At 64.6% G+C, this 191,395-nt stretch carries 184 protein-coding genes, 3 tRNA genes, 1 pseudogene and 1 riboswitch; of the genes and pseudogenes, 97 read left to right on the plus strand and 91 right to left on the minus strand.

Features of this window, described 5'->3' with window-relative positions; translation table 11 throughout:
* Positions 1-187: 187 nt before the first annotated feature.
* The gene (locus tag IVA81_RS18125; RefSeq protein WP_246925019.1) at positions 188-994 is read right to left on the minus strand and encodes an undecaprenyl-diphosphate phosphatase; all 807 of its coding nucleotides are present in this window, start codon (positions 992-994) and stop codon (positions 188-190) included.
* Between the two features lie 169 nt (positions 995-1,163).
* On the opposite strand from IVA81_RS18125, the gene IVA81_RS18130 reads away from it, so the two are divergent.
* The 3 genes from IVA81_RS18130 to IVA81_RS18140 all read left to right on the plus strand — a co-directional run bounded on the left by IVA81_RS18130 (position 1,164) and on the right by IVA81_RS18140 (position 4,076).
* Positions 1,164-1,856 carry a glutathione S-transferase family protein gene (locus IVA81_RS18130; protein ID WP_247320488.1) on the plus strand — a complete coding sequence of 231 codons (693 nt, stop codon included), beginning with the start codon at positions 1,164-1,166 and terminating at the stop codon, positions 1,854-1,856.
* 118 nt (positions 1,857-1,974) lie between these two features.
* A complete protein-coding gene (gene queG, locus IVA81_RS18135) occupies positions 1,975-3,111 on the plus strand; it encodes a tRNA epoxyqueuosine(34) reductase QueG (RefSeq protein WP_247320490.1) in 1,137 nt (378 codons plus the stop codon).
* 167 nt (positions 3,112-3,278) lie between these two features.
* A complete protein-coding gene (locus tag IVA81_RS18140; RefSeq protein WP_247320492.1) occupies positions 3,279-4,076 on the plus strand; it encodes an acyl-CoA thioesterase domain-containing protein in 798 nt (265 codons plus the stop codon).
* A 128-nt stretch (positions 4,077-4,204) separates the two neighbouring features.
* On the opposite strand, the gene IVA81_RS18145 is transcribed toward IVA81_RS18140, so the two are convergent.
* Positions 4,205-4,672 carry a nuclear transport factor 2 family protein gene (locus IVA81_RS18145; RefSeq protein ID WP_247320495.1) on the minus strand — a complete coding sequence of 156 codons (468 nt, stop codon included), beginning with the start codon at positions 4,670-4,672 and terminating at the stop codon, positions 4,205-4,207.
* A 148-nt stretch (positions 4,673-4,820) separates the two neighbouring features.
* Complete coding sequence (locus tag IVA81_RS18150) at positions 4,821-5,618, minus strand: alpha/beta hydrolase (protein ID WP_247320496.1); 798 nt, start codon at positions 5,616-5,618, stop codon at positions 4,821-4,823.
* A gap of 246 nt (positions 5,619-5,864) precedes the next feature.
* Here IVA81_RS18150 and infC point away from each other — a divergent pair, with 246 nt between their 5' ends.
* Positions 5,865-6,404, plus strand: coding sequence for a translation initiation factor IF-3 (gene infC / locus IVA81_RS18155; RefSeq protein WP_091962567.1), 540 nt, complete (start codon positions 5,865-5,867; stop codon positions 6,402-6,404).
* 239 nt (positions 6,405-6,643) lie between these two features.
* Here the strand turns inward: infC and IVA81_RS18160 are convergent, their stop codons facing one another.
* On the minus strand, positions 6,644-7,048 hold the full coding sequence (locus IVA81_RS18160; protein WP_247320499.1) for a hypothetical protein: 405 nt from the start codon (positions 7,046-7,048) through the stop codon (positions 6,644-6,646).
* 272 nt (positions 7,049-7,320) lie between these two features.
* Here IVA81_RS18160 and rpmI point away from each other — a divergent pair, with 272 nt between their 5' ends.
* Positions 7,321-7,521 carry a 50S ribosomal protein L35 gene (rpmI, locus tag IVA81_RS18165; protein ID WP_008539890.1) on the plus strand — a complete coding sequence of 67 codons (201 nt, stop codon included), beginning with the start codon at positions 7,321-7,323 and terminating at the stop codon, positions 7,519-7,521.
* 80 nt (positions 7,522-7,601) lie between these two features.
* Complete coding sequence (rplT, locus tag IVA81_RS18170) at positions 7,602-7,961, plus strand: 50S ribosomal protein L20 (RefSeq protein WP_027561620.1); 360 nt, start codon at positions 7,602-7,604, stop codon at positions 7,959-7,961.
* A gap of 11 nt (positions 7,962-7,972) precedes the next feature.
* Here the strand turns inward: rplT and IVA81_RS18175 are convergent, their stop codons facing one another.
* On the minus strand, positions 7,973-8,383 hold the full coding sequence (locus IVA81_RS18175) for a hypothetical protein (RefSeq protein WP_247320500.1): 411 nt from the start codon (positions 8,381-8,383) through the stop codon (positions 7,973-7,975).
* 151 nt (positions 8,384-8,534) lie between these two features.
* Here IVA81_RS18175 and pheS point away from each other — a divergent pair, with 151 nt between their 5' ends.
* The 4 genes from pheS to IVA81_RS18195 all read left to right on the plus strand — a co-directional run bounded on the left by pheS (position 8,535) and on the right by IVA81_RS18195 (position 13,393).
* On the plus strand, positions 8,535-9,617 hold the full coding sequence (pheS, locus tag IVA81_RS18180; RefSeq protein WP_247320502.1) for a phenylalanine--tRNA ligase subunit alpha: 1,083 nt from the start codon (positions 8,535-8,537) through the stop codon (positions 9,615-9,617).
* A gap of 80 nt (positions 9,618-9,697) precedes the next feature.
* On the plus strand, positions 9,698-10,162 hold the full coding sequence (locus tag IVA81_RS18185; protein WP_247320505.1) for an endonuclease domain-containing protein: 465 nt from the start codon (positions 9,698-9,700) through the stop codon (positions 10,160-10,162).
* Positions 10,159-12,567 carry a phenylalanine--tRNA ligase subunit beta gene (gene pheT / locus IVA81_RS18190; protein ID WP_247320508.1) on the plus strand — a complete coding sequence of 803 codons (2,409 nt, stop codon included), beginning with the start codon at positions 10,159-10,161 and terminating at the stop codon, positions 12,565-12,567. Before IVA81_RS18185 ends, pheT begins: the two co-directional genes overlap by 4 nt.
* 55 nt (positions 12,568-12,622) lie before the next feature.
* Positions 12,623-13,393 (plus strand): sulfite exporter TauE/SafE family protein, encoded by a 771-nt coding sequence (locus IVA81_RS18195; RefSeq protein WP_247320510.1) that lies wholly within the window; start codon positions 12,623-12,625, stop codon positions 13,391-13,393.
* A gap of 21 nt (positions 13,394-13,414) precedes the next feature.
* Here IVA81_RS18195 and IVA81_RS18200 read toward each other — a convergent pair whose 3' ends face one another.
* Positions 13,415-14,803 carry an NAD(P)/FAD-dependent oxidoreductase gene (locus IVA81_RS18200; protein WP_247320512.1) on the minus strand — a complete coding sequence of 463 codons (1,389 nt, stop codon included), beginning with the start codon at positions 14,801-14,803 and terminating at the stop codon, positions 13,415-13,417.
* Between the two features lie 192 nt (positions 14,804-14,995).
* On the opposite strand from IVA81_RS18200, the gene IVA81_RS18205 reads away from it, so the two are divergent.
* On the plus strand, positions 14,996-15,973 hold the full coding sequence (locus IVA81_RS18205) for a YiiX/YebB-like N1pC/P60 family cysteine hydrolase (protein ID WP_247320514.1): 978 nt from the start codon (positions 14,996-14,998) through the stop codon (positions 15,971-15,973).
* A 117-nt stretch (positions 15,974-16,090) separates the two neighbouring features.
* Here IVA81_RS18205 and IVA81_RS18210 read toward each other — a convergent pair whose 3' ends face one another.
* The gene (locus IVA81_RS18210; RefSeq protein WP_007598521.1) at positions 16,091-16,366 is read right to left on the minus strand and encodes a metal-sensitive transcriptional regulator; all 276 of its coding nucleotides are present in this window, start codon (positions 16,364-16,366) and stop codon (positions 16,091-16,093) included.
* A 50-nt stretch (positions 16,367-16,416) separates the two neighbouring features.
* Here IVA81_RS18210 and IVA81_RS18215 point away from each other — a divergent pair, with 50 nt between their 5' ends.
* The 3 genes from IVA81_RS18215 (at position 16,417) to IVA81_RS18225 (ending at position 20,448) form a co-directional block, all read left to right on the plus strand.
* On the plus strand, positions 16,417-18,861 hold the full coding sequence (locus tag IVA81_RS18215) for a heavy metal translocating P-type ATPase (protein ID WP_247320517.1): 2,445 nt from the start codon (positions 16,417-16,419) through the stop codon (positions 18,859-18,861).
* Between the two features lie 142 nt (positions 18,862-19,003).
* Positions 19,004-19,450 (plus strand): nickel-responsive transcriptional regulator NikR, encoded by a 447-nt coding sequence (gene nikR / locus IVA81_RS18220; RefSeq protein ID WP_247320520.1) that lies wholly within the window; start codon positions 19,004-19,006, stop codon positions 19,448-19,450.
* A gap of 257 nt (positions 19,451-19,707) precedes the next feature.
* Positions 19,708-20,448, plus strand: a complete 741-nt coding sequence (locus IVA81_RS18225; protein WP_247320835.1) for a sulfate transporter family protein — start codon at positions 19,708-19,710, stop codon at positions 20,446-20,448.
* Between the two features lie 21 nt (positions 20,449-20,469).
* On the opposite strand, the gene nth is transcribed toward IVA81_RS18225, so the two are convergent.
* Entirely contained in the window at positions 20,470-21,222 is a 753-nt protein-coding gene (nth, locus tag IVA81_RS18230) for an endonuclease III (RefSeq protein WP_247320523.1), read from the minus strand.
* Between the two features lie 22 nt (positions 21,223-21,244).
* Here nth and IVA81_RS18235 point away from each other — a divergent pair, with 22 nt between their 5' ends.
* Together IVA81_RS18235 and IVA81_RS18240 are read left to right on the plus strand one after the other, a co-directional pair.
* Entirely contained in the window at positions 21,245-21,778 is a 534-nt protein-coding gene (locus IVA81_RS18235; protein ID WP_247320524.1) for a DUF2244 domain-containing protein, read from the plus strand.
* A 55-nt stretch (positions 21,779-21,833) separates the two neighbouring features.
* Entirely contained in the window at positions 21,834-22,730 is an 897-nt protein-coding gene (locus IVA81_RS18240; protein WP_247320526.1) for a bifunctional helix-turn-helix domain-containing protein/methylated-DNA--[protein]-cysteine S-methyltransferase, read from the plus strand.
* 152 nt (positions 22,731-22,882) lie between these two features.
* Here IVA81_RS18240 and IVA81_RS18245 read toward each other — a convergent pair whose 3' ends face one another.
* From IVA81_RS18245 to dnaK, 8 genes are all read right to left on the minus strand, one after another.
* Positions 22,883-23,506, minus strand: coding sequence for a 2,3-bisphosphoglycerate-dependent phosphoglycerate mutase (locus IVA81_RS18245; protein WP_247320527.1), 624 nt, complete (start codon positions 23,504-23,506; stop codon positions 22,883-22,885).
* 81 nt (positions 23,507-23,587) lie between these two features.
* A complete protein-coding gene (dapB, locus tag IVA81_RS18250) occupies positions 23,588-24,403 on the minus strand; it encodes a 4-hydroxy-tetrahydrodipicolinate reductase (RefSeq protein ID WP_247320528.1) in 816 nt (271 codons plus the stop codon).
* Between the two features lie 291 nt (positions 24,404-24,694).
* Positions 24,695-25,006 carry a DUF1330 domain-containing protein gene (locus tag IVA81_RS18255; RefSeq protein WP_247320529.1) on the minus strand — a complete coding sequence of 104 codons (312 nt, stop codon included), beginning with the start codon at positions 25,004-25,006 and terminating at the stop codon, positions 24,695-24,697.
* Positions 25,007-25,106: 100 nt separating this feature from the next.
* Complete coding sequence (pyrF, locus tag IVA81_RS18260) at positions 25,107-25,820, minus strand: orotidine-5'-phosphate decarboxylase (RefSeq protein WP_247320531.1); 714 nt, start codon at positions 25,818-25,820, stop codon at positions 25,107-25,109.
* A 6-nt stretch (positions 25,821-25,826) separates the two neighbouring features.
* A complete protein-coding gene (locus IVA81_RS18265) occupies positions 25,827-26,405 on the minus strand; it encodes an NAD(P)H-dependent oxidoreductase (protein ID WP_247320533.1) in 579 nt (192 codons plus the stop codon).
* A gap of 57 nt (positions 26,406-26,462) precedes the next feature.
* Entirely contained in the window at positions 26,463-27,062 is a 600-nt protein-coding gene (locus IVA81_RS18270; protein ID WP_247320535.1) for an rRNA adenine N-6-methyltransferase family protein, read from the minus strand.
* 85 nt (positions 27,063-27,147) lie between these two features.
* Positions 27,148-28,278, minus strand: coding sequence for a molecular chaperone DnaJ (gene dnaJ, locus IVA81_RS18275; RefSeq protein WP_247320537.1), 1,131 nt, complete (start codon positions 28,276-28,278; stop codon positions 27,148-27,150).
* Between the two features lie 245 nt (positions 28,279-28,523).
* A complete protein-coding gene (dnaK, locus tag IVA81_RS18280) occupies positions 28,524-30,425 on the minus strand; it encodes a molecular chaperone DnaK (protein WP_028139411.1) in 1,902 nt (633 codons plus the stop codon).
* 394 nt (positions 30,426-30,819) lie between these two features.
* Here dnaK and IVA81_RS18285 point away from each other — a divergent pair, with 394 nt between their 5' ends.
* Positions 30,820-31,761 carry a hypothetical protein gene (locus IVA81_RS18285; protein WP_247320538.1) on the plus strand — a complete coding sequence of 314 codons (942 nt, stop codon included), beginning with the start codon at positions 30,820-30,822 and terminating at the stop codon, positions 31,759-31,761.
* A 291-nt stretch (positions 31,762-32,052) separates the two neighbouring features.
* Positions 32,053-32,775: a bifunctional nicotinamidase/pyrazinamidase gene (gene pncA / locus IVA81_RS18290; protein ID WP_247320540.1), complete on the plus strand. Its 723-nt coding sequence runs from the start codon at positions 32,053-32,055 to the stop codon at positions 32,773-32,775.
* A gap of 59 nt (positions 32,776-32,834) precedes the next feature.
* On the opposite strand, the gene grpE is transcribed toward pncA, so the two are convergent.
* Both grpE and hrcA read right to left on the minus strand, forming a co-directional pair.
* Positions 32,835-33,452: a nucleotide exchange factor GrpE gene (gene grpE / locus IVA81_RS18295; RefSeq protein WP_247320542.1), complete on the minus strand. Its 618-nt coding sequence runs from the start codon at positions 33,450-33,452 to the stop codon at positions 32,835-32,837.
* A 95-nt stretch (positions 33,453-33,547) separates the two neighbouring features.
* The gene (hrcA, locus tag IVA81_RS18300) at positions 33,548-34,636 is read right to left on the minus strand and encodes a heat-inducible transcriptional repressor HrcA (protein ID WP_247320544.1); all 1,089 of its coding nucleotides are present in this window, start codon (positions 34,634-34,636) and stop codon (positions 33,548-33,550) included.
* 168 nt (positions 34,637-34,804) lie between these two features.
* Here hrcA and rph point away from each other — a divergent pair, with 168 nt between their 5' ends.
* From rph to hemW, 3 genes are read left to right on the plus strand one after another with little or no spacing between them, the layout of a single operon-like run.
* Positions 34,805-35,518 (plus strand): ribonuclease PH, encoded by a 714-nt coding sequence (gene rph / locus IVA81_RS18305; RefSeq protein ID WP_247320546.1) that lies wholly within the window; start codon positions 34,805-34,807, stop codon positions 35,516-35,518.
* Between the two features lie 11 nt (positions 35,519-35,529).
* Positions 35,530-36,165 carry an RdgB/HAM1 family non-canonical purine NTP pyrophosphatase gene (rdgB, locus tag IVA81_RS18310; RefSeq protein WP_247320548.1) on the plus strand — a complete coding sequence of 212 codons (636 nt, stop codon included), beginning with the start codon at positions 35,530-35,532 and terminating at the stop codon, positions 36,163-36,165.
* On the plus strand, positions 36,152-37,306 hold the full coding sequence (gene hemW / locus IVA81_RS18315; protein ID WP_247320550.1) for a radical SAM family heme chaperone HemW: 1,155 nt from the start codon (positions 36,152-36,154) through the stop codon (positions 37,304-37,306). Before rdgB ends, hemW begins: the two co-directional genes overlap by 14 nt.
* 366 nt (positions 37,307-37,672) lie before the next feature.
* Here hemW and IVA81_RS18320 read toward each other — a convergent pair whose 3' ends face one another.
* Positions 37,673-38,908, minus strand: a complete 1,236-nt coding sequence (locus IVA81_RS18320) for a penicillin-binding protein activator (RefSeq protein WP_247320552.1) — start codon at positions 38,906-38,908, stop codon at positions 37,673-37,675.
* A gap of 340 nt (positions 38,909-39,248) precedes the next feature.
* Between IVA81_RS18320 and rsmI the strand changes: the two genes are divergently transcribed.
* The 7 genes from rsmI to IVA81_RS18355 all read left to right on the plus strand — a co-directional run bounded on the left by rsmI (position 39,249) and on the right by IVA81_RS18355 (position 46,307).
* Entirely contained in the window at positions 39,249-40,199 is a 951-nt protein-coding gene (gene rsmI / locus IVA81_RS18325; RefSeq protein ID WP_247320554.1) for a 16S rRNA (cytidine(1402)-2'-O)-methyltransferase, read from the plus strand.
* Entirely contained in the window at positions 40,186-40,587 is a 402-nt protein-coding gene (locus IVA81_RS18330) for a YraN family protein (protein WP_247320556.1), read from the plus strand. The genes rsmI and IVA81_RS18330 overlap by 14 nt, the downstream gene beginning before the upstream one ends.
* Positions 40,588-40,597: 10 nt before the next feature.
* Positions 40,598-41,542 (plus strand): glutathione synthase, encoded by a 945-nt coding sequence (gene gshB, locus IVA81_RS18335; protein ID WP_247320557.1) that lies wholly within the window; start codon positions 40,598-40,600, stop codon positions 41,540-41,542.
* A 355-nt stretch (positions 41,543-41,897) separates the two neighbouring features.
* The gene (cpaB, locus tag IVA81_RS18340) at positions 41,898-42,704 is read left to right on the plus strand and encodes a Flp pilus assembly protein CpaB (RefSeq protein ID WP_247320560.1); all 807 of its coding nucleotides are present in this window, start codon (positions 41,898-41,900) and stop codon (positions 42,702-42,704) included.
* Between the two features lie 13 nt (positions 42,705-42,717).
* Positions 42,718-44,235 (plus strand): type II and III secretion system protein family protein, encoded by a 1,518-nt coding sequence (locus tag IVA81_RS18345; RefSeq protein ID WP_247320563.1) that lies wholly within the window; start codon positions 42,718-42,720, stop codon positions 44,233-44,235.
* Positions 44,236-44,286: 51 nt separating this feature from the next.
* On the plus strand, positions 44,287-45,021 hold the full coding sequence (locus IVA81_RS18350; RefSeq protein WP_247320564.1) for a CpaD family pilus assembly protein: 735 nt from the start codon (positions 44,287-44,289) through the stop codon (positions 45,019-45,021).
* Entirely contained in the window at positions 45,018-46,307 is a 1,290-nt protein-coding gene (locus IVA81_RS18355) for an AAA family ATPase (protein ID WP_247320566.1), read from the plus strand. The genes IVA81_RS18350 and IVA81_RS18355 overlap by 4 nt, the downstream gene beginning before the upstream one ends.
* 18 nt (positions 46,308-46,325) lie before the next feature.
* Here IVA81_RS18355 and IVA81_RS18360 read toward each other — a convergent pair whose 3' ends face one another.
* Together IVA81_RS18360 and IVA81_RS18365 are read right to left on the minus strand one after the other, a co-directional pair.
* Positions 46,326-47,099, minus strand: a complete 774-nt coding sequence (locus tag IVA81_RS18360) for a tetratricopeptide repeat protein (RefSeq protein ID WP_247320568.1) — start codon at positions 47,097-47,099, stop codon at positions 46,326-46,328.
* Positions 47,100-47,179: 80 nt separating this feature from the next.
* Entirely contained in the window at positions 47,180-47,425 is a 246-nt protein-coding gene (locus IVA81_RS18365; protein WP_091965316.1) for a PilZ domain-containing protein, read from the minus strand.
* A 227-nt stretch (positions 47,426-47,652) separates the two neighbouring features.
* On the opposite strand from IVA81_RS18365, the gene IVA81_RS18370 reads away from it, so the two are divergent.
* The 5 genes from IVA81_RS18370 (at position 47,653) to IVA81_RS18390 (ending at position 54,100) form a co-directional block, all read left to right on the plus strand.
* On the plus strand, positions 47,653-49,191 hold the full coding sequence (locus tag IVA81_RS18370; protein ID WP_247320570.1) for a YifB family Mg chelatase-like AAA ATPase: 1,539 nt from the start codon (positions 47,653-47,655) through the stop codon (positions 49,189-49,191).
* 98 nt (positions 49,192-49,289) lie between these two features.
* Positions 49,290-49,763 carry a hypothetical protein gene (locus IVA81_RS18375; RefSeq protein WP_247320572.1) on the plus strand — a complete coding sequence of 158 codons (474 nt, stop codon included), beginning with the start codon at positions 49,290-49,292 and terminating at the stop codon, positions 49,761-49,763.
* 204 nt (positions 49,764-49,967) lie between these two features.
* Positions 49,968-52,193 (plus strand): ATP-binding protein, encoded by a 2,226-nt coding sequence (locus tag IVA81_RS18380; protein WP_247320836.1) that lies wholly within the window; start codon positions 49,968-49,970, stop codon positions 52,191-52,193.
* 108 nt (positions 52,194-52,301) lie between these two features.
* Positions 52,302-52,931 carry a histidine phosphatase family protein gene (locus IVA81_RS18385; protein ID WP_247320574.1) on the plus strand — a complete coding sequence of 210 codons (630 nt, stop codon included), beginning with the start codon at positions 52,302-52,304 and terminating at the stop codon, positions 52,929-52,931.
* A 152-nt stretch (positions 52,932-53,083) separates the two neighbouring features.
* Entirely contained in the window at positions 53,084-54,100 is a 1,017-nt protein-coding gene (locus IVA81_RS18390; RefSeq protein WP_346659398.1) for an AI-2E family transporter, read from the plus strand.
* 3 nt (positions 54,101-54,103) lie between these two features.
* On the opposite strand, the gene IVA81_RS18395 is transcribed toward IVA81_RS18390, so the two are convergent.
* The 9 genes from IVA81_RS18395 to hisB all read right to left on the minus strand — a co-directional run bounded on the left by IVA81_RS18395 (position 54,104) and on the right by hisB (position 61,314).
* Positions 54,104-56,074 carry a PAS domain-containing sensor histidine kinase gene (locus IVA81_RS18395; RefSeq protein ID WP_247320576.1) on the minus strand — a complete coding sequence of 657 codons (1,971 nt, stop codon included), beginning with the start codon at positions 56,072-56,074 and terminating at the stop codon, positions 54,104-54,106.
* A 136-nt stretch (positions 56,075-56,210) separates the two neighbouring features.
* Entirely contained in the window at positions 56,211-56,504 is a 294-nt protein-coding gene (locus tag IVA81_RS18400) for a hypothetical protein (protein WP_247320585.1), read from the minus strand.
* A 51-nt stretch (positions 56,505-56,555) separates the two neighbouring features.
* On the minus strand, positions 56,556-57,512 hold the full coding sequence (gene coaA, locus IVA81_RS18405; RefSeq protein WP_247320587.1) for a type I pantothenate kinase: 957 nt from the start codon (positions 57,510-57,512) through the stop codon (positions 56,556-56,558).
* Positions 57,513-57,532: 20 nt separating this feature from the next.
* Positions 57,533-57,859, minus strand: coding sequence for a phosphoribosyl-ATP diphosphatase (locus IVA81_RS18410; RefSeq protein WP_247320589.1), 327 nt, complete (start codon positions 57,857-57,859; stop codon positions 57,533-57,535).
* Between the two features lie 102 nt (positions 57,860-57,961).
* A complete protein-coding gene (gene hisF, locus IVA81_RS18415; protein ID WP_247320591.1) occupies positions 57,962-58,735 on the minus strand; it encodes an imidazole glycerol phosphate synthase subunit HisF in 774 nt (257 codons plus the stop codon).
* A 3-nt stretch (positions 58,736-58,738) separates the two neighbouring features.
* Positions 58,739-59,482, minus strand: a complete 744-nt coding sequence (gene hisA / locus IVA81_RS18420; RefSeq protein ID WP_247320838.1) for a 1-(5-phosphoribosyl)-5-[(5-phosphoribosylamino)methylideneamino]imidazole-4-carboxamide isomerase — start codon at positions 59,480-59,482, stop codon at positions 58,739-58,741.
* Positions 59,479-60,129 carry an imidazole glycerol phosphate synthase subunit HisH gene (hisH, locus tag IVA81_RS18425; protein WP_247320593.1) on the minus strand — a complete coding sequence of 217 codons (651 nt, stop codon included), beginning with the start codon at positions 60,127-60,129 and terminating at the stop codon, positions 59,479-59,481. Before hisH ends, hisA begins: the two co-directional genes overlap by 4 nt.
* The gene (locus IVA81_RS18430; RefSeq protein ID WP_247320595.1) at positions 60,126-60,656 is read right to left on the minus strand and encodes a DUF2628 domain-containing protein; all 531 of its coding nucleotides are present in this window, start codon (positions 60,654-60,656) and stop codon (positions 60,126-60,128) included. The genes hisH and IVA81_RS18430 overlap by 4 nt, the downstream gene beginning before the upstream one ends.
* A 64-nt stretch (positions 60,657-60,720) precedes the next feature.
* Positions 60,721-61,314 carry an imidazoleglycerol-phosphate dehydratase HisB gene (gene hisB, locus IVA81_RS18435; protein ID WP_247320597.1) on the minus strand — a complete coding sequence of 198 codons (594 nt, stop codon included), beginning with the start codon at positions 61,312-61,314 and terminating at the stop codon, positions 60,721-60,723.
* A 237-nt stretch (positions 61,315-61,551) separates the two neighbouring features.
* Here hisB and hslV point away from each other — a divergent pair, with 237 nt between their 5' ends.
* The 5 genes from hslV (at position 61,552) to IVA81_RS18460 (ending at position 65,910) form a co-directional block, all read left to right on the plus strand.
* Positions 61,552-62,112 (plus strand): ATP-dependent protease subunit HslV, encoded by a 561-nt coding sequence (hslV, locus tag IVA81_RS18440; RefSeq protein WP_247320599.1) that lies wholly within the window; start codon positions 61,552-61,554, stop codon positions 62,110-62,112.
* Positions 62,113-62,299: 187 nt separating this feature from the next.
* Complete coding sequence (locus tag IVA81_RS18445; protein WP_247320600.1) at positions 62,300-62,785, plus strand: GNAT family N-acetyltransferase; 486 nt, start codon at positions 62,300-62,302, stop codon at positions 62,783-62,785.
* The gene (locus IVA81_RS18450; protein ID WP_247320602.1) at positions 62,782-63,399 is read left to right on the plus strand and encodes a DUF2585 domain-containing protein; all 618 of its coding nucleotides are present in this window, start codon (positions 62,782-62,784) and stop codon (positions 63,397-63,399) included. The genes IVA81_RS18445 and IVA81_RS18450 overlap by 4 nt, the downstream gene beginning before the upstream one ends.
* A gap of 53 nt (positions 63,400-63,452) precedes the next feature.
* Complete coding sequence (hslU, locus tag IVA81_RS18455) at positions 63,453-64,757, plus strand: ATP-dependent protease ATPase subunit HslU (RefSeq protein ID WP_247320604.1); 1,305 nt, start codon at positions 63,453-63,455, stop codon at positions 64,755-64,757.
* Between the two features lie 28 nt (positions 64,758-64,785).
* The gene (locus tag IVA81_RS18460) at positions 64,786-65,910 is read left to right on the plus strand and encodes a hypothetical protein (protein WP_247320606.1); all 1,125 of its coding nucleotides are present in this window, start codon (positions 64,786-64,788) and stop codon (positions 65,908-65,910) included.
* On the opposite strand, the gene IVA81_RS18465 is transcribed toward IVA81_RS18460, so the two are convergent.
* Genes IVA81_RS18465 through IVA81_RS18475 form a run of 3 tightly spaced genes read right to left on the minus strand, consistent with a single transcriptional unit; the run spans position 65,907 to position 68,729 of the window.
* Positions 65,907-66,497 (minus strand): Smr/MutS family protein, encoded by a 591-nt coding sequence (locus IVA81_RS18465; protein ID WP_247320608.1) that lies wholly within the window; start codon positions 66,495-66,497, stop codon positions 65,907-65,909. The genes IVA81_RS18460 and IVA81_RS18465 overlap by 4 nt on opposite strands.
* Complete coding sequence (locus IVA81_RS18470) at positions 66,494-68,044, minus strand: MltA domain-containing protein (protein WP_247320610.1); 1,551 nt, start codon at positions 68,042-68,044, stop codon at positions 66,494-66,496. The genes IVA81_RS18465 and IVA81_RS18470 overlap by 4 nt, the downstream gene beginning before the upstream one ends.
* Complete coding sequence (locus tag IVA81_RS18475) at positions 68,022-68,729, minus strand: Tim44/TimA family putative adaptor protein (RefSeq protein ID WP_247320612.1); 708 nt, start codon at positions 68,727-68,729, stop codon at positions 68,022-68,024. Before IVA81_RS18475 ends, IVA81_RS18470 begins: the two co-directional genes overlap by 23 nt.
* 411 nt (positions 68,730-69,140) lie before the next feature.
* Between IVA81_RS18475 and secB the strand changes: the two genes are divergently transcribed.
* Positions 69,141-69,632 carry a protein-export chaperone SecB gene (secB, locus tag IVA81_RS18480; protein ID WP_247320614.1) on the plus strand — a complete coding sequence of 164 codons (492 nt, stop codon included), beginning with the start codon at positions 69,141-69,143 and terminating at the stop codon, positions 69,630-69,632.
* A gap of 18 nt (positions 69,633-69,650) precedes the next feature.
* On the opposite strand, the gene dnaQ is transcribed toward secB, so the two are convergent.
* From dnaQ to IVA81_RS18500, 4 genes are read right to left on the minus strand one after another with little or no spacing between them, the layout of a single operon-like run.
* Positions 69,651-70,367 carry a DNA polymerase III subunit epsilon gene (dnaQ, locus tag IVA81_RS18485; protein ID WP_247320616.1) on the minus strand — a complete coding sequence of 239 codons (717 nt, stop codon included), beginning with the start codon at positions 70,365-70,367 and terminating at the stop codon, positions 69,651-69,653.
* Positions 70,368-70,422: 55 nt separating this feature from the next.
* Positions 70,423-71,022, minus strand: a complete 600-nt coding sequence (gene coaE / locus IVA81_RS18490; protein ID WP_247320618.1) for a dephospho-CoA kinase — start codon at positions 71,020-71,022, stop codon at positions 70,423-70,425.
* Between the two features lie 23 nt (positions 71,023-71,045).
* Entirely contained in the window at positions 71,046-71,654 is a 609-nt protein-coding gene (locus IVA81_RS18495; protein WP_247320620.1) for a Maf family nucleotide pyrophosphatase, read from the minus strand.
* Positions 71,655-71,662: 8 nt separating this feature from the next.
* Positions 71,663-72,502 (minus strand): pyruvate, water dikinase regulatory protein, encoded by an 840-nt coding sequence (locus tag IVA81_RS18500; protein ID WP_247320622.1) that lies wholly within the window; start codon positions 72,500-72,502, stop codon positions 71,663-71,665.
* Positions 72,503-72,959: 457 nt separating this feature from the next.
* Here IVA81_RS18500 and hemJ point away from each other — a divergent pair, with 457 nt between their 5' ends.
* From hemJ to IVA81_RS18535, 7 genes are all read left to right on the plus strand, one after another.
* A complete protein-coding gene (gene hemJ / locus IVA81_RS18505) occupies positions 72,960-73,394 on the plus strand; it encodes a protoporphyrinogen oxidase HemJ (RefSeq protein ID WP_247320624.1) in 435 nt (144 codons plus the stop codon).
* A gap of 248 nt (positions 73,395-73,642) precedes the next feature.
* A complete protein-coding gene (gene rho / locus IVA81_RS18510; RefSeq protein WP_008133567.1) occupies positions 73,643-74,908 on the plus strand; it encodes a transcription termination factor Rho in 1,266 nt (421 codons plus the stop codon).
* 321 nt (positions 74,909-75,229) lie between these two features.
* Positions 75,230-76,588 (plus strand): tRNA uridine-5-carboxymethylaminomethyl(34) synthesis GTPase MnmE, encoded by a 1,359-nt coding sequence (mnmE, locus tag IVA81_RS18515; RefSeq protein WP_247320626.1) that lies wholly within the window; start codon positions 75,230-75,232, stop codon positions 76,586-76,588.
* A gap of 659 nt (positions 76,589-77,247) precedes the next feature.
* Complete coding sequence (mnmG, locus tag IVA81_RS18520; protein WP_247320638.1) at positions 77,248-79,128, plus strand: tRNA uridine-5-carboxymethylaminomethyl(34) synthesis enzyme MnmG; 1,881 nt, start codon at positions 77,248-77,250, stop codon at positions 79,126-79,128.
* A gap of 147 nt (positions 79,129-79,275) precedes the next feature.
* On the plus strand, positions 79,276-79,908 hold the full coding sequence (gene rsmG / locus IVA81_RS18525) for a 16S rRNA (guanine(527)-N(7))-methyltransferase RsmG (RefSeq protein WP_247320839.1): 633 nt from the start codon (positions 79,276-79,278) through the stop codon (positions 79,906-79,908).
* Positions 79,909-79,936: 28 nt separating this feature from the next.
* Complete coding sequence (locus IVA81_RS18530; RefSeq protein WP_247320640.1) at positions 79,937-80,827, plus strand: ParA family protein; 891 nt, start codon at positions 79,937-79,939, stop codon at positions 80,825-80,827.
* Between the two features lie 136 nt (positions 80,828-80,963).
* A complete protein-coding gene (locus tag IVA81_RS18535; protein WP_247320642.1) occupies positions 80,964-81,851 on the plus strand; it encodes a ParB/RepB/Spo0J family partition protein in 888 nt (295 codons plus the stop codon).
* A 251-nt stretch (positions 81,852-82,102) separates the two neighbouring features.
* Here IVA81_RS18535 and holA read toward each other — a convergent pair whose 3' ends face one another.
* The 3 genes from holA to leuS all read right to left on the minus strand — a co-directional run bounded on the left by holA (position 82,103) and on the right by leuS (position 86,422).
* Positions 82,103-83,131 (minus strand): DNA polymerase III subunit delta, encoded by a 1,029-nt coding sequence (holA, locus tag IVA81_RS18540; RefSeq protein ID WP_247320643.1) that lies wholly within the window; start codon positions 83,129-83,131, stop codon positions 82,103-82,105.
* A gap of 128 nt (positions 83,132-83,259) precedes the next feature.
* Positions 83,260-83,811, minus strand: a complete 552-nt coding sequence (gene lptE / locus IVA81_RS18545; RefSeq protein ID WP_247320645.1) for an LPS assembly lipoprotein LptE — start codon at positions 83,809-83,811, stop codon at positions 83,260-83,262.
* Positions 83,798-86,422, minus strand: coding sequence for a leucine--tRNA ligase (gene leuS / locus IVA81_RS18550; protein ID WP_247320647.1), 2,625 nt, complete (start codon positions 86,420-86,422; stop codon positions 83,798-83,800). Before leuS ends, lptE begins: the two co-directional genes overlap by 14 nt.
* A 191-nt stretch (positions 86,423-86,613) precedes the next feature.
* On the opposite strand from leuS, the gene IVA81_RS18555 reads away from it, so the two are divergent.
* Positions 86,614-87,660 carry a GGDEF domain-containing protein gene (locus IVA81_RS18555; RefSeq protein WP_247320841.1) on the plus strand — a complete coding sequence of 349 codons (1,047 nt, stop codon included), beginning with the start codon at positions 86,614-86,616 and terminating at the stop codon, positions 87,658-87,660.
* Positions 87,661-87,731: 71 nt separating this feature from the next.
* Here the strand turns inward: IVA81_RS18555 and IVA81_RS18560 are convergent, their stop codons facing one another.
* Positions 87,732-89,432: a diguanylate cyclase gene (locus IVA81_RS18560; RefSeq protein WP_247320649.1), complete on the minus strand. Its 1,701-nt coding sequence runs from the start codon at positions 89,430-89,432 to the stop codon at positions 87,732-87,734.
* A gap of 109 nt (positions 89,433-89,541) precedes the next feature.
* Here IVA81_RS18560 and IVA81_RS18565 point away from each other — a divergent pair, with 109 nt between their 5' ends.
* Complete coding sequence (locus IVA81_RS18565; protein WP_247320650.1) at positions 89,542-90,231, plus strand: YggS family pyridoxal phosphate-dependent enzyme; 690 nt, start codon at positions 89,542-89,544, stop codon at positions 90,229-90,231.
* Between the two features lie 14 nt (positions 90,232-90,245).
* Here IVA81_RS18565 and IVA81_RS18570 read toward each other — a convergent pair whose 3' ends face one another.
* Together IVA81_RS18570 and IVA81_RS18575 are read right to left on the minus strand one after the other, a co-directional pair.
* Positions 90,246-91,031, minus strand: coding sequence for a fumarylacetoacetate hydrolase family protein (locus IVA81_RS18570; protein WP_247320652.1), 786 nt, complete (start codon positions 91,029-91,031; stop codon positions 90,246-90,248).
* A 6-nt stretch (positions 91,032-91,037) separates the two neighbouring features.
* Entirely contained in the window at positions 91,038-91,607 is a 570-nt protein-coding gene (locus IVA81_RS18575) for a L,D-transpeptidase family protein (RefSeq protein ID WP_247320843.1), read from the minus strand.
* Positions 91,608-91,808: 201 nt separating this feature from the next.
* On the opposite strand from IVA81_RS18575, the gene IVA81_RS18580 reads away from it, so the two are divergent.
* Positions 91,809-92,495 carry a response regulator transcription factor gene (locus IVA81_RS18580; protein WP_007598630.1) on the plus strand — a complete coding sequence of 229 codons (687 nt, stop codon included), beginning with the start codon at positions 91,809-91,811 and terminating at the stop codon, positions 92,493-92,495.
* Positions 92,496-92,553: 58 nt separating this feature from the next.
* Complete coding sequence (locus IVA81_RS18585; protein WP_194405284.1) at positions 92,554-92,997, plus strand: cyclic nucleotide-binding domain-containing protein; 444 nt, start codon at positions 92,554-92,556, stop codon at positions 92,995-92,997.
* A 110-nt stretch (positions 92,998-93,107) separates the two neighbouring features.
* On the opposite strand, the gene xth is transcribed toward IVA81_RS18585, so the two are convergent.
* The 9 genes from xth to IVA81_RS18630 all read right to left on the minus strand — a co-directional run bounded on the left by xth (position 93,108) and on the right by IVA81_RS18630 (position 103,558).
* A complete protein-coding gene (gene xth / locus IVA81_RS18590; RefSeq protein WP_247320654.1) occupies positions 93,108-93,923 on the minus strand; it encodes an exodeoxyribonuclease III in 816 nt (271 codons plus the stop codon).
* Positions 93,924-94,127: 204 nt separating this feature from the next.
* Positions 94,128-94,886 carry an outer membrane lipoprotein carrier protein LolA gene (locus tag IVA81_RS18595; RefSeq protein WP_247320845.1) on the minus strand — a complete coding sequence of 253 codons (759 nt, stop codon included), beginning with the start codon at positions 94,884-94,886 and terminating at the stop codon, positions 94,128-94,130.
* 152 nt (positions 94,887-95,038) lie between these two features.
* Positions 95,039-97,516, minus strand: a complete 2,478-nt coding sequence (locus IVA81_RS18600) for a DNA translocase FtsK (RefSeq protein ID WP_247320656.1) — start codon at positions 97,514-97,516, stop codon at positions 95,039-95,041.
* Positions 97,517-97,525: 9 nt separating this feature from the next.
* Positions 97,526-98,740, minus strand: a complete 1,215-nt coding sequence (locus IVA81_RS18605; protein WP_247320659.1) for an aminotransferase class I/II-fold pyridoxal phosphate-dependent enzyme — start codon at positions 98,738-98,740, stop codon at positions 97,526-97,528.
* Positions 98,741-99,083: 343 nt separating this feature from the next.
* Positions 99,084-99,488 (minus strand): GFA family protein, encoded by a 405-nt coding sequence (locus IVA81_RS18610; RefSeq protein WP_247320661.1) that lies wholly within the window; start codon positions 99,486-99,488, stop codon positions 99,084-99,086.
* 218 nt (positions 99,489-99,706) lie between these two features.
* Complete coding sequence (locus IVA81_RS18615) at positions 99,707-101,155, minus strand: ammonium transporter (protein ID WP_247320663.1); 1,449 nt, start codon at positions 101,153-101,155, stop codon at positions 99,707-99,709.
* Positions 101,156-101,192: 37 nt separating this feature from the next.
* Positions 101,193-101,531, minus strand: a complete 339-nt coding sequence (locus IVA81_RS18620; RefSeq protein ID WP_008142813.1) for a P-II family nitrogen regulator — start codon at positions 101,529-101,531, stop codon at positions 101,193-101,195.
* A 311-nt stretch (positions 101,532-101,842) separates the two neighbouring features.
* Positions 101,843-103,144, minus strand: coding sequence for an ammonium transporter (locus IVA81_RS18625; protein ID WP_247320665.1), 1,302 nt, complete (start codon positions 103,142-103,144; stop codon positions 101,843-101,845).
* Positions 103,145-103,219: 75 nt separating this feature from the next.
* Entirely contained in the window at positions 103,220-103,558 is a 339-nt protein-coding gene (locus IVA81_RS18630) for a P-II family nitrogen regulator (protein ID WP_247320667.1), read from the minus strand.
* A 238-nt stretch (positions 103,559-103,796) separates the two neighbouring features.
* On the opposite strand from IVA81_RS18630, the gene IVA81_RS18635 reads away from it, so the two are divergent.
* Entirely contained in the window at positions 103,797-104,705 is a 909-nt protein-coding gene (locus IVA81_RS18635) for a DUF4339 domain-containing protein (RefSeq protein WP_247320669.1), read from the plus strand.
* Between the two features lie 40 nt (positions 104,706-104,745).
* On the opposite strand, the gene tesB is transcribed toward IVA81_RS18635, so the two are convergent.
* The gene (gene tesB / locus IVA81_RS18640) at positions 104,746-105,609 is read right to left on the minus strand and encodes an acyl-CoA thioesterase II (RefSeq protein WP_247320671.1); all 864 of its coding nucleotides are present in this window, start codon (positions 105,607-105,609) and stop codon (positions 104,746-104,748) included.
* Positions 105,610-105,805: 196 nt separating this feature from the next.
* Between tesB and IVA81_RS18645 the strand changes: the two genes are divergently transcribed.
* Positions 105,806-107,026, plus strand: a complete 1,221-nt coding sequence (locus tag IVA81_RS18645; protein WP_247320674.1) for a ubiquinone biosynthesis hydroxylase — start codon at positions 105,806-105,808, stop codon at positions 107,024-107,026.
* A 109-nt stretch (positions 107,027-107,135) separates the two neighbouring features.
* Here the strand turns inward: IVA81_RS18645 and IVA81_RS18650 are convergent, their stop codons facing one another.
* Positions 107,136-107,333: a Trm112 family protein gene (locus tag IVA81_RS18650; RefSeq protein ID WP_246922246.1), complete on the minus strand. Its 198-nt coding sequence runs from the start codon at positions 107,331-107,333 to the stop codon at positions 107,136-107,138.
* Between the two features lie 122 nt (positions 107,334-107,455).
* Positions 107,456-107,986, minus strand: a complete 531-nt coding sequence (locus IVA81_RS18655; RefSeq protein WP_247320676.1) for a TetR/AcrR family transcriptional regulator — start codon at positions 107,984-107,986, stop codon at positions 107,456-107,458.
* 106 nt (positions 107,987-108,092) lie between these two features.
* Between IVA81_RS18655 and IVA81_RS18660 the strand changes: the two genes are divergently transcribed.
* The 4 genes from IVA81_RS18660 to IVA81_RS18675 all read left to right on the plus strand — a co-directional run bounded on the left by IVA81_RS18660 (position 108,093) and on the right by IVA81_RS18675 (position 112,385).
* Entirely contained in the window at positions 108,093-108,443 is a 351-nt protein-coding gene (locus IVA81_RS18660; RefSeq protein WP_246922241.1) for a hypothetical protein, read from the plus strand.
* A gap of 249 nt (positions 108,444-108,692) precedes the next feature.
* A complete protein-coding gene (locus tag IVA81_RS18665) occupies positions 108,693-108,971 on the plus strand; it encodes a PepSY domain-containing protein (RefSeq protein WP_018323571.1) in 279 nt (92 codons plus the stop codon).
* Between the two features lie 96 nt (positions 108,972-109,067).
* On the plus strand, positions 109,068-109,661 hold the full coding sequence (locus IVA81_RS18670; protein WP_247320678.1) for a cytochrome b/b6 domain-containing protein: 594 nt from the start codon (positions 109,068-109,070) through the stop codon (positions 109,659-109,661).
* A gap of 222 nt (positions 109,662-109,883) precedes the next feature.
* The gene (locus IVA81_RS18675; protein WP_247320680.1) at positions 109,884-112,385 is read left to right on the plus strand and encodes an EAL domain-containing protein; all 2,502 of its coding nucleotides are present in this window, start codon (positions 109,884-109,886) and stop codon (positions 112,383-112,385) included.
* Positions 112,386-112,397: 12 nt separating this feature from the next.
* On the opposite strand, the gene IVA81_RS18680 is transcribed toward IVA81_RS18675, so the two are convergent.
* Positions 112,398-113,075, minus strand: a complete 678-nt coding sequence (locus IVA81_RS18680) for an LON peptidase substrate-binding domain-containing protein (protein ID WP_247320682.1) — start codon at positions 113,073-113,075, stop codon at positions 112,398-112,400.
* 33 nt (positions 113,076-113,108) lie between these two features.
* Positions 113,109-114,032 (minus strand): thioredoxin, encoded by a 924-nt coding sequence (gene trxA / locus IVA81_RS18685; RefSeq protein WP_247320684.1) that lies wholly within the window; start codon positions 114,030-114,032, stop codon positions 113,109-113,111.
* A 275-nt stretch (positions 114,033-114,307) separates the two neighbouring features.
* On the opposite strand from trxA, the gene IVA81_RS18690 reads away from it, so the two are divergent.
* Positions 114,308-114,382: transfer RNA gene (locus tag IVA81_RS18690), tRNA-Gly, on the plus strand.
* A 142-nt stretch (positions 114,383-114,524) separates the two neighbouring features.
* Here IVA81_RS18690 and IVA81_RS18695 read toward each other — a convergent pair.
* Both IVA81_RS18695 and IVA81_RS18700 read right to left on the minus strand, forming a co-directional pair.
* Complete coding sequence (locus IVA81_RS18695; RefSeq protein ID WP_247320686.1) at positions 114,525-115,175, minus strand: nucleotidyl transferase AbiEii/AbiGii toxin family protein; 651 nt, start codon at positions 115,173-115,175, stop codon at positions 114,525-114,527.
* Between the two features lie 3 nt (positions 115,176-115,178).
* Positions 115,179-115,439: a hypothetical protein gene (locus IVA81_RS18700; protein ID WP_247320688.1), complete on the minus strand. Its 261-nt coding sequence runs from the start codon at positions 115,437-115,439 to the stop codon at positions 115,179-115,181.
* 119 nt (positions 115,440-115,558) lie between these two features.
* Between IVA81_RS18700 and IVA81_RS18705 the strand changes: the two genes are divergently transcribed.
* The 3 genes from IVA81_RS18705 to IVA81_RS18715 all read left to right on the plus strand — a co-directional run bounded on the left by IVA81_RS18705 (position 115,559) and on the right by IVA81_RS18715 (position 118,990).
* Positions 115,559-116,545 (plus strand): NAD(P)-dependent oxidoreductase, encoded by a 987-nt coding sequence (locus IVA81_RS18705; protein WP_247320703.1) that lies wholly within the window; start codon positions 115,559-115,561, stop codon positions 116,543-116,545.
* Between the two features lie 374 nt (positions 116,546-116,919).
* A complete protein-coding gene (locus IVA81_RS18710; RefSeq protein ID WP_247320705.1) occupies positions 116,920-118,188 on the plus strand; it encodes a PQQ-dependent sugar dehydrogenase in 1,269 nt (422 codons plus the stop codon).
* Between the two features lie 208 nt (positions 118,189-118,396).
* On the plus strand, positions 118,397-118,990 hold the full coding sequence (locus tag IVA81_RS18715) for a c-type cytochrome (RefSeq protein ID WP_247320707.1): 594 nt from the start codon (positions 118,397-118,399) through the stop codon (positions 118,988-118,990).
* 31 nt (positions 118,991-119,021) lie between these two features.
* On the opposite strand, the gene panE is transcribed toward IVA81_RS18715, so the two are convergent.
* From panE to IVA81_RS18735, 4 genes are all read right to left on the minus strand, one after another.
* Positions 119,022-119,945 carry a 2-dehydropantoate 2-reductase gene (gene panE, locus IVA81_RS18720; RefSeq protein ID WP_247320709.1) on the minus strand — a complete coding sequence of 308 codons (924 nt, stop codon included), beginning with the start codon at positions 119,943-119,945 and terminating at the stop codon, positions 119,022-119,024.
* Positions 119,946-120,053: 108 nt separating this feature from the next.
* Positions 120,054-120,662, minus strand: a complete 609-nt coding sequence (locus tag IVA81_RS18725; protein ID WP_247320711.1) for a 2-hydroxychromene-2-carboxylate isomerase — start codon at positions 120,660-120,662, stop codon at positions 120,054-120,056.
* A gap of 89 nt (positions 120,663-120,751) precedes the next feature.
* Positions 120,752-122,116 (minus strand): MATE family efflux transporter, encoded by a 1,365-nt coding sequence (locus IVA81_RS18730; protein ID WP_247320713.1) that lies wholly within the window; start codon positions 122,114-122,116, stop codon positions 120,752-120,754.
* A gap of 76 nt (positions 122,117-122,192) precedes the next feature.
* Positions 122,193-122,774, minus strand: a complete 582-nt coding sequence (locus IVA81_RS18735; RefSeq protein ID WP_247320715.1) for a DUF2239 family protein — start codon at positions 122,772-122,774, stop codon at positions 122,193-122,195.
* A 176-nt stretch (positions 122,775-122,950) separates the two neighbouring features.
* On the opposite strand from IVA81_RS18735, the gene IVA81_RS18740 reads away from it, so the two are divergent.
* Entirely contained in the window at positions 122,951-123,616 is a 666-nt protein-coding gene (locus tag IVA81_RS18740; RefSeq protein ID WP_247320717.1) for a glutathione S-transferase, read from the plus strand.
* A gap of 227 nt (positions 123,617-123,843) precedes the next feature.
* On the opposite strand, the gene ggt is transcribed toward IVA81_RS18740, so the two are convergent.
* On the minus strand, positions 123,844-125,595 hold the full coding sequence (gene ggt / locus IVA81_RS18745) for a gamma-glutamyltransferase (protein ID WP_247320719.1): 1,752 nt from the start codon (positions 125,593-125,595) through the stop codon (positions 123,844-123,846).
* A gap of 101 nt (positions 125,596-125,696) precedes the next feature.
* Between ggt and IVA81_RS18750 the strand changes: the two genes are divergently transcribed.
* A complete protein-coding gene (locus IVA81_RS18750) occupies positions 125,697-127,082 on the plus strand; it encodes an MFS transporter (protein WP_247320721.1) in 1,386 nt (461 codons plus the stop codon).
* A gap of 142 nt (positions 127,083-127,224) precedes the next feature.
* Here the strand turns inward: IVA81_RS18750 and purH are convergent, their stop codons facing one another.
* The 3 genes from purH to IVA81_RS18765 form a co-directional block, all read right to left on the minus strand.
* Positions 127,225-128,817 carry a bifunctional phosphoribosylaminoimidazolecarboxamide formyltransferase/IMP cyclohydrolase gene (gene purH, locus IVA81_RS18755; protein WP_247320723.1) on the minus strand — a complete coding sequence of 531 codons (1,593 nt, stop codon included), beginning with the start codon at positions 128,815-128,817 and terminating at the stop codon, positions 127,225-127,227.
* Positions 128,818-128,841: 24 nt separating this feature from the next.
* Positions 128,842-128,923, minus strand: a riboswitch (ZMP/ZTP riboswitch).
* Positions 128,924-128,982: 59 nt separating this feature from the next.
* Entirely contained in the window at positions 128,983-130,701 is a 1,719-nt protein-coding gene (locus IVA81_RS18760; RefSeq protein WP_247320725.1) for a heparinase II/III family protein, read from the minus strand.
* A gap of 157 nt (positions 130,702-130,858) precedes the next feature.
* Entirely contained in the window at positions 130,859-132,205 is a 1,347-nt protein-coding gene (locus IVA81_RS18765) for a transcription antitermination factor NusB (protein WP_247320727.1), read from the minus strand.
* Between the two features lie 190 nt (positions 132,206-132,395).
* Here IVA81_RS18765 and IVA81_RS18770 point away from each other — a divergent pair, with 190 nt between their 5' ends.
* Entirely contained in the window at positions 132,396-132,596 is a 201-nt protein-coding gene (locus tag IVA81_RS18770; protein ID WP_247320728.1) for a DUF1674 domain-containing protein, read from the plus strand.
* 43 nt (positions 132,597-132,639) lie between these two features.
* Positions 132,640-133,227, plus strand: a complete 588-nt coding sequence (locus tag IVA81_RS18775; RefSeq protein ID WP_247320730.1) for a thermonuclease family protein — start codon at positions 132,640-132,642, stop codon at positions 133,225-133,227.
* 55 nt (positions 133,228-133,282) lie between these two features.
* Here IVA81_RS18775 and IVA81_RS18780 read toward each other — a convergent pair whose 3' ends face one another.
* The gene (locus IVA81_RS18780; RefSeq protein ID WP_247320732.1) at positions 133,283-133,798 is read right to left on the minus strand and encodes a L,D-transpeptidase; all 516 of its coding nucleotides are present in this window, start codon (positions 133,796-133,798) and stop codon (positions 133,283-133,285) included.
* A 405-nt stretch (positions 133,799-134,203) separates the two neighbouring features.
* Positions 134,204-136,150, minus strand: a complete 1,947-nt coding sequence (gene acs / locus IVA81_RS18785; protein ID WP_247320734.1) for an acetate--CoA ligase — start codon at positions 136,148-136,150, stop codon at positions 134,204-134,206.
* Positions 136,151-136,551: 401 nt separating this feature from the next.
* Between acs and IVA81_RS18790 the strand changes: the two genes are divergently transcribed.
* Positions 136,552-137,718 (plus strand): DNA topoisomerase IB, encoded by a 1,167-nt coding sequence (locus IVA81_RS18790; protein WP_247320736.1) that lies wholly within the window; start codon positions 136,552-136,554, stop codon positions 137,716-137,718.
* 105 nt (positions 137,719-137,823) lie between these two features.
* Here IVA81_RS18790 and IVA81_RS18795 read toward each other — a convergent pair whose 3' ends face one another.
* Complete coding sequence (locus IVA81_RS18795) at positions 137,824-138,279, minus strand: SRPBCC family protein (protein WP_247320738.1); 456 nt, start codon at positions 138,277-138,279, stop codon at positions 137,824-137,826.
* A gap of 101 nt (positions 138,280-138,380) precedes the next feature.
* Here IVA81_RS18795 and IVA81_RS18800 point away from each other — a divergent pair, with 101 nt between their 5' ends.
* The gene (locus IVA81_RS18800) at positions 138,381-139,460 is read left to right on the plus strand and encodes an adenylate/guanylate cyclase domain-containing protein (RefSeq protein WP_247320740.1); all 1,080 of its coding nucleotides are present in this window, start codon (positions 138,381-138,383) and stop codon (positions 139,458-139,460) included.
* A 101-nt stretch (positions 139,461-139,561) separates the two neighbouring features.
* On the opposite strand, the gene IVA81_RS18805 is transcribed toward IVA81_RS18800, so the two are convergent.
* The 3 genes from IVA81_RS18805 to tsaD form a co-directional block, all read right to left on the minus strand.
* Entirely contained in the window at positions 139,562-139,975 is a 414-nt protein-coding gene (locus tag IVA81_RS18805) for an EVE domain-containing protein (protein WP_247320750.1), read from the minus strand.
* Positions 139,976-140,090: 115 nt separating this feature from the next.
* On the minus strand, positions 140,091-141,071 hold the full coding sequence (locus IVA81_RS18810; protein ID WP_247320752.1) for an NAD(P)H-dependent glycerol-3-phosphate dehydrogenase: 981 nt from the start codon (positions 141,069-141,071) through the stop codon (positions 140,091-140,093).
* 2 nt (positions 141,072-141,073) lie between these two features.
* The gene (tsaD, locus tag IVA81_RS18815; RefSeq protein WP_247320754.1) at positions 141,074-142,147 is read right to left on the minus strand and encodes a tRNA (adenosine(37)-N6)-threonylcarbamoyltransferase complex transferase subunit TsaD; all 1,074 of its coding nucleotides are present in this window, start codon (positions 142,145-142,147) and stop codon (positions 141,074-141,076) included.
* 152 nt (positions 142,148-142,299) lie between these two features.
* Between tsaD and IVA81_RS18820 the strand changes: the two genes are divergently transcribed.
* From IVA81_RS18820 to IVA81_RS18845, 6 genes are all read left to right on the plus strand, one after another.
* Positions 142,300-143,046, plus strand: a complete 747-nt coding sequence (locus IVA81_RS18820; RefSeq protein WP_247320756.1) for a uroporphyrinogen-III synthase — start codon at positions 142,300-142,302, stop codon at positions 143,044-143,046.
* Positions 143,047-143,110: 64 nt separating this feature from the next.
* Positions 143,111-144,304: a hypothetical protein gene (locus IVA81_RS18825; RefSeq protein WP_247320758.1), complete on the plus strand. Its 1,194-nt coding sequence runs from the start codon at positions 143,111-143,113 to the stop codon at positions 144,302-144,304.
* Positions 144,305-144,340: 36 nt separating this feature from the next.
* Positions 144,341-146,083 carry a heme biosynthesis HemY N-terminal domain-containing protein gene (locus IVA81_RS18830; protein WP_247320761.1) on the plus strand — a complete coding sequence of 581 codons (1,743 nt, stop codon included), beginning with the start codon at positions 144,341-144,343 and terminating at the stop codon, positions 146,081-146,083.
* A 100-nt stretch (positions 146,084-146,183) separates the two neighbouring features.
* Positions 146,184-146,259: transfer RNA gene (locus tag IVA81_RS18835), tRNA-Thr, on the plus strand.
* A 126-nt stretch (positions 146,260-146,385) separates the two neighbouring features.
* Positions 146,386-148,035: a hypothetical protein gene (locus tag IVA81_RS18840; RefSeq protein WP_247320763.1), complete on the plus strand. Its 1,650-nt coding sequence runs from the start codon at positions 146,386-146,388 to the stop codon at positions 148,033-148,035.
* A gap of 108 nt (positions 148,036-148,143) precedes the next feature.
* The gene (locus IVA81_RS18845) at positions 148,144-148,536 is read left to right on the plus strand and encodes a hypothetical protein (protein WP_247320765.1); all 393 of its coding nucleotides are present in this window, start codon (positions 148,144-148,146) and stop codon (positions 148,534-148,536) included.
* A gap of 136 nt (positions 148,537-148,672) precedes the next feature.
* On the opposite strand, the gene IVA81_RS18850 is transcribed toward IVA81_RS18845, so the two are convergent.
* A complete protein-coding gene (locus IVA81_RS18850; protein ID WP_247320766.1) occupies positions 148,673-149,713 on the minus strand; it encodes a polysaccharide deacetylase family protein in 1,041 nt (346 codons plus the stop codon).
* A gap of 254 nt (positions 149,714-149,967) precedes the next feature.
* On the opposite strand from IVA81_RS18850, the gene IVA81_RS18855 reads away from it, so the two are divergent.
* Both IVA81_RS18855 and IVA81_RS18860 read left to right on the plus strand, forming a co-directional pair.
* On the plus strand, positions 149,968-150,276 hold the full coding sequence (locus IVA81_RS18855; RefSeq protein WP_247320847.1) for a hypothetical protein: 309 nt from the start codon (positions 149,968-149,970) through the stop codon (positions 150,274-150,276).
* 170 nt (positions 150,277-150,446) lie between these two features.
* Positions 150,447-150,659 carry a cysteine rich repeat-containing protein gene (locus IVA81_RS18860; protein WP_247320768.1) on the plus strand — a complete coding sequence of 71 codons (213 nt, stop codon included), beginning with the start codon at positions 150,447-150,449 and terminating at the stop codon, positions 150,657-150,659.
* A gap of 135 nt (positions 150,660-150,794) precedes the next feature.
* On the opposite strand, the gene IVA81_RS18865 is transcribed toward IVA81_RS18860, so the two are convergent.
* Positions 150,795-152,483 carry an MFS transporter gene (locus IVA81_RS18865; RefSeq protein ID WP_247320771.1) on the minus strand — a complete coding sequence of 563 codons (1,689 nt, stop codon included), beginning with the start codon at positions 152,481-152,483 and terminating at the stop codon, positions 150,795-150,797.
* Positions 152,484-152,631: 148 nt separating this feature from the next.
* On the opposite strand from IVA81_RS18865, the gene IVA81_RS18870 reads away from it, so the two are divergent.
* The 7 genes and pseudogenes from IVA81_RS18870 to IVA81_RS18900 all read left to right on the plus strand — a co-directional run bounded on the left by IVA81_RS18870 (position 152,632) and on the right by IVA81_RS18900 (position 160,480).
* Positions 152,632-154,008 (plus strand): hydrolase, encoded by a 1,377-nt coding sequence (locus tag IVA81_RS18870; protein ID WP_247320773.1) that lies wholly within the window; start codon positions 152,632-152,634, stop codon positions 154,006-154,008.
* 35 nt (positions 154,009-154,043) lie between these two features.
* Positions 154,044-155,414 (plus strand): cytochrome P450, encoded by a 1,371-nt coding sequence (locus IVA81_RS18875; RefSeq protein WP_247320775.1) that lies wholly within the window; start codon positions 154,044-154,046, stop codon positions 155,412-155,414.
* A 49-nt stretch (positions 155,415-155,463) separates the two neighbouring features.
* Complete coding sequence (locus IVA81_RS18880) at positions 155,464-156,873, plus strand: adenylate/guanylate cyclase domain-containing protein (protein WP_247320777.1); 1,410 nt, start codon at positions 155,464-155,466, stop codon at positions 156,871-156,873.
* Positions 156,874-157,102: 229 nt separating this feature from the next.
* A complete protein-coding gene (locus IVA81_RS18885; RefSeq protein ID WP_247320779.1) occupies positions 157,103-157,591 on the plus strand; it encodes a TerB family tellurite resistance protein in 489 nt (162 codons plus the stop codon).
* A 240-nt stretch (positions 157,592-157,831) separates the two neighbouring features.
* A complete protein-coding gene (locus IVA81_RS18890) occupies positions 157,832-158,611 on the plus strand; it encodes an SDR family oxidoreductase (protein WP_247320781.1) in 780 nt (259 codons plus the stop codon).
* Between the two features lie 125 nt (positions 158,612-158,736).
* Positions 158,737-159,537 carry a glutamine amidotransferase gene (locus IVA81_RS18895; protein WP_247320783.1) on the plus strand — a complete coding sequence of 267 codons (801 nt, stop codon included), beginning with the start codon at positions 158,737-158,739 and terminating at the stop codon, positions 159,535-159,537.
* A 137-nt stretch (positions 159,538-159,674) separates the two neighbouring features.
* Positions 159,675-160,480 (plus strand): annotated as a pseudogene (locus IVA81_RS18900) (enoyl-CoA hydratase).
* A 102-nt stretch (positions 160,481-160,582) separates the two neighbouring features.
* On the opposite strand, the gene IVA81_RS18905 reads toward IVA81_RS18900, so the two are convergent.
* Positions 160,583-160,658 (minus strand) — tRNA-Ala (locus IVA81_RS18905).
* A 217-nt stretch (positions 160,659-160,875) separates the two neighbouring features.
* Between IVA81_RS18905 and IVA81_RS18910 the strand changes: the two genes are divergently transcribed.
* The 3 genes from IVA81_RS18910 to folD are packed head-to-tail and all read left to right on the plus strand — an operon-like array spanning position 160,876 to position 162,436.
* Positions 160,876-161,166 (plus strand): YggT family protein, encoded by a 291-nt coding sequence (locus IVA81_RS18910; RefSeq protein ID WP_094975914.1) that lies wholly within the window; start codon positions 160,876-160,878, stop codon positions 161,164-161,166.
* 15 nt (positions 161,167-161,181) lie between these two features.
* Positions 161,182-161,541, plus strand: a complete 360-nt coding sequence (locus IVA81_RS18915; protein ID WP_247320785.1) for a DUF167 domain-containing protein — start codon at positions 161,182-161,184, stop codon at positions 161,539-161,541.
* Positions 161,542-161,551: 10 nt separating this feature from the next.
* The gene (gene folD, locus IVA81_RS18920) at positions 161,552-162,436 is read left to right on the plus strand and encodes a bifunctional methylenetetrahydrofolate dehydrogenase/methenyltetrahydrofolate cyclohydrolase FolD (protein WP_247320787.1); all 885 of its coding nucleotides are present in this window, start codon (positions 161,552-161,554) and stop codon (positions 162,434-162,436) included.
* 160 nt (positions 162,437-162,596) lie between these two features.
* Here the strand turns inward: folD and ppa are convergent, their stop codons facing one another.
* Both ppa and IVA81_RS18930 read right to left on the minus strand, forming a co-directional pair.
* On the minus strand, positions 162,597-163,133 hold the full coding sequence (gene ppa, locus IVA81_RS18925; RefSeq protein ID WP_247320789.1) for an inorganic diphosphatase: 537 nt from the start codon (positions 163,131-163,133) through the stop codon (positions 162,597-162,599).
* A 176-nt stretch (positions 163,134-163,309) separates the two neighbouring features.
* Positions 163,310-163,819, minus strand: coding sequence for a GNAT family N-acetyltransferase (locus tag IVA81_RS18930; RefSeq protein WP_247320791.1), 510 nt, complete (start codon positions 163,817-163,819; stop codon positions 163,310-163,312).
* Positions 163,820-164,085: 266 nt separating this feature from the next.
* On the opposite strand from IVA81_RS18930, the gene IVA81_RS18935 reads away from it, so the two are divergent.
* Positions 164,086-164,985: an alpha/beta fold hydrolase gene (locus IVA81_RS18935; RefSeq protein WP_247320793.1), complete on the plus strand. Its 900-nt coding sequence runs from the start codon at positions 164,086-164,088 to the stop codon at positions 164,983-164,985.
* 11 nt (positions 164,986-164,996) lie between these two features.
* Positions 164,997-165,404, plus strand: a complete 408-nt coding sequence (locus IVA81_RS18940; protein WP_247320795.1) for a thiol-disulfide oxidoreductase DCC family protein — start codon at positions 164,997-164,999, stop codon at positions 165,402-165,404.
* 129 nt (positions 165,405-165,533) lie between these two features.
* On the opposite strand, the gene IVA81_RS18945 is transcribed toward IVA81_RS18940, so the two are convergent.
* From IVA81_RS18945 to IVA81_RS18970, 6 genes are all read right to left on the minus strand, one after another.
* A complete protein-coding gene (locus IVA81_RS18945) occupies positions 165,534-166,778 on the minus strand; it encodes an NAD(P)/FAD-dependent oxidoreductase (RefSeq protein WP_247320798.1) in 1,245 nt (414 codons plus the stop codon).
* A 219-nt stretch (positions 166,779-166,997) separates the two neighbouring features.
* Positions 166,998-168,824 carry a translational GTPase TypA gene (typA, locus tag IVA81_RS18950; protein ID WP_247320804.1) on the minus strand — a complete coding sequence of 609 codons (1,827 nt, stop codon included), beginning with the start codon at positions 168,822-168,824 and terminating at the stop codon, positions 166,998-167,000.
* Between the two features lie 237 nt (positions 168,825-169,061).
* Complete coding sequence (locus IVA81_RS18955) at positions 169,062-169,355, minus strand: hypothetical protein (protein ID WP_247320806.1); 294 nt, start codon at positions 169,353-169,355, stop codon at positions 169,062-169,064.
* The gene (locus IVA81_RS18960) at positions 169,352-170,782 is read right to left on the minus strand and encodes a radical SAM protein (protein ID WP_247320808.1); all 1,431 of its coding nucleotides are present in this window, start codon (positions 170,780-170,782) and stop codon (positions 169,352-169,354) included. Before IVA81_RS18960 ends, IVA81_RS18955 begins: the two co-directional genes overlap by 4 nt.
* Positions 170,763-171,479, minus strand: coding sequence for a prolipoprotein diacylglyceryl transferase family protein (locus tag IVA81_RS18965; protein WP_247320810.1), 717 nt, complete (start codon positions 171,477-171,479; stop codon positions 170,763-170,765). The genes IVA81_RS18960 and IVA81_RS18965 overlap by 20 nt, the downstream gene beginning before the upstream one ends.
* A gap of 212 nt (positions 171,480-171,691) precedes the next feature.
* Positions 171,692-172,456 carry a helix-turn-helix domain-containing protein gene (locus IVA81_RS18970; RefSeq protein ID WP_247320811.1) on the minus strand — a complete coding sequence of 255 codons (765 nt, stop codon included), beginning with the start codon at positions 172,454-172,456 and terminating at the stop codon, positions 171,692-171,694.
* Positions 172,457-172,634: 178 nt separating this feature from the next.
* On the opposite strand from IVA81_RS18970, the gene IVA81_RS18975 reads away from it, so the two are divergent.
* Positions 172,635-173,015, plus strand: a complete 381-nt coding sequence (locus tag IVA81_RS18975; RefSeq protein ID WP_247320812.1) for a response regulator — start codon at positions 172,635-172,637, stop codon at positions 173,013-173,015.
* A gap of 3 nt (positions 173,016-173,018) precedes the next feature.
* On the opposite strand, the gene IVA81_RS18980 is transcribed toward IVA81_RS18975, so the two are convergent.
* The 3 genes from IVA81_RS18980 to IVA81_RS18990 all read right to left on the minus strand — a co-directional run bounded on the left by IVA81_RS18980 (position 173,019) and on the right by IVA81_RS18990 (position 177,060).
* Positions 173,019-173,771: a hypothetical protein gene (locus tag IVA81_RS18980; RefSeq protein WP_247320813.1), complete on the minus strand. Its 753-nt coding sequence runs from the start codon at positions 173,769-173,771 to the stop codon at positions 173,019-173,021.
* Positions 173,772-173,882: 111 nt separating this feature from the next.
* A complete protein-coding gene (locus IVA81_RS18985) occupies positions 173,883-175,424 on the minus strand; it encodes an alkaline phosphatase D family protein (protein ID WP_247320814.1) in 1,542 nt (513 codons plus the stop codon).
* 190 nt (positions 175,425-175,614) lie between these two features.
* Positions 175,615-177,060 (minus strand): TAXI family TRAP transporter solute-binding subunit, encoded by a 1,446-nt coding sequence (locus IVA81_RS18990; RefSeq protein WP_247320815.1) that lies wholly within the window; start codon positions 177,058-177,060, stop codon positions 175,615-175,617.
* A gap of 154 nt (positions 177,061-177,214) precedes the next feature.
* Here IVA81_RS18990 and IVA81_RS18995 point away from each other — a divergent pair, with 154 nt between their 5' ends.
* Both IVA81_RS18995 and IVA81_RS19000 read left to right on the plus strand, forming a co-directional pair.
* Complete coding sequence (locus IVA81_RS18995; protein ID WP_247320816.1) at positions 177,215-177,508, plus strand: 4a-hydroxytetrahydrobiopterin dehydratase; 294 nt, start codon at positions 177,215-177,217, stop codon at positions 177,506-177,508.
* A gap of 100 nt (positions 177,509-177,608) precedes the next feature.
* On the plus strand, positions 177,609-178,001 hold the full coding sequence (locus IVA81_RS19000) for a YkvA family protein (protein ID WP_247320817.1): 393 nt from the start codon (positions 177,609-177,611) through the stop codon (positions 177,999-178,001).
* Between the two features lie 168 nt (positions 178,002-178,169).
* Here IVA81_RS19000 and IVA81_RS19005 read toward each other — a convergent pair whose 3' ends face one another.
* From IVA81_RS19005 to IVA81_RS19015, 3 genes are all read right to left on the minus strand, one after another.
* Entirely contained in the window at positions 178,170-179,336 is a 1,167-nt protein-coding gene (locus tag IVA81_RS19005) for a TAXI family TRAP transporter solute-binding subunit (protein ID WP_247320818.1), read from the minus strand.
* 18 nt (positions 179,337-179,354) lie between these two features.
* Positions 179,355-180,197, minus strand: a complete 843-nt coding sequence (locus IVA81_RS19010; RefSeq protein WP_247320820.1) for a hypothetical protein — start codon at positions 180,195-180,197, stop codon at positions 179,355-179,357.
* Between the two features lie 401 nt (positions 180,198-180,598).
* A complete protein-coding gene (locus IVA81_RS19015; protein ID WP_247320822.1) occupies positions 180,599-181,573 on the minus strand; it encodes an NADPH:quinone oxidoreductase family protein in 975 nt (324 codons plus the stop codon).
* Between IVA81_RS19015 and IVA81_RS19020 the strand changes: the two genes are divergently transcribed.
* From IVA81_RS19020 to IVA81_RS19055, 8 genes are all read left to right on the plus strand, one after another.
* Complete coding sequence (locus IVA81_RS19020; protein WP_247320824.1) at positions 181,572-181,763, plus strand: hypothetical protein; 192 nt, start codon at positions 181,572-181,574, stop codon at positions 181,761-181,763. The genes IVA81_RS19015 and IVA81_RS19020 overlap by 2 nt on opposite strands.
* Before the next feature lie 29 nt (positions 181,764-181,792).
* Positions 181,793-182,632: an SDR family oxidoreductase gene (locus IVA81_RS19025; protein ID WP_247320826.1), complete on the plus strand. Its 840-nt coding sequence runs from the start codon at positions 181,793-181,795 to the stop codon at positions 182,630-182,632.
* Between the two features lie 106 nt (positions 182,633-182,738).
* Complete coding sequence (locus IVA81_RS19030; protein ID WP_247320827.1) at positions 182,739-183,401, plus strand: invasion associated locus B family protein; 663 nt, start codon at positions 182,739-182,741, stop codon at positions 183,399-183,401.
* Positions 183,402-183,590: 189 nt separating this feature from the next.
* Positions 183,591-184,793, plus strand: a complete 1,203-nt coding sequence (rlmN, locus tag IVA81_RS19035; protein WP_247320829.1) for a 23S rRNA (adenine(2503)-C(2))-methyltransferase RlmN — start codon at positions 183,591-183,593, stop codon at positions 184,791-184,793.
* A 151-nt stretch (positions 184,794-184,944) separates the two neighbouring features.
* Positions 184,945-185,439, plus strand: a complete 495-nt coding sequence (locus IVA81_RS19040) for a hypothetical protein (RefSeq protein ID WP_247320850.1) — start codon at positions 184,945-184,947, stop codon at positions 185,437-185,439.
* A gap of 57 nt (positions 185,440-185,496) precedes the next feature.
* Positions 185,497-186,273 carry a phosphatase PAP2 family protein gene (locus tag IVA81_RS19045; protein WP_247320831.1) on the plus strand — a complete coding sequence of 259 codons (777 nt, stop codon included), beginning with the start codon at positions 185,497-185,499 and terminating at the stop codon, positions 186,271-186,273.
* A 93-nt stretch (positions 186,274-186,366) separates the two neighbouring features.
* Positions 186,367-187,704, plus strand: coding sequence for an argininosuccinate synthase (argG, locus tag IVA81_RS19050; RefSeq protein WP_247320832.1), 1,338 nt, complete (start codon positions 186,367-186,369; stop codon positions 187,702-187,704).
* 102 nt (positions 187,705-187,806) lie between these two features.
* Complete coding sequence (locus IVA81_RS19055; protein ID WP_247320833.1) at positions 187,807-189,564, plus strand: alkaline phosphatase; 1,758 nt, start codon at positions 187,807-187,809, stop codon at positions 189,562-189,564.
* Positions 189,565-189,628: 64 nt separating this feature from the next.
* Here the strand turns inward: IVA81_RS19055 and IVA81_RS19060 are convergent.
* On the minus strand, positions 189,629-191,395 hold a 1,767-nt coding region (locus tag IVA81_RS19060), incomplete at its 5' end, for an OmpA family protein (RefSeq protein ID WP_247320834.1).

Below are 191,395 nucleotides of genomic sequence, written 5' to 3' on the forward strand. Positions count from 1 at the left end.
CCACCGCGCCGATCCCGTACAGAAGCAAGTGCCCAGCGAGTGGATGACGCAAAAAGGGATTGACTAACCAAGGCCCGTTACAGAAGCCCGGATGGAGCGCAGCGCAATCCCGGGATCGTGCCACAAGCACGGCGGCCCCGGATTACGCTTTCGCTCCATCCGGGCTACGGCCACTACGGCGGTATGCCTACCGCCCCAGCGCCAGCGCGATCAGGCCGAGCGTGCCGACGATGACGCGCCACCAGGCGAACACCACGAAGCCATGCCGGGTGACGTATTCCAGGAACGTCTTGACCACGATGATCGCGGTGATGAACGACACCACGAAGCCGATCGCGACGATGCCCATATGGTCCATCGTCATCTCGGAGCGGTTCTTGTAGAAATCGTAGGCGAACGCCCCGATCATGGTGGGGATGGCGAGGAAGAACGAGAACTCCGCCGCCGCGCGCTTGTCGGCGCCCAGGAACATCGCGGCAACGATGCTGGCGCCGGAACGCGACACGCCCGGGATCATCGCCACGCACTGCGCGATGCCGATATAGAGATACATCAGCAGCGGAAACCGGGTGGCGTCATGCTCGCGCGGCTTGAGGTCGAGCTTGTCGACCCAGAGCAGGATGGCGCCGCCGACGATCAGCGTGAAGCACACCACCCAGGGATTGAACAACACGCTCTTGATGTATTTACCGGCGACGAGGCCGACGATCACGGCGGGCAGAAACGCGACCAGCACGCCAATCACGAAGCGGCGCGCATAAGCATCGCCCGTGAAGAAGCCGATCACGACATCCCACAGCTTCTTGAAGTAAAGTCCGACGATCGCGAGGATCGCACCTAACTGGATCAGAACCGTAAACGAATCCCAGAAGGCGCCTTCACCAAGATGGAAGAAGCGTTCCGCAAGCAAGAGGTGGCCGGTCGAGGACACGGGAAGGAACTCGGTCACACCCTCGATGATGCCGAGGATCACTGCCCGTATTGCATCTGACATATTTACGGTCCATTTCGGCTGGAAAAGCGGGGCCCTTCTCGCCTATTCGCCCCCATGCCGCAATCGCAAAATGCGAAATCACGCCCTTGCTTCGCGGTTTTGAAGGACTAGTGTGGCGCCGCACAAACATTGATGGATTCTTAAGCACCATCAAATAGTCAAAGGCTTCATGTTTACGCTGTTTCATCATCCGTTCTGTCCGCATTCGCGCTTCATCCGCCTGATCGCGGGCGAATACGGGCTCGACCTGAAGCTGGTCGAGGAGCGCAGCTGGGAACGGCGCGAGGCGTTTCTGTTGCTCAACGCGGCAGGCACGACGCCCGTGATGGTGGACGACGAGCAGCCGCCGATCCCGGGCGCGGCGATCATCGCCGAATATGTCGACGAGGCCTATGGCGCCGAGATGGGACCCAAGCGCCTGATGCCGGAAACGATCTCCGAGCGCGTCGAGGTGCGCCGGCTGATGGCCTGGTTCAACGAAAAGTTCTTCGAGGAGGTCTCGCACCCTCTCGTCACCGAGCGCATTTACAAGCGCTTCATGAGCGAGGAAAACGGCGGCGGCGCGCCTTCCGCCGACGTGATGCGCGCGGCCAAGGCCAATGTGCGCTATCATCTGGCCTATATCGGCTGGCTGGCGCAGACGCGTAATTTCCTCGCCGGCGACCGGCTCACTTACGCGGATCTCGCCGCCGCGGCGCATCTCTCGGCGATCGACTATCTGGGCGACGTGCCATGGAGCGAGGACGACGCAGCAAAGGCGTGGTACGCGCGGGTGAAGTCCCGCCCGTCGTTCCGTCCGCTCCTCAGCGAATGGCTGGCCGGCGTGCCGGCATCGCGGACTTATGTGGACCTGGATTTCTGACGAAGGTCGTCATGCCCGGGCTTGTCCCGGGCATCCACGTACTTTCTGTTCTCGTGAATGCTCAGCAAGAACGTGGATGGCCGGGACAAGCCCGGCCATGACGAGTGTGGATGCATTGGTGATCAAATTCGACGCAGGCAATGTTGAGCTGCGTGCGGCGCTTGCGCGCGAAGCGCGTGCGCTCGGCTTCGACTGCGTCGGCGTCACCGCACCCGGCATGATCGAAAACGCCGGAAAATACTTCCTCGAATTCATCGCCTCGGGCGGTCACGGCGACATGGACTGGCTCGCCGCACAGCCGGAGCGCCGCGTCGATCCACGCGGGCTGTGGCGCGACGTGCGCAGCGTGATCATGCTCGGCGTCAATTACGGTCCCGACCAGGATCCGCTCGCGATCCTCGAACAGCGCACGCGCGCGGCGATCTCGGTCTATGCGCAAGGCGACGACTATCACGACCTCATCAAGAAGCGGCTGAAGGCGCTGGCGCGTTGGCTGGTCGCGACCGCGCCATCGGACGTGAAGGTGTTCGTCGACACCGCGGCGGTGATGGAGAAGCCGTTGGCGCAAACCGCGCGTCTCGGCTGGCAGGGCAAGCACACCAACCTCGTCTCACGCGAATTCGGCTCGTGGCTGTTTCTCGGCGCGATCTACACCACGCTGGAGTTGCCGCGCGACGACGCCGAGATCGATCATTGCGGCTCGTGCCAGGCCTGCCTCGACATCTGCCCGACCGCGGCGTTCCCCGCGCCCTACAAGCTCGATGCGCGGCGCTGCATCTCGTACCTGACCATCGAGAACAAGGGGCCGATCCCGCGCGAGTTTCGCAAAGCCATCGGCAATCGCATCTACGGCTGCGACGACTGCCTCGCGGCGTGTCCCTGGAACAAGTTCGCGCAGGAAGGACGCGAGGCCAAGCTCGCCGCGCGCGACGAATTGCGTGCACCTGAACTTGCGGAGCTGGCACGGCTCGACGACGCCGCGTTTCGCGCGCTGTTCACGAAATCGCCGGTCAAGCGCATCGGCCGCGACCGCTTTTTGCGGAACGTGCTGATTGCGATCGGCAACTCCGGCGATGCGACGCTGGCGGAGGAAGCGCGGCAATTGCTCGACGATGCGAGCCCGCTGGTGCGCGGGGCTGCGGTGTGGGCGCTGGGGCAGTTGGTGGCGCGGGAGCAGTTTGAGGCGCTCGGCGCAAACGCGCTTGCCAACGAGCACGACGACAGCGTGCGCGAGGAGTGGCAGGCCGCTTCCTAGTCCACTGCTGTCATTCCCCGCGAAAGCGGGGAATCCAGTACGCCGCGGCCTCTCGACTCAATTACTGCCGTCTCTGTAATACTGGATCGCCCGATCAAGTCGGGCGATGACAGCGGTTGTTGTGGCAACACTTGATTTCCCCACTCATTCCAGCAATCTCGCGCGTCATGACAAACATGCCTTTCTTCACCCGTGACGGCGACACATTCCATCCGACGGAAGTCGCCAACGGCCCGTGGGATCCGAAATCACTGCACGGGCGCGTCATCATCGGCCTGCTCGGCTTCGCCATCGAGGAGCGCCATTCCGGGCCTGAATTCGTGCCGGCGCGGCTCACGGTCGACATGTTTCGGCTGCCGACCATCGACAAGCCGATCGAGGTGACGACGCGCCTGGTGCGCGACGGTCTGCGCATCCGCGTGGTGGAAGCGGAGTTCGTCTCTGGCGGCGTCAGCATGGCGCGCGCCTCGTGCCAGCTGCTGCGCAAGACGCAAAACCCTGAAGGCAATGTCTGGTCGCCGCCAAATTGGGACGTGCCGAAGCCGGCCGACATTCCGAAGCCCACCGATCCCAGGCTCGGCATGAACGGCAAATGGACGACGCGCCCCATTGTCGGCCATATGGGCTCGCTCGGCCCGCGCCGGCTCTGGATGAGCGAGGTGCGCGAGCTCGTTGCAGGCGTGCCGATGACGCCGTTCGTCCATGTCGCCACCGGCGCCGATTTCGCCAGCCCGTTTGCGAACGCCGGCGACAAGGGTCTCGGCTACATCAACAGCGACGTGACGATCTATCTACACCGTCTGCCGGTGACGAACTGGATCGGCTTCGAGGTGGTGAACCATCACGCCACCGACGGCGTCGCGATCGGCGAATGCTGGCTCTACGACGAACAGGGCCCGATCGGCACCGCGACGGTGGCGGCGCTGGCGCAGCGCAAGCCGATCGTGAATCCGTCGAAGCGGTAGCGGCGCGCCCTTCGCTACTGTCGTCATTCCGGGGCGCGCCACTTGGCGCCAACCCGGAATCCATTCCTCCACCATTGCTGCCGTCTGATGGATTCCGGGCTCGCGCTACGCGCGCCCCGGAATGACGGCTAGGTGAGGTGCCGCCGCATCGCCGGCCGCGCCTTCAGCTCGGCGCCCTGCTTGGCGACGATCTTCGCAATCCGTTCCGGCGCAAACTTCAGGTCGACAAAAGCCGGCGCGGTGTTGGCGACCTCGTGATAGCAAACGATCTGGCCGTCACGCAGCGTCATGATCGCGACGCCCTCGAACATCGCCCGCGCGCCGTTCGCTTCCGGCAGGGTTGATTTGTAGCTGAAGGTGTAGCGCGCATAGAGCGTGGTGCCGTCGGTGACGGGGTCATGCATGTCCCAGCGGAAATCGGTCGCCGTGCGATAGAACCAGTCGTCGATCATCTCGGCGATCTTCACGCGGCCGGCGAAGGCGCCGTAGAACACGTCGTGATAGATGCCGTCCTCGGTGAACAGCTCGGCAAATGCGCGGCCGTTGCGCTGCTCGACCGCGTCGCAGAAGGCGCGCAGCATGGCGGTGGTGGTCATTGTTGCTTCTCCCTCCCGATCTCTGTCATGCCCCGGCTTGACCGGGGCATCCAGTACGCCGCGGCTTCTCGACCCAGCCCCGACGGTCTCTGGAATACTGGATCGCCCGATCAAGTCGGGCGATGACACCGAGTGCTGAGGCAGCACTTCACCCGATCTCCGCCACCGCGGCAAGAATGCGCGCGATGTCCTGCGGGCGGGAGAGACGGTGATCGCCGTCCTGGATCATGGTCAGCACGACGTCGTCGGCCGGCAGGCGGTGCGTCAGCGCGAAGGCGTGCTGCCAGGGCACATCGGGATCCTGCGCGCCTTGCAGGATGCGGACCGGGCAGCCGAGATCGATGGCGCTGCCGAGCACGAGATGATTGCGCCCCTCCTCGATCAGGTTCCGCGTGATCGGATAGGGCGAGCCGTCGCCATAGTCCGACGGCCTCATCCAAACGCCCTTGGTCTCGATCTCCTGCTTCACCGCTGACGAAAAATTCTTCCACATCAGCTCTTCGGTGAAATCCGGCGCCGGCGCGATCAGGACGAGACCGGCCAGCGACGCCTTGGCTTGTTTCTCCTGCCGCTTCTTGATCTCGCGCGCGAGCAGCAGCGCCATCCAGCCGCCCATGGAGGAACCGATCAGGACCTGCGGGCCCGCGCAGAAGCGCTCGAACACGGCCACGCTCTCCTGCAGCCAGCGCCCGATGGTTCCATCGGCGAAATCGCCGCCGGATTCGCCGTGGCCGGAATAGTCGAACCGGACCATTGCGCGGCCGTGATCCCGGGCCCAGCCGTCCAGCGCCAAGGCCTTGCTGCCCTGCATGTCCGACTTGAATCCGCCGAGCCAGAGCAGCCCGGGCCCTTGCCCGGGCCGGCTGCGTACCGCGATCCTGCGTGCTGACCTGCCCTCGCCCACGTCGATGGAGCCGGGCACGGCCTCGGGAATTGCATGGGTCATGGAACGTTTCCCCTGGCTGCGCGGTTTGAGCTGTCCGGTCGTATTCCGCAGCGCCGGATACCGGCATTGCCCCTTTGGGACGCTTGCGGAACGGAAGCAAGGTGTCTATGTCGGTCAGCGTGCCCAGGCGTGGCCGAAATACCTCGCATTTGAGGGTTTTTCGATCGCGGTCCGAGCGAATTGCTTGCCGGCAAACGCATCTTCCTGCAAAATAGCAGCCTCTTTCACAACTTTGGAGAACCACCCATTCGCCGTCCCAATAAAGCCCCGCCCGTCGCCAGCAAAGATGGGCCGCGCATCAATGATGATATTCGCAATGCGCAGATCCAGCTGATCGATCAGGCCGGTGACAACAAAGGCACGGTCGAGACTGTTGCGGCCATCCGCATGGCCCAGGAGGCCGGCATGGATCTGGTCGAGATCTCGCCGAACGTCAGCCCTCCCGTCTGCAAGATCATGGACTACGGGAAGTATAAATATTCCGCCCAGAAAAAAGCCGCCGAAGCCCGCAAGCGGCAGAAGATCGTCGAGATCAAGGAGATCAAGCTCCGCCCGATGATCGACGACCACGATTACGACGTGAAGATGCGCGCGATGCAGCGCTTCTTCGAAGAGGGCGACAAGGTCAAGATCACGCTGCGCTATCGCGGCCGCGAAATGGCGCACCAGGAGATCGGCACCAAGCTGCTCGACAAGATCAAGACCGACGTCGCCGAGCTCGCCAAGGTCGAGCAGGACGCGCGGTTCGAGGGCCGTCAGGTCGTCATGGTGCTGGCGCCGCGCTGACGCCGGTTTGTCAGGACTGATAATTCAACGGCCCGTCCGGATTTCCGGCGGGCCGTTTTGTTTTGTGCGGGGGTGCACGCCGCGAGCGTTGCTGCACCCTCGCCCGCTTGCGGGAGAGGGTGGCGCGAAGCGCCGGGTGAGGGCTCTCTCCTCTGGAAAACTATCCCGTTGCGGAGGCACCCTCTCCCCAACCCTCCCCCGCAAGCGGGGGAGGGAGCGCACCGCCTTCCCAGCGACGGCTACGTCCTCGTCGCCTGCCAGGTGCCGCTGCATTGGTCGCCGGAGATGATGCCTTTCCACGACCCGGCACCGACCACACCGGCGAGCCGGCCGCCGCCGCTGGCATGGGACGCGCCGACCGAGACCTGGACCGCGACGGCGCCGCCGCGCTTCACCCTGCCGGAGACCCGGCCGCCGCCGGCGGACGAGACGCGGTTGCCTGTTACGGTGAAGGGGACGCTGTAGCCGGAGCTGCAATTGCCCCGGGTGGTGGCGAAGGTGACGTTCCAAACACCGTCATAGCCGCCGATGCGGGCATCGGCAGTCGAGGGCAGCGCAGCCGTGGCGAGCAAGGTGAGCAGCGCCAGGCGGCGCGGACGAGCGAAATCAGTCAGAGACGAAAGCGATTGGGAAAAATAGGCCATTTTGGTCCTGCTCCAGGCGACACGGCTGGGACATGAAGGTAGCAATTCCGGATAGTCGCCGGCTAGGTTCCACCGGTTCATCGTTGCCAATTCGCCCGTTCTCTGTCATAAGCCCGGCCTTCATCGCCCGGCTGATTAAGGGCTGCCGTGGCGGTGTTTCGTGCGGGTTTCGCGCTTGTTCGTAGAAACCTGAGCACAATCAACGCTCTAACGAGCATTTTTGACGGCCAGCCGCCTTCGCGGGCGGATCTCTGTGCCATTAGGAGAGCCAAATGCCCAAGCTGAAGACCAAATCGGGCGCTAAAAAGCGCTTCAAGGTGACTGCCACCGGCAAAGTGATGCACGCCCAGCGTGGCAAGCGTCACGGCATGATCAAGCGGACGAAGAAGCAGATCCGTCAGCTCCGCGGCACCCGCGTGCTGTTCAAGACCGACGGCGACAACGTCAAGAAGTACTTCTTGCCGAACGCCTGATCGCGTCCACGATCACTGCCACCTCGCGCCGCATTCGCGCGGCGATCCGAAAACCAAGTCATCTCTGAAGGATATTTGTCATGTCTCGCGTCAAACGCGGTGTGACCGCCCACGCCAAGCACAAGAAAGTCTACAAGGCCGCCAAGGGCTTCTATGGCCGCCGCAAGAACACCATCCGCGCCGCCAAGCCGGCCGTGGAGAAGGCCCAGCAATACGCCTTCCGCGACCGCAAGCGTAAGAAGCGGACGTTCCGCGCGCTCTGGATCCAGCGCATCAACGCTGCCGTCCGTCCGTTCGGCCTGACCTACAGCCGATTTATCGATGGCATGGCCAAGTCCGGGATCACCGTGGACCGCAAGGTGCTGTCGGATCTCGCGATCAGCGAGCCTGCGGCCTTCCAGGCGATCGCCGAGAAGGCCAAAGCCGCTCTCGCTGCCTGAGCCGTGCGGCGCTAGCGGCCGGCTCCGCCGGCCTTCAGCGCGCGCTGCGAGTAGCGCTGGGCGACCTCCGCCCGGCAGAACGCCGCGAACGACAGATACATAGTGCCGGATTTATTCCGGTACTTGAGGTCGCAAACGCGCATCTCGCGTTGGTAGGCCTGTTTCCGCGCGGCATTGATGCCAGGCATGAAGTCCGCCTCGCATTTCTTTTCGACGGCGGCACCGAGCTGGACATCGCCGCTCGCGGTCAATTGGCAATCCTGAAACACCTTCATCGCGCTTTCGCAGCTCTTCTGGGTGCCGATGGTGTCGACGACCTCGTCCAGCGTCATGGACTTGTCCATGCAAACCATGGCGCGCGCAGGCGTCCCGGCAACCGACAGCACGACGGCGAAAGCGACCAGGCAGGGTTTCGAAAGCATCGCAAGAGTCTCCTCGTATCCCCCTTGGTGCCAAGCCCCCGCGTGAGGTTCAACCCAGCCGGTCGCAGGCCTGAAATGACCGGCTTTTCGCTTGACGTTACGGCCTTTGGGCGGCGACAACCCAGCCGAATTTGGCAGCAGGGATTTGACCGTGTCCGACCTCGCAACGCTCGAAACATCCATCCTCGACCAGATCGCCGCCGCCGGCGATGAGGCCGCCCTCGAAGCGGTGCGCGTCGCAGCGCTCGGCAAGAAGGGGTCGATCTCGGCACTCCTCGCCACGCTCGGCAAGATGGCGCCGGACGAGCGCAAGACCCAAGGCGCTGCGATCAACCAGGCCAAGGACAAGGTCACCGAGGCCCTCACGACCCGGCGCGACGTCTTGAAATCCGCGGCGCTCGATGCGCGGCTGGCGTCGGAAACCATCGACGTCACCCTGCCGCTGCGCGACGCGCCGACTGAAGCCGGCCGCATCCATCCGCTGAGCCAGGTCTGGGATGAGCTGACCACGATCTTCGCCGACATGGGCTTCTCGGTCGCCGAAGGCCCCGACATTGAGACCGACGATTACAACTTCACCAAGCTGAACTTCCCCGAAGGCCATCCCGCGCGCGAGATGCACGACACGTTCTTCTTCCATCCGAGGGAGGACGGCTCGCGCATGCTGTTGCGCACCCACACCTCGCCGGTGCAGGTGCGCACCATGCTGAGCCAGAAGCCGCCGATCCGCGTGATCTGTCCGGGCCGCACCTACCGCATCGATTCGGATGCGACCCACACGCCGCAATTCCACCAGGTCGAAGGCCTCGTCATCGACAAGACCTCGCATCTCGGCCACCTCAAATGGATCCTGCATGAGTTCTGCAAGGCGTTCTTCGAGGTCGACCACATCAACATGCGCTTCCGCCCCTCGTTCTTCCCGTTCACCGAGCCGTCGCTGGAAGTCGACATCCAGTGCCGCCGCGACAAGGGCGAGATCCGCTTCGGCGAGGGCGAGGACTGGCTCGAGATTCTCGGCTGCGGCATGGTGCATCCGAACGTGCTGCGCGCCTGCGGCATCGATCCCGACGAGTACCAGGGCTTTGCCTGGGGCATGGGCATCGATCGTATCGCCATGCTGAAATACGGCATCGCCGACCTGCGCCAGCTGTTCGACAGCGACGTCCGCTGGCTGTCCCACTACGGCTTCAAGCCGCTCGAAGTGCCAACGCTTGCCGGAGGGCTGAGCTCGTGATGGCTGTGATCGGACCTACAAAGACTCTCTCCGTTCCCTCCCCCCTTGTGGGGGAGGGTCAGGGAGGGGGGTAGCCGCGGATGCCGCATGCAGTTGTGAGCGAGCGTCAGCGCAGCCGAGCGAAACAGCTTCGCCGAGCGATGACGCGCGCCGAAACGCTGCTGTGGCGATACCTCAAGGCTAATCGGATGGATGGCGTCGGTATCCGTCGCCAAACGCCAATCGGAAATTACATCGCCGACTTCGTGTGCTTCTCCTCGAAGCTCATTATTGAGCTCGATGGAGAATCCCACGATTTCGAGGAACGTCGGAAGAAGGATGAGCGTCGCGACGCGTTCTTCGCAGCCGAGGGCTTTCAGGTTCTGCGCTTCACCAACGATCAGGTGATGACGAACCTCGAGGGAGTTGTTGAGGCAATTCGCCAGGCAAGTTCAGCCGGAGCCCGCGGCTCACCCCCCTCCCTGACCCTCCCCCACAAGGGGGGAGGGAACACTACCACCGACCAAAGTAACTCCACCGACAAGAGCCGAGGCACACAGCCATGAAATTCACCCTCTCCTGGCTGAAGGATCATCTCGAGACCGATGAGCCCTTGGACAAGCTCGCCGAGAAGCTCACCATGATCGGGCTCGAGGTCGAGAATATCGAGGACAAGGCGAAGGCGCTGAAGCCCTTCACCATTGCGAAGGTGATCTCGGCCGAGCAGCATCCGAATGCCGATCGTCTGCGCGTCTGCATGGTCGACACCGGTGACGGTGGCGCGCCGGTGCAGGTGGTGTGCGGCGCGCCGAATGCGCGTGCGGGTCTCGTCAGCGTGTTCTCGCCGCCCGGCACTTACATTCCCGGCAAGGACATCACGCTGGGTGTCGGCACCATCCGCGGCGTCGAAAGCCGCGGCATGCTGTGCTCGGCGGCGGAGCTGCAGATCTCCAACGACCATGACGGCATCATGGAATTGCCGGCGGACGCGCCGCTCGGCGCCGGCTATGCCGAATGGGCCGCGCTCGGCGATCCCGTGGTCGAGATCAATTTGACGCCGAACCGGCAGGACTGCACCGGCGTGCACGGCATCGCGCGCGACCTTGCCGCGGCCGACATGGGCAAATTCAAAGACCCCACCATCAAGCCGATCAGGGGCGAATTCCCGTGCCCGGTGAAGGTCACGGTCGAGGATTCCACGCTCTGTCCGGGCTTCGCGCTTCGCCTCGTGCGCGGCGTCAAGAACGGCCCATCGCCGGAATGGCTGCAGAAGCGGCTGACCGCGATCGGGCTGCGTCCGATCAACGCGCTGGTCGACATCACCAACTTCATGACCTACGACCGCGCACGCCCGCTGCACGTGTTCGACGCGAAGAAGGTGAGGGGCAATCTCGTCGTGCGCCGCGCGCGCGACGGTGAGACGCTGCTCGCGCTCGACGGCCGCACCTACAATCTCGATCCCGCCATTTGCGTCATCGCGGACGAGCACGGCGTCGAATCGCTCGCCGGCATCATGGGCGGCGAGGCCTCGGGCTGCGACGATGATACCACCGACGTGCTGATCGAATCGGCGCTGTGGAACGAGATCAACATCGCCCAGACCGGCCGCAAGCTCGGCATCAATTCGGACGCACGCTATCGCTTCGAGCGCGGCGTCGATCCGGCCTTCATGGTGCCCGGCCTCGAGCTTGCGACCAAGCTGGTGATGGAAATGTGCGGCGGCGCGCCGTCCGAGACCATCGTGGTCGGCAAATCCTTCGGCGACGACCGTGTGATCGATTTCCCCGTCACCGAGGTCAAGCGTCTCTCCGGCATCGAGGTGCCGCAAGCGGAGATGAAGCGTATCCTGACCCATCTCGGCTTCATGATGGCGGGCCCGGGCCCCGTCGTGAAGGTCGCTGTGCCCTCGTGGCGCTCGGACGTGCACGGCAAGGCCGACATCGTCGAGGAGATCGTCCGCATCTTCGGCGTCGACAAGGTGCCGATGACGCCGTTCGAACGCGGCGAGGACGCGCGCAAACCGGTGCTGACGCCGCTTCAGCTGCGCACCCGCCGCGCCAGGCGCGCGCTCGCGAGCCGCGGCATCATCGAAGCGGTGACCTGGTCCTTCATCACGAAGTCCGCGGCGCAATTGTTCGGTGGCGGCCAGCGCGAGCTCGAAGTCGCCAACCCGATCGCGTCGGATCTCTCCGACATGCGTCCGACCCTGCTCGCGGGCCTGGTCGCGGCGGCGCAGGCCAATGCCGATCGCGGCTTTGGCGATGTCGCGCTGTTCGAGGTCGGCCAGGTCTTCAAAGGTGATCGTCCGCAGGATCAGTTCATGGCGGCGAGCGGCGTTCGCCGCGGCTTTGCCTCGTCGGAAGGTCTGGGGCGGCACTGGTCGGGCTCAGCCCAGGCCGATCTGTTCGACGCCAAGGCGGATGCGCTGGCGGTGCTGGCTGCCGCCGGCGCGCCGATGCAGGCGCTGCAGATCGTCGCGGGCGGTCCGGCATGGCTCCATCCGGGTCGCTCCGGCACGATCCAGATCGGGCCGCAGAACGTGCTCGGCACTTTCGGCGAGATGCATCCCCGCGCGCTCGAGGCGCTCGGCGCCGATGGCCCGCTGATGGTGTTCGAGGTGATCCTCGACCGTATCCCCGAGGCCAAGAAAAAGCCGACCCGCGCCAAGCCCGTGATCGAGCTGTCGGCGTTCCAGCCGGTGTCACGCGACTTCGCCTTCATCGTCGATCGCACCGTGAAGGCCGGCGACATCGTGCGTGCCGCGCAAGGCGTCGACAAGAAGCTGATCACCGGCGTGAGCGTCTTCGACGTCTATGAGGGTAAGGGCATCGACGACGGCAAGAAGTCGATCGCGGTCGCGGTCACGCTCCAGCCGCGCGAGAAGACGCTGACCGACCAGGAGATCGAAGCTGTCGGCGCCAAGATCGTGACGGAGGTCACGAAGAAGACCGGCGGCACGCTCCGAGCATGATGCCGAAAAGTGTGAAGCGGTTTTCGGACAACATCATGCTCCAGAATCATAGAGCATGACCCTCGCTGATTTCCTTCCGAAGGACGTCAGCCTCACCATTGCGATGGCGCTCTGCGCCGTCGCTTTCGTTTCGGGCACCGCGCGCGGCTTCTCCGGCTTCGGCTCGGCGCTGATCTTCATGCCGCTGGCGAGCAGCATCGCTGCGCCGCGGCTCGTTGCCGCCTTGCTGCTCGTGATCGATTTTGTCTCGGCCGCGCCACTGCTGCCGGACGCATGGCGCAAGGCCGACCGCAAGGCCACCGCCGTGATCGTGCTGGGTGCGCTGGTGGGCGTACCCGTCGGCACCTATTTTCTCAGCGTGCTCGAACCCGTCACCACGCGCTGGATCATCTCCTGCTTCGTCGCGGCGCTGTTGCTACTGCTGCTGTCGGGCTGGCGCTATCGCGGCAAGGACCACGCCTGGCTCGCGGTCGGCATTGGCGGCCTCTCGGGTTTCTGCAGTGGCCTCGCGCAGACTGGCGGGCCGCCGATCGTCGGCTACTGGCTCGGTCGCCCCATCGCCCCGATCGTCGCGCGCGCCAATATCGTGCTGTTCTTCGGCGCGTCCGATTTCTTCTCGATGATCAGCTATGCGACGACCGGCCTGATCTCGCGCGAGTCGCTGCTGCTATCGCTCATCGTCGGCCCGGTCTATGCGGCGGGTGTCGCGTTCGGAGCCTCGCTGTTCGGCCGCGCGAGCGAGCGGGTGTTTCGCGGCATCTGCTACGCGCTGATCGCCATGGCAGTAATTGCCGGGCTGCCGGTGCTGGATGGATTGTTGCGGTAAACCACCGCTGTCGTCCCTGCCCTACTGCCGCGGTACCCGGCGCTTTTTCGTCGACTGCGTCGGTACGTCGGCTGGCTCGTCCTTCAATGCACCGATCTTGCGCAAGGCTGCGTCCGCGGCGCGCTCGCCGCTTTCCCAGGCGCCGTCGACGGTGCCCCACAGCGTCTCATGGGTGGCCTCGCCCGCGAGAAACACATTGCCTATCGGCTCGGCCAAGACCTTTCGCGAGAGCTGACCGCCGGGGGAGGCTGCCGACATGGCGCCCATCACGAAAGGCGACGCGTTCCAGCGCGTGGCGCTGGTCTTCTGCACGACGGCCGCGGCCTCGCTGCCGAACAATTTCGTGATCCATTCCCTGGCGAAGGCCGCCATCGCCTTCTCCCCCTGCTCGGAGAGATCGCGGCCGAACGCGCCGCCGACATCGATGGAGCAGAGCGAGGAGCCGCCGATATTGGCGAACATGAGCGCCGTGCGCGTCGAATTGCTCTGCTCGATGAGGATATCGTCGCGCGACAGGCCGAGCGGATTGCCCGGCAATTGCAGCATGATGCGATCGTAGCTGCCGAGGCCGAGCTTTGATGCCGCGTCTAACGTGCGCTTGGGAATATCGGGCGTGAACTTGATCGCGCCTGATGTCAGCACATTGGTCGAGACCGTGACGATGACCGCGCGCGCGACGATCTTGCCGGCTTGCGTCTCCACGCTGACGTCGCGGTTGCTCCAGGCGATTCGGCTCGCCGGCGTCGACAGCGCCACCGGCGCCTGCTCGCCGAGTTTCGTGATCAGCGTGCCGAGGCCCTGACGGCAGGCGATCGCCGCGTTGCGGTCTTGCGCGCGTCCCTTGTCGATCGCGGACAGCTCCTTGAGGTCCTTGCCGGCAAAGCTCGCGCCCAGCATGAACTCGGCCGCGCCCGCCCAGTCGCCGAGATCCTTCGGCAGCACGGACGCGCAAGAGGTATCCAGCTTGCCGCGCGCGGCCTCGTCGATCGCGCGGTTGGCACGCACCAGCGCCGCCAGGAACTGCTCGGTCTCGCCGGCGCGCGCGTTGCGGCGGCCGATGCGCATCTTCTGGCCCGACGGCGCCGGCAGCACGTCGAGCCCCGCGCTGCGCGCCAGCCGGATCATCGGATTGGTGTCGGGATTGTGCATCCAGCGCGCGCCGCGGTCGAACGGCGTGTCGAAGGTCGTGCTATCCGTGATACAGCGGCCGCCGATCTGGGACGCCGCTTCCACCACGATGACCTTGCGGCCCGTCGCCATGATGCGCCGCGCGGCGGCGATTCCGGCGGCCCCCGCACCGATCACGACGATGTCGGCCTCGCGCGGCAGCGGCGCGGCGGTTGCGCGCAGGGCCGGCATTGCGGCAAGAACCGCCGACGCCGAAAGGAAACCGCGGCGCGTGATTGTCATGTCATGGTTTCCGGGGACTTGCGGCAAACGGGAACAGTCAGCGAACCTTGACGCATCTGATGTTGCACGGCAACCATCATGGTGAATCAATCGTGCTTGATGTCACGGAGTGATGAACCGAATTGCAACACGTTTCGACCATGATAGAAAAGGGAAAAAGGCAGCCGGAAAAGGCCGTGGGGGGAGTTTGAGATGGGGACGGTCCTAGATTCAGTCGGCAAGCTGATTGCCGCGTACCTCTCCAAGGAGGTGCCCGGCTACGAGCCGTTCACGCCGAGCGACCCGGAGCACCTGCGCGGCGTCATCGAGCCCGGCGACGTGCTGCTGGTCGAGGGCAACAACCGCATCTCCGGCATCATCAAATATCTGACGCAGTCGACCTGGTCGCATGCGGCACTCTATGTCGGTCCGATCGAGGGCGCGGTAGAGGCGGACGGCGAGCCACATGTGCTGATCGAAGCCAATATCGGCGAAGGCGTCACCTCGGCGCCGCTGTCGAAATATTTCCCCTATCACACCCGCCTCTGCCGCCCGGTCGGGCTGTCCTATGAGGACCGCACCACGGTCTGCCGCTATGCGATCAACCGCATCGGCTTCGGCTACGACACCAAGAACATCGTCGACCTCATGCGCTTCCTGTTCCCGCTGCCAATACCGCAGCGCTGGCGGCGGCGCATGATCGCGCTGGGATCGGGCGATCCGACCAAGATCATCTGCTCGGCGCTGATCGCGCAGGCATTTGATGCCGTGCGTTACCCGATCCTGCCCAAGATCACCAAGGCCGGCAGCCGCGCTGCCCGCCGCGAGATCCTGCACATCCGGGACTCCTCGCTCTACATGCCGCGCGACTTCGATATTTCGCCCTATTTCGAAGTCGTCAAACCCACCATCGTGCACGGGTTCGACTACACCGCGTTGCACTGGGCCGACAAGCAGAAGCCGCTCGAGGAGGTAGCGGGCACATTCAGTGTGTTTCCAGAAACGCTCCGTGCGCCGCCGCTCGTTCCTGAGGCGATTGACGAAGAGGCGCCGGTTGAGATTCCGGCTGAAGAAGTGAGGGCGCAGCCTTCGGAGATGACCAGTAATTTCTCCGAGCATTTTGTGCGGCTGAACGAACTCGCGATGTACCGCGCGCGGCGCCGCGGAGATACGTGCGAGATCGCGGCGTAGCCCCGGTGCTACCTCTAGCACTGTCATTGCGAGCGAAGCGAAGCAATCCAGAATCCGTCCGCGGAGGGATTCTGGATTGCTTCGTCGCTACGCTCCTCGCAATGACGAAATAAAAACCTACCGCTCCGCCCGTCCGATCACCGCCATCAGCTCCGCGATCTTCTCGCGCTGATCGGCCTTGTCGCCGCTCGCGATCGCGTGCTCGACGCAATGGGCGACGTGATCCTTCAGGACCTCCTCCTCGACCCGGCGCAGCGCGGCACGCACCGCCGAGATCTGCGTCACGATGTCGATGCAGTAGCGGTCCTCCTCTACCATTTTCGAGAGGCCGCGAACCTGGCCCTCGATCCGGCCGAGGCGTTTTCCGACAGATGCCTTGATGTCCTTGCGCATGGGGTCTATATACCCCCCTAGGGTATATATTGCAAGGCCGGAGCTTCGCCATGGAAGACGCCGAACACGGGGACCATCACGAGCCGGAAACAGGATGCGGCTGTTCCAGCAAAGCTGCGCCGGCGGCCACACCTGCGGCGTCATCCTGCTGCGGCGATCACGCCGGCCACGCGCATCATCACGCGCAGGACCATGGTGATGGTGCGACCAAGGTCCTCGATCCCGTCTGCGGCATGACCGTCGACCCCGCGACCTCGAAGCACAACCTCACACATCACGGCGAGACCTTCCATTTCTGCTCCGCCGGCTGCCGCAGCAAGTTCGCCGCCGATCCCGCCAAATATCTTGCCAAGGACAAGGCGCCCGCGCCGGAGATGCCCGCCGGCACGATCTACACCTGTCCGATGCATCCGGAGATCCGCCAGGTCGGCCCCGGCAGCTGCCCGATCTGCGGCATGGCGCTGGAGCCGGAAATGGCGAGCCTGGAAACCGGCCCCAATCCGGAGCTTGCCGACATGACACGGCGATTCTGGATCGGCGGCGCGCTGGCGCTGCCGGCCGTGGTGCTGGAGATGGGCGGCCATCTCGCAGGTCCGCACAACTGGATCGATCAGACGCTCTCGAACTGGATCCAGCTCGTCTTCGCCACACCCGTGGTGCTGTGGGCCGGCTGGCCGTTCTTCGTCCGCGGCTGGCAATCGCTAATGACGCGCAACCTCAACATGTTCACGCTGATCGCGATGGGCACCGGTGTCGCCTATGTCTACAGCATCATCGGCACCGTCGCGCCGCAGATTTTTCCTGCGACCTTCCGCGGCCATGAAGGCGCGGTCGCCGTCTATTTCGAGGCGGCTGCGGTCATCACCGTGTTGGTGCTGCTCGGTCAGGTGCTGGAGCTGCGGGCGCGTGACGCGACCTCGGGCGCGATCAAGGCGCTGTTGCAGCTGGCACCGAAGACCGCGCGTCGCGTCGGGCCCGATGGCAGCGAGCATGAGGTCGAGATCGATACGCTTCATGCCGGCGAACGGTTGCGCGTTCGTCCCGGCGAGAAGGTGCCGGTCGACGGAACCATCCTGGAGGGGCGCTCCTCGCTCGACGAATCCCTGGTCACCGGCGAATCCATGCCCGTGACGAAAGAGAGCGGCGCGAAGGTGATCGCCGGCACGCTGAACCAGTCGGGCAGCTTCATCATGCGCGCCGACAAGGTCGGACGCGAGACGCTGCTATCGCAGATCGTGCAGATGGTCGCGGACGCGCAGCGCTCGCGCGCGCCGATCCAGCGGCTGGCCGATCAGGTCGCGGGCTGGTTCGTGCCGACCGTCATTGCCGTTGCCATCGCCGCCTTTGCGGCCTGGTCGTGGTTCGGGCCGGAGCCGCGGCTCGCCTTCGGTCTCGTCGCCGCCGTCAGCGTGCTGATCATCGCCTGCCCCTGCGCGCTCGGCCTCGCGACCCCGATGTCGATCATGGTCGGCGTCGGCCGCGGTGCGCAAGGAGGCGTGCTGATCAAGAACGCCGAGGCGCTGGAGCGGATGGAGAAGATCGACACGCTGGTGGTCGACAAGACCGGAACGCTGACCGAGGGCAAGCCCAAGGTGGTCGCGATCGTGCCGGCTGCTGGTTTCGCGGAAGACGACATCCTCCGGCTTGCAGCCAGCGTCGAGCGCGCCAGCGAACATCCTTTGGCTGACGCGATCGTGCGCGCGGCCAAGCAGAAGCAGCTTGCCGTCGGCCAGGTCGAGCAGTTCGACTCGCCGACCGGCAAGGGCGCCACCGGCAAGGTCGACGGCAAAACCATCGCGCTCGGCAACGCCAGATATCTCGCCTCGATCGGGATCGACACGACGGCGCTCGACACTGAAGCCGAACGGCTGCGCCAGGACGGTGCCACGGTGATCAACATGGCCGTCGATGGCCGGCTCGCCGGCCTGTTCGCGATCGCCGATCCGGTCAAGGCCTCGACGGCGGAGGCGCTGAAGGCGTTAGCTGCCGAAGGCATCAAGGTGATCATGCTGACCGGCGACAACCGCACCACGGCGGAAGCGGTGGCACGCCGGCTCGGCATCGCCGAGGTCGAGGCCGAGGTGCTGCCGGATCAGAAGAGCGCGGTGGTAACCAACCTGCAAAAGGCCGGCCGCATCGTCGCGATGGCCGGCGACGGCGTCAACGACGCGCCGGCGCTGGCCGCCGCCGAAGTCGGCATCGCCATGGGCACCGGCACGGACGTCGCGATGGAGAGCGCGGGCGTGACGCTGCTCAAGGGCGATCTCGTCGGCATCGTCCGGGCGCGAAAACTGTCGCAGGCGACCATGAGCAACATCCGTCAGAACCTGTTCTTCGCCTTCATCTACAACGCCGCCGGCATTCCGATCGCCGCCGGCATCCTCTATCCGGCCTTCGGCGTGCTGCTGTCGCCGATCATCGCGGCAGCGGCGATGGCGCTTTCCTCGGTGAGTGTGGTCGGCAATGCGCTGCGGCTGCGTGCGACGCAGCTGTGAGGACGACTGCGTAGCCCGGATGGAGCGCAAGCGGAATCCGGGTTCTGCTAACAAATCGAGACTGTCCTGGATTGCGCTTCGCTCCATCCGGGCTACGATTCTACGGTTCACGGGACACAGGCGGGACGCGGGGGAAGATCCGATGCAACGAATTACGATCACGATCGAGGACGATCTGCTGGCGGAGATTGACGCGGCGGCGGAAGCACGCGGCTATCAAAACCGCTCCGAGATCATCCGCGATCTCGCCCGCGCCGGCCTGCAGCAGAGCACCGAGGACACGGCGCAGACCGGCCCCTGCGTCGCCGGCCTCGTCTACGTCTACGACCACGCCGCCCGCGATCTGTCGAAACGACTGGTGCAGGAATTCCACGGCCATCACGACCTCGCGCTGGCGACCCTGCATGTCCATCTCGACGACAACAATTGCATGGAGATGACGGCGCTTCGGGGCGACGCCTCCGAAGTCCGGCATTTCGCCGACCACATCATCGCCGAACGCGGCGTGCGCTACGGCCGCGTGGTGATGATCCCGACAGGGGAAGGCAAGCAGGCAAAGGGGCGCAAGCATGGGCATCGGCACGGGTAGGTCGGCCGCGCAGACGGTGCGTAACCCTTGTGGGTGAGCGGCTCCATCCGCTAGCTCAATCTCGTAGGGTGGGCAAAGGCGCACTTGCGCCGTGCCCACCATCAATCGAAACCGCGACAGAAGCCGTGGGCACGCTTCGCTTTGCCCACCCTACGATACTGTGGTCGGGACAAAGGGAGCAGGCCGTAGCTGCCCTCCCTTGCCGAAACCGCCGTGCATCTCTACCTCTCGCGGGTAATTTCGTGAAAGGGCCCCCTATGCTGGATGCCGCCGTGAAGGCGCTGTCGCAAATGATCTCGCCGCCGATGCGCTCGATCCTGTGGCGATCGATCGGGCTTGCGCTCGTGCTGATCACCGTGCTGGCGATCGGTTTGCAGCGGCTCTTGAGCTGGTTTGCGACCTCTGGTGAGGTCTGGCTGGAGGGCCTGCTTGGGCCTGGCTGGCACACCTCGCTCGAGATCCTGTCCTGGATCGTTTCGATCGCCGCCGGCCTCGGCGTCGTGTTCGGCGGCGTCTTCCTGATGCCCGCGATCACTTCGGTGGTGGCCAGCCTGTTCGTCGACGATGTCGCCGACATCGTCGAGCGCGAGCATTACCCTGCCGAGCGTCCGGGCGTCGCGCTGCCGTTCAATCGGGCGATCTTCGAGGGTATCAAGACCGCGCTGCTGACGATCCTGGTCTATCTGATCGCGCTGCCGCTGGTGTTGTTCGCCGGCGCCGGCTTCCTGGTCTTCTTCCTCGCCGCCGCCTGGCTGCTCGGCCGTGAATATTTCGAGCTGGCCGCGATGCGCTTCCGCTCGCCGGAAGAGGCCAAGGCGATGCGGCGCGACAACGCCGCCACCATCTTCACCGCCGGCCTGTTCATCGCCGCCTTCGTCTCGATCCCGATCGTCAATCTGGCGACGCCGATCTTCGGCATGGCCTTCATGGTCCACATGCACAAGCGGCTATCAGGCCCGCGGCCGGAGCTGATCGAGCCGGCGCGGCAGATGCGGTGACGCGCCCGACGCAGCACTGTCTCAGACCGTCTTCTCCGGCCACCGGCAGAGATCGTTGATCAGGCAGACCTCGCAGCGCGGCGTGCGTGCGAGGCAAGTATAGCGGCCGTGCAGGATCAGCCAATGATGGGCGTGCAGCATGAACTCCGCCGGGATCACCTTTTCGAGGCCGAGCTCGACCTCAAGCGGCGTCTTGCCGGGTGCAAGCCCGGTGCGGTTGCCGACACGGAACACATGCGTGTCGACCGCCATGGTGTGCTCGCCGAAGGCCATGTTGAGCACGACGTTGGCGGTCTTGCGGCCAGCGCCGGGCAACGACTCGATCTCGGCGCGCGTGCGCGGCACCTCGCCGCCAAACTCGCTCAGCACCTTTGCCGACAGCGCGATGACGTTTCTGGCCTTGGTGCGGTAGAGGCCGATGGTCTTGATGTACTCGCGCAAGCGCTCCTCGCCGAGATCGAGCATCTTCTGCGGCGTGTCGGCGACTTCGAACAAGGCGCGTGTCGCCTTGTTGACGCCGGCATCGGTGGCCTGCGCCGACAGCACCACGGCCACCAGCAGGGTGAACGGGTTGACGTGCTCGAGCTCACCTTTCGGCTCCGGGTTGGCTTTGCGGAAACGGCTGAAGGCGTCGTGGACCTCGGCGGGGGTCCAACGCCTTGTCGCCTTGAGTGATTTCTTGGCGGGGGCTTTCGGCTTCGCGATGGCCGGCTTTGCCTTCTTCTTCGGCACCGGCGCTTTGCGCGGAGCCGGCTTGTAGGTGATTTTCGCCATGATCGGGATATACTGATGGACGATGAGCACAGGCAACGAAATTGAGCGCGAGCGATCTGAAAGCGAGGACGAGCCTCAGATCTTCTCGGCGCTGCTGACGCCCCACCGCTCGTTGAACCGCACGGGCTTCCTCGCCGTGATGCTGTTCCTGAGCGTGGTGAGCTTTGCCACTGGTCTTGCTTTCCTGTTGAAGGGCGCCTGGCCGGTGCTCGGTTTCTTCGGCCTCGACGTGCTCGTGATCTGGTGGGCCTTCCGGGCTAATTTCCGCACCGCGCGGGCACGCGAGGAGATCACGGTCACGACCTCAGAATTGCGCGTGCGGCGGATCAGCCATCGCGGCCAGGTCGCCGAATGGACGTTCAATCCGCTCTGGGTCCGCCTCGACATGGAGATCGACGAGGACTTTGGCATCGAGCATCTCTATCTGATCTCGCGCGGCCACCAGATCCAGATCGCCCGCTTCCTGGGGCCAGAGGAAAAAGCAAGCTTTCACAAAGGCTTGGTTGAGGCACTCAACGCCGCCAAGCGCGGCCCGACCTACAACCCGATCAGCTGATGTCAGGTCGGAAATCGGGTGGTTTCCCAGCCGTCCCTCCCCTACATTTCCGGTCATGATGACACTCGCCATACATGACCAGCGCCTGGCCAAGCCGGGCCCCCAGAACGCCGCGCTGCGCGACTATGATTCGGTGCGCCGGGCGATCGCCTTCATCTCGGAGAACTGGCGCACGCAGCCGGCCATCGAGGCAATGGCGGATGCGGCCGGCGTCACGCCGGATGAGTTGCACCATCTGTTCCGCCGCTGGGCCTCGATCACGCCAAAGGCCTTCATGCAGGCGCTGACGCTCGACCACGCCAAGGGCTTGCTGCGGGACTCCGCGAGCATTCTCGACGCCGCGCTCGACTCCGGCCTGTCGGGCCCGGGGCGGCTGCACGATCTCTTCGTGACCCATGAAGCGATGTCGCCGGGCGAATGGAAGAACGGTGGCGCCGGCCTGACCTTGCGCTACGGCTTTCACCCCTCGCCGTTCGGCACCGCGATCGTGATCGCCACCGATCGCGGCCTGTCAGGCCTTGCCTTCGCCGACCACGGCGAGGAGAAGGTTGCGCTCGCTGACATGACGCGGCGCTGGCCGAGCGCCACTTACGTCGAGGATCACGAGGGCACGGCGCCGCTCGCTGCGCGCATCTTCGACACCAGGCTCTGGCGGCCGGATCAGCCGCTGCGCGTGGTGATGATCGGCACCGACTTCGAGGTGCGGGTGTGGGAGACGCTGCTGAAGGTCCCCATGGGGCGCGCGGTGTCCTATTCCGACATCGCCTGCAACATCAACAGCCCGAAGGCCTCACGCGCCGTCGGCGCCGCGGTCGGCAAGAACCCGGTCTCGTTCGTCGTGCCCTGCCACCGCGCGCTCGGCAAGAGCGGCACGCTCACCGGCTATCACTGGGGCATCACGCGGAAACAGGCGATGCTGGGCTGGGAAGCCGGGCAGTTGGGGATGCAATAGGAGCTGCAAGCACACTGCCGTAGGGTGGGCAAAGGCGCAACGCGCCGTGCCCACGATCTCTCTGAAACCGCCGACAGAACGTGGGCACGCTTCCGCCTTCGCTCTTCGAGCTACGGCGGACAAGTCGCTTTGCCCACCCTACGAGACCGTCGCTAACCCGCCAGATCCAGCTTCGACGCCACCGTCGAATCCGCATTCAGCCGGTAGATGATCGGCACACCGGTCGCGAGCTCGCGCTTCAGAATGCCTTCAGGCGAGAGCTTTTCCAGTACCATGATCAGCGCGCGCAGCGAGTTGCCGTGGGCGGCGACCAGCGTGCGCTTGCCGTTGAGGACGCCGGGCAGGATTTCCTGCACGTAATAGGGCAGTGCCCGCGCGAGCGTGTCCTTCAGGCTTTCGCCGCCGGGCGGAGGCACGTCGTAGGAACGGCGCCAGATCAGCACCTGGTCCTCACCCCATTTCTTGCGGGCATCGTCCTTGTTGAGGCCGGAGAGGTCGCCATAGTCGCGCTCGTTCAGCGCGAGGTTCTTCGTCGTCGGCAGGCCTTTCTGGTCGAGCTCGCCGAGAATGAGGTCGAGCGTGTGCTGCGCGCGTGTGAGCACCGACGTATAGGCGACGTCGAACACGAGCTCCTGCGCCTTCAGCTTGCGGCCGGCTTCCGTAGCTTCCTTCACGCCGAGCTCGGTGAGGTCAGGGTCCTTCCAACCCGTGAACAGGTTCTTCAGATTCCATTCGCTCTGGCCGTGGCGCACGAGCACGAGAAGACGTTCGCTCATTGACTGCTTTCCGTTACGGTTGTTGTTTGAGCATGATCTTATCGGAAAACCGCTTCACACTTTTCCGGAACATGCTCTGGCTCAGATGTCGGATAGGCCGAGCACGTCGGCCATGGAGTAGTGGCCCGGCTTCTTGCCATGCGCCCACAGCGCCGCCTTCAGCGCACCATGGGCGAACAGCATGCGGTCCTCGGCCTGATGCGACAGCGTCAGGCGTTCGAACGGGCCGAGGAAGGTCACGCTGTGATCGCCGGCGACGGTGCCGCCACGCAAGGAGGCGAAACCGATATTGCCCGGCCTGCGCGCTCCGGTGATGCCGTCACGGCCGCGCTCGGAATGGTCATCGAGGGTGACTCCGCGGCCGCTGGCGGCGGCCTGGCCCAGCATCAGCGCGGTGCCCGAGGGCGCGTCGACCTTCATACGATGATGGGTTTCAACGATCTCGATATCGAAAGTTTCATCGAGCGCCTTGGCGACGCGCTTGACCACCGCGGCAAGCAGATTGACGCCCAGGCTCATATTGCCCGATTGCACCACGACGGCGCGATTGGTGACGCTCTTGATCACGGCGTTGTCGGAGCCCGACAGCCCCGTGGTGCCGACGACATGCACGATACCGCGCTGGGCCGCGATCGCGACATTGGCGATGGTCGCCGCCGGCACGGTGAAATCAAGGATGCCGTCGGCCTCCTTCGACATCGCCCAGAGATCGGCCGACAGCTTGATGCCGTTGGCGGGCAGGCCTGCAAACACGCCCGCATCCTTGCCGAGCAGCTCGGAGCCCGGCGCCTCCAGCGCGCCGGCAAGCACCGCACCTTTGCTTTCGGCAATCGCCCGCACCAGCGCGCGGCCCATCCGGCCGCCGGCCCCAGCAACAATCAAGCGCATGTCGGACATGGTGTGATCCTCTTCGGTGCCGTTGTAGCGGGGGGAGGCAGTTCCGGCAACCGAGCGGGATGAGGCGGTATGGGCGCTCTTACCCTCCCCTGGAGGGAGGGCAATCGCATTGAGACACTCACCAAAGGTCGTCATGCCCGGGCTTGTCCCGGGCATCCACGTTCTCCGCGCTGCGTGGCAAGACGTGGATGGCCGGGACAAGCCCGGCCATGACGATGTGGAGGCTATTGCGCCCCGAATGCACACCTAAATATGCGATAGCCCGACCCTCCGGGCAGGAGAGATCGCGCCTCAGCCGTCCGACGGCTGCGGGCCGTCGTAGCCTTCGATGATGATGAGGTCGGCGACCGAGTGCGGCTGGCGCACCTTGATGTTGGCTTGGTATTCCGGTGAGTTGTAGCAGGCGATCGCGGTTTCGTAGTCCGGGAATTCGATCACGACGTTGCGGGTGCGGCTGGCGCCTTCGACGGTGGTGAACTTGCCGGCGCGGACGACGAAGCGGCCGCCCCATTTCCTGAAGATCGGACCGTTGGCGACGGCATAGGGCTTGTAGCCCTCGTCACTGCTCACATCGACGCGCCCGATCCAGTAGCCTTTTGCCATTGTTCTTCTCCCTGTGTTGTTGGTGGTGATCTCTATTTGAGCAGGATCTGATCGGAAAACCGCTTCACACTTTGCGCTAACGCGGCCCTTCGGGTCCGGATCATGCTCCCAGCGCCTGCGCGATCTCGGCCTGGATGGATTCAGCGATCGCCCTTGGGTCCGCCGCTTCCACCACCGGCCGACCGACGACGAGATAGTCGGCGCCAGCACTGATTGCGCGACCGGGCGTCATGATGCGCTTCTGGTCGCCGCTTGCCGCGCCGGCCGGCCGGATGCCCGGTGTGACGAGATGCATCTGGTGGCCGACGATCTTGCGCAAGGCACCGACCTCCTCGGGCGAGGACACGAGGCCATCGACGCCGAGCACCTGCGCCTGCTGCGCGCGCGCCTCGACCAATTCCGAGACGCTGAGCCGGTACCCGGCCGCGTGCAGGTCGTCGTCGTTGTAGGAGGTCAGGACCGTGACCGCGAGAATCTTCAGGCTGGCGCTGCCGCGGCCCTCGACGGCGCCCTTCATGGTCTGCGGATAGGCGTGCACGGTGACGAAGGTTGCGCCCAGCTTCGCCACACTCTCCACACCACGCGTGACCGTGTTGCCGATGTCGTGCATCTTGAGATCGGCGAAAACCTTCTTGCCCCTGTCGGCGAGCTTGCCGATCAGCGGCAGGCCGCCGGCATAGGCGAGCTGGTAGCCGATCTTGTAGAACGTGACGCTGTCGCCGAGCCTGTCGATCATCGCTTCCGCGGCATCGACGCTGGGCAGATCGAGCGCGACGATCAGGCGGTCCTTGGGGGCGATCTCGGCTGGCGTCATGTCACCTCACATCATGCGTTGGGAAATGTCGATCAACTGGGTTACCAGCTCCTTCAACGCGGCGATGTCGCCCTCGTTCTTGAGCCTGTCCATATCGTCATAGGCCTGGTCGGCAAAGGCGAGCGTGAGCTGGCTGGCAATCACATTGGCGTGGCACGAGGTCAGGATCAGCCGCAACGCCTGGAGCGCGCGGGCGGCACCTAACCGGCTCTGCGAGGCGCCGGCGAGCGCGAAGGCGCGGCTGCGAAAGACTTCGCCGCGCGCCTCGTGCAGCTCGTGCACGCGGCTGACCCAGTCGATCGCGTTCTTCAGCAGCGGCGGCACCGAGGCGTTGTATTCGGGCGAGACGATCAGCACGCCATGATGGGCCCCGATCATGCGCTTGAGATTGATCGCGTGCTTGGGTACGCCGGACTTGGCCTGAAGATCGCCGTCGTAGATCGGCAGCGGGAAATCGGCGAGCGAGATCCGGGTGACGTCGACGCCTGCCCGGGCGAATTCATAGGCGGCGAGCGCCGCCAGCTTCGCATTGTGCGAGCCGGTGCGCAGCGAGCCGGGAATGACCAGGATTTTGGGTGCGGACATCCGCTTCCATGCGTTCGGCGAAACGAGCCCGCCGCGCAAAGAGGGACGCCGGCGGAATTAATGCTTGCGATACACCCAGACGCGAGCCGGCGGAAGGTTCATCCAGATCCGTTCCGAGGCCTCTGTGGACACGCCGGGCAGCGATTTCGGGATCGGCGGCACCACCGCATAGGTGAACTGGACGAACGGCGCGCCGGGCGCCAGCGCCGTGAAGGCATCGCGGATCAGCCGCAGCCGGGTCAACATCGGTTTTGTGACCAGCGGCAGGCCGGAGACGACGGCGGAGGCGGGCGCGCTCAGGACGTTCCAGAGCGTGTCGCGCAGGCGATAGGCATCGCCCTGCACCACCTTGGCCTGCGGATAGCGGTCGCGCAGCAGGGCGCAGAAGCCGGGATTGTATTCGACGAGGACGAGGCGCTTCTGGTCGACGCCGCGCTCGATCAGGGCCGAGGTGATGGCGCCGGTGCCGGGCCCGAGTTCAACCACCGGTGCGTCCGAATCGATATCGACGTAATGGGCCATGGTCCGGGCCAGCAGCTTGCCCGACGGCATCACCGCGCCCATGTGCAGGGGCTTTTCGATCCATGATCGGAGAAAACGCACCTCGTCATCGAGACGGGGCTTCTTCAACGCACGCGCGGACGATGGCAATGGCATGTCAGGACCGGACGGGACCGCGGGACCGCGTGTCAGAAAATGGTCATAAAGACGTATAGGCCGAAGGCGGTACGGTCAAGCCGAGTCAATTCGCCCGATTACCGAAGAAATCCTTGACCTTGGCGAAGAAGCCCTCGGATTCCGGCTGGGTGTTGCCGGAGGACAGCTTTTCGAACTCGGCCAGCAGCTCCTGCTGCTTCTTGGTGAGATTCTGCGGGGTCTCGACCACGACCTGAACATACATGTCGCCCATCTGGCGCGACCGCAGCACCGGCATGCCTTTTGATGCAATGCGAAATCGGCGGTTGGACTGGGTCCCGGCCGGCACCTTCACCTTGGCCTTGCTCTTCTCGATGGTCGGCACCTCGAATTCGCCGCCGAGGGCGGCCGTCACCATCGAGATCGGCACACGGCAATGCAGATCGGCGCCGTCGCGCTGGAAGAACTGGTGCTGGGCCAGCGACAGGAAGATGTAGAGGTCGCCGGGCGGACCGCCGCGGACCCCCGCCTCACCCTCACCGGCGAGCCTGATCCTTGTGCCTTCCTCGACACCGGGGGGAATGTTGACCGAAAGATTCCGCTCGCGGGTGACGCGGCCCTGGCCCGAGCAGGACGGGCAGGCATCCTCGATCATCTGGCCGCGGCCCTGGCAGCCCGGACAAGTCCGCTCCAGCGTGAAGAAGCCCTGCGACTGCCGCACGCGGCCGGCGCCGCCGCAGGTCGAGCAGGTCTTGGGCTTGGTTCCGGCCTTGGCGCCGATCCCCGAGCAGGCCTCGCAGGTGACCGAGACCGGAATCTCGATCTGCGCGGTCTTGCCGCCAAAGGCTTCCTCGAGCGTGATTTCCATGTTGTAGCGCAGGTCGGCGCCGCGCTCGCGACCGCCGCGGCCGCGCTGCCCGGCCATGCCGAACAAATCTTCGAAAATGTCGGAGAAAGAGGAGGCGAAGCCCGCGCCGAAGCCGGCACCACCACCACCGCCCTGCTCGAAAGCGGCATGACCGTAGCGGTCATAGGCGGCGCGCTTGTCCTTGTCCTTGAGGACCTCGTAGGCCTCGTTGAGTTCCTTGAATTTGACTTCGCTGGTCTCATCCCCCGGATTGCGGTCGGGATGAAATTTCATGGCGAGCTTGCGGAACGACGACTTCAGCTTGCCTTCGTCGGCATCGCGTTCGACCTCGAGGGTCTCGTAGTAGCAGCGCTTGGTGGACGTGGACATGTCGGACTCGGTCTATCCAATCGCGATTCAAGTCGGAGCGAAACAACGTCGCCACGCGACAATATAGGCGGCCTTCCGCCTGGCGGCAGAGGGCTGCATGGCAACGTTCAGCATAACGGCTGGGAATTGATTGATCGTAACGGGCACCCGTCCCGTCGAGCCCGACACGACGGCCTCCCCCGTAAGGGAGGAGGCCGGTAGCGCGTGTGGGGTCCAAGCCGTCCGCATCGTCACCCTCTCGGGGTTCAGGCGGACTTCTTGTTGTTCTTGTCGTCGTCGACCTCGGTGAATTCCGCGTCGACGACGTCGTCCTTGGCCGCGTCCTTCTTGGCGTCGGCCTCGGCCTGCTGCTTGTACATGGCTTCGCCAAGCTTCATCGACGCCTGGGCCAGCGTTTGGGTCTTGGCCTTGATCGCCTCGGCATCGTCGCCCTTCAGCGCTTCCTTGAGGTCGCCGACGGCATCCTCGATGGCGCGGCGCTCGGTCTCGCCGACCTTCGAGCCGTGCTCGGCCAAAGCCTTCTCGGTCGAATGCACCAGACCATCCGCCTCGTTCTTGGCGGTCACGGCCTCGCGGCGCTTCTTGTCCGCCTCGGCATTGGCCTCGGCGTCCTTGACCATCTTCTCGATGTCGGCTTCCGACAGGCCGCCGGAGGCCTGAATGCGGATCTGCTGCTCCTTGCCGGTGGCCTTGTCCTTGGCCGAGACGTTGACGATGCCGTTGGCGTCGATGTCGAACGTCACCTCGATCTGCGGCATGCCGCGCGGGGCCGGCGGAATGCCCATCAGGTCGAACTGGCCGAGCATCTTGTTGTCGGCCGCCATTTCACGCTCGCCCTGGAAGACGCGGATGGTGACCGCGTTCTGGCTGTCCTCGGCGGTCGAGAACACCTGGCTCTTTTTGGTCGGGATCGTGGTGTTGCGGTCGATGATGCGCGTGAACACGCCGCCCAGCGTCTCGATGCCCAGCGACAGCGGGGTGACGTCGAGCAGCAGCACGTCCTTGACGTCGCCCTGGAGCACGCCGGCCTGGATCGCGGCGCCGATCGCCACGACTTCGTCCGGGTTGACGCCCTTGTGCGGCTCCTTGCCGAACAGCTGCTTCACGACTTCCTGGACCTTCGGCATGCGCGACATGCCGCCGACCAGAACCACTTCGCCGATCTCACCGGCGGTGACGCCGGCGTCCTTCAGCGCCTTGCGGCAGGGCTCGACGGTCTTCTGGACGAGGTCGTCGACCAGCGCCTCGAACTTGGCGCGGGTGAGCTTCATCGTCAGATGCTTCGGGCCGGTCTGGTCCGCGGTGATGAAGGGCAGGTTGATCTCGGTCTGCGTCGTCGACGACAGTTCGATCTTGGCCTTTTCAGCGGCTTCCTTCAGGCGCTGCAACGCGAGCTTGTCGTTGCGCAGGTTGATGCCCTGCTCCTTCTGGAATTCGTCGGCGAGATAGCCGACCAGGCGCATGTCGAAGTCTTCGCCGCCGAGGAAGGTGTCGCCGTTGGTCGACTTCACCTCGAACACGCCGTCGCCGATCTCGAGGATCGAGATATCGAACGTGCCGCCGCCGAGATCGTACACCGCGATCGTGCCGGTCTTGGTCTTGTCGAGGCCATAAGCAAGCGCAGCCGCGGTCGGCTCGTTGATGATGCGCAGCACTTCGAGGCCCGCGATCTTGCCGGCGTCCTTGGTCGCCTGGCGCTGGGCGTCGTTGAAGTAGGCGGGAACGGTGATGACGGCCTGGTCGACCTTCTGGCCGAGATGGGCTTCCGCGGTCTCCTTCATCTTCTGCAAGATGAACGCCGAGACCTGCGAGGGCGAGTAGGTCTGGCCGTCGGCCTCGACCCAGGCGTCGCCGTTGGAAGCCTTCACGATCTTGTAGGGGACGAGCTTCTTGTCCTTCTCGACCATCGGGTCGTCGTAGCGGCGGCCAATGAGGCGCTTCACTGCGAAGAAGGTGCGCTCGGGATTGGTAACGGCCTGGCGCTTGGCCGGCTGGCCGACGAGGCGCTCACCGTCGTCCGTAACGGCGACGATCGAGGGCGTCGTGCGCATGCCTTCGGAATTCTCGATGACTTTGGCGTTCTTGCCATCCATCACGGCGACGCACGAATTCGTGGTGCCGAGGTCGATCCCAATGACCTTTCCCATGGTCCTGATATCCTTGTTTTTGCGGCAGGTTGGCTGGGCCCAGAAGGCACCCAAACCGAAACCCCCTAAGATCAAACATCCGCGATATTGCGATGATTGAGGCTCATATAGGAGGGGGGGAGGGGCCCGCAAGGACCGAAGCCAGGTTTCTGCCGCGAAAACATTGGGTTTTGGAAGAACATATCCGGGCTTCACCGCCTTGCGGGTGAGGAATTATTAACAGGTTCAGGTCTCGGCAAGCCCCACTACCCGCAGCCGGTCCTCGCCCTGTTGCCGCAAGCCCAAACCCGGTAAAAGGCGGACCGGCCGGGCAGCCGCCACGGCTGCTCCGCGCGACAAAGCGGCCCGGTGGCCGACCATCGAACGGCCTCAATGTGAACCAATCAGAGTGCCCATGAAGCTGATCCGCCCCCTCGCCGCGCTCGCCCTCTTCATTGCCTCCGCGTTGCCGGCCCTTGCCGCCGACGCCGTGTTTCCGCCCGGCTTGCGCCTCGGCATGGTGCCGCTGGTCGGCCTCAACACCGCAAAAACCTTTCCGGGCTTCGAGAGCGAGGACGGCAGCGTCAAGGTGCTGATCACCGAGCTGCCGCCGGCGGCCTATGGCGAGGTCGTGAGCGCCTTCAATTCCAATCCGGCCGGCGCGAATGGCGTCAAGCAGGACAAGGTCGAGACTCCCGCGGGCCTTGCCTATTTCACCACCGAAAGCGGCAAGGCCGGCGACACCCCGGTGAAGCGCTATTCGATGATCGTGCCGGGCGCCGGCTTCTCCGGTTATGTCGCGGTGCAGATCCCGGAGAATGCGACCAAGATCTACACGGATGAAGCGGTGCGGCAGATGTTTGCGACCGCCGCCACCCGCAAGCAGGTCTCGGCCGAGGAGCAGATCGCGCTGATGCCGTTCAAGATCACCGATCTCGCCGACTTCAAGGACATCCGCACGCTGGCGCCCGGCTCGAGCATCATCCTGGCCGACGGCGACGAGAGCACCGGCTATGAGTCGAAGCCGTTCATGATCCTCGGCGTGATCGGCGCCACCCCGCAAGCCGCCGACGACCGCGCCCGCTTCGCCCAGGAGGCGGCGCTTCAGATCCCGGGCGTGCGCGAATCGCGCGTCACCATGTCCGAGCCGATCCGCATCAATGGCCAGCAAGGCTTCGAGACCCGGATCGACGGCGTCAGTGGCAAGGACAAGACCCCGGTCACCGTGGTGCAGTGGATCCGCTTCTCGAGCGGCGGCGCCTCGCTCCGTATCATCGCCAGCGCCCCGCGCGAGCAATGGCTAGCCGCCTTCACCCGCTTCCGCGCCGTGCGCGACGGCATCCAGCCGAAGGGGTAGTTGCATCTCCGAACGAGATGCGCGCTCCCTCCCCGCCTGCGGGGGAGGGCTGGGGAGAGGGTGTCTCCTCATGGGGACAATCCCCCAGAGGATAGAACCCTCACCCGCCGCGCGGGACGATGCTTCGCATCGCCCGGGGCGCGCCGACCTCTCCCGCAAGCGGGAGAGGTGCACTGAGAGCGCGGCAGCAGCCCAACCCCTCACCAAAGCCGGCTGCATTTTCGGGCTTCTGTTCGTACACGAACGGAACTAGGCTTCGCTTCCGTTGGATCATCCCAAGGGAGGCGAACGATGCTGGACCGACGACAAGTCTTGGCAATGCTCGGAACGACGGCGCTGGCGAGCCTCGCGCCAACCGCGCTGTTTGCAGCGGCATCGATCAAGCCTGACGAGACCTCCGCCCTGCTCGTGATCGACGTGCAGAACTGCTTCCTGCCCGGCGGCAGCCTCGCGGTGAAAGAGGGCGAGCAGGTGGTGCCCGTCATCAACAAGATCTCGAAAGCGTTTGCGAATGTGGTGATGACGCAGGACTGGCACACGCCAGGCCACGTCTCGTTCGCGTCAGTGCATTCCGGCAAGAAGCCGTTCGAGACCGTCGATCTCCCCTACGGCAAGCAGGTGCTGTGGCCGGACCATTGCGTGCAGGGCACCGACGGAGCCGCGCTGTCGAAGGACCTTGCGATCCCGCACGCCGAGCTCATCATCCGCAAGGGTTTCCACAAGGACGTCGACAGTTATTCGGCCTTTCTCGAGGCCGACGGCAAGACCTCGACCGGACTTGCCGGATACCTGAAGGGGCGCAAGATCAAGCGCGTCTTCGTTGCAGGGCTGGCGACAGACTTCTGCGTCGCCTGGACCGCGCTCGACGCGCGCAAGGCAGGCTTCGAGGTCTATGTGGTGGAAGACGCCTGCCGCGGCATCGACACGCAGGGTTCGCTGGCAAAAGCCTGGGCCGATATGGCCAAGGCCGGCGTGAAGCGGATTCAGTCTGCGGACATCGCGGCGAGCGCGTAAGGGTTTCACAGAGTCGTTCCGGGTTCGGCTCTGCGAGCCGCCCCGGAATGACACCGAACTTAGTTCGGTGCGTCGCTCGCCTCGTTGTTGTTCGCCGCCGGAGCGGCCTTAGCGCCGCCCTTGGCGACGCCGACCAAAGCCGGGCGCAGCACGCGCTCGCCGATAGTATAGCCGGCCTGCATGATCTGGACCACGGTGCCCGAGGGCACCGACGGATCGGGCACTTCGTACATCGCCTGGTGGAAGTTCGGATCGAACTTCTGGCCCTGCGGATCGAGCTTCTTCACGCCATGCTTTTCCAGCGCGTTGAGCAGCGACCGCTCGGTGAGCTCGACGCCCTCGATCAGCGAGATCAGGCCGGGATCGGCGGTGGCACGGGCCTCAGCCGGAACGGCATCGAGCGCGCGCTGGAGATTGTCGGCGATGTCGAGCACGTCGCGGGCGAAGCCGGTGATGCCATAGAGGCGGGCGTCGGCGACTTCCTTGGCGGTTCGCTTGCGCAAATTCTCCATCTCGGCCAGCGTCCGCAGCATGCGGTCGCGCGCTTCGGTGGCTTCCTTCTGCAAGGTTTCGACCGAGCCGGGCTCGGGATCGTCGGGCATGATGTAGGGCTTCGACACCACGGGCTCGGGGGTCGGCGCGGTCGTGTCTTCGGGTTGCCGGTCTCGATCGGTCATCGGCTCTAATCTCGAACTCGTTTCCAGGGATTGTTGGCCCGGATATCGTGCCTAAGCGTGCGAAAATCAAGCGCCCGTGATCGGCGGAAACGCCGTCAGCCCCCCAAAAGGCGGCTGACGATGCGGGCGGCGTAGTCCACAGTCGGGATCACGCGGGCATAATTCAGCCGCGTCGGGCCGATCACGCCCAGGACGCCGACGATGTGGCCGCCGGCATCCCGATAGGGCGAGATGATGGTGGAGGAGCCTGACAAGGAAAACAGCTTGTTCTCGCTGCCGATGAAGATGCGCACGCCTTCCGCGGTCTCGGCCCGGCCCAGGAGGTCGATGACGCCGCGCTTGGTCTCGAGATCGTCGAACAAAAGGCGCACCCGCTCCAAATCCTCCAGCGCGTGCAGATCCTCCAGCAGATTGGCGTGGCCGCGGACGATGAGCTGCCGGTCCTCGTTCTCGCCGCCGGACCAGCTTGCGATTCCGGCCGAGATCACCTTCTGCGTCAGCTGATCGAGCTCGGCGCGGGCTTCCCCAAGTGCAGTCTCGAGCTCGAGCCGCGCCTCGGCCAGGGTGCGGCCGCGAATCCGCGCATTGAGGAAATTGCCGGCTTCGGTGAGCGCCGAGGATGGAACTCCGGGCGGCAGCGTCAGCACGCGGTTTTCGACCTGACCGTCCTCGCCGACCAGGATGACCAAGGCTTTCTCGGGTTCCAGCCGGACGAACTCGATATGCTTCAGCCGCGCATTGGATTTTGGCGTCAGCACCACCGCGGCGGCACGGGTCAGTCCCGACAGCCGCATCAAGGCCTGGTCCAGCGCCGCCTCGACCGATTGCGCCTGACCTACGGTGGCAAGCTGGCTCTGGATCGCCGCACGCTCAGTTTCAGTGAGGTCGCCGACCTGCATCAGGGCATCGACGAAAAAGCGTAAGCCCAGTTCCGTCGGCAGCCGGCCGGCGGAGGTATGGGGCGCGTAGATCAGGCCGAGCTGTTCCAGATCGGCCATGACGTTGCGGACCGAGGCCGGCGACAGCGGCATCGCGATCAGGCGCGAGATATTGCGCGATCCCACGGGCTCGCCGGTCGCGAGATAGCTTTCGACAATTTGACGAAAGATGTCGCGGGAACGCTCGTTGAGCTGGGCAAGGCCTGCGCGCGGCGCGATCAGGTGGATCGGATCGTGATGGGCCACCGACGGTAACTCCTCTCAGATGCTCATTATTTGTCCATCCCGGGGGCTTCTGACAAGCGTGGCGTTTGCGGGCACGAAATCGGGGGTGAAAAAACCTTGCCGCCCACCCTCACCCCCCCTACAAGCACCGCGAACAGCCCTACACCTGCGAGTTTTGGAGGATTTCCCATGCGGCCAAGCCGCCGTGCGCCCGACGAATTGCGCCCCGTGACGCTGGAGCGCGGCGTGGTCAAATATGCGGAAGGCTCCTGCCTCGTGAAATTCGGCGACACCCATGTGCTGGTGACCGCCACGCTGGAGGAGCGCCTGCCGCCGTGGCTGAAGGGCCAGGGCCGCGGCTGGGTCACCGCCGAATACGGCATGCTGCCGCGCGCAACCTCCGAACGCACCCGCCGCGAGGCCTCCGCCGGCAAGCAAAGCGGCCGTACCGTCGAGATCCAGCGCCTGATCGGCCGCTCGCTTCGCACCATCGTCGATCTCGAAGCGCTCGGTGAGCGCCAGATCACGGTCGATTGCGACGTGCTCCAGGCCGACGGCGGCACGCGCACGGCCTCGATCACCGGTGCCTGGGTCGCGCTGGCCGATTGCATCAACTGGATGAAGGCGCGCAACATGATCAAGACCAACGTCATGCGCGACAACGTCGCCGCGATCTCCTGCGGCATCTACAACGGCACGCCGGTGCTCGATCTCGACTACGCCGAGGATTCGGAAGCCCAGACCGACGCCAATTTCGTCATGACCGGCGATGGCCGCATCATCGAGGTGCAGGGCACGGCGGAACGCGAGCCGTTCACACAGGATGAGTTCCTGGCGCTGATGGCGCTGGCCCAGAAGGGCGTTGCCCGTCTGGTAGACTTGCAGAAACTGGCTGTGGCGTAGTCAATAGGCCCATGCACCGCCGAATCACGGACAAGCTGGTCATCGCGACCCACAATCCCGGCAAGCTCGCCGAGATGCGGGAGCTGCTTGCGCCGTACGGCATCGCGGCGGTGTCGGCCGGCGAGCTCGGCCTCGCCGAGCCGGACGAGACCGGCAGCGATTTCCGCAGCAACGCGGCGATCAAGGCGATCGCGGCGGCAAAGGCGACCAAGCTTCCCTCCTTCGCCGATGATTCCGGCATCGTCGTCGACGCGCTCGACGGTGCGCCCGGCATCTACAGCGCGCGCTGGGCCGGTCCGACCAAGGATTTCAACGCGGCAATGGCGCAGATCGAGCGGCTGTTGCAGGAGCGCGGCGCCACCACGCCGGACCGCCGAAGAGCGCATTTCGTCTCCGCGCTCTGCGTCGCCTGGCCCGACGATCATCTCGAAGAGGTCGAGGCGCGCGTCGACGGCACGCTGGTGTGGCCGCCGCGCGGGAATGCCGGCTTCGGCTACGATCCGATGTTCTTGCCCGATGGCCACAACCGCACTTTCGGCGAGATGGAAAGCATCGAGAAGCATGGCCTGCCGCCGCTTGGGCTCGGCCTGTCGCACCGCGCCCGCGCCTTCGTGAAACTGGCGGAGATCTGCCTTGAGCCGCGCTAAGGAAGCCTTCGGCGTCTACGTGCACTGGCCGTTCTGCCTGTCGAAATGTCCCTATTGCGACTTCAACAGCCACGTCCGCCACGCCGCGATCGACGAGGCGCGCTTCGCCTCCGCCTTCGCACGTGAGATCGAAACGACCTCGCAACGCGCGCCGGGCCGCGAGGTCACCTCGATCTTCCTCGGCGGCGGTACGCCGTCTTTGATGCAGCCTGCAACCGTCGGCGCCGTGCTCGATGCGATCGGCAAGCACTGGACCGTCGCAGGCGACGTCGAAGTCACGCTGGAGGCGAACCCGACCAGCGTCGAGGCCACGCGCTTCGCCGGTTATCGCACCGCCGGCGTCAACCGCGTCTCGCTCGGCGTGCAGGCGCTCGACGATGCCTCGCTGAAGGCGCTGGGCCGCATGCACAGCGCGCGCGAGGCGCTCGATGCCGTCGCCATCGCACGCCGCTCGTTCGACCGTTATTCATTCGACCTGATCTACGCCCGCCCCGACCAGACGCCGGCGATGTGGGCCGATGAGCTGCGTCTCGCCATCGATGAGGCGGCCGAGCACCTGTCGCTCTATCAATTGACGATCGAAGAGGGCACGCCGTTCTTCGGCCTGCACCAGGCCGGCAAATTGAAGACGCCGGACGAGGCGGTGGCGCGCGCCCTCTACGACGTCACGCAGGAGACCTGCGACAAGCTCGGACTGCCCGCCTACGAGATTTCCAATCACGCACGGCGCGGCGCCGAATGCCGGCACAATCTGGTCTATTGGCGCGGCGAGGAATATGCCGGCATCGGTCCGGGCGCGCATGGCCGGCTCGACATCGATGGCGTGCGACACGCCACAGCCACCGAGAAGCGACCCGAGGCCTGGCTGCTGCGGGTCGAGACCAACGGCCATGGCGTCGTCACCGACGACCTCCTCAACAGCGAGGAGCGCGCCGACGAATTCTTGCTGATGGGGTTGCGTCTCGCCGAGGGCATCGACCCCGAGCGCTACACCGCGCTGTCAGGCCGTTCGCTCGATCCCAAACGCATCACCCTGCTGCGCGAAGAAGGCGCGATCACAGTGGATGCGACGGGACGCTTGCGCGTGACCAGCAGCGGATTCCCGGTGCTGGATGCGGTGGTCGCAGATCTCGCGGCGTAGCGACGAAGAAAGATACGAACCACTAATAGTGGGGAACTAAGCGTCTATCGCTAGACTCAAGAACTCGAAGGCAGCACCATAGCCTTGCGAGTCGTTCCACTGATTCGCAACGTGGAGGGGAGCCGGTCCACCTGCAAGTTGATCCGGCTCCTCCCACTGGCGATCCCTAACCTAGGGGACCATCTGAGCAAAGGCCGCACGGGTCCACACCGGGCGGCTTTTGTGTTTAGGACATTCAGTCCTACTGAAATTCACCTTGCGCCTGATTTGGGCGTCTCGCCAAGAGAGAATGCAACGACGGCGCCCAATATTTTTGTGGAACTCCGTGTGGACGCAGCGTCGCAATAACACGGTGCCGTGTTGTGGCTACGCCCCGAAACTCTTCGGCGAGCCCGCGACCGCAACGCCGCCGCCCTGCGTCACCTTCATCACCGCGAGGCCACGCTCATTCGTGCCATCAGCGCGGAAGCGGAACAGGCCGTCGATGCCTGCGAAGCCGGAGGAGTTGGTCAGCACATCAGGCGAGAAGCGCGTCGTGCCCTGCGTGCGCGCCAGCGCGGCGACGAGGGCGACCGCGTCATAGGCCAGCGTCGCGGTGCGTATCGGCTCCGCACCGTATTTGGTGCGGTAGCGGCCGGAGAATGCACGGAAGCCGGCCGGGTCCGGCGCGGCATAGAGACCGCCTTGCAGGGCGGCGCTGGCATAGACGCGCGGACTGTCCCACAGGCCGGTGCCGAGCAGCTGGATGTTGCGCAAATTCGCGCCCGCCGCGCTCATCGCGTCCGCCACCGCCACGACGGCATCGCCGTCATCGGCAATGAACAACGCATCCGCACCGCCGAGCTGCTGCGCGACAGTGCGCGCCGGCGTTGCGCGATCGGCGCCGTATTTCTCGAAGGCGACGATGCGCTCGCCACGCCGCGGAACCGCCGCCTTCACAGCGGCTTCGACGACATTGCCATAGGCGTTGTCGGGCACCAGCACGGCGACCGAGCGCTTTCCGATGCTGGCGGAATATTCGACGATGCGATTGACGTCGGACTCCGGCAGGAACGAAAGCAGATAGACGCCGCGGCCGGCGATGCTGGAATCGGTCGAGAAGGCGATCACCGAGATGCCACGCGTGCGCGCGACCTGCGCCACCGCCGGCACCGACTGCGCGAACAGCGGCCCCAGGATGATCTCGGCGCCTTCGTCGACGGCCTGCTGCGCGCTGGCCTGCGCGCCTTGCGGGCTGCCATTGTCGTCCTTGATCAGGAGCTGGATGTTCGGGTTCTGGAACTCGGCCAGCGCCATCTCGGCGGCGTTGCGCATAGATTGCGCGGCAAGGCCGGCATTGCCGGCGGCCGAGAGCGGCAGGATCACGGCGACCTTGACCCCGCCGGTGCCGGCGGTCGTCGCCTGCTGCGGCGGGCCGGCCGGCTGGGCCGGCGGTGCGGAGGAACTGCTGAACGGGTTTGAGAACTGGCTGAGACTCTGCTGCACGCCGGCGCAGGCCGACAACAGGGGCGCGCCGAGCAAGAGGCCGAGCGCGCTCCTTCGGGTCGCTCCCGACATCAGGGACCCCGGAACGGGAGACTTTGGATAACGCGGGCCCACCATGGCAGCTTCTCTTCTGACCCGCCTTCTCGCCGACCGGTCACGACATTCCTTCCACGACACAAGCCGCGGATTCAGGCATATTGTCGGCAAATAGTTAACCGAAACAAAAGGATAATAGCCGCTTAACGCGGCCGTCTTTCCGTCCCGGCAACTGTTCGCCATCGCTTACGCAGCATCAAGGCGGCGTTTCGGTCGCGAATATGGCGCGAGGGCCCTCACTCCCTCTCGACGTGATCCTGATTGATCACATTCCCGTCCGTTCCTCACCCCTCACCTCGGCACGATCTTTTTCGGCGAGCCGGTTCCCAGCCCTGCGGATCGTGCCTAAGTTGGCTTCATTATGCGCGCAAAGCCGACCCCGATAAATACGCCTGAAGCTCAAGACGCCGCCTCGCGCGGTTTCTCCATCGATGCCCACCGGCTTCCCGCGCCGAAGGCGGCACCCGGCCTCCATCTGGTCGCAACCCCGATCGGCAATCTCGGCGACATCACGCTGCGTGCGCTCCAGACCCTCGCCGGCGTCGATGTCATCGCCTGCGAGGACACCCGCATCACCCGGCGTCTGACCGAGCGCTACGCCATCGCGGCGCAGCTCAAGCAATATCACGAACACAACGCGGAAGCCGCCCGCCCAAAAATCCTGGAGGCGCTGGGGCAGGGCGGCTCGATCGCGCTGGTATCCGACGCCGGCACGCCGCTGATCTCCGATCCCGGCTTCAAGCTGGTGCGCGAGGTCTGCGCCGCCGGCCATGCGGTGTATGCGCTGCCGGGCCCGTCCTCGGTGCTCGCCGCTTTGTCGGTCGCCGCGCTGCCGACCGACCGCTTCTTCTTCGAGGGTTTTTTGCCGGCCAAATCCGCCGCGCGCCGCGCGCGCCTTGTCGAACTCGCCCGCATCGATGCGACGCTGGTGATGTTCGAATCCGGCAACCGTGTGCAGGATACGCTCACTGAACTCGCCGAGATCATGGGCACGCGCGAGGCCGCGATCTGCCGCGAACTGACGAAGCTGCATGAGGAAATTTCGCGCGCGACGCTAGCCGAGCTCGCGCGCGATGCCGATGCGCTGGAAACGCGCGGCGAATTCGTGCTGGTGATCGCTCCGCCGGCGGCCGACGCCGAGGTGCTGACGTCGGATGCGCTGGACGGTCTCTTGCGCGAGCAGCTTGTTAGGCACAGCGTCAAGGATGCCGTTGCGCATGCGGTCGCGCTCTCGGGACGGCCGCGCCGCGAGATCTATGCCCGCGCACTCGAGCTCGCAAAAGATTCGCGGGGCGGCGATGGCGAAGACTGAGATCCCGAGGGAACCAAAGATCGCCTCGCCCGAGCGCGTTGCCGCATTCCACACCGGCATCTCGGCCGAGAGCCGTGCCGCCGCCTATCTCATGGCGAAGGGGTACCGCATCCTCGCCAAGCGCTATCGCACGGCGCATGGCGAGATCGACATCGTGGCGCGCCGCCGCAATCTGATCGCGTTCGTCGAGGTCAAGGCGCGGGCGACGCTGGACGACGCCGCTTTCGCCGTGACGCCGCGCCAGCAGCAGCGCATCATCGACGCCGCGCAAGGCTGGCTCGTAGCGCATCCCGAGCATGCCGAATTCGAATTGCGATTCGACGCCATGCTGATTGCACCGCGCTCACTTCCGCGCCATGTGTTGGCGGCATTCGACGCCTCGACCTGAAAGGCAGACCATGAAACTGAACGTCGCCGTCCAGATGGACCCCATCGCCCGCATCAACATCAAGGGCGATTCCACCTTTGCGCTGCTTCTGGAGGCGCAGAAGCGCGGACATGGCCTGTCCTATTACACGCCCGACAAGCTCTCGATGGTCGGGAAGGAGATCGTCGCCCCGGTTCAGCTCCTGACCGTGCGCGACGAGCCGGGCAATCACTTCACGCTGGGTGAGCCCAGGCGCGAAGCGCTCAACGGCTTTGACGTGGTGCTGCTGCGCCAGGACCCGCCGTTCGACCTTGCCTACATCACCTCGACGCACTTTCTGGAGCGCATCCATCCGAAGACGCTGGTGGTCAACGACCCGGCCTCGGTGCGCAACGCGCCGGAAAAGCTGTTCGTGATGAATTTTCCGCAGCTGATGCCGCCGACCCTGATCTCGCGCGACCTCGACGAGATCAACGCCTTCCGCGACAAGCACGGCGCCGTGGTGATGAAGCCGTTGCACGGCCATGGCGGCGCGGCGGTGTTCCGCGTGATGCCGCAGGACATGAACTTCGGCTCACTGTTCGACATGTTCTCGGTCACCTTCAGGGAGCCCTGGGTGATCCAGCAGTTCATCCCCGAGGTGAAGCATGGCGACAAGCGCATCATCCTCGTCAACGGCGAGTTCGCCGGCGCGGTCAACCGCGTGCCGGCCGCCGACGACCTCCGCTCCAACATGGTGCGCGGCGGCGCCGCGCAGGAAACCGAGCTAACCCCGCGCGAGCGCGAGATTTGCGCCACCGTCGGCCCGGCACTGCGTGAGCGCGGCCTGTTGTTCGTCGGCATCGACGTCATCAACGGCAACCTCACCGAGATCAACGTCACCTCGCCCACCGGCATCCGCGCCATTGCAAAGCTCGGCGGCCCCGACGTTGCGGCGAAGATCTGGGACGTGATCGAGCAGAAGCGGGCGAAATAGCCTCAGCTTGTAGCCCGGATGGAGCGCAGCGAAATCCGGGGTCTCACAACGTGTTACGCGGCCCCCGATTGCGCTTCGCTCCATCCGGGCTACGGACGATGCGCGCGGCGACTTGGCGCGCACTAACCACCCGTTCACCATGACGCGGAGCGTCCACACGCGCGCCACGCACTGCGTGAAACTACGGAGCCGCTGGCCGACCGAATAACGCCGCGTTCACCATCTGCCGAGAACCGGCATCGTGGCTGGTCATCGCGTTCGGCCTCGCAACACCCCTTATACTTTTACTCCCTACTCATCGACACGGGGGAACACGCCAGGTGCGGTTCGAGTGCCCCGCGTATGAGTAAAGCGTATGAACACCGCACGCATTGTCGTTCTCGTCATCGCGCTGGCCGCCGGCGGCGTCGCTGCGTATCTGGCGAGCGGCTATCAGAATGCGCCCGCACCCGCTGTGCCCGTCTCCGAGAAGCTGCCGACGGTCGAAGTCCTCATCGCCAAGAACGACATCCAGCTCGGTCAGGCCCTCAAGCCTGAGGATCTGCAGTGGCAGACCTGGCCGGCAGCGACTGCGAGCAGCGCCTTCATCCGCCGTGACAACAGGCCCGAAGCCCAAACGCAGATCGCCGGCTCGATCGCGCGCGTCCCCCTGATGCAGGGCGAGCCGATCCGCGAGCAGAAGCTGGTCAAGGCCGAAGGCTCCGGATTCATGGCCGCGATCCTGCCGTCGGGCATGCGCGCCGTCTCCACCGAGATTTCAGCCGAGACCGGCGCCGGCGGCTTCATTCTGCCGAACGACCACGTCGACATCGTCCTGACCCGTCGCCTGAAGAATCCCGATGGCGCGAACGGCGGCAACGACCTCATCCTGTCCGAGGTCATCCTGAGCAACATCCGCGTGCTCGCGATCGACCAGGCCCCGAAGGAAAAGGACGGCCAGAACGCCGTGATCGGCAAGACCGTCACGCTCGAGCTCAAGCCGGATCAAGTCGCCACGCTGTCGGCCGCGCGCCAGGGCGGCGCGCTCCAGCTCGCGCTGCGGAGCATCGTCGATGCCAAGGCCGTGGAGAGTCCGGTCGAAGAACAGACGGCCAAGCGTTCCGACGGCGTCAACGTGATCCGCTACGGGGTGCAGGCGCGGCAATTGACGTCACAGAAGTGATGATGGGGATAGCATGAAGGACGGGGATGATCGGACGGGCCTGCGCATTCGGGGGAAGCGCGCGTGCTCGTTCTTGCCGGTGATGATGCTGATGCTGGGGCTGCTCGCAGCCCCCGACTGCGTCAGCGCCGCGGATGCGCCGGTCGGTGACCAGGCGCCGATGCAGGCGCCGGATCTCGACCTGTCGCCGGTCGCGTCGATCGCGCCGGCGCGATCGCGTTTTCTCTCGCTTGGCGTGGGCAAATCCGTCGTCATCGACCTGCCCCGCGAGGTCAAGGACGTGCTGGTGGCCGATCCCAAGATCGCCAATGCAGTCATTCGCTCGGCCCAGCGCGCCTATATCATCGGCGGCCAGGTCGGCCAGACCAACGTCGTGTTCTTCACCGCCGACGGCCAGCAGGTCGCCGCCTATGACATCGCGGTGAAGCGCGATCTCAACGGCATGCGCGCGGCCCTGCGCCAGTCCCTGCCCGGCGTGCAGATCGAAGGCGTCGGCGACAGCGTGATGCTGACCGGATCGGTGTCGAGCCCGGTCGAGGCACAGCAGGCCGGGGACGTCGCCGCCAAGCTCGTCGGCGGCTCGGACAAGGTCGTCAACAACATCGTCGTGCGCGGCCGCGATCAGGTGATGCTCAAGGTCGTCGTCGGCGAAGTGCGCCGCGACATCGTCAAGCAGCTCGGCGTCGATCTCAGCGCCAGCCTGAATGCCGGCACGGCGGTGGTGAATTTCAACAATTCCAATCCGTTCTCGGTCTCGGGCGGGCCAATCGTCGGCAGCAACGGGCTCGGCGTCGCCGGCCTCGCCAAGGGCTTCGCCACCGTCAGCGCCACCATGCGCGCGATGGAGAGCGCCGGCGTCATGCGCACGCTCGCCGAGCCGAGCCTGACCGCGATCTCGGGCGAATCCGCCACCTTCATCGCCGGCGGCGAATTCCCGATTCCCGCAGGCTATTCCTGCGATCCCGTCACCCACGTCTGCACCACCCAGGTCACCTACAAGAAGTTCGGCATCTCCCTTAACTTCACCCCGGTCGTGCTCGCCGAAGGCCGCATCAGCCTGCGCGTGATGACCGAAGTCTCGGAGCTGTCGAATACGAACGCGATCACGCTGACGCAGGCGGTGTCCTCGAACTCGAGCAACTCGATCACCATCCCCTCGATTCAGACCCGCCGCGCGGAGACCACGCTGGAAATTCCCTCAGGCGGCTCGATGGCGATGGCCGGCCTGATCCAGCAGAAGACCAAGCAGGCGATCAACGGCCTGCCCGGCGTCGACCAGGTGCCGATCATCGGCGCGCTGTTCCGCAGCCAGGACTTCGTCAACAACGAGACCGAGCTGATGGTGATCGTGACGCCCTATGTGGTGCGCGCGGTCGCCCAGAAAGAACTGGCACGGCCCGACGACGGCTTCGCGCCGGCCTCGGACGCGCAGTCGGCGCTGCTCGGCCGCATGAACCGTCTCTACGGCGTCGCGCGCCGTGTCGATCCGATCGCCGGCACGCCGGGTGATTTCGGCTTCATCATCGACTGAGACGGACGGTTTGGGGACCGGCAAGAAAACGGGGCAAGAGGGGACCAGGCGATGACGACAACATCAGCCGATCGACGTCGCAACCTGCGGGTCGCGCTGGCACTGACGGGCCTCTCCGTCATGCTGGGCGCCTGCAACACCACCGGCGAGATCGTCACCCAGACGGTGCCGACCGACTATCGTCAGCGTCACCCGATCGCGGTCCAGGAAGGCAAGAAGTCGATCGTGATCTTCGTCGGCAAGGCGAGGGGCGGCCTCTCGGCCGCGCAGCATTCGGACGTCGCGGGCATCGCCCGGGACTGGGTGCGCGAAGGCACCGGCTCCGTCGTCGTCGATGTTCCCGTCGACAGCGCGAATTCGCGCGCCGCGGCCGCGACCTATCGGGAGATCCGATCCGTGCTCGCATCCGGCGGCGTGCCGTCGCGGGCCATCGTTCAGCATCCCTATCGCCCTGAAGATCCCGGGCTGCTGCCCACCATCCGCCTGAGCTATTCCAGGATCGCCGCGGTCGCTGGCCCCTGCGGGCTGTGGCCGGAAGACGTCGGACCCAACATCCTCGATCCCGGCTACAACGAGAACCGGCCCTATTTCAACCTGGGCTGCGCCAGCCAGCGCAATCTCGCGGCGATGATCGACAACCCTGCCGATCTCGAGCAGCCGCGCGCCGAGACACCCGCTTATACCGCGCGACGCGACATCGCTTTCGAACGTTACCGCAAGGGCACGCCGATCGCGACCCCCTCACCCGATTCCGACAAGGCCAAACTCAGCGATACCGGCAAATGACACGCCTCCACGACGAAGACGCGGACGATCCGCAGCACCCCGAGGAACACATTGCGCCGGTTCCTCGCATCTCGGTGCAGGCCTTTTGCGAGACCGAGAAGACGCTCGCCGCCGTGACCGCGGCGGGGCAGGACCGCCGGCTCGCCAAGGCGCATCTCACCGCCAAGGATGGCGGCCTTGCCGCGGCGATCGAAGTCTATGAAACGATGCCGACGCCGAACGTGATCGTGATCGAATCCGACGGCACGCGCGACATCCTCGAGGGGCTCGACGACCTCGCCGGCGTCTGCGACCCCGGCACGCGCGTGGTCGTGATCGGCAATCCCAACGACACTGCGCCCTATCGCGAGCTGGTGCGCCGCGGCGTCAACGATTACGTGGTCGGACCGGTCGAAACCCTCGACGTCGTCCGCTCGATCTGCAGCCTGTTCTCAGCCTCCGAGGCCATCATCACCGGCCGCGTCATCGCGGTGGTCGGCGCCAAGGGCGGCGTCGGCGCCTCCACCGTCGCGCACAACGTGGCCTGGACCATCGCCCGTGACCTCGCGCTCGATTCCGTCGTGATCGACCTCGACCTCGCCTTCGGCACCGCGGGCCTCGACTACAACCAGGACCCGGTGCAGGGCATCGCCAACGCGGTGCTGTCGCAGGACCGGCCGGACACGGCGCTGATGGAGCGCCTGCTCTCCAAATGCACCGAGCGCCTCAGCCTTCTCGCGGCGCCTGCCACGCTCGACCGCGTCTACGATTTCGGCGCCGAAGCCTTCGACGCCATATTCGACACGCTGCGCATGACCACGCCCTGCATCGTGCTCGACGTCCCGCACCAATGGTCCGGGTGGACGCGGCGCGCGCTGGTGAATGCCGACGACATCGTGATCGTCGCCGAGCCCGATCTCGCCAATCTGCGCAACACCAAGAACATGCTAAGCGTGTTGAAAGCAGCGCGACCGAACGACCGGCCGCCGCTGTACTGCCTCAACCAGGTCGGTATGCACAAGCGGGCGGAGATCGAGGTCAAGGCGTTCGCCAAGACCATGGAAAGCCAGCCGATCGCGGTGATCCCGTTCGATTCGAAGCTGTTTTCAACCGCGGCCAATAACGGCCAGATGATCGCGGAAGTCTCCAAGAATCACCGCACCACCGAGCTGTTTCAGAACATGGCGAACCGCCTCGCCGGCCGCGGCGAGGTGAAGAAGCCGAAGCGCTCGTTGCTCGCGCCGCTGCTGAAGAAGCTGAAGGGCAGGCCCGGGCGCGGATCAGCCCCGCATCGCAAGGCGTCGTAGCCGCTCGGGCAGGATGGACTATTTGTCCGCCCGTTGCTGCTTCTTCGCCAGCAGCTGCCGCAGCGCCGTGACCTTTGCCGCGGCCTGATCGGGCGGCAGATCTGCCTTCACGAGGATTTCGGCCTCGGCCTCGCGGCCTTGCAATCCCAGCACGAGCGCCAGATTGGCGCGGACCCGCGCGTCGTTCTGATTGCGCTGATAAGCGCGGCCGAGCACCTGTTCGGCCTTCGGCAGATTGCTTTGCAGCATATAGGACAGGCCGAGATTGGACAGCACGGTCGGCTCGTTCGGCACGATCTTCAACGCCGCGGCGTAATATTGCTGTGCTTCCTCGTTGCGGCCGAGCTGATCGAGCGCCGCGCCCTGCGCCGACAGGATGCGCCAATCGGGATCCTCAGGCGAATGCGCGCGGCCGAGGACGTCGAAGGCCTGCTGGAAATTGCCATTGTCGGCGAGCGCTCGGCCATAGCCGGCGAGCAGCGCCTTGTTGCTGGAATGACCGAGCACGGCCTGCTCCATCACCGCAACCGCCTGCGCGCGCTGGCCGCTCTCGCGCAGCGCCTTGCCGTAGGCGAGCGCAATGTCGGGATCACCAGGCTTGGCGCGATAACGCTCGCGCAAAGCGTCCATGTCCGGCGTTGCGTCGGCCTTGACAGCGGTTTCCGATCTGACGCCGAGCGCGCCGGTCACGTCCTCGATGCCAGCGGTCTGGCAACCGCCGAGAGTGAGCACCAGGAGTGCGGGAAGCAGCAATCTCGCCGCAGGAAAGGCGAGGGACGAACGCTTGGACATACTCTGATCACTCGGCAACTGATCAGAGATGCTTACCGATTAACGCTAAAGTCCCGTTAAGGACGCGCCCCCCAAAGACCCTAGTCGGTGAATTCGGCGCCGAACTCGCAGCCGATGCGCCAGCGCAGGCGGCATTGACGGGAATAGTCGGGCGCGAAGATGATGGTGAATTGCGGCGGCACTTCCAAAAATTCCGCCACCACTTTCACGCCACCATCCGAGATATCCGTGATCGTGCAGTCCCGCGGCAGCGAGCCCGCGCCAAAATGGATCTTGGCGAGCCGGCTGCACATCCGACGTTCGCTTCTCCGGCGATTTGCAAGCATTTGGATTGTTCACCCGTTGACCACGGCCCATCCCGCAGCCCTAGGAGTAGCGGACATTCGTTGGAATGTGTTGAGGACAGAAGCTGGCATTCGAAGCGTAGTGTCGGCTTGGCGTTTACGCCTGATTAAGGTTTGCCCGCCCTCCAGGATCGTTCCCGTATTGTTCTTGCGGAGAAGGCCGGGCTCTGCTACCCCTAATTGTGCGAGAGGGGCAGGCTGGTTTGAGCATGGTTCAGCGGGTTTCTACCGTCGCCTTTGAGGGGATCGAGGCCCGCGCGGTCGACGTGCAGGTCCAGGTCGCGCCCGGCCTGCCGGCCTTCGCCATCGTTGGCCTTCCGGACAAGGCGGTGTCGGAGGCGCGCGAGCGGGTCCGCTCGGCGCTGATCGCCTCCGGCCTGGCGCTGCCGGCGCGCCGGATCATCGTCAATCTGGCGCCGGCCGACCTGCCCAAGGAGGGCAGCCATTACGACCTGCCGATCGCGCTCGGCCTGATGGCGGCGATCGGCGCGATCCCGCCGGATGCGCTGACCGGCTTCACCGTGCTCGGCGAGCTTGGCCTCGACGGCTCGATCGCGCCCGTGGCCGGCGTGCTTCCCGCCGCCATCGGCGCCAATATGCGCGAGGAAGGGCTGATCTGCCCGGCGTCCTGCGGCTCCGAAGCGGCCTGGGCGAGCCCGGACATCCAGATCATCGCGGCAAGCTCGCTGATCCAGATCGCCAACCATTTCAAAGGCACGCAGGTGCTGTCGCGGCCCTCGCCGAAGGTGCATGAGGCCGCCGCCTCCACGCTCGACCTGCGCGACATCAAGGGTCAGGAAAGCGCCAAGCGGGCGCTGGAGATCGCGGCTGCCGGCGGGCATCATTTGCTCATGATCGGCGCGCCCGGCGCCGGCAAATCGATGCTGGCGGCGCGGCTGCCCTCGATCCTGCCGCCGCTCTCGCCGGGCGAGCTGCTCGAGGTCTCGATGATCGCGTCCGTCGCCGGCGAGATCGAAGGCGGCGCGCTGACGGCGCGGCGGCCGTTCCGCTCGCCGCATCATTCCGCGAGCATGGCCGCGCTCACCGGCGGCGGCATGCGCGCCAAGCCCGGCGAGATCTCGCTGGCGCATCAGGGCGTGCTGTTCCTCGACGAGCTGCCCGAATTCGATCCGCGCGTGCTGGATTCGCTGCGGCAGCCGCTGGAGAACGGCGAGGTCGCCGTGTCGCGCGCCAATCACCGCGTCACCTACCCTGCCCGCTTCATGCTGGTCGCAGCGATGAATCCGTGCCGCTGCGGCAACGCGTTCGAGCCCGGCTATGCCTGCAAGCGTGGCCGCATCGATCGCTGCACCGGCGATTATCAGGCGCGCATCTCTGGCCCGCTGATGGACCGCATCGATCTGCGCATCGAGGTGCCGGCCGTGACCGCGGCCGATCTGATCCTGCCGCCGCCGGCGGAGGGATCGGCCGAGGTCGCCGCGCGCGTGGCGGCGGCGCGCGACATCCAGCTCGTGCGTTATGCAGATGCCGGTCTGCCCAATGTCCGCACCAATGCCGAGGCCCCCGCCTCCGTGCTGGAGGAGATCGCCAAGCCGGACGCGCAAGGCCAGAAATTGCTGCGCGACGCCGCCGAGACCATGCGGCTGTCGGCGCGCGGCTATCACCGCGTGCTGCGGGTGGCGCGCACGCTGGCCGATCTCGATCATTCCGACAAGATCGGCCGGCTGCATCTGGCCGAGGCGCTGTCCTATCGCGCACTCGCGGAGGATGTGCGGCAGCTGGCTTGATCACTCCGCGCATCAACTCGGCGGTAACGAGTTTCCTTTACGCTCTGCAAACCATAGGGACCGATGAGTTCCCGAGCGGCCTGTGCGAGTAGAGTGTCATGTTGCGTTTCAAGATCCTGGCCTCGGTTGTTCCCCTCCTGGCGGCTGTTGCATTCGCCCGCGGCGAGATCGGATCGGTCTCACATCCCTGCATCGCGCTCGGCGACACCTCGGTCGAGCTGACCTCGCTGTTCTGGACCGCCGGCGTGCACGTCGCCTTCACCGAGGATCCGGAGCGCGCCACTGTGCGGGTTCAGATCACCGATGATGCTGACGCTGCGGACTTCGCCGTGGTGGATGACGGCCTCGGTTCCGAACCGGACTCCTGCCAGGCCAATCCGTCGACACGACTGATCTCGATCGCGGCGCAGCCGGTCGATGGCGGACCGGTGGTCTACCTCTCCACCGAAGGGCCGGCCGATTACCGCATCTATGTGCGCTCGAAGTCGTTCTCGCAGCGCGAGGCGGCGGCGCTGATCGTCGGCGCCCATGGCGGCCATCGCCCGCTCCCGCTCCAGGCCGCTTCGCTGTAAATCATTTGAGCATGATCTTTCGGAAAACCGCCGAACACTTTGCGCTAACGCGGCCCTTCGGGTCCGGATCATGCTCTGAGGCGTTAACACCTCGTTAGTCCTGTTTGGAGGCGGCGCCAAAGCCTCAAGCTGTTCGCAAGGTCGGCGCGACATCGTCACAGCCGGCGGGTGGCAGGATTTCGAAAAGAGTCGGGGTCGGTGACGATGGGTCGGACGTTCCGGATCAAGGTGCGCATGCGCCGCTTCAGGCGACAGCACCCCCGAATTGCCTTTGCGATCCGCTCCTTCATGATCTTCTCGGCGACCTTCGGCGGCGCCTATGGTTTCGTGACCGGCAGCCGGTCCGAGAATTCCGGTTACGATCCCCACGCCTTCGCGATCGGCGCCAGCTTCCTGTTCGCGCTGGCCTGCCTCGGCCTTGCGACGCTGAGCATGCGCCTGCGTTTCGTCAACAAGCGGCTGCGGACGCTCGCCGCCCACAACGAGACGCTGATCGACCGCAATTGGGAGCTGAAGGAAGCGGAAGAACGCGCCCGCAGCCTGTTCGAACAGCAGGGCGATCTCATCGTGCTGCGCGACACAAGCGGCCGCATCACCTTTGCCAACGAGGCCTATTGCGCACTCGCCGGACAGGCGCGCAGCGCGCTGGTCGGCACGCGTTTCGACTTCGACGTGCTGGAGCAGGGCGACAGCGCGCGCGAGAGCAACGGCACGCGCATCCACGACCAGAAGATCGCAACCCCGCTCGGCGCGCGCTGGATCGCTTGGCGCGAGGGCTACGTCCGCCTCGACGCCGGGCAACCCGCCGAATTGCAGAGCGTGGGACGCGACGTCACCGATCGCACCGAGACCGAACGCGCGCTGTCCGACGCGCGCGACCAGGCCGATGCCGCCAACCGCGCCAAATCGCGCTTTCTGGCGATGGCCTCGCACGAGATCCGCACGCCGCTGAACGGCATCATCGGCATGGGCGGCCTGTTGCTCGACACCAATCTGACGCCGGAGCAGACCACCTACGCCAGAGCGGTGAAGACGTCAGGCGAAGCCCTGATGGCGCTGATCGAGGAGCTGCTCGACTATTCCAAGATCGAGGCGGGCAAGCTCGATCTCGAGCAACGCCCGTTCGCGCTCTCGACCCTGGTCGAGGAGATCACCGAGCTTCTCGCGCCGCGCGCGCAGGCAAAGCAGCTCGAAATCGCGGCCTATGTCGACGAGCGCCTGCCGCTTGAAGTCGTCGGCGACGCCGCGCGGCTGCGCCAGGTACTGCTCAATCTCGCCGGCAACGCCATCAAGTTCACAAGCAACGGCGGCGTCGCGCTAATCGTCGAACCCGGCATCTGGCCGAACGAGATCAGCTTCCTGGTCCGCGACACCGGCATCGGCATCGCACCGGAAGCACAGCAACGCATCTTCCGCGAGTTCGAGCAGGCCGACGAGCGCATCGCCCGCACCTATGGCGGCACCGGGCTTGGCCTTTCCATCAGCGAGCGCATCGCAAGGCGCATGGGCGGCCGGATCACGCTCACGAGCGAGCCGGGCAAAGGCTCTACGTTCGAGATCGCGGTGCCGCTTCCGCGGTCGCAAGCCAGCGCGGGACAGACGGCCTTTCCCAGTCCCGACCTCGCCGGCAAGTCGATGCTCCTGGTCGCCGACGGCATCGAGGCCTCGCTGATCGCGCGGCGCCTGGAGCGTTGGGGCGGCCAGACCTGCATGGTGGCGGATGCGGCGGTCGCCGAAGCGCTGCTGCCCGAACGCTCATGGCACGCCGTGCTGATCGATCGTGCGATCGGCCCTGCCATAGCCGACCGCCTGGGCGAAATCGCCCGAGTGCATGCGCCACAGCGCCTCGTGTTGCTGACGTCGGGCTCGCGCCATGAAAAGCTGTCGCCGGCCTTCACCGGCTTTCTGGTGAAGCCGGTGCGGGCAGCCTCGCTCGCCGCGCGCTTCGCGCTGACGCCGGAGGTCGCTTCACCTGATATTGCGCCGGAACCACCGGCTGAAGCCGCCGGTGCGAAACCCACAAAGGGCCTGTCGATCCTCGTCGCCGAGGACAACGAGATCAACGCGCTGTTGATGCGCTCGTTGCTGACGAAACTCGGCCATCGCGTCGTCATCGCCGTCCATGGCGAGGCCGCGCTGGAATCCTGGCTCGCCGCGTCATCGGCCGGCACGCCTTATGATCTCGTGCTGATGGATATTCAGATGCCACAGCTCGACGGCATCGAAGCGACGAAGCGTATCCGCGCGCATGAGGCCGCCACCGGCAGCCACCACACACCGATCCTCGCGCTCACCGCCAATACGCTGGTGGAGGATCGCTATGCCTGCTTCGAGGCAGGCATGAACGGATTTCTGATCAAGCCGCTCGACCGGGAGAAGCTTGAAGAGGCGCTGGCTGGCCTGGCGGCGTCACGGCGGCTGGCCGTCTGATCCGGAATTCGCGGGAACCTTCATCGCGGCGGGCAATCGATAATTGAAATCGACCGCGTTGCGCGTCACCATAGCTGGGGGGCGTTTTTGCAACGAAGGACTTTGCGCATGAACGTGCTTTGCCGCCTCGCACTCATTGTTTTTCTCGCTGGAATGCCCCGCCACGCCGCAGCCGATACGCCGGAGCTCATCGCCTCGCTTAAGCAAGGCGGCTTTGTCCTGATCTTTCGGCACACCGCCACCGACGACAGCCAAAAGGACGTTTACCCCTTCAAGTTCGACGACATGAGCGCGCAGCGTCAGCTCAGCGAAAAGGGCAGGGACATGGCGCGCCACATCGGGGCGGCCGTCAAGGAACTCACGATCCCGATCGGCGACGTCTACACCAGCCGGCTGAACCGCGCGATCGAGGCCGGCAAGCTGGTCTCCGGCCGCGAGGTCAAGCCGGTTGACGCGTTGACGGACAGCAGCAACGCCAGCGCATCGGGAATGGCAAACCCGACCGGCGCCAATGCAAAGGCCGGCCAAGCCGTCCGTCAGCTCGTCGACGCGCCGCCGAAAGCAGGCACCAACACGTTCCTGGTGACCCACAAGACCAACATCGCCGATGCCTTCGGCAAGGAGGCCGGCGACGTGCAGGAAGGCGAAGCCTTTGTCTACAAGGCCGGCGGCTCCGGTCCCGCCACCTTTGCGGGACGCATCAAGATTGCCGATTGGGCTGCGAACACCGGCAAGTGACCGATCCAATTCGGCCCGCCGTCGGGACGCAGGCGGGGCGTGACTTGCCGCTCCGCCACAGTCCTGTGATACCAACGTCCCGAGAGGTGCGACTGGAGGATCGGCGACACGTGAGAACATCGGAAGACCGCTCATTCCTCGTCTGGCTTGGCGTGATCTCCGTCGCGTTTGGCTGGCTGCTTTGGCCATTCTCTGGTGCATTGTTGTGGGCCACGCTGCTGGCGATCATTTTCGCGCCGCTCTATCGACGTTGCGTAGAAATGTTCCCGAAATGGCGCAACGTTGCCGCACTTTCCACCGTTGTCGTCGTGGTCGTCATGGTCCTGATCCCCGTCGGGGTCATCATCGCTTCGCTCGTCGACCAGGGCGGCGAGCTGTATCAGCGCGTTCAGACGGGGGAGATCAATCTGGCTCATCCCCTGCAGCAGCTGAAATCCGCGCTGCCCGACTGGGCCGCTTCCCTCTCGGATCGCCTGGCCGGCATCGATTTCTCGGCCCTGAAGGAGCGCCTGTCGAGCCTGGTTGTCCCGGCCGGCCAGCAGCTGGCCGGCCATGCGATCAACTTCGGTCAGTTGACACTGGAGTTCGTCGCAAGCTTGCTCGTGATGCTGTATCTGCTGTTCTTTTTCCTGCGCGATGGTGACGAGCTGAACATACGCATCCGCGATGCGCTGCCGCTGCGGCCGAGCCAGACCGCCGAGATCCTGGATGCCTTCACCCTGGCGGTTCGCGGGACGATCAAAGGGATCATATTGGTTGCCCTGATCCAGGGAGCGCTTGGCGGGGTGATCTTCTGGCTGCTCGGCCTGACTGCACCATTGCTCGCGGGCGCCGTCATGGCGCTGCTTTCGCTTCTGCCCGTGCTCGGCTCCGCCCTGGTCTGGGTTCCGGTCGCCATCTACTTGCTCGTGGCCGGCTCGATCACGAAGGGCATCATCCTGCTCGCTTTCGGGACCTTCGTGATCGGTCTTGCCGACAACTTTCTCCGCCCGATCCTGGTCGGCCAGTCGATCCAAATGCCGAGTTATGTCGTGCTGCTTGCCACCCTGGGCGGCCTTGCGGTTTTAGGAGCGAACGGCTTCGTCATCGGTCCACTCGTCGCCGCAATGTTCCTGACGGCGTGGCGCATCTTCGTGGCCTCGAAGGCGCGGCGGGACATCCGGGAATAACCTTCATTCCTTGCGCGGCCGGTCCAGCACCTCGCGCACGCGCAGCGCCAGCTTTGCCTGGGAAATCGGCTTTTCGAGCAGGTCAACGCCTTCATCGAGCCGTCCCTGATGGACCACGGCATTCCTGGAATAGCCGGTCATGTAGAGGACCTTCAATCCCGGCCGGATCTGCTGCGCCCGTCTCCCGAGTTCACGCCCATTGATTCCGGGCATGACGACATCGGTGAGCAGCAGGTTCACCTTGGGCTCCTCCTGCAACAGGATCGTCAGCGCTCCCTGGGCACTCGGGGCAGAAACGACGCGGTAGTTCAGATCACGCAGCACATCGGACACGTAGGCCCTGAGGTCGGCGTCATCTTCGACAATGAGAATGGTCTCGACCTTTTCTCCTTCAGGCAAGACATCGTCCGGCTCGCTCACGGCCGTCTGGACCGCGCCGTGGTAGCGCGGGAAATACATCTTGATGCTCGTGCCGTGGCCGATCTCGCTGTAGATCTTCACATGCCCGCCCGACTGCTTGACGAAACCGTAGACCTGACTGAGCCCGAGCCCGGTCCCGTGGCCCGGCTCCTTGGTCGTGAAGAAGGGCTCGAAGGCGTGATCGACGACGTCCGCGGCCATTCCGCTTCCGGTGTCGGTCACGCAGATGGCGACGTACTGGCCGGGAGACAGCTCGGGATTGAGCCGGCTGTAGTCATCGTCGGCCGCGACGTTCACGGCCTCGACCGTGAGCTTGCCGCCTTCCGGCATGGCGTCGCGGGCGTTGATCGCGAGATTGATGATGGCCGATTCGAGATGATTGGCATCGGCCTCGATTTGCCAGAGACCGGCGCTCCCGACCGCCTCGACCTCAATACGCTCGCCCAGTGTGCGCTGGAGAAATTCCTGTACGCCATTGAGGAAGTTGTTGACGTTGATCGGTTTCGGATCGAGCGCCTGCCGGCGGGAAAAGGCAAGGAGACGGCTGGTGAGCGCCGCAGCTCTCTGGGCGCCACGCTTGGCATGCGCTAGAGAGCGCTGCAGATTGCCGCTGCCGGCCAATTGGCGGGCATTGCGCTCGGCGGTTTCGATATTCCCAAGCACGATCATGAGCAGATTGTTGAAGTCGTGCGCGATGCCGCCACTGAGCTGCCCGACGGCTTCGAGCTTCTGAGACGCCAGCAGCTGCTCCTGGACCTGCTTGAGCTCGTCCTGGGCACGCTTGCGCTCGGTGAGATCGCGGGTGACTTTTGCAAAGCCGATGATGTGGCCTTCCTCATCGACGATCCGATCGATGATGACCGACGCCCAGAAGCGCGATCCATCCTTGCGCATGCGCCAGCCTTCAGCCTCGAAGCGGCCGTGCTCGGCAGCTTCCGCCAACGCGCGTTTCGGGACTCCGATTTCGAGATCTTCGGGCGTATAGAACTGGCTGAAATGGCGCCCGATGATCTCATTCGGTGCGTAGCCCTTGATGCGCTCGGCGCCGGGATTCCAGCTCGCCACGTTACCCTCGGGGTCGAGCTGGAAGATGGCATAGTCAATGACGGCCTCGATCAATCGGCGGTAGCGTCGCTCGCTCTCCAACAGGTCGAGATGGGCCTGCTGACGTTCGGTGATGTCACGCGTCACCTTGGCGAAGCCGATCAACCGACCCTGCTCGTCCTTGATGGCATCGAGCACGACCAGCGCCCAGAACCGGCTGCCATCCTTGCGGACGCGCCATCCTTCGGAATTGAACCGTCCGGTCTCACGCGCCGTCGCCAGCGCCTTCCCGGGTAAACCCGCGGCGCGGTCCTCGGGCGTGTAGAACACTGAAAACGGTTTGCCGACGATCTCGCTGGCGGAATATCTCTTGAGACGCTCGGCCCCCGCGTTCCAGCTTCTCACGGTGCCGTCGATGTCGAGCATGAAGATGGCGTAATCGACGATCGCGTTGACGAGCAATTCAAGGCGGCGGCCGTCCCCGATCTCGTCGAGTGGCGTTTGGCTCATTTTTGTCCTGAAGGTACTCGTGGGATGGCCTGACTAGCTCAACGGTCCTCCAGCAGAGATTGTTCCCGGCCAACCTACGATTATACCATCGCCTAGATCAGCGAAGGATAATGGCTTTGCAGGAGCGACCGCCCGCTCATGGGGCATAAGCGAGAAAGCGCGGCGCAGAGAGTTTGTCAGGCGGTACTTGGGCGCCCTTGAATATGGTGTCTGCCTGGGCCGCGCGTTTGCAATGCGGGCAGACGAAGAGATGCGCGATGATCGGGACCGGCTCGTCCGCGAGCAGTTCGGATCGGTACCACCTCATCTCGATATGGCAATCCGGGCAGGTCGGTGCTTCGAGATGCTCGGCGGCGCTTCTGAGACGATCAACCATGGGGCCACCAGCGTTTTCGAATTCCATAACGGAATACCCTTTGTCGGTCTGCAACAAAAGACACTCAGTCTGAAATTTAGGAACGCCGTCCACCGACCGCCGCGGCTACAGCCTTCGCAGCGCCACGCTCTCCACCGTGTGGTCGGCGCCCTTCTTCAGGATCAGCGTCGCGCGGGGGCGGGTCGGCAAAATGTTGTCCTCGAGATTGGCGAGGTTGGTGCGCTCCCAGATCGCGATCGCCGTGGCGGTGGCTTCCTCGTCCGACAGCAGCGCGTAGCGGTTGAAATAGGATTTCGGGTTGGTGAACGCGGTGTCACGCAGCGCCAGGAAGCGCTTGATGTACCATTGCCGCAGCGCCGCTTCGTCGGCGTCGATATAGACCGAGAAGTCGAAGAAGTCGGAGACGACGGGCACCGCCTTGCCATCGCGCGGCAGCTTGCCGGTCTGCAGCACGTTGACGCCTTCGACGATCAGGATGTCGGGCTGATCGACCTCGGCCCACTGGCTCGGCACGATGTCGTAGGTCAGATGCGAATAGACCGGGGCGCGCACGTGGCGGCGGCCGGATTTGATGTCGGACAGGAAGCTGAGCAGCAGCGGCAGGTCGTAGCTCTCCGGAAAGCCCTTCTTCTGCATGATGCCCTGCCGCTCGAGCACCGCGTTGGGATAGAGAAATCCGTCGGTCGTGATCAGTTCGACCTTCGGCCGGGGCGACCAGCGCGCCAGCAGCGCCTGAAGCACGCGGGCCGTGGTGGATTTCCCGACCGCGACCGAGCCGGCGACTCCGATGATATAGGGCACCTTGCGGTCGCGGATGTCGAGAAATTGGCGCTCGGCGTAATACAGGCGCTGCATCGCGTCGACATAGATCGACAACAAGCGCGACAGCGGCAAGTAGATGTCCTCGACCTCCTGCAAGTCCAAGCGGTCGTGCAGCGAACGCAGCCGGTCGAACTCGCCCGGCTCCAGCGTCATCGGCGTATCGTCGCGCAGCCGCGACCACGCTTCGCGCGTATAGACGCGGTACGGATTATACTGCTGCTCGGGTGCGCGGATATCCATGACGCGACCTCTCCACTCGGCTAGTTGCCGCCCTTGCGCGACGCCTTCTCTTCCAGGCCCGACATCGTCGTTCGCTTTTCGAGCGTCGCCTCGACCTCTTCCAGCTTTACGCCGCGTGCCTTGAGCAACACAAGGAAATGGTAGAGCAGGTCGGCGCTTTCAGCGATCAGATGCGCGCGATCGTTTTCGACTGCTGCGATTACGGTTTCGACTGCTTCCTCACCGAACTTCTTGGCGCAATGCTCGGCGCCCTTGTCGAGGAGCTTGCGGGTATAGGACGCTTCGCCGCCAGCCGCCGCGCGGGCGTCGATGGTCTCGGCCAGATCGTGGATCGTGAAACGCGGCATCGGAATTACTCGGAAACACGCTTGGCAACAGACTCGGCAGCAGACCTGGCCACGGAAGCCATTCCCCGCCGCCTCATGTAGCACTTTTGCGAACGGGAGTCGTCAGGCATCGAGGCGCATGGCTAGTCCGCGCCGGGCCATGTGCTCCTTGGCTTCACGGATGGTGAATTCCCCGAAATGGAAGATCGAGGCGGCCAGCACCGCCGTCGCGTGCCCGTCGCGGATACCGTCGACGAGATGGTCGAGATTGCCGACGCCGCCCGAGGCGATCACCGGAACGGAAACGCTGTCGGCGATCGCCCGGGTCAACGGGATGTCGAATCCCTGCCTCGTGCCATCGCGATCCATCGAGGTCAGCAGGATCTCACCGGCGCCGAGCGCGACGACTTCCTGGGCGTATTCGATGGCGTCGATACCGGTCGAATTGCGGCCGCCATGGGTGAAGATTTCCCAGCGGTCGCCGCCAGGGCGCTTCACCCGTTTGGCATCGATCGCAACCACAACGCACTGCTCGCCGAATTTCTCGGCTGCTTCCTTGACGAACTCGCGCCGCGACACCGCCGCGCTGTTGATCGAGACCTTGTCGGCGCCGGCGCGCAGCAGCGTCTTGATGTCGTTGACCTCGCGCACTCCGCCACCGACGGTGACAGGCATGAAGCAGGCCTCCGCGGTGCGGCGGACGACATCCAGCATGATGCCGCGATTCTCGTGGGTCGCGGTGATGTCGAGGAAAGTGAGCTCGTCGGCGCCGGCCGCGTCATAGGCGATCGCGGCTTCGACGGGGTCGCCGGCATCGCGCAGATCGACGAAGTTGACGCCCTTGACGACTCGGCCGTCCTTGACGTCGAGGCAGGGGATCACGCGCACCTTGAACATGTATCAGCTCCCGGGCGCGCGTGCGTTGCGGATCAAAGTGAGGGCCGCGGCGGGATCGAGCCGACCATCGTAAAGCGCGCGGCCTGCGATCGCGCCGGCGAGCCGCGACGCCCGCGGCGTCAGCATCGCCTTGACGTCCTCGATCGAGGCGAGACCGCCGGAGGCGATCACGGGGATGGAGATGCTGTCCGCCAGCGCAATGGTCGCATCCAGGTTCAAGCCCTTGAGCAGGCCGTCACGCGCGATGTCGGTGAAGATGATCGCGGCAACGCCGGCGTCCTCGAAGCGCTGCGCGATCTCGAGCACCGTCACCTGCGAGGTCTCGGCCCAGCCTTCGACCGCGACCTTGCCGTCACGCGCATCAAGCCCGACCGCGACACGGCCCGGAAACTTTTTCGCGGCCGCCTTCACCAATTCAGGGTCGCGCACCGCGGCGGTGCCGATGATGACGCGGGTAATGCCCTTGGCGAGCCAGGCTTCGACGGTCTTGAGATCGCGAATGCCGCCACCGAGCTGCACCGGGATCTTGATCGTCTTCAGCATCGCCTCGACAGCCCCGGCATTCACCGGCTTGCCGGCAAAGGCACCGTCGAGGTCGACGACGTGAAGATACTCAAAACCCTGCTCGGCAAAGCTCTGCGCCTGCGCGGCGGGATTGAGGTTGAACACGGTCGCACGCGCCATGTCGCCTTGCTCGAGGCGCACGCACTGGCCGTTCTTGAGGTCAATCGCCGGAAAGAGGATCACGGTTTCCATCGCAGAAAGTTCGAGATCAGAGCGAGGCCAAAGCGCTGGCTCTTCTCGGGGTGGAATTGGGTGCCGATGGCGGTGTCCTTGCCGACGATCGCGGTGACAGGCCCGCCGTAATCGGCGCGCGCGAGCACGTCCACCTCGCTGGTGGGGTTGAGGTGGTAGGAGTGCACGAAATAGGCGTGCTGGCCCTTGGGGCCGAGCGGCAGCTTGTTCAGCACCGGATGCTCCTGCAGCACCTCGAGCGTATTCCAGCCCATGTGCGGGATCTTCAGGCTCTCATCGCGCGGCGTGATCTTCTCGACGTCGCCGCCGATCCAGTTCAGGCCTTCGGTGATGACATGTTCCTTGCCGCGGCTCGCCATCAATTGCATGCCGACGCAGATGCCGAAAAATGGCCGCGCCTTGACGCGCACCGCTTCGGTGATCGCCTCGACCATGCCGTTGACGGCATCCAGCCCGCGCCGGCAATCGGCGAAGGCGCCGACGCCCGGCAGCACCAGACGGTCGGCGCCATAGGCCTGGTCCGGATCGCTGGTGACGAAGACCTTCTGCGGAATCTCCAGGCTGCGCGCCGCGCGCTCGAAGGCTTTCGCGGCGGAATGCAGGTTGCCGGAACCGTAATCGATGATGGCGACGCTCATCTTGACCCTCCCGGTTCTGGAAACAATCCAATGATGCCGCCGGCCGGAATGGGCGGCGGGTTCGAGAATTGCTGACCCGGCACAGTGCGGGTCGGCGGCGGGCCGCCGCGATCGACGGCCCATTGATCGTTGACGATGCCGTGCTGCTTCTGGCTCCAGCGCTCGAAGAAGCGGCGCTCGGCAGTGTCCTCGTTGTCGCCAAGCACCACGTCGAGCTGCCGCCATTTGCCGCGCGACAGTGTCCAGCGACGCAGGCTCGAGGCCTCGAACCCCATCAGCAGCGCAACGATGAGATCGGCGAAGAAGATCGGGCCTCGTCCAACACCGAGGCTGGACAGCCCCGCGTTGAACGCCGCCACGAAGATCAGATAGCCGATCAGAACCAGCCACAGCCGATGCCACAGCAGCCAGAACGGACCGAAGATCATCGCTTTGACATGGAAACCGTCACGCACGAACACGAACCTGTCGGTCGCGCGCAGATCGGCTCCGGCAGGGGAGGGAGCATGAACTGTGTAGACAGACATGGTGATGCCCCGTTCCTAGGACTCAGTAATACCGCAAGCGGCGCGTGCCGCGGGCCGAAAGACGTCAGCCGCCGAGCGAGCCCTTGGTGGACGGGATTTCTCCCGCCGCTTTCGGATCGATCGCGACCGCGGTGCGCAGCGCCCGCGCCAGACCCTTGAAGCAGGACTCGGCGATATGGTGGCTGTTATCGCCATATAGGGTCTCGACGTGCAGAGTCACGCCGGCGTTCATGGCGAAGGCCTGGAACCACTCGCGCACCAGCTCGGTGTCGAACTCACCGATCTTGTCGCGGGGGAAGTCGGCCTTGAACACCAGGAACGGACGGCCCGAGATGTCGATCACCACGCGCGACAGCGTCTCGTCCATGGGCATGTGCACGCCGGCATAGCGGGTGATGCCCGCCATGCTGCCGAGCGCCTGCCTGACCGCCTGGCCGAGCGCGATGCCGGTGTCTTCGGTGGTATGGTGATAATCAATGTGCAGATCGCCCACCGCCTTGACCGTGAGGTCGATGCGGGAATGGCGGGCGAGGAGATCGAGCATATGGTCGAAAAAGCCGATGCCGGTCGCGATATTGGCCACGCCGGTGCCATCGAGGTTCACGGTGACCTCGATGTCGGTTTCCTTGGTCTTCCGCTTGATCGTCGCGGTGCGCATTGAAGGCTTTCGCTTCTATTTGAGCATGATCCTTCCCGGAAAACCGGTATCCACTTTTCCGGGATCATGCTCGGGGCCGAAAACGCCAGTCTATTAACAGTCAAATGACCCCTTCGCTACTGCGGGAACGGCTGGCGGGACCTCTACTTCTACCTATGGTGAGTGAATTCGGCCCGGAACGGCCCGTTGTGCGCCTGCTCCTGACCGCCTAAATCAGGCCGGACAACGAGGTATTTCATGCAGGATTCCCAGAACAGCTCGCCGGGCTGGCACGGCACCACGATTTTGACGGTCCGCAAGGGCGGCAAGGTGGTGGTCGGCGGCGACGGCCAGGTCTCGATCGGCCAGACCGTGATCAAATCCAACGCCAAGAAGGTCCGGAAACTCGGCAAGGGCGACGTGATCGGCGGCTTTGCCGGCGCAACCGCCGATGCCTTCACCCTGTTTGAGCGGCTCGAGGCCAAACTCGAGCAATATCCGGGGCAGCTGACCCGGGCCGCGGTGGAGCTGGCCAAGGACTGGCGCACCGACCGCTATTTGCGGCGGCTGGAGGCCATGATGATCGTGGCCGACAAGGACGTCTCCCTGGTGCTGACAGGCACCGGCGACGTGCTGGAGCCCGAGGCCGGCGTGATGGCGATCGGCTCCGGCGGCAATTACGCGCTGGCGGCGGCACGGGCCCTGCTCGACACCGACAAGGACGCCGAGACCATCGTCCGCCGCTCCATGGACATCGCCGCCGACATCTGCGTCTACACCAACCGCAACCTGACCATCGAAAGCCTGACGACCGGCTAGGCGGAGCGTCATTGCCCGAACTCCTATCCGCGCGCTCGGCGCAACCTCTCCCGCTTGCGGGGGAGGTCGGCGCGAAGCGCCGGGTGGGGGCTCTCTCCTCTTGGAGGCTGTCCCATTGCGGAGACACCCTCTCCCCAGCCCTCTCCCGCAAGCGGGAGAGGGAGAACAGCACTGCCGGTGCCGCTACATGGCCGTAACCTACACCTTCCGCCCGATGACAACGGCCGATTTGCCGCTGATCCGGCGGTGGCTGGGCGGGGCGGATGTACGGGAATGGTGGGGCGACCCGGACGAGCAGTTTGCGCTCGTCAGCGGCGACCTCGATGAGCCGGCCATGGACCAGTTCATCGTGTTGGCTGGCCAGCAGCCCCTGGGCTATCTTCAATGCTATCGCCTGACCGCCTGGAATACGGGCTTTGGGCCGCAACCGGAGGGCACGCGTGGGATCGACCAGTTCATCGGCGAAAGCGACATGATCGGACGCGGTCACGGTTCGGCGTTCATCCGCCAATTCGTCGATGAGAAGCTCCGGGAGGGCCTGCCACGCATGGTTACCGATCCGGACCCGCTGAACCCCCGCGCCATACGTGCCTATGAGAAGGCAGGCTTTGTCCGCGATCGCATGGTCGAGACGCCGGACGGTGTCGCGCTGTTGATGGTGCGCGACCAATGACGCTGACGAGCACGCATCAGAGCAAAGTCGCGGTACCTCCGCTCGGCTGGGTCGGAATCGCGCTGCTGCTGATGGCGCTGCAAGCCTCGATCCTGCTTGCGATGGGGCGCGTGCCGATCTGCACCTGCGGCTATGTCAAGCTGTGGCATGGCGTGGTGAACAGCTCGGAAAATTCCCAGCACATCACCGACTGGTACACATTCTCGCACGTCCTGCACGGTTTCCTGTTCTACGGCCTGACCTGGCTGCTGTTCGCGCGGTTGCCGTTCCTGCCTCTGTCCTGGCCGGCACGGCTGATCATCGCGATGCTGATCGAAGGTGCCTGGGAGATCGTCGAGAACTCGCCCTTCATCATCGAGCGCTATCGCGCCGGCACGATCTCGCTGGATTATTTCGGCGACAGCATCGTCAATTCGGTCTCCGACAATCTGGCCATGGTGCTGGGGTTCCTCGCCGCGCGCGTGCTGCCTGTATCCGCGACCGTCCTGCTCGGGCTCGCCTTCGAGATCATGCTGGCGCTCCACATTCGCGACAATCTGACGCTCAATATCCTGATGCTGATCCATCCGGTCGAGGCCGTGAAGCAATGGCAATCCGGCCCGCCGATCATCTGACGGTCGAAAAAACCGGCTTGTCCCGGCCCGCAACTGACCCTAGCTAAGGTCCCATGACAGACTTCTCCCCCCGTGAAATCGTTTCCGAACTCGACCGTTTCATCGTCGGCCAGGCCGATGCCAAGCGCGCCGTCTCGATCGCGCTGCGCAACCGCTGGCGGCGGCAGCAGCTCGAAGGCTCCTTGCGCGAAGAGGTGCTGCCGAAGAACATTCTGATGATCGGCCCCACCGGCGTCGGCAAAACCGAGATCGCGCGGCGGCTGGCGAAACTTGCGAATGCGCCGTTCCTGAAGGTGGAAGCGACAAAGTTCACCGAGGTCGGCTATGTCGGCCGCGACGTCGAGCAGATCGTGCGCGATCTCGTCGAGGTCGCGATCGCCCAGGTCCGCGAGAAGAAGCGCAAAGACGTGCAGGCCCGCGCGCAGCTCGCCGCCGAGGAACGCGTGCTCGACGCGCTGGTCGGCGCCAATGCCAGCCCGGCGACGCGCGAATCCTTCCGCAAGAAGCTGCGCGCCGGCGAGCTCAACGACAAGGAAATCGAGGTCGAGACGCAGTCGTCCGGTAGCGGCATGCCGATGTTCGAGATCCCGGGCATGCCGGGCGCGCAGATGGGCGCGATCTCGATCGGCGACATCTTCGGCAAGCTCGGGGGCCGCAGCAAGACGCGGCGGCTGACCGTGGAAGGCTCGCACGAGATCCTCGTCAACGAGGAATCCGACAAGCTGCTGGATACCGATCAGCTGACGCTGGAGGCGATCAGCGCGGTCGAGAACAACGGCATCGTGTTCCTGGACGAGATCGACAAGATCTGCGCACGCGACGGCCGCGTCGGCGGCGACGTCTCGCGCGAGGGCGTGCAGCGCGATCTGCTGCCCTTGATCGAAGGCACCACGGTCTCCACCAAGCATGGCGCGGTGAAAACCGACCACATCCTGTTCATCGCCTCGGGCGCCTTCCACGTCGCAAAGCCGTCCGACCTGTTGCCGGAATTGCAGGGCCGCCTGCCGATCCGCGTCGAATTGCAGGCTCTGACCCGCGACGACATGCGCCGCATCCTGACCGAGCCCGAGGCCTCGCTGATCAAGCAATATGTCGCCTTGATGCAGACCGAGGGCGTGACGCTCGACATCGCCGACAGCGCCATCGACGCGCTCGCCGATGTCGCGGTCGCCGTCAACTCGACCGTCGAGAACATCGGCGCGCGGCGGCTGCAGACCGTGATGGAGCGGGTGCTCGACGAGATCTCCTTCACCGCCCCCGACCGCAACGGCGAGACCGTCCGGGTCGATGCGGATTTCGTGCAGAAGCACGTCGGCGACCTCGCCAAGAACGCGGATCTGAGCCGGTTTATTTTGTAATTCTGGGCGGTCACGCTATTGATGCGGCGTGACCGTACGCATCCTGCATAATCCCTGGCGCATCCTGCTCGCGGTCAACGCGGCGGTCATCGTTGGCGTGTTCGTCCACAAGATCCAGCTGCCGCCTTACGTCCCCTACATCCATCTCCTGGTCGACTACCATTTCGGCTTCATCAAGCGCGCACTGATCGGCGCCATCGTCGCGCTGTTCACGGACAAGGTGCCGGTATGGGCCGTGTTCGCGATCGGCGGGGTGACGTGGCTGGTGACATCAGCCCTTTACGCAAGGCTGTTTCAGAAGACCTTCGGCTTCACCGCGAAAACGCTGCCGCTGTTCGTCTTCATGGCGGGCTCGCCATTCTTTCTGAAGAACTTCATCCACACGCTCGGCCATTTCGACATCTATGGCTGTGCGCTGTCGCTCGTCCTGCTGCTGATGCCGGCGGGGTCGTTGCTGTTCGTCGCCACGGCCGCGTTGTTCTCGATCGTTCTCGTGCTGATTCACCACATTCATCTGCTGATGTATGTGCCGACGATCATCACCATTGTCGTGGCCAGGCACTATCTCGCTTACGGGCCCAATCGCAGCAACGTCGTCTTCGGCATCCTCGCCTTGCTCATTGTCTCCGCGCTGTTCTTCGCCGCGCAATTCCTGGGAACGATGCCGATCCCGGAAGCGGATTTCGTCGCGTATCTGAAGACCCGGATGGCAGATCCCTCGCGAACCGACCTGCTGCAATTCGCCTACATCTGGTACCAGCCGCTGGCGAAGGAGGTCTCGGACACCTGGGGCCGCCTGCCGCACAACATCCTCGGCATACCCGTGTTCGCGCTGCTGATCTGGCTGCACATTCCGCTGTGGCGCTATTTTGCGAAGCTGATCGGCGCGCTGGCACGCGACACGCACCGCCGCCTCGTGATCGCGGCGCTGATCGGCGTCAGTCTCGCCTATGTCGTGATGTTCGCGATGGTGTTCGACTATTCGCGCTGGATCTCGAACTGGGCGGTCTGCATGTTCCTGATCCTGCATGCGGTGAAGATGCTGCCGGCTGCGCGCGAGACTGCGCCGATTCCGGCGGAGGATCGGAACACCAACATCTTCGGCCTGATCCTCACGCTGATCCCGCGCGTCGGAATCATCCGGCCGTTCTAGAGTCTCGCCCGCCGGATCCGCACATACAGCGCGCCCTCGCCGCCATGGCCGATATGGGCCGTCTCGAAGCCGACGACGAAGGCGCGGAATTCCGGCAGGCTCAGCCATTCCGGCACCTGACGGCGCAGCACGCCGCTTTCGCCGCCGCTGCGGCCCTTGCCGGTGATGACCAGCACGAAGGTCAGGCCGTCGTGATGGGCCCGGTGCAGGAAGCCGGTGAGGGCGCGATGGGCGCGCGTCTGGGTCATGCCGTGCAGATCGAGCCGTGCCTCGATCTCGCTGCGGCCGCGCGACAGTTTTGTGCGCTCGCGCTTGCCGAGCGGCGCCAAAGGCGGGACGGCTGGTTTTGCGGCGCGCGGTGCCGGCGCTGCGGCAATCGGGCGGGCCGATGACGTGGGCCGCGCGATTGGTGCGACGGATGAGGGCTCGGCACGCGGCGGAGCATGCGCCTTCGCCGTGCGCTGCTTCCTCAGCGGCTTGACCTGTTTGGCAACGACCTCCCACAGCTCGCGCTCCTCCTCGCTCAGCGCGCGGCGGCGCGGCGAGGGGCGAGGCTCCAGCACGGGCGGACGGGACGATCGCTTCATTGCTGCCGATGGGGACGTTTCTTCACCGGCCGCTGCGGTTCGGAAGCGGGCTCGATCACGGGACGCGGCGCGGGCAGCGGGACCGGACCGGCGATGGCGACCGTGTCGGTCTTGGTGTCCGTAGGACCAGTGGCGGCAGCAGGCTTGGCCGTCCCCTTCCCGGGATCGGTTTGCGGAAACAGCTTGGCGATCTTCTCCGAGGGGCGCGGATCAGGCACCGGCAGCCGGGCGCCGCGCGCCGTGGGATCGAGGCCCTTCGGCACCAGCATCACGAAATGCATGGGATGGCGCAGCCGCCCGGAGATACGGCCGGCCTCCTGGCCAGCGCCGAAAAATAGATCGGCGCGCGCGGGTCCGATGATGGCCGAGCCGGTATCCTGCGCGATCATCAGCCGATGGAACGGCGTCTTGGAGCGCTCCGAATCGATCGGCAGCTCGCCCTCGATGAAAAACGGCGTGCCGTAGACATGCAGCGATTTGTCCACGGCAATGGAGCGTCCCGCGGTCAGCGGAATGCCTTGCGCACCCACCGCCTCGTCCTTGTCGGACAGGTTGACCTCGCGAAAGAAGATGTAGGCGCGGTTCGCGCGGCGAAGCTCCTTGGCGCCCTCAGGGTTTTGCGTCATCCATTCCCTGATCTTCTGCATCGACATCTCCTCTTTCGGGATGATGCCGCGCTCGATCAGGATGCGACCGACGGCCGTATAGGGATAGCCGTTATAGGCGTCGTAATTGAGCCGCACTGTGCCGCCGTCGTCAAACTTGATCCGCGCCGAACCCTGGATCTGTGCGAACAGCAGATCGGTCGGATCCTTCAGCCAGGCGATCTCCAGCCCGCGGCCGGCGATCTTGCCGTCCTCGATCTCGCCGCGATCGTAATAGGGTACCAGCTTGCGGCGGCCGATCTTGCGATAGACCGGGCCCTTGTTGGGCAGGCTCACAGAATCCTGCTTGTATCCGCGCACGAACAGATTCGAGGGACGGCGGTAGACCGGCACATTGTAGACATCGGTCTGCGTGCGCGATCCCTCCAGCACCGGCTCATAATAGCCGGTGACGAAACCGTCGGGCTCGCCGAGACGCGAGATCCGCAGCGGCGAAAAGTTCTCCTCGAAGAAGGTCTTTGCCTTGGCGTCGTCGGCGAGCTCGAGCGATTTTGCCGCCCGGCAAGGTTCGTTCAGCGAGCCGCCAATTGCTTTTGATTCGGCCTTCGACTCGGCCGCGCCGGTCTGCGCATTGATCGTCCGACAGCTGGCGCGGAACGTTTTGTACGCCGCGAGATGATTGTCATCGCCCCAGCCCTTCACGTCCGCCCAGGCCAGCGGCAGATATTGCGCGCCGGATATTTCGAACGGCAGCGGGAGCTGCGGATAGGGCAAGGCCCGCGGCGGAGCGGCAGGCAATGCCGGGAGATGATGGTGATGGCTGCGATAGTGGCGCCGCGCCGCCTCGGCGCCGAGCGAAAACGACGACAGCACGACGACGCCTGCGCAAAGCGCGGTCGCGCTGGTCTTCAGAAGGACCTTAATTCGCGCTTCCGGTGCCAACCAGCTTCCAGTTCGGATCGCGAGAGGTGATGTCGCGGGCGAAAGTCCAGATGTCGGTGATGTCGGCGACCGTGTCGGCGCTGCCATCGACGATGTTGCCGGCCTTGTCTCGGGTCGCCGAGATCATCTGCGAGACGAAACGGATCGTGAGCTGGGCGGTACGATCGCGCAGCTCGGCGCCGACGAGCTCGGCCTTGTCGATCGAGACGAAGCGGGTCTCGGTCTTCTGCTCGTTCTTCTCGCGCTCCTTGATGGCGGCGTCGAAGCTGTCATAGACATCCGACGACAACAGGTCGCGCAGCGCGCGGCGGTCGCCATTGGCAAAGGCCAGCACGATCATCTCGTAGGCGCCGCGGGCGCCCGAGATGAAATGACGCGGGTCGAACGCGGAATCCTTGTCGACGATGGCATCCAGGCCCTGCGCCAGTGCGGTGCCCGGCTCGGTCAGGCCCTTCCAGCGGTCGGAGGGCGGGGTCGGCTCGGCCGCCGGCGCCAGCGGGGCCTGGTCGATCACCTTGCCCGGCATGGTCACGACGTTGTTGTCTTGGGCACCCCCCAACGCATTGCGGGCGGCGGTCCGATCGAACGGCGGCCGCTCGTTGCCGGTCCGCTGCCCGAGCACGCTGCGCAGCCGCAGAAAGATGAAGACCGCCAGCGCCAGGAAGATAATGGTGTAGATGTCCACGTCGTATTCGCTTTCTGGTCTTTGCTCTGGGTCTTCGCTTTGGGGTCGTCGCCGGGAAAATCAATCCGGCCAGTAGACCGTTCCATACGGGAACGGCAAGTCTACATCACCATTTTAGGTCCACGTCAGGTCCGTGGGATGTAGGCACGAAATCTTGCCTGGCCAATGGCGCCTTTTGGCACAGCGCCGAGTGTAGCGCGTTTTATGCTTAAGGGGAAACCCGAACCTGCCCGGAAATCGCGCATCTTCAATCGTTTAAGGCGCGAATTTGCGGAAAAGGCATGGTGAGCGTCACAGCGGCGGGCGCGGCCCGAATTCCCCTCCGGGACCGTTCGTCCTTGTGGAATGAGGCGGCCCTATGTTAGCCAACCGCCGCGAAATTCAGCCCCAATCGGGTAAGGAGAGACTCTCATGACCAACGGTAACGGCACCCCTCCCGAGGCGGCCCAGGCTCCCCAGCTCAACGTGCTGGCGCAATATACCAAGGACCTTTCGTTCGAAAATCCGAACGCGCCGAGTTCGCTCCAGCAGCAGAGCCAGCCGCCCCAGATCAACATCCAGATCAATGTCAGCGCCAACAATCTCAGCGAACAGGAGTTCGAGGTGACGCTGTCGGTCGAGGGCAAGGCCGAAACTGCGGGCAAGATGATGTTCTCGTTCGAGCTCGCCTACGCCGGCGTGTTCCGCATCGCCAACGTGCCGAAGGAGAATCTGCATCCGCTGGTCATGATCGAGTGCCCGCGCCTGCTGTTCCCGTTCGCCCGCGAGATCATCGCGACCGCGGTGCGCGACGGCGGGTTCCCGCCCCTGATGCTGGATCCGGTCGACTTCGTCGGTCTCTATCGCCAGAACATGGAGCGGCAAATGGCCGCTCAGGGTGGTGGCCAGACCGGCCAGGCCTAAATCAGGCCTAAATCACGGCTATCCAGCCGGAGGGGTGACTGGAGCGGCGAGATACTCGTTCCAGATCGCCTTGTCGCCGAGCGTTGCGATGAAGGCCCGGTGGGCCTCGCGCTCGGCGTCGGAAGTCCGCAGCGCCAGCGGCACCAGGCGCTGCCGCCGCGGTGCATCGCCCGCCGCATTGACGCGAATCTCCTGAGCGTCCGACGCCAGGAGCAGCTGCGACTGCCGCGCCCCGACCAGATCGACATAGACCTCGGCCAGCAGCTCGGCGTCCAGCAACGCACCGTGCTTGGTGCGGTGTGAATTATCGATCGCATAGCGCGAGCAGAGATCGTCGAGCCGGTTGGACACGCCCGGATGCTTGCGACGCGCCAGCAGCAGCGTATCGACCAGCCGTTCGCGCGGGATCGCCGCACGTTTGATGCGATCGAGCTCGGCATTGATGAAGCCGACGTCGAACGAAGCGTTGTGGATCACCAGCGGCGCATCGCCGATGAATTCCAGGAACTCGTCGACGACCTCGTGGAACAGCGGCTTGGTCGCCAGAAATTCGGCCGATAGTCCATGCACCGCAAACGCTTCCGCCGGCATGTCCCGTTCGGGATTGATGTAGACGTGGAAGCTCTGCCCCGTCGGCATGCGGTTGAAGATCTCGACGCAGCCGATTTCGACCAGACGATCGCCGCGAAGCGGATCGAGGCCGGTGGTTTCGGTGTCGAGAACGATTTCGCGCATGTCTTGGGATTGGTGTCTTGAGATCAGGATCGTGAGGGCCGTGTGAGGCGGCGAATCAGGTTCGCCGTTGCGGCATCTTAACGACCTCGGTCAGGATGTGCTTGATTTGCGCGCGCACCGGCTCGAGTCCGTGTGACGTATCCACCACGAAATCGGCGCGCCGGCGCTTTTCGGCGTCGGGCGTCTGCTTGGCGATGATCGCGTCGAGCTTGGCTTCGTCCATGGTGCCGCGCGCCAGCACCCGCTCACGCTGGAGTTCCGGCGAGGTCGAGACCACGACCACGGCGTCGACCCGCTTCTCGCCACCAGTCTCGAACAGCAGCGGGATATCGAGAACCACGACCGGCGCCTTGACCGCTTCCGCCTCGGCGAAGAACTTTTGCCGGGAGGCGCCGAGCATCGGATGGACGATCTGCTCGAGCTGCTTGATGGCGGCAGGATCGTGCACGACGCGCGCCGACAGTTTTGGCCGATCGACCTTGCCATTCGCGGTGGTGCCGGGAAAGGCGGCCTCGATCGCGGGGGCGGCTTCACCCTCATAGAGCTGATGCACGGCGGCATCGGCGTCGTAGACGGGCACACCAGCCTCCGCGAACAGTTTCGCGGTGGTGGATTTTCCCATCCCGATCGAGCCGGTCAGTCCCAGGATCCGCATCAGCCTACAGCCATGTCAGTCATTTACACGGCAACTAGCCGTTCGCGTCGCAGAAACGCAAGCAGCGGCAGCAAAGGCAGGCCGAGAATGGTGAAATGGTCGCCTTCGATGCGCTCGAACAGATGGATGCCCAGCCCTTCGAGCTGATAGGCGCCGACGCTGGTCGTCACCGCGTCGCCGGCGGCATCCAGATAGGCTGCAAGCTCGTCCTCCGTCATCTCCCGCATGGTCATGCGGGCGATCGAGACGTCTTCGAAAACAATCTTGCCGTCATGCGCCACCGCCACCGCGGAATTCAGCTCATGGCTGTTGCCGGCGAGATCGCGCAATTGCGCCAAGGCCTGCGGACGGCCGGCGGGCTTGTTGAAGAGACGGTCGCCAAGAGCCAGGGTCTGATCGGCGCCGATCACGTAGCTCCCAGGATGATGCGCCGAGACGGCTTTGGCTTTTTCGCGCGCCAGCAGCAGGCCGATCTCACGCGGGTTCGAAAGCTTCGACGCAGCCTGAATGCTGCGTTCATCAATATCGGCCGTGATCGCTTTGAATTCGAGACCGGCATTCGCCAGCAGCAACTTCCGCGCGCTGCTCTGCGAGGCCAGGATCAACGGAGATTTGCCGAGCCACAGACCCATCGCGAAAATTATCCGGAAGGCCGGTTGCGCTGGCGGTCACTGTACAGCTTCATGATCGCCGCCGCGGTTTCCTCGATGGAACGACGCGTGACGTCCAGCAGCGGCCAATCATGCTTGGCGATGAGCTTGCGCGCAAACGCGACCTCCTCGGTGACCGACTGCCTGTCGGTATAGGTGTCGTTGCCGGAGTCGGAGCCCATCGAGAGCAGGCGATTCTGGCGGATCTGGATCAGTCGTTCCGGCGTCGCGTGCAGACTGACGACCAGCGGCCGCGTCAGCGTCTCCAATTGCGAGGGCACCGGGATGCCCGGAACCAATGGCACATTGGCGGTGCGGATGCCGCGATTGGCGAGATAAATCGATGTCGGCGTCTTCGAGGTGCGGGACACGCCGACCAGGACGACGTCGGCATCGTCAAGGCCTTCGACGTGCTGGCCGTCGTCGTGGATCATCGTGTAGTTAAGCGCGTCGATGCGCTTGAAATATTCCGCGTTGAGGACGTGCTGAGCGCCGACGCGGCCCGTGGTCGCAGCCCCGAGATAGGCTTCGAACAGCTGCATCACCGGGCCGATGATCGACAGGCTCGGAACGTTGATCTCCTTGCACTTGTCCTCGAGCCTGGAGACCAGATCCTTCTCGAGCAGCGTGAACAGCACGATCCCCGGCGCTTCCTCGATCTCGTCGAGCACCCGATCGAGCTGCTTTTGGCTGCGCACCAGCGGATAGACATGCTCGACCGGCGTCACATTGGCGTATTGGGCCGCGACCGCCCGTGCCACGGTGATCAGCGTTTCGCCGGTGGAGTCGGAGACGAGGTGCAGATGGAAATAATTGTTCGAGGTTGGCACAAAATCTCTTTGTATGAAGGCGGTGTGGTTTGTGGATTTCTGTGGAGCTTAACCGCTCGGAAAGGGTTGCGCGACACCAGGGGCGGGACAAGTGCCAATTTTCTTCACACCGCTGCCCGTCTGAACAAGTTCGCCGGCCTGCGCGGACGGAAACGGGATTGCGCGGACAACCCCCTTGATAAGCTGCCGACAGAAAGGCGCAAGCCTTTGAAGCTGGCCGACTTATCGGAAGGCACCAGGAGCTTCGGGGATATGTTGATGGGTGTGAACAAGCGCGCGTGAACCCGCGGACGGAATTGCATGAGTCCAATCCACGGTCACATAGACTCAAACCTTAAGAATCTAAGATTCTAGATTTGAGGAAGGCGCTACGGACGGATATGTGTGCAGGTGAGACCTTAACGAGTTCTTACTATCCCCAGTTCCTTTCGCTGGGCAGAAAAGCCGGACCGCGAAAATGTTCGAAGACGTCTATCTCTGGATCAAGGCGCTGCATGTGATCGCCGTCATCTCCTGGATGGCGGGCATGCTCTATCTGCCGCGGCTGTTCGTCTATCATTCCGAGGCCGAGATCGGCTCTAAGCAGTCGGAAACGTTCAAGGTGATGGAACGCCGGCTGCTCAAGGCCATCATCAACCCCGCCATGATCGTCACATGGCTGGCCGGGCTCTTTCTCGCCTGGTCCGGCCATTGGTTCTCGTTCGGCTGGCTGCACGTAAAACTGGCACTGGTCCTGGCGCTGTCGGCGGTCCACGGCTTTTTTTCCCGCTGGCTGAAGGATTTCGCTGCCGACCGGCGCCCGCGGAGCCAGAAATTCTATCGGATTATCAACGAGGTGCCGACCGTCCTGATGATTTTCATCGTCATCCTGGTGATCGTGAAGCCGTTCTAGGCAGGGTGCGTGACGATTAGCTCAGCGCTTCGGCTTGCGGAGCAGGGAGCGATTTTCTATATTAGCGATATCCCACCCAACGCAGGCGGATGTGGTTTTGTCTGAGCTTTCCAGAGGCCGGACACCGCATCAGGTTTGAAGCCTCACCGGCACTTAACCTTGCCAGACCTGCGGACCTTATCTTCTCACGTCCGCATTTCAGAGCCTCCTCGCACCCCCCTCCCAGGTTACCCCACAGGACCACCCCAATGCGGGAAATTAAACTCGAAGACCTCAAGTCCAAAACGCCGGCCGAGCTCGTCTCGTTTGCGGAGGAGAATGGGGTCGAGAACGCCAGCACCATGCGCAAGCAGGAGCTGCTGTTTGCCATCCTCAAGCAGCTCGCACTCGCCGAGACCGACATTGTCGGCCAGGGCGTCGTCGAAGTGCTCTCCGACGGCTTTGGCTTCCTCCGCTCGCCCGATGCGAATTATCTGCCGGGCCCCGACGACATCTACGTTTCGCCGTCGCAGATTCGCCGTTTCGGCCTGCGCACCGGCGACACCATCGAAGGCCATATCCGCAGCCCGAAAGAGGGCGAGCGCTATTTTGCGCTGCTGAAGGTCAACACGCTCAATTTCGAGGACCCGGAAAAGGCCAAGCACAAGGTCAATTTCGACAACCTCACGCCGCTGTTTCCGAATCAGCGTTTCCGCATGGAAATCGACGATCCGACGCGGAAAGACCTTTCTGCACGCGTGATCGACATCGTCGCGCCCATCGGCAAGGGCCAGCGCGCGCTGATCGTCGCGCCGCCGCGCACCGGCAAGACCGTGCTGATGCAGAACATCGCGCACTCGATCACGCATAACCATCCCGAGTGCTATCTGATCGTGCTTCTGATCGACGAGCGTCCGGAAGAAGTCACGGACATGCAGCGTTCGGTGAAGGGCGAGGTCGTGTCGTCGACCTTCGACGAGCCGGCGGTGCGTCACGTCCAGGTCGCCGAGATGGTGATCGAAAAAGCAAAGCGCCTGGTCGAACATGGCCGCGACGTCGTGATCCTGCTCGATTCGATCACGCGCCTTGGCCGCGCCTACAACACGGTCGTGCCGTCATCCGGCAAGGTGCTGACCGGCGGTGTCGACGCCAACGCGCTGCAGCGCCCCAAGCGCTTCTTCGGTGCCGCCCGCAACATCGAGGAGGGCGGCTCGCTGACCATCATCGCGACCGCGCTGGTCGATACCGGCAGCCGCATGGACGAAGTCATCTTCGAAGAGTTCAAGGGCACCGGTAACTCGGAACTGATCCTGGACCGCAAGGTCTCGGACAAGCGCACCTTCCCGGCGATCGACATCTCGCGTTCCGGCACCCGCAAGGAAGAGCTCATCACCGATCCGCAGGTGCTCAAGAAGATGTACGTGCTCCGCCGCATCCTCAATCCGATGGGGACGATGGACGCGATCGACTTCCTGCTCGACAAGCTGCGCTCGACCAAGAGCAATTCCGAGTTCTTCGACTCCATGAACACCTGAGTGCACTGCAGTATAGGCTACATAAGCTTAGAGGGCGCCTTCGGGCGCCCTTTTTGTTGTGCGGGTTTGTTGCAGAGAATGTGCAGCATGGAAGCCGGCGTGATGTTGGAGGGACCGCTTACCTAAGCTGTTGATTTATAAAAATAATCATAGATGGCTCAATGCCCCTGTGGGTCGAGGCTGGGAAAAACGCAGCAAAATGCTCAGGTTATATTGCATTGCAATATGAGTATTTGCTGCAGCAGTCAGCGCAGCAAGCCGTGCCTCTCTTGTCGTCCGGACGGACATTTGCCTTTTCGCCGGCAGCCGGACAAATAGGCCATGCATCCGCGAGACCAGACCATCTTTGCATTGTCCTCCGGCCGTGCGCCGAGCGCGATCGCCGTGGTCCGTGTGTCGGGATCGCAGGCGGGCCATGTGCTGACGACCCTTGCGGGCAAGTTGCCTGCGCCGCGGCAGGCGGGTCGCCGGCTGCTCCGCGACGAAGCGGGCCGGCCGATCGACGATGCGGTCGTGCTCTGGTTTCCCGGGCCGGCCAGCGCGACCGGCGAAGACATCGCCGAATTCCACGTTCATGGCGGCCGCGCGGTGCTGGCGGCGCTCCTTGCCTCAATTTCGGGTATTCGGAATACGCGGGCGGCCGAACCGGGTGAGTTCACGCGGCGTGCCTTCGAGAACGGCAAGCTCGATCTCACCGAGGCCGAGGGTCTCGACGATCTCATTCACGCCGACACCGACCGGCAGCGGCGCCAGGCGCTGCGGCAGCTGCAGGGTCTGCTCGGGGATCGCGCGCGCGACTGGCGCGAGCGGATCATCGAGGCGTCCGCGCTGATCGAGGCCGGCATCGATTTCTCCGATGAGGGTGACGTGCCGGCGGAACTGATGGCGCCGGCGGTGAAAGCGATCAAAGCCCTTCACGACGAAATCGCAGAAGTGCTTGCGGCACAGGGACAAGCTGAACGCTTGCGCGACGGTCTCGTGGTCGCCATCGCCGGCGAGCCAAACGTCGGCAAGTCGACGTTGATCAATCAACTGGCGCGTCGCGAGGTTGCGATCGTCTCGCCGCATGCCGGCACCACGCGCGACGTGATCGAGGTGCAGCTCGACCTCGACGGCTACCCCGTCACGGTCATCGACACCGCCGGCATTCGCGAGACCGACGATCCCGTCGAGCAGGAGGGTGTGCGCCGGGCGCGGGCGCGAGCTGGAAGCGCTGACCTCGTGTTGTGGCTGGCGGAGGGTGGTCAGGTCGTCGATCTGAACTCGATCCGCTCGCCATCGACGTCCGGCGCCGCGAGCGATCTGTCCAGTGGCTCGGTCTGGATCGTCCGCAACAAGATCGATCTCGGTGGGGTCGGGGCAGCGGGACCGCAGGGCGAGTTCGGGATCTCGGCGAGCCGGGGTGACGGCATTCCCGACCTGGTCGATGCGCTGGTGAAATTTGCGGCGGAGTTCTTCGGCACCAGTGAGGGTGCATTGGTAACCCGGACACGCCAGCGCGATCTCCTGCGCCAAGCGTCTGACAGCTTGCGCCGGAGTCTGGGGCTTGTAGAAGAGGGCGAGGAGCTGGCGGCCGAGGAGCTGCGTGCTGCCGCTTATGCCCTGGGTCGGCTGCTAGGCCGGGTGGACATCGAGGACGTCCTGGGGGCCATTTTCCAGAAATTTTGCATCGGAAAGTAGGGCTAGTTCTTCATTGTAGAATTAGACCTTGTTCCATTGCTTGCGTTTCACGTGAAACAGGTGGAACCGACCTGTTTCACGTGAAACAGACTACAGCCTCGGGAAACAGCCGCTTCGTAGCCCGGGTGGCGCGAACGGTAATCCAGGCACGACAGACAACTTCGCTCGACCACGACTGCCTACTTGTTTCACGTGAAACAGGGGTGCCGGGGGGACTGGTCTCGGCCGTCGAGCTGTCAGTCGGTTCGAGCGCAGCCAACCGCCGAGACTTGAAGATTCGGCTCTCAATCCCGTCATCGCGAGGAGCCCTTGCGACGAAGCAATCCAGACCGCCTCCGCGGGGGATTCTGGATTGCTTCGCTACGCTCGCAATGACGGAGTGCGGCCGACCATGCGCTCCATGATCCAATACCGTTGGCTAGGTCCCCAATCCTTCAGCTTCATCTCGCGGGCCGTCGGACCCTGTTTCACGTGAAACCTGATCAAGCCACTCGTCCTGCCCCTTCGAAACTGCAGTCGGAACAACGCTCTTTCTACTGTGCATGGGGTTGTTTTCGCGAAATGACATTTCGAGCTACGCGCCCCAGCCCCGTTTCACGTGAAACACCGGCCCCAGTTTCCGCTTCCGGCTTTCATGCCTCTGCGTTAGAAGTCCGCTCATGCGAACAGAGCGAGAGAGCTTCGACGTCATTGTGATTGGCGGCGGCCACGCCGGCTGTGAAGCCGCGGCTGCCTCTGCCCGGATGGGCGCAACGACCGCTCTGGTGACGCACCGTTTCTCCACCGTCGGCGCGATGTCCTGCAATCCCGCCATTGGCGGTCTCGGCAAGGGTCATCTGGTTCGCGAAGTCGATGCGCTCGATGGTCTGATGGGTCGCGTAGGGGATGCCGGCGGCATCCAGTTTCGCGTGCTCAATCGCCGCAAAGGTCCCGCCGTCCGGGGTCCTCGAGCCCAGGCCGACCGCAAGCTCTACGCCGCGGCAATGCAGGCCGCGATTCGGGAGACCCAGGATCTTTCCGTCATTGAAGGCGAGGCCGACGAGCTGATCGTGGCCGAGGGCCGGGTGGCGGGTCTTCGCCTGGCGGACGGCCGCGAGCTTCGAACAGGGGCTGTGGTCGTCACCACCGGCACCTTCCTGCGTGGTCTCATTCATCTCGGCGAGAAGAATTGGCCCGCCGGCCGTGTCGGTGAGGCCCCCGCGATGGGTCTGTCCGCTTCCTTCGAGCGTGCCGGCTTCACCCTTGGGCGGCTCAAGACCGGCACTCCGCCACGCCTGGACGGCACCACAATCGACTGGTCCGCGGTCGAGATGCAGCCCGGAGACGAGCCGCCGGAGCCGTTCTCGGTGATGACCGAGCGGATCACGACCCCGCAGATCCAGTGCGGCATCACCCGGACCACGGCCGCCACCCATGAGGTGATTCGCGCCAATGTGCATCGCTCTCCGATGTACTCGGGCCAGATCAAAAGCTCAGGCCCGCGCTATTGCCCGTCCATCGAGGACAAGATCGTCCGCTTCGGCGACCGCGACGGTCACCAGATCTTCCTGGAGCCGGAAGGGCTCGACGACAGCACGGTCTATCCCAACGGCATTTCGACTTCGCTCCCCGAGGAGGTCCAGCTCGCGATCCTCGCCAGCATTCCTGGCCTGGAGCAGGTCAAGATGGTCCGTCCGGGCTATGCCATCGAGTACGACCACATCGATCCCCGCGAGCTTGATCCGACCCTGCAGACCAAGCGTTTGCGCGGCCTGTTCCTGGCCGGACAGATCAACGGCACCACCGGATACGAAGAGGCCGCCGGGCAGGGCATCGTGGCCGGGTTGAACGCCGCGCTCTCCGCCAGCGGCGCCGCGCTGACGGTGTTCGACCGTGCCGATGGCTATCTCGGCGTGATGATCGACGACCTCGTCACCCGCGGGATCAGCGAGCCCTATCGGATGTTCACGTCGCGGGCCGAATACCGGCTGACGCTGCGGGCCGACAATGCCGATCAGCGTCTGACCGAGAAGGGGATCGCGCTCGGCTGCGTCGGCAATGCCCGAACCCAGCATCATCGCACCAAGATGGACGCCCTGAATGCGGCCAGGGCGCTGTCGAAGTCGCTCACGATCACCCCGAACGAGGCAATTAAGCAGGGGCTGTCGCTGAATCGGGACGGTCAGCGCCGGTCGGCCTTCGAGCTGATGGCCTATCCGGAGATCGGCTGGAGCCAGGTCCGCGCGATCTGGCCGGAGCTGTCCGGGATTGACCCCGTCATTGCGACCCACCTCGAGATCGATGCCAAGTACGATGTCTATCTCGAGCGCCAGAGCGCCGACGTCGAAGCCTTCCGGCGCGACGAGGGGATGGTGCTGTCGGAGGTCGATTACAGCCTCGTCCCCGGTCTCTCCAACGAGGTGCGAGCCAAGCTGGAGAAGGCGCGGCCATTCACGGTCGGCCAGGCCGGCCGGATCGACGGCATGACGCCGGCTGCGCTCGGCATCCTCGCGGCCTATCTCCGGCGCGAGGCACGGAAGACCTCCAAAGCAATCGCATAGGCGTTTCACGTGAAACAGCGCGGACCAGGCGGCGACAGGCCGCTATCGCGGCGACCCGGAACAGGTGAGGGCGCAGGTCAATCTGAACCGGCGCCAGCCAAACCGAGGATCGACAAGGCCAGTGCCAACGATCAGGCGTTTGATTCCATCATCGCCACGGACAAGCGCGAAGCCCTGAAGCTCGCGCCCGTTTCACATGAAACGGAAGCCCGGCTTGACCGCTACATTGCACTGCTCCGGGAGTGGCAGGCCAAGACCAATCTGGTCGCGCCCTCGACGCTGCCGCAGCTCTGGACCCGGCACATCGCCGACTCGCTCCAGCTCGTCGATCTCGCGCCCGCTGCCAAACGTTGGGCCGACCTCGGCAGCGGGGGCGGCTTTCCCGGTGTCGTGCTGGCCTGCGCCATGGCCGGGACGCCGGATGCGAGCGTCCATCTCGTCGAGCGGATCGCCAAAAAAGCGGCGTTCCTGCGCGAGGCGATTCGCGTCACCACATCTCCAGGAGTCGTACATCTCGCTGAGATCGGGGATAATGTGGATAGAATCACCGGCCCCGTCGATTGCGTCACCGCGCGTGCGTTGGCTCCGCTACATCAACTCATCGGCTTTGCGGAGCCGCTGATGCGCCAGGGCGCAAAAGCGCTCTTTCTCAAGGGTCAAGATGTAGAGGCTGAATTGACCGAAGCCGCTAAATATTGGAATATCGTGCCTCAGCTCCACCAGAGCCGCACGGGCGACGGCTGGATCGTGGAGCTCGATGCCGCCGAACGGCGCAGCTGAGGCGCCAGGGGTTGAGTGGGGAAATTCGATGACCGTGATTGACGAGCCGCAGCAAGAGCAGACCCAAGAGCCTGCCCAAGAACCTGCCCAAGAATCGGCCAGCGAGGTCCCGCACGGCCACCCGCGCATCCTGGCGCTGGCGAATCAGAAAGGCGGTGTGGGAAAAACAACCACAGCGATCAACTTGGGAACGGCGCTCGCGGCGATTGGCGAACGCGTCCTGATCGTCGATCTCGATCCGCAGGGCAACGCCTCGACCGGCCTCGGCATCGATCGCCGCAACCGCTCCTGCTCGACCTATGACGTGCTGATCGGTGAAGCCCCGCTGCGTGAGGCCGTGGTCTCAACCGCGGTGCCGCGGCTGCACATCGCGCCCTCGACCATGGACCTCTCCGGCCTCGAGCTCGAGCTCGGCACCACGCCGGGCCGCGCCTTCAAGCTGCGCGACGCCATCGGCGCGCTCAACAACAATGTCTCGCCGGACGCCGACTACACCTATGTTCTGATCGACTGCCCGCCCTCGCTGAACCTGCTCACGGTGAACGCGATGGCGGCGTCCGATGCGATCCTGGTGCCGCTGCAGTGCGAGTTCTTCGCGCTCGAAGGTCTGTCGCAATTGCTGCAGACGGTGGAGCAGGTGCGCTCGACGCTCAATCCGAACCTGTCGATCCACGGCATCGTGCTGACCATGTTCGACTCGCGCAACAACCTGTCGAACCAGGTCGTCGCCGACGTCCGTCAGTTCATGGGCGAGAAGGTCTACAAGACCATGATCCCGCGCAACGTGCGCATCTCGGAAGCGCCGTCCTACGGCAAGCCGGTGCTGGTCTACGATCTCAAATGCGTCGGCAGCGAAGCGTATTTGCGGCTCGCCACCGAAGTGATCCAGCGCGAGCGCGAGCTGCGGACGACGCATTGAGGATGTGTAGGGTGGGCAGAGGCGTCTTCGACGTGCCCACCGTCTTCCGCACACAACTGGTGGGCACGCTTCGCTTTGCCCACCCTACGAGAATTCAGTTCTGGAGTGCTGCACCGTGAATCCAAGGGAGCTGGCGATGGCCGATGAAGCGCGTTCGCGACTGGGCCGGGGTCTTGCAAGTCTGATCGGCGATGTCGGCGGCGAAGCCCAGCATGTCGATCGCCCGCGCGCGCAGCGCAAAGTGCCGATCGAGTTCATCAAGGCCAATCCGCGCAACCCGCGCCGGACCTTTTCGGAGGCCGAGCTGAAAGAGCTCAGCGAGTCCATCAAGCAGCACGGCGTGATCCAGCCGATCGTGGTGCGTCCGGTCAAGGGCGCACAGGACCGCTTCGAGATCATCGCCGGCGAGCGGCGCTGGCGCGCCTCGCAAATGGCCGGCCTGCACGAAGTGCCGATCGTCCCGGTCGACATCAGCGACAGCGACGCGCTGGAGTTCGCGATTGTCGAGAACGTGCAACGCGAAGATCTCAACCCGATGGAAGAGGCGCAAGGCTATCACGCGCTCGCCAACGAATTCAAACGCAGCCAGGACGACATTGCCAAGGTCGTTGGCAAGAGCCGCAGCCACGTCGCCAACATGATGCGGCTGACGAAACTGCCGGCCGAAGTGCAGGCCTTCATCGCGACGGGCGAGCTGACGGCCGGCCACGCCCGGGCACTGATCGGCGTGCCCGATCCGCTCGCAGCCGCCAAGCGCATTGTCGAGGAGGGCCTCAACGTCCGCCAGACTGAAGCGCTCGCGCATGAAGAGGGCGTGCCGGAACGCAAGCCGCAAAAGGCGCGCAGCACAGGGGGCAAGGAAAAGGACCCCGACACGATCGATCTCGAAAAGCGCGTCAGCGACGCGCTCGGCCTCAAGGTCACCGTCAATCACCGCGATCCCGGCGGCTCGGTCCAGATCAACTATCGCAACCTCGATCAGCTCGACGAGGTGATGAAGCGGCTGGCCAAGGGCGCGCTGTAGGCCACACTTTCGGTGTCGTCCCGGCGAACGCGGGGATGACAGCGGGTGTGTGGAGCGCATCTGCTTCCACATCGTCATTGCGAGCGCAGCGTTCTCCATTCTCGTGTCCCGGACGCGCTGCGACGCGCAGCGTTGCTGCGCTGAGCCGGGACCCAGAAGGCCAAGAACGAAATCGCAGAGGCATGGGCCCCGGCTCTGCAGCGCACCGCTAAGAAGCGCTGCGCTGCGTCCGGGGCACGAGAGAGTTGGGCCTATCCCCGCCGCTTCGCATTCGCGGCGATCGCCATCAGCGTGCGTTGGGCGATGGCGGCGGCGAGGGTGGATTGCTTGCGGGTGTCGAGCGCCGCGGTCGCCAGCTGCTCGATGATGGCGGCGAGCCGCGCCACGCTGAAATTGCGCAGCGCGGTTTCGACGGCGGGCTTTCGTGAGAAGTGCAGGCGCGGATAGCCGCTGTCGAGCACCGTGGAGGCCGGCGTGCCGTCGGCGATCGCGAGCGCCGATTTGTGCAGCCACGCGGCCTGGCGCTGCGCCGCCGAGATGATCACGCCGGGATAGGTGCCGGCGATCATGGCCTTGGCGAATTCGGTCTCGACGATGTCGGGCCGGCCGGCGAAGGCCCCGTCGACGATTGGATCGAGCTTCAGCTCGGAGGCATCGGCGACCACGGACATCACGTCGTCCAGCGTAATCTCGCCTTTGCCATGCGCGTAGAGCGTGAGCTTGCGCAGCTCGTTGCGCGAGGCCTGGCGATCGCCGCCGAGGAACGACATCAGCGCCGCGCGGGCCTCCTGCGCGATGCGTAAATTGGCGATCCGGAGCTCGTCTTCCATCAGCTTGGCGAGATCGCGCTCGGTGTCGGGATAGCAGCCGATCGCGACGGCGGCCTTGGCCTTCTCGCAGGCTTTGCGCAGCGGCGATTCCGGGCGCAGCTCGCCGGCCTCGATCACGATGCGGCAATCCTTCACGCTCATCTCTGCGAGCGTGTCGACGCCGCTGGCAAAGCTGCGCGAGCCGGCCCGGATGCGGATCGCGCGGCGGCCGCCGAACAGCGGCACGGTCATGGCTTCGTCGACGAGGCGGGACGGCTCGGCGGAGAGCTCGTCGCCATCAAGCTTGACCAGTGAGAAGGGATCGTTGGGATCGTCGACGGCAGAGGCGATCAGCGCATCCGCGCGCTCGCGCACGAGGCCGGCGTCGGGGCCGTAGAGCAGGATGATCGGACGGCCCGCATCGGGACGGGCAAGGAAGGCGTCGATCTCTTTTCCGCGCAGTGCGACCATGACCTAGATCGTCATTCCGGAGCGCGCGTAGAGCGACCCGGAATCCAGGGGTTGGGGATCGAGATTCTCAGGTGCGCAATTGCGCACCGTAATTCGCGCTTCGCACGCCCCGGAATGACGGGAATGAATCAAGTGCCGGCGGTGAAGAACGAGGCGAGCCGGGTCGTGATGTTCTCGGCGATCTCGGCGGCGGCGCGATCCTCGGCATCGCGCACGGCGCGGGTGCGCGAGAAGCGTTGATAGGACCCCGGCATGTCGTAGGACACACGTGAGAAGGTCGCGCCGGTCATGACAGACCTGCCGGTCGCGACCTCGATCAGATTGTACTGGGCGTCGACACCGAGATTTTCGCTGGTCGGCAGTCCCGTCGTGGAGCTGACGATCAGCGAGGAACGGCTGGTGGTGAAGCGGATGTCCAGCTTGTGGGTCGGCGGCATGCCCGTCGCGCTGCCGTAGAGCTTGAAAGCCAGCGCGTTGCGGATTTCGACGCCGACGCGGGCCTCGCGGGAGGCATTGGGCTTGCTGATCGGGGGCAGCTCGATGCCCATCAGCTTCTCGCGCAGGCCGGGGGTGCCGTCGCTCCGCTCGGCATACATCGGCTGGAAGCAGCCGGCCGTCAGCGCGGCCAAGGCGGCGACCGCCAGCAAGCGGGCTGCGATGCGGATCCTAGCCGACAACATTTACGATCCTCTTGGGGACGATGATCACCTTGCGGACGGGCTTGCCGTCCAGGGCCAGCTTTACCGCATCGAGGGCCAAAACGGCAGCCTCGATTTCCGGATTCTGGGCCGCTGTTGCAACTGTGACCTCACCCCGCTTCTTGCCGTTGACCTGGACCACCAGGGTCACGCTGTCTTCAACCAGCAAATCGCGTTCGATTTGGGGCCAATTGGCCTCGGAAACCAGCCCGCTCTGGCCCAGAACCTGCCAGCACTCCTCGGCGAGGTGCGGCATCATCGGGGAGAACAGCTGGACCAGGATCTGGCCGGCTTCCTGGATCGCCCAGGCGAGATCGGCTGCAGGCTGGCCGGGGCGCTGCAAGATTTCCGAGAAGGTATTGGCGAACTCGCGGATATGGGCGAGGCAGACGTTGAAGTGCAGCCGCTCGATCCCGGTGGTGACCTTGTCCAGCGCACCATGGGCGGCCTTGCGCAAGGCGGTGGCGTCGGGGCCGAAGCTGGCCGGTCGGGCCGCCGGTGCGCCCTTGCCGAACTCGACGGAATCGTTCACCAGCCGCCACAGCCGCTGCACGAAGCGCGAGGCGCCCTGGACGCGCTCATCGCTCCAGATCACGTCGCGGTCGGGCGGGGAATCCGACAGCATGAACCAGCGGGCGACGTCGGCGCCGTAGGTCTCGATGATGTCGTCGGGGTCGACCGTGTTCTTCTTCGACTTCGACATCTTCTCGATCGGGCCGATCTGGATGTCTTCGCCTGATGTGAGCAGCGTGGCGCGGCGTCCGTTGCCGCCGAGCTCGACCTTGACCTCGGCCGGCTGCACATAGGTGCCGTCGCCCTTCTGGTAGGTCTCGTGCACCACCATGCCCTGCGTGAACATGCCGGCGAACGGCTCGTCCAGCGCGATGTGCCCGGTCGCCTTCATCGCGCGGGTGAAGAAGCGGCTGTACAGCAGATGCAGGATCGCGTGCTCGACGCCGCCGATATACTGGTCGACCGGCAGCATCCGGTTGGCCACAGCGGGCGTCGTCGGCGCGTTCTCGTTCCAGGGATCGGTGAAGCGCGCAAAATACCAGGACGAATCCACGAAGGTGTCCATGGTGTCGGTTTCGCGCTGGGCCTTAGCCCCGCATTTCGGGCAGGTGACGTGCTTCCACGTCGGATGATGATCCAGCGCGTTGCCCGGCTTGTCGAAGCTCACATCCTCCGGCAGCACCACCGGCAGGTCGGCGTCCGGCACCGGGACCACGTCGCACTTCGGGCAATGGATGACCGGAATCGGGCAGCCCCAATAGCGCTGGCGCGAAATGCCCCAGTCGCGCAGGCGGAAGTTCACCTGCCGCTCGCCGACCGGCGCGTTGCCGCGCATCTCGTTTTCCAGGCGTTTTGCAACTTCATCCTTGGCCTGCTCGATGGTCATGCCGTCGAGGAAGCGCGAATTGATCATGCGGCCGTCACCGTCATAGGCTGTGTCGGTGATGACGAAGGTCTTCGGGTCCTGTCCTTCCGGGCAGACCACGGGCGTGTTGCCGAGATTGTACTTGTTGACGAAGTCGAGGTCGCGCTGGTCGTGCGCCGGACAGCCGAAGATCGCGCCGGTGCCGTACTCCATCAGCACGAAATTCGCGACATAGACCGGCAGCTTCCAATTCGGGTCGAACGGGTGCACCGCGCGGATGCCGGTGTCGAAACCCTGCTTCTCCGCGGTGTCGATGATCGACTGCGCGGTGCCGATCTTCTTGATGTCCGCGATGAATTCCGCGAGTTTCGGGTTCTTTGCGGCGGCGGCCTGCGCCAGTGGATGATCCGCCGAGATGGCCATGAACTTCGCGCCGAACAGCGTGTCCGGGCGCGTCGTGAAGATCTTCAGCTCGCTCTCGCCGGCCGGCGTCGTTGCCTGATCGAGCGCGAAGCGGACCAGCAGGCCTTCCGAGCGGCCGATCCAGTTGCGCTGCATCAGCCGCACCTTGTCGGGCCAGCGATCGAGCCCATCAAGCGCGGACAGCAGCTCCTGCGAGTACTTCGTGATCTTGAAGACCCACTGGCTCATCTCGCGCTGCTCAACGATCGCACCGGAGCGCCAGCCGCGGCCATCGATCACCTGCTCGTTGGCGAGCACGGTCATGTCGACCGGATCCCAGTTGAGCTTGCGCTTCTCGCGCTCGGCAAGGCCGGCGGCGAGCATGTCCAGGAACATCTTCTGCTGATGCTTGTAGTAGCTGGGGTCGCAGGTCGCGAATTCGCGCGACCAGTCCAGCGACAGCCCGATCGAGCGGAGCTGTTTCTTCATCGCGGCGATGTTGTCGTAGGTCCAGGCTTTCGGTGCGACCTTGCGCTCGATCGCGGCATTCTCGGCCGGCAGGCCGAAGGCGTCCCAGCCCATCGGGTGCAGCACGTTGAACCCTTTGGCGCGCATGAAGCGGGCCAGCACGTCGCCGAGCGTATAATTCCGGACATGGCCGATATGGATGCGCCCGGACGGGTAGGGGAACATCTCGAGCACATAATATTTCGGCCGCGAATCGTCGTTTCGAGAGACGAAGATCGCCTGTTCGTCCCAGAGGCGTTGCCAGCGCGGTTCGGCGTCGCGGGCGTTATAGCGTTCGGAGGTCATGGAATCGTTGGGGTTTTCGTGGGTTCGGCCGGCTCAAGACGGCGGACTAGGCCATAGAAGTCCTCAAGGGGTCAATGGGTTGCCGCGATCTGGAACTTTGCCCGCGCCTCCGCAGAACTACCAGGACCCGTGTTGGGAGGCGATTAAGGGCTCGATGCCAATTTGCGGCCTGACAGGACCGCATGACCGCGATGGATTCGAGCTTCGACGATCCCGATTACGACTATGCCGTCTCCATCGCCGGACGGGCGATGCGCAGCATGGCTGAACAGCGGATTGCGCCGACCCCGGCTAATTTTGCTGTCTGGTTCCAGTATTTCGCCGGCAGCCATGACGATCTGCGCAACGCGATCGATCTGTTGATCGACCACAATCGTGCCTTCGACGCCCGAACCAATCAGGACCTGTTCGAGACCTACGTCGCGCCCCAGGTGAGTGCCGCCGTGATCGACACGTCCGAGCGGCTGCAGGCTCTCATGGGGACGGCGAGGGAATTTCTGGCGACCGCGATCGCTGACAACCATTCACAGATGCAGGCCATCAGCCAGGTCGCGGACCAAGACAAGGCCGGTGTCGATCCGAAGGCGCTGGTCGCCCAGCTCATGAACGAGCTGGCGCGAGCCGCCACAAGGGCCATGCGGCTGGAAGCGGGCTTTGCGGAAAAGACCCGCGAACTCGACGTCATCCGCGATTCGCTATCGAGGTCCGAGGAACGGGCCCGGACCGACACGCTGACGGGCCTCGCAAACCGGCGGGCGCTCGACGAATTCCTGCGCAAGGCGCAGGTGACCGCGGCATTGGGCGAGCCGCTCAGCGTGCTGATGCTCGACATCGATCACTTCAAGGTCTTCAACGACAATTTTGGCCACGGCGTCGGCGACCAGGTGCTGCGTCTAATGGCGAAGGTGCTGCGCGAAAAGGTTCGCGAGCAGGATCTGCCGGCCCGATACGGCGGCGAGGAGCTGATCGCGGTGCTGCCGGATGCCGACCTTGCCGCTTCCGCCGAGACCGCCGAGCGAATCAGGCGCGCAATCGCCGACGCAAGGATCACCCGCCGCTCGACCGGTGAGATACTGCCCAATATCAGCGTGTCGATTGGCGTGGCGCAGTACCGGGTGGGCGAAGCGATCACCGATCTGATCGAGCGCTGCGACCGCGCACTCTATCTCGCCAAGGGTGGCGGCCGAAACCGCGTGGTGACGGAGATCGAGCTCGATCGCGCGGGAGCTGCAGGTTAGCCGTGAATCTCGGAGCGCTGCCTCTCTCACCGCAAGCGGGGCGAGGCGAAGGTAACGCCACTCGGCCGAGCTCAGCCCGCTGCCAGCATCATCTCGGCTGTGCCGGTGTCGATCACCTGCACGCCGTGCTCGACGACGTTGTTACGGCCGCGGTGTTTTGCGGCGTAGAGCGCGGCGTCGGCGGCTTCAATCAAGTCGCCCGGACGCAAGCTCTCGTTGGGCTTCGTCGCGGCAACGCCGATCGAGACCGTGACGATCATATGGGCTGACGTGATGTGCGGCAGGCAGAGCTTCAGCACGGCCGCGCGCACCTGCTCGCCGATTTCAACGGCGCGCGTCACGTCGGTGTTGGGCAGCAACAGGCAGAATTCCTCGCCACCGTAGCGCGCCGCGAAGCCCATGTTGTCTGCGGCAATGCCGGACAGGGATTCGCCGAGCCTGGTCAGGCAGGAATCGCCTTCGAGATGGCCATAGGTGTCGTTGAACAGCTTGAAATGATCGACGTCGATCATCAGCAGCGCGAGATCGCTGCCATATTGCTGCGCGCGCATCCATTCGAAGTCGAGCCGGCTCTGGAAGCCGCGCCGGTTGGCGAGCCCCGAGAGCATGTCGATCGAGGCCATCACCGTCAGCCTGTCGTTGCTCGCGATCAGCTCGCGCTCGCGCTGGCTCAGCTGCGCGGCCATCGCGTTGAACGCGCGGGCCAGCGGCACGAACTCGGCCGGCAGGCGATTGCGCGCCGCGCGGGCCGAAAGATCGCCCTCGCCGAGACGTTTGGCCATGTCGACGAGCATCTCGATCGGCTTGATGACGAGTTTTTCGGCGGCGATCAGCGCGCCGAGCAGGACGAAGACGACGACGAAAGCGAGCTGGAGATAGGCGGTGCGAATGTCGCGGCTCACCGCCTCGGACACCTTGTCTTCGTCGATGCTGGCGATCAGGCGGGCATTGGTGCCCGCGATGCGGATGTAGCTGACCGCGCGGCGGGAGCCGTCGGCGGCGAGGAAAGAGAGTGAGCCTTCATCCTGGTCGGACCGCAGCGCGCGATCGGCGATCGCGGACATCAGCGGCAAATTGTCGAGGGGCCGGCCGACCGCGCTGTGCTGATCGGCGGGGGCGGCCAGCACGGTGCCCGCGCTGTCGACCAGCACGGCGGTGATGCCGGAGCGGCCACCGAGATTGCTCATCACCTTCGACATCCAGTCGAGATTGACCGTGGCGAGCACGACAGCATCGGATACGCCACTGAAAGCGGACACCGGATAGACCGCCATCACGGTCGGCGTCGGCACCGGCCGCGACAGGATGAAATCACTCAGCACGAAGCGGCCGGTTTCCTGTGCCTGCTGGAAGTACGGCCGGTCACTGAGGTCGAGGCCAACATACATGTTGTTGGTGGCGCATTGAATGCGTCCGTCCTGACCGGCGATCAAAAGCGTGCGGATCCAGGGCAGGTTCGACGGCAGACTCGCGCGCAGCACGTCACAGCTCTTGCTGACGCCGCCGGCGGAGGCGCGGATGAAGGCTTCCGATTTCAGGATGGTCTCGACCGACGAGATCACCTCGCGCTGCGCATCGGCGCTGTGCCTTGCGACGGTGGTGAATTCAACCGTGGCCTGCGCGATCTGCCGGGCGCGGGTGTCTTCGAGCGAACGGATGCGCTCGAGCATCAAGGGCGCCACCAGAATCACCGCAAGCAACGCGAGCCGCGCCCGGATTCCGAGAACCTGCTTGAGTTTCGCTCGTTTGCGGTTGAGACTGATGCTTGCCATCTTCGCTACCCACCCCGTGGGCCAAGGTAAAGCGAAGGGTTCAAAAACTGTTGCTTGAACTCGGTAAAATTGGACTTACCTCCGGTTACGGGCACAACCAAACGACGCCATGACAGAAGCCAATGCCGCGCCGGTAACCGGCCATTCACCAAACGCGCTCGCCACGGTCGAAGCCGAAATCGCCCGTGCCTGCAAGGATGCGCGACGCGATCGCGCCTCCGTGACGCTGATCGCGGTGTCCAAGACTTTCGCCGCGGATGCCATTACCCCGATCATCGCCGCCGGACAGCGCGTATTCGGCGAGAATCGGGTGCAGGAGGCCAAAAGCAAGTGGCCCGCGTTAACGTCTGTTTACTCCGACATCGCGCTGCATCTGATCGGCCCGCTGCAATCCAACAAGGCGAAAGAGGCGGTCGCGCTGTTCGATGCCATCCATTCGGTCGACCGTCCGAGCATTTGCCAAGCGTTAGCCAAGGAAATCGAATCCCAGAACAAGCACCCGCAGCTCTTCGTCCAGATCAACACCGGCGAGGAGCCGCAGAAGGCCGGCGTCGCGCCCGGCGAGGCCGACGCCTTCCTCGCCAGCTGCCGCGACACCTATGGGCTGACGATCTCCGGGTTGATGTGCATCCCGCCGGTCGATGAGCCGCCTACGGCGCATTTCGCGCTGACCGCCAAGATCGCCGCGCGCAATGGATTGACGAATCTCTCGATGGGCATGAGCGCGGATTTCGCCAACGCGATCATGTTAGGTGCCACCCATGTGCGTGTCGGGAGCGCGATCTTCGGGCACAGGTAATTGCATGAGGCCGTTTACACGAACCCCACCGACACCTTCCCCAGCACACCAAAATCCACCGCAAAATGATCGCCGGCCTGAATCGGCAGCGGCGGATGGCACGTGCCTGTCGTCACGACCTCCCCTGCCCGCAAGGTGATGCCGAGCCCGCGCAGCTCGTTGGCAAGCCAGGCGAGCGCGGCACGGGGATCGCCGAGCACGTTCTTGCCGTGGCCGATATAGCGTTGGCCGCGCAGCGTGATCGCTGGTCGCTCCTCGACGAGATCCATCGCCCGCCAGTTCGCCGTCGTCGCCGTCCCCAACACGAACAGATGCGCGCAGGCATTGTCGGCGATGAGCTGCGCCTCGCCGGCGCTGGCGAAATCGCCAAAGCGCGAATCGGGAATCTCGATCGCGGGATGGAAGCTCTCGACGGCGGCCAGAACCTCGTCGACCGTGTACGGCGCCGCGCGCGGCGGCAGATCGCGTCCCATCCGGAAGGCGAATTCCGGCTCGCCGACGCGCATCTCGTTGCCCTTCATCGACGCAGTGCCGCCATCGGCGATCACGGTGTCGCTCATGATGCGGCCGGCCAGCGGCCCGGTGACGTTGATGTGCGTCTGTCCTGATACGCTGGTGGCCGCGATCTTCCAGCCGAACAATTTTCCACGCGACAGCGTTTCGAGTCCGGCCTGAACGGCATAGCCCTCCGTGCGGCTCTGTGGCCGCAAGCGCGCCTCCAGTGCATCAAGCTTGGTGCCGTCGCGCCAATGCTGAAAGAGAATGCGTGATGCGTTGGCGGCCTTATCCTTGTCGAGCATATGGCCTCACCCGATGATGATTTTTGTTCTTGGTCCCAATCGCCGCAGCAATTGCAGCATCGCCGATTTCGTCATGGAGACGCAGCCCGCGGTCGGACCGAAATTGTCGCGGGCCAGGTGCAAAAATACCGCGCTGCCACGGCCGGCGATCCGCGGCCTGGTATTGTGGTCGATTTCGATGATGAAGTCATAGAGATGGTCGGTGCGCTTGAGCCGGTCACCGCCCTGCCCCTCGCCGAGCCGGATTCCCTGATTGTAATGGCGGTCGCTGGGATCCTCGCACCAGGCGTCCGCGCCAGCGATGATCCGGGCCGGCAAGAAACTCTGCGGCCGGCTGTGCCGGTCGCCCCGCCACCACAACCGCCTGGGACGGAAGCTGCCCCTGGGGGTGCCGCCGTCGCCCTCGCGCTTGTTGGCCAGGATGCCGCCACGCCCCAGCGCGACCGGTATGGTCAGCGATCCCGCCGTCAGCCAGCCTCTGCGCGGATTCCCGGCTGCAGGCTTAACGCGGATCACGGAGAGCGGTCCGGCGCTTCGATTCATGGTGTAACCAACTGAAGCTGCTTTGTTTTTCATGTGTAAATGCGATGTCGAATTCATTACAGGACATTCATCAAAGCGCCCTGCTATTCTGGGTTAGAGTGGTTCTGGCTTGTGAATCGGTAACAGCCCACTACTTCAACACGAACAACAATAATAACGGCGACCCCTAAACTTCCCTCACGGCTGGTGCAGCATGCATGCGCGCCGAGTCGGACCCCAAAAGGATGACCCCCTATGGCCAATGCCCGCAAGATCCTGATCGTGGATGACGATACCGATCTGCGCGACACGTTGGTGGAGCAATTATCGCTACACGAAGAGTTCGAAGCCTCCGCCGTCGATACCGGCGCCAAAGGCGCGAGCGCCGCCAAGGCCAATGCCCCCGATCTCGTCTTGATGGATGTCGGCCTGCCCGACACCGACGGCCGCGAAGTGGTCCGCTCGTTGCGCAAGGGCGGCTTCAAGGCCCCGATCATCATGCTGACCGGGCACGACACTGATTCCGACACGATTTTGGGGCTGGAATCCGGCGCCAACGACTATGTGGCAAAGCCCTTCCGCTTCGCCGTCCTGCTGGCCCGCATCCGCGCCCAACTCCGCCAGCACGAGGCCAGCGAGGACGCGGTGTTCTCGGTCGGCCCCTACTCCTTCCGGCCCGGCTCCAAGATGCTCACCGCCGCCAATGCGCGCAAGGTGCGGCTGACGGAGAAGGAAACCGCCATCCTCCGCTTCCTCTACCGCGCCGGCCAGATGCCGGTCTCGCGCGAGACCCTGCTCCAGGAGGTCTGGGGTTATAATTCCGGCGTCACCACCCATACGCTGGAAACCCACATTTACCGCCTGCGCCAGAAGATCGAGAAGGACGCCGCCAACCCGGAAATCCTGGTCACGGAAGCCGGTGGCTACAAGCTGGTGCCGTGATACGCTTGAAGGGCGTGCGAATCGTTTTAGATCGCATGCCCTTGAGCCTCGGATCTGAATGTCAATCGACGACGACGTAGCGCTTCTCGAGCGTGTCCCGACACTGCGCCTGTTGGGAGATGCCTCGTTGCGCATGCTGGCGATCGGCTCCGAGCAGCGTGACTTCGTCCGCGGCGACACCCTGTTCAATCTCGGCGACGATGCCGATGCCGGCTTCGTGGTCCAACGCGGCGCCTTCCGGGTCGACGACGGCGCCGGCGCCGAAATGATCGCCGGTCCCGGCGCGTTGATCGGCGAGCTCGCGCTGGTAGTGCCGATGAAGCGACCGTCGAGCGCGATCGCGCTGGAGCACTCCTCCGTCATCCGCGTCGCCCGCAGCCTGTTCCAGCGCGTGCTGGAAAGCGACCCCGCCGCTGCGGTTCGCCTGCGCGACGAATTCGCGGTGCGCTCCAGCCAGATCGCCAGCGACATCCTGATGGCGGGTGCGAAGCTGACGTCGTGAGATGGTAACGCTTCGTAGCCCGGATGGAGCGGAGCGCAATCCGGGATCTACGCTTCGGAAAGACTGCCCCGGATTTCGCTGCGCTTCATCCGGCTACGGGACTGGCGGCGTCAAACCTCCAGCGTCACCGTCACCGGCACATGGTCCGACGGCCGTTCCCAGCTCCGCGCGTCGCGAAGAACGTTGAAATCACTGACCGCGTCCTTCAGCGCGCGCGAGACCCAGATGTGGTCGAGCCTGCGGCCGCGATCGCCGACGGTCCAGTCGGGGGAGCGGTAACTCCACCACGTGTAAACCTTCTCCGACATCGGAATGCGGTCACGTGCGACGTCGACCCATTCGCCGGCTGCGAGCGCGGCCTGCAGCTTTTCGGTTTCGACAGGCGTATGCGAAACCACTTTCAGAAGCTGCTTGTGCGACCACACGTCGTTCTCGTGCGGGGCGACATTGAGATCACCGACCAGGATGTGGCGATCCTCCCCGCGCGGATGCAGCGGCTCGCATGCCTTCATCTCGTCGAGGAAGCGCAGCTTGTGGTCGAACTTCTCGTTCAGCGCGGGATCGGGAATGTCGCCGCCGGCGGGGACGTAGAAATTATGCACCACCAGCGGCTTTGCGATGGCTGCCTTCTCGCCGAACGACACCGAGATGTGCCGCGAATCCACCTTGTCGCAGAAGGTGCGGATGTCTTTCGACTCGAATGGAATCTTCGAGACGATGGCGACGCCGTGATAACCCTTCTGCCCGTTCAGCGCGACGTGCTCGTAGCCGAGCCGCTTGAAGCGCTTCAGCGGAAAGGCATCGTCGATGCACTTGGTCTCCTGCAGGCACAGCACGTCCGGCCGCGCACTCTTGAGGAATTTCGCGACCAGATCGATGCGCAGCCGCACCGAATTGATGTTCCAGGTTGTCAGGGAAAGACGCATGAGGGATGCGTCTTAGCAAGCTCTCGTAGGGTGGGCAAAGGCGCAAAGCGCCGTGCCCACCGTCTTTTCGGGTGCGAGATGTGAGGGTCTGGTCGTGCTCTCGTAGGGTGGGCAAAGCGAAGCGTGCCCACGTGCCGATCGCGAGGAGGAAAGATGGTGGGCACGGCGCTCTGCGCCTTTGCCCACCCTACGGCAGCGGAGCGCTCAACCCGGCGCGGGGCCGTAATTGGTAAAATCGATCTTGAACATGCCGGGATCGAGCTTCTTGCTCGAATCCAGATTGTAGACAGCGATCGTGGTGTCGTAGCCCTGCGGGTCGGTGACGGTCCACTGCTTCAGCTGGCCGTCCTTGGCGCCGAACATCAACAGGAGGCGGCTGGTGCCGACGAGCGCCTGCTTCTCCTCGATGGTGACGCTGACGAAGACGTCGTCGGCGGAGACGTTGACGACGTTGGTGTCCTTCATCAGGTCGATGCGGTCGGACAGCAGGAAGCGCAGCGGCGTCTGCGACAGCGGATAGACGTCCTGGGTCGCGAGCTTGCGGTCGCGCACCACCAGTGACGATCCGTCCGCGACGATGTCGATCGGGCTCGGCGCGTCATATTCGAAGCGCACCTTGCCCGGCTTCTGAATGTAGAAATCGCCTTGGGTCTTGCTGCCGTCGGGGCCGACCTGGACGAAATTTCCGACCAGCGTCGACAGCGAGGACAGATAGGCGCTGACCTTGGCGGCCTGCGCCTTCTGGTTGGCATCGAAGGTCTGGAAGATGCTGCTCGGCACGTTGCGGCGCGGATCCGGGATCACCGGATTCGGCGGCGCTTGCGTCGCGCCGGTGACAGCGGGCCCACCGCCTCCGGATTGAGCACCATCGCGGCCCTTCGGCGCGGGCTTCGGCACCGGCACGGTCTGCGCAAGCGACGTCGCAGTCACCATCGCGGCAGTGACGAGCAGCACGCCGGCCACGCGCGCGCTTCGCGCGGCGATGGTGGCAGCGAATCGAATGTCCGGATGTCTGATCAACGCGTCGTCCTAATGTGGCTGGGCGTCTTTTAGCGTGATTTCGGGCAAAAGCAGATAACGATTTCGCGTGAAATGATGTGTTGAGGCTCCTTGCCTCACATATGGCTGTCTTCTTCCTCGACCAGAATCTCGCGCTTGCCGGCGTGGTTGGCGGGCCCGACGATGCCTTCCAGTTCCATGCGCTCCATCAGCGATGCGGCGCGGTTGTAGCCGATCTGCAGACGGCGCTGGATATAGCTGGTCGATGCCTTGCGGTCGCGTTTGACGATCGCAACGGCTTGCTGGAACAGATCGCCGCCGCCATCCCCGCCCATGCCGGTCGCGTCGAACACCGCGCCGTCCTCGTCCTCGGTCGGCTCCTCGGCGGTAACCGCTTCGAGATATTCCGGTTGTCCCTGCGTCTTGAGGTGACGCACCACCTTCTCGACTTCCTCGTCGGACGCAAAAGGTCCGTGCACGCGGCTGATGCGGCCGCCGCCGGCCATGTAGAGCATGTCGCCCTGGCCGAGCAGCTGCTCGGCGCCCATCTCGCCCAAAATGGTGCGGCTGTCGATCTTCGAGGTGACCTGGAAGGCGATGCGGGTCGGGAAGTTCGCCTTGATGGTGCCGGTGATGACGTCGACCGACGGACGCTGCGTCGCCAGGATCACGTGCAAGCCGGCGGCGCGCGCCATCTGCGCGAGGCGCTGCACCGCGCCTTCGATGTCCTTGCCGGCGACCATCATCAGGTCGGCCATTTCGTCGACGATGATGACGATATAGGGCAGCGGATCGAGCGAGAGCTTCTCTTCCTCGTAGATCGCCTTGCCGGTCTCCTTGTCGAAGCCGGTATGCACCGTGCGCGTCGGCTCTTCGCCCTTGGCCTTCAATTCGAGCAGGCGCGTGTTGTAGCCGTCGATGTTGCGCACACCGAGCTTGGCCATGTTCTTGTAGCGCTCTTCCATCTCGCGCACGGCCCATTTCAGCGCGACCACCGCCTTCTTCGGGTCGGTCACGACGGGCGTGAGCAGATGGGGAATGCCGTCATAGACGGAGAGCTCGAGCATCTTCGGATCGACCATGATCAGGCGGCACTGGTCCGGACGCAGCCGGTAGACCAGGCTGAGGATCATGGTGTTGATCGCGACCGATTTGCCGGAGCCGGTGGTGCCGGCGATCAGCATGTGCGGCGTGCGCGCGAGGTCGATGATCACAGGATCGCCGCCGATGGTCTTGCCGAGGCAAAGCGGCAGTTTAGCAACCGTATCGGTCGCCTCTTTCGCAATCAGCAGTTCGCGCAGATAGACCTTTTCGCGATGCGCGTTCGGCAATTCGATGCCGATGGCGTTGCGGCCGGGCACGACGGCGACGCGCGCGGACAGCGCGCTCATCGAGCGGGCGATGTCGTCGGCAAGTCCGATCACGCGCGACGACTTGATGCCGGGCGCCGGCTCCAGCTCGTACAGCGTGACGACGGGACCGGGGTTGGCCTTCACGATCTCGCCGCGCACGCCGAAATCCTGCAGCACGCCTTCGAGCGAGCGCGAATTGGTTTCCAGCTCGGCCTTGCTGAGCGGCTGGCGGTCGCCGGCCTTCGGCGCGGCCAGCATGGAGACCGAGGGAAGGTCGAACTTGTCGGAGGATTTCTTGGCAGGGGTCTTCGGGGCAGCCTTCTTGCGCGGGGCGCGCGCAGCGGGCTCCTCTTCCTCCTCCTCCTCGTCTTCCTCTTCTTCGTGCTGGTCCTCGTCATCCTCCTCTTCGGGCTGCGGCGAGATCGAGGGCGCAGCGCGGCCGCCGCCGAGATTCGGCTCCTGGCGGCTGAACGCAACGGCTTTTGTCTTCGGTCCGCTCGAGACCAGCGAGCGATAAGCGGCACTGAACAGCCAGATCAGCCGCGCCTTCGTGCTCATCAGCGCATGGAACAGCCAGCCCAGCGACACCGAACCGCGATCGCTCCCCTCGTCTTCGTCGAGCGGCTTGTCGTCATCCTCGATCTCCGCGAGCTCGTCGTCATGCTCACGGGCGCCAAGACCGCAGGCGATCAGGAAGGTCGCGGCCAGCGCGGCGAACAGGATCGTGCCCAGCACGATGCGATAGATCGTGCCGGCCGGTCCGAAAATCACCGCGGGCGCGCGCACCAGGGCGTCACCGACCACGCCGCCGAGGCCGGTCGGCAGCGGCCATGCGCCGCCATGCGGCCAGCAGCTGACGAAGCCCGCCGCGATCACCGTGCAGAGAATCCAGGAGCCGAGACGCAGCGCCTCGCGGTCGAACGGGCGATGCGTCATCATGCGCCAGCCCCAGACCGCGACGGTCAGGACCAGCATGATCGCGCCGAGCCCGAGAATCTGCATCGCAAGATCGGCGCCGATCGCACCGGCATAGCCGAGGATGTTGCGGATCGGCCGCGAGGTAGCATGGCTGAGGCTGGGGTCCTGCACCGACCAGGTCATCAGCGCGGCTGAGGCGACGCCGGACAGTGCGATCAGGCCGAGGCCGGTGAGCTCGCGCATGCGCCGCGCCAGGCCCTCACGGATCGATGGCGGCAGATGGCCGACCAGTGGAATGACACGTTCGATTGCCGACATGCTCATGGGCCCCGCCTAACCCAGAGTCTCGACCAGGCGGTGCAGCGCCTGCGCCGTGGTCTCGCCATCCTGCACCAGCGCGAGGCGAATGTAGCCCGCGCCGGGATTGAATCCGTCAGGCTGCTGCCGCGCCAAAAAGCTGCCGGGCACCACACGCACGCCTGCTTCCCTGAAGAGTTTCAGGCACACCGACACGTCGTCGCCGATCGCGGACGTGTTGAGCCAGACGCAGAAGCCGGCATCGGGCCGGCGATAGCCATAGCGATTGCCGATGATCTGGTCGGCGAGATCGAACTTGATCCGGTAGAGCCGGCGGTTCTCCTCGACATGCGCTTCGTCGCCATAGGCAAAGGTCGCAACGTGCTGGAGCGGCACCGGCACCTGCGGCGCTGCGATGTTGCGCAGCTCCAGGAACATCCCGATGAATCTCTTGTCGCCGGCGGCGAAACCGACGCGCAGGCCCGGCAGGTTCGAGCGCTTCGACAGCGACTGGAACGCGGCCACGCGGGTGAAGTCGGGGCCGGCGCATTCGAGCGCGCTGCCTGGCGCTTCCCGGGTGTAGATCTCCGAATAGCACTCGTCACTGAGGATCATGAAGCCGTAGCGATCGGCGAGGCCCTTGAGGCGCGCGAAATAATCGCGCGAGGCGACCGAGCCCTGCGGATTGGCGGGCGAGGCCAGATAGAACGCTACGGTGCGCGCCAGCGTCGCCTCGTCGATGGCGTCGAGATCGGGCAGGAAGCCGTTTTCCACCGTGGTCGGCAGATGGACCGGCTCGCAGGCCGCAGCCAAGGCGCCAGCGCCATAGACCGGATAGAACGGGTTCGGCATCAGGATCGCGGGTTTGCCGGGACGCGGGCCGACGTAGCGCTTTGCTGCGATCGCGGCGAGGAACAGCCCCTCGCGGCTGCCATTGAGGACGAGAATCTCGCCTTTGGGGTCGAGCGGCCGCGGCAGCTTGAATCGTGACGACAGCCAGGTGCTTGCTGCCTGACGGAACGGGTCGGTTCCCTGGTTCATCGGGTAGCGGCCGAAATCGGCGATGTGCTTGGCCAGCACCGGGCCGACGAAATCAGGCACGGGATGCTGCGGTTCGCCGACCGCGAGCGAAATCAAGGGCTTGCCGGGCTGATGCGGCGCCAGCAGCTCGTTCAGCCGGACGAAGGGCGAGCGTTCGGTGTCTAGGCTTCCACCGGCCTGCGGCGCGCGGGATGAAGCGGTCATGACCATTCTGGGCGCCAGCACTCTTGGAACAGCCGGTCGCGCGAAGGCCCCGGCGGGAAGCGGTTCAGTTCACCATAGATAGGGCGAGGTTAAGACGCGATTAACCATCGGCCGGCGCCTCCGTCCAGAGCAGGAATATTGAGGCCGGATAACAACGGGATGGCGGGCTACACGGCCGGGCTGGTTCCTCCACCTCTCCCGCTTGCGGGAGAGGTCGGCGCGCCCCGGGCGATGCGATGCATCGTCCCGGCGCCGGGTGAGGGTTCTCTCCACACAGGGACTGTCCCGATGTTGAAGCACCCTCTCCCCTGCCCTCCCCGTAAGCGGAGGAGGAGCGCACCGTCCGGCCTCAGCGCCCCGGCAGCTTCTCGAACGTCTTCATGCCCGCCGGGATCGTGTGAAATTCCTGGATATCGCAGGTGTAGATCGCCATCTGCGGATGGAACTGTTTTGGCTCGTCCAGCGTGCCGACTTTCAGGATCGCCGCCGGCAGGCCCGGAGCTTTGGTCAGGAGATGGGTGCCGCACTCGGCGCAGAATTCGCGCGTGACGGCGCGTTCGAGGTCCTTGCGGGTGAACTGCTTGGGCTGACCCTTGGTGTAGCTGAAGCCGGCCGCCGGCATCGCGATGAAGGTGTTGGGCGCGCCGCCCGTGATGTACTGGCACTCGCGGCAATGACACTGGGCCTGCATCATCGGATCGCCTTCGGCTTTGTAGCGCACTTCGCCGCAATAGCATCCGCCTTCCAAACGCATGACGACCTCCCGATTCTTGTTTCTTGTGGTCGATAGTTCTGCGCCGGTGGCGCGGAATGGCAATCCCTTTCTTCGGTACCAAATCAGAAAAGCGCCCTGCCAAAAGAAAGGGGCTCCAGCGTGCGCTGGAGCCCCTCAACGGTCAGGGCATTGCCGGGTATGTGCCCGAACCGTAGTTCTGGGCGCGATCTCCGGGGAGACCGCGCCCGGGAGGAGACTTACATGTTGTAGGCGCGCTCGGTGTGCTCGGTGATATCGAGGCCTTCACGCTCGCTCTCGACATTGGTGCGCAGACCAACGATCACGTCGACGACCTTGTAGAGGATCGCCGAACCGATGCCCGACCACACCAGCGTGGTGCCAACGCCCCAGATCTGGGACAGCATCTGCGCTGCAAAGTCGTAGTCGGCGGCCTTCGGCGGGATCGCGGTGTAGTCCATGACGCCGGCGCCGCCGAGGGCGGGGTTGACGAGAATGCCGGTGCCGATGGCGCCGACGATGCCGCCAATGCAATGCACGCCGAACACGTCGAGGGAGTCGTCATAGCCGAGCGCGTTCTTCACGACTGTGCAGAAGAACAGGCAGACCACGCCGACGACGAGTCCGAGGACGATCGCGCCCATCACGCCGGAATAGCCGGCCGCAGGGGTGACCGCCACGAGGCCCGCGACAGCGCCGGAGATGACGCCGAGCACCGATGGATGGCCCTTGATGATCCACTCCGCGAACATCCACGACAGCGCGGCGGCTGCGGTGGCGACGAAGGAGTTGGTCATGGCGAGCGCTGCGCCGCCGTTGGCTTCGAGGTTGGAGCCGGCGTTGAAGCCGAACCAGCCGACCCAGAGCAGCGAGGCGCCGATCATCGACATGGTCAGCGAGTGCGGGGCCATCAGCTCCTTGCCGTAACCGACGCGCTTGCCGATCAGGAGAGCGCCGACGAGGCCTGCGATGCCGGCGTTGATGTGCACCACCGTGCCGCCGGCGAAGTCGATCGCGCCCTTCTTGAAGATCCAGCCGGCGTCGGCGTTGATCTCGTCGAGCTTGGCCTGCGCCGCGGTCTTCGCCGCCGCGTCAGTGGCAGCAGCGAGCGCCTTGGCTGCGTCCTGGATCAGGTCCGGACCCTGCCAGTACCAGACCATGTGCGCGATCGGGAAATAGATCAGCGTGACCCAGAGCGGGACGAACAGCGCGATCGCCGCGAATTTCATGCGCTCGGCAAAAGCGCCGACGATGAGCGCGGGCGTGATCGCCGCGAAGGTCATCTGGAAGCAGACATAGATGAGCTCCGAGATGTTGGCGTCGACCGAGAAGGTCGCGGCCTTCGTATCGGTGGTGACGCCCATCATGAAGGCCTTGGAGAAGCCGCCGATGAAGTCGGAGCCGCCGGTGAAGGTGAGGCTGTAGCCGTACACGGCCCAGATCACGGTGACGACGCAGACGGTGTAGAACACCTGCATCAGGACGGAGAGCATGTTCTTGGAACGGACGAGACCGCCATAGAACAGCGCGAGGCCGGGGATCGTCATCAACAGCACCAGCACTGTCGATGTCAGCATCCAGGCGTTGTCTCCCTTGTTGACCGTTGGCTCGGCGTAGGCTGCGGTCGCAGCGAACAGGCCGACTGCGAGAGCCGCCAATCCCGCGCCATAGGGACGCTTGAACGTCATATTATTCACTCCTGATTGGATAAGGTTGAGCGCGAAATCAAAGGGCCGCGGCATCGGCCTCGCCGGTGCGGATGCGCACCGCGTGGTCGAGGTTGATGACGAAGATCTTGCCGTCGCCGATCTGCCCGGTTTTCGCGGCGGACGTGATGGCGTCGATGGTCTTGTCGACCTGGTCGGAGGCGACAGCGACCTCGATCTTGATCTTGGGCAGGAAGCTCACGGCATATTCGGCGCCGCGATAGATTTCCGTATGGCCCTTCTGGCGGCCATATCCCTTGACTTCCGTCACCGTGAGACCGTGAACGCCGATGGCGGTCAGGGCGTCACGGACTTCTTCCAGCTTGAATGGCTTGATAATCGCCATAACAATTTTCATGGGTCCTATCCCCGCTTGGGCCCGGTCCGGACATGGCCGGGCGTTCTCGACTGGTTCGCCACGAGGGAGAAAGTTCACTACGCGGGCACAGCCGAGACCCTTAGAATCAAATGCCGTGCCAGATCAGGCGCGTTGCCTAACGGACTATGAAGACGGGGCTTTTCGCGTTTCACGGACATGGCCGTGCGGTGCGCTATTCCGTCGCGCCCAAAACGTGGTCAGGCCTGCTTAAAACGCGAGCACGACAGGCTGCCGACACAATGTTGCTCATGCGTCGGGCAGCGGAGAGGTAATTACGTAGCGCCGGCGCTTTATTGCAAGGCTTCGCCGTGCTGCGAAATATCGAGCCCCTCGAGCTCGTGCTCACGGGATACGCGCAGGGGCACGAACAGGCCGACCAGCTTGAGCAGGACGAAGCTCACGCCTGCCGACCAGACGAAGGTGACGGCGACGCCATAGAACTGGATCAGCAGCTGCTGCGGATGGTTCTCGAACAGGCCGGCGGTGCCGCCGATGGCGCTGGTTGCGAACGCGCCGGCGAGCAGGGTCCCGGTCAGGCCGCCGATGCCGTGGACGCCGAACACGTCGAGCGAATCGTCGTAGTTGAAGCGGTGCTTCAGCCAGGTGCAGGCCCAATAGCAAACTGCACCTGCGATGATGCCGATGACGATGCCGTGCCAGGGCGCCACGAATCCGGAGGCCGGCGTGATGGTACCGAGACCGGCCACCGCGCCGGAGATCATGCCGAGCACCGAGGGCTTGCGCCGGGTCGACCATTCGATCGCGCCCCAGGTCAATGCGCCGGCGCAAGCGGCAAGATGGGTGGCGATGATCGCCATCACCGCGCGTGAATTGGCCGCGCCCGCCGAGCCGCCGTTGAAGCCGAACCAGCCGACCCACAACAGGCCAGTGCCCATCACCGCGAGGGACAGATCGAACGGCGAGAGATTTTCGGTGCCGTAGCCGTGGCGGCGTCCCATCACCTTCGCCGCAATGAGGCCGCTGGTGCCGGCTGACAGGTGCACCACGAGGCCGCCGGCGAAATCCAGCACGCCCATGCTGTTGAGGAAGCCGCCGCCCCACACCCAATGCGCCAGCGGAATGTAGACGAAGATGAACCAGGCGACGGAGAACAGGAGATAGGCGGAGAACCGCATCCGGTCGGCGACTGAGCCCGCGACCAGCGCCACCGTGATGATGGCGAACGTCATCTGGTACAGCATGAACAGCGCTTCCGGGATGGTCTTCGCCGCCGGATTGACGCTGTCCATGGTCATGCCGGCGAGAAACCAGCGGTCGAGCGTGCCGATCCACGGGCCGTCGCCGACGAAGCAGAGCGAATAGCCGAACGCGACCCAGAGAATGGAGATCAGCGTCACCGCAGCAAGGCTCTGCGCCATTGTGGCGAGCACGTTCTTCTTGCGCACCATGCCGGAATAGAACAGCGCGAGCCCCGGGATCGTCATCATCAGCACCAGCGCGGTGGCGACGATCATCCAGGCGGTGTCGGCGGGGTTGATCTCGGAGCCTGCGGCGTGCGCCGACGATGTCGTGATCGACGCAAACCCGATCGGCGCAGCGATACACGCCGCGCGGCGCAACAATCCCGCCATCTCGTTTCCCCCAGCATAGAAATTACGTCGCACGCTGTGGCGTCGTTGCCCGGTGCGATCGAAGGTTTGTTAGAGTTAGAGCGCGTCGCTGTCGGTTTCGCCGGTGCGGATGCGCAGCGCGTGGTCGATCGGCGTGACGAAGATCTTGCCGTCGCCAATCTGCCCGGTGCGCGCGGAGGCGGTGATCACATCCACGGCCTTGTCGGCGATGTCGGAGGCGACCGCGATCTCGATGCGCAGCTTGGGCAGGAAGTTCACGACATATTCGGCGCCGCGATAGATCTCGGTGTGGCCCTTCTGGCGGCCATAGCCCTTCACCTCGGTCACGGTCATGCCGTGGACGCCGATCGCCGTCAGGGCCTGGCGGACCTCGTCAAGCTTGAAGGGTTTGATGATCGCGACGACGAGTTTCATGGTCAGGCCTATTCCCCAGGATGCGCCGCGCCGTATGTCCCCGGCGCTGCGTCAATCTGGCATCTTTCCGGGCAAATGGCATAAAAAACTTGCAGGTTGAAGCGGAAAAACGTTTGGCCATGTGAACGGGCGCCTCTGTACAGGGCAGCCGTTCATCCTTCACAATGCATTTTTGGCATGGATGCGGTGAACCCAAGCATCCGGGCCGGTACATAAGTATGTTCGAGGGGGACGGTACATGGCGAGTTGGTTCTACGCATCCGAGGGCAAGCAGCAGGGGCCGTTTCCGGAGGGGCAGTTTCGCGACCTCGTCGCCCAAGGCGTCGTGCGCCCGGACACCCTGGTCTGGACCGAGGGCATGGCCGGCTGGCAGAAGGCGGCCGAAATCCCCGGCCTGGTCGGGGGTGGCGGCGCGCCGCCGATGATGCCGGCGGGCGGCCCGCCGATGATGGGCGGAAGCGGCTACGGCGGCGCCGGCGGCTACGCTGCGGCCGGCAGCGGAGGATCGCTGGCGGTCGATTTCGGCGTCCTCGAGTTCACCTGGCGCAGCATCGTCCTGATGATCGGAATGATCTTCGTCATCCCGGCGCCGTGGGCGTTCGTTTGGTACACGAAATGGATCGTGTCCTGCGTGAAGGTCCCGGGCCGGCCGAACCTCAGCTTCAGCGGCAACGCGATGACGCTGGTGCCCTGGTATTTCGGCTTCATCGTTCTGGCGATCGCGATCGCCTTCATCGGCAGCCAGATCCTGAGCAATTTGCTGTTCATCGTGCAGATCGTTCTCTACTGGCTCCTGATCAAATGGTTGGTCGCGAACCTCGCCTCCAACGGGCAGCCGCTGGGCTTGAGCTTCACGGGCTCGATCTGGGCCTATATCGGCTGGAGCCTGCTGTTTGCGATCTCGATCATCACCATCATCGGTTGGGCCTGGGTCGCCGCGGCCCAGATGCGCTGGTTCTGCCGCAGCATCGAAGGCACGCGGCGCGAGATCGTCTTCAAGGGCAGTGGTCTTGGAATCCTGTGGCGCGGCATCGTCGCCGCGATCCTGTGCAGCCTGATCATCCCGATTCCGTGGGTGTATCGCTGGATCATGAACTGGTTCGCATCGGAGACCGTGCTGGCTCCGCGCGGATCCCTTGGTGCATGATCCGGAAAGCCTCGAACGCGACACTTCGCGTTTGAGGTGATTATCCCTTCCGCTCGCGCACGGAGCCTTCCTGCGCGACGGAAGCGACCAGCGTGCCGTCCGGCTTGAAGATCGAGCCGCGGGTGAGGCCGCGGCCGCCTCGCGCGCTCGGCGAGTCCTGCGCGTAGAGCAGCCATTCGTCGGCGCGGAAGGGGCGGTGAAACCACATCGCGTGGTCGAGGCTCGCGGGCATCATGCGCTTGTCGAACAGCGTGCGGCCATAGCGCGCCATGATCGCGTCCAGCAGCGAGAAGTCGGAGGCGTAGGCGAGCGCGCACATGTGCAGCGCCGGGTCGTCCGGCAGCGTCGCCGCGGTCTTGATCCAGACATGGATGCGGCCGTCGTCGATCTTCTGGCCGAAGTAACGGCCGAGCTCGACCGGGCGCAGCTCGATCGGGCGATCGGATTCATAGTAGCGGCGGATGAAGTCCGGCATCTCCCGGAACATCGGCTGCTTCGCCACCTCCTCCGCCGTGAGTTTTTCCGGCGGCGGCACGTCAGGCATCCTGTCCTGATGGTCGAATGCGCTCTCCTCGTCAGCATGGAACGACACCATGATCGAGAAGATCGCGTTGCCGTGCTGGATCGCCGTGACGCGACGCGTCGAGTAGCTCTTGCCGTCGCGCAGGCGCTCGACCTGGTAGATGATCGGGATCTGCGGATCGCCCGGCAGGACGAAATAGCAATGCAGCGAATGCGGCAGCCGGCCCTCGACCGTGCGGCAGGCCGCAACCATCGCCTGCCCGATCACCTGACCGCCGAACACCCGCTGCCAGCTCGTCTTCGGGCTGTTGCCGCGGAACAGATTCACCTCCAGCTGTTCGAGGTCGAGGATCGAAATGAGGTCGATCAGGCTTTTGGACATGATGGTGCTTTCGCATTGTCGTCATTCCGGGGCGATGCGGAGCATCGAACCCGGAATCTAGAGCCGGTAACCTCTGGATTCCGGGTTCGCGCTTTGCGCGCCCCGGAATGACAGGAAGGAGCGCCCTTGTTTCACCGCACTGTTTCGCCCACCTCAAGTCTGCTAGCAAGACCAGGATTTGACCGGGAATTTGAGTATGTCGGTACAGGGTAGCATTGTCATTGGTGGCGGCGCATTTGCAGGGCTGGGGCTGGCGCTGGCACTGCGACAGGGGCTCGGGCCCGAGATTCCCGTCATCGTCGCCGATCCCGCGCTCGGCACGCGCCCGAGCCGCGACCCCCGAGCGACCGCGATTGTGGCCGCCTGCCGCCGCCTGTTCGAGGCGATCGGCGCCTGGGATGACGTCAGGGGCGAGGCGCAGCCGATCCTCGACATGGTCGTCACCGATTCCAAGCTGGAGGACGCCACCCGTCCGGTGTTCCTCAATTTTGCCGGCGATGTCGCGCCGGGCGAGCCCTTTGCACATATGGTCGAGAACCGCCGCCTGATCGATGCGCTGGTGGTGCGTGCCGAAGCCGAGGGCATCGACCTCCGCGCCACCGCGGTGACCTCCTACGACGCGCGTTCCGAAGGCATCGATGTGACGCTCGGTGACGGCAGCGTCGTCGCGGCAAGTCTCCTGGTCGCCGCCGACGGTGCAAGGTCGAAGCTGCGTGAGCGCGCCGGCATCGCGACCCATGGCTGGGAGTATGACCAATCCGGCATCGTCGTCACCGTCGGCCATGAGCGCGATCACGAGGGCCGCGCCGAAGAACATTTCCTGCCGGCGGGCCCATTCGCGATCCTGCCGCTCTCGGGAAGACGCTCGTCACTGGTGTGGACCGAGCGCCGAGCCGAGGCCGCGCGCATCGTTGCGCTCAGCGACGAGGAATTTCACGCCGAGCTCGAGCAGCGTTTTGGCCTGCATCTCGGCGAGGTCAAGGCGCTCGACAAGCCGCGCGCGTTTCCGCTGTCCTATTTCGTCGCGCGCTCCTTCATCGCCACCCGACTCGCGCTGGTCGGCGATGCCGCCCATGTCATCCACCCCATTGCGGGCCAGGGCCTCAACATGGGCCTGAAGGATGTCGCGGCGCTGGCCGAAGTCGTCGTCGATGCTGCGCGGCTCGGCATGGATATCGGCGGGGCCGACGTGCTCGAACGCTACCAGCGCTGGCGCCGCTTCGACACCATGGCGATGGGCGTTGCCACCAACTCGCTGAACTTCCTGTTCTCGAACCAGTCGACGCTGCTGCGTACCGTCCGCGACATTGGACTGGGTCTCGTCGACCGCGCCCCGCCGTTGAAGAACCTCTTCATCCGCCAGGCGGCTGGATTGACGGGCGAAGTGCCGCGGCTGTTGAAGGGCGAGGCGTTGTAGCGCGCGGCATCTTCGTAGCCCGGATGATGCGAAGCGCAATCCGGGGCGGCTGTATCGTCACCGCAAGGATTCCCGGATTTCGCTGCGCTCCATCCGGGCTACAAGGTTCTCAATCGATCTTGCGCGCCTCTTCCGGCAGCATGATCGGGATGCCGTCCCGGATCGGATAAGCCAGCTTGGCGCTGCGCGAGATCAGTTCCTGCTTTGCAGCATCGAACTCCAGCGGGCCCTTGGTCAGCGGGCAGACCAAAATCTCGAGCAATTTCGGATCGACGCTGGCTTCGGGACGGTCGGTGGGCGCGTTCATGGGGGTCTCCGGCAATCGGTTGCCTCTAGCACAGAAATTCGCGCCCGCCCATCACGGGGGCAAAGCGTTTTCCTGCGAAGTGGGAACCGGTTCGCGTCAAGAAAACGCGTCAGAACAAGAATCTACGCGGAGACCATCGTTAAGACCTCGTCGAGCAGGGCCTGGAGCCGTGCGGCCGGCACCGGCGCGCCTGACAGGGCGAAGCCGAGAAATGTCCAGTACAGGATCTGTGCGCGGGCCTGCGCGGTTGCCGGGGCGAGCGCGCGTTTTTCCAGCAGCCCCTCGATATAGTCGAGCCTGCGGCGATCGATTGCGCGCACTGCCCCTTGCGCCGCCGCATCGAAGGCCGCCCAATTGCGGACCGCGCGTTCGAGATCGAGCCGCGCGCCGAACGACCTGCGCAGCAGCGCCTTCAGTGGCTCACCGCTGGCGGCCTCGACGTCGGCGATGATCTGCTCGGCCGCGATCTCGCGCCAGCGCTTCAGCACGGCGGCGTGGAACGCGCCGAGATCGGTGAAATGCCAATAGAAGCTGCCGCGCGACACGCCCATGGCCTTTGCCAGCGGATCGGCCTTGAGCGCGGTGAAGCCATTTTTGGCGAGCGCCTTCAGACCTTCCCTGATCCAGTCGTCGGCGGAGAGCTGTTCGGTCATGTCAGGTTCCCAGGGCCTGACCATACACTAGTGTATTGACAGGTGGCCGGCCAGCGCCTATCTATCCATACAGCACTGTATGGACGAGAGAAGCGAGGGTCTGCTGATGCGTGATCTGCTGCTGCAATGTGCCGGCGTCGCCGGAATCGTGGTCGCCCTGATCCATGGCGTGCTGGGCGAAACCAAGGTGTTCGCCAAAGCGACCATCACCCCGGAACGCCTGCGCATGCTGATCCGGTTGGTCTGGCAGGCCGGTACGGTCGCCTGGATCGGCGGCGGCGTGCTCCTGCTTGCGGCACCCATGTTGGGATCGGACAGCGCGCGGCACTGGATCGTGGCGACCATCGTCGCCGTCTACGGCTTTGCCGCCATCGCCAACGCCTGGTGGTCGCGCGGACGCGGCTTTGGCTGGAAGGCTCTCACCGCCGTGGTCGCGCTGGCGGTCGCCGGATACTGAACCTGCCGATGCAATCCAAAGGACGTGCGTCAACAGGCGAGGTCAGCAGTCCATCCGGTCCGTGAGGCGTAAGGCCGCAGCGATCCCGCGAACGCCTGCTGCATACGGAGAGCCTTAATCTTTTCGGCGATCGTTAGAACAACTCTAAATCCAAATGGCCTCGTACCGGATTGACTTCACCATCACCTTTGCTTCCTTCAGTTCCGCTTCGCGGCTCGCGTAGCGCGCACGACAGAGGAGGAGACGTTCGTGAAGGTCATTCGTGTTGTTGCCATTGCACTGACGGTCGGGATGGGCATGGGGTCGGCGGCCATGGCCGACGGTTTCAAGGACTGCACCAAGCTCGACAAGGCGTCCTGGAAGCCGGCCAGCGAGGCTGAAGCCAAGGCCAAGGCGCTCGGTTATGAAGTGCGGCGCTCCAAGATCGAAGGCTCGTGCTACGAGGTCTACGGCGTCAAGGAAGGCAAGCTCTACGAGCTGTTCTACAGCCCCGAAGATCTCAGCCTGAAGCACACGATCGCCAAGTAATTCGGCAAGTGAATCGCCAAGTAGGTCGCCAAGTCGGTCGTGAAGTAGACTGCGCGACTTGATCTGCGCAAAGCAGGACTTGAGGATGGTCTTTGCTTGATTGAAGAAGCGATGCCAGAAGCGCGCGGGGTGTCCCACAGGACCCCCGCGGATCGATCCGCTTCGCGGACGGTCGCAGTCTGGGATCTCCCGCTGCGCCTCTGGCACTGGGCGCTCGCGGTCTGCGTTCTGGCCGCGTGGTTCACGCCGACCGTCTATGATCGGCTTCACCGCATCGTCGGCTATACGGTGCTCGGACTCCTGGCCTTCCGCCTCGTCTGGGGCTTTTGGGGAAGCCGCTATTCGCGCTTCCGCATGATCAGGGTCAGGCTCCGGGCCGCGCCAGGCTATCTCTGGAATTTGCGCCGCGGCATCACCGGCCGCTATATCGGACTCAATCCCGCCGGCACGTTGATGCTGGTGGCGCTGCTGGTCTCGCTCGCGGTCTCGACGATCACGGGTGCGATGTCGGTCACCGTCACCTTCTTCGGCGTCTGGTGGGTCGAGGACACCCACCATTATTCGTCGGACGCGGTCATCGTCCTGGTCGTGCTGCACGTGCTTGGCGTGCTGCTGATGGGGATTCTCCAGCGCGAGAATCTGATCCGCGCAATGCTCACCGGCCGCAAGCGCATTCGCAATCGCCCCTGAGCAGGATCAAGTTTGGTCCGAACCGATGTAGCGGCGGGCTCGCTCATCCGCGTAGTTTCACGGGAAGAGAACCCTTCGCCCGCACAGGGCTACCGCCAAATTCCGCATTTGAGACGTGATATTTACCTCCCGCTAGGCATGCAACCGAGAATTGCAGAAAATTAACGCGAAGAAAGCCGATAGAATCAATCGTCGAAGTTATTGACGAGGGAGGCGATTTCGATGTTCCGCGTTTTTACCTGCCTCACGGCAGAGCATGATTGGCGGCTTGTCATACTCGCTGGTCTGGTTTGCTTCGCTGCAAGCATTGTAGCCGTCAGCATCTTTCATCGGGCGATCGCCTCGCGCGCCTGGGCGCGACTGATCTGGATTGCAATCGCCGGCGCCGCCATCGGTTATGGAATCTGGGCCACGCATTTTGTCGCAATGCTCGCCTACGAGCCCGGCGTCTCAACCGGTTATGGCATCGCTCTGACGGCTCTGTCGCTCGCCGTGGCGATGATCCTGACGTCAGGCGGTTTTGGCGTTGCCGTCGGCAGCTCCGGCCGCTGGCGGGCGGCTGCCGGGGGCGGCATCATCGGGGCCGGTATTGCGAGCATGCACTATCTAGGCATGTGGGCCCTCGAAGTGCCCGGTCGCGTGATTTGGTCGCCGAAGCTGGTGTTCGTCTCGATCATCCTCGGCATGGTCCTGGGCTACGCCGCACTTGCGGTCGCCCTGGGCCGCAAGGACCGGTGGGGGACCTTCGTCGCGGCGCTGCTGCTGACGCTCGCCATCGTGTCGCATCATTTTACGGCTATGGGGGCTGTGCAGATTGTTCCAGACCCGACGCTGACAAGCGATGCCCTGTCGCTTTCTCCCGCCTTCCTCGCCGTGGCAATTGCAGGCGTGGCTCTGTCAGTGCTCGGAATGAGTTTTGTCGGCGCGCTGGCGGATCGCCGGCTCGCGACCAGGACCAGCCGTTTCGAGGAAATCATCAGCGAGCTTTCGCTCGCCAGGCAACAGGTGGAGGATTCGCAAAAGGAAATCGAGGACCAGAAGATCAGGCTCGACACGGCCATCAACAACATGGTCGAGGGCCTTTGCATGTTTGACGCCGAGAAGCGGCTCGTCGTCTGCAACGAGCGCTATGCCCTGCTCTATCGGCTGCCGCCGGAATTGCTGAAGACGGGGACACCGCACGCCGACATCATCAAGCATCGCGTCGTGAACGGCATCCTCAAGGGCGACACCAGCGAGGGCGCTGCCGGGCAATTCATCTCGAAACTGGCCGCTTTGCCGTACGATGCAGTCTCGAGCAGGATCGACGAGTTTTCGGATGGTCGGTTGATCGGCGTGACGCGACAGCCGATGCCCGGCGGTGGATGGGTCGCCACGCATCTCGATGTGACCGAGCAACGCCGGTCCGAGGCCAAGATCACTCATATGGCGCAGCACGATGCCTTGACCGATTTGCCAAATCGCGTGCTGCTCAGAGAGCGCATGGAGCATGCTATTGCAGTTACGCGCAACGGCGGCGTGGATCTGGCCGTGCTCATGCTCGACCTCGATCGGTTCAAGGAAGTCAACGACACGCTTGGACATCCGGCGGGCGACTCCCTGCTGCGCGCCGTTGCTGCGCGTCTGCGCGAATGCACCACGGAAACCGCGTTGATCGCTCGCCTGGGCGGCGATGAGTTCGCCGTGATCGATTACGTGACCAACCCGGCCGTGGAGGCCGCCGCCCTTGCCGAGAACATCAGGAAGGCGCTTTGCGAACCATTCGATCTCGGCGATCACCGGGTCACGGTGGGCACCAGCATCGGCATTGCCATCGCGCCGCGCGACGGCAATGATTCCGACGTGATCATGAAGAGCGCGGATCTCGCCCTCTACTCGGCCAAGAGTGGTGGACGCGGTGCATTCCGTTTCTTCGAGCCGGAGCTCGACGAGCTCATGCATGCGCGCCGCAACCTGGAGCGCGACATGCGGGATGCGCTTGCCGGCGGCCAATTCGAGCTCCACTACCAGCCGTTCGTCAGCGCCGCGACCGGCAAGACCAGTGGCTTCGAGGCCTTGCTCCGCTGGCATCATCCGCAGCGAGGCCTTGTCATGCCGGGCGAATTCATCCCGCTTGCGGAGGAGACCGGCTTGATCGTTCCGCTCGGAGAATGGGTCTTGAGGGCCGCCTGTGCGGAAGCCGCCAAATGGCCTGCGCATGTCAGGATCGCGATCAACCTGTCTCCCGCTCAGTTCAAGAGCAAGGAGCTTGTTGCGGTGATTGTCGACGCCTTGGCGAGTTCGGGAGTTGCGCCGCACAGGCTCGAGCTCGAGGTCACCGAGACGGTGATCATGCATGACAGCGAAGCTGTTTTCACCGTCCTCGGTCAATTGCGCGAGCTCGGTGTGCGAATCGCCCTGGACGATTTCGGCACGGGCTATTCATCGCTGAGCTTTCTGCAGAGGTTCTCGTTCGACAAGATCAAAATCGACCGCAGTTTCGTCAACGAACTCTCCAGCGCGAGGGCAGAGGCACACCATCTCGCGCGGGCAGTGGTTCGTTTCGCGGTCAGCCTCGGCAAGACCACGACCGCCGAAGGCGTCGAAACGAAGGAGCAGCTCGACATTCTTCGCGAAGAGGGGTGCGTCGAAACGCAAGGCTACTACTTCAGCCGGCCGATGCCTGCTTCCGACGTCGCCAGAATGCTGCGGCGAGGCGCCGGAGCAGTGGTCTGCGCGGCCTGAGAGTTCGGACCCTCACTGCAGCGGCGGATCGCCGCTGGTGCGCTTCTTGGCGAGGTCCATCTCCGTGACGGCGATCAGAATCTCGGCGCGGGTCTTCAGGTCAGGCGCCTCCAGCATGGCCTGCTTCTCCGCGGGGCCATAGGGCGACATCATCGCCAGCGCATTGACGAGTGCTTCGTTGGGCGCGCTTTCGACGCCTTCCCAGTCGACCTTGAGATTATTGGCCTTCAGAAAGTCTGCCAGTACGGCCAGCAGCGCCTCGCGGTCGACCTGGTCCTCGCCCGTGCGGGCGGTGAAGTCGTCGACGAAGGCGAAGAAATCCACCTTGCACTGCCGGTAGGCGGTGAGCACTTCGAGCTCCTCGACCACCTTGAAGCGCGAGACGCCGGTGAGCTCGAGGATGTAGCGGCCGTCGCCGGATTCGGCGAGCTGGGTGATGCGGCCGACGCAGCCGACGCGGAACAGCGTCGGCTTGTCGGAATTTTTCGGCGAGTGCGCGATGTCAGGCTGGATCATGCCGATCAGGCGATGGCCGTCGCGGAAGGAATCGTCGACCATCGCAAGGTAGCGCGGCTCGAAGATGTTGAGCGGCATCTGGCCGCGGGGCAGCAGCAGCGCGCCCGGCAGCGGAAACACCGGAATGATCTCCGGGAGGTCGGCGGGCCCGCGATATTCGATGTTGATCGGCATCTGCCCGGTCCCCCTGGCGTTGCCAGCACGCCGTTACGAAAACAGGATCGTCGACAAACGCTTGCGTCCCTCGACGGTTGCATCATCCGTGCCGCCCCAGGCCTCGAAGAACTGCACCAGCTGCTTGCGGGCGCCGTCCTCGTTCCATTTGCGGTCGCGCTTGACGATCTCGAGCAGCTGCGCGGTGGCCGCGGCGCGGTCGCCCTGCGCATTGAGCGCGGTCGCCAGGTCGAATCGGGCCTGATGATCGAGCGGGTTTGCGGCGACTTTCTGTTCCAGCTCCGCGACCGGCCCGAGCGATTGGGCCTGCTCGGCGAGATCGATCGCGGTCTGCACGGCCTTCACCGCGGGATCGTTGCGCTTGGATTCCGGCACCATGGCCAGCGTCTGCTTGGCCTGCTCCATCGCGCCGGAGACGGCGTAGCATTTTGCGAGCCCGGCAAGCGCCGAGATGTTGGTCGAATCGTGCTGAAGCACCTCCGCATAGATCTGCGCGGCGGCTGCGGCGTCACCCTCGGCGAGCACGGCCTCGGCCTCTTGCAGGATTTCAGCGATATTTGGCTCACCCGGCGCGGTCATGCCCTTGGTCAGCTTTTCGATGAAGGCATTGAGCTGGCTCTCGGGCACCGCGCCCATGAAACCGTCGGCAGGCTGGCCGTTGACGAAGGCGATCACGGCCGGGATCGACTGGATGCCCATCTGGCCGGGGATCGCGGGGTGCTGGTCGATGTTCATCTTGACCAGCTTGACCTTGCCCTTGGCCGCCTTGACCGCCTTTTCCAGCAAGGGAGTGAGCTGCTTGCACGGGCCGCACCACTCCGCCCAGAAATCGATCAGCACCGGCTGGCGCTTCGATTCCTCGATGACGTCCTTCACGAAGGTCTGGGTGGTGGTGTCCTTGATCAGGTCGGCCGCAGCCGGGCCCGCCGCTCCGTTACCCTGGTCGATGATCGTCACGGGATCCCCTCGTCTGATGTCCGGAATGGCGGGTCTTTAGCATGCCGCCGCTTCCTATGCTTCGCTGTCGGCTCCTAAATTGGGCCGATTGGGCCGAATTTCAATCCACCGCGACCGATTCGGCAGTTCCGGCGCCTTTTTGGGTGATTTGGTCGCATTAGGGGCCCATATGGGGCCTCCAAATGCGAATTGATGCCGCCGGTAGCTGTTGCATTCCCCTCCCGCTTTTGGCATACGACAGCCGTTGCCGGCGCGTCACGCGACCGACACAGGATGCGGGTGTAGCTCAGTGGTAGAGCACGACCTTGCCAAGGTCGGGGTCGAGGGTTCGAGCCCCTTCGCCCGCTCCAATTTTTTCCAGAGCATCCAGAACGAGTTGGCTAACCCCGCCGGGGCGAGTCGCTGCACCGATTTGGGTGCGGGTCGTGCAGGGCTGTTTGAAGCCCCAGGACTGGAATGGCGCCAATCCGGAGTTCAGGACGATTGTCCCGACTATACAGCGCGAAGAAGGTCTTTGGTCTTTTCCAGCGCCACGTTCGCGATCCGCGTATATGGGTCTTTGATTGAGAGCTGATTGATCACTGCGCTCACGAAGTCAGGATTTAGTTTGCTGATTGCAGACAGCGTGCTTGCGACTCTATCGCGATAGCTGGCGAGTTCCTTGATGATAGTTTCCGAGTGTTTTTCGCTGCCGGCTGCAATGTCAAATATGTCGCGCGGCGCGATGCTCTCGCCCCGGTAATAGACTTTCTTCGCAATGATCTCCGGGATTGTCTCTAGGAGCACCACTTCGCCTTCGACTGTAGCTTGTGTCGTCGGCGAGGAAGTTAGTGAGGGTGCGACGATAAAATCGATCTCGCCAAACTGGAACCCGAGCTTTAGGAGCCGTACGCCATCTCCCCTGTAATCAGCAGGCCCAACCTCGAAATCGAAGTCACGCTTTTGGGGATCGAGGAACGGAAGAACTTGAGGATCCGGGAGAAATATATCGATATCGTGGCTTATCCGATGATCGATTTGCAGCATCATCGCTGTGCCGCCGCCGAACGTCCAACGATCGATGATTTGCTGTTCGGCGTTGACTTGCCGGATCATTGCACAGGCAATGCGGAAAAGTTGCGCCCAATCTGATTGAGCGCTCATTTGTTACGCCGCGAGCGGAAAGGATTGTCCCGAAAATTCGGCAAACGCCTTTGCTGCGGCAACCAGTTGATCGTGGCTGATGCCGTATGTTTCAGCGAACGCGATTTGCAGTTCGGGTTCGACATCCCCAAAAAACGACGACATGGGACCGCAGGCCGCCTGCGCCGAAGAAGGGTCCAGCAGACAACGGACAAGCTCCTGTGCGTCTAGCTTTTTGCTATACGGCGCATTCACAGTCGATAGAACTAGGAGGGGACTCTTCATCTGGGTCACTGTCTGGATACCCGGTCAATATAGGATCGACTTGGGAGGGATCCACATTCCTCCCAACGGTTCTCGTAGTCAATTTGTTCTTTTTCCGTTCGGTCTAATGGGCAGATTCAATGCTGACTCTGGTCACCGGCAGTGCCGGCCATCTCGGTGAAGCCATTCTCCGCACCCTGCGCGGGCGCTGCTCTCCCGCGCGCGGGGTCGATCTGAAGCCATCGCCCTTCACCGACGCGGTCGGCTCGATCGTCGATCCCGGCTTCGTGCGGCGCCAGATGGATGGCGTCAGTGCCGTGATCCACACCGCGACGCTGCACAAGCCGCATGTGGCGACCCACTCCAAGCAAGATTTCGTCGATACCAACGTCACCGGCACGCTCAATCTGCTCGAGGCGGCAGTGGCCGCCGGCGTGACGAGCGTCGTCTTCACCAGCACCACCAGCGCGTTCGGCTCGCAGCTTCGCCCCGAGGCGGGACAGGCGGCCGTGTGGGTCACCGAGGATTTGTCGCCGGTGCCGAAGAACGTCTACGGCACGACCAAGCTGATGGCTGAGACCCTGTGCGAGTTGTTCTATCGCGAGCGCGCCCTGCCGGTCGTCGTCTTGCGGACCTCGCGTTTCTTTCCTGAAGACGACGACGATCAGGCGATGCGCTCGGCCCACACGCTAGAGAATGCACAGGCCAACGAGCTGCTCTATCGCCGGCTGGATATCGCGGACGCGGTGAGCGCCCACCTGCTTGCCGTCGAACGCGCCCCGAAGATCGGGTTTGGCCGCTACATCGTCTCCGCCACAAGCCCGTTCGAGCCGCGTCATCTCGCGGCGCTGGCGCGCGATGCGGCCGGTGTCGTGCGCGAGCTCTATCCGGATTGCGCGCGGCTCTATGCGGCGCGCGGCTGGCGGCTCTTCTCCGAGATCGACCGGGTCTATGTCAACGAGCGCGCGCGGCGTGAGCTCGGCTGGCGGCCTGAATTCGACTTCGGGCATGTGCTGAGCTGCGTTCGCGATGGCCGCGATTTCCGCAGCCCGCTGGCCCGCGAGGTCGGCTCGAAAGGCTATCATGACGCGGTGTTTGACGACGGACCTTACCCCGTCGCCGGTTGAGCGCCGCGTTTGCTAATTTGCTCGACAGGTCAAATGCCTGTCCGGCGTCACCGCAAGCAGCGCGGCTTGTGCCGTTCTACTTTGCATGGGGTTGTTTTCGCGTTTTGTGGTGCCCGCTCCTCGTGCCTGCCCGCAAATGAGGCGCCCGCCGTTTTGATTCCGCGTTGCAGCGAGAGCGCCGCCGCGTTTGCCCTCGTTGACATTCCGTCTCAATTTTTGCGCAGCGCAACCGCTGCGCACGCGATGCCCTTCTCAGCGCTCGCAGATGTGCTAGCCTTTTTGCGTCTGCTTCTCGGCAGACCCCAAACTTCGCCTCTCGACTAGCAAAATAGAATAAATCGCAGCCCTGACGGCTGCCTTAGGGGAGTGACGCGATGACATCGATGTTCCATCGATCCGTGTTGGCGCTTGCAGCCGTGGCCCTTCTTGCGGGGACCAGCGCGGGCTATGCGCAAGACAAAAGCAAGCCGCTGAAGAAATACGAATCCGGTACCAAGGAGTTCTGGACCCATCCGCCGGATGACTGGTTCCTCGGCGACGAGACCGAGGCGCAGAAGGGTCTCGCGCCGCCTTCGGGCCCGCCGACCGGCGCGTCCGATGCTGAGCTCGCCAACATCGTCAAGAAGATCAAGCTGCCGGCGGGGTTCAAGATCGAGGTCTATGCCTCGGGCGTGCTGGCCGCGCGGCAGATGGCCTGGGGTGACAAGGGCACGCTGTTCGTCGGCTCGTTCGGCCTCGGCAACGTCTATGCCATCAAGGACAACAACGGAAAGAAGGAGGTCAAGACGGTCCTCAAGGGCCTGAACATGCCCACCGGTCTCGCCTTTAGGGACGGCGCGCTCTACGTCATCGCCGTCGACAAGCTGATCCGCTACGACAATGCCGAGGCCAATCTCGACAAGCTCGGCGACGGCAAGGTCGTCTATGACGACATGCCATCCTATGCCGCGCATGGCTGGAAATACATCGCGGTCGACAAGGAAGGCTGGTTCTTCCTCCCGTTCGGACCTCCCTTCAACATCGGCGTTCCGCCGACCAGCGTGTCGCAGATCCGGCGCGTCGATCCCAAGACCGGCAACGCCGAAATCTGGGCGCTCGGCGTTCGCAACTCCGTCGGCGGCGACGTCGATCCGCGCACCGGCAAGCTCTGGTTCACCGAGAATGCCCGCGACTGGATCAGCGATGATCTGCCCTCAGACAAGCTGAACATGATCAACAGGATCGGCGAGCATTTCGGCTATCCCTACTGCCACCAGGGCAACCTGCCGGACGACAAGTTCGCCATGGGCCACAAGTGCTCCGAGTTCACGCCGCCGGTGCTGAATCTCGGCGCGCATGTCGCTCCGCTCGGCATGAAGTTCTACACCGGCAACCAATTCCCGGCCGAGTACAAGAATAACATCCTGATCGCCGAGCACGGCTCCTGGAATCGTCACAAGTACCAGGGCGCGCGCATCATGCGGGTGATCGCCGGGCCCGACGGCAAGAACGCCAAGCAGGAGGTGTTCGCCTCCGGCTGGCTCGAGGGTGACCAAGGCTATCTCGGCCGTCCCAACGACATCCTGCTCGACAAGGACGGCTCGATCCTCGTCGCCGACGACTGGGCCGGCGCGATCTACCGCATCAGCTACAGCAAGAAGTAGCGCCACTTAACGAAGAGGCTGCGAGCGGGCGACCGACGCAGCCTCTTTCATTTCAAAGCCAACGCGTCGTTCCGGATTGCGCGCCAGCGCAAGTCCGGAACCCATAACCCTGGATCGTGGTTATGGATTCTCAGATGCGCAATTGCGCATCGTAGCTCGTGCTCGGCACGCCCCGGAATGACGGGCTGGATAGATCGGAATCCCAATCATGCGTCGGCAGTTCATCTCGTACGCAATCAGCACGATTGCGCTCCTGGGGCTCGGAGCCCTTCCGGCAGGCGCTGCCGACAATTCCGCGATCAAGGAGAAGGCTTCGGTCTGTTCCGGGTGTCACGGCGAGAACGGCATTTCGCAGACGGAGAACGTCCCCTCGCTCGCCGGTCAGCCCGATCAGTTCACCCAGTGGCAGCTCGTGTTCTTCCGCGCAGGCTCGCGCAAGAACGACCAGATGCAGCCGATCGTCGAGGAGATCACCAACGAGGACATCCGCAATTTCGGCGCCTATTTCTCGCAAATGACGCCGCCGAAGGGACCGGAAGACGGGGATCCGGACCTGTCGAAGAAGGGTGCGCAAGTTGCCGCCGGGCGCCGCTGCGCCTCATGCCATACCGATAGCTTCGCCGGCACCAAGGGAGTTGCGCGACTGGCCGGCCAGCGCGAGGAATATCTGGTCAAGGCGCTGCACGACTACAAGGCGGGCCAGCGCGTCGGCGGTGGCGTCGCCGCGATGGCCGATGTCGCCTATCATATGAGCGACGAGGAAATCACGGCCGTCTCGCACTATCTCGCGCATCTGAAATAGGGCTGAGCTGTTACGGCGGTGTGTGAGGCGCCTACCCCACCCGCTGCTTCTCATACGCCTTCAAATGCGTGTAGGCGATGCGTAGCTTCGGCACCGGCACCTTGGCAGCGTCAGCGCGCGCGATGAGATCACCGATGACGTGATCGGCCTCGACCGGCAGGCCCGCCTTGATGTCGCGGAACATCGAGGCAGTCATCGGTGACCCCTCGGTGGTGAGCAGACCCTTGACGCGCTCGAAGAACGGCCCGCCCGGCGTATAGCCCGACGCGGCGGCGATCGCGCTGGTCTCATCCAGCATGCCGAGCAGGAAATCCCTGCCACCGGGGGCGGCAAGAATGTTGCCGACGGAGGTGCGCATCAGGCTTGTTGACGCCGCGAGCGAAGAAAGGAACACCCACTTCTCCCACATGTCCTGCATGATGTTCTGGCTGGCGGTGGCGCCATTGATGCCGCTCTTGAAGGCCTCGTCGATCGCCTTGATGCGATCCGACAGCTTGCCGTCGCGCTCGCCGTAATTGATCGACTGCATCGGCTGCAGCTGCACCACCTCGCGCTTGTCGTTCAAGGTCGCGGCGATGGCGCAGAGGCCGCCGAGCACGCGCTCCTTGCCGAATTTCTGGTCGAGCGTGTCGAGATGCTTCATGCCGTTGAGCATCGGGATGATCGCCGTATCAGGCCCGACCGCCGCGGCAAACGATTTGATGGCGTCGTCGAGGTCGAACGCCTTGCAGCTGAGCAGCACGACGTCGAATTTGTCCTTGAGCGTGTCGGCCTGAACGGTCGGCGGATTTTGCAAAGTCACATCGCCATTCGGACTCTTGATGACGAGGCCGGCGCTCGCGAGTTCGCTGGCGCGGCGTGGCCGGACCAGGAAGGTGACGTCGCGGCCGGCTTGCAACAGCCTGCCACCAAAATAGCCGCCGATGGCGCCGGCGCCGACCACGAGGATACGCATGCGATATTCCTTTTCGTTGCTTTGGCGGTCCATCTATAGTCGTCATTACGAGCGAAGCGAAGCAATCCAGAATGCCGCCGCGATCACATTCTGTCGCGAACGAAGGGACTACTTTCCCAGCACCATTTCCTCGACCTCACGCAGCTGCTCCTTGCCGAAGAACATCTCGGTGCCGACGAAGAAGGTCGGCGAGCCGAACGCGCCGCGGGCCACAGCGTCCTCGGTGTTCTTGATCAGCTTGCCCTTCACTTCGGGTTCCCCGGCGCGGGCGAACAGCTTTTGCGCATCAAGGCCGGAGGACGCCAGCGCCTTCGCCGCGACTTCAGGATCGTCCATCTTCTTCGGCTCGCGCCACATGTGGTGGAAGGCGGCCTCGACATAGGGCTCGAACACACCCTCGAGCTGCGCGGCGATTGCCGTGCGCATCAGGTTCAGCGTGTTGACCGGGAAAAACGGATTCATGACGTAAGGCTGGACCTTGAAGCGCTTGATGAAGCGCTCGGTCTCGACCGCGTGAAATTCGCGCTTGTTCTTGATGCCGGCGAGGGTCTCGGCCGGCGATTTGTTGTTGGTCGATTTGAAGATGCCGCCGAGCAGGATCGGGACGTATTCGAACTTGACGCCGACACGCTGCTCGATCGCCGGAATCGCCAAATGGCTGAGATAGGCGTTCGGGCTGCCGAAATCGAACAGGAATTGCGGGGCGGTGCGGGTCAAATTCGGTCTCCCTGACTTCTCTTTCGCGCATTGTGGCGTAGCATACGCCACAGGTCCACCGTTTAATGACGATCGTAATACATAGACGGTCAGACCTGACGCCGGATCGCTCGCTTGCGCCACACCAGGAAGTAATAGCCCATCTGCAAAACGAACATGGCGCAGAACACGATGGGATAAGCGGCCCATACGCCCGCAAGGCCGATCGTGCGGCTCAGGATCACCGCGGCAGGCAGCTCGATCGCGACAATCGCGACGATCGAGAGCAGCATCGGCGTCAACGCGACGCCGGCCGCGCGCATGGCTCCGGAGAACACCGTGGCCAGGCCGAACGGCACGGAGCTCCACAGGGCGATGTCGAGCAGGCCTTTCGCCAGATCGAGCACGGCGACGTCGGTGATGAAGATGCCGAGGATGGCGCGCGGCGCGAGATAGATCAGCGCCACGAGCCCGCCGGTCAGGACGAAGTTGAGAGCGAGCCCGATCCGCACGATGCCGTCGAGCCGGGCTCTGTCGCCGCTGCCGACCGCCTGCGCGCCGAGGATCGAGACCGCGATCGAAATCGAGATGGCCGTGAACTGCGTGTAGCCCATCACCTGGTTGACGGCGCCATAGGCCGCAGTGGCGTCCGACCCAAAGCCGTTGACGAGGCCGAGCAGGACCAGCTCCGCGATCGCCATCACCACCATGCCGATTGCGCTCGGCAAGCCGATGCCGAGAATCTTTCTGAGCATGGTGCCGTTGAGACGCAGGTGACGCAGCAGCGCCGCGTCCGGTGCGAGCGCGTGCTTCTTCCGCAGCAGATAGAGCGCCAGCGCGATCAACGTGACCGCGTTCGAGATCGCAGCCGCCCATGCCGGACTGGTGATGCCGGCCGCCGGCAATCCGAACGAGCCGCGGATCAACATCGGCGTCAGGGTCAGGCCGATCGCGGTCGACAATGCCAGCGCCAGCAGCGGCGTCAGCGCATCGCCGACGCCGCGGACCATCGCCGTCATCAGCAGGAAGACGAAGCCGAGCGGCATGGTGAGCAGCATGATCCGCGCATAGGCGCTGGCAGGCGCGAGAATGTCTGCGGGCGTCGCGAGCGCCATCATCAGTTGACGGCTGAAGAGCCCGCCGATCAGCGCAACCGAAATGGAGAGCAGAAGGCCGATCGCAAGCGTCGTACCCGCGACGCTTCTGATCTTGTCGTGCTCGCGCGCGCCAAAGGCCTGACCGATCAGCACGGTCGCGCCGGTGCTGAGGCCCATGACGAAGGCGAACAGAAAGAACATCACCGGAAAGAACACCGAGACGGCCGCCAGCGCGTCGACGCCGAGCATCTGGCCAAGATAGACGTTGCTGACGGTGCCGAACAGCGATTGCAGCGCGTTGCTCAGCATCAGGGGGGCGAGGAAGCGCAGAAAACCGGTCCAGAGCGGCTTGGTGGCGGGCATGGATGTGTCTTTCATCAGGGCGTGCGAAGCCGTTGCCGCGCAAGGTGCGCGGCTCGGCCGTCGATGGAGTTGAGCGAAAGTGCCGCGCGGTTTAAGCGCGGTCGCTGTAGGCGAGCTTGACGATGTGGTCGCGGATATCGGTCGGCCAGTCGGCGATCAGTCCGGTGAAGCGCCGCCGGTCATCCACGAACAGCGCCCGCGAAGCTTCCTCGAACTGCGGCAGGTTGCCCGCCATGGTCGACATGAAGTGATAGGCCGCCTCGCGCGCCTGCCGCTCGCGGTCCTTGTCGCCACTCGCGCGTCTCGCCTCGTCGACGAGCTTGCGCAGCGCGACCGAGGCGCCGCCTGGCTGCGCACCGAGCCATTCCCAATGCCGCGGCAGCAACGTCACCTCGCGTGCGACCACGCCGAGCTTCGGCCGGCCGCGTCCGCGCGGCTCGCTCGGTGGCGTGCTCTCCTCAACCGGGGGCGGGACGAGCTTCGTCAACCGCGCCAGCACCTCGCGATCTCCGCCGCGCAGATCGAAGTCGATCGATCGGCCCGTGCCGTCCTCGAAGATGATGATGGGCTCGTCCGGCCGTGGCGCCATCCGCTTGACGATTAGCGCGACCTCTCCTGCCGGCCCGGACACCAGGCGATGCTGGCCCTGGAAAGCGGTGAAAATCTTCTGCATTGGAATCATTGCCAAATTGACGATGCTGGGTGGTTTAATACCCGGGTATATTTAGAACGTCAATATACCCGGGTGAAAATAGCTGACCGGATGGCTCGACATTGCGTTCCCAGGCTGGCAGGTACGCGGCCGACGACCACGCCTAGCCACCACGCCTAGCCTTGGGGACCTCGCCGATGCTGACCGTTCACCACCTCAACAATTCCCGCTCGCAGCGCGTGCTGTGGCTGCTCGAAGAGTTGGGCGTGCCCTACGAGATCGTGCGCTATCAGCGCCAGGCGGATATGCGCGCGCCGAAGGAACTGCGCGCTATTCATCCGCTCGGCAAATCGCCCGTCATCACCGACAACGGCAATACCATCGCCGAGTCAGGCGCGATCATCGAATATCTCATCGCAACCTACGGCAACGGCAGGCTGATTCCGCCGCCGAACACGCCGGAGCGGCTGCGCTTCACCTATTGGCTGCATTATGCGGAAGGGTCCGCGATGCAGCCGTTGCTGCTGAAGCTCCTGTTCACGCTGATGCCGAAGCGCGCTCCCGCGTTGCTGCGTCCGCTGGTGCGCAAGGTCTCGAACACGGCGCTGACCACGCTGGTCAACCCGCAGCTCAAGCAGCACATGGACTATTGGGAAGGCGAGCTTGCGAAGAGCGAGTGGTTCGCCGGCAACGAGTTTACCGCAGCCGACATCCAGATGAGCTTTCCGCTGGAAGCGGCGCAAGCGCGCGGCGGGCTCGAGCAGGGCCATCCCAAAGCGATGGCATTCCTGGAGCGCATCCACGCGCGGCCGGCTTACGCCAGAGCGCTGGAAAAGGGCGGGCCGTATCAAGTGGGGCGGTAAGCCTCTCTCCCCTCATTCCGGGCGGTGCACAGCACCGAACCTCCGATACGCAATTGCGCACCATAGTTCGCGCTTCGCGTGCCCCGGCATGACGGCGCGTTCGATACGCTGGTTCGGATCGGTCGTCACGTGCGTTTCCCCGGCAGTTTCTTGAAAGCTGCGCTTTGGCAGCACGCGTGGTGCTGGAGCTGGTGCGCCCACGCTCCCGTGCCATGCAAATGACCTGCCTACTGCCCCGCGGCCTCCGCGCCGCGCGTGCGCAGATCGGGCGCGCCGAGCGGCCCGTTCGGAGTCACGAGGATCGAATTGGCCGACGTCTGCCCCATCGGCTCGACGACGAGATGGCCCATTGCCTTCAGCTCGCCCAGAACGTCATTGGGAAAGCCGCTCTCGACACGCACTTCGTCCGGCAACCATTGATGATGCAGCCGCGGCGTCGCAACGGCGGCAGCGACGTCCATCTTGTAGTCGAGGACGTTCACGATCACCTGCAGCACCGTCGAGATGATGCGGCTGCCGCCGGGCGAGCCCGTCACCAGCACCGGCTTGCCGTCCCTCAGCACGATGGTCGGTGACATCGACGACAGCGGCCGCTTGCCCGGTCCGGGCAGATTGGCCTCGAAGCCGACCAGGCCATAGGCATTGGAAGCGCCGATCGCTGCGGTGAAGTCGTCGAGTTCGTTGTTGAGCAGCACGCCCGTGCCGTCGGCGACGAGGCCGACGCCATAACTGAAGTTCAGCGTATAGGTGTTGCTGACGGCGTTGCCGCGGCCGTCGACGACGGAGAAATGCGTGGTGTTGCTGCCCTCGCGCCGTGAGGGGACCGCCGAAGCCAGCTCCTTCGACGGCGTGGCACGATCGGCGGAGATACCCGCGCGCAGCTTGGCGGCGTAGTCCTTGGCCGTCAGCGTCTCGATCGGTGCGTTGACGAAGGCGGGATCGCCGAGATAGCGCGCGCGGTCCGCATAGGCGCGCTTCATGGCTTCGATCAAAAAATGCAGCGACGCCGGCGAACCCTGCTTCAAATCGGCGAGCTGAAAGCCTTCGAGAATGTTGAGGGTCTCCACCAGCACCACGCCACCGGACGAGGGCAGCGGCATCGACACGATGTCGTAGCCGCGATAGGTGCCGCGCACCGGCGCGCGGATCACCGCCTGATAGGATTTCAGGTCGGCCGGCGTCATGATGCCGCCGGCGTCAGCCACGGCCTTGGTGAGCTTTTCCGCGACCGGCCCCTCATAGAAGCCGCTTGGCCCCCGTGCAGCGACGGCTGACAGCGTTTCAGCGAGATCGCCCTGCACCAGCCTGTCGCCTTCACTGATCGGTGTGCCATCCGGCCGCGAGAAGATTTTGGCCGAGGATGGCCAGCGTGCCAGCCGACGGTGCCAGCCCGGCAGCGTGTCGGCCATGTCGTCGCTGACGATGAAGCCATCGCGGGCGAGCACAATCGCAGGCTCGAGCAATTGCGCCAGCGTGAACTGGCCCGAGCCGTATTTTTCCAATGCGAGAGCGAGACCTGCGACGGTGCCGGGCACGCCAATGCCAAGCGCGGAATCCCGTGATTTCGCTACGTCCGGCTTGCCATCGGGTCCGAGGAATATTTGTGGCGTGGTCGCCGCTGGCGCCGTCTCGCGGTAATCAATCGTGATGTCTTCGTTGCGGTCGGCGGAATGGATCACCATAAAACCGCCGCCGCCGATATTGCCGGCCCGCGGATAGGTGACGGCCATCGCAAAGCCGGTCGCGACCGCGGCATCGACCGCATTGCCACCGCGCCGCAGGATGTCGGCACCGATTTGCGCAGATATCTTCTCCTGCGCGACCACCATGCCGTGTTCGGCGGCGACAGCGCGCACGGTGTCGCGGGCGGGTGGGACATAGCCCCGCCGTGCATCCTGGGCCGTCGCGGGCACAAGGCCCAGCGCCAGCGTGGCAATGACGGTCAAAAATGTCCGCCGTGTCGAATATGAGGACATCATCAAAATTTCCGTCGTGCCGTCGGGCCAGTTCACACCCGTCACTGCAATGCTATACGGTTTGCCCCAAGAGAGGCAAAACTGTTCGTGATGAGGACCGCGTGATGACGACGATCGCCCCGGATGCGCGCTTGGCCGGCGTGCCGCGGACCTATCCGCCGCGCGCCGCCGTTGTCAGCTGGATCTTCTTCGATTGGGCCGCGCAGCCCTATTTCACGCTGATCACGACCTTCGTGTTCGCGCCCTATTTCGCCACCAACATCGCGCCGAATCCCGCGACCGGCCAATCACTGTGGGGATTTGCGATGGCGGCCGCGGGTCTCGCCATCGCGCTGTTGTCGCCGGTGCTCGGGGCCATCGCGGATGCGTCCGGCCGCAGGAAGCCCTGGATCGCAGGGTTCGGCACCTTGCTGGTGCTGGCATCCTGCACGCTGTGGATCGGCAAGCCCGGCGATCCCTCGGTCATTCCACCGCTGCTCACCGCGGTGGCGCTCGCCAGCGTCGGCGCGGAATTCGCCACGCTCTTCAACAATGCGATGATGCCGACGCTGGTGCCGCCGGAGCGGATCGGACGGCTTTCCGGCACCGGCTGGGCGACCGGCTACGTCGGGGGCATCGTCAGCCTGATCATCGTGCTCGGCCTCCTCGCCGCCAATCCCGAGACCGGCCGCACATTGCTGGGTCTTTCGCCGCTATTCGGGCTCGATCCGGTCACCCATCAGGGCGATCGCATCGTCGGGCCGCTGACCGGGCTGTGGTTCGTGATCTTCGTGACGCCACTGTTCCTGTTCACGCCCGACTATCCGGCGAAGCGCCCGCTGCGCGAGGCGTTGCACGAAGGACTGTGGGAGCTGAAGCAATCGATCAAAAGTCTGCCGAAGCAGCAGTCGCTCGCGGCCTTCCTGCTCGCCAACATGATCTACACCGACGGTCTGGTGTCGCTGTTCGCCTTCGGCGGCATCTATGCCGCGGGCACCTTCGGCTGGCACACGATCCAGATCGGCACCTTTGGCATCATGCTCGCCATTGCCGGCGCATTCGGCGCCTGGCTTGGCGGCAAATTCGATGATCGTCTCGGACCGCGGCGCGTGATCGCCGGCAGCCTGCTGATCCTGTTGCTGTCGGTGGCGGCGATCCTGCTGGTCGACAAGGACAGCGTGTTGTTCGTCAAGGTCGCGCCGCCGCAAGCCGGCGCTCCCTTGTTCTCGAGCGCGGCCGAGCGCGCCTATCTGGTGCTGGGCTGCCTCATCGGCGCGGCCGGTGGTCCACTCCAGGCGGCCTCACGCACGCTGCTGATCCGCCTCGCACCGAAAGACCGCATCGCCCAGTATTTCGGCCTGTTCGCACTGACCGGGAAGGTGACGTCCTTCATCGGACCGCTTCTGATCGGCATGATCACCGCGGTGACCGCGAGCCAGAAAGCCGGCATGGCGGTGCTGGTGGTGTTCTTCGTCACGGGGCTGGGGCTGTTGATGCGGGTGCGGGAGTAGCATCCCCACCGTCATTCCGGGGCGCGCCACTTGGCGCGAGCCCGGAATCCATTTCTCCGCATGGCACGCTGCACGATAGATTCTCAGGTGCGCAATTGCGCACCATAGCTCGCGCTTCGCGCGCCCGGAATGACGGCAAGGCTCAGTGCCTGAAGTGCCGCGTGCCCGTGAACACCATGGCGATGCCGTGCTCGTCGGCGGCCTTGATCACCTCGTCGTCGCGCATGGAGCCGCCCGGCTGCACTACAGCGGTGGCGCCGGCCTCGATGCAGGCGAGCATGCCGTCGGCGAACGGGAAGAATGCATCCGAAGCCACCACTGAGCCTTTGGTGAGCGGCTCGGCGAGCTTCAGCTCGCTCGCCGCATCCTGGGCCTTGCGCGCCGCGATCCGCGCTGAATCCACCCGGCTCATCTGGCCCGCGCCGATGCCGACGGTGGCGAGATCCTTGGCGTAGATGATGGTGTTGGACTTGACGTGCTTCGCCACGCGGAACGCAAATTTCAGGTCGCGCATCTCGGCTTCGGTCGGCGCACGCTTGGTCACGACCTTGAAGGTCATATCGTCGACCACGGCATTGTCGCGGCTCTGTACCAGCAGGCCGCCGGCGACCGTCTTGGCGGTGAGGCCCGGCGCGCGTGGATCGGGCAGGCTGCCGGCGAGCAGCAGGCGCAGGTTCTTCTTGCCGCCGATGATGGCAATCGCCTCCTCGCTGGCATCGGGCGCGATGATCACCTCGGTGAAGATTTTTGTGATCTCGCGCGCGGTATCGGCGTCGAGCGCGCGGTTCATCGCGATGATTCCGCCGAACGCCGAGGTGGAATCGCAGGCGAGCGCCTTGCGATAGGCGCTGACGAGGTCGGAGCCTTCCGCCACGCCGCAGGGATTGGCGTGCTTGACGATGACGCAGGCCGCGGTGCGCTTGGCGTCGAACTCGCCGATGCACTCATAGGCCGCGTCGGTGTCGTTGATGTTGTTGTAGGAGAGCTCCTTGCCCTGGAGCTGGCGCGCGGTCGAGACGCCCGGGCGCTTGTCCGGCGTCGCGTAAAACGCCGCGGTCTGGTGCGGGTTCTCGCCATAGCGCAGCGACTGGATCAGACGGCCGCCGAAGGCGCGGAAGTCGGGCGCGTCGATCTCGAGCTGGCGGTTGAACCAGTTCGAGATCGCGGCATCGTAAGCGCCGGTGCGCGCATAGGCCTTCGCGGCAAGCCGCCGGCGCAGTTTCAGCGTGGTCGCGCCCTTGTTGGCGGCGAGCTCGTCGAGCACAGCCTTGTAGTCCTCGGCCTCGACCACGACAGCGACGTCGTCATGGTTCTTGGCGGCGGCGCGGATCATCGCGGGGCCGCCGATGTCGATGTTCTCGATGCAATCCTCGAAGCCGGCGCCTTTGTCGACGGTCGCCTCGAACGGATAGAGATTGACGACGAGGAGGTCGATCGGCGCGATGCCGTGTGCCTTCATCGCGTCCGTGTGCTCCTTATTGTCGCGGATCGCGAGCAGGCCGCCATGCACCTTCGGATGCAGCGTCTTGACACGGCCGTCCATCATCTCGGGGAAGCCGGTGAGGTCGGAAACGTCTTTCACCTTGAGACCGGCCGCGGCGATCGCTTTCGCGGTGCCGCCGGTCGAGACCAGCTCGACATCATGCGCAGCAAGCGCCTTGGCGAACTCGATCAGGCCGGTCTTGTCGGAAACGGAAAGCAGGGCGCGGGTGACGCGGCGGGGATGGTCAGTCATGAGCAAGATCCTCTGCTAAGGGAGTGTCTATGCCCAGGCGCGCGGCGTCTATGTCCCGCGCTTCCCGATGGTGCTCCATCCAAGGTCGCCAGTCGCGCGAGCGAGGGCTCGATAGCAGTTTTCAGCCGGCTTCACAACGATCGGATTGAGCTGAAATACGCGCGTCTACAGCGGTAGTTCCGGCTCCCGCCGCGCATTTCTTCGGGCATTGGTGACGGCCGGGGAGGCGGTGGAACGCACAAAGCTCCAGCGGATCGAGGGCGCCTGCCGCGCGTCCTGCCGGATCACGATCTGAGCGGTGCGGCGCGGGCCGTCATTGCCGGCCAGGAACACGCTGTCCTCGAGGTCGACCTTGTCGTCGAGCGCCTCGAAGGTCCAGACGTCGCGGTTCGGCAGCACCAGCATGACGCCGCGCGCATCCGACAGCCGGCTCGCCTTCACCGCCGGATGCAGATGGAAGCGCAGCGCGAAATCGGCATCCGCACCCTTGAAGCGACCGCCCTGCGGCGGCGACAGCGTGTCCTCGCCGTCGATGCGCGCGCCGTCATTGGCGATCATCAGCACGCGGCGGTGGATCGCGCCGAATTTGCCGAGATAGCCGTCATGCGAGGTCGTGAGCAGCGTGCCGTTCTGCACGATCTCGCGGTAGCTCTCGACTTCGACGGGCCCGCTGGTGACCGGCGAGCCGTGCAGGAGCCGCTTCATCGCCGACATCTCAACGAACTGGCATGACGAGGCGTCGTGATAGGTCAGTGTCGAATGCGCCGCCGTGCCGCGTGCGAACGGCCGCCAATTGTCGCGGCCCGTGGTCGGCATGCCGCAATTGGTGACGATGCGGCTGATGCCGGAGGACAGTTCGAACGACAGACAGCCGGCATGGGCGTCGTGACTGACGCCGGCAGGTGGCGGCGGGCCGGTGTCGATGATCACAGTGGTCTGGCCGGCATCGAGGCGCTGAAAGCCGGTATGCGGCATGTTCGCCATCGGCACGCCGTGGGTGTCGTCATAGGCGAGCAGCGTGGCGAGCAGGTCCGAAGATGTCGCGCTCATGCCGTTGAACAGCGCGAAATTTCCGTCGCCATGCCGAAAGAAACGCAGCATCGGCATCATGCGGTCGATCGCGTTGAGCAGTGCCGGCGGTGGCGCGATGTTGCGCGCGGCAAAGGTCTGCCGCAGCGGCAGCAGGTCGATCAAGAGTTCGATCAGCGCGCCGGGGTTGCGGGAGATGTGTCCGCCGTCGGGCAGGATCTGCCTCTGCAATTCGTCGGAGAGTTTTTTCGAGGCGTTGCGGATGTGGCTCGCCTGGTTGGCGAGGCACAAGGCCGCATAGCACAGCGCGATCAGCACCTGGAGTTTCGGCACCCCGTCCGGAATGTTGACCATGGTGTAGCGCAGGAAGCGGATCTCGCGGGCCAAGGCGCGCAGATAGCGGCGGTAGAATTTGTTGTCGGTCTCGTTGAGCACCAGCGGCGCCTGCGACAGCAGCGAGATCACGCGCCGCGCCAGCACGTCGGCGCGGCGCGCGACCGGGCGACGCTTGTTGGCGGGGTTTGCGATCCAGTCTTCGATCAGCGCGCGCGCATTCGCCCTTGTCAGTGCAGTGTCGGCGGCGCGCAAATGGCGCAGCCAACCGAAGCCGAGCAGCGCAACCTCCCAGTCCTCCGACGGCGGCTCGAGATCGAAGATCGAGCGGCCGTGGCAATTGACGATCTTGCCGGCAAAGACGAAACGGCCGGCATAGATTTCGGCGGCGCGAGTCGCATCCGCCGTGCGCAGGTCGTGCGGCGCGATGATCAGTCGGTCGGTGCGGCCGGGCCAGACCCGCGACAGCGCAACGGAACCGCCGCTCGCGCGCGCGAGCATGTTCCGCGCGAAGCGGTTCATGACCAGCGTCGAGATACGTCTGCGTTGAGCGACCGACACGCCTTGCCTTGAAGGGGGAGAGGATTCCGACGAATCCCTATTAATCCCAAAATCGGCCGTCTGACACCACCTTGAACGTGTGAGAATCAGCGTCGGGGTCGCAAAATCCAGTGCAAAATCAGGATTTAACGAGCCGGGCTGCGAAAAATCCGTCGAGCCCGCCGAGCTTGGGATCGGCGTTCGGCAGATGGCTGGGCAAAGTGCGCAGATCGCCTTCGGCGGTGATGATCTCGTCGAGGCCCGCGACCTCCGACGCCTCGATCGGGACGCGGCGAAGCGCAGGCTCTGCGGCCAGCAGCGTCGCCACGGCCTGCTCGCCTTCTTCGGGTTCCAGCGAGCAGGTGCAGTAGACCAGCGTCCCGCCCGGCTTGAGCAACGACACCGATTTTCGCAGCAGCCGCTGCTGAAGCGCGGTCATGGCGGTGACATCGGTTTCCTGCCGCAGCCAGGCCACATCGGGATGACGGCGGATCGTGCCGGTCGAGGTGCAGGGCGCATCGATCAAAATACCGTCGAAGCCCTCGGTGGGGCCGGCCCATTCCACGGCGTCAGCGACGACAGTTTCGGCCTGGAGCGACAGCCGCGCCAGGTTTTCGCGCAGCCGCGCCACCCGGGCCGGCGAGCGGTCGATCGCCGTGACATGCGCGCCTGATAGCGCCAGCTGCGCGGTCTTGCCGCCCGGGGCGGCGCAGAGATCGGCGATGGATTTGCCCTTGATGTCGCCGAACAGCCGGGCGGGCAGCGCGGCGGCGGCATCCTGCACCCACCATTGTCCCTCGGCGAAGCCGGGCAGCATGGTCACCGAGCCGTGCAGCAGCATCCGCACCGTCCCGGTCGGCAGCGTCTCGCCATGCAGGCGGCTCGCCCATTGCGCGGCATCCGACTTCACGGTGAGATCGAGCGAGGGCTCGTGGCCGAGCGCCAGCGCCATGTCTCGTGCGGTCGCCTCGCCATAATGCGCGCTCCAGCGCGCGAGCAGCCATGGCGGCAGGTCCAACGATTGGGTGGTGACCTCCTCGACCAGCGCCGTGCCCTCGCGCGCGCAGCGGCGCAGCACGGCATTGACGAGGCCGGCATAGCGCGCAGCGCGCCGGTCGGATTGCACCAGGCGAACGGAGAGGTCGACGGCGGCGTGATCCGGCACGTCCATCCAGAGAATCTGCGCCGCGCCGATCAGCAGCGCGCTCTGCGCGCGTGGCGCCTCGGAGGGAATGCCCTTGTCGAGCAGGCGGGACAGCACGTGGCCAAGCGTGCCCAGCCGGCGCAGCACGGTGGCGACCAGGCGTCGCATCAGCGCGCGGTCGCGGTCGGCCAGCGTCTTCAGTCCGGGATGGGCGCCGCTGCCGTCGAGTTGATCGTCAAGCGTGCGGTGCTTGTGCAGCACGCCGTCGACGATGTCGGCGGCAATCCGTCGCGCCGCAAGACCAGGCACTTCGGACGGAGGGGCGAAACGTTGAGATGGCATGCGAAAGCAAGGTTCTGAGCGAGCGGCAGTTCCGCCGCAGTGGGCGCATGCCTTGAGAACCCAATCTCTGGCACGCGAATATGCCAAATGTAAGAATCGCTTTCGGCTTTTTCAGCCCTTCCGGGGCTGATTTCAGAAATGCGTTATTGGACGTCGCGTTGCGGCTCGTCCTGCGCTAGAAAGCCCAGCGATGAGTGACCAGCCTCCCGTTCCCGACCGCAAGCAGCTCACGCCGGCCGCCCAGCGCGCGCTCGCCGAAGCCGAGGCGCGCCGGCAGGCTGCGTCGGCCGCGCTTGCTGAGGCTGCGCCCAAGGAATTGCAGGGACCAAAGGGACCTGAGCCCACCCGTTACGGCGACTGGGAGCGCAAGGGCATTGCTTCCGACTTCTGAGTCGCTCTTGCGGGCTCGGCCGACTCAGCCATAGCGTTGCGCGATGTCGCGCGACCCCAGCCATCCCTATCGGACGTCATACAGCGGCTCGCCGTTCGGTCGGCACTTCTCCGGATTGTTGCCGTGGATGTTCGTGGTCGGCGTCGTGCTGGCTGTCGTCTTCACCTTCCGTCATGGAATGGACTGGCTTGTTCCGCACACCGATGGCGACCGCACGCGGGATGCCGAGATCGTTCTCCAGCAGGCGGGTCATCCCGATGTTCGCGAGCCGGTCGATGTCATTCGCACCATCGACGGCGACACTTTCCTTGCGCGTGCTCGTCAGCGCGACGGCCGCGATCTCGTCGTGCGCGTTCGGCTGCGCGGCATCGATGCGCCGGAATTGAAAGCATCCTGCCAGGAGGAGTCGGACAAAGCGGAAGCGGCGGCCCGCGCATTGCGCGATCTGCTCGGCCAGGGCGGCGTGACCATCACCAATCTCGGCCCCGACAAATACGGCCGCGTTCTCGCCGACGTCGCGACCCGGCGGACCGCGAACGTTTCGGCGGCGTTGCTCGCGGGCGGTTTTGCGCGGAGCTACAATGGCGGCCATCGCGGCGGCTGGTGCACACGCAGCTGGCGCTTCTGGTAACAAAAAGGCCGCGTCCCAAGACGCGGCCCCTTCTTGTCTTGCTCGATCCCGGCGATCAGCGCGTCACGACCACCGTCGTGCCGACGGAGACGCGGCTATAGAGATCGGTGATGTCGTCGTTGAGCATGCGGATGCAGCCATAGGAGACGAAGCCGCCGATCGAACCCGGCACGTTGGTGCCGTGGATGGCGTATTCGCCGCCGGCCAGCGTCATCGCCGCGACGCCCATCGGGTTGCGCGGCGAGCCGCCGGGAATGACGTCCGGAATGCTCGGCTTGTCGCGCTTCACCTCTGCCGGCGGCGACCAGGCCGGATTTCGATACTTCCCGTCGATGCGCGTGGTGCCGGCCCACTGCTTGCCGGACTTGCCGACGCCGACCGGATAGCGCACGGCGTGGCCGTTATCGAGGATGAGATAGAGCCGCCGCTCGCCGGTTTTGACCACGATGGTGCCCGGCGAATAGTCGGCCAAGTGCGCCCCCACCATCTCCGGCCGCGCCTCTGCCGCCGTCGACATCAAGACCCCCGCCCCGATGGTGGCAGCCATCGCCACCGCAATCCTCATCGACATCGATTTTCCCTTTACCTCAAACGCATCGTCCAAAATTACGCAGAACCCGGCAATTGCCGCCGCGCGCCAAGTCCTTCTGAGGGACATTCTTAACCGCGCCCGTTAACCGGATGGTTTCCAAACGCGGCCACGGAGGGCCGGCCAGCAGGGGGAACAAAGGAAATGTTCGAAATAAAGTAAATGACCTGAAAACAACACTCGACGGGAAAGATGCGGGCGCGCCGCCGCGTGCTCTGACAAGAGCGTGAGGATGTGAACGGCTGTTGTTTCGATGGCGTTGGCGCGGACGCGTTGCTGCGCAGAGCCGGGACCCAGGAGCCACACGTTCCGTCGCTGCGTGGACCCCGGCTCTGCAGCGCACCGCGCAAGTGCGCGCTGCGCTGCGTCCGGGGCACGAGAGTTCTCTTACGCCGACTTCTTGTTCTGCCGGTTCTTGACGAGATCATCGACCACTGCGGGATCGGCCAGGGTCGAGGTGTCGCCGAGGCTGCCCGGCTCATCCTCGGCGATCTTGCGCAGGATGCGGCGCATGATCTTGCCGGAGCGGGTCTTGGGCAGGCCCGGCGCGAACTGGATCTGGTCGGGCGAGGCGATCGGGCCGATCTCCTTGCGCACCCAGGTGACGAGCTCCTTGCGCAGGTCCTCGGTCGGTTCGACGCCGGCCATCAGGGTGACATAGGCGTAGATGCCCTGGCCCTTGATGTCGTGCGGGAAGCCGACCACTGCAGCCTCCGAGACTTTCTCATGCGCCACCAGCGCGCTCTCGACTTCCGCGGTGCCCATGCGATGGCCGGAGACGTTGATGACGTCGTCGACGCGGCCGGTGATCCAGTAATAGCCGTCGGCGTCGCGCCGGCAGCCGTCGCCGGTGAAGTACTTGCCCTTGTAGGTCGAGAAATAGGTCTGCTCGAAGCGGGCATGGTCGCCATAGACCGTGCGCATCTGGCCCGGCCATGAGCGGGTGAGGCAGAGATTGCCTGATGTCTCGCCTTCCAGCACCTTGCCGTCGGCATCGACGATTTCGGGGACCACGCCGAAGAACGGCTGCGTCGCCGAGCCGGGCTTCAGCTTGGTCGCGCCCGGCAGCGGCGTGATCAGGATGCCGCCGGTCTCGGTCTGCCACCACGTATCGACGATCGGGCAGCGGTCGTCGCCGACGACGCGGTGATACCATTCCCAGGCTTCCGGATTGATGGGTTCGCCAACCGAGCCGAGCAGGCGGAGGCTCGCGCGCGAGGTCTTCTTCACCGGCTCGTCGCCGGACTGCATCAGCGCGCGGATCGCGGTCGGCGCGGTGTAGAAGATGTTGACCTTGTGCTTGTCGATGACGTTCCAGAACCTGGAATTGTCCGGGTAATTCGGCACGCCTTCGAACATCAACGTGGTCGCGCCGTTCGCCAGCGGCCCGTAAAGGATGTAGCTGTGACCGGTGACCCAGCCGACGTCGGCGGTGCACCAATAGATGTCGCCGTCGTGATAGTCGAAGACGTATTGATGCGTCATCGAGGCGAACACGAGATAGCCGGCGGAGGTGTGCAGCACGCCCTTGGGCTGGCCTGTCGAGCCCGAGGTGTAGAGGATGAACAGCGGGTCCTCGGCGTGCATGTGCTCGACCGGGCATTCCGTCGTCACCATGGCCGCCGCCTCGTGATACCAGAGGTCGCGCGTCGGGTTCATGTCGACCTTGCCGCCGGTGCGCTTGACCACGACGACCCAGTCGACGCCGTCGGCCTTGGCGAGCGCCGCGTCGACATTGGCCTTCAGCGGCACCTTCTTGCCGCCGCGCAGGCCTTCGTCCGCGGTGATGATGACCTTGGATTGGCAGTCATTGATGCGCTGGGCGAGGCTGTCCGGCGAGAAGCCCGCGAACACCACGGAATGAACAGCGCCGATGCGTGCGCAGGCGAGCATCGCATAGGCCGCTTCCGGAATCATTGGCAGGTAGATGGTGACGCGGTCGCCCTTTTTGACGTTGCGAGTGCGCAGGATGTTGGCCATCCGGCAGACTTCGTCGTGCAGCTCCTGATAGGTGATGTGCTTTGACTGCGAGGGATCGTCGCCTTCCCAGATGATCGCGGTCTGGTTGCCGCGCGTGTGCAGATGCCGGTCGATGCAGTTCTGGGCAACGTTGAGGACGCCGTCCTCGAACCATTTGATCGAGATGTTGCCCGGCGCGAAGGAGACGTTCTCGATTTTCGTCGGCGCCTTCATCCAGGCGATGCGCTTGGCCTGCTCCGCCCAGAAACCATGGGGATCCGAGATCGAGCGAGCGTACATCTCCTTGTACTTGGCCTGGTCGACCCAGGCTCGCTGCGCCCACTCCGCGGGGACGTCGTAGATCTTCTCGGACATGCTTTCCCTCCACATACGGCAGGCCGACCGCTAGCGATTGGCGAGCCGACTTGATCCTTGACTGATTATGCGTCGGGCTAACCGCGCCCGACAAGGAGCACAAGCTGGACCTTCGGCGGGCCGTCGGCCATGCGGAGGATCAAGGCCACCTGGCGCGATTGTCGCAGATCTGAAACAGGCCAGGGCGCGGCTTTCGGGTCTTTACTCAGATCCACGGAACAGGCCTGCGCAGAGGCCTCATGCATCACTAGAGGTATTTAGGAACCATCTCTCACTGATTCGGGACTCGCAATACGGTTCGGAACACCCTAAATGGCCAACCCGGGTCCAAAGAGACCCCTCGGAACAAAAATCAGAACACCGGCATTGACCGATAACAGACAGGGCTAAGGCATAAGACTATGATGGATCAGCAGAATCTCGGGACGATACGGCCCGCTTCAGCCGATCCTGCCGCTATTGCATTGGCCGAAGCCCTTGGACAATGGCCGAAACCGGCCGGTTTCAGGCGTCCCAGCCCCAAAAAGACCTTCGATTCCGCGCTGGCGACGGTCGAAGCGCTCGCCAAGGAGCTCGGCCTGCGGCTCGGCGACCAGAACGAGCTGACCATCCGCCGCATCAAGCGCGGCAAGGGCTATTCCTTCGTCCGTCGGAACGGCGCACATATCCGCGACGCACGCACCATTCGCCGGCTGCACGCCATGGCGGTGCCACCGGCCTATCGCGAGGTGCGCTACTCGGCCGATCCGAGCTCGCATCTCCAGGCGGTGGGGCGCGATGCCGCGGGCCGGCTGCAATATCGCTATCACGCCGATTGGGAGAAAGTTCGCGAGCACCGCAAGGCGCATCGCCTGGAAAAGCTCGTCGGCGCGCTGCCAAAGATCCGGCGCAAGGTCTCGGCGTTCCTCTCGGGCGATGAGCCGACCCGTGAATTTGCGCTCTCGGCCGTGATCGAGCTGATCGCCCGCACCGCGATCCGACCCGGCAACGAATCCTATGCCCGCCTCAACGGCACCCGCGGCGCGACCACGCTGCTGAAGTCCAACGTGACGCTGGAAGACGATTGCTTCGTGCTGACCTTCAAGGCGAAGGGCGGCAAGGCGGTGCGCAAGGAGTGCGACGCGGCCAAGCTGGTGCGCGCCATCGGCATTTTGCAGGCCGTCCCGGGCAAGCGCATGTTCCAGTATCGCGATGCCTACGGCATCGTACGCGCGGTCAGCACCACGCAGGTGAACGCGTTCTTGCGGGAAATCGCCGGCATCAAGATCTCGTTGAAGGACTTTCGTACGCTGATGGCGTCTGCCGTCGTCGTGGAATCCTTGTCGCGGATCACGCCGGCGACCAGCCAGCGCGGCCGCAAGAAGCAGGTGCTGGAGGCGATCCGCGCCGCTGCGGACAAGCTCTCGAACACGCCGGCGATCTGCCGCAAGAGCTACGTTCACGACACCATCGTCACCGCGTTCGAGGACGGCATCCTCGAACGCTTTGCCGCGACCATGAAGGGCCAGCGCTCGCAGGCGCGGCGCGAGCAGCTTCTGGCGCAGGTGGTCGCGACCGCCGCGGTGTAACGACACTGCCGTAGGGTGGGCAAAGGCGCCCTTGCGCCGTGCCCACCATTTCTCTCGATCACGAAAAATGCGTGGGCACGCTGCGCTTTGCCCACCCTACGAAACCTACGACTTGGTCGAGACACCCTTGTCCGGACCAGGATCGTTGCCAGCCGCTGCGATCGTAAGCCGTCCGAGATAATGCGCCCACCCCGTTGCGTGCGCGGCGGCCTGTTCTGCGGTCGGCAGGCCGCTATGGGTCATGCGCAGCAGCGTGCCGCCGTCGCGTTCGATCAGATCGATCTCGATCAGGCTCGAGCCTGGCGGCACTTCCTGGCCGCCGTCCCAGCCGAACGTGTAGGCAAGGCGGTGCACCGGCACGACCTCACGAAATGCACCGCGCGCGACGCCGCCGCGCGGGCCGACGCCCTTGAGCAGATAGAGCCCGCCGGGATGCGGCTCGGTGGTCGCGTCCGAGCCCATCCAGCTCAGGATCTTCTCGGGGTCAGTCAGGTAAGCGAAAACGGTGGCGCGTGGAGCTGCGATCTGGGTCTCGCGTCGCACCATGAACGGTTCGGTCATCGGGAATCATCCCTTCGCTGACACTGGCAGATGGCGGCGCCAAAGCGGCTCGTCAAGGATTGCCCGTGACAAACCCGGCCCGCCTTCGTCATGATCGAACCATGCAGCTCTCCCCGACCCTCGCCTGGCTTGTCGATGCCGCCTCGGATAGTGCCGGAGCTGATCGCCTGCTCGCCGAACTCGGTGCCCGTCTGGTCGCCGACGGCGTGCCGCTCGCGGCGGGCGCCCTGACGCTGGAGGTGCCGCATCCGCTGATCGCGAAGCGGACTTGGCTGTGGCGTGCTGACAGCGGCCAGGTGATCGAAGCACTCGGCTTCGCGCCTGGCGGCCTCGCACCGGATCCGCCGAACGATGCCGGTCGCCGCTGGTTGCGCGACATCGCGCGCGGCGAAGTGCACGAAGACATCGTCGGACGGCCAGATGGGCCGCTGCTCGGCTGGATCGCGCCGCGCCCGTTCACTGCAAACGAGATCGGGCAATTGCGCCAGGCCGCCCGTTTTGCTGCGACGCCACTCGCCGTGCTCGCCGCGCGCGCCACGTTGCGGGCAACGCTGGATGCGTATCTCGGCAAGCGCAGCGCCGAACGGGTGCTGGCGGCACCGTTGCGGCGCGATCTCGGCGAGACCATTCAGGCCGCGTTGCTCTATGCGGATTTGCGCAATTTCACGAGCCTCTCGGAAGCCTCACCGCCTGGCGAGGTCATCGCCGCGCTCGACGCCTGGTTCGATCGCATCGCAGGCGCCGTCCACGCCTTCGGCGGCGAGGTGCTGAAATTCATCGGCGACGGCGTGCTCGCGATCTTTCCGGTGGTCGAGGCATCGCCGCGCCGCGCCTGCGAGGCCGCTCTGCGTGCCGCAGGCGCAGCCGAAGCTGGCATGGCCTATCTCAACGCGGAGCGCGGCGGCAAGGGCCTGCCGCCGCTGGCGTTCGGTGCCGCGCTTCATCTTGGTGAGATGCTCTGGGGCAATATCGGCGCGGCCAACCGGCTCGATTTCACGGCGATCGGTCCCGCCGTCAACCTCGCCAGCCGCCTCGAAGGATTGTGCAAGCCGTTGGGGCGGACCGTGCTGGTGTCGGGCGCGCTGGCGGCGGAAACGGACATGCCGCTGGTCGCGTTCGGGTCGCATTCGCTGCGCGGTATTGCCGCGCCATGCGAGGTGTTTGCACTGCCGGAGGCATAGCCTGGGCATCGTAGCCCGGATGGAGCGAAGCGTAATCCGGGATCGTGCGACATGGAGACTTTCCCGGATTGCGCTTCGCTCCATCCGGGCTACGGCAGCTGCTACATTCCACCCATCTTGCAGACGAACTTCCACTCCTCCGCGGTCACCGGCTGCACCGAGAGGCGTGAATATTTCACCAGCGCCATGTCGGCGAGTTTCTTCTCGGCCTTGATTGCCGCCATCGTCACCGGATTCTTCAGCGGCTTGTCGGCCTTGATGTCGACGCAGACGAATTTCTCGGTCTTGTCGGTCGGGTCCGGATAGGCCTCCTTGACGACCTCCGCGATGCCGACGATCTCCTTGCCCTCGTTGGAATGATAGAAGAATGCCTTGTCGCCCTTCTTCATGGCGACGAGGTTCTGGCGCGCGGTGTAATTGCGCACGCCGGTCCAGGCCTCGCCCTTGGCGCCCTTTGCCACCTGCTGATCCCAGGACCACACCGATGGTTCGGATTTCACCAGCCAGTAATTCATTGCGCGCCCTATCCATTCGTCATGGCCGGGCTTGTCCCGGCCATCCACGTCTCTGCCATCAATCCAATATCAAGACGTGGATGCCCGCGACAAGCGCGGGCATGACGAGAAGACGTCATTCCTCTGCCTTGAAGGGGCGCGTCAACAACCCGGAGATCGCGGCGTCGATCGTGCTCCGGCCGCTCAAGATCGACGCGACCGCTTCTGATACCGGCATCTCGATGTTTTGCGAAGCTGCGAGTTCGATCAGCACCGGCGCAGTGAATTCGCCCTCGGCAAGCTTGCCGGCGGGCGGCTGCTCGCCGCGGCCGAGTGCGAGGCCAAGGGCGAAGTTGCGTGATTGCGGGCTCGAGCAGGTCAGAATGAGATCACCGAGGCCGGACAGGCCCGTGAGCGTTTCGCCGCGCGCCCCCATGGCGCGGCCGAGACGCGTGAGCTCAGCAAAGCCGCGCGTGGTGAGCGCAGCCTGGGCGGAAGCGCCGAGCTTGCGCCCGACCGCGATCCCGACCGCAATCGCCAGCACGTTCTTGGCCGCGCCGCCGATCTCGACGCCGCGAATGTCGGTGGAGTGATAGGGACGGAACGTCGGCGAGCCCAGTGCCCGGACGAGCGCGCTCGCCAAGGTCTCATCGCCTGCCGCCAGCGTCACCGCGGTCGGCAGGCTCCGCGCGACATCGTCGGCAAAGCTCGGGCCCGACAGAATGGCCGGTTGGGCGTGGGGCGCGGCTTCCGCAATCACGTCAGTCATGAATTTGTGGGTGCCGTGCTCGATGCCCTTGGCGCAGGCGATGATCGGTGCCGACCTCGGCAGATGCGACGCCAGCATGTTGACCGCGCTGCGGACATGCTGCGCCGGCGCTGCGATCAGCAGCACGTCCGCGCGCGCGGCGAGCGCCAGATCGTTTGTGACGACGATCTCCGGAGCGATCTGCACACCGGGGAGCCGCGGGTTGTCGCGGGTCGAGGCGATCCGCGCGGCATGCTCGGCATTGCGTGCCCAGAGCGTGACGCTCCGCCCTGCCCGTGCTGCGACAGTCGCCAGCGCCGTGCCCCAGGCGCCCGCGCCGATCACCGCGACGGATTGGAACGGGGCCATGGTTAGAACCCCGCCCGCGTCTTGCCGTAGCCTGCCGGCGCTGTTGCGTTCGCATCGAGCAGCCACCGCGCGCGGGGCTGGGCTTCCATCGTGTCGGTCATGCCGAGCGCGAGGCGCTCGGCGCCGGCCCAGGCGATCATCGCGCCGTTGTCAGTGCAGAGGGCGGGCGGCGGCATGATCAATTGCGTTCCGGCTCGCCTTGCAACCTCATCGAGGGCGCCGCGGATCGCCTGATTGGCGGCGACGCCGCCGGCTGCGACCAGGGCGCGCGGCGCGCCGAAGTGCTCGCGGAAAAGCTTGAGACCGACGCTCAGCCGATCGGCGGTCGAATCGAGCACGGCGGCCTGAAAGCTCGCGCAGAGATCGCTGATGTCCTGCGGCGTGATCTCAGCGAGCCGGCTCGCTTCGCTGCGCACCGCCGTCTTTAATCCCGACAGCGAGAAATTGGCATCAGGGCGTCCCTGCATCGGCCGCGGAAACGCAAAGCGCGTAGGATCGCCGCTTGCCGCCTCGCGCTCGACCTGCGGGCCGCCGGGATAGGGCAGGCCCAGCATCTTCGCGACCTTGTCGAAGGCCTCGCCAATCGCGTCGTCGACGGTGGTGCCGAGCCGCACATATTCTCCGACGCCGGTGACCGCGACGATCTGGGTATGGCCGCCGGAGGCGAGGAACAGGCAATAGGGAAACTCGATTCCATCGGTGAGGCGTGGCGTCAGCGCATGCGCCTCCAGATGGTTCACCGCGACCAGCGGCGTGTCGTGCACCATCGCGATCGCTTTCGCGGTGGTGAGCCCGACGATGACGCCGCCGATCAGGCCCGGCCCCGCGGCGGCCGCGACGCCATTGAGCTGGGCAAATCCGATGCCGGCCTCGCGCATGGCGCGATCGACGATGCCGTCGAGCAGGTCGACATGGGCGCGAGCGGCAATCTCCGGCACCACGCCGCCGAAGCGGGCGTGCTCCTCGATCTGCGACCGCACGATGTTGGACAGGATCTTGCCGCCGCCGTCGCCCGCGCGCTCGATCACGGCCGCGGCAGTCTCGTCGCAGGTTGTCTCGATGCCCAGTACCAGCATTGGCGAATTGTTATCCAATTTGCGCCCTTGCGCTCATCCGGAAAGCAGAGTTCTGGTACGTCCGGTAGCATTCCGGGGCCAGATTGCGCAATCGTCACGAAGCAAGCCGCCCTCGTCATGCCTCACCGCCAAGTGGTTCGGGAACACCAGCGATGTCCATTCTTGTCACACGGCCGCATCCCGACAATGCGGCGACGGCGGAAAGTCTGCGCGCGCGGGGGCATGCGGTGCTGCTTGCGCCGGCGCTCAAGTTCGAGCCGGTCGCCTTTCATGACGAAAGTGAAGCACCCTACGGCGCCATCCTCGTCACATCGGCCAACGCGATCCGTGCCGTCGCACCACAATTGCGGGACCTTGGTCTGCTGGAGCTGCCGCTGTTTGCGGTCGGCGAACATACGGCTGCTGCGGCGCGCGACGCCGGCTTTGCCGAGGTGATCGTCGCCGGCGGCGATGGCGCGTCGTTGCGGGACAGGGTGATGCAGGCTGCGCGCGACAAGGTGCTGAAGAAAAAGAGCACGCTGCTGTATCTCGCGGGCGCGGATTTGTCGCGCGACCTCGGCGGCGAGCTCGCCGCGGAGGGCTTCTCCGTGGTCACGCGAACGACCTACCGCATGACGCCGGTCAAGCATCTGCCGCGCGAGGTCTGCGAGGGCTTTGCCGCCCACGGGGTCGAAGCGGTGCTGCACTACTCCCAGCGCAGCGCCCGGGCGTTCCTGGATGCGGCGAGGGATGAAGGTGTCGAAATCTCGGCGCTGGCGATACCGCAATGCTGCCTGTCCGAGACGGTTGCGAGTGCGCTGCGCGATGCCGGCGCGTCGCAGGTTCTGGTCGCCGCGACACCGGACGAAAATGCCTTATTTGCCACCTTGGAGCGTGCGTTGCGCACCCGTTTGGCGTAAGAGATCGGGCCGAATCCGACGCAATTGAGTCCGTCCTGGTATGGAAGTGTGAGGAACCGTCACGATGGCCGACGACAAGCCTGAAGACGCAGGATTGGCGCCCGACGCTGGTCGTGCCAAGCGCACGCCGCCCACCATCGACCTCGAAGCCACCGAAGTCTCGACCCAGCCGCAGGAGGCGGCGGTCGAGCCCGAGGCCGCGCCGGCGCCGGAACACGCCGAGCCTGAGCAGGCAAAATCCGACCAGGTTGACGCAGAGCCGGAGCGCATCGAAGCGCAGGCTCCCGCGTCGTCGATTTCGCCCTGGGTCATCGCGCCGTTCTCCGGCGTCGTTGCGGCGGCGGTCGTGATCGCGGTCGGCTGGATGCTGGGCTGGCCGGCGGTGCAGGCGCCGCCGGCCACCCCGCAAGTCACCAGCGCCTCTGTCGATGCGCTGAACGGCCGCGTTGCGGCGGTCGAAGCCAGGGCCGGCAAGCCCACCGCCGATCCGGCCATGGCGGCGCGGATCGACGCACTGGAGAAGTCCGCAACCAGCTTGCGCAGCGACGTCGCCAATCTGCGTACGCAGTCAGACAAGACCGCGAGCGCATTGAACGATGCGAAATCGACGCCCGCCACGGCCGCGTCTGACCTCGCCGCCCTCAACGATCGCATCGCGCAGCTCGAGCGAGCCAGCAAGTCCGAACGTGCCGAGCTCGCGCAGCAGGGCGAGAAGATCGCCGACGCAAAAGCGATGGATGACAAGCCGCTGCGCTTTGTGGTGGCGGCGGCCCTGCTCGACGTCGCCGTTCGCCATGGCGACCCCTATCAGTCGCAGCTGTCCGCGGCGCGTTCGCTCGCCGCCAAGCCTGACATGCTGAAGCCGCTCGATACGTTTGCATCGTCGGGCATCCCGACGCCGGTCGCGCTGAGCCGCGAGCTCCTCAACATCGTGCCGAAACTGTCGCCGCCGGCTGAAGCTCAGCCCAGCGGCACGGGCATTGTCGAGCGTCTCCAGGCAGGAGCATCGAAACTCGTGCGCATCGAGCGCACCGATGGCGTCGGTAACGATCGCGGCGCCATCGTCACGCGGGTGACGGCCGCGGCACTTCGCAATGATTTCGTGGAAGCGCGGCGCGAGCTCAAGACGCTGCCGGAGGCCGATCGCGCGCCTGCACAGGCCTGGCTCGACAAGGCCGATGCCCGCGACGCTGCGCTCGCCGCCTCCCGCAAATTCGCCGACGATGCCATGGCGGATCTCGCCAAATCTGCTCAATAAGATTCGCGCAACAATCGGCGCGTAATAGGGATCGCCATGCTTCGCATCGTCCTCTTCCTCGTCCTGATTGCGCTGGCGGCGGCCGGCGCCGCCTGGGTTGCCGATCAGCCCGGCGAAGTCGTCATGACCTGGGGCGGCTGGCGCGCCTCGCCGACCATTCCGGTGTTCGTGCTCCTTCTCGGCGTCTTCGCCGTTGCGATCGTCCTGCTCTGGAGCATCCTGACCGCGACATGGCGATTGCCGGGCCGCATGCGCCGTCGCCGCCACGACAAGCGCCACGCCCGCGGCCGTCACGCCATCACCCACGGCCTGCTCGCGATCGGTCATGGCGACACTGCGCTCGCCCGCCGTCACGCCGTGGCGGCGCGGCGGCATGCCCCGAATGATCCGCTCGCGCTGCTGCTGCATGCGCAGTCGGCGCAGCTCGAAGGCAATCGCGACGAGGCGCAGCGCGTCTTCCGCGCCATGGCCGAGCGCGAGGATACGCGCCTGCTCGGCCTGCGCGGCCTGTTCATCGAGGCGCAGCGCGCCGACGATGCGGTCGGCGCCGTGATGATCGCGGAGGAGGCGATCAAGCTGTCGCCGTCCTCGACCTGGGCCTCGCATGCGGTGCTCGGCTTTCGCTGCGCGCGCGGCGACTGGAGCGGCGCGCTCGCGATCCTCGATTCGAATCTGTCCGCGGGCCTGATCGACAAGTCGGCCTATCGCCGCCAGCGCGGTGTGCTGCTCACCGCACGAGCGCTGGAACTGCAAACCATGGACCGCGACGTCGCGCGCGAGAGCGCGATGGAAGCGATCAAGCTTGCGCCGACCCTGGTGCCCGCCGCGGTGCTTGCCGCAAAATTCGAGAGCGAGGCGCATCAGGTGCGCCGCGCCATGAAGCTGGTCGAGGCCGCCTGGCTCGCCAACCCGCATCCCGATCTCGCCGACGCCTATGCACATGTGAAGCTCGGCGATACCGCCTGGCACCGCTTGCAGCGCGTCGAGACGCTTGCGGCCAAGACGCCTGCCGACAAGGCCGGCCATATCGAGGGTCAGATCGCAATCGCGCGTGCCGCGATCGACGCCTCCGAGTTCGCCCGCGCGCGCGAGGTGCTGGCGCCCTATGTCAGCGATCCGACCCAGCGCGTCGCGCTGCTGATGGCCGAGATCGAGCGCACCGAGCACGGCGACGGCGGCCGCGCCCGCGCCTGGACCCTGCGCGCGGTGCGCGCCCGTCACGATCCGGCCTGGACTGCGGACGGTTATGTCAGCGACCGCTGGCGCCCGGTCTCCCCGGTCACCGGCCGCCTCGATGCGTTCCAGTGGCAGACGCCGGTTGCGAGCCTGCCTTCGGACAGGGGCGCCACGATCGAATCCTCGGCCTTCGAGGAGGCCATGCTGGCGGCCCCGCCGCCGAAGCGGGTGACGGCGGCCCCAAGCGAAAGCCAAGTGGAACCGACGGTGACAGCTCCAGCTCCAGCCCCAGCGCCGGCCGCTCAGGACAATTCACCCCTGATTGCCAAAGAAGAGCCGGCAGTCGCGCCTGCCGAACCGGTCCAACCGACGCCCGAGCCCGCCGAATCAACGTCCCCAGCGGCAACACCGGTGTTCAGGGCCCGTGCTGACCTCGGCAAACCCGCGGTAGCACCGATTCCCGCAGTCATCCCGATCGTCCGGGCTCCAGACGATCCCGGGATTGATGACGAGGGTCCGAGCGATGAATTTACGGAACAAATCGGCACGCCCAAGGCCCAGGCCGGGGGCTGGCGTGGATTCTGGTCCCGCTGGGGCGCGTGAGCCGCATTTCGAACCCGCCTTGTCCTTGCCAATTCGGGCCATGCCCGATATCAGGAGCGCGCGTATCGGGGCCGGCTTCGTCCGGACTCCGGCAGGGTTCGCCGCAATAGCTCAGTTGGTAGAGCACGTCATTCGTAATGACGGGGTCGGGGGTTCGAATCCCTCTTGCGGCACCAGCGCCTCGATTGATCCAATCCTCACAAGCCTGCGCTCTGCTCACCGAGGCCGGCTCGCGCGCGTTGCGCTCCGCCCTTGTGTCACTACGATGCGCTGCCGATAAAATGCGTGCAGCGGGGCAAGTGGTGGGTACGGAGACGAGGGCCAGGACGGATTGGAACGCATGGCTGCGGATCTCCGGCCTGGTCATTCTCGCCGCCGGCATCACCGCCGTTGTCGCCGCGAGATCGCTCGAAGCCTCACAGCTGCACGGGCGGTTGTCCGTTCCTCCGCTTTATGACGACGTCTCCTATTTTCTGGACGCCATCAGGTGGATGAATGCGGTCGAAGACCAGAGCATCGTCGCCAGTGTCTGGAATCTGCTTCACGACCACGCGCCGTTTTCGACGATGGTGGCGCTCACAGGGCTTGTGCTGTTTCCCGGCAGCTTCATCGGGCCTTATCTCATCCACGCCGTGGTGGTCTTTGCATTTCTGCTCGGGATCGTCTGGCTGACGTGGCGGCGGCCTGTGCTCGAGATCGCGGTGTGCCTGATTGCGGTCTCTTGCGTACCGGTGCTGTGGCACACGGTGACCGAGGCGCGACCAGATCTGCCCTCAGGTCTTTTCATCGGCCTTGCTGCCGGGGCGATCGTATCCCGCGGCGTGCTCGATCGCGGCGCACGCGCCCTGGCCGGTCTCGGCGTTGCCTGCGCACTGGCTGTCAGCATCAAGCCGACCGCGTTCTTTGCCACGCTCGCTCTGCTCGGCAGTTCATTTGCGATCCGGCTGTTCGTCGATTGCCTGGAGGCGGGCGGATTGCGGACCTCGATCCGCAAGGCGCTCGGTGCGCTGCTGTGGTTCGTGCTGCCGCTGATTGCGACAACGGCCCTCTTGATCGGGCCTGCTCTGGTCGAGACCGTCACCTACATCCTTCACGTTTTCGTCGGTCAGCGCGACCTCTGGACGACAGGCGAAAGTTTCTCGGCCGGTTTACTGCGCTTCTCGATCGGCGGCGAAGGTCAGTTCGGCCTGCATTATTGGCTCGCCATCGGGGCGGGCCTGATGCTGCTGCGCCTGGTGCTCGCGGCCATTCACGGAAGCGCCGCGCTGCGCGACGCGGTCGTTCTGCTCGCGGCCGTGCTGATCGCCTATGCAATTCCCTCCGTCGCGGCGATCAAGACCTACTATTTCGGCGCGATGTTCTATGGCCTGTTCATCGTCGCGATGGTTCTCAATGGGTGCGCCAGTCTGGCGCTCATCGAAGAGCTGCTCGTCCGCTTCGGTCTCCGCAACGACATCCGCCGCTACCTGCTAACGGCCGGCCGGGTGCTGGCGCTCGCATTTGTTCTCCAGCTCTTTCTCAGGCACGTCGTCATGGGTCAAATCAGCACTGCGACGCCGCTGAGCGCGCAGCAGCAGGAGAGCATCCGCCTTGCGACCGGGCGGCTCTGGTCATTGCTGCGCGAGATCAAGCCGAAAACGCCCGGCCCGCTCTATGTCGGCTTCTCGAGCCCTTATCCGGTGACGTCGGCGACGATCCAGCTATACGCTGCGCAAGCGAAGATGAATCTCGTCATACGCAACGAGCTTTATTATCGGAGCGCGCAGGAAACGGGCGACGCGTTGTTGCGGTCGGAGATCCTCGTCGTCTCGAGCTCGATCCAGCATACGCTGGTCGGCCCGCGCGTCGGCGATGAGCTCATCGCCCGCATGGACGCGGAGAAGAACGTCTGCCTGCTCGACAGCATGAGCTTTCCGGACGTGAGCTTGCGGGTCTATCGGCGCGGGTGTTGATCGCAGCCGGCCGGTTCGAAATCGCGCGGCGGCTGTGTGAGGCCGGTCACTTAACGTCAGGCACGTCGCCCGTAATGTCCCGGTCACGCCAACACGGGGAGATTTCATATGCGCAAGATCATTCTGGTTGCCGCCATGGTCCTGGCTTCCGCATCTGCCCAGGCAGACGGCTCGCGCAGCCTGTCGCTGTCGGCGGCGGGCGCTCAGACCGCCGCTCCACTGTCCACGCCGACGTCGGCGACCACCACCACGGCGCAGGTAAGCGAAACTGCGCCAGCCACCGAGGCGCCGAAATATTCCGATCGTCCGCCGGCGGTGTCGCTCTCTGCGCCGGCGGCGACCACTTCGACCGTAACCACGCCTACGACGAGCGTCGCGCCGGTCACGACGACCAAGCCCGCCACCAAGTCCACGGCGAGGGCAGACAAGCCGAAGCCCAAGCGTAGTTGGACCGAGCGCCGCATCATCAGCGAGCTGCACCGTCACGGCATCTATTGGTGAGCCGCGGACCTGTACCCCAATCTCGCCGTCATGCCCGGGCTTGACCCGGGCATCCACGTCTTCGCCCCTGCTCCAAAAACGTGGATGGCCGGGACAAGCCCGGCCATGACGCAAAAGTTTGACGGATCACTAGAGCTTACTGCGAAACCGTCTGCACCACGCTTGCGATCGGACGCGCGCTGGAGGTCGGCACCTTCAAGTCCTTCAGCAGAGCCTCGTCATATTCCGGCAGCGTCTGGAAGGTCGTCTTGGCCTTCATCTGCACGACCTTGTAGCCGCCGGCCTTGAGCCGCGCGAGCAGCGTCGGCATGGCCAGGCCGGTATTCTTCTGGAAATCGTGCATCAGGATGATGCCCTTGCCGAGCTTGTCGAGCCTGGTCATCACGGTCTCGACGATCTTCTCCGGCGTCGCACCCTTCCTGAAATCGAAGGAGTCGATTTCGGTCGAGAACATCGCGACGTTACGGGTGGCGAAATAGGCCACCATCGCGGGATTGTGCTGAAGCTGCGGGAAGCGAAAGAACGGCGCCGGGTTGGTGCCGAGCGCAAATCTCACCGCGCTAAAACCCTTCTCGACCTCGTCCTTGACCTGCTGCTCCGTCAGCTTCTTGCTGTTCAAGTTGACATGCGACCAGGTGTGCGTGCCGACCGTGTGGCCCTGGGCCAGCACCTGTTTCAGGATTTCCGGATGATAGGTCGCGTGCTTGCCGACCGAGAAGAACAGGCCTTTTGTGCATTCGTCCGCGAGTGCCTTCAGAACCGTGGGCGTATTGACCGGCCACGGACCGTCGTCGAAGGTCAGCACGACCTCCTTCTCAGTGAGAAAGTCGAACTGCTTGAAGTGCTCGAAGCCGAAGCCCGGCCCGCCGGTGGTGTCGATCTCCACGACGCGGGAGACGCCCAGCGCGTTCGGATTGGCGCAGGCTTGTCTCGGCTGGACGGGCATAGCGGGGGCGGGAGCCGGTGCCGCCGCCGGCTTGGCCGCGATCGTCGCGGTGGTCTCGACGTCATCCCTGGCGGCGAGCTTCGCCGGTGCCGGCAATTGGTCGGCGGCACGGGCGGCAATTGTCTTGGGAGCGGCCTGATCGGCGCGCGAGGAATAATAAAACCAACCGCCGGCGGCAATCACGACCGCCGCAACTACACTGGCCAGCATCAGGCCCAACGCATTACGCATCGCTAATCTTTCCAATTACGCAACCAAAGGGGGCGGAATTTCCCGCGCGACGAGCCATTAATGCGAAGTAACAGTTAACGTGACACCAACACGACGGCGGTTGTGGAGGAATTTCAGGGAGGTGCACCAAAAGTGACCGAGGTCACAGTCGGGCGCCGCCCGTGACCATCATCACAGTGGAAACTGTTTTGCTGGAGCATCGTGGTTCCCATCAACAACCGGGGCCGTTGCGACGGCGCCAATGGGAGCTTCAAATGACCAAGTCTCTAAACACCAAGTCGGTTACCAGCAGGATCCGCGACACCAGCCTGGCTCTGGGCTTTGCCGCCATCGTTTCGATCGCTTCGACGAGCGCAAGCTTCGCCTTCTCTTCCGAGGCGCAGCAGATGTGCACCGGCGACGCCTTCCGCCTGTGCTCGTCGGAAATCCCCAACATCCCGAAGATCACGGCGTGCATGAAGAAGCACCGCTCGGATCTGAGCGCCGGCTGCCGCGCGGTGATGGACAAGGATCTGGCCAAGGGCGCGTCGCGCAAGGTCGCTGACGCCCAGAACAGTCAATAAGAGCGCGCGCAACAACGATCGTTGTGCCGCTCAGCTCCCCTCGCGATGTGCCCCGGCGTCAAGCCGGGGCCACGCGGCGGCACTCTCCCGCTCGGCAATAAAGCCGTTGCAGCCCCGGGATCGTGGCACTAGCTTCCCCGCACATCTTTCCGGGTAAGAGGCATTACGCGATGACCAGATTCCTTTTCATCATTCCTTTGCTCCTGTGCGCCTCAGTCGCAACAGCGCAGCAGCCCGGCCACGATGCCTGCGCGCGCGATGTCAGTCGCTTCTGCCGCGCCGTGATGAACAATGGCGACGGCGCCGTGCTCGCCTGCCTGAAGCAGAACCGCACGCGGCTGAGCAAGGGCTGCGACAAGGTGCTGACCGAGCACGGGCAGTGATCGTCATTCCGGGGCGCGCGAAGCGCGAACCCGGAATCCATCCAGCGACAATTTCCTGAGAGAAATGGATTCTCTGATGCGCAATTGCGCATCATAGCTCGCGCCTGACGGCGCGCCCCGGAATGACGAGAAGGCCTACGTGCTGCTTCCCGCCGCGGTCGCGACCACCGGCAGCACCTCTTCGCTGGCACGATCCGGCGTCTCTTCCTTCCAGCGCACCGAGCCGAACGGACGCTCCAGCATGCGGCGGATCCGCACCGGCTCAGGGCCGATGTGGAAGGCGATCGCCTCCTGGTGCAGCGCGCGTTCGGACTGGGTCGAGCGGTTGCGCTGGCGTAAGTAATCGAACCAGGTCGGGCAGTGATAGCGCTCGGTCCACAATTCAGGATCGGCGATGTCGCGGGCGATCGACCAGCCATAGGCGCCGTTGCGCTGCCGGGAGAGCTGCACGTCCTGCATCACATTGTGGAACGCGCGCGCGTTCTCCTGGGCGACGCGATATTCGATCTCGACCACCAGAGGGCCGCTGCGTCCTGTCAGCGACAGCTTCACCTCGGGATCGGCCAAAACGTCGGCATCCTCGTTGCGGGCACCGACGCGCGGCATCGTCAGCCAGATCCCGAGCAGCGGCGAGATCAGCATCAGGCCAGCCGCAGTCAGCAATGCGACCTCGACACCGGCATAGTCGGTGAGATGGCCCCAACCCCAGGCGCCGATGGCGATGCCGCCGGAAATCGAGGCCTGGAATGCGGCGAGCGAGCGGCCGGCGACCCAGCGCGGCGCCGAGAGCTGCACGCCGATATTGAACAGCGCGATGGCGGCCATCCACACCGCGCCGGCCAGCACCAGCGCGGTTGCGGTCAGCACCGGCTCCGTACTCAGGGCAAGCGCGGCCATCGCAAATGCCATCGAGATGGTGCAGGCGCGGATCGCGGCCTCGCCGCTCATGCGCTTGCGCAATTCGTGGATATTGAGCGCGCCGATCACGGCGCCCATGCCAAAGGCGCCCAGCATGATGCCGTAGGTTTGCGCGCCGCCATGCAACAGGTCGCGCGCGACCAGCGGCATCAACGCCATGATGGCGCCGCCGATCAGGCCCATTACCAGCGTGCGCAACAGCACGATCTTGATCGGCGGCGAATTGGTGATGTAACGGAAGCCGGAGACCATGGCGCGGTTGAGTTTTTCCCGCGGCAGGCGAGAGGGCTCGGTGCTGCGACGCCACAACAGCAGCACCACCAGCAGCGGCAGATAGAGGATCGCGTTGCAGGCGAAAGCCGCGACCGCACCGAGCGCGGCGACGATGACGCCGCCGACCGCGGGGCCGAAGCTGCGCGCGATGTTGTAGCTGATGCCGTTCAGCGCGACGGCTGAAGGCAGCGCATCGGGTGGCACCTGTTCGTTGACCGAGGACTGCCAGGCCGGGCCGAACAGCGCGTTGCCGCTGCCCACCACGAAGCAGAAGGCGAGCAGGGTCTCAGGGGTGATGAGATTGAACCCGGCCAGCACCGTCAGCATAGTCGCGCCCGTGAGAGCAATCATCAGCGAGATCAGGGTGACGATGCGGCGGTCATACATGTCGGCGATGGCGCCGGCCGGCATCGAGATCAGCATAATCGGCAGCATCAGGGCGGTCTGCACCAGCGCGACCTTGTCCGCCGAGGCCGCCATCTGTGTCATCGCCCAGGCCGCGCCGACGCCCTGGATCAGGAGGCCGAGGTTGGAGAGCAGGCTGGCGAGCCAGATGCGCCGGAACACGGTGTACCGCAGCGGCGCGGTGATGCCGTCGGCGGCCATTCTCTGGCGGTTCGGCTGCTCGGTCATATCCCCTTCCATATGGGCTGGCAGAGTGGTCTTGGTGTGGTCGTTGGGCGCTTCCGGCAAATTCAGTGATGCCCGCGAAAGTCCTTCGCTGTCCAGAGGTTAGGCCGCTATAAGCGGTGCAAAGAGGCGGTTTGCCGGGGAGGAACAGATGAAGCTGTCGCGACGGACGATCCTGCAGGGGGCGGGCAGCCTGGCTTTCGCGGTTGCGAGCGTGCGGACGGGCGCGATGGCCCAGACCCCCTCCGCGGGGACCGCGCCGGGCGCGGAGGTGCCGCCGATCCTGTTCGTCCACGGCAATGGCGATTACGACGCGCTCTGGATGACCACGATGTGGCGGATGGAATCCAACGGCATTACGCGCGATCGCATGGCGGCAATCAATTTCACCGATCCGCTGGCCCGCAGCGACGACAAGGTCGAGCAGGCGAATCGCTCCTCGAGCGAGGATCAGCGCCGCGAGCTCGCCGCTGCCATTGCTGATCTGAAGCGCCGTACCGGGGCGCCTCGCGTGGCGCTGGTCGGCAGCTCGCGCGGCGGCAATGCGATCCGCAACGTCATCAAGAATGGCGGTGCTGCGGATGTCAGCCATGCCGTCTTGTGCGGCACGCCCAATCACGGCGTGTTCGCAACCGACGACCAGCCTAACAACGAGTTCAACGGCCGCGGCCCGTTCCTGCGCGGCCTGAACGAGGGCGAGAGCGAGGTGACACCGGATGTTGCCTTCCTCACATTGCGCAGCGATGGCATGGACAAATACGCCCAATCCGACGGCCGCTTCATCGGCAAGCCCGGCACGCCGACCGGCGTCACCAATGAAGGGCCGGAGCTGAATGGCGCGACCAATCTTGTGCTTGGCGCACTCGACCATCGTGAAGTGGCGTTCCACCCGCGCGCCTTCCGCGAGATCTACAAATTCATCGCGGGCCGCGAGCCCACACGCATTGCGATTTTGCCGGAGCCAAGCGTCCGCCTGAGCGGCCTCGTCACCGGCACGCCCGGCGGCGTGTCGACCAACCGTCCTGTGGCGGGCGCAACCGTCGATATTTTCCGCGTCGACCCTGATACCGGTGAGCGCAAGGGCAATGCGCTGCACAGCGCAACGACCGGCGCCGACGGTCGCTGGGGTCCCGCACAGGTCGATGCCTCCTGGTCGCTGGAATTCGTCCTGACCTCGCCGGGTGCGCCGATCACACACATCTATCGCTCGCCGTTCCCGCGCTCGTCCGACGTCGTCCATTTGCGCGCCGCACGGCCGCTCGGGCCAGCCGACAAGGACGCCGGCGCGGTCGTGATCATGTCGCGGCCGAGGGGTTATTTCGGACTGCCGCGGGACGTCGTGTTGCTGGACGGCAAGGAGCCGGCTGACGTCAAGCCGGGCGTGCCGACAGATTCGGCGGCCACATTGCGGCTTGCGGCCGGCGAGGTTGGACGTAACATCGTGGCTCAATTCGGCGAAGAACGAATTGTGGCACGCACCTGGCCCGCCCTAGAGAACAGGATTGCGATTGCCGAGCTGACTTACTAGCTGTTTGCCTGGGTCCCATCTCTCGGGAGAGAGCCATGAACATCGCCAGCGTACGTCGGCCCATCATCCCTCCGGCTCCCCCGCGTGCGCCCGACGACATGTCATTTTTCGGTCGTCTCGCGGTGATCCGCCAGAACATGATCGCAACCTGGGGGCAGCGCGCCTACGAGGAAGACGTTGTCGAGGGGCGCTTCTTCTTCCGCAACAGCTTCATCCTGAACCGGCCGGATGCGATCCGGCACGTCCTGCTCAACAATTACGAGAATTATACGCGCACGCCGGCAGGAATCCGCATGCTGCGCCCCGTGCTCGGCGACGGCCTCCTGATCGCCGAAGGCCATTCCTGGACGTTTCAGCGCCGCACGCTCGCGCCGGCCTTCACGCCGCGCGCGACCGCAAATCTGGTCCCGCACATGACGGGGGTGCTCGACGAGACCATCGCAAAACTGGATTCCCGCTCGGGTGAAGACGTCGACCTGCGCGAGGTCATGCAGCGCATGACCCTCGAAATCGCCGGGCGCACGATGTTCTCGTTCGGCATGGACCGGCATGGCGCGACCCTGCGCAATTTCATCATGGAATATGCCGCGCGGCTGGGACGCCCGTATCTCCTCGACATGGTGCTGCCGGTGTCCTGGCCGAGCCCGATGGATTTTGCACGGGCGCGTTTCCGCAAGCGCTGGACCGAGTTCGTTGCCATGCTGATCGCCGAACGGCGTGCGGCCGGCAAGAAGGACGGCGCACCGCCGCGTGACCTGTTCGATCTCATGGACGAGGCGCGCGATCCTGAAACGGGTAAGGGCTTCTCCGACGAACAGCTCGTCGACGAGGTCGCGACCATGATCCTCGCTGGTCACGAGACCACGGCGACGGCGCTGTTCTGGGCGCTCTATCTGCTCGCGCTCGATCCTGATACGCAGGAAGAGGTGGCGTCCGAAACGCGCGGCGAGCATCTCGACAGCATGGTCGACATCGATCGCCAGAAGTTCACCCGCGCGGTGATCGAGGAGACGATGCGGCTCTATCCGCCGGCCTTCCTCGTGGCACGCGCCGCACGCGAGAAGGACAATGCGGCCGGCGTCGAGATCGGCAAGGGCGACATCATCATGATCGCGCCTTGGCTGCTGCACCGGCACGAGAAACTGTGGGATCAGCCGAATGCGTTCATTCCCAAGCGCTTCATGTCGACGGAGGCGCCCGATCGTTTCGCCTATTTGCCGTTCGGCGCGGGTCCACGCGTCTGCATCGGTGCGCCGTTCGCGCAAGCTGAATCCGTGCTGGCGCTGGCCCGGTTGATCGGCGCATTCCGCGTCGAGCTCGCCGATACGACGAATCCCGTGATCCCGCTCGGCGTCGTCACGACTCAACCGGACCACTCACCCATGTTCCGCATCACGCGTCGGTGACAGGCAATTTGCCTGGCCGATGGCGTGATTCAACTCACAGAGCCCCGCCATGAGCGATATCCAGGCCCAGTTTTCCGTTCTGAAGCAGACCGCCGACGCTAAAGTGGTCGACGCGATCGCGCGCCTCATCGAGGACGGCGAGGATCACGAGCTTAACCGCGTCAATGTTATCGACTTCGCCACGCAGTACGGCGTCGACGAAGAGCACGCGATCTCTGCCTTCCTGCATGCGGCGCGGCTCGGCCTGTTCGATCTCGGCTGGAACGTGTTATGCCCGGGCTGCGGCGGCGTGCTGGGGGCGCATTCGACCCTAAAGGCGCTCAAGCCGGATGACTATCACTGTGCGCTCTGCGCCTGCGGCTACAAGACCTCGGTCGACGATCAGGTCGAGGTCTCCTTCACCGTCAATTCACGTGTCCGGCGCATCGCGGCGCACGATCCTGATACGCTTCCGGTGTGGGAATATTTCAAGCAAATGTTCTGGAGTTCCGGCGTCGACTTCAACAAGGAATCGTTCGCGGCGCTCGCCAACGAGGTAACGCTGGACACGATGGAGCTGCCGGCCGGCGAGAAGGCGACCATGTCGCTGCAGCTGCCGAGTGACTTCGTCATCATCTTCGAGCCGGTGACGCACGCCGCCCATTTCATCGACGTTCAGGGCGAGCCGACCAAGGATCGCCAGCAGCTCGCCATCATGTACAACAAGGTGCAGGCTCCGACGGGCACCACGACCATGCGGCCGGGTCCGCTGCGGCTGTCGCTGGAGAACCAGGCCGGCGTGCGCGTGCTGCCTTCGGTGTTCATCGCGGCCGAGGCGCTTCATCATCTCATCGGCAAGCGCAAGCCGTTCCTTACGGCCAAGCGGATGCTGTCGAACCAGACCTTTCGCGATGTGTTCAAGGCGGACAATCTCAGTCTCGACCAGCGGCTCCAGATCACCTCGCTCACCTTCCTGTTCACCGACCTGAAGGGATCGACCGCACTCTACGAGCGTGTCGGCGATCTCGCCGCCTTCGATCTGGTGCGCGCGCATTTCCACGCGCTGCTCGAGATCATCTCCTCCGAGAAGGGCGCCGTGGTGAAAACGATCGGCGATGCCGTGATGGCGACCTTTGTTCGTCCCGAGCATGCCATCGTCGCAGGCCTGCGGATGCGCGCGGCGATGGACGCGCTCAACAAGCAGCGTGGCACCGACGATCTCATCGTCAAGATCGGCATCCATGAAGGCCCCTGCCTCGCGGTCATGCTCAACGAGCGGCAGGATTATTTCGGCCAGACGGTCAACATCGCCGCCCGCGTGCAGAGCCTGTCGACCGCGCAGGAAATTCACATCACCGGCCCGGTGCTCGATGCGCCCGCAGTCGCCGAGGTGCTGGAGCGGCGTGCGATCAAGCCGATCCAGAAACAGGCGGCGCTGCGCGGCATCGCCGACAAGATGGTGGTGTACGAGATCCCGTGAGGGGGTTTCCGCTGTCGTCCCCGCGAACGCGCTAGTGCATGCACTAATGCGTTCGCAGGGACGACATCTGCGGATTCAGCGCCCTACTCGCACCCGAATCACAGCGTACAGATTGCCGAAACGTAATGCGGCGCGCGGAACTGACGCACATTGCGCCGGTTGAGTTTCCTCCTCATATAATGGTGTAACAGCCGCGCTCCGCGCGGCGCATTGATTTCGGTAGGACCTTATGCTCGACGGCCTGCGCCAATTCATCACCGACATTGTCGCCCCCCATGACCAGAATCGCACGTTCGGTGACAGCGATTATCGGTTGGCTGCGACCGCGTTGCTGGTCCACGTGGTCTCGCTGGACGGCCAGCCGACAGCGGCCGAGCAGCGCAAGCTGCACGGCCTGATTGAAAGCCATTTTGGGCTCGACCGAGGTGCCGCGGACCGGCTGATCGCCGACGCCACCCAGGTCGAGGGCGAGGCGGTGGATCTGTATCACTTCACCAGCGTCATCATGCGCTCGCTCGACGAAGAGGGTCGCAAGCGCATCGTGCAGATGATGTGGGAGCTGGTCTATGCCGACGGCCAGGTCACCGAATTCGAGGACAACGTCGTCTGGCGCGCCTCCGACCTGCTCGGGATTGCCCAGCGCGACCGGATCGAGCTGAAGCACGCTGTTGCGGACCGTGCCGGCGGTCAGCTGAAGGACAGCGCCGTCGGTGGCTGACCGGTGCCACCGCGCGGATGGCCGGTTTTGCGGATCGCATGACGAAACTTTAATGTAGCTGCCGGCCGCTTTGCGTCCGGATTCATCCGCAAATCAGCGGTTTTCGTGCTCTCTCTGACCTCCGCTCAAGCGGCCATGCTGCCAGGGCCGCTTGCCTGTCGCGCACGGCCTATGCTCTGGTTCCATCATTGCGGGGCCAAAATCTTCACTTCATGAGACTTGGATCAAGAGACTTGGATCGTGACTGAGCGGATAACGTTGATCACCGGTGCCTCGGCGGGCATAGGCACGGAGCTGGCGCGCGTATTTGCCGCCAACGGACATCGCCTGGCGTTGACGGCGCGGCGGGCGGATAGACTTGAGGCGCTCGCGAACGAGCTCGTCGCCAAGGGCGGCAAGAAGCCGATCGTGATCGCCTGCGATCTCCAGCATACGGACGCCGGCGAAACAATCGCAGCAGCGCTCGCCGCCGAAGGCGTCGAGCTCGATCACCTTGTCAACAATGCCGGCTTCGGCGTGTTCGGCGACGCCATCGAGCGCGATCGCGACGAGCAGGTCGGGATTGTCGATGTCAACGTGAGGGCTCTGACGGATCTGTCGCTGCGCTTTGCCGATCAGCTCATCAAGAACAAGGGCGGTCTTCTCAATGTCGGCTCGGTCGCGGGATTCCTGCCCGGTCCCGGCATGGCCGTCTATTATGCGTCCAAGGCCTACGTGATTTCCTTCACCGAAGCGCTGCGGGCGGAGCTCGCGCCGCGCGGTGTTCGCGTCACCGTACTTTGCCCGGGTCCCGTGCCCACCGAATTCCAGGCGCGCGCCGGGGTCGGCTCCGGACATGATACGGCTCTTCTCAATGTTTCTGCTGCCGATGTCGCCCGGGAGGCCTATCGCGGGCTGATGGCCAATAAAAGAGCAGTGCTGCCGGGTCTGGGCATCAAGATTGTGCCATTTGCGCTGCGCTTTTTTCCGCGGGGCTTCATCCTGGCCGCCACCAGTCGGTTCCAGAGGCAGAGGCGCTAAGTAGAGCCTTAGGCGTCCGTATTGGCCCGGAGCTTGCTTCGGTTTCGATGTGTGCGCGAACTCACACGAAATTAACGATCACTTAGTTATGCTGGCGGTCTGAACCAATAGCTTTCGCAAGGACAATGTCGTTCCGGACGGACAGGTTTGGTAGCGCAGAAGTGGTGCCCTTCCCGCGAAGGACGCCCGGCGCGACTGCCTCTGATTCGACAAGCGGCCGGCCGGTTCTCATTGTCCTGCATCAGGAATCCTCGACCCCCGGCCGCGTCGGCAATGCGCTGCGCGCGCTCGGCCATCGCCTCGATATCCGCCGTCCCCGCTTCGGCGATCCCCTGCCCGAGACGCTCGATCAGCATGCCGGCGCCGTGGTCTTTGGCGGTCCGATGAGCGCCAATGATTCCGACGACTATATTCGCCGCGAGATCGACTGGATCGAAATTCCGCTGCGCGAGCAGCGGCCGTTCCTCGGCATCTGCCTTGGGGCGCAGATGCTCGCGATGCAGCTCGGTGCGCGCGTCGCGCCGCATGCAGATGGGCTGACCCAGATCGGCTATTACCCGATCCGTCCGACCGCCGCGGGCCACGCGCTCTGCCCGGCCTGGCCAGCTCAGGTCTACCACTGGCATCGCGAGGGATTCGAGCTGCCTGTCGGCGCAGAGCTGCTCGCAGAAGGTGACGATTTTCCGGTGCAGGCATTTCGCGCCGGCAATGCTCTCGGCGTGCAGTTTCATCCTGATGTGACCTACGCGATGATGCATCGCTGGACCACGCGCGGCTATGACGGCTTCGGCGCGCCCGGTGCGCGGCAGCGACACCATCATTTCGCAGATCGTGCCGTGTACGATGCCGCGGAGCGCGCCTGGCTCGATCACTTCATCGACGGCTGGCTGGCGCGCCGGCCCGTGCTGGCGCAAGCCGCCGAGTGATCGCGGCTTCGAGCAGGTCCTTGGCGCAGATCCTTCGCGCAGATCCTTGGCGCAAGTCCTTGCCTCTGCCCCTGATATGCTAGGCTCTCTGCCAACGAGCGCGCACCAATGCGTGCCGGCAAACATGGGAGAGCGCCGTGGCCTACGAACACATTCTCTACGAGGTGAGCGACAAGATCGCGACCATCACGCTCAATCGCCCTGACCGCATGAATGCGTGGACGCCGGCCATGGAGCGCGATGTGCGTCATGCGATGGAAGCATCAAGCGCCGACGACAATGTCCGCGGCATCATCCTCACCGGCGCGGGCCGCGCTTTCTGCGCCGGCGCAGACATGGATGCGCTCAAGGGGCTCGACCCCGATGACGTCAGGCGTGCCTCGAACCTGCCGCCGTTCGACATGAATCGCCGGCCGGACTGGCAGACTCGCTATGGCTTCTACCCGTCGATCGGAAAGCCTGTGATCGCCATGCTCAATGGCGCCACCGCCGGCATCGGACTCGTGCACGCACTCTATTGCGACCTTCGCTTTGCCTCCGACAATACCGTGTTCACGACGGCCTTCGCGCGGCGCGGTCTGATTGCTGAGCACGGCATCAGCTGGATGCTGCCGCGCATCGTCGGCCACGCCAATGCGATGGACCTTCGGCGCGCCGCGTTTCGAGCGACGAGGCGCTGCGGATCGGACTGGTCAATCGGCTCTGCTCGCCCGAGAAGCTGCGCGAGGAGACCTACGCCTATGCGCGCGACCTCGCCGATTTCGTCTCGCCGAGCGCAATGGCCGTGATCAAGCGCCAGCTCTACGAGGTGCCGTTCCAGACGTTGGCGGAGGCGACGATCGAGGCTAACAGGGAGATGATGGTGGCGCTGGGTGGCAGCGATTTTCGGGAAGGCGTGGCGAGCTTTATGGAGAAGCGGCCGCCGAGGTTTACGGGGAGGTAGGGGGAATTCGGAGAGAGCCCGCCGTCGCCCTTCGGGCTATGGCGCGGCAGCCTTCGCTACGAAACGGCTCGCCGAGCCGAAGCAGGCGCAGCCTGCGAAGGCTGGTGGAGCCAGGCGGGATCGAACCGCCGACCTCGTCATTGCGAACGACGCGCTCTCCCAGCTGAGCTATGGCCCCTTTGCTGGCCGCTCTGGTAAACGCGGCCGACAACCGGGCGCCATTTAAGTCCCCGCCAAGGTCAAGTCAAGGACGGCTGTAACCCGCTTTTAGCCATTCGGAACGCGACTTCCCTTGTTTGGGCGGGGGGGAACCGATATCTAGCGAAAGGCGTCACTTCCGACCGCAGCCAGTCTTCAAAAGCCAGAGTCTTCAAAAGCCAGAGCCCTGAAAAATCATGCGTGCCGTTCTCGACATCGTCATCATCGTGCTCGACCTCTACGTCTGGCTGCTGATCGCCTCCGCGATCCTGTCCTGGCTGATCGCCTTCAACGTTGTGAATACCCGCAACCAGTTCGTGTCGGCAGTGGCAGAGTTCCTGTACCGGATCACCGAGCCGGTGCTGGCGCCGATTCGCAATTTCCTGCCCAGTCTCGGCGGCCTCGACATCTCGCCGATCATCCTGATCCTGCTCATCATGTTCATCGAGCGGGTGATCCTGTACTACATCTACCCGAACGTGGTCTGAGCGGGCTGGAGCGCCTTGGTCGCGAAAGAGGCCTCTAGGGAACCCTGGCGCTACTCGGCCGCAGGAATCAGCATTGCGCTGCGGGTGACGCCGCGCGGCGGCCGCGATGACATCGACGGGATCGAGCAGCTGGCCGATGGCCGCAGCGTGCTCAAGGTGCGGGTGCGAGCGATCGCCGATGGCGGCGAGGCCAACAAGGCCGTTTTGGTGCTGCTGGCGAAATCGCTTGGTGTCCCCAAGGCCAGCGTGAGGCTCCTGTCCGGAGCCACCTCGCGGCTGAAGCAGATCGCAGTCGACGGCGATCCGGCACGGCTCGGCGAAGCCCTGCGCCAGCTCGTCCAAGCCAAATCTGCGGCCGTCAAATCGACAGACTGAGGGAACTGACATGACCGCCAAAATCATCGATGGAAAAGTCATCGCCGCGGAGCTTCGGGCCCGCGTCGCTGAGGAGGTTGCCCGGGTCAAGCGCGAGCACAATCTGGTGCCTGGGCTGGCGGTCGTACTGGTCGGCAGCGACCCCGCCAGCGAGGTTTATGTCCGTTCCAAGCACACCCAGACCCAGGCCGCCGGCATGGCCTCGTTCGAGCACAAGCTACCGGCCGACGTCGCGCAGGCAGACCTCCTGGCGCTCGTCGCAAAGCTCAACCGCGATCCGGCCGTGCATGGCATTCTGGTGCAGCTGCCGCTGCCGAAGGGGTTGAACACGGAAGCCGTCATCAACGCCATCGACCCCGCCAAGGACGTCGACGGGCTGCATCCGAACAATGCCGGCCGGCTCGCCGGCGGCTTCGAGGCGCTGTCGCCCTGCACGCCGCTCGGCTGCATCATTCTGACCAAGAGCGTGCACGCCTCGCTGGAGGGCATGAACGCCATCGTCATCGGCCGCTCCAACCTGGTCGGTCGCCCGCTGGTGCAATTGCTGCTGAACGAGAACGCCACGGTGACGATCGCGCATTCGCGCTCGCGCGACTTGCCTGGGCTCGTGAAGAAGGCCGATCTCGTTTATGCCGCGGTCGGAAAGCCCGAGATGGTGCGCGGCGACTGGCTGAAGCCGGGCGCGACCGTGATCGACGTCGGCATCAACCGGATTCCGAAGGATGATGGCAAGACGCGCCTCGTCGGCGACGTCGCCTATCAGGAAGCGCTGGAGGTTGCAGGCGCCATCACGCCGGTGCCGGGCGGCGTCGGTCAGATGACGGTGGCGTGCCTGCTGGTGAACACGCTGCGCGCGGCCTGTGCGATCGCGGGGCTGCCGAAGCCGGCGGTGTAGCTGAACTCTCGTGCCCCGGACGCAGCGCAGCGCTTCTTCAGCGGTGCGCTGCTGAGCCGGGGCCCCAGTGGCACCATGGGTCCCGGCTCAGCGACGCGTCACACCGGACGATGCTTCGCATCGCCGGGACGTGCCGCATCGCGTCCGGGACACCGGAACTTCAGCCCTTCTTTTTCTTCTCGCGATCCATGCCTTCGAGGATCAGCTTGTGCGCATCCTCCGGGCCGCCCCAGCGCAGGATCTTCACCCATTTGCCCTTCTCGAGATCCTTGTAGTGCTCGAAGAAGTGCTGGATCTGCTGCAGCGTGATGTCGGGCAGGTCGGAGTACGACTTCACCTTGTCATAGCGCTGCGTGAGCTTCGACGACGGCACCGCCAGAATCTTCTCGTCGCCGCCGGCTTCGTCCTCCATGAACAGCACGCCGACCGGGCGCACGCTCATGACGGCGCCGGGAATGATGGCGCGGGTGTTGACGATCAGGACGTCGCAGGGGTCGCCGTCACCAGACAGTGTGTGCGGGATGAAGCCGTAATTACCGGGGTAACGCATCGGCGTGTAGAGGAAGCGGTCGACCACCAGCGTGCCGGCCTCCTTGTCCATCTCGTATTTGATCGGTTCGCCGCCCACGGGGACTTCGATAAGGACGTTGACTTCGTGGGGTACGTTCTTCCCGATCGAGATCGCATCGATACGCATTCAAGGCTCCGTTGTTGCCGAGGTGAAATCGCGCCCGGCAGCGATTTTGGGCTGTCATACGCGGGCTTGGCCCGCTGATCCATCGCGTTTTTGTGAAATAATGAATCCGGAAATCACCGGCTCAAAGGCAACGGTATCGACGGAAGGGAAACGCTGCCGATTCAGCTTTCAGCAGCTCAATTGGTCCAAGCGAAGGCAACCTTGTCGAGCGCCTTCGGCCCGAACCGCTCTGACGAGCGTGCCACCATACGGCCCCCCAGCGCCCGGTAGAACTCGGTCGCCGGGTCGTTGTCCGAGAGCGCCCACACCACCATGCTCTTCAATCCGCTCTGCATCAGGTCGCGGCGGGCGGCGGCGAACAGGCGACGGCCGAAGCCGAGGCCCTGGAATTCCGGACGCAGATAAAGCTCGTAGACCTCGCCGTCGAAATGCAGACTGCGGGCACGGTTGCGACCGTAATTGGCGTAGCCCGCGATCTTGTCGCCGAACACGAGCACGCTGACGCGGCTGCCCTTGCGGATCGCGCTGTCCCACCATTGCGGGCCCCGGCGGTTGATGAGCTTTTCCAGCTCGGCACCGGGAATGATGCCCTGATAGGCGGAGCGCCAGGCTTCGTCATGAGTGGACGCCACCGCAGTTGCATCTGCAGCTTTGGCCGGCCGGACCTCGATCAGGGTTGTGCTCATGGACGCAATCAAACCAAGTCGCCGCGTCGGCGGCAAGACCTATCGTTAATTATCGGTTAACGTGTGGACTTTGTGCATCAGTATCCTAGCCATGTTGTACCGAAAAAAGACAAGACGCCAATCAAATGGCACCGGCGTGCCCTGCATCGGTGCAAAACTCCTGTTGCGGCAACGAATGAATGACAATGGCAACGCAGAAAATCCGCCCATGGTGATTCGTTCCTACTAGTGTGGCTGTCGCTGTTCGTGTTCGCCCTCGGCCATTCATGCGGCTCATCAACACCATCGCGCTCCTGTCTCTGCTGGCCTTGCTGACTGCGCCGCCTCTGTGCGCTCAGGTCACGTTTGGCCCATCGGGAGAGGAGGGCGAGCCGCTTCGCCGACAACAATGGCTTGTGCCGTCGCCGGATACCGGCATTGCTGCGCATGCCCTGCTGTTTCGCCCCGCCGGCGCAGGTCCGTTTCGGCTTGCGGTGATCGCACACGCCTCCACGCAGAACGGCTTGCGTCGTGCGCAGATGCCTCAGCCGGAATACCGTCCGCTCGCCGCCTATCTCGTCGCGCGCGGTTTTGCCGTGCTGGTGCCGGAGCGGCTCGGCCATGGTGCGACCGGCGGCAATTATGTCGAGGACCAGGGTGGATGTGACGAGGCCGACTATGCGCATTCGGGCCGTGCTACGGCCGAGGAAATCTGGCTCGCGCTCGATTATTTGCGAAAGCAGGATTTCATTCGCAAGGAGGCCGCCATCGTGATCGGCCATTCCGCCGGGGGTTGGGGTGCGCTGGCGCTCGCCAATGCCGATCCGAAAGCGATCTCCGCGATCACAGTGCTTGCGCCGGGGCGCGGCGGCCATGCCAATGACGAGCCGAACCGGATCTGCGCGCCACGCTCGCTTCGTGCGGCCGCCGCGGAGTTCGGCAGGGGCGCACGCATTCCCGTCACATGGCTCGTCGCGGATAACGACAGCTACTTCTCGCCGGCATTTTCCAGAGCGTTGGTCGATGCGTTTCGCAGCAGCGGCGGCAAAGCCGATTTTCGCGCCTTGCCGGCCGTCGGCAGCGAGGGGCATTGGTTGATCGAGAGCGAAGCCGGGGTCGACGCTGCGAGCCGCGAGCTCGCGCGTGCATTGAGTCAGCCCAGGCCAATGGCGACCAGGAAGCCGTAGGACGATCGCCAATGAGCAAATGGCCCGACGACGACGTGATCCTGTTCGACGGCGTCTGCATCTTCTGTTCGCGCTGGGTCCGCTTCGTTGCGAAGCGCGACACGGCGAACCTGTTTCGCTTCACGCCGATCCAGTCGGACTATGGGACCCGGCTCGCGCGGACATTTGGTATCGATCCGGAGGATCCCGACACCAATGCGGTGGTCCACGGCGGCGCGATATTCATGAAGTCGGATGCTGCGCTGACTGTGCTGTCGCAGCTGCCCGGCTGGAGCTGGGTGCGCGCGCTATTCGCGGCGCCGAAGCCGCTGCGCGATTTCGTCTACAGCCTTGTTGCACGCAATCGCTATCGCATCTTCGGCAAGTACGATTCGTGCTTCGTGCCCGATGCTGATTTACGGGCGCGGGTGATCGAGTAGCCCGTCATTGCGAGCGAAGCGACTTGTCCGCCGAAGCCTTGGCGAAGGCGGAAGCAATCCAGACTGCCACCGCGCAGGGATACTGGATTGTTTCGTCGCAAGAGCTCCTCGCAATGACGGAGATTGCGGCTACGGTTTGCCTCGAGCCGCCAGCACTGCCTGCGCCGCCCGCTCTCCACTGTCCCGCGCGCCGTGCGCCGTCGTGAAGAAAGTCGGCGACGTCGCCTCGCCCGCGAAGAACAGCCGTCCATCCACCGGTGCCGCCAGCACGGCGCGATCGTCGGCGTGGCCGGGCAGCGCGTGCGAATATGAGCCGCGCGCGAAGGGATCGTGGGCCCAGCGCGACTCATACAGCGGCTTCAGCTTGCGGCGGATGTCGTTGCCGAGGAAGCCGGCGATCTCGTCGATGCTGTGCGCGGCAATTGCGCCTTCGCCGGCGTCTTCCAGCGCGCGCGCAAAGCTGCCGCCGAAGAAGCCTTCGATGCAGGGCTGGCCGAACGGGCGGATGTGATAGGTGCCCATCTCGGTACGCATGGTGGCACCGCGCAGATTGCCTTCCTTCGGGAAGGCTTCGGCGCCGTCGAGCGCCAGCGTCACCTTGTCGTCGACGCCGAGCGGCAGGCCGGCTGCCGCATCGACCTTGGCTGGTAACGGTGGTGAAAAGCGGATCGCCTCATCGGCAATCAGGTTGGTCGGGACGGTGACGATCACCTTGTCGGTGGTCAGCGTGCCCTGCGACGTCTCGATGCGGATGCGCTTGCCGGAATGATCGATCAGCGCGACGTTGCAGTCCAACGCCACCGGGCAGGGCGCGCCATAGGCGGCAATCAGCGCGCCATAGCCGCGCCGGACGCGCCAGTTGAGGTCCGTGTCCTCATAGGCATCCCAGTCCAGCGTCGACATGTCTTTCAATTCGCAGCCGTTGATGTAGGTCGAGACCGCGTCGATCATCGGGTTCCAGCGATTGCCGGGCTCCAGGCTCAGGCTCGCGGGTTCATCCTTGCCCTCCAGCGCGGTCTGCCAGAGACGCTCGTAGAACGTATCCATCGCGCGCAGGAAATCGTCGCGCTCGCTTTGCGGAAACGCGTTGCCATAGGCGCGCTCGCGCCAGGGCGGCAGGTCCCTGTTGAGCTCGAAACCCAGCTGTTGCGCGATTGCGACGAAGGAGTTCTTGTCCGCCGAGTGCAGCCAGCCGCAGCCGACGTCGAAGGTCACTTCGGGCGAGGCCTGCACGGTCCAGGCCCGGCCACCGAGCCGGTTACGCGCCTCCAGCACGATCACGGCGAGGCCGCGGCCCGCCAGCGCGTGTGCCGCGCCGAGGCCGGCGGCACCGGCGCCGATGATCGCGACGTCGACGGAGGCGGGGAGGGACATGAGTGGGCTCTAGCACGTTCGCTGGGTGTGCTGAAGCCGCTACGCGAATAGCCGCCATCACCCGCTCATGTGCGCAACAGCGCTTCGGAGCGGGTGATTCAATATTCCAGAGACGGTCTCGTAGGGTGGGCAAAGGCGCTCTTGCGCCGTGCCCACCATTCTCAAGTGGTGGGCACGCTTGCGCTTTGCCCACCCTACGGCACTGCGGAGTGCGGCGGCTTACGCCACCGCTTCCTTGGCCTTCTCCGCGCGCTTGCGCTCGTTCGGGTCGAGGTGCTTTTTGCGCAGGCGGATCGACTTCGGCGTGACCTCGACGAGCTCGTCGTCCTCGATATAGGCGAGCGCCTTTTCCAGCGTCATGCGGATCGGCGGGGTCAGGCGCACGGCTTCGTCCTTGGAGGTCGTGCGGATGTTGGTGAGCTGCTTGCCCTTGAGCACGTTGATCTCGAGGTCGTTGTCGCGGGTGTGCTCGCCGACGATCATGCCTTTGTAGACCTTCCAGCCCGGCTCGATCATCATCGGGCCGCGGTCCTCCAGCTTGAACATGGCGTAGGCCACCGCTTCGCCCTGGTCATTGGAGATCAGGACGCCGTTGCGACGACCCTGAATCTCGCCCTTGTACGCCGCATAGCCGTGGAACAGGCGGTTCATGATCGCGGTGCCGCGGGTATCGGTGAGCAGTTCGCCCTGGTAGCCGATCAGGCCGCGGGTCGGCGCGTAGAACACCAGGCGCTGGCGGTTGCCGCCCGAGGGCTTCATCTCGATCAGCTCGGACTTGCGCTCGCTCATCTTCTGCACGACGACGCCGGAATGCTCCTCGTCGACGTCGATGACGACTTCCTCGATCGGCTCCATGGTCGCGCCGGTGGCTTCGTCCTTCTGGTAGACGACGCGCGGACGCGACACCGAGAGCTCAAAGCCTTCGCGGCGCATGGTCTCGATCAGGATGGCGAGCTGCAATTCGCCGCGGCCCGAGACTTCCATCGCGTCCTTGTCGGCGGCCTCGACGACGCGCAGCGCGACATTGCCTTCGGCTTCGCGCAACAGACGGTCGCGGATCATGCGGCTCGTCACCTTGTCGCCTTCGGTGCCGGCGAGCGGGGAGTTGTTGACGATAAACGACATCGACACGGTCGGCGGATCGATCGGCTGTGCCGGCAGCGGCACTTCGACAGTGGGATCGCAGAAGGTGTCGGCGACGGTGCCCTTGGTCAGGCCCGCGATGGCAACGATGTCGCCGGCTTCGGCCTCATCGAGCGGGGTGCGCTCGAGACCGCGGAAAGCCAGGATCTTGGTGATGCGACCGGATTCGACCAGCTTGCCGTCGGCATGTAGCACCTTGACCTGCTGGTTCGGCTTGAGCACGCCGGAGGAGATGCGGCCGGTGATGATACGGCCGAGATAGGGGTTGGCCTCCAGGATGGTGCCGATCATCTTGAACGGACCTTCCTCGACCTTCGGCGGCGCGACGTGGCGCAGGATCAGGTCGAACAGCGGCTCCATGCCCTTGTCCTGCGGACCCTCGGGGCTCTCCGCCATCCAGCCCTGCTTCGCCGACCCGTAGAGGATCGGGAAGTCGAGCTGCTCCTCGCTGGCATCGAGCGCCGCGAACAGGTCGAACACCTCGTTGATGACTTCGGTCGGGCGCGCGTCGGGGCGGTCGACCTTGTTGATGACGACGATCGGCTTGAGGCCGACCTTGAGCGCCTTGGAGACCACGAACTTGGTCTGCGGCAGCGGGCCTTCGGCGGCGTCGACCAGCACCAGCGCGCCGTCCACCATGTTCAGGATGCGCTCGACCTCACCGCCGAAATCGGCGTGGCCCGGGGTGTCGACGATGTTGACGCGGGTGTCCTTCCACTGCACCGAGGCCGCCTTGGCCAGAATGGTGATGCCGCGCTCACGCTCCAGGTCGTTGGAGTCCATGGCGCGATCGGTCACCTTCTGGTTTTCGCGGAACGTGCCGGACTGCTGGAGGAGCTTGTCGACCAGGGTCGTCTTGCCGTGGTCGACGTGGGCGATGATGGCAACGTTACGGAGGTTCATGAGTGAGCTTCTTTGCGTTCGAACAATGGGTTAAGCGCGATCTCGCCGGTCGGACCGGGACCTCTTCTCGAAACAACGCTGGAAGACTGGAAACGGGCGCTCGCCGCCCAAAAAGGAAGCCCGGCCATCTTGACCGGGCACCCTACGCGTTGCGGCGCAATATATGCAAAAACCGCCAAAAAACAATGTGTTCTTTGGCCATTGGTTGACTGAATTTTGTCCGGGAATCTCCGGGGGTTAGGCTTGCGTTCCGGGATGGGCGGGGGCCTTCCGCCCCTTGATGGCCGCCCAGATCAGGGCGACCCCGCCTATTCCCACGACCAGGCCCAAAAAGACCAGTGGTGCGATGTCGGAGGCGATCCGGCCATCCTCGACCACCGACATTCCACCGAAGAGCAGTGCACAGGCACCCGGCAGCAGCATCAGGATCCCGAAGATCGCCATGAGCGCGGTCAGGCAGCCGCTGCGCTTTTGCATCGGGGCAGGAGGCGGACCCGGGGGCGCCGGTGGCGGTGTGTCGCTGATGCTCATGCCTGCAAGACCCCTTCCCTCGCCTGCGCGGCAAGCGCCGTGCGGATGCCGTCGATCTTGCCGTTCCGGTAGAACAGATTGTAGGTGTCGAATGGAATGATCGCGCCTTGCTCCGTCACGAAATGGATGCAGCTGCGCTTGACGTTGCCGACGCAGAAATTGAAGCGATCGAGGAATTGCACGATGGTGACGCGGAAGACGTTCTCGTAGGAGAGTCCTTCCGGCACTTCGAAGCTTGGCAGGCAACACAGCAATTCGCAGACCCGCTCGCTCGTGTTGAGCGGCCCCGACGACAGCGAAAACAGGTCGACGAATTTCTCCCGCAGCATCGGATATTTCTCCGGGCTGATCGTATTGGGCATCACCGCGACCAACTGCTCCTGCGGAATCAGCGAGGTCAGCGGCAGCACCTTCTCGCCGTTGCGCAGGCCGTAGCCGATCGAGATGCTCTCCGGGTTGCAGGGCAGCGGGATCATGTCCTTGTCGCCGAACACGCCGGTCTCGATCACGCGCTTGCGGATTTCCGACAGCATGATGCGGTCGGTATTCTTGTCGAAGTTCTCGTTGCGGCCGGCGTCCTGCACCGGCTGCAGCGTGACCCCGCGCACGCATTTCCAGGTGAGCGCGTGGCGGACGATATCGCCGATCTCGGCCTCGTTGACGCCGCGCTTGATGGTCGCGACCAGCGTGGTCGACACGCCGTAATGCTCGAGATTCTCCAGGGCCTGCTGGCGAATCTTGCGCAAATCCGCGCCGCGCAGGTTGATCAGCGCATCGCGCTGCAGCGAATCGAACTGGAGATAGACCTCCAGCCCGCGCTTGTTCTCGGCGAGCCGCGCCACGAAATCCTTTTCGCGGGCGATGCGCAGGCCGTTGGTGTTGATCATGACGTGGCGGATCGGGCGGGCCCGCACCGCGTCCAGGATTTCGAAGAAATCCGGATGCAGCGTCGGCTCACCGCCGGAAATCTGCACCAGATCAGGCTCGCCCTCGCTTGCGACCAGCGCGTCCAGCATCCTCTCGACCGTTGCGAGCGGGGTGAATTTCGTTCGTGTTGGCGAGGATTCCGCGAAACAGACCGGGCAGGTGAGATTGCAGTGCTCGGTGATCTCGATCAGAGCCAGGCAGGAATGCTGCTCGTGGTCGGAGCAGAGGCCGCAATCATAGGGACAGCCGAATTCCGTGCGCTGCTGGAATTGCAGCGGCCGGTCGCCGGGCTTGATGAAATCCTTGCACAGACGCCAATAGGCGGCATCCGTCGACACCAGCGTCGACTGGACGCCATGCTCCCTGCAGCGCTTTTCGTACCAGACCTCGTTGTCTTGGATCTGGATCTTGGTCGGCACCAGCTTCAGGCAGGTTTCGCAAAGGGATTGGGTCTGGCCCCAGAAGATGTAGGGACGCGACTTACGCAACGGCGCGTTCATGCACAGGTCTCGCTTTGGGGGCCGTCGCCAGCATGAATGCGGCGTAGAGCAGGATGGACAGCGACAGCAGGTGAAACAGGGTGAGGGGGCCGATCAGCGGGCCGTAGGGTTTGAGGAATTCCCACAGAAAGCGTTGCGCTCCGTAATAGGCGAGCACCAGGTAGAAACCATTGGTGATCACAAAAGCATTCCGGTTCAAGACCGCCAGCACATAGACAAGCGCGAATACGGCCATGGCCGCGCTCTCATAGAGCTGCACGGGATGGCGCAGAACGCCGTCACCGAAATCATGGCCGAACGGCAGCGCGGTCGGCGTACCATAGGTGAAATCGTCAAGGCCGGCGAAGTAGCAGCCGAGCCGGCCGATCGCGATGCCGAGCGCCAGCGGCAGCGCGAACCGCGCGCCGGTTCGGACCGTGATCCCTGCGGACCATTTGTAGAGCTCGATCGCCACGATGCCGCCAGCCAGGGCGCCCTCGACCGAGCGCGCAATGCCGCTCTGACCCGACAGCCACAGATTGGCCGAGCCGAACAGATAGGCTCCGAGACCCGCACCGAACACCAGCGCGGCGATATAAGGCAGCTCGAAGGATTGCGCCGGAAACTGCAGGCGCTGTCGCGACAGCCAGTACACAGCGGCCGCCGCCGCCAGCCAGGCTGCAATGTCGAAGAGAGTGTGAAGGAAAGCCCCGCTCATGCGGGGAGAGCATAGCACGGTACGACTGGAAAAGCGCCGCGCATGACTGTGCCCTCTCCCCTTGTGGGAGAGGGCAGCTCCGCAATTTGCCACAAGCTCATTGGGGTGAGGGGTCTCTCGCGTCTAGGCGAGTTCGCGGATAGAACCCCTCATCCGACGCGCGCAGTGCGCGCGCCACCTTCTCCCACAGGGGGAGAAGGAAGAACGGCTCGTTACCCGGCCTCCCGCTCCTCGGTCGGATAGACGCCGCGCAGCACCTCCTCGAAATGCATTTTCACCGCGTCGTTGCACAGGCAGGCGCGAAGCCTCAGGCCGTCGCGGCTGCGAACCAGAATCGATCCACGCCTCGTGTCGAGAATTCGTTCTGCCTTGAACGACTGAAGCACGCGGCTGGCATAGCTGCGGCCAACGCCGAGCAGTGTCGCAAGCTGCTCATGTGTCAGCGGCACGCTGCTCTCGTCGCCGGTCCGCTCCATCGCCGCCAGGATCCATTTGGCGGTCCGCTGCTCGATCGAATGGATCGCGTTGCAGGCGGTCGACTGGAAGATCTGCGCCAGCATGCAATCGGCATAGCGGGCAAAGATGTTGCGCAGCGACACCGAGCGCAGCTTGGCCGCTTCCAGCTTGGCGACATGAATATGCGCAAACGGCCCGCCGAATTTCACGCAGATCCGGGTATAGGCCGGCAGGAATCCCTCGCTGACAATGCCGCCCACGGCGCCTTCGCGGCCGACCAGGATGGTCTCGACGTCGCGGCCGTCCTCGTTGGGGACGAGAAAGGTCGCGAGCGCCGGTCCGCACGGGAAGTGGACGACCTGAACGTCGTCACCGGGATTGTAGAGCAGCTGGCTTGCCGCACGGTCCTCGACGGCGACGTGAGGCGCGAGCAGAGCGTAGTCCGCCGGGCTCAAACGCCTCAGCAGATTGTTGGCCGGCCGGCTCTCGACCTCAATTGTCTTGCTGATGCGCGCATCCATGATGAACCCCTATCTTCCCTCGACAGTAGCGAGTTCCGGCCGGATCCTGTGTGCACAAGTGGACAGACTGGAGAACTGTGATGTGGTGGTTTCGTTCCGGGAACCCTCCGGTGCGCTGGGCGCAGGCATCGTGGCGCGGCTGTCCTGATCCGAAAACCTCCTGCTCCAAGTTGCGATCATGTCACCCGTACCTCCCGATGGCTCTCCCTGTCCTGCCGACGTTCTGGTCGTCGAAGACGATCCGATCATTGCGATCGATTTCGAGGACCGCCTGTTCGGGTTTGGGGTGACAAGCGTGAGGACCGTCGGGTCGGTGCGGCAGGCGCTGGGCGCCATCGCAAACCGTCCGCCCGACTTCGCGCTGCTCGATGTCGAGCTGACCCGGGAGACGAGCTTTGCGGTCGCCGAGCGGCTGGTCGCGCTGAAGATCCCGTTCGTCTTCGTCACCGGCTATGGCGCCGAAGCGCGCATTCCGCCCGAATTCGCCGGCCGGCCACGGTTGCAGAAGCCGTGTTCGAGTGACGCGCTGGAGGCGGCGTTACGCACGCGCGGCGCCTGAGGGCTAACTGCCGGAGCGGATGCAGAGCTCGGCGAGGTCGTTCTCAACGCCCTTGAAGTAGGTGTGCGGAAGCGGCGGCAGTGGTGATGCGAGCTTCTTGATCTCCGCGACTTGCGCAGCTCCCGCCTCCTCCGACAATTGCAGGAAACGTCTCAGCGCCTTCGACCGGCTCTTGCCGGCGAATTCGTCCAGCTTCTCCTCCGTGGTGTCGATTGGATTGAGACGGAGCACAGCCTCGTTGCCGGTGGCAGGCGGAGACACCGCTCCGAGCTTCACGCGGCTGATTAAATTGTAGCGGTCGAAATGCTCGAAGATCAGATCCAGGATCTTGGCCTGGCGCAGCGGCTCTTCCATCGCCAGATAGCGCTTCACATCCGCATTGCCCTTCAGGCTTTCCAGCTCGGCCGCGCCGGCGAACGGGTTGTCCGCGATTTGCCGCTCGCTGCGCGCGAATGCGCTTTCCAGCATGCGCGTGCCCCATGTCATGACGATATCGCGGCCGCGCGGCTCGAGCTGGTCGGCAGCTAGCCCCTTGTCCGTCAGGCATACGGGATCGGCGCTTGCGCGGAGCGATTTGCCGAGCTCGGCTGTCAGGGCCTTGCCGTAGGGCGATGCGAACGCCTCGCGCACCCGCGTGGCCTTGTCCTTGGTTTGCTCTTGGATCTGCTTTTGGGCCTGCTTTTGGGGCTGCGCCCATGTGGGCGAGGCCGCGCTTAGCAGGAGGACGATGACGATGGTTCGGCGACGGAACAGCACGGCTTCAACCCGAAAATGGTCCGGACGGCATCAGGCCCGTGAAAATGTATGGGCCTGCAATGGTCGTTCGGGCCGGCCGGATGGTTCACCGCCGTCCGGCTGCGAGCTGGGTCACGCAAGCTTGGGATCGAGCGTCGTCGACCACAGGGCGACGTCGGTACGGTCGCGCAATGTCACAATCATCTGGCCGGACGCGCCGTCGATCTTGACGTGACCGAAGAATTGCATGCCGGCGGACGGCGGCAGGTTCTGGCTGTCCTGGCCCGGCGCCTTGACGAAGCGCACCTCAAGTCCAAAGGTGTTGTCGAGCGCGTTCGGACCGAAAGTGCCGGCATGCAGCGGGCCCGAGACGAATTCCCAGAATGGCTCGAACTCCTGGAATTGCGCCTTGTTCGGATCGTAATAATGCGCGGCGGCGTAGTGCACGTCGGCGGTTAGCCACACCGTGTTGCTGATCGGCGCCATCTTGATGAAGCGCAGGATGTCGGCGATCTCGAACTCGCGGCCGCGCACCGGGCCGTCGCCTTGCGCGAATGCTTCCGAGCCGCCCTTGGACGTGTCTGACACGACGAGACTGAGCGGCATGTCGGAAGCGATCACTTTCCAGGTCGCGCGCGAATTGAGCAGGCCGCGCTTGAGCCAGGCGATCTGGTCCGGGCCGAGGAAATAGCTGGCGGGGCCGTAAGCGGTTTCGACATTGGGGCCGTTCGGGCCGCGATAGCTGCGCTCGTCGAGCATGAACACGTCGAGATGCGGGCCGTAGGAGATCTGGCGATAGACCCGGCCGGGCTCATTGATGCTCTCGCGCAGCGGATACATCTCGTGGAAGGCACGCGCGCCGCGCGCGGCGAGCAGCGCGATGTCGCGCTCCTTGTAGGCGGCCGGCAACTCCTTCGACAGCGACCAGTTGTTGGTCACTTCGTGGTCGTCCCACTGCACGAAGATCGGCACCTCGGCATTGAAGGCGCGGAGATTGTCGTCGGTGAGATTGTATTTGTGCGCGGCGCGGTACTCGTCCAGCGTCTCGGCGACCTTGGCCTTCTCGGGGGTGGTGACGTTCTTCCAGATCTTGCCGTCGGCGAGTTTCACTTCGGATGCAATCGGGCCGTCGGCATAGATGGTGTCGCCGGAATGCAGGAAGAAGTCCGGCCGGTGCTTGCGCATCGCGGAGAAGGTGAACATGCCGCCGTCATCGGGATTGATGCCCCAGCCCTGGCCGGCGACGTCACCGCCCCAGACGAAGCTGACATCGCGGCGATCGGCCGGCGCGGTGCGGAAACGGCCGACAACCGCCTCGCCCTCGACCGCGCTATGCGAGAGATCGCGGAAGCGGACGCGGTAAAAGATGTCCTGGCCGCCCGGCAGGTTCTCCAGCAACATCTTTGCGGTGAAGTCGCTCTCGGGGAGCGCGGCGATCGGCGGCAGCGCACGGGCATCCCTGAACGTGTCAGTCGTCGCCACCTCGACCAGCATCTGCGCGGGTCGGTCTGTGCGCGCCCACACCACGCCGCCACTGGCCGTGACGTCGCCCGACTGTACGCCATGCGTGACCGCCGGCCGATCGGCCGCGCGCGAGAGATAAGGCATCGCGATCGTGCCGAGCGCTCCGGCGCCGGTGGCGAGAAAGCGGCGGCGGGAGAATTTCAAGTTCATGAAGATTTGGCTCCGAACCCGAGCTCGCAGGAAAGTCCGTCATTCCGGGGCGCGCCGTCAGGCGCGAGCCGGAATCCATTTCTCCTCGCGTATGCGGCGCGATGGATTCCGGGCTCGATGCTTCGCATCGCCCCGGAATGACGGAAGCTATAGTGAGACAATGTGACGCAGTGATTACGTGGGCAAGCCTTTAAGCGTTGCCGGCGGCCCTGAACTGCGCGCCCGCGCGCTGCAAATTCTGCGGCAGGCTGAACAGCACCGCCTTGCGGTCGGCGACGGCGGCGTGGAATTGATCCAGCGCGATGTTGAAGGCAGTGAGTGCGGCTTCCTCGATCGCGCCGTGATCGAAGCAGCGCAGTGTGTCGCGCAGGATGTCGTCGGCCTCGGCCTGCATCTGGTCGAGCTCGTCGGTCGTCTCGCACTTGCGGGCCGCCGCGATCATGTCCAGCAGCCGTTCGCGCAGATGGCTGTTGTTGTCGCGCTCGTCTTTCTTCAGATAGCCCGCGAACCAGGCGCCGATCGAGCCCATGGCGGAGAGCGCCATCAGGCTCCACCAGATGTAATCGCTGTATTTGTCGAGGAAGGTCTTCTCCTCGCCGTCGACGAAGGCGGCCGCGCCGGGATGCACCGGGATGACCGCGTCCTTGTCGGTGTCGGGCGTTTCGATTTTCGCTGCGAGCGGGAATTCCGTCACCAGTTGCTGGCGCACGGCGAACAGCTGGCGCGTGAACGCCGCGATGGTGGTTTCGGACACGCCTTTGCGCGCCACGATGTGGTGCGAAAAGCTGATGGTCTTGACCTCGTCCTCCGGGCGGGCGGGCGAGCCGCCGTAGGTGCCGGCGGGAATCTCGGAGGCTTCGTAGACCGGATGGTTCTGCGCGATCGCATCCGCCGAATCGATCGCGAGGAAGTTGGGCGCACCGAAATCCTTGATGGAGGCGGCGATCGCATCCGCCGTGATCTTGCTGTTGACCGGGCCGGCGGCGAGATAGATGTCGGCCTTCTGGGCCTTGATCGCCTCGGCGACTTCGTTGGCCGGGAATTGCACGATCTCGACCTTGGCGGGATCGACGCCGTATTGCTGGAGGATCACCTTGAGCAGATTGACATTGGCCTGGGTGCGGCCGACCACGCCGATGCGATGGCCGGCGAGCTGCGAGATCTTGGTGATCTTCGGGCCCCGCTTCTTGCCTTTGCCCGGTACCGACCACAGCACCACGACGTTCTTGCGCAGGGTCGCGACCGCTTGCGCGTTCTTGGGCACGTCGAGATCGCCGCGCACGATGGCGAGATCGACCTTGCCTTCCGCAAGTGCATTGGCACTGGCCGTGGCGCCGTCGGTCTGGATCGGCCGCAGCCGCACCTGGCTCTTGGTCTGCGTGAAGGCCTGCGTCAATGCCTGCACGACCTTGACGTCATCGCTGTTGGCGGGCCCGACCGCGAGCTTCAGCGTCACCGGCCGCATCGCGAAGTAATAGCCACCGGCGAGCGCGCCGACGATCGCAAGCACGAGTGCAAGGGTCACGAGCGCCGTCTTCCGCGCCGCGGATCGCGGCGAAGGCGGAGGGGGCGCTTCAGCCAGGTCCAATCCCCCGGTCATCGATCTCCCAAACAGGCGCTTCAGGCTCAGTTTCATCTTGGCCGGCGATTTACGCCCGCAATTGTAGCAAATTTCTTGTCCGGCGGGGTTACATCTCCGTCATGGTTAGCGGATGGCGGGAAATCCCCGTATGAACCCGGGGCGTCAGCACGGTGTTAGGGTAAAGTTCCCCTGAAGGACGGAGATGACCATGGCAGAACGGCTCTCGGCGGAGGCGCGCAAGCAGGCGCTCAGCGGACTACCCGGCTGGAGCGAGGTTCAGGGCCGGGATGCCGCCATCGGGAAGACCTTTATCTTCAAGGATTTCAACGAGGCTTTCGGCTTCATGACCCGCGCCGCGCTGGCCGCCGAGAAGATGGATCACCACCCCGAATGGCGCAACGTCTACAAGACGGTTGAGGTGGTGCTGTCGACCCACGACGCCGGCGGCGTCACGGCGCTCGACATCGCGCTGGCCAAGACGATGAACGCGATCGCAGGCTGAGATCGGCCGACGTCTTGCAGGGGTCGGCTACATCCCCATCTTGTGATCAGCCGGGATGTGGCGATCCGCCCCTCCGGGCTGAACGGGGAGTTTATCGAACATGGCTGCCGAACACAGCGTCGGTTTCGAGCCGGCCGATCGGCTCGCAGAGGATCGCGAGAGCGTGCGCCGCCGCTTCTGGCGCAAGCTGAAGCGTGTCGCCGCGCATCTGCCGTTCGCGGAAGACCTGCTTGCTGCCTATTACTGTGCGTTCGATCGGCAGACGCCGCGTCACGTCCAGGCCTCGCTGCTCGGGGCGATCGCTTACTTCATCCTGCCGTTCGACTTCGTCGCGGACGTGATGCCGATCCTGGGCTTCGCCGATGACGCCGCCGTCCTCGCCACCGCCATCCGCATGGTTGCCGGTCACATCACGACCGAGCATCGCGAGGCCGCCCGTGCGGCACTGAAGCGGGGGGTGGATGAGGCGGAAGCGGCGCAGGAGGCAGTCTAACCGCACACATGGCCTTCATGTCATGTCCGGGCCTTGCCGGACGACAGTCAGTGTGTGGGTGCCGCTCGCCTCAAGCGCGTCATTGCGAGCGAAGCGAAGCAGTCTAGAGTTGTTTCCGCGGTGGCAGTCTGGATTGCTTCGTCGCTTTGCTCCTCGCAATGACGGCCTTCATTTCTTCTCGACCCCCGCCTGTGCCCGCGCCTTCTCGGCGTCCCATGCCTGGAATTGCTTGAACAACGTTTCCTTGTCCGTGTCGGACACCTGCGTCGCCGCCGGGCTCTGCTTCAAAAACGCCTCGAAGCGCTGCCGTGTCACCGGCTCGACGCCGTGTTTGTCGAGCCATTGCTGCGCCACCGGCAATCTGTTCCAGCCTGACAGAGGGGCTGCGAGCGAGACCTCCTTCCACTTGGGATGGAAGGGCGGGTTTTGCAGCGCGGGGAATTTCGTGAAGAACGCGTCCACGAACAGCGCGAGCTTGCGATAGCGCTCGGTGTTGGGCGCCCAATTATAAGCCGCGAGCACCGCAGGCACCGCGATCGTGTCCACATTCTCGCCGTCCTTGATCAGGTTCGGATAGTCCTTGGCGGTCAGTGTCGCCGGCAGGTAGTCGCTCTGAAGCGGCTTCGCATAATCAACCTTCGCAAGATGGAAGCGGCCGTCATTGCCGAAGGTCGAGACCGATTTATACGGCTTGCCGCCGACCACGACAACGGCGTCGATCTCGCCGGCCTTCAGCTTCTCCATCGCGATGCGCTGCTCGACATAGACGAACTTCGCCTTGATCCCGAGCCGTTCGAACACGGTGAGCGCGGTGACGAAGGTGCCGCCATTGGGCAGGTCCACGCTTACAGTCTTGCCTTCGAGATCCTTCAGGGTCGCGACCGATTTCGGCGCGATCACCTGCATCTCTTCGTTGTAGAGCTTGGTCACATAGGTGAACTGCTTCTTGATGTCCTTGGCAAAACCCTTGCGTTCGAGATAGTCGAGCGTGTCGGCGCGCACGATTCCGAAATCGACGCCTTGCAGGAACAGGATATCGGCGACGCTCTGCACCGAACCGCGACCGACGATCGGCAGCACGCGGATCTTGTTGCCGTCGTCGAGCACCGAGGCGAGGTCGGCGCCGAATTGCACATAAGTGCCGCCGATCGTGCCGGTGATCAGCGTGACGGTGTTGGCGTTCAGCGCCTGCTTGGTCGAGGTCGAGCCGAACTGGAAGATGGCCTTCAGGCCGTCAGAGACCTTGGCCGGATCGTATTCGGTCTGTTCGGCGCGTGCCGCGAAGGCACAGATGGTCATGATGGCGGCAAGCGCCATTCCCAAAACGTGACGCATGATGTCTCCTGAAGCGTACTAGTTCTGAAGCTGGGCGAGGCGTTGCCGCGCCTCCGCCGATCCGAGTGTCGCGGCTTTCCCGTACCAATCGCGCGCGGCGGTCGCGTCGGCGGCGATGCGCCGCGCGTCGCTGGTGCCCAGCACGGCCGGGTCATAGGTCTGCGCCAGCAGGAACGCCGCCGTCGCATCCTGTGCATTCGCCGCGCGCTCGAGCAGCAGGCGTGCCGCAACGATATCGCCGACCGTCAACAGGCTCTTCGCCCGCGCCATCAGCCCGGCCAGCGTGTCGGCGTCGAGCGTCCTGGCAGGTGGAGGGGGCGCCGGCGGTGTCGGCGCTGGCAGCGGTGCAGGCGTCTGGGCTTGCATCGCGGTCTGATAAGCGGTCGCAATCGCTTCGCGGCTCGGCGTTGACAGTGCAGGGAGATCCTGCGCGTCAGCGCTCGCCAGCCTTGCGTCGGTCACGCGCGCCGGATCCTTGCGCGCGGTCTGCGGTACGGCCGGCGCGTTGGCCGACGCCATCGCCTGGTCCAGCGCGATGCCCACCCAGCTACCGGCATTGGCGGTGAAGAAGCCGCGAAAGTCGGACTGAAACAGCACGGCCAGAATTGCCAGGGTGGATGCCGCCAGGACGGCCGCGAGAACGCGCGGCACAATTCTGGAACGCAACTCCACTGGCGTATATTCGCTTGGGTCCGGCGCACCGAGCGGATCGGACAGGAAGAGCGGAATCGGATCGTCTTGCGAAAGATCGGCCCGTGCGGCGCGCGCACGGATAAATGACGCGGTCGGCGGATGTGATGCGGCTCGATTGGAGTCGAGCGCCCTCGACTCCCTGGACGGACGGAATGCCGTCGTCTCCATGGTGATGCTCCCCCTGGACTGAACAACGCGGGGCATACCGGTTTCAGTGTTTTTGTTATTGTCCAGGAGCGCCCTGCAAACTGGAGCCAGTAAATCGCAATTTGAATCAGTCCAAAAAGCGACGACGATTGGAGCGAATCAGGAAATTTTTGGGTTTGATTCGGGCGAGGTTGTGGAATGCACCGCGTTCTTGCCCGTGGTGGTTGAGGAGATCTTACCAAGCGGCGGCGTGCGGAACCAGGTGCGATGAACTCAGCTGTCATGCCCAGGCTTGACCGCGGCATCCAGTACGCCGCGGCGTCTTGGTCCAAACACGATGGTCTCTGAAATACTGGATCGCCCGATCGAGCGGGCGATGACAGTTGGGTATGGCGGCATCGTCGCGCCGCTGACGCCTTAGATCACGGATGCAAAATCACCTTGCCCATGGCCTGGCGTCCCGCGAGCACCTTCAGCGCGTCCGCGGTCTGTGCCAGCGGGAAGGTGCGATCGACATGCGATGAAATCTTTCCTTCCGCCGTCCACTTCACGAGCTTCTCGAGATTGGCGCGATTCTTCTCCGGATTCTGCCGCGTCCATGCGCCCCAGAACACGCCGCGGATGTCGCAGCCCTTCAGCAGCGCGAGATTCAGCGGCATCTTCGGAATGTCGCCCGCGGCAAAGCCGATGACGAGGAAGCGGCCTTCCCACGCGATCGAGCGCAGTGCCTGCTCGGCATAGGCACCACCCACCGGATCGAAGATGATGTCGACGCCCTTGCCGCCCGTGAGCTTGCGCAGGCCTTCCTTCAGATCCTCCTTGGCGTAGTTCAACGTCAGCTCGGCACCATGCGCTTTCGCGAATTCGAGCTTCTCATCCGACGAGGCGCAGGCGATCACCTTCAACCCCATCAGCTTGCCGAGCTCGCAGGCGGCAAGGCCGGTGCCGCCGGCTGCGCCGAGCACCGCGAGCGTCTCGCCCGGCTTCGGGCTGGCGCGATCTTCCAGCGCGTGCAGCGCCGTGCCGTAGATGATGATGATGCCGGCGGCGCGGTCGTAGTCGAGATTGTCGGGAATCTTCACGATCGAAGCCGCCGGCAGCGCGATCTTCTCGCGCGCGCCGTTGTGGCCGCAGGACGCGACGACGCGATCGCCGACTTTCAGATCGCTCACGCCAGGGCCGATGCTCTCGATCACGCCCGCGACTTCCGCGGCCGGCGAGAACGGGAACGGCGGCTTGATCTGGTACTTGCCCTGAATCATCAGGAGGTCGAAGAAGTTCAGCGCCGCCGCCTTGATCGCGATCACCGCTTCGCCGGGACCGGCCACCGGATCCGGCACATCAGTCAGCACGAGATCGTCGGGCTGGCAATATTGCGAGCAGAGGATGGCTTTCATGGCGGCACCTTGGGGCGTTTCGAGTGGAATTATAGTTGGCCCGGTTTTGCCGGATTTAGGGACGGGCGACAATCCGGATTCTTTGTCCGAAGCCATGCACTGGCCTATCCTCGTCATTGCGAGCGAAGCGAAGCAATCCAGTCTATTTCCGCAGGACGAACTCTGGATTGCTTCGCTGCGCTCGCAATGACGAAATCCGCGGAGAAAAGGATTCAAACGATGTTTGAAACAAGCCTGCTTAGGAACAAGCGCATTCTCGTCACCGGCGGCGGTTCGGGACTTGGCGCGGCGATGGGGCATCGCTTCCTCACGCTCGGCGCCGAGCTCGTCATCTGCGGCCGCAAGCGCGATCGGCTCGAAGCGACCGCGGGCGAGATGCGCGAGGAGACCGGCGGCAAGGTCATGACCATCGCCTGCGATCTTCGCGACGGCGCGGCCGTCGAGGCGATGATGGACGCGATCTGGCGTGAGGCACCGATCGATATCCTCGTCAACAACGCCGCCGCGACCTTCATCGCACAGAGCGAGCAGCTGTCGTTCCGAGCGGCCGATGCGATCCTGGCGCCGACGCTGCATGGCGCGATGTATTGCACGCTCGCTGCCGGCAGGCGCTGGATCGAGGACAAGCATGGCGGCGTCGTGCTCTCGATCCTCTCGACCTCGACCATCACCGGCCGAGCCTTCACCGTGCCGTCGGCGATGGCGAAATCGGCGCTGCTGGCGATGACCAAAAGTCTTGCGGTGGAATGGGGGCCGAAAGGCATCCGCACCGTCGCCATCGCGCCGGGTCCGTTCCCGACCGCGGGCGCGTCGGGGCAGCTCCGCCCCGAAGGCCGTGACGAAGCCTGGACCGCGCGCAATCCGCTTGGACGTACGGGCGAGCACAGCGAGCTTGCCGATCTCGCCAGCTTCCTGGTCTCGGATCGCGCCGGTTACGTCAATGGCGAGATGGTCGTCATCGACGGTGGCGCCCATTTGCGCAGTTCCGGCGCCGAGGATTTGTTGCGTTGGACCGATGCGCAATGGGCCGAGCAGCGTGCGGCGCGATCCAAAGGCTGATACTGCTAACTGCCTTCCCAAATTGGACTTTCCCGGCTATCCCTGCCCGGGGACAAAGCGCGGCCGGGCCATCTTCCAGTCACAATATTGAGGGAACCACTCCAGCATGTGGCGGGTGCTGATTTTAGCTTTGATGACTGGCGTGGCGGCCGGGGGGTTCGCCGATTCCGCGCGGGCGCAGACGGCGCAACCGGCGCCCAAAGCTGCTCCAAAAGAGGCTGCACCGAAATCGGCTGCGCCGGCGGCCCATACGACTGCGAAGTCGGCTGCAAAGCCCGAGAGCAAGCCGGCAGCCCCGCCCGCAGCGGTTGCGGGCGGTGCGGAGCCGACCCTGATCGGTCAGTTCGGCACCTGGGGCGCGTATTCGGCGATGCCCAATGGCAAGAAGGTCTGCTTCGCCTTGGCAAAACCCTCGTCGTCGAAGACCAACCCGCCGAATCGGCCGCGCGATCCCGCCTATGCCTTCGTCTCGACCCGTCCGGCCGAAAAGGTGAACAACGAAGTTTCGGTCATGATCGGCTATGCGCTGAAGCCGGGTTCGGAATCCTCGGTCGAGGTCGGCGGCGGCGCCTTCGCCATGTACTCGCAGGGCGACGGCCTCTGGATCAAGAACGCGGCCGAGGAGGAGCGGATGGTCGAGGCCATGCGCAAATCCGCCGAGCTCGTGGTCAAGGGCGTCTCGGCCAAGGGCACCGAGACGACCGATACGTTCTCGCTGAAGGGCCTCGCCCAGGCGCTGGACAAGATCGCCCAGGATTGCCGGCGTTAAGGCTGCAAGCGGTATCACGGTCGCAATCGGCGGTTCCGGTTGCTATATAGGGCGTGTTCCATAATTTCGGTCGTCATGGCCGGGCTTGACCCGGCCATCCACGCGTAGCCGCGATGCACGAAAGACGTGGATGCCCGGGACAAGCCCGGGCATGACGAATTGAGACAGCACTGATCCTAGGTCCATTCAATGCAAACCTCGACCGAGCCGCACAACGCAACATTGGTGGAGAAGACTCCACTCGAAATCTATGTGCCGCCGGCGAAGCCGTCGCTGATCGGCCTGTCGCGCACCGAGCTTGCTGATCGCCTCGGCGAGATCGGGGTCGCGCCGGCGCAGCGCAAGATGCGGGTGCAGCAGCTGTGGCACTGGCTGTATTTCCGCGGCGCCCAGAGTTTTGACGACATGACCTCGATCTCGAAGGGCATTCGCGCCGAGCTCGCGCAGCACTTCACGGTCGACCGGCCCGAGGTCGTCGCCGAGCAGATCTCCAACGACGGCACCCGCAAATGGCTGCTGCGGCTGCCGAGCGGCGACAATGTCGAGCGCGCCCATGAGGTCGAGTGCGTCTACATTCCCGAGACCGATCGCGGCACGCTCTGCGTCTCCTCGCAGGTCGGCTGCACGCTGAATTGTTCGTTCTGCCACACCGGCACGCAGCGCCTCGTGCGCAATCTCACCGCCGGCGAGATCGTGGGACAGGTGATGGTCGCGCGCGATCGCCTGAACGACTGGGCCGATCGCGAGGACGGCACCCGCCGCGTCACCAACATCGTGATGATGGGCATGGGCGAGCCGCTCTACAATTTCGACGCGGTGCGCGATGCGCTGCTGATCGTCGGCGACAATGAAGGGATCGGCATCTCCCGTCGCCGCATCACGCTGTCGACCTCGGGCGTGGTGCCGAACATCGTGCGCGCCGGCGAGGAGATCGGCGTCATGCTCGCGATCTCGCTGCATGCCGTGCGCGACGAATTGCGCAACGAGCTGGTGCCGCTCAACCGCAAATATCCGATCAAGGAGCTGCTGCAGGCCTGCCGCGACTATCCCGGCGCCTCCAATGCACGCCGCATCACCTTCGAATATGTGATGCTGAAGGGCGTCAACGATTCGCTCGACGATGCAAAACTGCTGGTGAAGCTGCTCAAGGGCGTTCACGCCAAGATCAATCTGATCCCGTTCAATCCCTGGCCCGGCACGGCCTATGAATGCTCGGACTGGGACCAGATCGAAAAGTTCTCCGAATACATCTTCAACGCCGGCTATTCCTCGCCCGTCCGTACCCCGCGCGGCCGCGACATCCTCGCCGCCTGCGGCCAGCTCAAGTCGGAAACCGAAAAGCTCTCGGCCAGGGAACGCCAGGCGCTCCGCGCCATGGCGATGACGGATTGAGGATGGCGACGGTCTCCACGCGCGTCATGGCCGGGCTTGACCCGGCCATCCACGTCGAGCCGCAAGAGAGAATGTCGTGGATGCCCGGGTCAAGCCCGGGCATGACGACTGGGGGCGGGGTGACACTGCTGGCCATCAATCCTTTTGCGCCATGTCCCTGATCGGCCGCCTCGTCGTCATCTTTATCGGCTTTCTCGCCGCCTGCTTCGTTGGCGGCCTGATCGTCGTCATGGCGCTGCTGTTCCCGGAATTCGCCGATCTCGGCGCAGGTCCCGTCGATCAAGGCACGATCGATATCCTGCTCGGTTTCGGCTTCATCTTCGTCTCGGGCTTCGCCCTGGTTCCGGCGGCGGTGATCGTTGCGGTCACCGAAGCGCTCTACATCCGCAGCGCGCTCGCTTATGCCGTCGGCGGCGGCCTCGTCGGGCTCGCCTGCTATCTCGGCCTCGTCCCGTTTCACTCCGACACGTTCCAGTTCGAGGGCATCGTGCGGCGCCATCTGGAGATCATGACGGGCGCAGGCATCGCCGCCGGCGTGGTCTACTGGCTGATCGCCGGCCGCAACGCCGGCGCCTGGCGCGAGCCGCTACCTCCGCGCAAGCCGCCCCCGCCACTGCCGTCGAATTCCAGGCCGGATGCGCGGTGACATTGTTGCCTGCGCCTGGGGTTTCCATCCCCGTTCCACTCCGCTAAACCGCGCGCCATGAACCGTACCGGACTCCTCATCGCCCTGGCGCTGTGGCTCGTGATCGGCGTCGTTTTCGGCCTCTATCCCGAGCTCGATCTCAAGCTCGCGTCGCTGTTCTTCGATCCCCAGACGAAAACCTTCCCGCTCAAGCTGAACGACTGGGCCGGCTTCGCGCGTGATGCTGCGATGTGGGTCGCCTGGGCCTTCGTGCTGCCGTCGCTTGTGGCGCTCGTGGTCAAGATGATCCGGCCCGACCGGCCGCTGATGGTGTCGGGACGCGCGATCGTGTTCCTGCTGGTCACGATCATCCTGTCGGCCGGCATTCTCACCAACCTCACCTTCAAGACCTATTGGGGCCGGCCACGGCCGGTGGTGGTCACCGAGTTCGCCGGCGACCAGCAATTCGTGCCGTGGTGGGATCCGCGCGGCGGCTGCGCGCGCAACTGCTCGTTCTTCTCGGGCGAGGGCGCGACCGCGTTCTGGACGCTGGCGCCGGCCGCGCTCGCCCCGCCGCCGTGGCAGCCGCTCGCCTATGCCGGAGCAGTCATCTTTGGCGCGGTCACCAGCGGGCTGCGCATGGCCTTCGGCGGGCACTTTTTCACCGATGTCTCGATTGCCGGCCTCGTCACCTTCGTCGTGATCTGGTTCGCCTACGCGCTGATTTACCGCTGGCCGCGGACGCGGTTTTCGGACGAGGCGGTCGATGCCGCCCTGACCCGGCTGAACATGCCCGCCTACCGGCTCCGCCAGCGCCTCTTCGGCCGCAAGACCGGTCCTGAGCCGTCGGTTTGAGCCATTAAATGCGTGCCGATCCCTGCGAAATTTGATATTCGCGCGGTCAAGTTCGCCCCGACACCAGCCCCTTGAGACCCGATTGGAAGCGCCATGACCACGATCCTGAAAAGCCTGCCCAAGGGTGAGAAAGTCGGCATCGCTTTTTCGGGCGGCCTCGACACCAGCGCGGCGCTGCTCTGGATGAAGCAGAAGGGCGCGCGCTGCTACGCCTACACAGCCAATCTCGGCCAGCCCGATGAGGCCGACTACAACGAGATCCCGCGCAAGGCGATGGAGTTCGGCGCCGAGAAGGCTCGGCTGGTCGATTGCCGCACGCAGCTGGTCCATGAGGGCATCGCCGCGATCCAATCGGGCGCCTTCCACATCTCGACCGGCGGCATCACCTATTTCAACACCACCCCGCTCGGCCGCGCCGTCACCGGCACGATGCTGGTCGCGGCGATGAAGGAAGACGGCGTCAACATCTGGGGCGACGGCTCGACCTTCAAGGGCAACGACATCGAGCGCTTCTACCGCTACGGCCTGCTCACCAATCCGGGTCTGAAGATCTACAAGCCCTGGCTCGACCAGCAGTTCATCGACGAGCTCGGCGGCCGCGCCGAGATGTCGGCGTTCATGACCGCGCAGGGCTTCGCCTACAAGATGAGCGCCGAGAAGGCGTACTCGACCGACAGCAATCTGCTCGGCGCCACGCACGAGGCCAAGGATCTCGAGAGCCTCGACAGCGGCATCAAGATCGTCAACCCGATCATGGGCGTGCCGTTCTGGCGCGACGACTGCGCCGTCAAGGCCGAGAAGGTTGTGGTGCGGTTCGAGGAAGGCCAGCCGGTTGCGCTCAACGGCCAGACCTTCTCTGATCCTGTCGCGCTGTTCCTCGAAGCCAACGTGATCGGCGGTCGCCACGGCCTCGGCATGAGCGACCAGATCGAGAACCGCATCATCGAGGCCAAGAGCCGCGGCATCTACGAGGCCCCCGGCATGGCGCTGCTGCACATCGCCTATGAACGGCTCGTCACCGGCATCCACAACGAGGACACCATCGAGCAGTACCGCATCAGCGGCATGCGCCTCGGCCGCCTGCTCTATCAGGGCCGCTGGTTCGACTCGCAGGCGTTGATGCTGCGCGAGACCGCGCAGCGCTGGGTCGCGCGCGCCGTCACCGGCGAAGTCACGCTCGAGCTGCGCCGCGGCAACGATTATTCGATCCTCAACACCGAGAGCCCGAACCTCACCTATGCGCCTGAAAGGCTCAGCATGGAGAAGGTCGAGGACGCCGCGTTCTCGCCGGCCGACCGCATCGGCCAACTCACCATGCGCAACCTCGACATCGCCGACACCCGCACCAAGCTGAAGCTCTACAGCGACACCGGCCTTCTGTCGGGCAGCGAGGGCTCGCAGATTTTCCGGCTCGAGAGCGACAAGGGTTGAGGCCTTTTGTCGCCCGATCGGGCGATGCACGACATAATGACGCTGTCATCCTCGACCGTTAGGCTCCTCGCTTCCCGGAATGGGCAGCGCGGAGCATCGAATATGATCAAGGAATCGGCCGTCGCCTCTCTCATCGTCCTGCTTTGGGCGACGTCACTGTCGGCACAGACGATCTATCCGATCGATCGTGCCGAGCTCCTGGCCGGAGCCCGATTCGACTTCAAGGTCGAACTCCCCGAACTGGTTGATCCGGCCAAGTTGAAGATCACGGTGAACGGCGCGGATTATACGACCGCGTTCGGCCGTTCGGGGACCTTCACCGACCGCGAGGACGGCAAGGATCAGTCGGCCCTGATCCTGCGCGACGTCACGCTGACCAAGCCGGGCAGCGTTGCCGTGGACGTGAGCGACGGCACGCGCCAGCGCAGCGTCACATGGACGGTCTACGACACGGGTCCGCGCAAGGCGAAGAACGTCATCCTGTTCATCGGTGATGGCATGTCGCCGGCGCATCGGGTCGCAGCCCGCATCCTGTCCAAGGGCATTTCGGAGGGCAAGAGCCGCGGCAAGCTCGCCATCGACGTCATGCCTCATATGGCGCTGGTGGCGACCGCAGGCTCGGACTCCATCATCACCGACTCCGCGAACTCGGCCAGCGCCTATGCGACCGGGCACAAGGGCGCCGTCAACGCCTTGGGCGTTTATGCGGATCGCACCGCAAGCCCGTTCGACGATCCCCGGGTCGAAACCATCACGAGCCTCGCAAGGAGGCGACTCGGCATGGCGATCGGTGTCGTCACCAACACCGAGATCGAAGACGCGACGCCGGCGGCAATGGTCGCGCACACGCGCCGGCGCGCGGCTTATGACGAGATCGTCGAGCAGTTCTTCGCGGCGAAGCCGGATGTGCTGATGGGCGGCGGCAGCGCGAACTTCATGCCGAAGTCCAGGGCCGGCTCGAAACGCAAGGACGAGACCGATTACATCGCCAAGTTTCGCGATGCAGGCTATCAGGTGGCGACCACTGCGGGTGAGCTCGGTGCTCTCTCGGCAAAGCCGGAGACGGGCAAGCTGCTCGGCCTGTTCGCCACGGGAAACATGGACGGCGCGCTGGACCGCAAATTCCTGAAGGGTGGCGGCGTCAAGAAATTCCCCGAGCAGCCCGACCTGACGGAACAGGTGCAGGCAGCGCTCAACCTGTTGTCGCGGAATGAGGCCGGTTTCTTCCTGATGGTCGAGTCCGGCATGATCGACAAATACGCGCATCTGCTCGACATGGAGCGGGCCGTCTTCGACACGATCATGCTCGACAACGCGGTGCGCCAAACGCGTGAATGGGCGCAGGCGCGCGGCGACGACACGCTCATCCTGGTCTTGGCGGACCACAATCATCCCAACAGCCTCGTCGGCACGGTGAACGACGACATGGCCACGACGCCCAACGTGGCGCTGCGCGAGCGCGTCGGCGTCTACGAGCAAGCCGGATTTCCCAACTATCCGGCACCGGATGCGGAAGGTTATCCGGCGCGCGTCGACGTGAGCCGGCGGCTCGCCATCTTCTCGGCCAGTTTGCCGGACCATTACGAGACCTTCCGCCCGAAGCTCGACAATCCCAATGAGCCGACCGTCAAGGCCGGCGACGACGGGACCTTCAAGGCCAACGACAAATACAAGGACGTCCCGGGCGCGGTGCTCCGTCCCGGCAATCTGTCGGCGCTGATCGGCGCCAGTGTGCATTCGGGCGAGGACGTTATCCTGACCGCGACCGGTCCAGGCAGCGAGCGCGTGCACGGGTCGATGGACAACACCGAGGTCTTTCGCGTCATGGTCGACGCGCTTGGACTGGCCGCTCCGCAATAGTGGCGATGCGCTCCAAATAAAAATGGCCGGGATCGCTCCCGGCCATTTGCGTTTGTGCGTGCCGTTACCGCGGCGGCGCGGTGCCGGGCGGGGGCGGCGGCAGCGAGGCCTGGCCGCCGTTGAGCAGCGGCGTGATGTTGCGGACGGTGACGCGCCGATTGATCAGGCTCGGCCCTGGCGACTGCTCCTTCAGATACTGCTCGCCATACCCTTGCGACGTCAGGTTCTCCGCCGGCACGCCAAACTGCTGTGTCAGCAATTCGGCCGCGGACTGCGCACGCCGGTCCGACAATGACAGATTGTCGACCTCGTTGCCGACCGCGTCGGTGTGGCCCTCGATCAGGAACACCGCGCGCGGATTGGCCTGGATCGCACGGTTGAGACCGTCGGCGATCGCCTGCAGCCGGGCCGCCTGATCCGGCGGGATGGTCCACGATCCCGTCTCGAAGTTGATCGTGTTGACGTCGATGCTCGGCATCTGCATGCGAACATTGGGGCTGTAGCGGATTTCGTCGAGCGAGTAGCGCCGATCGATCCGCTGCACGGGCGGTGCCACCATGGTCTGGTAGATGACGTCCGGCGACGCTTCCTGGGCATCGACGATGTAGCGATCGTAGGGGATGTTCACGACCGGCGGCGGCACGTCGACATAGAAGCCGCCGACCGCGCGCGGATCGCGGTAGGTGTTGTCGATGATGATGATCTCCCGCCCGCCGGGGTCCCTGCGGATTCGCCGCCGCAGCGAACCGTCCGCGCCGACCAGGGTGATCACCTCGCTGCCGTCGGGACGCACCACGACGGTGCGGGTTTCGCCTCCGACCGTGTCGGTGCGGATGTCGCGGGCGCCATAGCGGAAGCGATAGAGATCGTTGCCGCGAACGTATGCCTGCCCACCCGGATCGCGGACGATGATGCGGTCCGGCTCGGTGTAGACGGTGCGGCCGCCTTCGACGGCCTCGCGTCGCTGGTTGTGGAGGTCGGCGATGGTCGCGCCGACCACGACGCCGGCGACCACGCCTGCACCGATCGCGAGCGGCGTCAGGTCACGCTGATGCGGACGCGGCGGTGGCGGCAAGGGCGCCGCGACCGTCGGCGCGGCCCGGAAGGCCGGAGCAACCGTCGGCGGCCGGTATTGGGCCCTGTCGGGCGGCGGCGCTGCGGCCGCCGAGCCGGGGACGACGGTCGGTGCGGCGGCGCCGGCGGGCGGTGCCGGCGGCCGGGGCGGGGCACCAGCCTGCGGTGACGCAGGCGGAGCTCCGGCAGCAGGAGCGCCCGCAGGCGGTGTACCACCCTGAGGACCAGGGGTCGGCGCAACGGCGCCGGGAGCTGGCGTCGGTGCAGGGCCCGGGCCTGCGCCGGGACGTCCGGGCGGCGGAGTCGGGGTGGCCCCACCCGGAGCCGGCGTAGCCGTCGGAGCGGGCGCTGCGCCGGGAGCCGGCGTCGGCGATCCTGCAGCCGGAGGCGTGCCGGGACGTCCGCCGGGCGGAGGCGCGCCCGGACGGCCCGGCGGCGGTGCCGCGGGGGTGCTGCCAGGAGCCGGGGTCGCGGTCGGTGCGGGTGTGGCCGCCGGGGCAGGCGCGCCCGGACGAGCCAGGGGCGCTGCGGTCGGAGCCGGGGGCGTCGCCGTGGGCGCAGGCGCGGGCCGTCCCGAAGGACCCGCTGGCGGCGGCGGAGGTGGTGGAGGCGTCGGAGTCGGGCGCGCCGCAGGCGGCGGGGTGGGCGCGTGCTGCTGCGGAGCAGCGGCCGGCGGTGGCGCTGGCGGCGTGGGGGCCGGGCGTGCCGCTGGCGGCGGTGTCGGGGCATGCTGCTGCGGAGCCGGAGCCGGCGTCTG

The organism is Bradyrhizobium sp. 141 (assembly GCF_023074055.1).
Taxonomy (GTDB): Bacteria; Pseudomonadota; Alphaproteobacteria; order Rhizobiales; family Xanthobacteraceae; genus Bradyrhizobium.

Bases quoted from the DNA above. Each gene is read 5' to 3' on its own strand.
- IVA81_RS18145 (WP_247320495.1), bottom strand. From the start codon at position 4,672: ATGACCACCACCGCCATGCTGCGCGCCTTCTGCGACGCGGTCGAGCAG.
- IVA81_RS18430 (WP_247320595.1), bottom strand. From the start codon at position 60,656: ATGTCTGTCTACACAGTTCATGCTCCCTCCCCTGCCGGAGCCGATCTG.
- IVA81_RS18395 (WP_247320576.1), bottom strand. From the start codon at position 56,074: ATGAGCCAAACGCCACTCGACGAGATCGGGGACGGCCGCCGCCTTGAA.
- IVA81_RS18775 (WP_247320730.1), top strand. From the start codon at position 132,640: ATGTCGCGCGACCCCAGCCATCCCTATCGGACGTCATACAGCGGCTCG.
- tesB (WP_247320671.1), bottom strand. From the start codon at position 105,609: ATGTCCAAAAGCCTGATCGACCTCATTTCGATCCTCGACCTCGAACAG.
- IVA81_RS18675 (WP_247320680.1), top strand. From the start codon at position 109,884: ATGTTCCGCGTTTTTACCTGCCTCACGGCAGAGCATGATTGGCGGCTT.
- IVA81_RS18255 (WP_247320529.1), bottom strand. From the start codon at position 25,006: ATGGCAAAAGGCTACTGGATCGGGCGCGTCGATGTGAGCAGTGACGAG.
- IVA81_RS19015 (WP_247320822.1), bottom strand. From the start codon at position 181,573: ATGAAAGCCATCCTCTGCTCGCAATATTGCCAGCCCGACGATCTCGTG.
- IVA81_RS18735 (WP_247320715.1), bottom strand. From the start codon at position 122,774: ATGCAGAAGATTTTCACCGCTTTCCAGGGCCAGCATCGCCTGGTGTCC.
- tsaD (WP_247320754.1), bottom strand. From the start codon at position 142,147: ATGCTGGTACTGGGCATCGAGACAACCTGCGACGAGACTGCCGCGGCC.
- IVA81_RS18215 (WP_247320517.1), top strand. From the start codon at position 16,417: ATGGAAGACGCCGAACACGGGGACCATCACGAGCCGGAAACAGGATGC.
- hisB (WP_247320597.1), bottom strand. From the start codon at position 61,314: ATGCGCACCGCGACGATCAAGCGGAAGACCAAGGAAACCGACATCGAG.
- IVA81_RS18645 (WP_247320674.1), top strand. From the start codon at position 105,806: ATGTCGGTACAGGGTAGCATTGTCATTGGTGGCGGCGCATTTGCAGGG.
- IVA81_RS19045 (WP_247320831.1), top strand. From the start codon at position 185,497: ATGAACCGTACCGGACTCCTCATCGCCCTGGCGCTGTGGCTCGTGATC.
- gshB (WP_247320557.1), top strand. From the start codon at position 40,598: ATGAAACTGAACGTCGCCGTCCAGATGGACCCCATCGCCCGCATCAAC.
- IVA81_RS19000 (WP_247320817.1), top strand. From the start codon at position 177,609: ATGGCTGCCGAACACAGCGTCGGTTTCGAGCCGGCCGATCGGCTCGCA.
- IVA81_RS18265 (WP_247320533.1), bottom strand. From the start codon at position 26,405: ATGTCCGCACCCAAAATCCTGGTCATTCCCGGCTCGCTGCGCACCGGC.
- IVA81_RS18695 (WP_247320686.1), bottom strand. From the start codon at position 115,175: ATGAGCGCTCAATCAGATTGGGCGCAACTTTTCCGCATTGCCTGTGCA.
- IVA81_RS18880 (WP_247320777.1), top strand. From the start codon at position 155,464: ATGAGCGATATCCAGGCCCAGTTTTCCGTTCTGAAGCAGACCGCCGAC.
- IVA81_RS18935 (WP_247320793.1), top strand. From the start codon at position 164,086: ATGCGGCTCATCAACACCATCGCGCTCCTGTCTCTGCTGGCCTTGCTG.
- typA (WP_247320804.1), bottom strand. From the start codon at position 168,824: ATGAACCTCCGTAACGTTGCCATCATCGCCCACGTCGACCACGGCAAG.
- IVA81_RS18810 (WP_247320752.1), bottom strand. From the start codon at position 141,071: ATGGCCCCGTTCCAATCCGTCGCGGTGATCGGCGCGGGCGCCTGGGGC.
- IVA81_RS18790 (WP_247320736.1), top strand. From the start codon at position 136,552: ATGATGGATCAGCAGAATCTCGGGACGATACGGCCCGCTTCAGCCGAT.
- IVA81_RS18125 (WP_246925019.1), bottom strand. From the start codon at position 994: ATGTCAGATGCAATACGGGCAGTGATCCTCGGCATCATCGAGGGTGTG.
- nth (WP_247320523.1), bottom strand. From the start codon at position 21,222: ATGGCGAAAATCACCTACAAGCCGGCTCCGCGCAAAGCGCCGGTGCCG.
- argG (WP_247320832.1), top strand. From the start codon at position 186,367: ATGACCACGATCCTGAAAAGCCTGCCCAAGGGTGAGAAAGTCGGCATC.
- xth (WP_247320654.1), bottom strand. From the start codon at position 93,923: ATGCGTCTTTCCCTGACAACCTGGAACATCAATTCGGTGCGGCTGCGC.
- IVA81_RS18570 (WP_247320652.1), bottom strand. From the start codon at position 91,031: ATGCTCGACAAGGATAAGGCCGCCAACGCATCACGCATTCTCTTTCAG.
- IVA81_RS18885 (WP_247320779.1), top strand. From the start codon at position 157,103: ATGCTCGACGGCCTGCGCCAATTCATCACCGACATTGTCGCCCCCCAT.
- IVA81_RS18605 (WP_247320659.1), bottom strand. From the start codon at position 98,740: ATGGTCATGACCGCTTCATCCCGCGCGCCGCAGGCCGGTGGAAGCCTA.
- rplT (WP_027561620.1), top strand. From the start codon at position 7,602: ATGTCTCGCGTCAAACGCGGTGTGACCGCCCACGCCAAGCACAAGAAA.
- IVA81_RS18975 (WP_247320812.1), top strand. From the start codon at position 172,635: ATGTCACCCGTACCTCCCGATGGCTCTCCCTGTCCTGCCGACGTTCTG.
- IVA81_RS18160 (WP_247320499.1), bottom strand. From the start codon at position 7,048: ATGGCCTATTTTTCCCAATCGCTTTCGTCTCTGACTGATTTCGCTCGT.
- IVA81_RS18930 (WP_247320791.1), bottom strand. From the start codon at position 163,819: ATGAGCACAACCCTGATCGAGGTCCGGCCGGCCAAAGCTGCAGATGCA.
- IVA81_RS18680 (WP_247320682.1), bottom strand. From the start codon at position 113,075: ATGCCGATCAACATCGAATATCGCGGGCCCGCCGACCTCCCGGAGATC.
- grpE (WP_247320542.1), bottom strand. From the start codon at position 33,452: ATGACCGATCGAGACCGGCAACCCGAAGACACGACCGCGCCGACCCCC.
- dnaK (WP_028139411.1), bottom strand. From the start codon at position 30,425: ATGGGAAAGGTCATTGGGATCGACCTCGGCACCACGAATTCGTGCGTC.
- rph (WP_247320546.1), top strand. From the start codon at position 34,805: ATGCGGCCAAGCCGCCGTGCGCCCGACGAATTGCGCCCCGTGACGCTG.
- IVA81_RS18200 (WP_247320512.1), bottom strand. From the start codon at position 14,803: ATGACAATCACGCGCCGCGGTTTCCTTTCGGCGTCGGCGGTTCTTGCC.
- IVA81_RS18345 (WP_247320563.1), top strand. From the start codon at position 42,718: ATGAAGGACGGGGATGATCGGACGGGCCTGCGCATTCGGGGGAAGCGC.
- IVA81_RS18565 (WP_247320650.1), top strand. From the start codon at position 89,542: ATGACAGAAGCCAATGCCGCGCCGGTAACCGGCCATTCACCAAACGCG.
- cpaB (WP_247320560.1), top strand. From the start codon at position 41,898: ATGAACACCGCACGCATTGTCGTTCTCGTCATCGCGCTGGCCGCCGGC.
- IVA81_RS18780 (WP_247320732.1), bottom strand. From the start codon at position 133,798: ATGTCGATGAGGATTGCGGTGGCGATGGCTGCCACCATCGGGGCGGGG.
- IVA81_RS18130 (WP_247320488.1), top strand. From the start codon at position 1,164: ATGTTTACGCTGTTTCATCATCCGTTCTGTCCGCATTCGCGCTTCATC.
- IVA81_RS19040 (WP_247320850.1), top strand. From the start codon at position 184,945: ATGTCCCTGATCGGCCGCCTCGTCGTCATCTTTATCGGCTTTCTCGCC.
- hisH (WP_247320593.1), bottom strand. From the start codon at position 60,129: ATGAGCGTCGCCATCATCGATTACGGTTCCGGCAACCTGCATTCCGCC.
- ppa (WP_247320789.1), bottom strand. From the start codon at position 163,133: ATGCGTATCGATGCGATCTCGATCGGGAAGAACGTACCCCACGAAGTC.
- IVA81_RS18870 (WP_247320773.1), top strand. From the start codon at position 152,632: ATGAAGCTGTCGCGACGGACGATCCTGCAGGGGGCGGGCAGCCTGGCT.
- IVA81_RS18285 (WP_247320538.1), top strand. From the start codon at position 30,820: ATGAAGCTGATCCGCCCCCTCGCCGCGCTCGCCCTCTTCATTGCCTCC.
- IVA81_RS18585 (WP_194405284.1), top strand. From the start codon at position 92,554: ATGTCAATCGACGACGACGTAGCGCTTCTCGAGCGTGTCCCGACACTG.
- IVA81_RS18555 (WP_247320841.1), top strand. From the start codon at position 86,614: ATGGATTCGAGCTTCGACGATCCCGATTACGACTATGCCGTCTCCATC.
- mnmE (WP_247320626.1), top strand. From the start codon at position 75,230: ATGCATCCGCGAGACCAGACCATCTTTGCATTGTCCTCCGGCCGTGCG.
- IVA81_RS18715 (WP_247320707.1), top strand. From the start codon at position 118,397: ATGCGTCGGCAGTTCATCTCGTACGCAATCAGCACGATTGCGCTCCTG.
- rlmN (WP_247320829.1), top strand. From the start codon at position 183,591: ATGCAAACCTCGACCGAGCCGCACAACGCAACATTGGTGGAGAAGACT.
- IVA81_RS18615 (WP_247320663.1), bottom strand. From the start codon at position 101,155: ATGACGTTCAAGCGTCCCTATGGCGCGGGATTGGCGGCTCTCGCAGTC.
- IVA81_RS18960 (WP_247320808.1), bottom strand. From the start codon at position 170,782: ATGAACGCGCCGTTGCGTAAGTCGCGTCCCTACATCTTCTGGGGCCAG.
- IVA81_RS18535 (WP_247320642.1), top strand. From the start codon at position 80,964: ATGGCCGATGAAGCGCGTTCGCGACTGGGCCGGGGTCTTGCAAGTCTG.
- IVA81_RS18205 (WP_247320514.1), top strand. From the start codon at position 14,996: ATGGGGACGGTCCTAGATTCAGTCGGCAAGCTGATTGCCGCGTACCTC.
- IVA81_RS18445 (WP_247320600.1), top strand. From the start codon at position 62,300: ATGGCCGTAACCTACACCTTCCGCCCGATGACAACGGCCGATTTGCCG.
- IVA81_RS19020 (WP_247320824.1), top strand. From the start codon at position 181,572: ATGGCGGCACCTTGGGGCGTTTCGAGTGGAATTATAGTTGGCCCGGTT.
- rsmI (WP_247320554.1), top strand. From the start codon at position 39,249: ATGCGCGCAAAGCCGACCCCGATAAATACGCCTGAAGCTCAAGACGCC.
- folD (WP_247320787.1), top strand. From the start codon at position 161,552: ATGACCGCCAAAATCATCGATGGAAAAGTCATCGCCGCGGAGCTTCGG.
- coaA (WP_247320587.1), bottom strand. From the start codon at position 57,512: ATGGATATCCGCGCACCCGAGCAGCAGTATAATCCGTACCGCGTCTAT.
- IVA81_RS18240 (WP_247320526.1), top strand. From the start codon at position 21,834: ATGATGACACTCGCCATACATGACCAGCGCCTGGCCAAGCCGGGCCCC.
- IVA81_RS18730 (WP_247320713.1), bottom strand. From the start codon at position 122,116: ATGAAAGACACATCCATGCCCGCCACCAAGCCGCTCTGGACCGGTTTT.
- IVA81_RS18995 (WP_247320816.1), top strand. From the start codon at position 177,215: ATGGCAGAACGGCTCTCGGCGGAGGCGCGCAAGCAGGCGCTCAGCGGA.
- IVA81_RS19030 (WP_247320827.1), top strand. From the start codon at position 182,739: ATGTGGCGGGTGCTGATTTTAGCTTTGATGACTGGCGTGGCGGCCGGG.
- IVA81_RS18945 (WP_247320798.1), bottom strand. From the start codon at position 166,778: ATGTCCCTCCCCGCCTCCGTCGACGTCGCGATCATCGGCGCCGGTGCC.
- IVA81_RS18365 (WP_091965316.1), bottom strand. From the start codon at position 47,425: ATGCTTGCAAATCGCCGGAGAAGCGAACGTCGGATGTGCAGCCGGCTC.
- IVA81_RS18955 (WP_247320806.1), bottom strand. From the start codon at position 169,355: ATGAGCATCAGCGACACACCGCCACCGGCGCCCCCGGGTCCGCCTCCT.
- panE (WP_247320709.1), bottom strand. From the start codon at position 119,945: ATGCGTATCCTCGTGGTCGGCGCCGGCGCCATCGGCGGCTATTTTGGT.
- holA (WP_247320643.1), bottom strand. From the start codon at position 83,131: ATGGTCGCACTGCGCGGAAAAGAGATCGACGCCTTCCTTGCCCGTCCC.
- ggt (WP_247320719.1), bottom strand. From the start codon at position 125,595: ATGATGTCCTCATATTCGACACGGCGGACATTTTTGACCGTCATTGCC.
- IVA81_RS18770 (WP_247320728.1), top strand. From the start codon at position 132,396: ATGAGTGACCAGCCTCCCGTTCCCGACCGCAAGCAGCTCACGCCGGCC.
- IVA81_RS18820 (WP_247320756.1), top strand. From the start codon at position 142,300: ATGTCCATTCTTGTCACACGGCCGCATCCCGACAATGCGGCGACGGCG.
- IVA81_RS18245 (WP_247320527.1), bottom strand. From the start codon at position 23,506: ATGAGCGAACGTCTTCTCGTGCTCGTGCGCCACGGCCAGAGCGAATGG.
- IVA81_RS18375 (WP_247320572.1), top strand. From the start codon at position 49,290: ATGTTGCGTTTCAAGATCCTGGCCTCGGTTGTTCCCCTCCTGGCGGCT.
- hslV (WP_247320599.1), top strand. From the start codon at position 61,552: ATGCAGGATTCCCAGAACAGCTCGCCGGGCTGGCACGGCACCACGATT.
- IVA81_RS18580 (WP_007598630.1), top strand. From the start codon at position 91,809: ATGGCCAATGCCCGCAAGATCCTGATCGTGGATGACGATACCGATCTG.
- IVA81_RS18850 (WP_247320766.1), bottom strand. From the start codon at position 149,713: ATGCGTAATGCGTTGGGCCTGATGCTGGCCAGTGTAGTTGCGGCGGTC.
- IVA81_RS18410 (WP_247320589.1), bottom strand. From the start codon at position 57,859: ATGCCGCGTTTCACGATCCACGATCTGGCCGAGACCATCGACGCCCGC.
- dnaQ (WP_247320616.1), bottom strand. From the start codon at position 70,367: ATGCGCGAAATCGTTCTCGACACCGAAACCACCGGCCTCGATCCGCTT.
- dapB (WP_247320528.1), bottom strand. From the start codon at position 24,403: ATGTCCGACATGCGCTTGATTGTTGCTGGGGCCGGCGGCCGGATGGGC.
- IVA81_RS18575 (WP_247320843.1), bottom strand. From the start codon at position 91,607: ATGAAAAACAAAGCAGCTTCAGTTGGTTACACCATGAATCGAAGCGCC.
- IVA81_RS18150 (WP_247320496.1), bottom strand. From the start codon at position 5,618: ATGACCCATGCAATTCCCGAGGCCGTGCCCGGCTCCATCGACGTGGGC.
- IVA81_RS18990 (WP_247320815.1), bottom strand. From the start codon at position 177,060: ATGAAACTGAGCCTGAAGCGCCTGTTTGGGAGATCGATGACCGGGGGA.
- IVA81_RS18320 (WP_247320552.1), bottom strand. From the start codon at position 38,908: ATGGTGGGCCCGCGTTATCCAAAGTCTCCCGTTCCGGGGTCCCTGATG.
- pheT (WP_247320508.1), top strand. From the start codon at position 10,159: ATGAAATTCACCCTCTCCTGGCTGAAGGATCATCTCGAGACCGATGAG.
- IVA81_RS19055 (WP_247320833.1), top strand. From the start codon at position 187,807: ATGATCAAGGAATCGGCCGTCGCCTCTCTCATCGTCCTGCTTTGGGCG.
- IVA81_RS18355 (WP_247320566.1), top strand. From the start codon at position 45,018: ATGACACGCCTCCACGACGAAGACGCGGACGATCCGCAGCACCCCGAG.
- IVA81_RS18865 (WP_247320771.1), bottom strand. From the start codon at position 152,483: ATGACCGAGCAGCCGAACCGCCAGAGAATGGCCGCCGACGGCATCACC.
- IVA81_RS18380 (WP_247320836.1), top strand. From the start codon at position 49,968: ATGGGTCGGACGTTCCGGATCAAGGTGCGCATGCGCCGCTTCAGGCGA.
- IVA81_RS18765 (WP_247320727.1), bottom strand. From the start codon at position 132,205: ATGCCATCTCAACGTTTCGCCCCTCCGTCCGAAGTGCCTGGTCTTGCG.
- IVA81_RS18750 (WP_247320721.1), top strand. From the start codon at position 125,697: ATGACGACGATCGCCCCGGATGCGCGCTTGGCCGGCGTGCCGCGGACC.
- IVA81_RS18655 (WP_247320676.1), bottom strand. From the start codon at position 107,986: ATGACCGAACAGCTCTCCGCCGACGACTGGATCAGGGAAGGTCTGAAG.
- IVA81_RS18610 (WP_247320661.1), bottom strand. From the start codon at position 99,488: ATGCGTTTGGAAGGCGGATGCTATTGCGGCGAAGTGCGCTACAAAGCC.
- hslU (WP_247320604.1), top strand. From the start codon at position 63,453: ATGACAGACTTCTCCCCCCGTGAAATCGTTTCCGAACTCGACCGTTTC.
- IVA81_RS18710 (WP_247320705.1), top strand. From the start codon at position 116,920: ATGACATCGATGTTCCATCGATCCGTGTTGGCGCTTGCAGCCGTGGCC.
- acs (WP_247320734.1), bottom strand. From the start codon at position 136,150: ATGTCCGAGAAGATCTACGACGTCCCCGCGGAGTGGGCGCAGCGAGCC.
- IVA81_RS18895 (WP_247320783.1), top strand. From the start codon at position 158,737: ATGTCGTTCCGGACGGACAGGTTTGGTAGCGCAGAAGTGGTGCCCTTC.
- IVA81_RS18360 (WP_247320568.1), bottom strand. From the start codon at position 47,099: ATGTCCAAGCGTTCGTCCCTCGCCTTTCCTGCGGCGAGATTGCTGCTT.
- dnaJ (WP_247320537.1), bottom strand. From the start codon at position 28,278: ATGTCCACGTCCACCAAGCGCTGCTACTACGAGACCCTCGAGGTCGAA.
- IVA81_RS19010 (WP_247320820.1), bottom strand. From the start codon at position 180,197: ATGGAGACGACGGCATTCCGTCCGTCCAGGGAGTCGAGGGCGCTCGAC.
- pncA (WP_247320540.1), top strand. From the start codon at position 32,053: ATGCTGGACCGACGACAAGTCTTGGCAATGCTCGGAACGACGGCGCTG.
- purH (WP_247320723.1), bottom strand. From the start codon at position 128,817: ATGACTGACCATCCCCGCCGCGTCACCCGCGCCCTGCTTTCCGTTTCC.
- IVA81_RS18235 (WP_247320524.1), top strand. From the start codon at position 21,245: ATGAGCACAGGCAACGAAATTGAGCGCGAGCGATCTGAAAGCGAGGAC.
- IVA81_RS18650 (WP_246922246.1), bottom strand. From the start codon at position 107,333: ATGAACGCGCCCACCGACCGTCCCGAAGCCAGCGTCGATCCGAAATTG.
- IVA81_RS18985 (WP_247320814.1), bottom strand. From the start codon at position 175,424: ATGAACTTGAAATTCTCCCGCCGCCGCTTTCTCGCCACCGGCGCCGGA.
- IVA81_RS18140 (WP_247320492.1), top strand. From the start codon at position 3,279: ATGACAAACATGCCTTTCTTCACCCGTGACGGCGACACATTCCATCCG.
- IVA81_RS18225 (WP_247320835.1), top strand. From the start codon at position 19,708: ATGCTGGATGCCGCCGTGAAGGCGCTGTCGCAAATGATCTCGCCGCCG.
- IVA81_RS19005 (WP_247320818.1), bottom strand. From the start codon at position 179,336: ATGCGTCACGTTTTGGGAATGGCGCTTGCCGCCATCATGACCATCTGT.
- IVA81_RS18450 (WP_247320602.1), top strand. From the start codon at position 62,782: ATGACGCTGACGAGCACGCATCAGAGCAAAGTCGCGGTACCTCCGCTC.
- IVA81_RS18185 (WP_247320505.1), top strand. From the start codon at position 9,698: ATGCCGCATGCAGTTGTGAGCGAGCGTCAGCGCAGCCGAGCGAAACAG.
- rho (WP_008133567.1), top strand. From the start codon at position 73,643: ATGCGGGAAATTAAACTCGAAGACCTCAAGTCCAAAACGCCGGCCGAG.
- secB (WP_247320614.1), top strand. From the start codon at position 69,141: ATGACCAACGGTAACGGCACCCCTCCCGAGGCGGCCCAGGCTCCCCAG.
- IVA81_RS18635 (WP_247320669.1), top strand. From the start codon at position 103,797: ATGGCGAGTTGGTTCTACGCATCCGAGGGCAAGCAGCAGGGGCCGTTT.
- IVA81_RS18465 (WP_247320608.1), bottom strand. From the start codon at position 66,497: ATGAAGCGATCGTCCCGTCCGCCCGTGCTGGAGCCTCGCCCCTCGCCG.
- IVA81_RS18660 (WP_246922241.1), top strand. From the start codon at position 108,093: ATGCGTGATCTGCTGCTGCAATGTGCCGGCGTCGCCGGAATCGTGGTC.
- IVA81_RS18705 (WP_247320703.1), top strand. From the start codon at position 115,559: ATGCTGACTCTGGTCACCGGCAGTGCCGGCCATCTCGGTGAAGCCATT.
- mnmG (WP_247320638.1), top strand. From the start codon at position 77,248: ATGCGAACAGAGCGAGAGAGCTTCGACGTCATTGTGATTGGCGGCGGC.
- IVA81_RS18625 (WP_247320665.1), bottom strand. From the start codon at position 103,144: ATGGCGGGATTGTTGCGCCGCGCGGCGTGTATCGCTGCGCCGATCGGG.
- IVA81_RS18630 (WP_247320667.1), bottom strand. From the start codon at position 103,558: ATGAAACTCGTCGTCGCGATCATCAAACCCTTCAAGCTTGACGAGGTC.
- IVA81_RS18370 (WP_247320570.1), top strand. From the start codon at position 47,653: ATGGTTCAGCGGGTTTCTACCGTCGCCTTTGAGGGGATCGAGGCCCGC.
- IVA81_RS18940 (WP_247320795.1), top strand. From the start codon at position 164,997: ATGAGCAAATGGCCCGACGACGACGTGATCCTGTTCGACGGCGTCTGC.
- IVA81_RS18495 (WP_247320620.1), bottom strand. From the start codon at position 71,654: ATGGGTCTGTGGCTCGGCAAATCTCCGTTGATCCTGGCCTCGCAGAGC.
- IVA81_RS18175 (WP_247320500.1), bottom strand. From the start codon at position 8,383: ATGCTTTCGAAACCCTGCCTGGTCGCTTTCGCCGTCGTGCTGTCGGTT.
- IVA81_RS18620 (WP_008142813.1), bottom strand. From the start codon at position 101,531: ATGAAAATTGTTATGGCGATTATCAAGCCATTCAAGCTGGAAGAAGTC.
- IVA81_RS18210 (WP_007598521.1), bottom strand. From the start codon at position 16,366: ATGCGCAAGGACATCAAGGCATCTGTCGGAAAACGCCTCGGCCGGATC.
- IVA81_RS18195 (WP_247320510.1), top strand. From the start codon at position 12,623: ATGACCCTCGCTGATTTCCTTCCGAAGGACGTCAGCCTCACCATTGCG.
- leuS (WP_247320647.1), bottom strand. From the start codon at position 86,422: ATGACCTCCGAACGCTATAACGCCCGCGACGCCGAACCGCGCTGGCAA.
- IVA81_RS18740 (WP_247320717.1), top strand. From the start codon at position 122,951: ATGCTGACCGTTCACCACCTCAACAATTCCCGCTCGCAGCGCGTGCTG.
- IVA81_RS18330 (WP_247320556.1), top strand. From the start codon at position 40,186: ATGGCGAAGACTGAGATCCCGAGGGAACCAAAGATCGCCTCGCCCGAG.
- IVA81_RS18875 (WP_247320775.1), top strand. From the start codon at position 154,044: ATGAACATCGCCAGCGTACGTCGGCCCATCATCCCTCCGGCTCCCCCG.
- nikR (WP_247320520.1), top strand. From the start codon at position 19,004: ATGCAACGAATTACGATCACGATCGAGGACGATCTGCTGGCGGAGATT.
- IVA81_RS19025 (WP_247320826.1), top strand. From the start codon at position 181,793: ATGTTTGAAACAAGCCTGCTTAGGAACAAGCGCATTCTCGTCACCGGC.
- IVA81_RS18800 (WP_247320740.1), top strand. From the start codon at position 138,381: ATGCAGCTCTCCCCGACCCTCGCCTGGCTTGTCGATGCCGCCTCGGAT.
- IVA81_RS18600 (WP_247320656.1), bottom strand. From the start codon at position 97,516: ATGAGCATGTCGGCAATCGAACGTGTCATTCCACTGGTCGGCCATCTG.
- IVA81_RS18855 (WP_247320847.1), top strand. From the start codon at position 149,968: ATGACCAAGTCTCTAAACACCAAGTCGGTTACCAGCAGGATCCGCGAC.
- IVA81_RS18970 (WP_247320811.1), bottom strand. From the start codon at position 172,456: ATGGATGCGCGCATCAGCAAGACAATTGAGGTCGAGAGCCGGCCGGCC.
- hisF (WP_247320591.1), bottom strand. From the start codon at position 58,735: ATGTTCAAGGTGCGCGTGATCCCCTGCCTCGACGTCAAGGACGGCCGA.
- IVA81_RS18270 (WP_247320535.1), bottom strand. From the start codon at position 27,062: ATGCCATTGCCATCGTCCGCGCGTGCGTTGAAGAAGCCCCGTCTCGAT.
- pyrF (WP_247320531.1), bottom strand. From the start codon at position 25,820: ATGACGCCAGCCGAGATCGCCCCCAAGGACCGCCTGATCGTCGCGCTC.
- IVA81_RS18700 (WP_247320688.1), bottom strand. From the start codon at position 115,439: ATGAAGAGTCCCCTCCTAGTTCTATCGACTGTGAATGCGCCGTATAGC.
- hemJ (WP_247320624.1), top strand. From the start codon at position 72,960: ATGTTCGAAGACGTCTATCTCTGGATCAAGGCGCTGCATGTGATCGCC.
- coaE (WP_247320618.1), bottom strand. From the start codon at position 71,022: ATGCGGATCCTGGGACTGACCGGCTCGATCGGGATGGGAAAATCCACC.
- IVA81_RS18860 (WP_247320768.1), top strand. From the start codon at position 150,447: ATGACCAGATTCCTTTTCATCATTCCTTTGCTCCTGTGCGCCTCAGTC.
- IVA81_RS18350 (WP_247320564.1), top strand. From the start codon at position 44,287: ATGACGACAACATCAGCCGATCGACGTCGCAACCTGCGGGTCGCGCTG.
- IVA81_RS18385 (WP_247320574.1), top strand. From the start codon at position 52,302: ATGAACGTGCTTTGCCGCCTCGCACTCATTGTTTTTCTCGCTGGAATG.
- IVA81_RS18965 (WP_247320810.1), bottom strand. From the start codon at position 171,479: ATGAGCGGGGCTTTCCTTCACACTCTCTTCGACATTGCAGCCTGGCTG.
- IVA81_RS18560 (WP_247320649.1), bottom strand. From the start codon at position 89,432: ATGGCAAGCATCAGTCTCAACCGCAAACGAGCGAAACTCAAGCAGGTT.
- IVA81_RS18845 (WP_247320765.1), top strand. From the start codon at position 148,144: ATGCGCAAGATCATTCTGGTTGCCGCCATGGTCCTGGCTTCCGCATCT.
- IVA81_RS18825 (WP_247320758.1), top strand. From the start codon at position 143,111: ATGGCCGACGACAAGCCTGAAGACGCAGGATTGGCGCCCGACGCTGGT.
- rpmI (WP_008539890.1), top strand. From the start codon at position 7,321: ATGCCCAAGCTGAAGACCAAATCGGGCGCTAAAAAGCGCTTCAAGGTG.
- IVA81_RS18830 (WP_247320761.1), top strand. From the start codon at position 144,341: ATGCTTCGCATCGTCCTCTTCCTCGTCCTGATTGCGCTGGCGGCGGCC.
- lptE (WP_247320645.1), bottom strand. From the start codon at position 83,811: ATGTTGTCGGCTAGGATCCGCATCGCAGCCCGCTTGCTGGCGGTCGCC.
- IVA81_RS18910 (WP_094975914.1), top strand. From the start codon at position 160,876: ATGCGTGCCGTTCTCGACATCGTCATCATCGTGCTCGACCTCTACGTC.
- rdgB (WP_247320548.1), top strand. From the start codon at position 35,530: ATGCACCGCCGAATCACGGACAAGCTGGTCATCGCGACCCACAATCCC.
- IVA81_RS18795 (WP_247320738.1), bottom strand. From the start codon at position 138,279: ATGACCGAACCGTTCATGGTGCGACGCGAGACCCAGATCGCAGCTCCA.
- IVA81_RS18805 (WP_247320750.1), bottom strand. From the start codon at position 139,975: ATGAATTACTGGCTGGTGAAATCCGAACCATCGGTGTGGTCCTGGGAT.
- IVA81_RS18530 (WP_247320640.1), top strand. From the start codon at position 79,937: ATGACCGTGATTGACGAGCCGCAGCAAGAGCAGACCCAAGAGCCTGCC.
- IVA81_RS18760 (WP_247320725.1), bottom strand. From the start codon at position 130,701: ATGAACCGCTTCGCGCGGAACATGCTCGCGCGCGCGAGCGGCGGTTCC.